At 36.2% G+C, this 162638-nt stretch carries 149 protein-coding genes, 1 tRNA gene and 2 pseudogenes; 72 read left to right on the forward strand and 80 right to left on the reverse strand.

Annotation, left to right across the window (positions count from 1 at the left end):
- The 5 genes and pseudogenes from F3J23_RS18535 to map all read left to right on the forward strand — a co-directional run.
- The coding region (locus tag F3J23_RS18535; RefSeq protein WP_167032515.1) for an RHS repeat-associated core domain-containing protein at positions 1–1016 on the forward strand (1016 nt) is incomplete at its 5' end.
- A 656-nt stretch (positions 1017–1672) separates the two neighbouring features.
- Complete coding sequence (locus F3J23_RS18540) at positions 1673–2227, forward strand: hypothetical protein (protein ID WP_167032517.1); 555 nt, start codon at positions 1673–1675, stop codon at positions 2225–2227.
- A gap of 43 nt (positions 2228–2270) precedes the next feature.
- Positions 2271–2480, forward strand: a pseudogene (locus F3J23_RS18545) (hypothetical protein); the annotation flags it as partial.
- A gap of 98 nt (positions 2481–2578) precedes the next feature.
- The gene (locus F3J23_RS18550; RefSeq protein ID WP_167032520.1) at positions 2579–2962 is read left to right on the forward strand and encodes a hypothetical protein; all 384 of its coding nucleotides are present in this window, start codon (positions 2579–2581) and stop codon (positions 2960–2962) included.
- Positions 2963–3779: 817 nt separating this feature from the next.
- On the forward strand, positions 3780–4544 hold the full coding sequence (gene map / locus F3J23_RS18555) for a type I methionyl aminopeptidase (protein WP_167032521.1): 765 nt from the start codon (positions 3780–3782) through the stop codon (positions 4542–4544).
- Between the two features lie 154 nt (positions 4545–4698).
- On the opposite strand, the gene F3J23_RS18560 is transcribed toward map, so the two are convergent.
- The gene (locus F3J23_RS18560) at positions 4699–5286 is read right to left on the reverse strand and encodes an FMN-dependent NADH-azoreductase (RefSeq protein ID WP_167032523.1); all 588 of its coding nucleotides are present in this window, start codon (positions 5284–5286) and stop codon (positions 4699–4701) included.
- A gap of 141 nt (positions 5287–5427) precedes the next feature.
- Between F3J23_RS18560 and F3J23_RS18565 the strand changes: the two genes are divergently transcribed.
- Both F3J23_RS18565 and F3J23_RS18570 read left to right on the forward strand, forming a co-directional pair.
- Positions 5428–6960 (forward strand): M20/M25/M40 family metallo-hydrolase, encoded by a 1533-nt coding sequence (locus F3J23_RS18565; protein WP_167032525.1) that lies wholly within the window; start codon positions 5428–5430, stop codon positions 6958–6960.
- Between the two features lie 418 nt (positions 6961–7378).
- On the forward strand, positions 7379–8071 hold the full coding sequence (locus F3J23_RS18570; RefSeq protein ID WP_167032527.1) for a hypothetical protein: 693 nt from the start codon (positions 7379–7381) through the stop codon (positions 8069–8071).
- 125 nt (positions 8072–8196) lie between these two features.
- On the opposite strand, the gene F3J23_RS18575 is transcribed toward F3J23_RS18570, so the two are convergent.
- Positions 8197–9000 carry a DUF2490 domain-containing protein gene (locus tag F3J23_RS18575; RefSeq protein ID WP_167032529.1) on the reverse strand — a complete coding sequence of 268 codons (804 nt, stop codon included), beginning with the start codon at positions 8998–9000 and terminating at the stop codon, positions 8197–8199.
- Positions 9001–9475: 475 nt separating this feature from the next.
- Here F3J23_RS18575 and F3J23_RS18580 point away from each other — a divergent pair, with 475 nt between their 5' ends.
- A complete protein-coding gene (locus F3J23_RS18580) occupies positions 9476–11944 on the forward strand; it encodes a TonB-dependent receptor domain-containing protein (protein ID WP_167032531.1) in 2469 nt (822 codons plus the stop codon).
- Between the two features lie 71 nt (positions 11945–12015).
- Here the strand turns inward: F3J23_RS18580 and F3J23_RS18585 are convergent, their stop codons facing one another.
- The 4 genes from F3J23_RS18585 to F3J23_RS18600 form a co-directional block, all read right to left on the reverse strand.
- The gene (locus tag F3J23_RS18585; RefSeq protein ID WP_167032533.1) at positions 12016–12750 is read right to left on the reverse strand and encodes a hypothetical protein; all 735 of its coding nucleotides are present in this window, start codon (positions 12748–12750) and stop codon (positions 12016–12018) included.
- Between the two features lie 200 nt (positions 12751–12950).
- Positions 12951–13361, reverse strand: a complete 411-nt coding sequence (locus F3J23_RS18590) for a hypothetical protein (RefSeq protein WP_167032535.1) — start codon at positions 13359–13361, stop codon at positions 12951–12953.
- Positions 13362–13642: 281 nt separating this feature from the next.
- A tRNA-Ser gene (locus tag F3J23_RS18595) sits at positions 13643–13729 on the reverse strand.
- A gap of 54 nt (positions 13730–13783) precedes the next feature.
- The gene (locus F3J23_RS18600; protein ID WP_167032537.1) at positions 13784–14800 is read right to left on the reverse strand and encodes an asparaginase; all 1017 of its coding nucleotides are present in this window, start codon (positions 14798–14800) and stop codon (positions 13784–13786) included.
- Positions 14801–14961: 161 nt separating this feature from the next.
- Here F3J23_RS18600 and F3J23_RS18605 point away from each other — a divergent pair, with 161 nt between their 5' ends.
- On the forward strand, positions 14962–15642 hold the full coding sequence (locus F3J23_RS18605; protein WP_167032539.1) for a TrmH family RNA methyltransferase: 681 nt from the start codon (positions 14962–14964) through the stop codon (positions 15640–15642).
- Between the two features lie 26 nt (positions 15643–15668).
- Entirely contained in the window at positions 15669–16190 is a 522-nt protein-coding gene (locus F3J23_RS18610) for a hypothetical protein (RefSeq protein WP_167032541.1), read from the forward strand.
- 46 nt (positions 16191–16236) lie between these two features.
- Here F3J23_RS18610 and F3J23_RS18615 read toward each other — a convergent pair whose 3' ends face one another.
- The 3 genes from F3J23_RS18615 to tsaD are packed head-to-tail and all read right to left on the reverse strand — an operon-like array spanning position 16237 to position 18340.
- Positions 16237–16935, reverse strand: coding sequence for an RsmE family RNA methyltransferase (locus F3J23_RS18615; RefSeq protein WP_167032543.1), 699 nt, complete (start codon positions 16933–16935; stop codon positions 16237–16239).
- Entirely contained in the window at positions 16932–17327 is a 396-nt protein-coding gene (locus F3J23_RS18620; RefSeq protein WP_167032545.1) for a hypothetical protein, read from the reverse strand. Before F3J23_RS18620 ends, F3J23_RS18615 begins: the two co-directional genes overlap by 4 nt.
- Positions 17324–18340, reverse strand: a complete 1017-nt coding sequence (gene tsaD / locus F3J23_RS18625) for a tRNA (adenosine(37)-N6)-threonylcarbamoyltransferase complex transferase subunit TsaD (RefSeq protein ID WP_167032547.1) — start codon at positions 18338–18340, stop codon at positions 17324–17326. The genes F3J23_RS18620 and tsaD overlap by 4 nt, the downstream gene beginning before the upstream one ends.
- 4 nt (positions 18341–18344) lie before the next feature.
- Here tsaD and F3J23_RS18630 point away from each other — a divergent pair, with 4 nt between their 5' ends.
- The 3 genes from F3J23_RS18630 to F3J23_RS18640 all read left to right on the forward strand — a co-directional run bounded on the left by F3J23_RS18630 (position 18345) and on the right by F3J23_RS18640 (position 24192).
- Positions 18345–23138 carry a translocation/assembly module TamB gene (locus F3J23_RS18630; RefSeq protein WP_167032549.1) on the forward strand — a complete coding sequence of 1598 codons (4794 nt, stop codon included), beginning with the start codon at positions 18345–18347 and terminating at the stop codon, positions 23136–23138.
- Between the two features lie 134 nt (positions 23139–23272).
- Positions 23273–23743 (forward strand): Lrp/AsnC family transcriptional regulator, encoded by a 471-nt coding sequence (locus F3J23_RS18635; protein ID WP_034696982.1) that lies wholly within the window; start codon positions 23273–23275, stop codon positions 23741–23743.
- Positions 23744–23814: 71 nt separating this feature from the next.
- Complete coding sequence (locus tag F3J23_RS18640) at positions 23815–24192, forward strand: hypothetical protein (protein ID WP_167032551.1); 378 nt, start codon at positions 23815–23817, stop codon at positions 24190–24192.
- A gap of 197 nt (positions 24193–24389) precedes the next feature.
- On the opposite strand, the gene gwsS is transcribed toward F3J23_RS18640, so the two are convergent.
- From gwsS to F3J23_RS18680, 8 genes are all read right to left on the reverse strand, one after another.
- The gene (gwsS, locus tag F3J23_RS18645) at positions 24390–25475 is read right to left on the reverse strand and encodes a grasp-with-spasm system SPASM domain peptide maturase (RefSeq protein WP_167032553.1); all 1086 of its coding nucleotides are present in this window, start codon (positions 25473–25475) and stop codon (positions 24390–24392) included.
- A 199-nt stretch (positions 25476–25674) separates the two neighbouring features.
- Complete coding sequence (gwsG, locus tag F3J23_RS18650) at positions 25675–26577, reverse strand: grasp-with-spasm system ATP-grasp peptide maturase (protein WP_167032555.1); 903 nt, start codon at positions 26575–26577, stop codon at positions 25675–25677.
- A 7-nt stretch (positions 26578–26584) separates the two neighbouring features.
- Positions 26585–27403, reverse strand: a complete 819-nt coding sequence (locus F3J23_RS18655; protein WP_317167740.1) for a GLPGLI family protein — start codon at positions 27401–27403, stop codon at positions 26585–26587.
- Positions 27404–27489: 86 nt separating this feature from the next.
- A complete protein-coding gene (locus tag F3J23_RS18660; protein WP_167032559.1) occupies positions 27490–27702 on the reverse strand; it encodes a TIGR04139 family peptide modification target in 213 nt (70 codons plus the stop codon).
- Between the two features lie 644 nt (positions 27703–28346).
- Positions 28347–29294 (reverse strand): transketolase family protein, encoded by a 948-nt coding sequence (locus F3J23_RS18665; protein WP_065396745.1) that lies wholly within the window; start codon positions 29292–29294, stop codon positions 28347–28349.
- A 31-nt stretch (positions 29295–29325) separates the two neighbouring features.
- Positions 29326–30180, reverse strand: coding sequence for a transketolase (locus F3J23_RS18670; RefSeq protein WP_317167747.1), 855 nt, complete (start codon positions 30178–30180; stop codon positions 29326–29328).
- 106 nt (positions 30181–30286) lie between these two features.
- Positions 30287–30805 carry a hypothetical protein gene (locus F3J23_RS18675; protein ID WP_167032563.1) on the reverse strand — a complete coding sequence of 173 codons (519 nt, stop codon included), beginning with the start codon at positions 30803–30805 and terminating at the stop codon, positions 30287–30289.
- Between the two features lie 30 nt (positions 30806–30835).
- Positions 30836–31534 carry an SGNH/GDSL hydrolase family protein gene (locus F3J23_RS18680; protein WP_167032565.1) on the reverse strand — a complete coding sequence of 233 codons (699 nt, stop codon included), beginning with the start codon at positions 31532–31534 and terminating at the stop codon, positions 30836–30838.
- A gap of 379 nt (positions 31535–31913) precedes the next feature.
- Here F3J23_RS18680 and F3J23_RS18685 point away from each other — a divergent pair, with 379 nt between their 5' ends.
- Positions 31914–34148 (forward strand): reprolysin-like metallopeptidase, encoded by a 2235-nt coding sequence (locus tag F3J23_RS18685; RefSeq protein WP_167032567.1) that lies wholly within the window; start codon positions 31914–31916, stop codon positions 34146–34148.
- 61 nt (positions 34149–34209) lie between these two features.
- On the opposite strand, the gene F3J23_RS18690 is transcribed toward F3J23_RS18685, so the two are convergent.
- The 14 genes from F3J23_RS18690 to F3J23_RS18755 form a co-directional block, all read right to left on the reverse strand.
- Positions 34210–35769, reverse strand: a complete 1560-nt coding sequence (locus F3J23_RS18690) for a sodium:solute symporter (RefSeq protein ID WP_167032569.1) — start codon at positions 35767–35769, stop codon at positions 34210–34212.
- 157 nt (positions 35770–35926) lie between these two features.
- Positions 35927–36214 carry a GNAT family N-acetyltransferase gene (locus F3J23_RS18695; protein WP_194295750.1) on the reverse strand — a complete coding sequence of 96 codons (288 nt, stop codon included), beginning with the start codon at positions 36212–36214 and terminating at the stop codon, positions 35927–35929.
- A 1-nt stretch (position 36215) separates the two neighbouring features.
- A complete protein-coding gene (locus tag F3J23_RS18700) occupies positions 36216–36611 on the reverse strand; it encodes an OsmC family protein (RefSeq protein WP_167032570.1) in 396 nt (131 codons plus the stop codon).
- Positions 36611–36829, reverse strand: a complete 219-nt coding sequence (locus tag F3J23_RS18705) for a (4Fe-4S)-binding protein (protein ID WP_167032572.1) — start codon at positions 36827–36829, stop codon at positions 36611–36613. Before F3J23_RS18705 ends, F3J23_RS18700 begins: the two co-directional genes overlap by 1 nt.
- 1 nt (position 36830) lies before the next feature.
- Positions 36831–37409, reverse strand: coding sequence for a TMEM175 family protein (locus tag F3J23_RS18710; protein ID WP_167032574.1), 579 nt, complete (start codon positions 37407–37409; stop codon positions 36831–36833).
- Positions 37402–37941: an NADPH-dependent FMN reductase gene (locus F3J23_RS18715; protein ID WP_167032576.1), complete on the reverse strand. Its 540-nt coding sequence runs from the start codon at positions 37939–37941 to the stop codon at positions 37402–37404. Before F3J23_RS18715 ends, F3J23_RS18710 begins: the two co-directional genes overlap by 8 nt.
- Positions 37942–37962: 21 nt before the next feature.
- Positions 37963–38862 carry a pirin family protein gene (locus F3J23_RS18720; RefSeq protein WP_167032578.1) on the reverse strand — a complete coding sequence of 300 codons (900 nt, stop codon included), beginning with the start codon at positions 38860–38862 and terminating at the stop codon, positions 37963–37965.
- A gap of 54 nt (positions 38863–38916) precedes the next feature.
- Positions 38917–39228 carry a GNAT family N-acetyltransferase gene (locus F3J23_RS18725; protein ID WP_167032580.1) on the reverse strand — a complete coding sequence of 104 codons (312 nt, stop codon included), beginning with the start codon at positions 39226–39228 and terminating at the stop codon, positions 38917–38919.
- A gap of 207 nt (positions 39229–39435) precedes the next feature.
- Positions 39436–40311 (reverse strand): pirin family protein, encoded by an 876-nt coding sequence (locus F3J23_RS18730; protein WP_167032582.1) that lies wholly within the window; start codon positions 40309–40311, stop codon positions 39436–39438.
- A gap of 188 nt (positions 40312–40499) precedes the next feature.
- Positions 40500–41933 carry an MFS transporter gene (locus F3J23_RS18735; protein ID WP_228455377.1) on the reverse strand — a complete coding sequence of 478 codons (1434 nt, stop codon included), beginning with the start codon at positions 41931–41933 and terminating at the stop codon, positions 40500–40502.
- Positions 41934–42044: 111 nt separating this feature from the next.
- Positions 42045–42887 carry a hypothetical protein gene (locus F3J23_RS18740; protein WP_228455378.1) on the reverse strand — a complete coding sequence of 281 codons (843 nt, stop codon included), beginning with the start codon at positions 42885–42887 and terminating at the stop codon, positions 42045–42047.
- A 244-nt stretch (positions 42888–43131) separates the two neighbouring features.
- Positions 43132–44799, reverse strand: a complete 1668-nt coding sequence (gene asnB, locus F3J23_RS18745) for an asparagine synthase B (RefSeq protein WP_167032584.1) — start codon at positions 44797–44799, stop codon at positions 43132–43134.
- Between the two features lie 320 nt (positions 44800–45119).
- Positions 45120–46787: a GLPGLI family protein gene (locus F3J23_RS18750; RefSeq protein WP_167032586.1), complete on the reverse strand. Its 1668-nt coding sequence runs from the start codon at positions 46785–46787 to the stop codon at positions 45120–45122.
- 335 nt (positions 46788–47122) lie between these two features.
- Positions 47123–48328 carry an RsmB/NOP family class I SAM-dependent RNA methyltransferase gene (locus F3J23_RS18755; protein ID WP_167032588.1) on the reverse strand — a complete coding sequence of 402 codons (1206 nt, stop codon included), beginning with the start codon at positions 48326–48328 and terminating at the stop codon, positions 47123–47125.
- A gap of 372 nt (positions 48329–48700) precedes the next feature.
- Here F3J23_RS18755 and F3J23_RS18760 point away from each other — a divergent pair, with 372 nt between their 5' ends.
- Entirely contained in the window at positions 48701–49045 is a 345-nt protein-coding gene (locus F3J23_RS18760; protein WP_027373877.1) for a zinc ribbon domain-containing protein YjdM, read from the forward strand.
- 310 nt (positions 49046–49355) lie between these two features.
- Here the strand turns inward: F3J23_RS18760 and F3J23_RS18765 are convergent, their stop codons facing one another.
- Positions 49356–50291: a sulfate/molybdate ABC transporter ATP-binding protein gene (locus F3J23_RS18765; protein ID WP_167032590.1), complete on the reverse strand. Its 936-nt coding sequence runs from the start codon at positions 50289–50291 to the stop codon at positions 49356–49358.
- Between the two features lie 75 nt (positions 50292–50366).
- Here F3J23_RS18765 and F3J23_RS18770 point away from each other — a divergent pair, with 75 nt between their 5' ends.
- The 4 genes and pseudogenes from F3J23_RS18770 to F3J23_RS18785 all read left to right on the forward strand — a co-directional run.
- Positions 50367–51026 carry a YceI family protein gene (locus tag F3J23_RS18770; protein ID WP_167032592.1) on the forward strand — a complete coding sequence of 220 codons (660 nt, stop codon included), beginning with the start codon at positions 50367–50369 and terminating at the stop codon, positions 51024–51026.
- Between the two features lie 127 nt (positions 51027–51153).
- Positions 51154–52164, forward strand: a complete 1011-nt coding sequence (gene pheS, locus F3J23_RS18775) for a phenylalanine--tRNA ligase subunit alpha (RefSeq protein WP_167032594.1) — start codon at positions 51154–51156, stop codon at positions 52162–52164.
- A 343-nt stretch (positions 52165–52507) separates the two neighbouring features.
- Positions 52508–53047, forward strand: a complete 540-nt coding sequence (locus F3J23_RS18780) for a hypothetical protein (RefSeq protein ID WP_167032596.1) — start codon at positions 52508–52510, stop codon at positions 53045–53047.
- A 23-nt stretch (positions 53048–53070) separates the two neighbouring features.
- Positions 53071–53169 (forward strand): annotated as a pseudogene (locus F3J23_RS18785) (hypothetical protein); the annotation flags it as partial.
- Between the two features lie 265 nt (positions 53170–53434).
- Here F3J23_RS18785 and F3J23_RS18790 read toward each other — a convergent pair.
- Positions 53435–54205 carry a DUF3108 domain-containing protein gene (locus F3J23_RS18790; RefSeq protein WP_167032598.1) on the reverse strand — a complete coding sequence of 257 codons (771 nt, stop codon included), beginning with the start codon at positions 54203–54205 and terminating at the stop codon, positions 53435–53437.
- Positions 54206–54355: 150 nt separating this feature from the next.
- Between F3J23_RS18790 and F3J23_RS18795 the strand changes: the two genes are divergently transcribed.
- From F3J23_RS18795 to F3J23_RS18810, 4 genes are all read left to right on the forward strand, one after another.
- Positions 54356–55411 carry an NAD(P)/FAD-dependent oxidoreductase gene (locus F3J23_RS18795; RefSeq protein ID WP_167032600.1) on the forward strand — a complete coding sequence of 352 codons (1056 nt, stop codon included), beginning with the start codon at positions 54356–54358 and terminating at the stop codon, positions 55409–55411.
- 12 nt (positions 55412–55423) lie between these two features.
- A complete protein-coding gene (locus F3J23_RS18800; protein WP_167032603.1) occupies positions 55424–55753 on the forward strand; it encodes a 2Fe-2S iron-sulfur cluster-binding protein in 330 nt (109 codons plus the stop codon).
- Positions 55754–55977: 224 nt separating this feature from the next.
- Positions 55978–57111, forward strand: a complete 1134-nt coding sequence (locus F3J23_RS18805) for an L-dopachrome tautomerase-related protein (RefSeq protein ID WP_167032604.1) — start codon at positions 55978–55980, stop codon at positions 57109–57111.
- Between the two features lie 194 nt (positions 57112–57305).
- The gene (locus F3J23_RS18810; protein WP_228455380.1) at positions 57306–57842 is read left to right on the forward strand and encodes a YybH family protein; all 537 of its coding nucleotides are present in this window, start codon (positions 57306–57308) and stop codon (positions 57840–57842) included.
- Between the two features lie 165 nt (positions 57843–58007).
- On the opposite strand, the gene F3J23_RS18815 is transcribed toward F3J23_RS18810, so the two are convergent.
- From F3J23_RS18815 to F3J23_RS18830, 4 genes are all read right to left on the reverse strand, one after another.
- Positions 58008–58319 carry a helix-turn-helix domain-containing protein gene (locus F3J23_RS18815; RefSeq protein ID WP_167032608.1) on the reverse strand — a complete coding sequence of 104 codons (312 nt, stop codon included), beginning with the start codon at positions 58317–58319 and terminating at the stop codon, positions 58008–58010.
- Complete coding sequence (locus F3J23_RS18820) at positions 58316–58762, reverse strand: helix-turn-helix domain-containing protein (RefSeq protein WP_167032610.1); 447 nt, start codon at positions 58760–58762, stop codon at positions 58316–58318. Before F3J23_RS18820 ends, F3J23_RS18815 begins: the two co-directional genes overlap by 4 nt.
- A gap of 175 nt (positions 58763–58937) precedes the next feature.
- Positions 58938–59753: a hypothetical protein gene (locus F3J23_RS18825; protein ID WP_167032612.1), complete on the reverse strand. Its 816-nt coding sequence runs from the start codon at positions 59751–59753 to the stop codon at positions 58938–58940.
- Positions 59754–60400: 647 nt separating this feature from the next.
- The gene (locus F3J23_RS18830) at positions 60401–61906 is read right to left on the reverse strand and encodes a helix-turn-helix transcriptional regulator (protein ID WP_167032614.1); all 1506 of its coding nucleotides are present in this window, start codon (positions 61904–61906) and stop codon (positions 60401–60403) included.
- A 376-nt stretch (positions 61907–62282) separates the two neighbouring features.
- Here F3J23_RS18830 and F3J23_RS18835 point away from each other — a divergent pair, with 376 nt between their 5' ends.
- From F3J23_RS18835 to F3J23_RS18850, 4 genes are all read left to right on the forward strand, one after another.
- Positions 62283–63041, forward strand: a complete 759-nt coding sequence (locus F3J23_RS18835; RefSeq protein WP_167032616.1) for a hypothetical protein — start codon at positions 62283–62285, stop codon at positions 63039–63041.
- 74 nt (positions 63042–63115) lie between these two features.
- Positions 63116–64273 (forward strand): acyloxyacyl hydrolase, encoded by a 1158-nt coding sequence (locus tag F3J23_RS18840; RefSeq protein WP_167032618.1) that lies wholly within the window; start codon positions 63116–63118, stop codon positions 64271–64273.
- Between the two features lie 38 nt (positions 64274–64311).
- Positions 64312–65271, forward strand: coding sequence for a transporter (locus F3J23_RS18845; RefSeq protein ID WP_167032620.1), 960 nt, complete (start codon positions 64312–64314; stop codon positions 65269–65271).
- 25 nt (positions 65272–65296) lie between these two features.
- Positions 65297–66946 carry a hypothetical protein gene (locus tag F3J23_RS18850; protein ID WP_167032622.1) on the forward strand — a complete coding sequence of 550 codons (1650 nt, stop codon included), beginning with the start codon at positions 65297–65299 and terminating at the stop codon, positions 66944–66946.
- Between the two features lie 144 nt (positions 66947–67090).
- On the opposite strand, the gene F3J23_RS18855 is transcribed toward F3J23_RS18850, so the two are convergent.
- The 4 genes from F3J23_RS18855 to F3J23_RS18870 all read right to left on the reverse strand — a co-directional run bounded on the left by F3J23_RS18855 (position 67091) and on the right by F3J23_RS18870 (position 70453).
- Positions 67091–67672 carry a TIGR00730 family Rossman fold protein gene (locus F3J23_RS18855; protein ID WP_167032624.1) on the reverse strand — a complete coding sequence of 194 codons (582 nt, stop codon included), beginning with the start codon at positions 67670–67672 and terminating at the stop codon, positions 67091–67093.
- A gap of 73 nt (positions 67673–67745) precedes the next feature.
- Positions 67746–69188 (reverse strand): aminoacyl-histidine dipeptidase, encoded by a 1443-nt coding sequence (locus F3J23_RS18860; protein ID WP_167032626.1) that lies wholly within the window; start codon positions 69186–69188, stop codon positions 67746–67748.
- Between the two features lie 142 nt (positions 69189–69330).
- A complete protein-coding gene (locus F3J23_RS18865) occupies positions 69331–69822 on the reverse strand; it encodes a hypothetical protein (RefSeq protein WP_167032627.1) in 492 nt (163 codons plus the stop codon).
- A 25-nt stretch (positions 69823–69847) separates the two neighbouring features.
- Positions 69848–70453: a hypothetical protein gene (locus tag F3J23_RS18870; RefSeq protein WP_167032629.1), complete on the reverse strand. Its 606-nt coding sequence runs from the start codon at positions 70451–70453 to the stop codon at positions 69848–69850.
- Positions 70454–70811: 358 nt separating this feature from the next.
- On the opposite strand from F3J23_RS18870, the gene recR reads away from it, so the two are divergent.
- Positions 70812–71423 (forward strand): recombination mediator RecR, encoded by a 612-nt coding sequence (recR, locus tag F3J23_RS18875; protein ID WP_167032631.1) that lies wholly within the window; start codon positions 70812–70814, stop codon positions 71421–71423.
- Positions 71419–72258, forward strand: coding sequence for a glycosyltransferase family 2 protein (locus F3J23_RS18880; RefSeq protein ID WP_167032796.1), 840 nt, complete (start codon positions 71419–71421; stop codon positions 72256–72258). Before recR ends, F3J23_RS18880 begins: the two co-directional genes overlap by 5 nt.
- 51 nt (positions 72259–72309) lie before the next feature.
- Here the strand turns inward: F3J23_RS18880 and secG are convergent, their stop codons facing one another.
- The 3 genes from secG to F3J23_RS18895 all read right to left on the reverse strand — a co-directional run bounded on the left by secG (position 72310) and on the right by F3J23_RS18895 (position 76254).
- Positions 72310–72657, reverse strand: a complete 348-nt coding sequence (secG, locus tag F3J23_RS18885) for a preprotein translocase subunit SecG (RefSeq protein ID WP_167032633.1) — start codon at positions 72655–72657, stop codon at positions 72310–72312.
- Positions 72658–72901: 244 nt separating this feature from the next.
- The gene (locus tag F3J23_RS18890; protein WP_167032635.1) at positions 72902–74932 is read right to left on the reverse strand and encodes a M16 family metallopeptidase; all 2031 of its coding nucleotides are present in this window, start codon (positions 74930–74932) and stop codon (positions 72902–72904) included.
- Positions 74933–74940: 8 nt separating this feature from the next.
- Positions 74941–76254, reverse strand: a complete 1314-nt coding sequence (locus F3J23_RS18895; protein WP_167032637.1) for a M16 family metallopeptidase — start codon at positions 76252–76254, stop codon at positions 74941–74943.
- Between the two features lie 318 nt (positions 76255–76572).
- Between F3J23_RS18895 and F3J23_RS18900 the strand changes: the two genes are divergently transcribed.
- From F3J23_RS18900 to F3J23_RS18915, 4 genes are all read left to right on the forward strand, one after another.
- Entirely contained in the window at positions 76573–78903 is a 2331-nt protein-coding gene (locus tag F3J23_RS18900) for an ATP-dependent helicase (RefSeq protein ID WP_167032639.1), read from the forward strand.
- A gap of 313 nt (positions 78904–79216) precedes the next feature.
- Positions 79217–79918: a hypothetical protein gene (locus F3J23_RS18905; RefSeq protein ID WP_167032641.1), complete on the forward strand. Its 702-nt coding sequence runs from the start codon at positions 79217–79219 to the stop codon at positions 79916–79918.
- 24 nt (positions 79919–79942) lie between these two features.
- Complete coding sequence (locus tag F3J23_RS18910; protein ID WP_167032643.1) at positions 79943–80641, forward strand: hypothetical protein; 699 nt, start codon at positions 79943–79945, stop codon at positions 80639–80641.
- A gap of 376 nt (positions 80642–81017) precedes the next feature.
- Positions 81018–83789, forward strand: coding sequence for a TonB-dependent receptor plug domain-containing protein (locus tag F3J23_RS18915; protein WP_194303876.1), 2772 nt, complete (start codon positions 81018–81020; stop codon positions 83787–83789).
- Positions 83790–83845: 56 nt separating this feature from the next.
- Here F3J23_RS18915 and F3J23_RS18920 read toward each other — a convergent pair whose 3' ends face one another.
- From F3J23_RS18920 to F3J23_RS21760, 5 genes are all read right to left on the reverse strand, one after another.
- Positions 83846–85687, reverse strand: coding sequence for a carbon starvation protein A (locus F3J23_RS18920; RefSeq protein ID WP_185156480.1), 1842 nt, complete (start codon positions 85685–85687; stop codon positions 83846–83848).
- A gap of 193 nt (positions 85688–85880) precedes the next feature.
- The gene (locus tag F3J23_RS18925; protein WP_167032645.1) at positions 85881–86915 is read right to left on the reverse strand and encodes an alpha/beta hydrolase; all 1035 of its coding nucleotides are present in this window, start codon (positions 86913–86915) and stop codon (positions 85881–85883) included.
- A 24-nt stretch (positions 86916–86939) separates the two neighbouring features.
- Positions 86940–87323 carry a DUF3037 domain-containing protein gene (locus tag F3J23_RS18930; protein WP_167032647.1) on the reverse strand — a complete coding sequence of 128 codons (384 nt, stop codon included), beginning with the start codon at positions 87321–87323 and terminating at the stop codon, positions 86940–86942.
- Positions 87310–88083, reverse strand: a complete 774-nt coding sequence (locus F3J23_RS18935) for a HipA family kinase (RefSeq protein WP_167032649.1) — start codon at positions 88081–88083, stop codon at positions 87310–87312. The genes F3J23_RS18930 and F3J23_RS18935 overlap by 14 nt, the downstream gene beginning before the upstream one ends.
- Positions 88084–88098: 15 nt before the next feature.
- On the reverse strand, positions 88099–89355 hold the full coding sequence (locus tag F3J23_RS21760) for a T9SS type A sorting domain-containing protein (protein ID WP_167032651.1): 1257 nt from the start codon (positions 89353–89355) through the stop codon (positions 88099–88101).
- A 59-nt stretch (positions 89356–89414) separates the two neighbouring features.
- On the opposite strand from F3J23_RS21760, the gene F3J23_RS18945 reads away from it, so the two are divergent.
- Complete coding sequence (locus tag F3J23_RS18945) at positions 89415–90257, forward strand: alpha/beta hydrolase family protein (protein WP_167032653.1); 843 nt, start codon at positions 89415–89417, stop codon at positions 90255–90257.
- 55 nt (positions 90258–90312) lie between these two features.
- The gene (locus F3J23_RS18950; protein WP_167032655.1) at positions 90313–90822 is read left to right on the forward strand and encodes a hypothetical protein; all 510 of its coding nucleotides are present in this window, start codon (positions 90313–90315) and stop codon (positions 90820–90822) included.
- A gap of 32 nt (positions 90823–90854) precedes the next feature.
- Here the strand turns inward: F3J23_RS18950 and F3J23_RS18955 are convergent, their stop codons facing one another.
- The 9 genes from F3J23_RS18955 to F3J23_RS18995 all read right to left on the reverse strand — a co-directional run bounded on the left by F3J23_RS18955 (position 90855) and on the right by F3J23_RS18995 (position 100674).
- Positions 90855–91679: a flavin reductase family protein gene (locus tag F3J23_RS18955; protein ID WP_167032657.1), complete on the reverse strand. Its 825-nt coding sequence runs from the start codon at positions 91677–91679 to the stop codon at positions 90855–90857.
- 157 nt (positions 91680–91836) lie between these two features.
- Entirely contained in the window at positions 91837–93084 is a 1248-nt protein-coding gene (fahA, locus tag F3J23_RS18960) for a fumarylacetoacetase (RefSeq protein ID WP_167032659.1), read from the reverse strand.
- A gap of 51 nt (positions 93085–93135) precedes the next feature.
- Positions 93136–93600 (reverse strand): hypothetical protein, encoded by a 465-nt coding sequence (locus tag F3J23_RS18965; protein ID WP_167032661.1) that lies wholly within the window; start codon positions 93598–93600, stop codon positions 93136–93138.
- A 72-nt stretch (positions 93601–93672) separates the two neighbouring features.
- The gene (gene hppD / locus F3J23_RS18970) at positions 93673–94803 is read right to left on the reverse strand and encodes a 4-hydroxyphenylpyruvate dioxygenase (RefSeq protein ID WP_167032663.1); all 1131 of its coding nucleotides are present in this window, start codon (positions 94801–94803) and stop codon (positions 93673–93675) included.
- Between the two features lie 231 nt (positions 94804–95034).
- Complete coding sequence (locus F3J23_RS18975) at positions 95035–95829, reverse strand: hypothetical protein (protein ID WP_167032665.1); 795 nt, start codon at positions 95827–95829, stop codon at positions 95035–95037.
- A 139-nt stretch (positions 95830–95968) separates the two neighbouring features.
- Entirely contained in the window at positions 95969–97243 is a 1275-nt protein-coding gene (locus F3J23_RS18980; RefSeq protein WP_167032667.1) for an acetyl-CoA hydrolase/transferase family protein, read from the reverse strand.
- 216 nt (positions 97244–97459) lie between these two features.
- Positions 97460–97645 carry a bacteriocin-like protein gene (locus F3J23_RS18985; RefSeq protein ID WP_167032677.1) on the reverse strand — a complete coding sequence of 62 codons (186 nt, stop codon included), beginning with the start codon at positions 97643–97645 and terminating at the stop codon, positions 97460–97462.
- Between the two features lie 180 nt (positions 97646–97825).
- Positions 97826–99337 (reverse strand): succinate CoA transferase, encoded by a 1512-nt coding sequence (locus F3J23_RS18990; protein WP_167032679.1) that lies wholly within the window; start codon positions 99335–99337, stop codon positions 97826–97828.
- Between the two features lie 185 nt (positions 99338–99522).
- Complete coding sequence (locus F3J23_RS18995) at positions 99523–100674, reverse strand: homogentisate 1,2-dioxygenase (protein ID WP_167032681.1); 1152 nt, start codon at positions 100672–100674, stop codon at positions 99523–99525.
- Between the two features lie 120 nt (positions 100675–100794).
- Between F3J23_RS18995 and F3J23_RS19000 the strand changes: the two genes are divergently transcribed.
- Positions 100795–102864, forward strand: a complete 2070-nt coding sequence (locus tag F3J23_RS19000; protein WP_185156481.1) for a TonB-dependent receptor plug domain-containing protein — start codon at positions 100795–100797, stop codon at positions 102862–102864.
- 50 nt (positions 102865–102914) lie between these two features.
- A complete protein-coding gene (locus tag F3J23_RS19005; RefSeq protein WP_228455381.1) occupies positions 102915–103322 on the forward strand; it encodes a thiol:disulfide interchange protein in 408 nt (135 codons plus the stop codon).
- 299 nt (positions 103323–103621) lie between these two features.
- Here F3J23_RS19005 and F3J23_RS19010 read toward each other — a convergent pair whose 3' ends face one another.
- The gene (locus tag F3J23_RS19010; protein ID WP_185156482.1) at positions 103622–104098 is read right to left on the reverse strand and encodes a cupin domain-containing protein; all 477 of its coding nucleotides are present in this window, start codon (positions 104096–104098) and stop codon (positions 103622–103624) included.
- Between the two features lie 4 nt (positions 104099–104102).
- Positions 104103–105092, reverse strand: a complete 990-nt coding sequence (locus F3J23_RS19015) for an NADP-dependent oxidoreductase (RefSeq protein ID WP_167032685.1) — start codon at positions 105090–105092, stop codon at positions 104103–104105.
- Positions 105093–105184: 92 nt separating this feature from the next.
- On the opposite strand from F3J23_RS19015, the gene F3J23_RS19020 reads away from it, so the two are divergent.
- On the forward strand, positions 105185–105562 hold the full coding sequence (locus tag F3J23_RS19020) for a winged helix-turn-helix transcriptional regulator (protein WP_167032687.1): 378 nt from the start codon (positions 105185–105187) through the stop codon (positions 105560–105562).
- 89 nt (positions 105563–105651) lie between these two features.
- Here F3J23_RS19020 and F3J23_RS19025 read toward each other — a convergent pair whose 3' ends face one another.
- Positions 105652–106017 (reverse strand): DUF1304 domain-containing protein, encoded by a 366-nt coding sequence (locus F3J23_RS19025; RefSeq protein ID WP_167032689.1) that lies wholly within the window; start codon positions 106015–106017, stop codon positions 105652–105654.
- A gap of 64 nt (positions 106018–106081) precedes the next feature.
- On the opposite strand from F3J23_RS19025, the gene F3J23_RS19030 reads away from it, so the two are divergent.
- The 3 genes from F3J23_RS19030 (at position 106082) to F3J23_RS19040 (ending at position 107597) form a co-directional block, all read left to right on the forward strand.
- Entirely contained in the window at positions 106082–106654 is a 573-nt protein-coding gene (locus F3J23_RS19030; RefSeq protein WP_167032691.1) for a Crp/Fnr family transcriptional regulator, read from the forward strand.
- A 63-nt stretch (positions 106655–106717) separates the two neighbouring features.
- On the forward strand, positions 106718–107146 hold the full coding sequence (locus F3J23_RS19035) for a DoxX family protein (protein WP_228455382.1): 429 nt from the start codon (positions 106718–106720) through the stop codon (positions 107144–107146).
- 7 nt (positions 107147–107153) lie between these two features.
- Entirely contained in the window at positions 107154–107597 is a 444-nt protein-coding gene (locus F3J23_RS19040; RefSeq protein ID WP_167032695.1) for a carboxymuconolactone decarboxylase family protein, read from the forward strand.
- A 176-nt stretch (positions 107598–107773) separates the two neighbouring features.
- Here F3J23_RS19040 and F3J23_RS19045 read toward each other — a convergent pair whose 3' ends face one another.
- Genes F3J23_RS19045 through F3J23_RS19055 form a run of 3 tightly spaced genes read right to left on the reverse strand, consistent with a single transcriptional unit; the run spans position 107774 to position 109698 of the window.
- Positions 107774–108760 (reverse strand): aldo/keto reductase, encoded by a 987-nt coding sequence (locus F3J23_RS19045; RefSeq protein WP_167032697.1) that lies wholly within the window; start codon positions 108758–108760, stop codon positions 107774–107776.
- A 36-nt stretch (positions 108761–108796) separates the two neighbouring features.
- A complete protein-coding gene (locus F3J23_RS19050) occupies positions 108797–109084 on the reverse strand; it encodes a putative quinol monooxygenase (protein ID WP_167032699.1) in 288 nt (95 codons plus the stop codon).
- Positions 109084–109698, reverse strand: coding sequence for an NAD(P)H-dependent oxidoreductase (locus F3J23_RS19055; protein WP_167032701.1), 615 nt, complete (start codon positions 109696–109698; stop codon positions 109084–109086). The genes F3J23_RS19050 and F3J23_RS19055 overlap by 1 nt, the downstream gene beginning before the upstream one ends.
- A 252-nt stretch (positions 109699–109950) precedes the next feature.
- Here F3J23_RS19055 and F3J23_RS19060 point away from each other — a divergent pair, with 252 nt between their 5' ends.
- The 3 genes from F3J23_RS19060 to F3J23_RS19070 all read left to right on the forward strand — a co-directional run bounded on the left by F3J23_RS19060 (position 109951) and on the right by F3J23_RS19070 (position 113124).
- Positions 109951–110706: a metallophosphoesterase family protein gene (locus F3J23_RS19060; protein WP_167032703.1), complete on the forward strand. Its 756-nt coding sequence runs from the start codon at positions 109951–109953 to the stop codon at positions 110704–110706.
- A gap of 301 nt (positions 110707–111007) precedes the next feature.
- The gene (locus tag F3J23_RS19065) at positions 111008–111943 is read left to right on the forward strand and encodes an alpha/beta fold hydrolase (RefSeq protein ID WP_167032705.1); all 936 of its coding nucleotides are present in this window, start codon (positions 111008–111010) and stop codon (positions 111941–111943) included.
- Positions 111944–112224: 281 nt separating this feature from the next.
- Positions 112225–113124 carry a LysR family transcriptional regulator gene (locus tag F3J23_RS19070; protein ID WP_167032707.1) on the forward strand — a complete coding sequence of 300 codons (900 nt, stop codon included), beginning with the start codon at positions 112225–112227 and terminating at the stop codon, positions 113122–113124.
- On the opposite strand, the gene F3J23_RS19075 is transcribed toward F3J23_RS19070, so the two are convergent.
- Complete coding sequence (locus tag F3J23_RS19075; RefSeq protein WP_167032709.1) at positions 113098–113565, reverse strand: GNAT family N-acetyltransferase; 468 nt, start codon at positions 113563–113565, stop codon at positions 113098–113100. The two genes, F3J23_RS19070 and F3J23_RS19075, sit on opposite strands and share 27 nt — an antisense overlap.
- Positions 113566–114000 carry a GNAT family N-acetyltransferase gene (locus F3J23_RS19080; protein WP_167032711.1) on the reverse strand — a complete coding sequence of 145 codons (435 nt, stop codon included), beginning with the start codon at positions 113998–114000 and terminating at the stop codon, positions 113566–113568.
- 197 nt (positions 114001–114197) lie between these two features.
- On the opposite strand from F3J23_RS19080, the gene F3J23_RS19085 reads away from it, so the two are divergent.
- Both F3J23_RS19085 and F3J23_RS19090 read left to right on the forward strand, forming a co-directional pair.
- The gene (locus F3J23_RS19085) at positions 114198–115073 is read left to right on the forward strand and encodes an aldo/keto reductase (protein ID WP_167032713.1); all 876 of its coding nucleotides are present in this window, start codon (positions 114198–114200) and stop codon (positions 115071–115073) included.
- A 171-nt stretch (positions 115074–115244) separates the two neighbouring features.
- Positions 115245–116306 (forward strand): NAD(P)H-dependent flavin oxidoreductase, encoded by a 1062-nt coding sequence (locus tag F3J23_RS19090; protein ID WP_167032715.1) that lies wholly within the window; start codon positions 115245–115247, stop codon positions 116304–116306.
- 317 nt (positions 116307–116623) lie between these two features.
- Here F3J23_RS19090 and F3J23_RS19095 read toward each other — a convergent pair whose 3' ends face one another.
- From F3J23_RS19095 to F3J23_RS19110, 4 genes are read right to left on the reverse strand one after another with little or no spacing between them, the layout of a single operon-like run.
- Positions 116624–117961: a UDP-N-acetylmuramate--L-alanine ligase gene (locus F3J23_RS19095; protein ID WP_167032717.1), complete on the reverse strand. Its 1338-nt coding sequence runs from the start codon at positions 117959–117961 to the stop codon at positions 116624–116626.
- Between the two features lie 2 nt (positions 117962–117963).
- Positions 117964–118404 (reverse strand): hypothetical protein, encoded by a 441-nt coding sequence (locus F3J23_RS19100; protein WP_167032719.1) that lies wholly within the window; start codon positions 118402–118404, stop codon positions 117964–117966.
- A gap of 16 nt (positions 118405–118420) precedes the next feature.
- Positions 118421–119227 carry a lysophospholipid acyltransferase family protein gene (locus tag F3J23_RS19105; RefSeq protein ID WP_167032721.1) on the reverse strand — a complete coding sequence of 269 codons (807 nt, stop codon included), beginning with the start codon at positions 119225–119227 and terminating at the stop codon, positions 118421–118423.
- Positions 119228–119254: 27 nt separating this feature from the next.
- The gene (locus F3J23_RS19110; protein WP_167032723.1) at positions 119255–119884 is read right to left on the reverse strand and encodes an NUDIX hydrolase; all 630 of its coding nucleotides are present in this window, start codon (positions 119882–119884) and stop codon (positions 119255–119257) included.
- A 401-nt stretch (positions 119885–120285) separates the two neighbouring features.
- On the opposite strand from F3J23_RS19110, the gene F3J23_RS19115 reads away from it, so the two are divergent.
- From F3J23_RS19115 to F3J23_RS19140, 6 genes are all read left to right on the forward strand, one after another.
- Entirely contained in the window at positions 120286–121104 is an 819-nt protein-coding gene (locus F3J23_RS19115; RefSeq protein WP_167032725.1) for a hypothetical protein, read from the forward strand.
- A gap of 173 nt (positions 121105–121277) precedes the next feature.
- Positions 121278–121676 carry a hypothetical protein gene (locus F3J23_RS19120; RefSeq protein ID WP_167032727.1) on the forward strand — a complete coding sequence of 133 codons (399 nt, stop codon included), beginning with the start codon at positions 121278–121280 and terminating at the stop codon, positions 121674–121676.
- A gap of 10 nt (positions 121677–121686) precedes the next feature.
- A complete protein-coding gene (gene csgH / locus F3J23_RS19125; protein ID WP_167032729.1) occupies positions 121687–122418 on the forward strand; it encodes a curli-like amyloid fiber formation chaperone CsgH in 732 nt (243 codons plus the stop codon).
- Positions 122419–122429: 11 nt separating this feature from the next.
- The gene (locus tag F3J23_RS19130; RefSeq protein WP_167032731.1) at positions 122430–122840 is read left to right on the forward strand and encodes a curli production assembly/transport component CsgF; all 411 of its coding nucleotides are present in this window, start codon (positions 122430–122432) and stop codon (positions 122838–122840) included.
- A gap of 27 nt (positions 122841–122867) precedes the next feature.
- Positions 122868–124232 carry a CsgG/HfaB family protein gene (locus F3J23_RS19135; protein WP_167032733.1) on the forward strand — a complete coding sequence of 455 codons (1365 nt, stop codon included), beginning with the start codon at positions 122868–122870 and terminating at the stop codon, positions 124230–124232.
- 11 nt (positions 124233–124243) lie between these two features.
- Positions 124244–125755 (forward strand): carboxypeptidase-like regulatory domain-containing protein, encoded by a 1512-nt coding sequence (locus F3J23_RS19140; RefSeq protein ID WP_167032735.1) that lies wholly within the window; start codon positions 124244–124246, stop codon positions 125753–125755.
- Positions 125756–126059: 304 nt separating this feature from the next.
- Here the strand turns inward: F3J23_RS19140 and F3J23_RS19145 are convergent, their stop codons facing one another.
- From F3J23_RS19145 to F3J23_RS19165, 5 genes are all read right to left on the reverse strand, one after another.
- Positions 126060–126710, reverse strand: coding sequence for a response regulator transcription factor (locus F3J23_RS19145; RefSeq protein WP_228455383.1), 651 nt, complete (start codon positions 126708–126710; stop codon positions 126060–126062).
- Between the two features lie 224 nt (positions 126711–126934).
- Entirely contained in the window at positions 126935–127402 is a 468-nt protein-coding gene (locus tag F3J23_RS19150; RefSeq protein ID WP_167032737.1) for an OsmC family protein, read from the reverse strand.
- Between the two features lie 123 nt (positions 127403–127525).
- Positions 127526–129085: a ribonuclease E/G gene (locus F3J23_RS19155; RefSeq protein ID WP_167032739.1), complete on the reverse strand. Its 1560-nt coding sequence runs from the start codon at positions 129083–129085 to the stop codon at positions 127526–127528.
- Positions 129086–129452: 367 nt separating this feature from the next.
- Positions 129453–129743 (reverse strand): HU family DNA-binding protein, encoded by a 291-nt coding sequence (locus tag F3J23_RS19160; RefSeq protein ID WP_002984212.1) that lies wholly within the window; start codon positions 129741–129743, stop codon positions 129453–129455.
- Positions 129744–130006: 263 nt separating this feature from the next.
- The gene (locus tag F3J23_RS19165) at positions 130007–130678 is read right to left on the reverse strand and encodes a response regulator transcription factor (protein WP_167032741.1); all 672 of its coding nucleotides are present in this window, start codon (positions 130676–130678) and stop codon (positions 130007–130009) included.
- A gap of 180 nt (positions 130679–130858) precedes the next feature.
- Between F3J23_RS19165 and tssO the strand changes: the two genes are divergently transcribed.
- The 16 genes from tssO to polA all read left to right on the forward strand — a co-directional run bounded on the left by tssO (position 130859) and on the right by polA (position 151030).
- Positions 130859–131395, forward strand: a complete 537-nt coding sequence (tssO, locus tag F3J23_RS19170) for a type VI secretion system TssO (RefSeq protein WP_167032743.1) — start codon at positions 130859–130861, stop codon at positions 131393–131395.
- Between the two features lie 11 nt (positions 131396–131406).
- Positions 131407–131931 (forward strand): type VI secretion system transmembrane protein TssO, encoded by a 525-nt coding sequence (locus F3J23_RS19175; protein WP_167032745.1) that lies wholly within the window; start codon positions 131407–131409, stop codon positions 131929–131931.
- 47 nt (positions 131932–131978) lie between these two features.
- A complete protein-coding gene (locus F3J23_RS19180; RefSeq protein ID WP_167032747.1) occupies positions 131979–132890 on the forward strand; it encodes a PKD domain-containing protein in 912 nt (303 codons plus the stop codon).
- A gap of 47 nt (positions 132891–132937) precedes the next feature.
- A complete protein-coding gene (gene tssR, locus F3J23_RS19185) occupies positions 132938–135343 on the forward strand; it encodes a type VI secretion system protein TssR domain-containing protein (protein ID WP_167032750.1) in 2406 nt (801 codons plus the stop codon).
- 339 nt (positions 135344–135682) lie between these two features.
- Positions 135683–136090 (forward strand): type VI secretion system tube protein TssD, encoded by a 408-nt coding sequence (gene tssD / locus F3J23_RS19190; protein WP_167032752.1) that lies wholly within the window; start codon positions 135683–135685, stop codon positions 136088–136090.
- 418 nt (positions 136091–136508) lie between these two features.
- Complete coding sequence (locus F3J23_RS19195) at positions 136509–139004, forward strand: ATP-dependent Clp protease ATP-binding subunit (protein ID WP_167032754.1); 2496 nt, start codon at positions 136509–136511, stop codon at positions 139002–139004.
- A gap of 65 nt (positions 139005–139069) precedes the next feature.
- The gene (locus tag F3J23_RS19200; protein ID WP_167032756.1) at positions 139070–139933 is read left to right on the forward strand and encodes a lytic transglycosylase domain-containing protein; all 864 of its coding nucleotides are present in this window, start codon (positions 139070–139072) and stop codon (positions 139931–139933) included.
- A 389-nt stretch (positions 139934–140322) separates the two neighbouring features.
- On the forward strand, positions 140323–140739 hold the full coding sequence (gene tssD / locus F3J23_RS19205; protein WP_167032758.1) for a type VI secretion system tube protein TssD: 417 nt from the start codon (positions 140323–140325) through the stop codon (positions 140737–140739).
- A 207-nt stretch (positions 140740–140946) separates the two neighbouring features.
- On the forward strand, positions 140947–143112 hold the full coding sequence (locus F3J23_RS19210) for a type VI secretion system Vgr family protein (protein ID WP_167032760.1): 2166 nt from the start codon (positions 140947–140949) through the stop codon (positions 143110–143112).
- An 8-nt stretch (positions 143113–143120) separates the two neighbouring features.
- On the forward strand, positions 143121–144191 hold the full coding sequence (locus F3J23_RS19215) for a hypothetical protein (RefSeq protein WP_167032762.1): 1071 nt from the start codon (positions 143121–143123) through the stop codon (positions 144189–144191).
- Complete coding sequence (locus tag F3J23_RS19220) at positions 144184–145554, forward strand: PAAR-like protein (RefSeq protein WP_167032764.1); 1371 nt, start codon at positions 144184–144186, stop codon at positions 145552–145554. The genes F3J23_RS19215 and F3J23_RS19220 overlap by 8 nt, the downstream gene beginning before the upstream one ends.
- The gene (locus F3J23_RS19225; protein WP_167032766.1) at positions 145554–146195 is read left to right on the forward strand and encodes a hypothetical protein; all 642 of its coding nucleotides are present in this window, start codon (positions 145554–145556) and stop codon (positions 146193–146195) included. Before F3J23_RS19220 ends, F3J23_RS19225 begins: the two co-directional genes overlap by 1 nt.
- 6 nt (positions 146196–146201) lie before the next feature.
- Positions 146202–146654, forward strand: a complete 453-nt coding sequence (locus tag F3J23_RS19230) for a tetratricopeptide repeat protein (protein WP_167032768.1) — start codon at positions 146202–146204, stop codon at positions 146652–146654.
- Positions 146655–146758: 104 nt separating this feature from the next.
- Positions 146759–147220, forward strand: coding sequence for a tetratricopeptide repeat protein (locus tag F3J23_RS19235; RefSeq protein ID WP_167032770.1), 462 nt, complete (start codon positions 146759–146761; stop codon positions 147218–147220).
- A gap of 320 nt (positions 147221–147540) precedes the next feature.
- The gene (gene tssD / locus F3J23_RS19240) at positions 147541–147954 is read left to right on the forward strand and encodes a type VI secretion system tube protein TssD (RefSeq protein ID WP_167032772.1); all 414 of its coding nucleotides are present in this window, start codon (positions 147541–147543) and stop codon (positions 147952–147954) included.
- Positions 147955–148195: 241 nt separating this feature from the next.
- Complete coding sequence (gene polA / locus F3J23_RS19245) at positions 148196–151030, forward strand: DNA polymerase I (protein ID WP_167032774.1); 2835 nt, start codon at positions 148196–148198, stop codon at positions 151028–151030.
- Between the two features lie 92 nt (positions 151031–151122).
- Here polA and F3J23_RS19250 read toward each other — a convergent pair whose 3' ends face one another.
- From F3J23_RS19250 to F3J23_RS19260, 3 genes are all read right to left on the reverse strand, one after another.
- Entirely contained in the window at positions 151123–151857 is a 735-nt protein-coding gene (locus F3J23_RS19250) for a protein phosphatase 2C domain-containing protein (RefSeq protein WP_167032776.1), read from the reverse strand.
- Positions 151858–151980: 123 nt separating this feature from the next.
- Positions 151981–152379, reverse strand: coding sequence for an immunity 22 family protein (locus tag F3J23_RS19255; protein ID WP_167032778.1), 399 nt, complete (start codon positions 152377–152379; stop codon positions 151981–151983).
- Positions 152380–152396: 17 nt separating this feature from the next.
- Positions 152397–152960 (reverse strand): hypothetical protein, encoded by a 564-nt coding sequence (locus F3J23_RS19260; RefSeq protein WP_167032780.1) that lies wholly within the window; start codon positions 152958–152960, stop codon positions 152397–152399.
- A gap of 213 nt (positions 152961–153173) precedes the next feature.
- Here F3J23_RS19260 and F3J23_RS19265 point away from each other — a divergent pair, with 213 nt between their 5' ends.
- The gene (locus F3J23_RS19265; RefSeq protein WP_167032782.1) at positions 153174–153821 is read left to right on the forward strand and encodes an MgtC/SapB family protein; all 648 of its coding nucleotides are present in this window, start codon (positions 153174–153176) and stop codon (positions 153819–153821) included.
- Positions 153822–153861: 40 nt separating this feature from the next.
- Here the strand turns inward: F3J23_RS19265 and F3J23_RS19270 are convergent, their stop codons facing one another.
- Positions 153862–154353: a copper resistance protein NlpE gene (locus tag F3J23_RS19270; protein ID WP_228455384.1), complete on the reverse strand. Its 492-nt coding sequence runs from the start codon at positions 154351–154353 to the stop codon at positions 153862–153864.
- A gap of 246 nt (positions 154354–154599) precedes the next feature.
- On the opposite strand from F3J23_RS19270, the gene F3J23_RS19275 reads away from it, so the two are divergent.
- The 3 genes from F3J23_RS19275 (at position 154600) to F3J23_RS19285 (ending at position 158884) form a co-directional block, all read left to right on the forward strand.
- Positions 154600–156738, forward strand: coding sequence for a S46 family peptidase (locus F3J23_RS19275; RefSeq protein WP_167032784.1), 2139 nt, complete (start codon positions 154600–154602; stop codon positions 156736–156738).
- Between the two features lie 71 nt (positions 156739–156809).
- Positions 156810–157811 carry a polysaccharide deacetylase family protein gene (locus F3J23_RS19280; protein ID WP_167032786.1) on the forward strand — a complete coding sequence of 334 codons (1002 nt, stop codon included), beginning with the start codon at positions 156810–156812 and terminating at the stop codon, positions 157809–157811.
- Positions 157808–158884, forward strand: a complete 1077-nt coding sequence (locus F3J23_RS19285; RefSeq protein WP_167032788.1) for a GNAT family N-acetyltransferase — start codon at positions 157808–157810, stop codon at positions 158882–158884. The genes F3J23_RS19280 and F3J23_RS19285 overlap by 4 nt, the downstream gene beginning before the upstream one ends.
- A 136-nt stretch (positions 158885–159020) precedes the next feature.
- On the opposite strand, the gene F3J23_RS19290 is transcribed toward F3J23_RS19285, so the two are convergent.
- Positions 159021–161888 carry a M16 family metallopeptidase gene (locus F3J23_RS19290; RefSeq protein WP_167032790.1) on the reverse strand — a complete coding sequence of 956 codons (2868 nt, stop codon included), beginning with the start codon at positions 161886–161888 and terminating at the stop codon, positions 159021–159023.
- Between the last annotated feature and the right edge of the window lie 750 nt (positions 161889–162638).

Here is a 162638-nt window from a genome sequence, read left to right on the forward strand (position 1 = left end):
TAGAGGAAAACAATTACTATCCATTCGGATTGAAACATGAGGGATATAATCCTTTGGCGGGAAATCCTTCTTATAAGTACAAATACAACGGCAAAGAACTCCAAGAGACGGGGATGTATGATTATGGAGCAAGATTCTATATGCCGGATATTGGAAGATGGGGTGTTTCTGATGGAAAGGGAGAACTGTATTTAAGTAAATCACCATATAATTATGCTAATAATACACCAATAAATGCAATAGATCCTGATGGAAATCTTGTTATATTTATTAATGGAATGCATACAGGTGAGGGTGGAAGTTCCAAGTATTGGACAAGTAGTATGATTACAGGACATTTGAGTGTTGCAGGAGGTCAATGGATGCCAATGTATAGAAGGTTTGATATGGAAGTTATGAATCATTTCAATGATTATAATGCAATTTATAGAGATGGAGGTTTAGGAGGAGCAAAAAACTTAGTTTCACAATTTTTATTCGGAAGTTTTAGTAATAGTAGTTTATCTTCTTCAAATAGAATTTCTTCAGGATATAATCAAGGATTAAGAGATGCTAAAGATATTATAGCTAACCTTGCTAAAGATTCTACTACAGGTGAAATAATTGAAACTATAAAGATCGTAACCCATAGCATGGGAGGAGCTTATGGAAAAGGCTATACTACTGCTCTATTAGATTATGCAAAAAAACATGGTTTAGAGAAACAAGTAAAAATCACGTTAGTAGCAGACTTTGATCCTTTTCAAGCAGGTGAATTGACAGCTAACCCAAAAGTGCATACACTTCAATTTACAAATAAAGATAAAAAAGGTAGAAAAGATAGTGATGGGTTAGGTGGTTTAGCAAATGAAGTTGAAAATGGATTGCCAATGGGTAATCATACTGAAAATACATCCGATGCAGCACATTCAATAATGTCTTTTTTTGGAAATATATCACAATTGCAACAAGGAACATATGAGTGGAATGGCGGTAACTGGATTTGTACATCTTGCAATGATAAAGTAACGCCTTAATTTATGAGAACATTAATACAAACAGTCCTTTCATACTTAATATTTTGGTTAGGTATAAAAGTTTATAACCTGCATGATGGTACAATAACTTTTGCCTCTTTTCTGGTTGCAATTGTCTTATTAATTGATTTTATTCTAATTTCATTAATGAGAATTTGGATTAAAAAAGAAACAATATGTATAATTTTATTTTTATTTATATATTTTTTATTATTTTATATAGCCACAGGAAGTTTTAGTTTTATATACATATTTGATGATGATACAGATATTAAACGATTAAATATTTGTTATACTTTTCCAGTATTTATATCTGGTATTTTATTGTATTTATATATTTATTTAAAAAAGAAAAGAATCCTAAAAGCTTAAATGAGATTTAATTTCAATGCGCAAGTTTTTTGATTTTTAAGCCACTATCCCATGAGGTGTGTAAGTTAAAAAATTAGGCTTGGATTTTCATAATCTGAGCCTTTTTTCAAAAATGAGGATAAATTGGTGTAAAACAATTCTCCAATTTTGGATTGGCAATGACCATTTTTTAGTGGTTTTTTTTGGGATATAAACAGTAAAACAGGAGTGCGCTCAGGATCTAAGATAAAAGATTGGACAAATGCTAAAAGTAGAGGACATAGCTATCCTTAAGAATTAAAAAAATGAGAATTAAATATATTAAAATAGACAATCCAGAAAAGGTAAACTATAAGATAAACTGGCAAATACCCTATGAACGTTTTCCATTAACAATAGGGCAAGAATATACAGTTTATGCAATAGAGTATACAGAGGAGGGACGGATAAATTTTTTTATTATAGACGAAGGAGGAAATACTTATCCTCATAATTATCCCTCTGAATTTTTCATTGTTTCAGATAATAGAATGTCCAAATACTGGGATGGTTTTACTGGTAAAGAGAATTATCCTATAGATCCTTTTTTTCCAAATCTAATTACCTTTAAAGAATGGAAATATAATAAATTCTTTGAAGAGGAAATGATGGATAACATAGGTCAAGCAAATACTATTTTTAAAAAATATAAAAGCTTGATTGATAATGAATTTTCTAACAATCAATTGCAAAATGCTGTTCCTATCGGAGATAATTGGGTAATGTGTTTTAATTGTGATAATTCTTGGGAAATAGCTAATGATAATGGTGTAATAGAATGCCCAAAATGCAAGACTAGACAAAATAATCCATATTATTAAAGCTCTCCTGCTGGTGCGAGCGTCTCGCTCGTTTCCAGATAAAAAAGTAAGAAAGGTTTTCGGTATAGAAACAACTGATTATCTTGATGGTTTCCAGTATACAGATTCTGTATTAAAATTCTTTCCTACAGCAGAAGGGTACTTTAATGTTGAGACTGGAAAGTATGTGTATAATTATACTGACCATCTTGGAAACACCAGATTAAGCTATGCTAAAAATGGAGCAGGAACAGAGATCATTGAGGAAAGTAATTAACCCAACCTTAAAGAACGTTTTTAAACAAGGTATAACACCACCATCTATATTAACGAGACCTAGATTTTAAATCGAACATCTTAAATTTAATAAATATGAAGAAAAGTATAAGTTTAATTTTATTACCCTTTTTATTTTCGTGCCAAAATATTAGTAATGAAGATATATATGGAAAATATTCACCCATATCATACAAGAATACATATGACACTTTAACGATTAACAAGGATGGGGTTTATAACAGAGTAATTTACAATATAAAAGGGAAGAAAGTGTTGAATTACAATTCGAAATACAAATTAGAAGGTAACACAATAAAGTTTAATGATTTTTATTTAAATTTTGATAAAGATTTAATTGCCTTTCCAGAAGATGTAAATGATACTGACATGACCTATACTACTTTTTTTGAGAAAAAGATAAGAATATTGTACTTTGCTTTGGCTACCATGATGGGGAGAATTGTTATAAAAAATTAAAATAAATAGAAGCTGTCTCAAAAAGACAGTCTTTTTTATGATCTAAAAAAACTGTTGTTGAACGAATCCTTTCTTGTGAGCCCTTTGGTAGACTTCCCTTAAAGGAATTTCCTCTATCCAATATAATCATCTAAATTTATCAGGAAAGATTAATAAATGTTTGGTGCTTTGGGATGAGAATTGGAAAAGAACTTACACTAATAAATTTTATTCAAACAGACATTCAATAGGGTCTCGGCTAGACAAAATGTATGACTTTGAGTTAATAAAAATAAAAAAACATAGCACTATCTCGCCAAGTGTGTAAGCTAAAAAATTAGGCTTGGATTTTCATAATCTGAGCCTTTTTTCAAAATAAGGATAGATCGGTGTAAAACCATTCTCCAATTTTGGATTGACATTGACTATTTTTAAATGGTTTCTTTTTTGGCGAAGGTCATATAGAATAATGGCTACTGTAATTACAATGACTTTTATTGGTCCTAAAGTATCACGAACTACTTTGTAAACTATCTTCAGCCACTTCATCAAGTGCCGGGAGCCATTCTAAAAATCGACTTTACCGTCTTCAGAAGTTCCTCCAGTCACCCATAACCCTCTATATCCACTTCAATAAGGGGTTATAGAGGGTTTCTTAACAGTCTCTAGCCTCTTATATGAGGAGGTAGAGGAGGTTGTTGAAGGGTGTGTTTGATCACATAGAAGTGTCTGTGTGTCGTATTTTTCATGAACCAATAGTTATAAGATTCTATTGATTGGTATAATCATTCTACAATTTCCTAACTTTGTAATTGTCAACAACAATTAAAACAACAATATGTCAATCACCAATGAAGATCAGATGACCGGAATGCAGCAAATAAGCGAAGCCGTTGCCTTTACTTTGAAAGAGATGATGAATTATGCAAAACCCGGTATGACTACAAAAGATCTTGACGAGTATGGAGCCAAGATACTGGAAAGTTTCGGAGCAAAATCGGCTCCTTATCTGACGTATGGATTTCCAGGCTGGACGTGCATCAGCGTAGATAACGAATTCTGTCACGGCATTCCTACAGATCAGCGTACCCTGAAAGAAGGTGACCTGATCAATATTGATGTTTCTGCAGAACTTAACGGATATTGGGCAGATAACGGCGGTTCTTTTGTGATTGGAAAAGATATTCACGGACATCAGAAGCTGGTGGAAGCCTCTAAAGATATTTTAAAGAAAGCTATTGACAATATAAAAGGAGGTGTCAAAATTGCAGACATAGGCTTTTTAATGGAAACCGAAGCCAGAAAAAGAGGTTTTAAAGTCATTAAAAATCTTTGCGGACATGGAGTAGGCCGAAGCTTACATGAGGAACCAGACGAACTGCTGAACTACAGAAACCGTTTTGATACCAGAAGATTTAAGAAAAATTCCGTAGTAGCCATTGAAACGTTTATTTCAACTTCCTCTAATCTTGCCGTAGAATTAAAAGATGGCTGGACAATGGTTGGAAATAAAGGCGGCTATATGGCTCAGCACGAACATACGATTCTGATAACGGACGGAAAGCCGATCATTCTAACTCACATGAATGAAATTCTGAATTAAGACAAAGGTTTTATCTCGCATACTGCATAGTTTGTTTATCTCACACGGATTAAGCAGATTAAGCGGATTTTAATTAATATCTGCGTAATCAGCTTAATCTGCGAGAATATTTTATTAGAAATTAAACTAATCAGCTACAGGTAAGTCTTCCACATCAAAAGTCCTTCAGGATGCTTTCATAATCTGCTTCAAATCCTTTTTCCATAGTCCCTTCAATACGATAAGTTTCAATATCTGTAATCCCGGTATAACTTCTGAAAACATCTTTGATATAATCGGAAATATAATCCGGAGTACCATCAATACTTCTTCCGCCCGAAGCAACGGCGAGATACACTTTTTTACCTTTAAATTGCCCTGCACGGGTCCAATGTTCATCAAAAACATAGGTGACTCCGGCCCGGATCAGCTGGTCCAGCCACATTTTCAGTGGAGTTGAAATCCCCAGATTGAACATAGGAGTACCCATGACAATAACATCAGCTTCACGCATTTCATCTACAATCATGTCAGCATAAGAAAGAAGTTGTTTACTTTGATCATCATAAGCTTCCGGATGTTTGTAAAACTCATGAATTGATATTTCATCAGCACATGGTGGCGCTTGTTTAACCAGATTCCGGACTATTACTTTATTGATATTTCCTCTTTGCAGCAACCTGTTTACAATCGCTGTACTGAGTCCCTGGCTGTAAGACTGATCACCTCTTGCGCTGGAAATAATGTGAAGAATATTTTTCATATTGTTTTCTTTTATGGAATGACGATTCAAATTTCCAGTTAGGGACATAAAATTTTTATAAAACGCCGGAATCTTAAAATTGTTAAACATGAAATACTTTGCTATATTTATAGAACCAAACCACTTTTCAAAATTACTGCTATGAAAAAGTTCCTTTTAATCCTCTTGGCAATCATTGTTATTCTTGCTGCCGTAGTACTTATTAAAACCTATACTTATCCTTTTAAGAAAAACGCAATCGGAGCGGGAGAAGGGTGGAAGCCGGTAAAAAATGATTCAGCAGTAATGCGCTTTTCAGGAGGAATAAAAATACCCACTGTTTCTACCGGAAGTTTGGGTGAATTCAATTATGCACCATTTGATCAGTTTAAAACTTATTTAAAAACATCATATCCATTGGTGTTTCAAAATACCGAAAATGTTGAAGTTAATCAATATGGATTGGTCTTCAGACTCAAAGGAAGTAATCCGTCTCTTGAGCCTATCTTATTTCTTTCCCATATGGATGTTGTACCTCCCGGAGATGCAGATATCAAAAACAATGAAGAAAATATATTCCGTCCGGATGATAAACCGCTGGAACCCGTTTCTAAAGTAGCGGAAGATTGGGACTTTGCACCGTTTTCAGGAGCTGTTGCCAACGGAAGAATCTACGGAAGAGGAGCCATAGATATGAAAGGAATGCTCTTTTCCTTAATGGAATCTATGAATTCCATGATTAAAAATAAACAGATTCCGCAACGTGATATTTACCTTGCTTTTGGATTTGATGAAGAAGTGGGCGGCCAGAAAGGAGCAATGCAGATTGCAGATTATTTTAAAAAGAAAGGATTGAAATTTGATGCTGTTTATGATGAAGGCGGATTGATTATGCGAAAAGGAAATGTAGCCGGAATAGACACAGATGTAGCCGTTGTAGGATGTGCAGAAAAAGGATTTCTTTCCGCAAAAATAAAAGTAAAAGGACTTGGCGGACATTCATCAATGCCTCCTATGGAAAGTGCCATTGGAAAAGCAGCCGTTATTATGCAGCGTTTGGAAGATAATCAGATGAAACCTGTCATAACACCATTAATCAAAGAGTTTTTTAATAATATTGGTGGTGAAATGCCTTTTATAACAAGGATGGCACTGGCAAACCAATGGCTTTTAAAACCTGTATTGATTTCCCAGCTTACCAAAAATAATACAACCAATGCATTGGTACGAACTACCACAGCATTAACCATGATGAAAGGAAGTGACGGAACCAATGTACTTTCTCCCGAAGTTGAATTTGTTGTCAATTTCAGACTGCTGCCCGGAAATACGGTAAAAGATGTGAGAGATCATATTGCCAAAGCAACCGAAGGTTTTGATGTGGAAGTAGAAGAAATTGATAATACCAGAGAAGCCTCTGCAATCTCACCTTCCAATACAAAAGCTTTCAAAATTATAGAAGCCGCAGTTAAGGAGATTCATCCAGGAGCTATTGTAACACCATATCTGACAATGGCAGGAACCGATGCTGGAAAGTATGAGATCGTAAGTAAAAACGTTTACAGATTTATGCCTATAAAAATCAATATTTCAGAACAGCAGAGTATTCACAGTACTAATGAGTACTTAAGCATCGAAAACTATCTGAAAATGATCCACTATTTTGAATATGTAATGAAGAACTATGATAAGTAATGGTGAATGATTCGGAATGACTATTAAACCACAAAAGGCGCAAAAACATTTTAAATACCTAAGTTATATACTTGATGTATAAGAAGTATACTAAAGTGGTTAAAAAAATAAATAACTTTTGTGACTTTGTGGTTAAGTTTAAACTGCTTCATCATCTATTATTTCGATGGGAAAGGCGCTTAACTCAACGAAGAAAATTATATTCTTTAGCTCAATGAAATGCCTTTGCGAACAAACAAACTATGTATATTAATTAACTTTGTGAGCATTAGCGTTAATAATCATTGAGGATCAACTTTGCGAAATAAAAATTGATAATTGGCCAACTTGTCATCCAAAATCTTTTTTACAAAAAATATATTACGTCAAGTTTTGTCGCATTACGAGTATAGCTTTGTCATATCAAAATTACAGAGCTATGGAATTGCCATTTTACTTAAACTTTAACGACTTTGAAAAGAATTATTATGAAAATCTTGAAAAATGGTTTGAAGAATATCATAATACAAGCGAAACTGATTATCTGAAAGCTCTTGCGGAACTTTACAGTCCATATGTTTACTATAATTTCGCAGAGGACAAAGTAAAGGCAGATGCTTCCATTGAAATTAAAGACTGTTTTTTTCCCTATCACGAAATCATTGGAATCTCATTTTATCCGCACTGTGAAAACGGAAGTTCTTCCAAAGGACTAAACCAGGTATTTGAATTTAAAAATATCTCGATGATGGAGTATGCCCAGCATATTCTGGATAAGATTAATAAATTCTGTTCAAAAAATATGGATGCTTTGAATAGCAATAAGAATATCCATGATTATATCAACCATTATGATATTATTACTTCAGTAGAAGGAGTAGGATATTGTATCAGTTATAACCGCCACCAGAAAGTAATTCCTTTTTTGAAAGCTTATCTGCCTTATTATGGTCAGACCGTAAATATGGCGGTATACAGAGATTTTATTTTCTCCATTGAACAGATCGCGGAGTTCATAGATGAGAAATTAAAAAGTGTAAGAGCTTTTAAACAAACTATTTATGTTCAGTCAAGAGCAGAAGCGAAGTTCAAAGTACAATTGAGCCGACAGTTTCTGACTTTATGCAATTAAGATTTTACACCAAACATTCATACTTAATTATATTGCGGAAAACTTATGTTTTCAAACAAAAATCCCAGTCAGAGATGACTGGGATTTTGTATATAGATAGGTTCTAATGTAAGCTTAGTTGTCAATTAGTTTCTTTTATAAGGAATATTCCATACCAGATCAGCTGCCAGATAATGAACACCTCCGTGATGAATACTGTTGCTGCCACGGATGAGATCATCCATGTAGCCAATATCAACCGTGAAAGGAGAGTGAGGAATGTTAAACATATAATAAGCGGTAATCCGCATTTCACGATAACCAAAACTTCCCCAGTCGGCTTCCGGCTCATTCATATGGCTGATTGAAAATAAGGTTTCAGCACTTAATGCCAGTTTTTGGTTGTTTTTTGGTGATAAATTATAGGTTAATTGACTTTTAATACGGGTTCGAAGCTGGAAATCTTCTTCCACTTTGTGAAAGTCGGCATCAAAGAATTTCCTGAATTCCTGACGGATGGTATTTTTGAGTTTCCATTTCTTTCCAAGATTAAATGTATAAGCATATCTTCCGTATACTCTGAATTCCTGCTCTGTACTTTCTTTGTGATAAGGAGCTTCACTTTCATATTGAGGCTGCCGGCGGTAGCTGATTGCATAGCTGTACTGCTGATGAGGTGCAAATGAATGATACACTTCATGGTTAAGCACGAAAATGGCTTGTTTTGAAAATAAATTATCCTGGTCAGGACTGCTTTTTCTCCCTATTGCAATATAGCTCATACTGTGTTTCTTTCCCAGAGAATCCAGCTGTCTTTTCACTCCGAAAGCAGACCAGAATGCCGTGTGAGCATCTCCCAATCCCGGTGGGCTGATCTGTGCTTTGACAACTGTGCCTGCACATCCGAATAAGAATAGCCCTGCAAAAATTTTCTTTATGCTCAATATCATGGATAACTGCTTTATTGTTAATGTAAAATACCTGCGGAACCACAAGACGGCTGGAAATATCGTTAATACGCAGAGAGAATACTTCTTCATATCAAATTTACCAGATTCATTCATAGGATGTTTATTCAAAATCTTTTAATACTGTTTAAAAACATGACAAAGTAAGTGCGTGATTTAGGATAGATTTGGGAATAAAAAATCATTAGAATTAAAGTAAGATTTGTCTTAGTAAACAATTGTGGATAACATGTTGAAAACTTATTGATAATATGTGGAAAACATGGACTTTTATAATTGATGATCTTATTATTATTTGATAATAAGGTATTTATGTGTGTAAACCATATAGATCAGCCTTAATTTCTATTAGGTTATTGGTATTTATTTAGAATAATTCAAATTAATATTGTGGGTGAAGTTATGATTGCTTTATTTTGCACTTTTATTTATAATTATTTTAAATAAGGCTGAAAAAATGATACAATCTACTAAAAATATGCTCCTCACAGGGTATATAAGGCATTCTAATGGGACTAAGCAGAATGATATTTCAACAAACAATACACAAAAATGGTTTAAACCATTACTGGCTTTCTTCTTTACTTTATTAAGTTTAGCAGCATATGCTCAGGATCAGCAAGGGGGAATCACCGGTAAAGTAAATATGGTGGACGGACAGCCCTTGCGGGCTATCTCTGTTTCACTACTGGAAACGGATCGCCAGACGCTAACCGATGATGAGGGAAACTATCGTTTCACGAATCTGAACGCAGGAAATTATACCATAAAATTACAGATTTTAGGTTCTAAAGAAATACGTTTACCCGTAGAAGTGAAGGCCGGTGAAACAGCAACATTGGATTATCAGCTGACAAAAGAGAATATTCAGGCCATTCAGGAGGTGGTAATCATGAAAAATACCAACAGATTTTCTAAGAAAGAAAGTGGATTTGTTGCAAGGCTGCCTTTAAAGAATCTGGAAAATCCACAGGTTTACAATACCGTTACCAAAGAATTATTTCAGGAACAGGTGGCTGTAGATCTGGGAAGCATCTCTAAAAACGTTCCGGGAGCTGGTGTTCCTATGATCGCCAATCAGGGAAGGGTGACCTTTCGTTCCAGAGGATTTGAAGTGGAGCCTAATGCACGAAACGGAGTGGCTGGGGCTGCATTTTCAGTGATTGATCCTGTAAACCTTGAACGTATAGAAGCGATTAAAGGACCATCGGCGACTTTATTCGGAAAAAATGTTTCCAGCAGCTATGGAGGAGTATATAATCGTGTAACGAAGAAACCCTATAATGATTTCGGTGGAGAAGTAGGATATGTTGGAGGAAGCTGGAATTACAACCGATTAACAGTAGATGTAAACACACCGGTAAACAAAGACCGAACGGCTCTTTTCCGTTTGAATGCTGCGGGAACCTTTGAGAAAAGCTTTCAGGATATAGGATTTACAAATTCTTTAGCCATTGCTCCGAGTTTTTCTTATCAGATCAACGATCGTATGTCGCTCCTTTTAGATGTGGAATTCAATCAGGCAAAAGGAACATCTGTTGTACGTTTTAATCCATACACAGGAAGCAACAAAATTCAGTCGATTGCAGATATGAAGTTTCCTTATTATAAAAATTTCCTGAGTGATGATTTGGCTTATCAAACACAGATGATGAACATTTTCGCTCAATTGAATTATAAAGTTTCAGAAAACTGGACTTCCCAGACTATTGTATCCCGTGCAAGATCTACTATTACCGGATATATTTCTGCAATCAACGGAAAAACAGATTCTACAGCAAGCGCGCAGGTGATGGTAGGAACCACTTCGTTTATTGCAACCAATATTCAGCAGAATTTTATCGGTGATTTCAGAATCGGACGTTTCAGAAACAGAATGGTAGTAGGATTGGATTATTACAACAATTCAAACCACTTTGACCGCTATCATACCAATACGAAAGTATTCAATTTCGTTCATCCTTCAGCAGATTTCAGAGTAAATAGCAATACCATTGATGCTCTAACGGCAACCTCTGCTTTCAGAAGAGAAAATAATAGTGATAATACCTATGCCGCATATGTTTCAGATGTATTTAATATCACAGACCAGCTTATGGTAATGGCGAGTCTCCGTGTTGACCGTTTCCAGTTTAAAGGAGTATATGATATAACCACTGGTCAAATAAAAGGAGGACTGAGCAACAGTGGAACGCAGGCCGGGCCTTACGGACAGACTGCGTTTTCTCCTAAAATGGGAATTGTCTATGAAATATTGAAGAATAAAGTCTCTCTTTTCGGAAATTATATGAATGGCTTTAACAATGTGAGCGGGGTAGATATCAATGGAAATGCATTCAGACCGGAATATGCCAATCAGCTTGAATTCGGGGTGAAAGCAGATGTTTTCAACCACAGAGTTGTAGGAACATTGAGTTATTATAACATCCGTGTGGATAATATTTTAAGAACCAATCCTGATGATATCAATTACTCAATTCAGGACGGAACACAACTAAGTAAAGGAATAGAGGCGGAAATAACAGCCAATCCGTTTGATGGATTGAATATTGTAGCCGGGTATGCATATAACGATAGTAAATTTACCAATGCTAATCCTACGGTTAATGGGTTAAGACCAGCATTGTCTGGTCCCGCTAATATGTTTAATTTCTGGATTAGTTACCGAATTTCCGAAGGGAAATTAAAAGGCCTGGGAATAGGTGGAGGTGGAAATATGGGATCGTCTTCCTACCAGACCAATACACAGACTGCAAAAGTGATTATTCCATCTTATAAAATGTTTGATCTGGGAATTTTCTATGATCAGCCGAAATACAGAGTAGGATTGAAATTCGATAATATTACAAATGAAAAAGCCTGGTCTGTACGTTTAACACCACAGGCTCCTTCACGTTTCCTGGGAAGCGTTTCTCTGAAGTTCTAAATAATAACTGATACTATATAAAAGCCCGGATTCTTGAATCCGGGCTTTGTATTTTTTAGAATGTAAAAAGATCAGTTGATCCATAGACAGTAATTATTACGGTATCGTATTTTTCCATAAGTGCTTCCAAGAAAAGTTCCCGGAGTATTGTCATACCAGTCTTGCCGGATTACATAAAGTCCCGGTAATGTCGGTTTAAATTGAACCTGATGGTTTTCATTCACCGGGATATTCTTTTCCCAATTTTCAGGATTGAATATTCTCAGCATGGTTCCTTTCTCCACAGGCTTCATATCCCGATACGGAAAAGCTGTATAAATGCCATTATTTTCCTTAAGAATAATGTCCATAAACTGAGCAGGTAATGTCGTTTCTGAACTCTTTCCAACATCATAAGCTCCACACATAAGATCTATGGGGCGAACATTTTCCTGTGGATTTTTTGAGCGGTTAAGTACAGGCTGCTGGTCATTTATACCCAAAATCCTGTAAGTACCATTCTTATCCGGAATAAAACTTCCTTCCCAATGATCTCCTTTTATTTGTAATTCAAGTTTAGATTTTGTTCCGTTGGCATTAAGGATAAAGAACTGAAAATTTCTGATCTCCTGAAACTCGGCTCCGGTTGTGCGATGTCTCGCGCTAAGATCATCAATGAAGCCATAGCAGACTTCCACTTTAACAGGATCTTTTAGCTTGCCTGATCCGTGAATTTCCATCCAGTAGGCACTGGCCTTTGCCAGTTGAGGAAATAGAAAAGCAGCTAAGAGTAGCAGGAATGGCAGAACTGTTCGTAGTTTGTACATTATATCACGTCAAATTTAGGAATGCTAATTTAGGAAAAAAGGAAGTGCCAGAATAGATAATCTGATAGGTTTTTCTAATCATAAGCAGTGATAAAACAGGTTGCTGTTCTTGTATTAAGGATCATTTTAAAACGAAATTGCCGCAGTATTCAATACTGCGACAATTTGGTTTATGGACTGTTTATTATTGATGTCTTAGTTTATCCTGCTTTACACATAGCATCCCAGGTAGTCCAAAAATGTGCATTGATAGCTCCAATAGGAGGATTTGTACTGTCTGCAACAATACCTACCATAGAAGCACAGTTAGAGTTGCAGCCTATTTCATTATTGCTTCCTTCCTGAGGAGGAATCTGGCGCCATGTACCGGTTGAGCCGCTTAATAATTCAACTTTGATATCAAAGATCCCAGAAAGATTAGGCGTTTGGATCTGCTTCGTAGGATCTTCGCTTGAAATGGTATCACTCCAGTTTCCCTGTGAGAAGGTTACTCTCCATGTAGAGATCATTTTAGAGGTTTCGTTTTGAGGTGAAAGATACACCCAGAACTGTGCTCCGTTTCCAAGTTGTACCTGGCCGGAAGAATTTGCGTTTACATTTGTTGATGACATATTAAATTGATTTTTAATGAATTAGTTTGTAGTTCAAAGTAACGAAGAACAAAAAAAATATTCTAGAGTATAAATAACCAATTATAATGTTGAGTAGAAATACTTACGATAAGAAAGTTGAAAAAAGACTGTTTTATCATCCAGCCATCTGCAAAATTTGTTTGATCTGTGTGAGATTTCGGATCAAGTATAAAATTTTCAGTTATTTATCTGATTGGAATTAATGAAATTTACAAAAAAAATAAGCCTGCACTTATTCAGTACAGGCTTTAGTATTCTTGCAGAAAGGAAGGGATTCGAACCCTCGATACAGTTACCCGTATACTACCTTTCCAGGGTAGCTCCTTCAACCACTCGGACACCTTTCTTTTTGAGATTGCAAAAATAGCGTATTTTCTTTAATATCCAAATAATTTTTGCAATTAATCTGTAATTTCTCCACAAAGACTTTTCGTGAAGTTATCAGCAAAGCTTCCGGAGTAACTAGGATTGTCTATCAAGTGCATTGCTTTGGTAATCGCAGTTTCTGCGGTCATGTCCCTTCCGCTGATGGCCCCGATTCTTGAAAAAATATTACTGTTTTCATACTTTCCGAATGAGATACCGCCTGAAATACACTGGCTTACCACCACTATTTCCGTACCGTTGTTTCTGATCTCCTGGAGTGTTTCCTGGGTTTTTTCACTGCTGAAAATTGTTCCGGAACCAAAAACCTGAAGAATTAAAACCTTCATTTTTGGGATCTCTTTGAAATGGCTCAGATGCATCCCCGGAAAAATTCTCCAGAATAAAATATCTTCAGAAATATGTTCATCCACATGAAATTCAACTTCGGGAGCACAACGGAACAGATTATCTTTTATAATATTTAAATGAACTCCGGATTGTCCCAGTATCGGATAGTTTGGACTTGCATAGGCATCAAAATACTCAGCAGAATATTTCAATGTTCTGTTTCCTCTTAATAATTTATATTCAAAATAAATGGCAACTTCCTGGATAACTGCTTCGTCGTTTTCATAAAGACTGGCGTAGTAAAGGCTGGTCAAAAGGTTTTCCTTGGCATCAGTTCTTAAATCACCGATCGGAAGCTGAGAGCCGGTCATGATCACAGGCTTTCTCAAACCTTTTAACATAAAACTTAACGCGGAAGCTGTATAAGACATGGTGTCTGTTCCATGCAGAATCAGAAAACCGTCATAATCATTGTAATTTTTAAGGATATAATTAGCGATGATCCTCCATTCTTCAGGTCCCATATCCGAAGAATCCAGCGGTTTTGCAAAAGGATGAACAAATACCTCACATTCCATGAGTTTCATTTCAGGCATCTTTTCGAATATATTTCCAAAATCAAAGGCACGGAGACTTCCGGTTTCATAATCTTTTTCCATTCCGATGGTTCCACCGGTATAGATGAGCAGGACTTTTCGCTTCATGTACTATTTTTAATTAAGAATTGGAGCCCGATTAGGGTTCATAGGCCAAAATTACGTTAATTTGCAAAGATTTGAAAATGAATGAAACGCTTAAGATAAAATTTTATAAAAATAAAGTTGTCATTGCAGGCGTTATATCTCGCGATTGAAAAAATAATTGAATGCAGACGAAAGATTTAGCACAGACTTTTGAATATTTAAAACAGTTTTTAACAGAAGAAAGACTGACCAAGATTGACCATTTTTCCCAGGAAAGTTCAGATTTTGTGCTTCCTGTTGTGGAAGATGTTTATCAGTTCCGAAATGCCGCAGCCATTGTACGTTCTGTAGAAGCCTGTGGTTTTCATAAAGTGGTCGCTTTGCAGGAAGAATACAGTTTTGAACCTAATCTTAGGGTTACAAAAGGGGCAGATACATGGGTTGAAGTGGAAAAACTTCCCCGAAACATGGAATCTTTTCAGAATATTAAAGACAGAGGATATAAAATTGTAGCAGTTTCATTGGAAAACAATGCCAAAATGTTACCGGAATACGAAATAACTGAACCTATCGCTTTAGTTTTCGGAACAGAAATGGAAGGCGTTTCTCAGGAAATATTAGACTTTGCAGATGAGACACTCGCAATTCCGATGTATGGCTTCACAAGAAGTTTTAATGTTTCTGTAGCAGCTTCAATTTGTATGTATGAGTTGAAACAGAAGCTTTTAAAATCTGATATTGACTATAAATTAAATGAAGAAAAGCTTTTAAGAATGAAAATTCTTTGGGCAGTCAACTCAATGAGAAGCGGACAGCAGATCTTCGAAAAATATTTAAGGGATAATAATTTGACGTTTAATTAGTTTATATTTTAAACTATTAACCTGGTATGAAATTATTATCATTTACTTTTCTATTTATTTCAATTTTATTCTTCGGCCAAACGCAGTCAGACACTTTATCTTATCGAAAATACAGATTTGAAACAAAGGTCTATCCTGCATTATTGGTTGGATATCATTTTTCTGGTGAAGCAAAAGATAATTCTGAAACCTGGAAATCCGGAAAGATGCATACTATTGAACTGGCTTATGCAAAAGTATTCAGCTATGGAGGTCCACACGGAGGTTCTAAGGTGTACTATGCAGGAAGTGATTTGAGCTTTAGTGATAAATATAAATTTTTTATCGCTCCTAAAATAGGTGTTAATGTAGGTGTTGGCTTTATATTGGGAGCAGAACTGCAGTTTCAGACCAATTTTGAACAGTTTGTACCCAGAATTATGCCGTATCTTGGAATTGGAGCATTCGGAGGAAAATTATATGCAGGATACAATTTCAGGTTGGCAAAAGCAGAAAGCCTTCCTGTCAATACCGGTCATATAGGAATTACGTGGCCATTATTAAAATAAAAAGAAAGAAAAAGAGAACAGTTAAAATGCTGCTCTCTTTTATATTTTATTGTTGTAAATTGTTATAATTCCATGCAGCTACAAAAATTCCTGCGGTTTCCGTTCTCAGTCTTTGATTACCCAGGGATACTGCTTTTACTCTATGCTCTGCAAGAAATGCAATTTCCTTTTCAGAAAAATCACCTTCAGGACCTATTAAAAATGTAAGCTGTTCCAGTTGAGGAATATTATTAAGATCAATTCTTTCTAAATTCTCATGGCAGTGGGCAACAAAAGTATGTTCCGGATTAATATTTTTCAGAAAATCAGTCAGCTTTATGGCATCATTGATTACCGGGAAATGAAATCTGAGACTTTGTTTTGAAGCAGCAATAGCCTGTTTCCGGATCTTATCAATATTGATATTTTTACGTTCCGTTTTCTCTGTTATAATAATACTGATTTCCGAAATACCCATTTCCACGGCTTTTTCCACAAAGAATTCTATCCTGTCAATATTTTTGGTAGGTGCAATGGCAATATGAAGGTTTGGTTTAAATCCCGGCAGATCCTTTTTAATCTCCGAAACTTCAATACCCGCTTTTTTTCCTTCTATAACCAGTTTTCCAGAAGCCACTGTTCCTTTTCCATCCGTTACATGAATATCTTCTCCATCTCTCATACGCAGCACTTTTACAATATGCTGCTGTTCCTCATCATTGATAAAGACCTGTTGATCTGCTATTTCTCCGTAAAATAATTTCATATATCCTGACTTATAAATGCAACACCCGTTTTAATGGTTGTATAGATATCCGTATCACATTCCCGGTAAGAGCACATGTATATTTCTTCAATCCAGGTATTGTTAATGAAAATCAGATTTAAGTATTCCTGTTTTCTCAGATTATTTTTGATCGATAAATAATCTCCCTCTTTTGGTGTGTAAGGAAAACTGAAAAGATGTTCAGAATTGATTAATTTTAAAACTTCATCTTTTATATCCTGAATATATCCTGTTTCAGAGCTTGATGGGAAATAATCTACAGAATTCACTAAATTGTCATTTTTTCCTGTTACTGTTTCCAGTATCCAGTAATATTTTGAGTTCTTTTTAGAATGTGTCCCCAGTACTTTTTCTTCTAAGAGTATTTTCATAAATCATATTTTGCAGTAGCCGTAGTCCTCAGGTCTGTAAATTCACCTCTTTCAAACTTCAGTTTCGCTACCATGGCGATCATGGCGGCATTATCTGTTGTATATTCAAATTTGGGGATATAGATACTCCAGCCGAGTTTTTCTTTGTTGTCTTCCATGGCTTTTCTCAGTGCAGAATTGGCAGATACACCACCTGCAATGGCCACTTTATTCACATGAAGATCTTTTGCTGCTTTTTCAAGCTTGTTCATCAGAATTTCAATGATAGATTTTTGTACAGAAGCACAAAGGTCATTCAGGTTTTCTTTGATGAAATCCGGATTTTTTCTAACCTCTTTCTGGATGAAGTAAAGTACGGAAGTTTTGATCCCACTGAAAGAATAATCATAGTTTTCCAGCTTTGGTTTGTTGAATTTGAAAGCATCAGGATTTCCTTCCTTGGCAAGTCTGTCGATGATAGGTCCGGCAGGATAATCAAGATCAAAGATCTTTCCTATTTTATCAAAAGCTTCCCCTGCGGCATCATCTATGGTTTTCCCGATAATTTCCATATCGAAATAATCTTTTACCAATACAATCATGGTATGGCCGCCGCTTACGGTAAGGCACAGAAAAGGAAAGGTAGGCGGCACAGGATTTGCATCTTCGATGAAATGGGCCAAAATGTGGGCTTGGAGGTGATTTACTTCAATCAAAGGAACATTAAGGCTCATAGCCAAAGACTTAGCAAATGATGTTCCTACCAGAAGAGATCCTAAAAGTCCGGGTCCACGTGTAAATCCTATAGCTGAGATAGCATTTTGTTGTATATTTGCTTTGGAAAAAGATTTTTCAACAACGGGGATAATATTTTGCTGATGGGCCCGTGAAGCCAATTCAGGAACAACACCTCCATATTCTTTATGGATGGCCTGATTCGCGGCAATGTTTGAAAGAATAGCATTTCCCTTGATGATAGCTGCTGAGGTGTCGTCGCAGGACGATTCAATACCTAAAATTATAGAGTCGCTCATAATAATGGCAAAGTTAGAGAATAATAACGAGAATGAGAATAAAAAATCGGTAACTGAAAACTTAGGTGATCAGGTACAGAAAACTGTCGAAAATGTAGAAGGAAAAGTTCGGGAGACAGTGAAAGAAGCGTCTGAGCTTGCTTCGGATGCGATACATCATCCTGTAGAAACGGCTGAAGAGTTCGGGAAACAGGCCATAAAAGATGTCACCAGTTATACCTGGTGGGCAAAGCTTCTTCTTATTCTTTTCTGGCTGGGGGTTTTTCTTGTGGGAGGAGTTCTTATAGCTGTTAATCTTCCGGTAACCAAACAATGGGCCGCAGATCAGGCATTAAAGCTGGTTAATAATGATTTTAAGTCTGAATTTTCTACAGAAAGCGTAGATGTAAATTATTTCGGGGATGTAACCATAAAAGGGTTGAAGGTTAAAGACTATAAAGGTTTTGAATTTATTAAATCCCGTGAATTCCGTGCAGATTCAGACTGGATCTCACTTGCGGTGAATGCCATTTCAGGAAACAGCAATTCTTTAAGCTTCAATTCACTTACACTTGTGAATGCCGATGTAAAGGTGATTACCTATAAAGGAGACAGCATCTCCAATTTTGTAAGATTTGTAGATCTTTTTGATAACGGGAAGAAGAGAGATCCGAAAAAACCTCCTTTTCAGTTAAATTCAAGAATACAGATCATTGATTCCAAAGTTTCCATTGTGAATGAGAATTCTCCCGGTGATAAAGGAAAATGGCTTACTGCAACAAAATTTAATTTAAAAGCACCTAACGTTAAAGTCAATGGCCCGAATATTTCGGCATTGATCAATAATATGTCATTTGTAACGACGAGATGGGGAAAATCTCATATCGTTGATACGTTTTCAACAGAATTATCTCTTACCAAGCAGTTTCTTTCTTTAAAAGATCTTACCTTAAATACAGATCATACTTTACTTCAGGGAGATATTAAATTCAATCTTCATGATGGTTCATGGGCTGATTTTGCGGATAAAGTACGCTGGGACATGAATATTGATCAGGGAAGCCAGATGAGCGGGTATGATATCAGCTACTTTGTAACGAACTGGGATAATATCAAACCATTCAACCTGGCGGGAACAATGACGGGACCTTTAAATAAATTCCATCTGGAAAATTTTCTGATCAGAAACCCTGATGTGAATATAGCGACCAAAACTATGAAAGTGGATAATCTGCTGAATGGACATTTTTCAATCGAAACAAAAAATCTTTCTACGGATTTCACCTATAAAGATCTGAAAGCAATGATGCCTTCTTTTATTTCGAATAAGATGAAGAATTTTGCAGATGATTTCGGAAAATTAAAATACAATGGAACGGCAAAAGTAAACCCGGATCAGATTTATGTGGAAAGCGGGAATTTAATGACCGGAATAGGACAGGCAAGCATTTCCAAACTGACCTTAACAGGCTACAGTACATCTATGCCGAAATATTCAGGCTATCTGGATGTAAAAGATCTTAATACTTCTGTAATTACGAAGAATAAAACGGTAGGCTTGATCTCCGGGAAATTTGATCTTAACGGGCAAAGTTTTGATGTGAATACGATGCGTCTGACAACCAAGTCTCAGATTGCAAGTGTTGAAATCATGGATAAAACAATCAATAATCTTTATCTTGATGGATTGTTGGATCATAAAAAATACAACGGACTGATCACAGTTAATGATGAACAGGCGAAAGCAACAATTAAAGGACTGATAGATTTCAGTACTTCCAAGGTGGCTATGGATGTGAATGCTGATGTGACTTATCTGAACATGAACTACTTCACCAGTAAACCAGGAAATCAGATTGTGAGCGGACAGGTGGAAGGTAAGATGTCTATGTCTTCCATTAATGATCTTACGCTGGATGTGAGTGCCAATAATCTTCATTTTGCTACTGCTACTCAGAAGTATGATATTCCTAATGCCAAACTGAAAACTTTTGTAGATGCGGGAGGCCGTGTTATTGATGTGGATGCTCCGGGAGCGGCTATAGGTAAGATTTCCGGAAGATACAGTCTTGCCGATCTTGCAGGAATGGTGGAAAATGGGGTTGGAAAGATCTTGGTGGGACCTCCGCCTAGAAAACTATATCGCGGGCAGAATTTTACACTGAAATTTGATGTTCAGCAGGGTGTGGTCAATTATTTTTTACCTGAGCTGAAGCTGCCGCATGGTGCTGTAGTAGAGGGGGAATATGATGGGGATTCCAATAATCTCATCCTGAATCTGGATGCTTCTGCCTTAAAATATGTCATGACGAAAGAAGAAGAGGTTACAGATGCTGATAAAGCTCTTGCTGCCTCCAATCCGGATTATAAGATCAATGACAGAAAGAATCTCAATAGAGACAGCGCAATGGTGGACAGTCTTAAGATCAGAATTAATACTGCTAATCTGAGCCAGCAGCTGTATGCGAGAATCAATAGGTTAGAATACAATAAAAATATTATCAAAGACTTTGAGCTTAAAGGAAGCAATGAGAACGGAAATATACTGCATCTGGCCACAGTATTTAAACACGGAAGTCCTGATGATGAAATTAATGAAAAGCTTAAAGAATATGCCATCAATGTGGATCAGTCTACAGATGATGCAGGTGATTATGTTTTCAGGTTTGAGCCTACAGAAGTAAAATTCAATGAAGTGACGTGGGCAGTAGATACAAGCCCGGAGCTTAACCATTCCATTACGTACAGGAAGAAAACCGGTGATTTTGATATCAGGAATTTGCGTGTTTATTCTGATAAAAGTGCATTGTTTATTAAAGAAGCTCAGTTTAAATCGGCAAAAGATTTTTATGTAGATGCTGACATCAATGATTTTGCTATAGAAAAGCTTCTGGAAATGCAGTCGGGAGGGAATACAATGGATATTAAAGGCCTTGCAAACGGAAGTGTCAAGATCAAAATGGATAAAAGCACACTGCAGCCTTTGGTAGATCTTACGGTAGATAATATTAAGATGAACGGTAATGATATGGGAGATATTTCTATTTCTGCTACCAACGGTTTCTCACTGAATGTGTATGATATAGATGTAAAAGTTCATTCTGCAGGAGTTCTTGGAAATAACAGTCTTAACCTGACAGGAACAGTGAATAATAATACGTCTACTCCGGTTATTGATCTTAATGCTGAGATGCGTGATTTTGATCTTGCATTTACACAACAGTTTGTACAGTCTATTTTTGGAAACCTCCGCGGAAAAGCAACTGGAGATCTTAAGATTAACGGTAAGCTTAATAATCTGGATTATAGCGGGGATATTGCTTTGAAAGATTTTGGATTAAAACTTTTGTTCACAGGTGTGGATTATTCATTTGATGATACCGTAATCCAGCTTACAAAAGGGCTTGCCATTCTTAACAATATTGAAGTGCATGACGGAAGAACCAATTCCAAAGGAAACGTCTCCGGGGCGATCCAGTTTGAAACCCTTTCTTCAATGGGAGTTTCTCTCGTAATGAGGGCTGATAATCTTCTGATGCTTAATACAACCCAAAAAGATTTCGATTTGTTCTGGGGAAGAGTTTACGGACAGGGAGATCTCTATGTGGACGGACCTGTTTCAGGGCTGAGTATCACAACACCTAATATGAAGGCACTGAATGGAAGTACATTTACTTTCAATTCAAGTTCCACTTCAAATGTTGAAGAATTTAAGATGCTGAGATTCCTGAAAGAAGGAAAAGACGGATTGATTACCCTGGAAGAAAAGAAAAAGACAGGTGCCAACATGAATATTGATTTCAATCTGGCAGTAGATAAAGGAACAACAGTGAATGTGCTTGTTGGAGATGATGTAGGAAATATTACGGTAAAAGGAGTTGCTGATCCTCTGAAATTCCAGATGAACAGACAGGGGAATATTGCCATGAGCGGAACTTATAAAGTGGATAACGGAACATTTATCTCTAAAGCGATTCTTAATAAAACATTCCAGATTGAAAAGAACAGCAGTATCAGATGGGATGGTGATGCAATGAAACCTACACTGGATATCACAGCGAATTATATCAGGATGGTTTCCAATGCCGGAGAATACCTCAGTATGGGAAAACTTCAACCTATCAGTATTTTACTTCAGGCTAATATTACTCAATCTCTTGTTGATCCAAAAATTGATCTTAATGTAACAGCTTTAGATGTATCCAGCCAGGTAAGGGAAACCCTTGCGGCAAAGATGAGCCAGGAAGGAGAGAAGGTTCTTCAGTTCGGTTCAATCCTGTTGCTGAGCACTTTCAACGTATCCAATACAGGAGGGGTAGATGTGAATGTAGGGAATGTAGCCGAATCTTCAGGTTATAATATTCTTTTGAAACAATTAGGATCTGTTCTGAATACGATGAGTAATGAATTCCAGATTGACCTGAACTATGTAAAAGGAGATCAGAACTCTAATGTTGGAGATAGAGCCAATGCAGGGGTAAGTGTAGTCGTTTCTCCACGACTGAATGTAAAAACAGGTTTAGGAATCCCATTATCCAAAACAGAAGGTACCCAGCAAAACAATTATCTTTCTACAGAAGGTTCGGTAGAATATGATTTGTCTAAGAAAAATGACGGTACTTTTTTGGTACGTGCTTATTCTAAGCCTACAAACATCGGAATGGTGAGTACAAACGGTTCTGCTAATCAAGCTTATGGTGTAGGGGCTGTGTGGAGTAAAAGCTTCAATTCTTTGTTTAAAAAGAAGAAAAAAGACAAAAAAACTGCGGAGCCGAAAAGTGAAATAAAAACAGATTCTATAAAATCAAATGGTAAATAATTAGAATATTTTAATGATTTTTATCATCTGTGTTAATTATTGTTAATATTTGATATATATTTTTTAGTTAAATTATTTTTCGTAAATTTGCAAAAAATACATAGATTTTTTAAAAAAATTGTAATTTAACTAATATGAACTATCAACTGGACGAAATAGACAAGAAAATTCTTGATTTCTTAGTAGAAAACACAAGAATGCCTTTTACTGAAATTGCAAAGCAGATGGATGTTTCTGCTGGAACAATTCACGTAAGAGTGAAAAAGATGGAAGATGCAGGTATTATTTTGGGATCATCTCTTAACATTGATTATGGTAAGCTTGATTATCATTTTACAGCTTTCATAGGTATCCTTTTGACAAAATCAAATCGTACTCAGGAAGTATTGAAAGAATTGTCAACTCTTCCAAATGTAATCGAGGCTAGTGTTATTTCCGGAAAATATAATATTTTCTGTAAAGTAAGAGCTAAGAATACGGATGATGCTAAAAGAATTATCTATCAAATTGACGACATTCAGGACGTAATGAGAACTGAAAGTATGATCTCTATGGAAGAATTCTTAAGTGACAAAAACAGACTGATCAACGCGATCTCTGTATAAGTCAAATTTTAAAAACGAATAATTATAAAAGAACTTATGAAATCTCTCATAAGTTCTTTATTTTTGCAGGTATGGAAGAATACAGCTATTTTGACGAAGATCCGAAGAAAGGATGGGGATTTGTGCTCGCATTTGCAGCTTTGATGCTGTTTACGATTATGGGGCTTGGAATTGATGTGGATGAATACCTTCAGCACGAATATCTGGAGATCCCGAGGTGGTATTTTTATGTTATCTTTTCGATAGATCTGTTGATGATGGTAGGGCTGGTGCTGATGTTCTTTTATAGAAAAGTAGGAATCTTTATGTTCCCAGTACTACTGGTGCTGCATTTCTTTATGCATAATTACTATCTGTCAACATTTTTATATACAGATGTTACCAATCTTTTCCTTTTTACAGGATTCGGGATGCTGGCCATAATTCCGAAATGGAAATTTTTTAAATAGGAGAATACAGCTGGTTGGTGTAAATTAAAATGAATCAGACCAAATGAATTGATCATTCTGAATTCTATACGTAAAACCTCATATTTGAATTCTTTATTCATGTGATCTATAAAATAACAAATAGCTTTTAAATTCAATTTAAAAGCTATTTTAATAACAAGAATAAGAATATAAAAGAGAACATTAATCATACAGAATCAGGTGATTTGAATCCCTGTAAGGTCATAAAGGTGGATAATTTCCGTTTTTAACGGATTGGCTGCCCAATCTTCCCATTTACAGATATAGGGGTTATAACCACACTTTAAAGGCTTTGAAGTATCTAAACTTTGTTTTTTTTTAAGAGCATCTTCAGTATAGGCTCTGCAATCTGTACATACATAACGGAATTCACAGTCTTTGCAGGTTTCAATAAGGTCTTTGGTTACGCTCCAGTATTTTTTGAAACCGGGTTGCTCTATAACTTCTTCAAGTGTGCTATTTTCCATATTTCCAAAGCTTTCTTTCATTAGTGGACAGTTTTTAATATTGCCAGCCTTGTCAATGCCTATTTTTTTATGCAGACATGAGTTATGATTGATTGCTTCCAGTACTTTTGGAAGGTTGGTATTAAAGTATTTCAAATCAACCTTTCCGCATGATGATATTTTCAGGTCTTCTTCAATATAGTGCAGTGTAAACCGATATTCATCTTTAGCTTTAAAATGAGGAGCCGGACAATTGTAGAAAATAATATTATATATTCTTGAGGTATGGTTATGAAGGAGCTTAATAGATGTTTGATCAATTTCACGTTTAAAAGGAGAAAATATTTCTATTCCGGATAATACTGAAGTTTCAAAAGTCTTATCAATGTTAATAATATCTTGTGCGCTGAGAGTTTTTGTACTGTAAATAGTCAAATGTTTTACCCCGAGGTTTTCTATTGATGGTTTTATTTTCTCTAACAGGCTGATATCATCCATTTCCATAAAGATATCTGCTATGAGGCTGGGCTCGTGATATTCATGTGAAAGTGGCGGAAAATTTTTGTTCCAGTCATTCTCTGTAATAAATCCATATTCTTTTTCAAGAAGAATATCCAGATATTCCTGAATGATATTTTTAGAATCTTCGTCATAATCATTCATCATATTTTCTATGGAGTATTTTTTCAAGTCCTCTGTTATTTCATAGAGTTCTAAAGGATACAGCTCTGATACGTTTCTCTGGAGATCAGAGATTAGAATTCTGCCAGCTCCTTTGGTGATGAGAATGTTTGAAAATAGATTGAAATATTTCATAATAACCGGGTCACTGATTTTACTGGTTTTTCTCTAATATAGAATTGAGTACCGTATTTCTCACATGCTATGAAATAAATTATCTCTTCATTCTTCTTATGTGGAGTTTTCTTTTTTATAGTTTCAAGATATTTGAATGTAAGTGGGAGCAAGTAGGTTTCGTTGAATTTATTTTTCATTATTTTTGATTTTAATAAAGCTATAAATAGTCTGCTATCTCCTTTTCCAGGAAATAATTACAATCTGCGGATATATTTCCAAACTGTCCAATTGGATTTACTTCTAAAAAATAATAATCATCTCCCTTTTTAATAAAATCAAGAGATCCGGAATTTAAATTTAATGAACGCATGAGTACGTTTATTTTCTCTTCAATATCTATTGGCAGATTATAGGGAACATTTCGATTAGGCTTATCAATATTATATTTTCTTACATCCACTTTAGTTTGTTCATCTTTTTGCGAAAATATCGCCATAGATTTAATTTTTCCATTCAGATAAAAGCTTCGGATTTCAAACTCTTTTTCAATTTTATCCTGGAAAAAAGAGATAAAAAAATCTTTTTTTTCTGCTTCATTTACTACGGTTGTATACATAATACCATCTTCATCATTATTTATAGACTCTAAGATTACATTTCCGGTAATAGATTTTACTATTGTTTGTTCCAACATAACCTCATCAGTATTTTCAGCAAGAAAATAATTCGGAACTTTAAGGCCGGCATTCTTTGCCATTTCTAATACGACAAGCTTATTCACATGCGCATTGTTTTGGGTATTAATATGCTTTTTAGACTCTAAAGTCTTTATCACATAGTCTTCAAGCCAGTGCTGAGCCTCATTCATATGTATATTGATAGAAGCATGATGGTATTGTAGCCGTTTAAAATTAATACCACCTCTTCGATACCATACACTTGTAATTTCATCAGGATAAAAACCAGTTCTGTGACTTTTCAGCCAAATTCTTTTTTTTATGACTTTGATTTCAAAAAATTCATCTTCATGGATGCGGATACATTTTTTCCCTGCTGTTGAAAGCCATCTTAGTACCTGAATAGTTGTTCTGTCAGAATTTTTTGAGATAATTAGTATCATTTTGAAATTACTTATATTCCACCTTATAATTCAGCTCAATGGGGTTGTTTTTTTCTCTTATTTTTTTTTGAATATTTTCTTTCATTTCTTTAAAATCTGTTTTTATAAGATTTCCGCTCTCATCATAGGATTTCACATCTGCTTTATTAATCATTGATAAAGGTTCAGTATAATAATTTTTTTGAAGCTTTTTGAAATCTTCCCAGGTAATTTTTTTTCGAAATTTATCTGCATTCAATTCCTTCCATTTAAAGTCTGTTACCTGGATCAAAGAAAAATCATAATTGAATTTTTCATCAAAGATGTTTACAATCATTCCTGGTAATCCATAAAAGACATATGGCCCTTCTTGTAAGGGGATTTCATTTGTAAACCAAGCAATCCATTTCCGTTCCCCATAATTCAGTTCTGCCTTTTGACAATTGTAATTTCCAATTTTTTTTCTTTCTTCTATGATTTTCCAATGAAATTCATCATTAATAGGAATGACATAAGTACTGTGAATTAAAGGGACGAAGACATATTTTAATATCTCTTTTCCAATATTTTTATAAATGTATAGCTGTTTATTGTTATATTCCATATCGAATCCGTTTCCCCAACCTTGCTTTGCTCTTAATGAATCAGATTGACGAAACTTATCTGACCGAAATATGGATTCTTTATTTTTAATATCTAAATAGAAAATAATTTTTTCAGTTTTTAAACTGTCTGAATTATACTTATAATTAAGTTCATATATAAAACTTGAGTTCTGTGCCTTTAAAAATCCAGAGACAATCCCTATTAAAAATAAGCAGCAGGAAAAGGTTGAAACTTTCATCATTTATAATTTTGATTGGAATTAAAATGTTATATATAATTATCGAAGATGATTTATTAAATAGGAGAGAATATTTCTCTCCTATTGTTTTAATCAAAACTACTACCTATACAAAGCCAGCCTCTTGTTTTATATGATCCATCATCATTATAATAATCTGTATCTGTACATCCGTCTGAATTAACAAGATTAGACTTAATTGAATATGAACTTCCGTTTCCGCCTACTATTGATCTTACATCATTTAATTTTTTGTTTTCCAAAGAAGAGAAATTTCTCTTCATACCTTTTAATTTTTTCATTTTGATAGTTTTTAATTTTAATAACTCACTTGTGTCATATAATCCCTGACATTGGGCTGAACAATTCCCAATTTTATCATGCACTGTACACTTACATTTTAAAAATGGTTTTCATCAACGTTGATGGTTTCAAAACTATCAATAATTAGGTCACTTTGCTGTGATAAAAATTGCGGATTATGTGTTATTTTTCTGTACAAACATGCATAAATAGGGGATTGGTGAATCTCTTGTAATTCGCTGGAATACAGTAATAAGAAAAAAGAAAAGAGAGAGGTTGATAATTCTGTGAAAAATATCAGGTAATAAGAGAATACTTAATAGTAATATATTCTATTGTACAAATCATCAGAAAGTGAAGATGCAATATAATATGGTAAGAAACTGCAGGATTAACAATTACTTTTCAGGCTCAAAAACTCTAACAGAAGAGAAGATGAACAGATCAAAGAAATACTATGTCCCGCTCTGATTGGGGTAGGAATTTCACTGTAGCAACAGGAATAATAAGAAATAATAAGCAGGGTAGAAGCAGCCATGGCAAGTATATATAAAACCAACTCCAGTATTGAATCTGTGATTCAATAAAAGACTGCGGGCTGTTTCGAAGAAACAGCCCGCAGCTATATGATTTACCTTATTGATTAGTTCGCTAAGATTCTTTTTACAGCTTCTTTCACTGCAGCAGCATCAATTTTATACTTCTTCATCAGTTCAGCAGGTGTTGCAGACTCTCCGAATGTATCGTTTACAGCTACAAATTCCTGTCTTGTAGGTCTTCTTCTTGCAAGCATTCCCGCAACAGATTCCCCTAAACCGCCAAGGTAGTTGTGCTCCTCAGCTGTTACAATTTTACCTGTTTTTTCAACAGATTTTAAAATGATTTCTTCATCAAGAGGTTTGATGGTGTGGATGTTAATCACCTCACAAGAAATACCTTCTTTCTCAAGCTCATCAGCAGCTACAAGAGATTCCCATACCAGGTGCCCGGTTGCAACAATGGTTACATCAGTTCCTTCCTGAAGCATGATTCCTTTTCCAATTTCGAAAGGCATATCTTCCGGAATGAATACAGGAACAGTAGGTCTACCGAATCTTAAATATACAGGACCTTCGTGCTCAGCAATAGCAATAGTGGCAGCTTTAGTCTGATTGTAATCACAAGGATTGATTACCGTCATTCCAGGAAGCATTTTCATCATACCGATATCTTCAAGAACCTGGTGCGTAGCCCCATCTTCTCCCAAAGTAAGCCCTGCGTGAGATGCACAGATCTTTACATTTTTCCCGGAGTAAGCAATAGACTGACGGATCTGGTCATAAACTCTTGAAGTAGAGAAGTTAGCGAAAGTTCCTGTAAAAGGAATTTTTCCAGTGATGCTAAGACCTGCAGCAAGTCCCATCATGTTAGCTTCTGCAATACCTACCTGGAAGAATCTTTCCGGTGCTTTCTCAATGAATTTTTCCATTTTCAAAGAACCGATAAGGTCTGCACAAAGTGCTACCACATTAGGATTTTTGTCAGCTAGTTCTGCTAATCCGGCTCCGAATCCTGAACGAGTATCCTTTTTTTCTGTATATGTATATTTCATTTTTTATTTTTATTAATCAGGGGTTAAGAAATTAGTAATCAGCTGGGGCTTCTAAATACAATTGTTTGAATGCTGTATCTAATTGCTCGTCATTAGGAGCTTTACCATGCCAAGCATGAGTACCCATCATGTAATCTACACCGTAACCCATTTCTGTATGAAGAATAATGGCTACCGGTTTTCCTTTTCCTGTTTCAGTTTTAGCTTTTTCAAGAATAGCAATAACCGCTTCAAGATCATTACCGTTCTTTTCTTCCAGAACAATCCATCCGAATGCTTCAAGTTTAGCATGAAGATTTCCTAAGCTTAATACATCATCCGTATCCCCGTCAATCTGACGGCCGTTGTAATCAATAGTAGAGATGATATTGTCTACTTTTTTAGCAGCAGCATACATCAATGCTTCCCAAACCTGACCTTCCTGAAGCTCACCGTCTCCGTGAAGAGAGTAAACAAGAGACTGTTCTCCATCCAGTTTTTTACCTTCTGCTACACCAAGAGCCACAGAAAGCCCTTGTCCAAGTGACCCTGAAGCGATTCTGATACCAGGAAGCCCTTCATGAGTAGTAGGGTGTCCCTGTAATCTCGAATCCAGTTTTCTGAAAGTTTTAAGCTCATCTACAGGGAAGAAGCCGAATCTTGCCAAAGTAGAGTAGAATACCGGAGAAATGTGCCCGTTCGATAGATAAAAATGATCCTCATTTTTGCCTTCCATAGTGAAAGGAAGTTTATAGTTCATTACTTTACCATAAAGTGCTGTAAAGTATTCCGTACAACCTAAACTTCCGCCCGGGTGTCCTGAATTTACAGCATGAACCATTCTTAAAATGTCTCTTCTGATCTGCGTAGTAAGAGATTTTAACTCTTCAATACTTTTACTCATTATATCTGATTTATTTGCACGCGAATTTACAATTTTTTAATGGCTTATGGAAATGCAAAAATCCGGATACAATATCCGGATTTTGAATTATTTAAATATTTTTCCGCTTTTAACAGCCTTCATTAAGGTAAACAGAAATTTCAGTAACAATATTATTAACAAATTTAAAAGATAATTGTGTTCCCGCCTGGCTGTCATCTAGGTTGAAATATCCGGAATCTTTAACAGGTTTATCATTTTTATCCCAATCCGGACGCACACTAAAACTTGGATAGTTTCTGTAGGCATTGATAAGATCGTCTTTTGTACTTCCCACTCCAAGCCCGCTTTTAGTTCTGAATTTTTTGCTGGTGGTATTCATGTATACCACAGATGGAACACTTGGATTCGCTTCATTAACATAATTATCAAAAAGATCGATTTGAATAGCTTCTCCGTTATATTTTACTATGTTTTTTTTCTCTCCGTCCGGATTCTTCAGTTTTATACCTGCAATTTTTTCAACCTCGGTCTTGGGCATAAAAATTTTGTAAGGCCCGATTCTTAAAGTGGATACTTCAAAATTTTCCTGAGCATTCATAAAACCAAATGCCAGAATAAATATAAAAAATGAAATAATTTTTTTCATAGCTATTAGAATATAGTGTATTGGATTTGTTTAAATTTTTATTTTTTTCCCTAATGTTTTGTTGATAGCATTTTTAATCAGAGGTTCCATAATAGCATACCCTTCAGGAAGAGGATGAATGCCGTCTTTTGAAAGTCCTTCACGCATGCCTCCTTTCGTATCACGCATAGCTGTATTATAATCTACAAAAATGAATTTATTATTATTAGCATATTGTTTTAATCTGTTATTAAGGGCTTCTACTTTTTGAGGAACCTCGGTTATTTCTTTACGCCATGGAAATGCAGCTGCCGGTAGTACGGATGCAATAATTACTTTAATTCCGTTGTTTTTGGCAATATCAGCCATTGACTTGATATTATTAAATGTAAAATCCGGATCATAAACTCCCGTATTTTGAGCAATATCATTGGTGCCGGCATTAATGACTACAAGCTCTGGCTTTAAAGATACTACGTCATTTTGAAAACGGAGCAGCATTTGTGATGTCGTCTGCCCGCTGATTCCTCTGCCTGTATAGTTATTTTCAGTAAAAAATTCCGGATGGCTCTTTACCCAGCCTTCTGTAATGGAATTGCCCATAAAGACAACATCCACTTTTTTCTTTGAATTTAAAATAGCGGTGTTTTCATCCTTGTATTTAGTGATATTAGCAAAATCAATAGCACTTTGTGCATTTATAAATTCACAAGTAAGTAAACTAAGGGCAATAAAAACTGATAATTTCATATAGAATGTTGTTTGTGATTTCTTTTAGTTCTACATTTCTGATAATAGAAATAATTTAAACAGAAGTAAATTTTTCAATGTTTTAGCCAAAAATATGATTCCATTTCAAAGATAATCATGATTTATGAAAATTGAGCAGGTAAAGAGTTTTAGTTTTTGTATTTATATTTTTCGTTTTATTGGTGTTTGTTTGGAAATTTATTTTTAATTTATTGGTTTTTAAAGATTGTTTATCATTTTTGCCTTTTTTATACATGATAATTACATAAATTTAGTTAATTTTATAGGCATTACGATTTAAAATGTTATTTTTTTAGAATTGAACAATTTTAATTGTCTGCATTTTAATGATATTATACAAAACCCAACACCATAAAATATGAAAATTAAACAATTATCTTACCTGGGGATATTTCTTGTATCTATTTCCTTAGGAAAAGCCCAGGATTTTTTTACAGTGGTCAGCGAAAGGACCATTAACGCACAGCCTAAAAACAGGACCGTACAGCCTGAGAAATTCCTGACCTACAAACTGGATGTAGCTTCCATGAAGAGCTATATCAACTCGGTTCCGGAACTTAAAGATGATGATCGTAAAGATAATGCTCCGATTATTGTTTTACCTATGCCAGACGGAACAAAAGCAAAATTCAAGATCTGGAAATCTTCAGTAATGGCTCCGAAATTAGCCGGACAGTTTCCTCAGATTGTTACTTTAACAGGACAGGGTATAGATGACCGCTATGCTACTATAAAACTTGATTTTACAGAATTGGGCTTTCATGCTCAGATAAAATCTGTGGTAGCAGGAGATACTTATATTGATCCTTACGCAAAAACCGATATTAATAATTATATCATTTACAGAAAAAGTGATTTGATTGATAAGAATCCAAGAGTTTGCGAAACGAAGGATGAAGATTTTCCATTAGAAAAAAAAAGCGCCCAAAAAACAGTAACCCCAAGCGTAGGAAATCAAATTAGAATTTTCCGCTTTGCGGTAGCCTGTACCGGAGAATATGCTGTTGCAGCAACAGGCTCAGCAACTCCTACTGTGGCCCAAACTCTTTCCGCAATTGTAACATCTGTAAACAGAGTAAACGGTGTATATGAGCAGGAAGTAGCGTCAAGATTGGTACTGGTGGATAATGAAATCAATGTTGTCTTTACCAATGCGGCTACAGATCCTTTTAATGGAAATAACAGCGCAGGTACGCTTATTAATGAAAGCCAGACTCAGATTGATCTCTTAATAGGAAATGCCAATTATGATATTGGGCATACCTTTAGTACAGGCGGCGGCGGATTGGCCGGATTAGGTGTAATCTGTAACGCTACAAATAAAGGAAGAGGAATCACCGGTTCTCCTAATCCTGTGGGAGATCCTTATGATATTGATTATGTTGCCCATGAAGTAGGACATCAGTTTGGAGGTCCGCATACTTTCAATGCAACTACAGGAAGCTGTGGAGGAGGAAACCGTAGTGCAGCCAATGCCGTAGAGCCGGGAAGTGGAATTACGATTATGGCTTATGCAGGGATCTGTGGAAGTGTCAATAATTTAGCACCTAACAGTATTCCTATTTTTCATACCAAATCATTTCAGTCTATTACAACGAAAGTTCAGTCAACAACATGCCAGGTAACACTTCCGGTATCCAATTTTGCTCCTACCGTTAATGCGGGAGCTGATTATACCATTCCTAAGAGTACCCCGTTCAGATTAGAAGGATCTGCTACGGATGTAGATAATAATCCGCTTACTTATTGCTGGGAACAAAATGATGTAGGCCCTGCAGGAGATTGGAATGCACCAACTGGAAATGCAGCCATATTCAGATCATTTGTACCTGTAACAGTTCCTTACAGATACTTCCCAAAAATTACAGATGTTATCAATAACACAGTATCTAAAGGAGAAATTTTGCCTTCTTATGCAAGAACAATGGAGTTCAGACTGACAGTAAGAGACAACAATGCAGGTTGCGCAGGAGTTGCTAATGACGATGCTGTGATTACGGTAGACGGAAATTCAGGACCTTTCAATGTAACTGCTCCTACTACAGCGGTAAGCTGGATGGGGAACACTACCCAAACCATTACATGGGATGTTGCCAACACAACTGCTTTCCCTGTAAATTGTGCCAATGTGAATATTTATCTTTCAACAGATGGTGGACTTACTTATCCTACCACTATTTTAGCTTCTACTCCAAATGATGGTTCTGAGACGATCACAATTCCTAATGTGAGTACAACACAAGCCAGAATTATGGTAGCAGCAGCTGATAATGTTTTCTACAACATTAACCCGGTTAATTTTACAATTACTCAAAACCTTTCTGTGAGTGAAACAGCTGGAAATAAAGATGTATTTTTAGTATATCCAAATCCGAGCAAAGGTATTGTGAATATCCAGTTTACCAAATCAAATGATGTATTTGATATTACAGTTTATGATGTAAGCGGAAGATTGGTATTTAGTAAAGCAAATAACAGAGCGGGTAACGATAATACAGCAAGCTTTAATCTGGAACAATTGGTTAAAGGAGATTATCTGATCAAGATCAAAACTAAGAATATGGATAAAACCGTAAAATGGATTAAAGAATAAATCAATCCGTATAACAAGTGAAACGGCTGTTTTCAATCTCTGAAAACAGCCGTTTTTATTTTTAAACTACTCTTAAATATTGTTTATCCTTCACCAGCCATAAACCAATGAACGTCAATAGTCCGTTGAGAACAATCAGTTCTACCCCGATTTTGTAATCGGTATAAGTAGTTACTGCCAAATTGATCAGATAAGTAAGGATAGGAGCCAAAATAGTTACAGCCAGAATTGAATACTTTCTTGATATCTTAAATTTGGTGAAAATTCCAAAAGCAAAAAGTCCAAGAAGAGGGCCGTATGTATATCCTGCAATTTCCATGATCAGATAAACAATGGATTTGTCATTCAACGCTTTGAAAACCATAATCAGAATAAAGAAAACCACAGTAAAAATTAAATGAACTTTCATACGAAGAGTTTTTTTCTCTTTTTCAGTTTTGGTTTTATCTTCATTTAAATTTAAAAGGTCTACGCAGTAAGAACTGGTTACCGCTGTTAAAGCCCCATCAGCAGAAGGGAATAAAGCTGAGATTAATCCGATAATAAAGATGACGGAAATAGCCATCGGGAAATATCCCTGAAGAGATAAAGCCGGGAAAAGGTCGTCTCCCATAATATTTTTAATATTTCCTGCTGTGTCTTTAAACCCGAATATATTGGTTATTGTTTCAGATTTAATCGTTCCGTATTCTGCACCATGCTGTAAAGCGAAAAGATAAAGTAATCCCCCAAGAAATAAGAACGCAAGATTCACCAAAAGAAGTGTTCCTGCAAAAGTCAGCATATTTTTTTTAGAGTTCTTAAGGTTATCCACAGAAATGTTTTTCTGCATCATCTCCTGATCCAGACCCGTCATAGCGATTGTTATAAAAATTCCTCCCAAAATCGTTTTAAGGAAAAATGTCTTGGAGTTAGGATCAAAATTGATAAAATGAGTATAGTTTTTCTGCTCCAGAATGGTATATGCTTCTCCAAAAGATAAATTCAGATTAGATAAAATATAAACAATACATGCCACTAAACTGATGATCATAAAAGAAGTCTGCAAAGTATCTGTAATGACAATCGTTTTTACTCCTCCTTCAAAAGTATAGAGAAGTACCATTAACAGGAGTACAAGAGATGTTACCCAAAACGGAACACCTAATCCTTCAAGTAAAAAGATCTGTAAAACATTCACTACAAGATATAACCTTGCCGTGGCACCAATAGCTCTTGAAATAATAAAGAATATAGAACCTATTTTATGGGCTTCCACATTGAATCGCTTGCCCAAATACGTATAAATGGAAGTCAGATTCATTTTATAATACAATGGCAGCAAAATGGCAGCAACAATAAAATAGCCTATGAAAAAGCCTATTACCATCATATAGTATTCAAAACCGCCGTAGATATATTCTGAACCGGTCATTTTCCCAACCGTTCCCGGAACTGAAATGAATGTTACACCACTTAAACTGGTTCCAATCATCCCGAATGCAACGAGCCACCATTTACTTTTTTTATTACCGATAAAGAATGACTGATTATCAGAATTCCGGCTGGTGAAATAAGAAATCACTAAAAGTCCGATAAAATAGATAAAAACAAATAGCAAAAGGATAGTTCCTGGATTCATGCTTACATTTTAAATTTCAGCAAATATATAAAAAAGATCGATCGCGAATCGTGAATGGTGAATAGTGTACAGAATAATAAACTAATTCTGTGCTTGAAAAATAAAAACCTTCCAGAAATATTTCTGAAAGGTTGTATTGTAAGGGTGAAAACAGGGATTAGTTCACCAGAACATCTTGAAGTTCCGGACTCTTTTGGAAGCTTGCTTTCGCGAAAGGGCAGAGGGGAATAATCTTTTTCCCGTTTTTCCTGGCAAAATCTACAGCTGCCAAAAGCATTTCCTTACCTACACCTTTTCCGTTGTAGGCTTCTTCCACCTCGGTGTGGTCTATAATAAATCTTTCTTCTCCCGCCCAGGTATACGTCATCATTCCTGCGCGCCTTCCATCTATGAAAGCTTCAAAACTTCCGTGTTTTTCGTCGTTGTTTTGTTTTACTTCGATCATGTTATGAGAATTTAGTTAGTATTTCTATGTCGTTGGTTAATATTTTGTGAACCGGGCATGCATCGGCAATGGTGTGCAGTCTTTTCCTCTGCTCATCATCCAGAATTCCTTCAAAGCTGATATCTCTTTTGAAAACCGCTCTTTTGGTTAACGGGAAATTTTCAAGTTCCACTTCCACATTGATGTTTTCCACATCCCATTCTTTTCTTTCGATATACATTCTTAAAGTAGCAGCCGTACAGCTTGCCAGTGAAGTAGCCAGAATTTCCAAAGGATTAAATCCTTTATTTTGGCCGCCTTTATCAACAGGCTCATCGGTGATGATCTGGTTCTCTCCAGCTGTTACTTCCGTATAATATTTTGTTTTTCCTAAACTTGCTTTTACCGTTACCGCCATTATTTTTCTGTATTGAATTTATAACTTAATGCTCCGGAAGGGCATTGATCTATCTGTTTTCTTAATTCTTCCGGACTTGCATTTTCTGCTTTTATCCAAGGTCTTTCCTTAGGATTATAGACTTTGGGAAGCAATTTTACACATACAGCCGAGTGGATACACTTATGAGGCTGCCAGATGACAGTAATGTCGCCGTTGGGATATTCGTGTGTTTCCATATTAATTGTCTTTTAATGATTTTTCGATTCTTCTGTCCGGAATCAGCCATATGAGAGCCACGATATAATAAAAACCTATGGCAATATAAGGATAAAAAAATGAAGTAGCGATTCCGAGAACGTAAAATATGATGGAGATATACTCTTTTGTTTTAGAATGAATAGCTTCTTTAAGCTTTGAGCTTTCACCTTCATACCGGATGATCAGGTTTTCCAGAATAGTGTAAGCAATAGCACACATGATAAGGCCTACACCATAGGCTGCCACTGGGTTTTCTGCAAATCTTGTGGTGCCGATCCATTCCGTTGCAATCGGCATCAGAGACAGCCAGAACAGCAAATGAAGATTGGCCCATAGAATTCCGCCATTCACTTTCCTTACAGTCTGAAATAAATGATGATGATTGTTCCAATAGATTCCCACATAAATAAAACTGAAGATATAAGCCAGAAACTTCGGCATAAGAGGTTTGAGACTTGCCCAGCTGCCTCCTTCCGGTACTTTCAATTCAAGTACCATAATGGTGATAATGATGGCTAAAACACCATCACTGAAGGCTTCTAATCTTCCCTTAGTCATTGATCTTTATTTCATTTTTAAAGTTTTCAATCTTTGCTTTCAATTCATTCAGCATATCAGGATTAATAACGCCGCTTTCCAGATCAAAATTTTCATAGAATTTCGGAAGTGAAAAAGTATCCTTGATATCTGCTGCAAACTGCGGGAAAAAGGTTTTTGCCGTATTCATCACATTACCGCCGCCATAGCCACCGGGAGAAGTACTCATGAGCAGCATAGGTTTATTTTGAAATACTTTTACATTAATCCTGGAGGCCCAGTCGAAAACATTTTTAAATGCAGCACTGTAAGACCGGTTATGTTCCGCAAGAGAGCATATAATAACATCACATGCTTCAATTACTTCTAAAAACTGATGTGCCTCATTCGGAAACCCCTTTTTTTCAAGATCTACAGAAAAAACAGGCATAGTGAAATCGTTAAGGTCTATTAGATTGATTTCCTCATTTTGAAAATCTTTTAGAACAAATTTTACCAGTTCCCTGTTGATAGAAGTGGAAGAGCTGCTTCCTGCAAATGCTAATATTTTCATGGCTGATATTCTGAATTGGAATTATTTTCTGTTTAAAATAGCTTTGGGAAGTGGAACATATTCAGTTTCATCACCCGGAACCAAAGGAAATGCGTCATGATTCTGATCATTCCAGTTTACTTTTGCCTGGTCAATCATTTCCTTATCAGAATTGACAAAGTTCCAGAATATAAAGCGCTCTTCATCAAAAGGTTCGCCCCCAAAAAGGTAAACTGTACCGTTTTCGCTCATATCAAATTCACAAAGTTTGGTGTCTTTAGCGATCATGAGCTGCTTTGAACCGTAAGAATTGCCTTCCGTAGTTACAGTTCCGTCCAGAACATACATGGCAGCTTCTCCATAAAGATCTTTTCCAATGCTTATTCTCTTGGCTTCTTTTGTTTTGATCTCAATGAAAAATAATTTACTGTGAACCGGAACCGGAGATTTTCTTCCGAATGCTTCACCGGCAATTAATTTATACTGAATTCCGTCTTCCTCCCAAACCGGAATATCATCCGCTTCAATATGATGAAAAGTAGGCTCAGATTGTTCAAGATGCTTAGGAAGGCCCACCCAGATCTGAAATCCGTGAAGTCTTTTATCACTGTGTCTTAAATATTCAGGAGTTCTCTCAGAATGAACAACACCTTTTCCGGCGGTCATCCAGTTCACGGCTCCCGGTTTTATTTCAATAGCACTTCCAATACTGTCTCTGTGGAAGATAGATCCTTCCAAAAGATACGTTAAAGTAGACAGACCGATATGCGGATGTGGTGGAACATCAAGATTCTGATAATCTTTTAATTCAGAAGGCCCCATGTGGTCAATGAAAACGAAAGGTCCTACTGCTCTTTTCTCACGGAAGGGAAGAAGTCTTCCTACCAGAAAGTTTCCTATATCTGCTGCTTTTTCTTCAATGATAAGTCCGATATTTGACATAATATTGCTATACTTTTTTAATTTTTTTAATAACTGAAATGATTATATGAAGATTTAAAGCTTATCATATCCTTCAAATCTTTCGTCAACAATACGTTTCCATTCCGGATGTTTTTTAATGAATGCAAAAACGTACGGACAGAACGGCAGAAGCTTCTTGCCGCTTTCTTCAATATAATTCAGTGTTTTTTCTACCACTGCAGCAGCGGCTCCCGTTCCTGCAAGTTCCTGGTCTGCTTCGGTGTGTACCAGAGCAATTTGATGCATCGTTTCACGGTAATCAATAAATGCATAATGTCCGTTAATTTCTATTTCAAATCTTTTTTCAGTTTTTATAAGAGGTATATTTTCAAATTCAGGTTTCATAATTTTTCTATTAAAAGTGGAAAGCTTCCGCAGGAAAGCATATTTTTATTTGTTATGATAACTAAACCTTACAGGTATCAAAAACCTGTAAGGCTTGTCATCTTTGTTATTTTATAAAATTTATTCCTTTTTTGTAGGTTACCCTACAGCATTATATAAAGTTAATAAAAAAAGGAGTAATATAAGATTAAGGGAAATTTAATTCTTTTAATCTTCCAGGTATCCGAATTTTCCGGTATTGAAGTCTTCGAAAGCCTGCATGATTTCTTCTCTGGAGTTCATTACAAAAGGTCCGTGAGGATAGATTGGTTCATTAATTGGCTCACCGCTGATGATAAGAACAATAGAATTTTCTTTTGCTTCAATTGTGAAAGTTTCTCCTTCGTTTTTAAACAAAGCAAAATGATCTGCATTCACTTTTTCTTCTCCATTAATGATGATGCTTCCTTCAATAACTAAAGCTGCAGTATTGAAATGAGCAGGAAAATTAAAATCTGCTTTTCCACCTGCTGTAAGTTTGGCATTCATCATATGAACCGGGGTAAAAGTGGTAGCCGGACCTTTATGCCCGTCATATTCTCCTGCAATAACCTCCACAAAACCATTATTACCTAAATCTACCCTTTCCATTTTAGAGTTTTCAATAGCCTGATATTTCGGATTGCTCATTTTATCTTTTGCCGGAAGGTTTACCCAAAGCTGAACCATCTGAAATATTCCTCCTTCTTTCGCCCATTCCGTTTCGTGATATTCTTTATGAAGAACGCCCTTTGCCGCGGTCATCCACTGTACGTCACCTTCTCCAATGATTCCGCCGCCGCCGGCACTGTCGTGATGTTCTACTTTTCCATTATAGGCTATGGTTACGGTTTCGAAACCTCTGTGCGGATGTACTCCCACTCCTCTTGGTCTGTCTGAACCATTGAAGTGAAATTTCGAATTGTAATCAAGCATAATGAACGGATCCATTCTTTTCATGTCTAATCCATGTACGCCTGGAATAAAATTATGCACCCTAAAACCATCACCTACAAAGTGTGCAGGTCTTGGAGATACTACGATTTCTACTTTTTTAGTTGCCATAATATTGTTGATTTTATAGAAACAAAAGTACCATAGTTATCTGCGAAATGCATTGATCTGTGATAAGTTCGTAAGGGAGTGAAAAGGAAGAAAGGAAAAATAGCAAAACTGCAAAATAGTGAAACCGCAAAATAGCGGAAATAGTAAATTTGCCTTTTTACCCTTTCGCTTTTTGCCTCTTCACCCTATTACTCCTCTTTCGATTTCATATTTTTTCCATCTGAAATATGCAGTCTTCTGAATACAAACCCTGATAGAATGGTAAGTATCCCTACCGTAAGAAATGTATACCTGAATGCATTGTGAATTTCCCCTTTGATGAGGTCTGTATTTTCAAATAATTTTAAAACAATTAATCCAAAAGCAATTCCAAAACCAATAGCCAGCTGTTGGTTGACTGATATCAGGGAGTTTCCACTGCTTGTCTGAAAATTCCGGAGATCAGCAATGGAAATAGTATTCATTGAGGTAAACTGAATGGAGTTGAAAAAACCTAACACGGCAATAATTGGAATAAACCAGTATAATGAAGTGTGGATATTGGGAATGGCCAATAAGCAAATAAGAGTTCCGATGATGAAAGTGTTTACCATTAAGGTCTGACGATAGCCATATTTATCTAAGATTTTAATTACTGAAGATTTTCCGAATATAGCCGTAAGTGCCATTGGCGCAATGATCCAGCCGGAAGTTACTGCAGACTGTTTGTATGCAATCTGAATCATCAGGGGAAGCAGCAAAGGAACAGAACTGATCCCTAATCTTGTAGCGAGGTTTCCTACAATTCCTACCCGGAAGGTTCTTACCTGAAACAGGTTCAGAGGGAAAATAGGATTTCCTCCTCTCTTTGCATGCTTGTAATAATAATAAAGGAATAGAAATCCCATAATAAATACAAGAAGTACCGGCGTGATATTCTGCATGTCACCAAACAGTTCCAGGGAAATGGAAAGAAGCAGGGAAGCAGCAGCAAAGATCAGGAATCCTTTTAAATCAAAATCCACATCATCAGATTTGTAATTGGGCATAAATCTTAATCCTAAAAGAATTCCTAAAAGGCCAATTGGAATATTGATCAGGAAGATCCAGTGCCATGAAAGATAATCAACCATATAACCTCCTACTAATGGCCCCAATACGGGACCAATAAGTGCCGGGATAATAGCGAAATTCATGGCTTTAAGCAGTTCATTTTTGTCAAAGGTTTTTATCAGAGCCAGCTTTCCAACAGGCGTCATCAAACTTCCTCCCACACCTTGTATTACTCTTGAAATAACCAAATGTGTAAGATTTTGAGACAAAGAGCAGAATAAAGAGCCCAAACTGAACAATACCAGAGAAAAGATAAATACTTTCTTAGTCCCGAACCTATCCGCCAGAAATCCGCTGGCGGGCATGAAAACGGCTAATGTCAGAACATAACTGATGATAGCGTTCTGCATATTAAGCGGAGATTCGTTGAGATCTTTGGCAATCGAAGGCAGGGAAGTATTGAGAATGGTTGAATCCAGCATCTGCATGAAAATAGCGGTGGCCAGAATCAGAGGAAGTATTTTCTTTATGGATGTCTGTCGTGTGCTTGTTTCTGTCATTTCGTATAGGCTGGAATATTCAGAAAACATCCAGGCTTATTTATATTTGAAAACGTGCTTACTTTAAGCGGTTTGATCCTTAGATCAGGAAATCCATATAAAATTAAAAAAGTCCTGCGAGATTTCACAGGACTTTTTGATTTATTTTCTAGGTTTTTCTACTCCTTTCCATTCATCACCGGCTTTTCTGTACTGGCTTAAAGTAAAGGTTTTGAAATCCTTGGTTTTATATTCAATATTATCGGTATTCTGCTCAAACGGCATGATATAATAATACTCGATGTCTGTTTTGTCAGATTTGTTTCCTTTTTTTACAGTAGGAACATATTTTGAGAATTTATAGCTTGGAAGATATTGTTTTAATCTTGTATAGAATGCTTTATCTTCTTTTTCACTAGGAATGATATCCACAATATTTAAATCATCTTTTTTCTTATCAATCCACAGATAATATGTTTTTTCTTCTCCTATATTTCTGTTGAAAGAGTTGAAGGCAAACAATTCTTTAGGAACCAGTTCCTTGATTTTTTCAGGATCAACTTTAGTATAATACTGTCCTTTGGAAGGATCAACGTAAGTTTCAAGGTTATACATCAAAACAGAATTGTTCTCAAATTTCTTGTTTTTGAAATATTGATTTAAAGATAATTCTGCCGTAGCTCTCAGTTCCTTACCTCTGGCATCCAGCTTTTTGGTAGGATTCTGAGGATTTACATATTTAACAAATTCATATAAAACAACAGGCTTGATGTCTTTTAAGTGAGGATAAGTTTTAAGCTGTTCCGCTTTTACCAGCCAATAGAATTGCTGATAATAGTCGTCTTTATCCTGGTCTTTCACACTTTTATAAGCTAAAGCAAGCTTTTTGGAGTTCAGATATTTGCCATATTTTCCTTGTCCAAAAGCAAAACTGATGGATAATAAGGCAAATAAAACAGTAAGGTTTCTTCTCATTTTTTTATAATTGATATTTTCGTTTTCCAAATATAATTATTTATTAGATATTATTTTGGATTGTCAGTTAAATTATGCTATATTATTATCGTTAATACAAGAAAAAATCCCGTATTGCTACAGGATTGATAAATTATAACTGAGAGAGTTAGGTATTTGAAGGGAAAAATGTCAATCGTCAGTTTTGCTTCACAACTGAATGATGAATTATTTGAAGTTGTAAAAATTCATAAGCGCAGCGGATTGACCATTCACTATTGACAAATCTCACTTCTTAATAAGACGTCTCATGTACTTTCACTGCTCTTCCGCTTGGATCGTTCATTTTCTTGAAGGCTTCATCCCATTCTAGAGCAATAGGAGTGGAGCAGGCTACAGACGGAACAGACGGAACGGTTGCGGCTGCGGTTTCACTTGGGAAATGCTCTTCGAAAATAGTTCTGTATCTGTATTCTTCCTTATTTTGAGGTGTGTTTAACGGGAATCTGAATCTTGCATTGGCCATCATTTCATCCGTAACTTCTTTTTCAGCCACTTCTTTTAAAGTATCGATCCAGGAATATCCAACACCATCGGAGAACTGTTCTTTTTGTCTCCATACAATAGAATCCGGAAGAATATCCTCAAAAGCTTTTCTTAAAACCCATTTTTCAATTTTTCCTTCAGCAGTATTGATCATTTTATCTTTGGGGTTAATAGTCATGGCGATATCCATGAATTCTTTATCAAGGAAAGGGACTCTTCCTTCGATTCCCCAGCTCATTAATGCTTTATTGGCTCTTAAACAGTCATAAAGGTGAATTTTTCCAAGTTTTCGTACCGTTTCATCATGAAATTCTTTAGCATCAGGAGCCTTATGGAAGTACAAATAGCCTCCAAACAATTCATCAGAACCTTCTCCCGAAAGAACCATTTTGATCCCCATAGATTTGATGACTCTTGCGAGAAGATACATTGGCGTGGATGCCCTAATGGTAGTTACATCATAGGTTTCAAGGTGGTAAATAACATCACGTACAGCATCCAGCCCCTCCTGAACAGTGAAATTAACTTCATGGTGTACAGATCCTATATGTTCCGCAGCTTTTTGTGCCGCAGCAAGGTCAGGCGAGCCTACAAGTCCTACGGCAAAACTGTGAAGTCGCGGGTACCAGGCTTCCTGTGTGTCTCCGCTTTCTATTCTTTGTCTTGCAAATTTTGCCGTGATTGCTGAAATAACAGAAGAATCCAGTCCACCTGAAAGAAGTACTCCATAAGGAACATCACTCATCAGTTGTCTGTGAACTGCATCCTCGAGACCTTTTCTCAATTTTGCAATATCCGTTTCATTTTCTTTTACGTGATCAAAACTGTCCCAGTCTCTTGCATACCATTGCTGAAGTTCAGCTCCGTCTTTACTGTAAACAAGGTGACCTGGTAAAAATGTTTCGATTTTTTTGCAAACGCCTTCAAGTGCTTTTAATTCAGAAGCTACATAATAGTTCCCATTTTTGTCCCAACCCTGGTATAAAGGGCAGATTCCCATATGATCACGGGCAATAAGATAGACATCATTTTCAGTATCATATAAAGCAAATGCAAAGATGCCGTTCAGTTTTTCAACAAAATCTTTTCCATATTTTTGATAGAGAGCCAAAATGACTTCACAGTCAGACTGAGTCTGAAACTCATAATCAGGAAATTCTTCTTTCAGTTCTCTATGGTTATAGATTTCACCGTTTACGGCTAATACTATTTTTCCGTTTTTTGTAAATAAGGGCTGTTTTCCTGATGTAGGATCAACAATGGCAAGTCTTTCGTGAGAGAAAACCACTTTTTCATCCTGAAAAACTCCGCTCCAATCCGGTCCTCTGTGACGGATTTTTTTTGACATTTCCAAAACCTGGGGTCTTAATACTTCGGTTTTCTGTTTGGCGTCAAATAAACATACTATTCCACACATATTTTTGATTATTTATGGAGCAAATGTAGAAGTGATGTTTATAAATAACAATGAAAAATGTTTAAATATGAATTTTTTTAATTAATTAGTGATTTTAAGTTAAAAATTTTAACTATTTGTGCTGATTTGCATGTTTTTGATTGATTTTTTTCGTTGAGCCAGAATTGATGAGTTCTCTATACGAAATAAAAATGACATATTTATTAATCTATGGTAATTTATTATATGAATTTTACCCCTTACTTTGTGGCTCGAAATAATTTTTTTTCATCATTTGTGTTTTTACCTTCTTGCAATTCTCATGCAAGAAGGTTTTGTTTTTATTGTACCCCCAGTAACGTTCCCGAAACATTCCATGAACTGAAACTTGTCCCTTCGGTCGGTCCTTGCGGAATTTTGATCTGTATAGTATGTTTGCCGGCTTTCAAATCACCAAGGGGAATAAAGTTAGGATTGGTAACTGTTCCCGGACACCAGTTTGATCTGCTGAGGTCTGAAGAGGAAAGCCCGTCCTGGAAATTTCCCGAAGCAGGATTGTAAAGTCGGTAGGAGCCACAATCTGTTCTCCAAGGGATAAAAGAAAATACAGGTTTACCATCTATAAATATAGAGTTGGCTTTAGGAACAAATTCATCTCCGTTTTCCCAACCTCCGTGTCCCGTAGTGGTATATCTTAGCTGAGCGTTTTTCAGGTCTTTTTGTAATGTAAAATCAACCATAAGCCCTTTATCCTGGTTAAACATTGTAGAGTAGTCCTGCCCGGCCATTTCCATAATATTTAAAGTATTAAATAAAGGGATAGCCGTATTATTTTTATAAACAGTCTGATCACTTTTATGAATCGTGATATCAAGGCTTACTTTATGTCCGCCTTTATCATAATTCCCGATAAACGTACCTATCCAAAGTTCTTTTCCAGATAATGCAGGTTTTAATTCTGTAATATCTTCACGGTAAGGACTGATGGTCTGCCAGGTTTTTCCTTTAAGCTGAATATGATTGAACTGCTGGATTCCGAATGCGGTAAAGAATCTCATCATTTCCATAGCCGGATTATAATTGTCTGTAGCCGTTACTCCATAATATTGTTTTCCATTTCCGTTTTCATAAACAGGAAGTGTCTTTGCTCCTTTTTCCAACCCGTCAAAGAAAGATTTTTCTTTATCCTGCGGGATAAAAAATACAGTTCCGGTTCTGTCATAAGCATCTCCGTTGGATTGTTGCTTCAATTCCACAAAGATATTTTCCCCTTCGGTGATAACAGGAAATTTTATTTTTTTAAGAATGATAGTTCCGTTAGCGTATCTTTTTATCTGATCATCAGATTTTGAAGCATCGGAAAAATTGATCGTTTCATTATCAAAAACATTCAGTGTGGTAAATCTGCTTTTCCAGAGAAGGTCTCTGTACCCTAACTGATCTGTTGTCTGTATATTTCCTTTCAGAATATTTTCAATTCCGGTATTTTTGATTTTTTTAATGGAACCGGCTGTGATTAAAGAATTTTTATTTCTTTCCACTTCCAGTACCAATCCGAGATCCTGTCCCAAAACAGAAGGTCCGCCTTTAAGTTTCAGATCATTGGTGTACCAGATTTCAATAGTATTTGAGTTGATTTTTGTAATTGCTTTTTTACAATTGTATCCAAGAATCTTTTTGGTTTCACTGGTGAATTCAAATGTTTGCTTTCCTACAGATTCGGGATCAGAAGTTGAAATAACGGAGGCCGGTTTTAAAAATGCATATGAAACCACAGTATTTGATGGTTTTTCTACTTTCGTAATTTCAAATGGGTAGCTGCTTTTTTGCTCTTTGATGGTTGCATTTACAATAAAGTTTTCCTTATCATTAACCCAAACAATGGTAGCAGGCTGATCAGATAAAATTTTTCCATTGTAAGAACTGGTGTATTGAATTTCATAAGTCTGTGCAGAAGACAGACAGAATAGGAACAGGGCCAGAAAATTGAGTACAATCTTTTTATACATAGATAGATGATTTGCTGCAAAGTTATTCTAACTTTTCTCAGTTACAAAACGGTTTTAATCTAGATAATTAGTAGACAATAATACACTAATTGTTACAAAAGATGTTACAATTTTTAGAAGTTGGAAGCCGGGAGCTAGGAGCTGGAAGCTTTTTTCGGTTGTGATTACTGATAATTAGCATAAAATCAAATATAAAAAAGGAATGGATATTTATTCTTTATCAATTTCCTTCCTTCCTTTCTAACTTCCAGCTTCCTTCCTCAAGCTCCCAACCTTTTTAAAATAAAAAACTACCCCGAAATGGAGTAGTTGATAAGTTGATATGGTAGGTCTGATTAAGAAACTCTCTCAATCAAAGCCATATAGAATCCGTCATACCCTTCGCTAGGCATTACTTTTTCATCTTTAATCATTTTGAATCCTGGATTATTCTTGATGAATTCTTCTACCTGCAGATTATTTTCAGAAGGAAGGATGGAACATGTTGCATATACCATTTTTCCTCCTTTTTTAAGCATTTTAGAATAGTCTTGAAGGATTTGTTGCTGTTCCTTTTTGATTCTGTCAATAAAATCCTGGTCAATTTTCCACTTGCTGTCCGGGTTTCTTTTTAAAACTCCAAGTCCTGAACATGGTGCATCAATCAACAATCTGTCTGCTTTTTCATGAAGACGCTTGATCACTTTATTATCAGAAATCATACGGGTTTCAATATTGTGAGCTCCTGCTCTTTTGGCGCGGCGTTTCAGTTCGGCAAGTTTCCAGTCGAAAATATCTAATGCTACAATTTGACCTTTGTTCTTCATTAATGCCGCCAGGTGAAGTGTTTTTCCTCCTGCACCGGCACACGCATCAACAACTCTCTGCCCTTCTTTTACATCAAGGAAATACCCGATTTTCTGTGAAGAAGCATCCTGAACCTCAAATAACCCCTCTTTAAAAGCTGTAGTAAGGAAGACATTCTTCTTTTCTTCCAACTGTACAGCATCAGGATAATTTTTAATAGGAAAAGACACAACCCCTTCGTCTGAAAGGTCAGAGATCAGTTCTTTAGTCGTTGTTCTTAAAGAATTAGCTCTTAAAACGGTAGGAGCCTGCTCATTTAAAGCGATCATTTCTCTTTCCCAGTTAGCGCCAAGCTCTTTTTCAAGGGTTTCAGCCAGCCATTCAGGAATGGAATGTTCTATTGCCTTCGTAGGAACAGTATTCTTTTTAAGCTTTGTAAGAATATCGGCGATTTTGATTCCGTCGAATTCTTCAAATTTTTTATAATTGGTTTTGCTCCAAAGTAGATATGCAATAATCAGTTTGTAAATATTGTTGGGTTTTACACCTTCACCCATGTAGTATTCAAGGCGTTTTTTCCAACGGATAATATTGTAGAAAATCTCAGAAACAACAGCTCTGTCCTGGCTTCCCCATTTTTTGTTAGCTTTCAAAAGTCTTTCAATAACTTTATCGGCATATTTGTTTTTCTCAAAAAATGTCTCCTGTAAGGCATCGTGAATTCCGATCGCCAAGTTTCTGTGAATAAGTTCCATAAATTTGCTTCGCTGTTTGAATCTGCAAAAATACGACTTTTAATTGAGAGTTTGGATTTTGGAGGGGAGAGTTTGAAAATGGAATGTGGACAGTGGAATGGTTTACCGTCCGTTTTTTTATTATAACGCCAGGTTCGCAAAGAATTCTTGATATGCTATTGTTTTAATTTCACAAAGGCGTTTCACTCAGCAAGGACATTTAGTATCTTAATCTTAGCTCAATGAAATGTCTTAGCGAACCGTAGCGCGTATTTTTTATATTCACAATAAAGTCAATACCGATTTTCCGAAATAAAAAATAGCTGCTGACTACTCTGGTGCTCCTCTTGACTTCAACCTCCAAAAAGCTCTACCTTTGTAAAAAAATAAAATATGAGTGATACAGTACTTTGTCCAAAATGCAGTTCTGAATTTACATATCCGAGCGATAATATGATGGTATGTTCCCAGTGTTTCTATGAATGGAACCCTGAGGAGGCAGCTTCTGAAGCTGCTAATGAAGGAAAGATATTGGACTCTAACGGAAATGAACTTCAGGATGGAGATTCTGTTGTTGTGGTAAAAGATCTTCCTGTAAAGGGAGCGCCAAAACCGGTAAAAGCAGGTACTAAAGTGAAGAATATCCGTTTAAGACCCGGAAGTGATCATAATATTGATTGTAAGATTGATGGCTTCGGAGCAATGGCATTAAAGTCAGAGTTTGTAAAGAAGGCATAAAAAAAGGAAAGAATTGGACAGTGTAATCTTTCAAAAAGACTTAATTGCAAGATTGCTAATGTCCGTCTAGTAAGGCAGAAAGAGAATTAACCAAAAATTTCCTTATGCTGTGGAAATACAAATGTAAGAAAAAGTTTTATAATAACTTCTTATGTTTGTATTTTTTTTATGATGTAAGTATAAGTGAATGTATGAGTTATGTATGGAACGATAAAGCGGTAAAACAGGGAAATGGCAGCATTGTTTATTCGTGTGATTATCTGTTTCACGATTTTGTCTTTTGCTTTTTAACTCCTTTACAGTTTAGCTCTTAAATAAACGAAATATTGATAACCCCTGATATTTTTTCATCAGTGTAGATTACAAGTTCTTTTTCTTTTGCTCTCAGTTTATTCCAGTAATAATTTCCTGCAAATCTGCTTTCAAGTATTTCAGCTTCAATACCGTTTTCTGTAATTTTCACTTCCTTGGGGTAGTAGGTGGATTTTGGAAGCTGAAAATCTGCTGTTTCTGCTTCATTAAAGATGTTTACTTCTCCAAACAATTTCGCTACGTAAGTATTGTAAGGATATCGGTAGGTTTCTTCCGGACTGTCATTCTGGATTAATCTTCCATCCTGAAGAATAACAATTTGATCCAGCCATGGCATGATATCCTGAAGCTCATGAGTAGAGATGATCAAAGAAACTCCATGTTGCTTCACATACCGGAAAAGTCTTTCTCTAAGTTCAATTTTTCTTGGAAAATCCAGGTTACTGAAAGGTTCATCAAGAATTAGAAGTTTCGGAAGTACAGATAATGCTCTGGCAATGGCTACTCTTTGCTGCTGGCCTCCGCTTAGATACTTAGGAAGTACATGGGCATACTCCTGAAGCCCTACTACTTCAAGAAGTTCCATTACTGTTTCTTTTTTTTGTGCTAAATTGATATTTGAAATAAATTTTCCCACGTTTTCAGCAACGGTAGCATAGGGCATAAGGTCAAAATTCTGTGCCACGAATTTCATTTCAGCTTCTCCGGGAACAAGATTTCCTTTCGGTCCCAAAAGCTTTGTTCCGCTAAAAATAATTTCTCCGCTCTCCCAATCAAGAAGGCCGTAAATCAGGCTCAGAAGTGTAGATTTTCCGCATCCGCTTTCTCCTGCAAGGGCAATAATTCTGTTTTCTTCAAACCTCAGATTAAGGTTCTGAAACAGGGGTTTTTCTTTGTTGTGAGAGAAAAATAAATTGTTTATTTCTAATAGCATATTACAAATGTAAGGTTTTTATGAAAACATAATTTTTTTTATTATATTAGCGGAAGTAATAAAAATAAATCAAAAATGAGAAAAAAACTGTTTTCGTTAGCTATTCCTGCTTTATTCTTTGCTGCTGTAATGGTTTCTTGTAAAAAAGACAAACCGCTTACCAGCGAAAGTAATGAGGTGACGACTACTAAAGAAGGTAGCCAGTTCACTTTGGATACGCTAAACAGTAAGGTTGAATGGAAGGGATATAAAGTATTTAAATCTGAAAATACAAGCCACTTTGGTACCATCAGATTTGAAAGCGGAGATGTGACGGTGAAAGACGGAAAACTGGAAAGCGGTAAATTTGTTGCTGATATGAATTCTTTAACTTCTGTGGATCTGAAAGACAGCCCGGAAGATTTAGGGAAGTTAAACGGCCACCTGAAGAGTGGAGATTTCTTTGAAGTTGAAAAATTTCCGACAGCTTCTTATGAAATTACCAAAGTAACTCCGGCCACAGAAGGAGATTATAATACTCTTTTGGATGGTAATTTAACCATTAAAGGAATTACAAAACCTGTTCAGTTTAAAGCTAATGTTTCTGTGAAAGATGGAGAAGTAAGTGTGGCTACTGAGCCAAAAGATATCAAGAGAGAAGAGTTTGGGGTAAAATTCCAGGCTCCTGCTGAAAACGGCGTGATTAAAGATGAGGTAACTCTTCAGATCAGCGTTAAAGCTTTAGAAAAGAAATAATTTTTTTATTTAAGTGAAATAAGTGATTGAAGTCTGCCTCCCGAAAAAGAGGCAGATTTTTTTATGACGGACTTATTATTCAACTTAAAAGTCGTATTTTTGCAAAACATTTTGAAAGGGTAAAATAATGATAGAAAAGATAGAAGAACTACTGATCGAAGTAAACGGCTTCAATGCTACCTCTAAGGAAGATATCGAAAACTTCCGAATCAAGTACAACGGTAAAAAAGGGGTTCTGAATGATTTTTTTGAAAAATTTAAAGAAGTTCCTAACGACCAAAAGAAAGAATTCGGACAAAAGATCAACACTCTGAAGCAGGCTGTGGCTGTAAAACTGGAGGATTTGAAAAATGCTTCCGCATCTTCTGTTGTGATAGAAAAAGAAGATCTTACAAGACCTGCTTTTCCTCTGGAATTGGGTTCAAGACATCCGATCAATCTGGTAAAAAACAGAATTATTGAAATCTTCAAATCAATTGGCTTTGCAGTAGCAGATGGTCCTGAGATTGAAGATGACTGGCATAACTTTACGGCGCTTAATCTTCCGGAATACCATCCGGCAAGAGATATGCAGGATACGTTCTTTATTGAGCAGAATCCGGATATCCTTTTAAGAACGCACACTTCTTCTGTACAGACACGTTATATGGAAGAAAACCAACCGCCTATCAGAATTTTATCTCCGGGAAGGGTTTTCAGAAATGAAGCAATCTCTTCACGTTCTCACTGTATCTTCCACCAGATTGAAGGATTATATATTGATGAGAATGTAAGCTTTGCTGACCTTAAACAAACGATTCAGTTCTTTACCACTGAGCTTTTCGGAAAATCTAAGATCAGAATGAGACCTTCTTTCTTCCCATTCACAGAGCCAAGTGCTGAAATTGATGTGTATTGGGGATTAAACTCTGAGACAGATTACAGAATAACAAAAGGAACTGGATGGCTTGAAATCATGGGATGTGGAATGGTAGACCCTGCCGTTCTTAAGAATGTGAATATCGATGCTGAAAAGTATTCAGGATATGCATTCGGAATGGGAATAGAAAGAATTACCATGCTTCTTTACCAAATGAGCGACATTAGAATGTTCTTTGAAAATGATATCAGAACACTGGAACAGTTCAAAACATTATAAAAAATCAAACCTCCGGAGCTCCGGAGGTTTTTTGTTTTTAATTACTGACCTAAGAAACAAAACGTAACTAAAAACTGATCTTATTGAAAAACTTATACACGTTTGTTTGTATACTTATTCTCAATGGAAATTGTGAAATAATGAGATGTTATAACTTCTAATATACCCTTATAATAGAGATTTATACATTAAAAATATATTACATTAGGCTTTAAAAAGTGTAAATATTTCCTATTATAAAAAGATAATTTATTTTATTTTACTTGTTTGTTTATAATTAGATTTTTTTGTTGTTAATATTTTTATAATCGCTTAATTTTACCTTATTAAAAACACACAAATAATGAAAAAAATATTTTTTCCGCTTCTGATTATGGGAGCTAGTTTGAATGCCCAAAAAATTGAAGTATCTGCCAGTTATGGAATGCCTTCTGTGTATGGAACTGCGTATGATTTAGCATCTTCTATTGTTGGTTCTGTCATCGATCAGGAAAGTCCTTCAAGTAATGGGGTTGCTGCCGTTGGAGTGATGATGTATACTAAGAATATGAAACTAAGATATGGTTTAGATATTGTTAATGAATTTTATGGCAAAACAGAATCTGTTTCAAAGCAAAATATAATGTCTGTTCTTCCAAAAATTGATTATTTCTGGTTTAATAAAGGGAAATTAGGATTGTATTCAGGAGGAAGTGTCGGGGTTAGTTTTATTAATACTACTTATACATCCAAAGATAAAAAAGAAAGTAAAGACACAGATACTGTATTGGGCTTTAATTTAGTACCTATTGGCTTAAGATACGGAGGTGATTTGAGTGTCTTTGTGGAAGCAAATGTAGGGATGAAAGGAATTGCCCAGGCAGGAGTTTCTTATCGTTTCTAACAAGAGATATGAGAGAAGTATCCGGAATTGAAAGGACTATCATGCTTCTTTACCAGATGAGCGATATCAGGATGTTCTTTGAAAATGATATCAGAACACTGAAACAGTTCAAAATATTATAAAAAATCAAACCTCCGGAGCTCCGGAGGTTTTTTGTTTTTAATTACTGACCTAAGAAACAAAACGTAACTAAAAACTGATCTTATTGAAAAATTTACACGTGTCTGTTTCTTATGCCTATACTTCTGCAAATTGAAGTATTGACATCCTGCAGCCCTTTGTCTGCCTCTATAATAAAGACAATTAGTATTCGTGATGTATTACATTGAAAATAAAAATGCCTGTAAAATTTTTTACAGGCGTTCTATATAAAAACGAATGATTGTTTTATTTTGTGAACTTTAATGGGTATTTGACATTTTTATAGTCATCAATACTTGCTTTCAGAGATCCTACAGCCAGTTCCGCCTTCAACAGCATAGGAACATGGTTGGCATCATTAGAAACCCACATGGTTACCCCTTCTTTCTCTTTGAATACCCTTCCACTTTTTACAGAGGGAATAATTTTCAGACAATTAATCGTCCCGAATTTCGTTTTCAAATTTTCTGTACCTACTACTTTTAATTGAAACGGAAACATTTCATCATCAATCCATACATTCATATTGATAATGGTTCCCGCCTTCAGCTCATCGGGGCTTTTACTCCTTAAATAATAAAAACAGGAAAGCATATCCTGAACACCTTTTACAGATTTCAGAACTTTAGAACCATTGGCCGGTGTTTTTTTATCCGTTAAAATCAGGGTATTGTTATCATGATTAAAAACCGTTTCAAGATGCTGTCGATAGCTTCCCTCGCGTACATTTCTTACATAGAAACTCGGTAAGCCGGTCTGTGTGTTGATGAAACTTTCATATAAATCTTCCACCTTGAAGAATGCTTTTACCGCTCCGGTAGTTTGTCCTGTACCTTTTACATACAGATGAGGAACGCCTTTATAGTTAGTTTCTTTTGTAGTAAGGTTAGCGGTTCCTGCATTGAGGAAGCCATAGTGGATTCTGAGAGTAATAGATTCGCCGTCTGCGATATTATCAATCTGGGCTGAGCCTAAAAAGAATATAAATACTGCAAATAGGGTTAAAATTTTCTTCATAACAAGACATTTACAAAAACATTGCCAAATTTAAAATCTTAAATGAGAGATATTTGACAAATCTCAGGTTTTTATTTAGAATCAATTAAATATGCTTCGCATTAAAATTAGTAAATTTGCAGTTACATGTATAATTAAATTATCTAAATTATGATAACCACTGATATATTGATCATAGGGGCAGGTCCTACAGGACTTTTTGCAGTTTTTGAGGCAGGTCTTTTAAAAATGAAGTGCCATATTATTGACGCACTTCCACAGCCGGGAGGGCAGTTGGCTGAACTTTATCCTAAAAAACCTATTTTCGATATTCCGGGGTATCCTTCAGTGAATGCTGGAGAATTGGTGGATAATTTGATGGAACAGATCAAACAGTTCCAGCCTGGGTTCACTTTAGGTGAAACTGCAGTTACTCTAAATAAAGTGGACGATGAATGGTTTGAAGTTATTACCAACAAAGGAACTGTTCACAGAGCAAAGGCGGTAGCAATTGCAGGTGGTTTGGGAACTTTTGAACCTAGAAAACCGACTATTGAAAACATTGCTGATTATGAAGAAAAAGGTCTTGAGTATTTCATCAAAGAACCTGAGCATTTCAGAAATAAAAAAGTAGTTATTGCAGGGGGAGGAGATTCAGCTCTTGACTGGAGTATTTTCCTTGCTAATGTAGCTAGTGAAGTAACTTTGATCCACAGAAGAAATGAATTCAGAGGAGCATTGGATTCTGTAGAAAAAGTTCAGGATCTTAAAAATGAAGGAAAGATCAAATTGGTTACTCCTGCTGAAGTTACAGCAATTAAAGGTGATGGAAAGGTAGAAGCTATTACCGTAGAAAAAGATGGTGAAGAGGCTTACGATATTGAAACGGATTACTTTATCCCATTATTCGGATTGACTCCAAAATTGGGTGATATCGGAAACTGGGGACTGAATATCGAGAAAAATGCTATTGTAGTAAACAATGCCCTTGATTATCAAACAAACATTGAAGGGATTTATGCCATCGGAGATATCAATACGTATCCTGGAAAACTTAAATTAATTCTTTGTGGTTTCCACGAGGCTACTTTAATGTGCCAGAGTGTATACAACAGATTGAATCCAGGTAAAAAATTCGTATTAAAATATACAACTGTAAGTGGAGTAGACGGATTTGACGGTAGCCGTAAAGAAGCAGAGAAGGCTGTTGTGAAAAAAATTGACTAATTTTGCAGAATTATGTCAGATATTAATATTAAAATCACCGACAGAGAAGGTGTAACCCACGATATTCTAGCGCCCACGGATATGTCCATGAACTTAATGGAGATTATCCGTTCCTATGAATTGGCAGAAGAAGGTACTATTGGTGTATGCGGAGGAATGGCGATGTGTGCTTCATGTCAGGTTTATGTAATTAATGATCCTGGTTTGGAACCAATGGGAGATGAAGAAGATGCCATGCTGGCTGAAGCTTTCCATGTGAAAGATAACAGCAGACTGGGATGTCAGCTGCATATTGCAGATGCAATGGAGGGGCTGGAAGTGGAAATTGCTCCTTATCCTTAGAAAATATTTTTTAATCTTAATAAAGACTCCTGAAGACTTGTTTTTCAGGAGTCTTTTATTTCTATCCAGCCGAAAAATTGTTTAAACAATGAGTTGTTTTTTCCTGGTGTTATGGAAAAAATCTACTTTAAGATGGCTGATATCTACCTTTTTTAACGATCGTATACTCTATATATTTGTCTCCATAAACAACGGAAATCAGTTTTAATTTTAAATTTTAAAAGATGAAAGCTTTTACTGTATTATCCATTTTTTCAATTTGTATATGGAGTTGTAATGATGAAAAATATATTCAACCCAACGAACAAACAACAGCGCAAATAGAATTGTTTGCAGAAGTATCACAACCTGTAGGCAATATAGCATATAAGAATTCCGGTGAGTTAGTTTTCAGTAACCATCCATTTTTTGATCCTTCAATAAGGGTAATGCAATATGATCATACAAACAAGCAAACCCTGCCATTTCCGAATCTGGATTGGAATACCCCGAAAACAAATAATGAAAATTTTTTAAGTACCGTTCTGGGAATCAGAAGCGATCATAAAGGGATAGTTTGGATGTTGGATATGGGTTTCAGAAATAATATTACTCCAAAATTTGTCGGATGGAATACCATATCTAATACATTAGAAAAAGTAGTGAAGATTCCTGCTCCTGCCAGCCTTCCAACATCTCAGCTTAATGATTTTACAATATTGAATGACGGAAATACATTTATTATAGCAGATGAAGATATTGGTCCCAATGGAGATGGTAGTAAAGGTGCATTGGTTATAGTGAATATTAACACAGGTAAAGCACGTCGTGTTTTGCAGGGACATTATAGCACAGTACCTGAAAAAAACAGACCTATTGTAGTGGATGGCAAGCAATTGAATATTCCAGGTACTAATAATCCTATTTCAGTGGGTGCAGATTGTATTACAACAGATAAAAATAATGAATGGCTGTATTATGCCCCGTTAAACGGATCCAAGTTATATAGAATCAAGATACAGGATCTGCTTAATGAATTACTTACCGCTGCAGAATTGGAAACTAAGGTTGAAACCTATTCATCAAAAGAAAACAATGGCAGCGCAAGTATTGATGAAGCAGGCAATATTTATCTGACTTATCTGGAAACAAAAAGTATAGCAATAATACCTTCGGATACAAGGAAACCTTATCGGTATACGTCACATCCGGATTTGATCTGGCCGGATGGAGCCAGTTATAATAAGGATGGTTATATGTATGTTCCTGCAACGCAATTACCTTTGGGGGGAGCTTTCAATAACGGACAGAATAAAACAGTTCCGCCATTTCGTATATTCAGATTCAAGCCTATTACGAAAGGGATCTTTGGAAAGTAGACTTAAGCTATTGTTTTTCATTTGTGGAAAACTTATTTCCTGTAAAGAATTTTTAGTCAATATGAATGAAAAACTTGAAAAAAAGAAAACAGCAGAAGAGTAACGAAATATCAAAATAACAGATAAACATATATTTCTCATATAATTAGACTTTTATAATAATAAATAACAATTAATTGATAAAAAACACAAAAATGAAACTTACCAGCTTTTTAATTTCTGCATATTTCCTGTTATTACTCTCATCTTGCAAAAAACAAGAAAATAGACCACGAAACAAAGAAAATAATGGAATAGCGGTATCCGCAAACATAAATGAAAAACAACAAGTTTTAAATATGGTTCGGAAATATACTCAAAGCGTTAATGAAGGAGATCTGCATCCGGAGATTATTGATGAACTTTGGGAACATAGTCCGGATGTTTCCAATATTAATATCCGTGGACATCAAAAAGGATTTGAAGAAATTAAAACAAAATTCTATGCCCCTATATTTGAAGTTTTAAAAGACCGGAATTTACAAATGGTAACAGATGAACGTGAGCCGGCAGTCTATATTTTTGATAATACAGCTGTAGTAGAATTTTACTGGAAGCTTAATGCTAAACTCAAAGATGGAGATAAGCCGGTAAATATGCTGGGTAGAGAAACCCATGTCTTCAGGAAAAAGAATGGAAACTGGAAACTGATACACCTGCACTATTCAGGAATGCCGATAAAAGGGTTTTAAAAAGTTACTTTTATTAGATTACCAGATAGTTTTAAGTTTATCATAGCCTTATATAGTAGTTTTTAATTGGAGAACCAGCAATATAAATGGTACTTATAAAAAGAATCAGCAGAAAAATCTGCTGATTCTAAACAACGTGAATAAAAAAACAGGATGAAAATTTTATCAGGCAAATAACTTCCTCCATTTGGCAATGGTATTTTTGCTCATTTTAAATTGTGTGGCAATCTGGATGTTATTTAAATTGTTTTTCTTTTGATAATCCAATATGTATAATATCATTTCTTTATCATAAGATTTATGTTTCTGATTAATTGCTGTACTGATTTTAGTATCTCCGGAAATAATAGAGTTCAGTCTGATGACCTCTCTGAGTGAAATGGTTTCATTTTTAAGAATATTCCGGCAGCAGTCTTCCTTTTCCGGGAACTTTAATTGTATCATATCCCGGTAAATCTTCACATAATTAGGCTTCATATCGTATTTTTAGTGGTGTGGTATTTATGAACCCATTTATACAGGGTGGTTTTAGGAATTCTGTATTCTTCTATGATCTGATTCTTTGTTTTTGTTCCGTTGTTTAACAGTTCAAGTACAAATTCAATAATTTCTTTTGTATATAAACTTTTCCTGAACTGAGGTAAAGAAGAACCGGTTTTCTCATTGCCAACCTGAGCCCTTGCTGTAGGCGGAGAATACATGATCAGATGTTGGGAATATATTCTGAACAAATCATATTCCAGCAATTTACTCCATTTGAGCAGCAAATCTGATTCAAGAGTTTTACACTCATACATCTGTTCAATCTTGTCGATTGAGCATTTAAAAAACGTACACAATCTTGTCATGTCTATTTCTCTGTCTTTTACACATGTAAGAATCATTTCTCCAATATGGATGTCTTTAAAATTGTATGTCATCAGGGAATCTTTTTGTTAAGAAAAACTTATAAGCAGCGCAGGAAAAGCACATGATATCCTGCGCATTACTGCTTATAAGAAACTAGGATGAAATTATGTAAACTAAAATGAACTATTTCTGGGTTTTATCTGCTTACAATATTCATTATAAGAGATTTTATATTAAACTATATCATTATCTTGGAATGAAAATAATAGAATAATTCACATTTGAATTGGAATTGGTTGTGTCTGTAAAATCTATCATCCAGGTCGGACTGGCACCGCCGCTGGAGCTCATTACATATGAAGCTGCATCTCCTCCTGCTTTTTGATTTTGAATAATAACCGGGATGAAATTGGTAAATGAAACCCCGGTGGCAAGTGGAGGGGCTGCAACAGTTGTAACACCTGACAATGGGGCTGGAGAAACTGATGTTCTATATCCTAATGTACCATCAACCTTGGCTACAACACTTCTTGTATAATCAGTAACATTACTTCCATTGGATAATTGTCTTATACGGGCATTTCCGTCCACATCTAGCTTTTCTGTGGGAGTGGTGGTAGTAAAATCTCCAATGGCAATATTGCCGTTTTGATAAATATTCTGATTGTTTGCAGTCGCTTTAACTGTGGAGTTTATTACCTGCCATGGTTCTAAACCAATCACTTCAGCCTTATTTGTGATTTTTTGCCAGAGATTGGCTGTGCTGTCAAAATAGTAATAGCCTGCTTGGGTAATGTTCACTCTCTGGGTATTTGCATTACCTCCAGTGATATCAGTAATAAAAATGATAGCCCCGTTTTGGTTAGCTCCATATAAGGCATCCCCTTTTGCTGTCAATTCTGCTCTGGTGAGCCTTGGAGCTATAAGACCATCTTTATCTGTTGCTCCTTTTTTGCCCACAATATCTAAGGTTGTTTGTGGTGTAGATGTATTCACTCCTACCTGTGCAAATAACAAGCTTGTTGCCATCAGAGAGAACGCCAAAGTAATATTCTTTTTCATGAAATAATTTTTTATTAAAATTTTTAATGTGTGTCTTTTTTCTATCTTTCAATAGGTTTTTCTCTATTCAGCTGAAAAAGGAAGACCTCCAAATTAACATATCAAAGCTCATGAAAAAACATATAGGTTTTGGAGGAATTCACTTTTTCAATCATTTTACTTTTTATTTCTATTTTATTTGAATATCAATAGTTTATAAAAGCACTATATTCTGAATATTGAAAAATTTCTGAGGCAAATATAGGGGCGTTAACTCGGGAAATACAATACGCAAATCTGCGCAAACGAAAGCAAAAAAGCTTTAAACAGGATGTTTTCGGGGAATATTGTAATTTCTTGCTCTTTCGTCTAAAAATAAAAAATATTTCTTCCAAAAAAAGAAAGGCAGATCATAAACACCAATGATCTGCCTGAGTATGTATGAAAAAAAATAAAGAAAACTCAATAATTAAAATGTTCCCTCAAACATTAATTATTCGCTTTTCATTGTACAAAAATACGGACCATCCAGGAGAAGAACATTACGCAAAAAGAGACAATAGTTTGTAAAAGCTGGCATATAGCCCAAAACTTTAATTAGATGAGTTTTTTTATAGCTTTTTAATCTTATAAATGGTTTTTCGTGCTTAAACACCTGATAAAAGTGATTAGCCGATATTGGAAATAATGATGTACAGATCATCCTGTCCTTTAAGCTCCATTTTTTTACGGATTCTGTAACGTCTGCTTTCCACAGATCTCAGGGTGGTATTGGTATAGGTTGCAATCTGTTTGATATCGAATTTCATTTTAATCAGGGAGCAGTAATTAATGTCTGATAAGTTGAGTTCCGGATATTTTTCTTTTAGAATAAACTGGAAAGAAGGGTAATTTTTTTCAAACTCTATATAAAATGTATTGATATCTTCTTTGGCAAGGTTCACCAGCTTTTTATTATCTTCCGCATCATTTTCAGTTGTATTTCCATCAGGATAATCTATAGGATCTGCATACTTTAGAGGAGTTGCCGGTTCTGAAGTGTTTTTTCCTTTTTTCTTTTTATTAAGATAATAGTAGGAACCTGCAGATAATGTGATAAACATTCCTGCCATAACCAGCATATAAGGAAATTCTTGTTTTTCAAAAGGCTGGTTGATTTCCTCGTTGATTTTGGTGATAATTGAGGCATTATGCCCCTGTATTCTTAACAGTCTTAATTTTTCGGACATATCTTTTGCTTTCCAGGAATAGGTCATCGCATTTTTAAAATCATCCAGTTCTCCATAAGAAGCAGAAATCATAGGATAAACGGTATAAAGATGAAAAATAGCCTGGGATTTCTCTGATTTATCAATGGCTTGCTGAAAGTACTCAATAGCTTTCAGATGATTTCTTTTTATATTTTCTATGGCACCTTTGGTAATCAGACAGTCTACATTGAAATAATAATTGGGGTTTTTTGCAAGCAGACTGTCAGTAATATGAAGGTACATATCTGCTTTTTCAAAATTTCGAGACAGGGCACAAGACCAGCTCAAAGACTGTAATGCATAAATTTGTGTGAATATTTTTAAAGGATTGTTATCTTTTATTTTCAGAGACTCCGTATAAGCCTGTGTTTTTAACATAATTACTTCTTTCATATTATTGCTTAATCCTTCGTTATTAAGGTAAGCGTCTGCCTGAGCAACCAGGATATAAATGGTATTGATATGTCTGTCGTCTTTATTTTTTACATTTTTGTTGAATTCAATACATTTATTGATTAATTTTTTTATCTCATTATTATTGTAATCAAGATGTGCCAGTACTTTTTGATAAATAAGGATGAATCTGCAAAGCATATTGTAGTCTCCCATTTCTTTGGCCATTGTAATTCCTTCACTCAGTTTTTTTAAAGTCACACCATATTTATTTTCCATAAAATAAATTCTGGACTGTTCAAATAGCGAGAAGAGAATACCTTGTTGGTCTTTTTTACTTTTGGAGATATAATATAATTCAGTACTGTAACGGAGAACGTCTTTATGGTTGTCAAATACATCGTTTTTATAGCTGTTGGAAATTAATGCTTTTAGACTGTCACAGGCTTTCTTTCTAACCTGCCCGAAAACAGCCAGAGAGATAAATGTGAAAACAAAGATTAACTTAATATTTAAGTTAAGTATCCTCATATTATTTTTAATTATTATTCTGCAAAAATATCTTTTTAAAGAAAAAAATTAGTACTCAAAACTACGCAAATCAGTTTTTTTATCTACAAAACAATATTTATTCCATATTTGATTAAAAATATAAACTTTATAAGCTAATTGAGTTTTTACTAGTGTTTTTTGAAAATAATATAGATTATTTAATCAATCTAAATCAAGGAAGATGTTCTCCATTAAGAGTTTTTAGTTTGATAGTATTTTTTTTATAAAAATTTAATTTTTAACAAAAATATTACACAATTAAAGTGCCTTGTATTAAGATTATTTGCGTGATTTTGTGTAAAGCTTCACTGGATTATAACCTATAAGTTTGCAGAGAAATACCAACCGCAGGCTTATGAGAAAAATTTTTTCACTTTTCGGATGCATCATATTATCTATTAATATCAACGCTCAGAATACTCCTACGGAAGTAGATAAACTCAGAACTGAATCCGGAGTAGATCCTACCAGAATCAATTCCAGGGCAGGATATTCATTAATGTATTACACAGCTCAGGATAATAACAGATCCATAGTAACCAACAGATTGAATTTAACCTTAGGAGTAAACCGATGGAGCTTTTCTGTAAAGCCGGATATTACGAGTGTAAACGATGGTATTTCAGGATTTCAGACAGGGCTTGGAGACGTTAAATTCAATATCCTTAATGCATTCTATGTTTCAGATCAATATGCTCTTGCAGGATCTGTAGAATTTGGACTGCCTTTTGCAAAAGCCGGCTATGGCTCACCTTACTTTTCAGTTACCCCATCCTTTGTTTTTTCTTATACCATTAATCCGGGGTTTATTTTGGCAGTTCAGCCGCAATATAGTTTTGCTCTTGAAAAAAGTACTCATTTACCAGATCTCAATATGCTCACCGTAAGGGCATTTCTTGCAAAATTTACCAAAACCGGCTATTTCTTTGTTTTCGAACCAAGACCGTCGTATGATTTTGAAAATAAAAGCTTTGATCTTATTATTTCTCCGATTGTGGGAAAATCACTTGGAGGAGGATTTAATCTCATCGGCCTGATGGAAGTTCCCGTGAAAAAAGAAACGATAGACCAACGGGGTATCCTGTTTCAGGTGGGATTTAATAAGAATTTTTAAAATTAAAATATAATAGTATCAATCTCAATGTACCGCTAATGAATAGATTTAAATCTTCTTTTTGCAAACTCTATATGATTTCCCTTTTCATCAGTACATTGACATTTTCTCAAACGGAAGATTCTCTCTCTGCACCAATACAGAAAAGGCAGGAAGATAAGAAAAAAGGATTCCGATATATTGACATTGTAGGGCATACCGGAGTTCATGCCTATACGGGAAAGGGGCTTTCTGACAAGCTTAATCATGGGTATGGAGCGGTAGAAGCCCGTTTCGGATGGTATCCCAAAGATAAGGATAACTGGAGTGGTTTTTATGGAAATCCATCATACGGAGTCGGAGTTTATTCAGGATTTATTGGAGATCCGCAGACATTGGGAAAACCAAATGCCGTATTTGGGTTTATAAGTTTCCCGCTCAGTAAAAAAGCTAAAAGGAACTTTTTATTTTTAAGCCCCAGCCTGGGAATTACTTATGACCTTGAACCTTTTGATCCCAACAATAATGCTGATAATGATGCTATCGGAAGCAGGATGGCTGTTTATTTTGGATTGAGCTTATTCGCTACCTATGTTATCAACCGGGAAATTGATCTTGTTTATGGAGTAGATGTTTCACATTTCAGTAACGGAAGAACAAGTGCTCCCAATCATGGGTTGAATATGATCGGTATTAATCTGGGACTGAGATATAACTACAATGCAGACAGGAAATTCAACCGGGGTAACCTTTACACCTCAGACTCTTTATCCGCAAGATTTTCCCGGAATATAAAAATACCTAATAAAAAGATAAGGTCTGGTGAACTTGGAGTTTATGGTGCTTTAGGATTTGTTCAGAACGATGAAGACAAAGGAAGTTCTCTTCGCTATACAACAGCTTCATTCATTACAGAGTATCGGTATCTTTTCAATAATATGCATGCTGTTTCAGGTGGAATTGACTGGTTTTTGGATCACAGTATAAGAGACAACAGTTCTTCCAGAAATATGTTTGGATTTCATTTCGGTTATGATTTTATGTTCTGGAAACTTAGTGTGAGGCTGCAGGCCGGAAGTTATATCGGCAATAACAATGGGAAAGGTCCTTTTTTCCTTAGACCTGCCATACGATATGATATTTCTCCGCTTTTCTTTACACAAATAGGGCTGAAAACTGTTGATGGAGCAGCTGCCGATTGGGTAGAATTCGGGATAGGAATGAATGTTTTAAAGCGGAAAATACCAAAATAAGATTCATAACCTGTCTTTTAAATAATAAAATATCATATATGAGTTTACAGCGTATCATTACTATAGTTTCTGCATGTTTTTGCTTTCTAAGCTCTGATCTTTACAGCCAGGGGCATTACAACGGAGGAAGTTATAATGCTAATGATTTTTTTATTCCTCCAGCTTCAGGGTGGGTCTTTTCTTTATATTATTCCTATGCGGATATGAATTATCATAACCACTCCGGAAAGCGCGCAGAAAATATCATGATCAGTGAAAATCCTCCGCTTTCTTTAAAAGCAGAACAAAATGTGACTACGGAATCTATTATTCCCATGTTAATTTATTTCGGGAAAAATAAGATTATTAATGCAAGATGGGGAGTTCTGGCGCTTCCTTCCATCAATAATCCCACTTCAGGTATTGCTCTTGATTTTTATTCTGGACAAACAAAGTTGATCAATCGAACGGTTAATTTCCGATCATATGGTTTTGGTGATTTTTATCTGCAGCCGATATGGCTTACCTGGGAAAATAAAAGATTATCTACGACAGTCTCTTATGGATTCTGGGCTCCTACAGGAAAATATAAGGCCAATGATCCTGAAAATTTAGGACTGGGATACTGGTCTCACAATATTCGTGGGGCTTCCCGCTATAAAGCCAGTTCAAAAATAAATGTGATGGGAGCGTTGACCTATGAGTTTAATAGCGGACAAAAAGGAACGGATTTCAAAGAAGCATCCCACCTGACCTTAGATACAGGAGTTTCCTATAATTTTCCCGCGGGACATGAGATCGGAATATTAGGTTTTGGAAATATACAGCTTGAAGATGACAAAGGAACAAAAGCCTCTTTGGAGAAAGATACCACATATGGTTTAGGTATTTACGGATCGTATTGGATCATTCCCGGGAAGCTTGGAACATTAGCAAGAGTAACAAATAATTTTTTTACCCAAAACAGGTTCGGAGGAATTTCATTCCAGATTGGAGTTAATTATTTGTTTTTTAAATAATCATTAACGATTTAATTTTTTTAATATGAAAAAAACAATTCTTATGGCAGCAGCATGCTTGTTTTTTCTTTGGTCATGCAAAGAAAATGGGAAGCAGGCTAAAGATCTTTCAGATGCGGATCAAACGCAGACGGCAGGTCCCAAAAAAAATCCATATCTGTCCAACGATATTTATGGTGTAACGCACATTAACCCCGCACAGACAGATTGTGTTCCTTATAAAATAAATGATGGTGAATATGACGTTGATTTGATGAAAATGGAACCTGTTTGGGGAGGACCGGTTAATATTTTTACATTTTTCTCAACTCAGAAAGACTTTATGTGGTCTGTATCTACCGATAGAATTGCTTTGGTAGATAAATCGGGTGATCAGTGGAAAAAGATCACAGATATTGATCTTCCGGGAGCCAGAAGATTAAGCGTTGATCAGCTGAAATCGATCTCAGATGTAGCTTATCCTTCTGTTAGTTTTGCAGCAGATCATTTAAAAAAAGTGATTGGCGCTGAGCCGGGCTCTATTATGCCGGCTGGAGTTTATTCTTTGGTAAGTTCCGAGAACTATGTGTATACGAATGCGGGGAATATAGTATCTGCAGTCGGAATGATTGACGAGAAAGATCCGTCTAAAGGACTTGAGGTGAAATATAAGTTTGATGTATCCAATCTTATTCCTGCTTCGGAGGCAATTCCGGGAGTAAAAAAAATCAGTTTGGTAGGAATGAATATGACTTATGACGGGCACATTATCATTGGTGCAGTGAACGGTATCGCTGTAATAGACAGAGAATTTAAAACTGCAGGGGTTTTCTACCCATTCGGAGAAAATGAATTATGCAGCAATTCAATGTCTGTAGACGATGGTAACGGAATCTATATTGCCACGGGAAGTAAAACACCTAACGGAGATGGTATAATGAGAAAACTTGTCTGGACAGGGAAAAGAATTTCCGACAAAGAAGAAGACGGAGCCTGGAAGGCTGCATATCCCGGAGGAGAATGGCCGCCTGCAATTAAGGCAGGTACAGGTACAGGATCAACTCCTACTTTAATGGGGTTTGATGATAAAGAAGATCAGCTGGTATTGATAACTGATGGTCAAAACAGAATGAACCTGATTGCATTCTGGAGAAATAAGATTCCGGATTCATTCCAACAGAAAGAAGGAACGAAATCCAGACGTATTGCAGGATCTATTCCTATTACTGCCGGACTTCCTAAAGACCAGCCTTGGATACAGTCTGAACAAAGCGTTGTAGCCAATAAATGGGGAGCGTTTGTAGTGAATAATCTGATCAATGAAGGAAACCCTGATAAAATTATTGATGCGATGACCGTTGGCCCGGTTCATCCCGGCCCTAAAGGAATGGAAAGACTGGAATGGAACCCTGAAAAACATGAGTTTACTTCTGTGTGGACAAGAAATGATGTGGTATCTACCAGTATGGTTCCGGTAGTAACAAGCGGCTCGAATATCGTACTGATCAATGGATATACCAAAGAAAAGGGGTGGCAGGTTACCGGTCTTGACTGGAATACAGGAAAGGACAGGCTTCATGTGAACTTTGGATTTACCAACAGAGGAAACGGAGCTTATGCCAATTTGCAGCTGTTGGAAGGAGATCTGTTATTCAATTCCGTAATCGGACCGTATAGAATTCCTTTAAGAAAATAAATAAAGAGGCTGTCTCAAAAGTCAATTCATTTGGCTTTTGTCATTCTGATGAAGGAAGAATCTTATTGAGAACCAAATATATGAGATTCTTTACTGCATTTTATTTTGTTCAGAATGATACTTATGAGACAGCCTCTTTTATAATTAAACTTCATCTCTGGATATCCACTTTCCAACTGTAGGAGCCTGGTAATTCTTCATCTTTTCAAGAAGCTCATCAATAGTACTGCTGATCAGAAGCATATCTCTGTTAATCTGTTTCAAAAATCCTTTGCTTACCATGTTTTGAACCAGGTTTACCAGATCATTGTAAAAACCGTCGATATTCAAAATACCAATAGGTTTTTTATGAAGCCCGAGCTGTGCCCAGGTGATCATTTCAAAGAATTCTTCCAAAGTTCCATACCCTCCGGGAAGAACAATGACTCCATCACAGAGCTCACTCATTTTTGTTTTTCTTTCGTGCATGGTTTCTACAAGAATTAATTCGGTCAGATTTTTATGAGCAATTTCTTTGGACTGTAGAAAATGGGGGAGTACTCCAATTACCTTTCCGCCTTCATTTAATGCTCCGTCTGCTACAGTACCCATTAATCCAACATCTGCTCCGCCATAGATTAATTGTATATCCTGCTGGGCTAATGTTGTACCAAGCAAAAATGCCTGTTCTTTATAAATATCATCAGTTCCGAAACTTGAGCCGCAGAATACAGTTATACTTTTCATTGTTGTTGTTTAATTAAATTAAAATATCCAAAATCATAAGACTTTGGATATTCAATATAGTAATTTTAATGTTCTATTTCTGAGGAATATTGGCTAAAATATCTTTCAGGAAGCTCCAGAATTTCTGGGCAGAAGGAATGTTAGCTCTTTCATCAGGAGAGTGTGCTCCTCTGATTGTTGGTCCAAAGCTCACCATTTCCATTTCAGGATAGTTGGCGCCAATGATACCGCACTCAAGACCAGCGTGGCATGCCACTACATGAGGTTTCTCATTGAATTTTTCAGTATAGATCTTCTCCATCAGCTGTACGATTTCTGAACCCGGTTTTGGTTTCCATCCCGGATAAGAACCACTGAATTCAACATTCATTCCTGCTAACTCAGCTACAGATTTTAATTGCTCCGCTACCGAATACTTAGAAGATTCCACAGATGATCTGGTAAGGTTCAAGATTTTAAGTTCACCCCCTTTCAGCTCCACTCTTGCAACATTGTTGGATGCTTCTACAAGGTCTGCTACATCCGGACTCATTCTGTAAACGCCGTTGTGAAGTGCCTTTAAAGCTAGAATTATTTTTTTAGAATCTATTTCAGAAATTGATTTGTCAGATGAAGTGGAATTCTCAATATTGATCTGGATTCCAGGTTCTACAGACGCAAATTCTTCTAAGATATCTTTTTTTAGAGCAGTAGCTTCTTCGATGAATTCCTGAGCATTTCTCACAGAAGCAATAGCAACCGCTTCTCTTGGAATAGCATTTCTTAAACCACCACCGTCAATAGAGATCAATTCAATATTTTGTTTTTCCAGACCGCTGTAAAGAAGTCTTCCCAAAATGATGTTTGAATTTCCGAAACCTTTGTGAATATCCATTCCGGAGTGTCCTCCCTGAAGACCTTTTACTTCAATTCTTACGATCTGTCCTTTCGGGGCTTCCGTCGCATAGCTTTGAGTGATGGTTACATCTACACCACCGGCGCAGCCGATGTCAATCTCATCATCTTCTTCAGTATCAAGGTTCAATAAAATATCACCGGTTAATTGTCCTGGTTTTAAACCTAAAGCACCTGTCATTCCCGTTTCTTCGTCAATTGTGAAAAGAGCCTCCAGAGCAGGGTGTGGAATATCCGAACTTTCAAGGATAGACATAATGGTAGCTACTCCTAAACCGTTATCGGCACCTAAAGTAGTTCCTTTTGCCTTTACCCAGTCACCATCGATCTCCATTTTGATTCCTTCTGTTTCAAAATCAAAATTAACATCATTGTTTTTCTGGCAAACCATATCCAGGTGCGACTGAAGCACAATAGATTTACGGTTTTCCATTCCTGACGTAGCCGGTTTTTTAATGATAACGTTTCCTACTTCATCTACAGAAGTTTCCAAACCAAGGTTTTCACCGAATCCCTTGATAAAAGCAATAACTTTTTCCTCTTTTTTTGATGGTCTTGGAACTGCATTTAATTTGGAGAAATTCTTCCAGATTATTTGCGGTTCTATATTAGATAATTCCATTGAAATTTATTTTTCTCAAATTTACAAAATAAAAAATGCTTAAGGGGTATAAAGACAAAGAAAGCTGAGAAGCATGATAAGCAAATGGCGTCTTTACTTTCTTTTCCTTCTCAGCTTTCCCGGCTTTGTAGAGTTTTGTCTGCTAACAGCCGCATTCACCATAAATAGGCGTGGTGAAAACACTTCCATCAGGTTTTTCAATGGTGAGTGTCCCTTCAAATAATAAAGCTTCTTCGCCTTTTATTTTCTTACCTTTTACAGAGATTTTATAATCTTCATTTTCAATTTCTTTGGTGAGTTCTTCATCTACTTCCATATCACTTGAAGAGATCAGATTCATGGCCAGTCTTTTACCATCCAGCATCATATAGGCCGTTTTCCCGGCATCATCAGCATAAATGTATTTCTCGGTTTCGAAATCAGCCTTGCTTTTGGCAAAATAACAAGAACATTCTTTAATTTCTTTAGGAAACGGAATAGTACCTACTAAAATCTTACCCGAAGCAGTATGTGCAGCTGCAGAATCTTTAGCAATATTTGAAGAATCGGTAGAATGGGCATTCTGAACGGTGTCTTTCTCCTTTTTACAGGCAACTAACATGAATGCCGAAAAGAAAATGATTAAATATTTCATTTGTTTTGTGGTTTTATCTTTTTTCTTAGCCTCTTGCTCTTTCCAGAAGAGTCATCATCAATAAAGAAAGGATTACCAAACTTTCTTCCTCATCATCAATATCGATCAGTCTGTCCAGCTGGAATCTTCTTCCGAAGAATGAAGGCATTTTTTTCAATTTAAAATAAGCTTTTCCGTCAATACCCGTTACGGTATAAGACGGGTTAAGGAAGTATCCTGTAAACATTCCGATGATAGGAAGTTCCCCCACGAAGCCATCCCAGAATCTTACCCATGCGCTGTCTTCCTGAATTTTAAACTTAGGCTGATCGTGGGCATCAAGGATGTCATAGCTAGCTTTCCAGATAGAACGCATTCCTTTTCTCGCCAGTCTTCCATAGTTTTTATTGTCAATAAGATCATTCAGAGAATATGAAGCATTGAAATCAATCCATTGATTTGCTCTGATTCTGAAAAGTTCTTTAGACTTACTTTCATCGTTGAATACAATTACATCTTCCTTCAACTTGAACATTTTCTGACGAACATAAGCTACATAATTCCCATTTCTGTCAGTAATATTGAAGTCACTTGCTAAAGTAGTGATTTTGAATTTGAAATCCAGCGGATAATTCAGATTTTTAAGTACCATGTTTAGTTTATTTTTTTCATATTTAAGGCGCAAATATAAATGTTTTTTTAGAGTTTTCAGGTATGGAAACACAGTACAGAAAATAAAATATCAATAAGAGACAATGTAAGAAAAGAAGTTAAAATCATAGAATCAGGCTTTTGAATTTTAAACTTTAAAAACCTGAACAGAACATACCTTGCTGGCTGAAACTGCTCAGTTTTGTTTAGAAAAATGCAGAAGGGTTTCAGCGAAGTGAACACTATAAATTATATTACATCAAAAAGATAGAAATAGAGAATGGATTATTCATAATAAACCTGTTCTTATTTCAATTTTCTATAAAAGTTTCCTCAATTTTAATCCTTATTTTTGTAGTATGGATTACCCTAGTAAAGTATTGGCAAAAGCGGTGGATGAAATTTCAGGTCTGCCTGGAATAGGAAGGAAAACAGCTTTAAGACTTGCACTGCATTTGTTGAAGCAGCCCAATTCCAGAGCGGTGAGTCTTGGAAATTCCCTGATTAACCTTGTCAACGAAATAAAATATTGCAAAGAATGTCATAATTTTTCAGATTTTGACATCTGTGAAATATGCAGCAATGAAAAAAGAAATGGCGAACTGATCTGTATCGTTGAAGATGTACGGGATGTTATTGCTATTGAGAATACCGGCAAATATACCGGGAGGTATCTTATCCTTGGTGGAAAAATATCACCAATGGAAGGTGTGGGGCCGGGTCAGCTGAATATTCCGAGTATTGAAAAGAAACTGAATGAAGGGAAAGTAAAAGAATTTATTTTTGCATTGAGTGCTACAATGGAAGGCGATACAACGGCTTATTATATTTATAAAAAGTTTAAAAATTTTAATGTGAACTTTTCAAGTATTGCAAGGGGGATTTCAGTGGGAGATGAGCTGGAATATGCCGATGAAATTTCTTTAGGAAGATCTATTATCAACAGATTACCATACAACGAAAAGGATTAATATGAAGCTGTCTGTTATTATTGTTAATTATAATGTTACCCAATTACTGAAAAGCTGTCTATTATCACTTCAGAAATACATCAAAGAGGTGGAATATGAAGTGATTATCATTGATAATGCTTCTACAGATAGCTCGTGGAGAGATCTTATTCCCGAATTTCCAGAGATGCGTTTTATTGCTTCTGAAGTTAATGGAGGATTTTCAAGAGCTAACAACCAGGCGATACAGAGCGCAAAAGGAGAATATATCCTGCTTTTAAACCCAGATACGGAACTGGAAGGGTTTTACATGAAAGATATTCTTGATTTTGCAGATTCAAAAAGGGATTTCGGATGCCTGGGAGTAAGAATGCATGATGCAGAAGGTGCTTTTCTGCCAGAAAGCAAACGTTCGGTTCCAGATATGTTCAATTCATTTGAAAAACTTTTTACCAATTTTAAAAAGAACAATTCAAAGTCTTATTACAGGAACGATATAAAAGAAGATGAGATTTCCGAAGTGGAAGTGATCACAGGCGCATTTTTATTAGCCAGAAAAGAAATTTATGAAAAAATAGGCGGTTTGGATGAAGCTTATTTTATGTACGGCGAAGATATTGATCTCTGCTATACCTTTTTAATAAACGGATATAAAAACTTTTATTACGGAAAGGTATCGATTCTTCATCACAAAGGAGAAAGTACAATCCGTGATGAGGTTTATCTTCAACGATTTTACGGAGCCATGCAGATCTTTATTGATAAGTATTATAAAGACTCAAAACCTTTGCAGTACTCATTTTTAAAAGCAGGTTTGAAGCTTCGCCATCAGATTGAAAAGATCAGACTCAAATAAAAAAGCAACTCAATTTGAGTTGCTTTTGTTTTATATAAGATGATATTCTTCTTATTTTGCCGGAGCCTGTGCCGGAGTTGTAGTTGTTGAAGAAGCAGGAGCAGACTGTTTTGCAGGAGCCTCTTTCTTTACTGGTTGCTGTTGTGCAGGACCCGATTGTCCCGGTTTACCTGTAATAACAACGCTTAAAAGGATAAGAACGATGATAGTTCCGCCCAGAGTCCATGTTGCTTTTTCCATGAAATCATTGGTTCTCTGTACTCCAAACTGTGCAGATGATGCACCTCCGAACGTACTGGAAAGGCCTCCACCTTTTGGATTTTGAGCCATAACAATAATTACCAATAAAACACTGGCAACCATAATAAGAACCATCAATAGTGTAAATATAGTATCCATTAATTCTGATATCTTTTTGAATGGGCAAATTTAATCTTTTTTTATCGAATAGCAAAAAAAGATGTTGGTAAATATGAAAGAACTGCAAAAGTTTAGAGATCAGACAATGATTTGAGGCTTAAATAAGGGTAAAAATGAACTTTTTCAGACATGCCGTATGTTTTTCGAGTAACTAAAGGATAAACAAATAAAAAAGCTGTCCCGGAAACGAGACAGCTTATCATTATATAAAAAGGATTTCTTTTTATTTAAAGTCAGAATCTTTAGCTTGATTAAGCTGATAAGACTGTATAGACATGTTGATGTCCATTCCGCCCATATTCTGGATAATGGTAAATGGAAGCTTTACTCCCGAAACATCTTTGTAATCTGCAAAGCTTGTAGGGATAGAACCTCCTTCGCCAGCTTTTACCTCACCTGTTTTTAAACCGGTCTTTACACTGTAATAATAAGTGCTTTTCGGACCTTTTACCACATAAGAATCTTCGTTGTTATACTTTTCAATTCCGGAAAGTTTCAATTCTGTAGATTTTGCAAAAGTAAGTTCCGGGAATAATTCCGGCTCTGCCATTTCCGCTTTTTGCTTATCATTCAAAGGAATTTTCTGGCCTTGTGCTTCTACATAACCGTCTTTTCCATCGAATACAATTTTCTGAACTGTATTTCCCATCATCTTCATCTCCATTCTCATTTTTCCACCTTTTGCCTGAAGTAGTTTCATGCTCATATCCATTCCCTGAACTTTGGTAGTGGCATCAGCCATGATAGATGTTACTTTCTGAACGGCAGCTAATCCTCCGATAGCATTGATATATTTATCCGCTACAGAGCCAAGACTTACGCTGGCATCAACTTTTTGTGCAGCAGGCTTAGCTACAGGGTTGGCTTCTTTATCAAAATATTTTACAGGATATCCTAATTTATCTAATCCTTCAGCAATATCCGATGCTTTACCGGCAATAAAAATTCTGCTTTGGTTAGGAAGAATGGTTGCTTTTACAGCATTGGAAACATCGGCAGCCGTTACTTTATCGATAGATTTAAGATAATTGGTATAGAAATCTGCCGGAAGATCCTGAACCTTTTGGTTTAATGCAAATCTTGCAATGGTTTCAGGTTTCTCCAAAGACATGATGAAAGATCCTTTCAGTTTTGCTTTGGCATTTTCCAGTTCTTCAGGCTTTACAGTTGTAATTGCATTAAGTTCATTCATCATTTCCTTAACCGCTTTATCCGTAACTTCATTTCTCACACTTGTTTCAGCAGAGAAATCCGGCGAATATTTGCTTGCATTCATGCTGGAATAAGCCCCGTAAGTAAAGCCGTTCTTTTCTCTAAGGTTCATGAAAAGTCTGGCTTCACCGCCACCACCTAAAATATAGTTGGCCATAGTAGCAGGGAAGTAGTTAGGATCCTTCATTTTAAGATTGTTCAGGTTGCTTACCGACAATACAGACTGCACTGCAGAAGGTACATCAACCACATTAATCTCGGTTTTTGCTACATTGGAAGCCGGTTCTAATGCTGCAAATTTTGTATTGGATTTTTTCCAGCTTCCGAAAGCTTTTTCCACCAATGGCTTGATCTGGTCAAATTTCACATCACCTACAATCACTAAATACGCATTGTCCGGAGCATAATATTTGTTGTAAATATTCTGAACATCCGCCAGCTGAATTTTGTTGATCGTTTCTACGGTTTCAAACTCTCCTCTTGATGTATTTTTCCCATACATTAAAGCATTGGATACTCTTGAAGCAATGGATGATGCATTTTTCTCATCCGCTTTCAATCCTTCAATAGTTCTTTCCTTTGAATTCTGAATTTCTTCAGCCGAAAATTTAGGATTAACAATAGCGTCAGCCATTAAGTTCAATACCTCAGGGAAGTATTTTGAAAGTGAATTGGATGCAGCTCCATTAGAACTGAAATTTAAGCTGGCTCCAAGGAAGTCTATTTTCTTATTAAAATCGTCTTTGCTTAAATTCGTTGTTCCGTTTTCCAGCTGTTCTGCCATGATCTGGCTTACCCCGGCAATATTTCCTTCATAGTAAGGAGGTCTGTCCATAGAAAGGGTAGTGTTTACTCTTGGAAGTTTATTGTTTTCAACTACCATTACCGTAAGACCGTTGCTTAGCTGGAAAGTTTTTGGTTTAGCAATATTGATGGCAGGAGTAGGTCCTGGTTTTGGCATTGCATTAAGATCGATTTTTTGTGCAGAAAGCATTCCTGCAAATAAAAATGCCGCTGCTATATATGTAAATTGCTTTTTCATTGGTAAAATTATTTTTTCTCAGGAACGTAGTTGATAATGATTCTTTGGTTAGAGTTCAGATACTTTTTAGCCGCATTCTGAATATCCTGTCTTGTAATAGATCTGTAGATATCAATTTCCTTGTTGATAAGGTTGGTATCTCCCATCAGTACGTGGTTGGTTGCCAAAGAAGCGGCAATTCCCTGAATGCTTGAATTCTGATTAACGAACTGATTCTCGAATTGATTTTGAAGTTTCTGATAATCTTCCTCAGAAATTAAAGTAGTCTGAAGCTTTTTGATTTCCGCATCAATATCAGTCTGTAAAGTCTGTTTTGTAGTCTGTCCCATCGGAATTGCGAAGAAAGCAAAAATACTGTAATCTTCAAGACCCTGGTTGAAAGCAGCTACCTGAAGTGCTTTTTTCTCCTGATCTACTAATTTTTTATAAAGAACAGACGATTTACCACTACTTAAGTAAGAAGAAAGCATATCTAAAACATACGCATCTTTTTCTTTGTTAGCAGGTGTTCTGTAAGCAAAAACATAAGCAGGAAGCTGGATATTCGGGTCCGTTGCTGTAACTTCTTTTTCCTGAGTGATTGGAGCATCTTTCGGGAAGTCTTTTGGATAAAGAGTCCCTTTTGGAATTCCTCCGTAATATTCCTGAATCCATTTTTTAGTCTGTTCAGTTTTAATATCTCCCGCAACTACCAGGGTAGCATTGTTCGGAACGTAGAATTTTTTATAGAAGGCCTGGAATTCTTCAAGCTTTGCCGAATTAAGGTCTTCCATTGAACCTATGGTAGGCCAGTTGTACGGGTGATTGGTGAAAAGGTTTTTCTGAATAGTAGGGAAAAGGTTACCATAAGGCTGGTTATCCATTCTCAGTCTTTTCTCTTCTTTTACTACTTCTCTTTGGGTGTCTACTCCAATTTGGTTGATCACCGCATGGCGCATTCTTTCAGCTTCCATCCAAAGTCCAAGCTGTTCGTTGTTAGATGGGAAAGTTTCGTAATAATACGTTCTGTCATTGGTGGTGTTGGCATTGTTCTGCCCACCGTTTGAAGAAACGATTTTAAACCAGTCTCCTCTTTTGATATTAGGAGTTCCCTCAAATAAAAGGTGCTCAAAGAAATGTGCAAAACCTGTTCTTCCTTTTACTTCATCTTTAGCTCCAACATGATACATCACCCCCGTAGTAACTACCGGTGCCGAATTATCCTGATGAAGAATTACATGAAGACCATTGGGAAGGTCATACTCTTCGAATTTGATTTGCTGTGCATTCAGCATTAGCCCGAAGAAAGCTACGGCAGCAGCAGAAAGAAGTCGCTTTTTCATAGAATTTAGAAATTGTTTATCAATTAGTAGAAAAAGTGAATTAAATGTTACAAAGATTATGGAAATATGTATTCATAATAAAATTATTAAAGAGTTAAAATGTAAAAATGAGAATATTGAATTCGCTTTATGTATCAATTTTTATGTTTTTTATTTAGTAGATATCTATTCCTTATTTACTTTACGAAGCAAAAATTGACAACTAATGTAATTGGTTCAGGATTCAAACACGAGTATCCTAAATTTCGAACTTCTGTATGAAAGTTTGAATTCTCCTCCGAATACATTAATTTTGTGTTCCAAAAATTTTTTTGCTGTATGGATTATCTGAAAGGACTTAATGAATCACAATATGAAGCCGTTACCTCTTTACAAGGGCCTTTAATGGTACTTGCCGGTGCCGGTTCCGGGAAAACGCGTGTGCTTACCATGCGTATTGCTCATTTAATACACAATGGAATAGACCCTTTCAATATTCTGGCACTTACCTTTACCAATAAAGCGGCCCGCGAAATGAAAGACCGTATCGCAAAAGTGGTGGGAGACAGCAATGCAAGAAGTCTTTGGATGGGAACCTTTCACTCGGTTTTTGCAAGAATTTTAAGAATTGAGGCCCATTATCTGGGATATCCTTCCAATTTCACTATTTATGACCAGCAGGATGCCCTGAATGTGATTAAAAAAGTACTGAAGGATATGAATATTGATGCTGATCTTTATAAACCGAAAAAAGTTCAGGCAAGAATTTCAACCTACAAAAATAACCTCATTACCGTAAAAGCTTATTTCAATAATCCAGAGTTGATGGAAGCTGATGAAAAGGCGAATATGAAATTCATTGGGCAGATCTATCAAAAATATGTGGATCAGTGCTTCAGAAACGGATCTATGGATTTTGATGACCTGCTGCTTAAAACGAATGAACTGTTAACTCGTTTCCCCGAAGTATTGGCTAAATATCAGGACAGATTCAGATATATCATGGTAGATGAGTACCAGGATACCAACCATTCTCAGTATCTTATCGTAAAAGCTTTGGCTTCGAAATTTGAGAATATTTGCGTGGTGGGAGATGATGCACAATCTATTTATTCATTCCGTGGAGCTAATATCTATAATATCCTAAACTTTAAAAAAGACTACCCTGATGCCAAGACAGTATCGCTGGAGCAGAATTATCGTTCCACACAAAATATTGTAAATGCAGCAAACGTTGTTATTGCTAAAAATTTACAGCAATTCAAGAAAAATGTTTTCAGTGATAATGAAGAAGGGGATAAAATCAAAATATACCGTTCACTATCCGATGCCGATGAAGCAAATTTTGTTGCCGGAAATATCTGGGAACTTCGTAACCGGGATCAGAGAAAATACAGTGATTTTGCTATTTTATACAGAACGAACTCTCAGACAAGAGCATTTGAAGATGCTTTGAGACGTAAAAATATTCCGTACAAAGTGTATGGCGGGCTTTCTTTCTACCAAAGAAAAGAAGTAAAGGACCTGATAGGTTATCTGCGACTTCTGATTAACGAAAACGATTCTGAAGCCCTGATGAGGATTATCAATTATCCTGCCAGAGGAATTGGGGAAACAACACAGAATAAGCTGATCGTTTTTGCCGATGCTCAAAATATTTCTGTGTCAAAAGTTTTAGATAATCTTCCGATGTACGCACCTCAGTTAGGGCTAAATAACGGAGTTTTAAATAAGCTGAATGATTTCTGGTCTATGATTAAGGCATTCCAGGTTTTATTAAAGACAGAAACGGCTTACAGTGTTGCTATGGAAGTAGCAAAACGAAGCGGTCTGATTAAGTTTTTAAAAGATGATCAGACTCCGGAAGGAATTTCCAGAGTGGAAAATGTTCAGGAATTAATGAACTCCATGCAGGGTTTCATTGAAGAGCAGATGCAGCTGGAAGACGGAGATCCGAGCCTTTCCAATTTCCTTGAGAATATTGCACTTTCCGCAGATACTCAGGATAAAGATCTGGGAGATGATATGGTTTCTTTGATGACCATTCACCTTTCTAAAGGATTGGAATTCCCGGTAGTGCATCTTGTGGGGCTTGAAGAAAATTTGTTCCCCAGTTTCATGAGCTCAGCTACCAGAGAAGATCTGGAAGAAGAAAGAAGATTGTTTTATGTGGCCTTGACAAGAGCAGAGAAACAGGCATTCTTCTCATATGCTATTTCTCGTTTTCAATGGGGAAAAATTACCGATGCCGAACCTTCGAGATTCCTAAGTGAGATTGATGATGAATACATTGAATTCCTCAATCCGGCAATGGAAAAAAGGTTTATCAATAACTCAGGAGTTAAGTCTAATATTTTTGATGAACATCCTTCTGAAGTAAGATCTTTCAAAAAGGTTGAGAAAAAGTCAATTGATAGAGGAGAAAGTTCAAAACCTGCTCAGGAAGTAAGAAAGCTGAAGCCGGTAAGTACTGCTAAGATTATCAACCCAAGCGGAGCTTCTTCTCAGGATATTGAAGTAGGAGATAAAGTACGGCATGACCGTTTCGGAATAGGAGAAGTCACTTTCCTGGATGGAACCGATCCTCAGAATATTAAAGCAAAAGTTATCTTTATGCATGAAGGAGAGAAAAATCTGATCCTGAAATACGCAAAACTTACAAAAATATAACCATCATTTTTCACTTGTAAAACTGATATTGAAAATTTAAAACGGATTCCTATGGGATCCGTTTTTTTTGATAAATACATTTATTTCTGTACAGGAATATTGTATTCTATATTTTATAAATCAAATAATTTGGAGCATAATCTTTTCAAAGAGCTAAGTATAAAAGAATTAAGCTTTTTTAATCTTGTTTGCGCTTTTTTGAGTGGTAAAAATAGTTTGTGGGCCACTTAAATTTGCATCCGCTAAATAAAAACAGAAATGCCTGTTTGAACCAACGGAGAATTTGGTATTAAGAAAACAAAACACTTTTATGATGAAAAAAAGAATTATTGCCTTGCTTGCTCTCTTTATTTTTAATGAAGTATTTACTCAGGTGGGCATCAACACAGCTTCACCCACACAAACTCTTGATGTAAACGGAACCACAAGACTTCGTGGAGTTCCCGGACTCGTCAATCCGCCAGCCAGTTCCCCTACCGGGACTAATCCTGTTGTGGTAGATAATAACAACTTCCCTAATGTTCTTGTTAATCGAACTGATGGAACTGTTGGGAGCAGAAGCTTTCTCCAGCTTAAAAGTGACGTTCGGGCTTGGACAATCAGTAGTGTTGGCAGTGCTGCTAATTCAAATATAAACCTTTCGGCTGTTGAAGCAAAAGATCTGGCAGACATGTATGTGGTAGGGAGTGGCTCTCATATCACTCTGCCTACCTGCAGTTCCGGAGCTATCAATGGAAAGATATTTACAGCTTTTCTATCCGGTGCAATATCTGCCAATCCGGTTGTTATTACAGCTACCCCTGCCGGAAATATTTTTAATGCGGCTGATCCTGCCGGATCATATACACCGCCAGCTGGGATTGTCTACAATAATTCCGGTGGTAATAATGGTACCGGGAATACCATAAGTATCAGCCTCGCTTCCAATGTGAATACTTTACGTTTTACAATCATCAGACTGGTTTGTATTGGAGCACCTAATAATAAATGGTTCTTTGATCACAATGTTGAATAACGATTTTACTTAAAAACACCTGTAATGAAAAAAAAGTATATTGCCTTACTTACCCTCTTTACCTTCAATTATTTATTCACACAGATAGGCATCAATACAGCTTCACCTACCCAGGTTATTGATGTAAATGGAACGGTAAGACTTCGTGGAATTCCCGGATTAGTCAATCCGCCAACGAGTTTTCCTACCGGAACCGATCCCCTTGCTTTAGATAATAATAATTTTTCAAATGTTCTTGTCAGCCGAACTGATGGAGTAGTAGGAAGCAGAAGCTATCTTCAGCTCCAAAACGATATTCGGGCATGGACAATTAGTCAGGCTGCCGGAGTTATAAATTCGAATGTAAATCTTTCCGCAGTTGCTGCCAAGGATTTGGCAGATTTGTATGTTGTTGATTACGGTTCAACAATTACTCTGCCCACTTGTGGAACGGGAGGAATAGATGGAAAGATATTTACTATATATAAATGGGGAGGAACATCCAGCAGTCCCGTTATTATCAGAACTAATACCGCCGGGAATATTTTTAATGCGGCTGATCCGTCGTTAGGCTTTACACCCCCTGCCGGAATTGTCTATAATAATTCCGGAGGGATTAATGGAAGCGGTACCACAACAAATATAAGCGTAGCCATGAATTTTAATCCTTTACGTTTTACCATCTTGAGAATGGTATGTATACCCGATGTCAATAAATGGTTTTTTGATCATAATGTCAGGTAATGTTTAAACTGGCCAGGTTTAATTCCAGAATAATAAAAATATAAATGATGCGGATTCAATTTTTGGATCCGTTTTTATTTTGAACTCTTTTTTAAAATAGAATTCACAAAATTTTCATGCTGAAGATTCTAAGATTTTTATTTAATATGTCTTTGCAGGCAGAAATGATGCATAATCAACGGCTTTGATATGATTATTCTTTAGGATCATATTTTTATCGAATTTCTTTTAATTTATCATAACTTTAATAGGGGAATAGAAAGAAGCAATATTTATTTTTTATAAAAACAAAGTCTATTAATTTTGTAGACTAATGAAAATATTTTACATTTGCACCTTGTAAAAACATAAATGTCTCAATCAAATACTAAACTATATGAGAAATAAGAAAACTATTTTTTCGGCCTCTGTTTTATTTTTCCTTGGAACTTACACTTATGGGCAGGAAAAAGACAGTATAAAAACAAATAAAGATACGATAAAGACCAATAACGTAGAAGAAGTAGTGGTACTAGGATCAAGAGCAGGTGCCAGATCTAAAGTGGACAGCCCGGTTCCGGTAGATGTCTTCAACGTAAAAGAATCTTCAATCATCCTTCCACAAACCAATATAGGACAGATTCTAAATGCTGTTGCCCCGTCTTTTACTTCCACAGTTCAAACAAACTCAGACGGAACAGACCATCTGGATCCTGCTCAGCTGAGAGGGTTAGGCCCGGATCAGGTCCTGGTATTGGTTAATGGAAAAAGAAGACATACCTCAGCATTGGTTAACGTAAACGGAACTCCTGGAAGAGGTACGGTCGGAACCGATTTGAACGCAATTCCGTCATTTGCCCTGAACAGAATAGAAGTATTGAGGGACGGTGCTTCCGCACAATATGGATCTGATGCAATTGCCGGGGTAATTAACCTCGAACTTAAAAAGGATACCGGAAAGCTGGCAGGACAGATCAGCTATGGTGGAAATTTAACACCGGCCGCCAATGATCATACCGGAGGTTTCGACGGACAAAATATTCAGCTAGACCTGAATTATGGAAATAAAATAGGGAAAAAGGGAGGTTTCTTTAATATTACATGGACTTCTCAGTTCAGAAATCCAACCTACAGAGCAGGAACGGAAAATGCTCCTATTTATAATGCCTACAATGCCATTGAACAACGTGCTTTAAATAACGGAGTGAATCTTTCTTCTCTTTTCAGCGATATTAAGGATATTCCAAATTCACAGCAGTTTGTTAATTATATTCATCAATATGCACAGCAGGTAAGCTATTTCTCTCAGGATTTACAAAATGCTATTCAGGGGGCCAATACCATTTCAGGTCTACAAGATGTTCTGAAATCCGGAAATTTTACCAGAGATCAGCTTAATTACTTTACTGATCAGGAGTTGGCTTACAGAGGGCAGACTAGAAAGGATTTTAATATGCAGGTGGGACAGTCGAAACTTAATAATCATCAGCTTTTTGTGAATGCTGAGGTACCGATTAGTGATGATTGGAAAGTCTATACTTTCGGAGGATATAGCTTGAGACACGGAGTTTCAGGTGGCTTTTACAGAAGACCAAGCGAAAGCAGAACGTTTACAGGTTTGTATCCTAATGGGTATCTGCCGCAAATCGGAACCGATATCCAGGATATTTCATTGGCGGGAGGAATCAAAGGAAAATGGGATGGCTGGAATATTGACTTCAGTAATACCTTCGGACAGAATTCATTTACCTATAATATCAGAAATACAGGGAATACCTCTATGCGTTTTGCTTCCCCGAATGAATTTAATGCCGGCGGGCTGAGATTTTCTCAAAACACCATCAATTTAGATTTTTCTAAAAAGTATGATGTTTGGGAAGGAATCAATGTGGCATTCGGAGGAGAACATCGGTATGAGAATTTTAAAATAACAGCAGGGGAGGAAGCTTCTTACCAAACCTATGACCAATATGGAAACATATGGAACGGTAATCCGGATCAAAGGGCTACTGACTTCTTCGGACTGCCACTTCCAGGAGGCTCACAGGTATTCAACGGATTCAGACCTGAAAATGCTGTAAATAAAAACAGACAATCTCTGGCAGCTTATGCTGATGTTGAATTGAATTTCACCAATTGGCTGCTGGTAGATGCTGCAGCGAGATATGAGAATTATTCCGATTTCGGATCTACTTTCAATTATAAATTAGCTTCAAGAATTAAAGTGGCTCCCAATTTTAATGTAAGATTTGCAGGATCTACGGGGTTCAGGGCTCCGTCAATTCACCAGATCTATTACAATGTAACCTCTACTTTGTTTACCAATAATCAGCTTCTGGAAGTAGGAACATTCAGCAATGATTCCCAATTGGCAGAACAGCTGAATATGCCGAAACTGAAGCAGGAAACGTCCAAATCTGCAAGTGTAGGCTTTACATACAGAATCCCGTCTGCAGGGTTAACATTTACTGCCGACGGATATTTTACCAAAATTAATAACAGGATCATCCTTACAGACCAGTTCTTAAGAAAAGATGTCCCTTCACAAGCACAGGAGGAGTATGATAAACTGGGAGTGAATGCTGCACAGTTTTTTACCAATGCAATTGATACAGAAACAAAAGGATTGGATGTAGTTATTTCTCATAATACCAGATTTTCAGGCTTTAAACTGGATAATAATTTTGCGGTTAACCTGAACCAGACCAAACAAGTGGGAAGTATACATTCTTCAGGATTATTACAGTCTCCGAATCTTGAAAAGATCTATTTCTCCGAAAAATCAAGAATATACCTGGAGGAAGCTGTACCAAGAGTGAAAGCAAGTCTTTCTCATACCCTGTCATGGAAGAATGCAAGCTTTTATCTGAGAAATACGTATTTCGGAAAAGTGACGGGAGCAGATAATATTGATGTGAATGGTGATGGTATTGTTGAGCCAAATGAGCATCAGCAGATCGGAGATAAGATCATTACGGATCTTTCTGCAGCTTATCAGTTTACCCAAAACGTGGGTTTAACACTAGGCGTTAATAACCTGTTTGATATTTATCCTACGAGAAACCTTCCTGCCTCTACCAATAATGATCAGTTCATTTATTCCCGTTCCACATCACAGTTCGGGCAGAACGGAAGATATGTTTTTGCAAGACTTAACTTCAATTTTTAAAAAATACTCAATAAAAAAGTCCGGAACAGCCGGACTTTTTTATTATTGAATTTCATTTATCTTTCCACGAGCTCCTTTACAGATTCTCCGTAATAATCAATTTCTGTTTTCCGGATCTGAAGAAGCTGATACCATTTTATAAAAGCTCCTGCAAATACAATAAGCATCAGAACCATAGCCGTTACAGCCAATGCAGCCAATAAATACTGGCCCTTAGGAATGTAAATGGTGGTTACCTGGACATATCCTGCCCAGAAAGTAATTCCAGCCATGAAAACTCCGGGAATAGCTGAGCATAATGCATATTTTCCTCTGTTCATTCTGATAAGCATTGTGGTGCATACAATAAGTCCGCAGGCTGCCAGCAATTGGTTGCTAATCCCGAATAGCGGCCAGATGCTGCTCACATTTCCAGTAAATACAAGATATCCCCAGGCAAAAGTAAAGATCATACTGCTGATAATAATTCCGGGAACCCAGTTTTTATCATTGAATTTAGGAATCACGGATCCCAGCATTTCCTGTAAGAAGAAACGTCCCACTCTTGTACCTGCATCAATAGCAGTAAGAATGAATACAGCTTCAAACATGATAGCAAAGTTATACCAGTAAGCAGTAAGTTGATCCATATAAGGAATTTTATTGAAGATATGGGCCATTCCTACGGCAAGAGATACAGCTCCTCCCGTTCTTCCATACAGGTCTATTCCTATTTTTTGTGAGTAATAATCAATATCTACTCCATGTAGAGAAGGATGGGCTGCAAGAAAGGCATCGTAGGTATCTTTAGGAGTATTGATCGCAAAATAATCGCCTGGCATTAAGGTACATGCTGCGATGAGTGCCATTAATGCAACAAAACCTTCCACAAGCATAGCTCCATATCCAACGAAAAGAATTTCTCTTTCTTTATTAAGCATTTTTGGGGTTGTTCCCGTAGCAATTACCGCATGAAAGCCTGAAATAGCCCCACAGGCAATCACAATGAAAATAAAAGGAAGCACAGGTCCGCCTATTACAGGACCTCCTCCATTAACAAATGCTGTGATAGCGGGCATCTGTACAGTAGGATGGATCACTATTACTCCAATAGCAAGCATGATAATAGTTCCTATTTTTAAATAAGTAGAAAGATAATCTCTTGGTACCAAAAGCAGCCAGACGGGCAATACCGAAGCCAGAAAGCCATACAAAGGAATTGCTATAGAAATTGTTTTAATATCCCATGAAAATAGATTATTCATTGTGGGATTTTGCATTAATCCGTGTCCTCCGATGATCCCTGCAATCAGAAGTACACCGCCAAGAATACTGGCAAAAAGAACACTATTCTTTCTATAACGCATAATCAATCCCATAATAATAGCAATAGGCATGGTAATGACTACAGTGAAGAGTGACCAGGAAGCTTCATGCATAGCATTGATACAAGCCAGAGATAACCCAGCCAGAGTAAGAATCAGGATGAACAGGATAGCAAAGCCGGCTACAGTTCCGGTGGCTTTACCAATCTCTTTGGAGGCAATGGTAGCAAGACTCTGACCTTTATGCCTTACGGAAGCAAACAAAACCACCATATCATGTACACCTCCTCCCAGTACACAGCCTATCAGAATCCACAGTGCACCGGGAAGATATCCGAATTGTGCAGCAAGAACCGGCCCCACTAAAGGTCCGGCTGCAGCAATAGCAGCAAAATGATGTCCGAAAAGTACATTCTTATTGGTCGCTACATAATCTTTACCATCTGCAAATTCTATAGCCGGAGTGGTATTCTGATCATTCAATCTGAGAACTTTGTTGGCAATAAAAATACCGTAAAAACGATAGGCTATCGCAAAAATAAGAACAGATGCAAAGATAAGAGTAAGCGCATTGATATTATTCAGATAATCCATATTGTGTTTATTTTTTAATGAATAATTAATTTATTTGACTTTTAAATGTGAATAATTTAACATTTAGCCAAGGTAATTATTTTTCAGTTAAAAAATATTCATATGTATATCAATCTAGCAAATTTGTTGATTTAATTTAGTCTATTGTTTTGATTATTAGATATTAATGTTTTTTTATGAAAGCGTATGTATATTATTTTTTCTGAGATACAATAAAATCTACCATTTCATCGGTTATTTTATCCAGATATGCCTTATCTGTAGTACCAAAACCATGTACGCCATTGTCAACAATTACTAATGAAGTCTGAACTTTTGCTCTTTTTAATTTTCTGTAAAGCTTTTTCGACTGGTTTAGAGGAACTACCTTATCTTTGTTTCCCTGCATAATTAAAGTGGGAACACCATCCGATACAAAATAAACCGGAGAGATTGTTTTGAGATAGTCTATTGCCATGTCCTGGTCTTTTCTGATGTTATATCCTGAAAGTCCTTTTACCAGTTCCTGCTGTAGAGTAACAATCTTTTTTGACATTAATCTTATTATAGAAACCGGAATCGTTCCCAATCTGGTATGAAAAAGCTGATTAAGGTCTGCTGGCCCATAATGATCAATAACGTAATTTACTTTTGCTGAATAAGAGGAAAGCTCAGGGCTGCCGATATAGGTATTATCCGGAGTATAAGCAGCAAGCAGAGAAAGATGTGCCCCTGCCGATGCTCCAAAAAGTCCAATATTGCCAGAGTCAAAATGATATTTTTCTGCATTTTTCCTCACCCATCTTATAGCATCTTTAGTATCTTCCACGGGAAGAGGAAAGTGAGTGTTCTCATTCAGTAATGTATAATTAATGCTGATAACTGCATATTGTTTTGCAATAAGTTTTACAATCGTAGTTTCCAGATAATCATCTGCATGAACTGTTTTATCTCCTTCTACCCATCCTCCTCCGTGAACGTAGATTAATACGGGAAGTTGATCAGAGGTTGTATTTTTGGGCATATAGAGATCCAAAGCTATGGGATTTCCTTTTTTATCGGTCTTGTAAACTATATTTTCCGAAACAGAGGCTATTTCAGGAAGAAGGGAACTTTTTACGGGAGGAGTTTTTACCGGAACCTGAGAGAAATTTTGTGAAAAAAATAAGCTGGAAAAACTTAAAAATAAAATAAAAAACAGGTTTGTTAAAAACCTGTAATTTGATATGTCGTTAATATGTGTTTTCATAATAAATTTTTTTTAGAGAATGTGTTATTTTACTAACTCCTCAAAAAGTTTACCAAAAGTGATATTCAGGTCCTTTGATTTTCCGGGATGTGGTCTTGAAGTTTGTACAACAGCACTTCTTACGGCTGTGAGCCAGCGGAAACGTTCAGGAATATCAAGCTGTGCAATCGGTCCGCCATCTTTTTCTCCATTCGCAATTTTTTGAAAACTTTCCAGATTCTGAATAATATCATCATAATCCAGCTTGCTGTGCATCAGTTTAAATTTATCCGGACATAAATAGAATTCAACCCTGATGAATTTTTCTTTTTTAGAAAACATCACCAGCCCGATATTGAAAAATTCTTCTCTTTCAACTTTGGGCACCAAGCGTATTACCGCATATTCATAAATTTTATCCTCTTGCATTTTTAGCTTCGTTTACAAAGATTTGAGAGTTTTCGAATCTGGTTTTCATAAACTGAAAATAGATCTCGCGGATTTCTTCAGGCGTTTCGTCTGCATCATTCCAATGCAGCCAGTCTTCTGGAATCTGATTGACAATTTCTCTGAAAAGTGTATCATTCAGTACTTCATGAGCAAATTGATCAGCTTCATCCAGCATTTTTGCTTTTGGAAGAAGAACATGGTCTTTTACATATTTGAAAGGGGTTTTGGCAGCCGCATCAAAATTTTGCCATGAATGGTGAAAATAGAACGAAGCACCATTATCAATAATCCACAATTCTTTATGCCACATCAGCATATTCGTGTTCTTAAAAGTACGATCGATATTAGTGATAAATGCATCCAGCCAAACCACTTTTGAAGCCAGAAGCGGGTCAATACTTACCCCCGGATCATAGGTGATAGAACCGGAAAGATAATGTAGTCCCAGATTCAGGCCTTCAGAAAATTTCAGGAGATCCTGTATTTCCTCATCGGCTTCCGTTCTTCCGAAATCGGCATCAAGATTAACAAAAACCAGTTCGGGAATTTTCAGTCCCAGAGCTTCTGTAATCTTTCCTCCTAAAAATTCGGAAATAAGCATTTTTACTCCGTGGCCTGCCCCACGGAATTTTAAGACATATTTGAAATCATCATCAGCCTCTGCCAGAGCAGGAAGAGAACCTCCTTCTCTCAATGGCAGAATGTAACGCATCACGGTTACAGTTCTTAAATTCTGCATGAAGCAAAAATAAGGTTATTTTTTAATAATCTTTTTAATGAACTCCTTTTCTCCGGTTTTATAGTGCAGAAAATAAATACCGCTTGTTAGATGGTGTAAAGCAATTGAATAACCGGCATCTGTTATGTCTGAATGAAAACCGATCTTTCTTCCGGCTGTATCCGTAAGTGAAAGGATTTCTATTTCATTTTTAGCATTAATATGGATCATGTTCTGTGCAGGGTTAGGGTAAATAAGAACAGGATCTTCTAACGGTGTTTCTGCAGTGTTTAATGTAGTAACAACTATTAATTTTGTTTTACTTGTATTGGTTTCGCAGGCATCAGTGGTGAGTTTTACACTATAACTGCCTGAGGCAGAATATGTATGGGTAGGATTTTCCAACGTGGAAGTGGTTCCATCACCGAAATCCCATAAATATGTGCTTGCATTCTGTGTTTTATTAGTGAATTGAACGGTTCCCGTTCCGGTCATCTGATAAATGAATCTGCTGTGAACATCATTGGCTGTTACATACCATTTATTAAGCTGGTCGAATACTTCCGTTTTAACAATATTTTTGATAAACTGAGCTTGCGTCTGAGGTAAATTACCATTAAATGGAACCTGTGTAGGGTCTTTTTTAAACAAAATGGTGTAAAAGGTATAAGCGGCAGCCATAGAGCCAATATAACTAGGGTGTGACTCATCCTGATCGTACAGTTCAAGGGAAGGATCCTGTTCTCTGATAATTCTCCATACTTTACCTACGGGAGAAACAAGGCCTTCGTTGGTATTGGCCATTTCCATATATCGGGTGTAAAGAAGGTCATCCATTCCCTGATAGGTACAAACTGCCGGCCAGCCGGGACAAACTGAAGCATCACCATTTTTACGCCCCCAGGTCATATAAAAGACTACATTTCCACAAGCGTTTGAGTTTTTGATCAGATTGGAAAGCTGAAGAGCATAAGGATATACCTGAGCTTGAACCTGAGAATCAGGAAAAGAAGGGAGCTGGCTTTGTTCCTGTAATACAACATAGTCCCAGTTTCCCTGATTGATAATAGCAGTTGTATTTGGATTATTGGCATGATCCTGAAGTGTTGATCCTCCGGGGGTCTGGCTATGGAAATCCAGAATATCTCCGGTTGAAGCAGCTGTATTTTTGATGAGAGCTGGAAGGTCATTGGCGTAGGTATAGCTGTTCCCGATAAAAAATACCCTTTTGGTGATTTGGCCTAATGAAAAAGAAAAAGAAAGTAAAAGTAAAAATAGTAGAGTTTTTTTCATAAATTTCAATTTGAATTAATCCATAAATATAAAAAATATTAAACAAAGCCTATTTATTTATGAATTTGATTATTAAAAAGAATATACTTTTAGAAAATAAAGAAACAAAAGGTTTTCTTGCTGATGCTTTTTATGTTGAAGGTGAACAAAAGTTACCGTTGGTTATATTTGTTCATGGCTACAAAGGTTACAAAGACTGGGGAGCCTGGGAACTGATGGCTCATAAGTTGGCTAAAGCCGGCTTTTTCTTCGTTAAGTTTAATTTTTCACATAACGGAACTACAATAGAAGATCCTGAAAATTTTGCTGATCTGGAAGCTTTTGGGAATAATAACTACTCTAAAGAGCTCTCTGACCTTGGAGTGGTAATTGATCATTTTTCTAAAGATCCGCATATTGATGATCAAAAGATCGTGCTGATTGGACACAGCAGAGGAGGAGGAATTTCTATTATTAAAACTTTTGAAGATGAAAGAATCAATGGATTGATTACTCTGGCAAGTGTAGATACCTTAGACCGCTTTCCTAAAGAAGAAGCTTTTGAGAACTGGAAAAGAAGTGGAGTGTATTATGCCCTGAACGGGCGTACAAAACAGGAAATGCCCCACTACTATCAGTTTTATGAAGATTATGAAAAGGATATTCATCGTTTTGATGTGGAGCGTGCAGCCGAAATGGCAAAGGCTTATATGCTGATTATTCATGGAACAGATGATGAGGCTGTAGAATCCAAGCAGGCTGAGCATCTTCACATTCTTAATCCCAATTCTGAGCTCTTCCTGATTGAAAATGCCAATCATACTTTCGGAGCTAAAGAACCCTGGGCAGGAGATCAACTGCCTGAAGATCTGTATTGTGTGACTGAAAAATGTATTGATTTTATAAAAGGAAAATTGCAATAGAATGGTATAATTTTCGTTACATTAGCTTAATCACTATATAAATATAAGTATAATTATGAAAAAAATGATTGCAGGCGCATTAGCGCTATCATTAATGGCAACAGTGGTTTCCTGTAAGAAAGAAACCAAAACAGAATCTTCAACAAGTACAGATACTTTGGCTACCGTAATGCCGAAAGATTCTGCTGCAATGCCTAAAACAGACTCGGCATCCGCATCTTCTACGGCAGTTACAGAGAATATCATTACTAAAAATGTAGGGAAATATCCACATGATATCAAGCTGTTTGAAGACAAAAGTATCACGGAAAGGTTAAAGAAATTAGTAGGAACCCAATACGATGAAATGGTAAAAAATTTCGATGTGGAAAGCCCTATTACTTCTGAAAACGGGATTTATAAACTGACAGGATGTAAGCAGCATGACTGTCCGGGATATTCCACGGATATCTATTTTGATTCTAAAGATAATAATCTGAATGTCTTAATAGATCAAAATGGAAAGCTGACAGATTTCAGCGAAAAGAAGAAAATAACAGTCACAAAGTCGCTAAAAGCAAAATAAAAAAGAAGCCTGAAATTTTTCAGGCTTCCTTTTTATTTAATGGTCAAAATAGTCCAGGCTTCTTCAACTTTGCTTTCCAGAAGTAATTTCTGGGCATCAAGATGAATATTTTCATCGGCATGGAAATCTCCGGCAGGTAACACTTCGGTATTAGCCAGCATGCCAAGGTCATTTCCTGTAAATATTTTGCTGTATTTAATAGCATCTGGGAGCAGATCAAAACCTATTCCTTTTGTTACCAGAGGTTTCGGAACTTCAAAAAGACTATTTTCATTGCTTCTGGAATACCAGTTACTGCCTAAACGGGCTACCATATCCAGTTTTTTCTGATCAAGGTTTCCTGTTTCATTCAGATATTCTTCTCTGATATGGATTTTCTGAACTTCACAGATTACCAAGTTTCCTGCGCCACCCTGATCTCCTAATGGTTTTACCTCTAAAACTTTGCATTCAAAGTTTACGGGGCATTCCTCAATCAGTTTGGGTTGTACAAGATCTGCATCTTTCATGGTAAGACCAGATTTAATAAACTCGTTAACTCCTGTTCCGTATTCTGTAGATGCCAGGGAAATCTGTTGTACAATAGGAAAATTTACTGTTCCAATAACAACTTCCGGAACTTCCAGAATATTTTCCAGGGTATGTTTAGTTGTATTATCACGTACACGTCTTGATGGGGAAAATATCAGAATTGGAGGAACCGTGCTGAACATATTGAAGAAGCTGAATGGGGATAAATTATTATTTCCGTCTTTATCCACCGTAGAAGCTAAAGCAATAGGGCGTGGCGAAACAGCTGTCTGCATAATCGTCTGCAGCTGTACGGAGGTTATTTCGGAGGGGATTACTGTTTTCATTTTTTTGTTTTTAACACTTAAGTTATTTTAGTTGTCGATGATAATAGCTTAATTAAGTTCACTTTAGCCTTTGAAAATCTCCGATTTTCAAAGGCTAAAGTGAACTTAATTTTATCATGATTATATAACTCAAAAAACTAAAGTGCTTAAATAGTAATTAAAGTGTTGGAATAATTTTACCCGAAACGTCACCAAAACCTACTCTTACACCATCTTTTTCAGCCCAGGCCTTCATGGTTACAGTATCATTATCTTCAATGAATTTTCTTTCTTCTCCATTGCTTAATGATAATGGATTTTGTCCTCTCCAAGTCAGTTCAAGCATGGATCCGAATGATTTTGGATCACTTCCTGAAATTGTACCGCTGGCATACAGATCGCCCACTTCAACGTTACATCCGTTTACCGTGTGGTGTGCCAGTTGCTGTGTCATATTCCAGTACATGTGTTTGTAATTGCTTTCGCAGATCAGGTTTTGTTCTCCATTTTCCGGTTGGATATAAACTTCAAGGTTGATATCGTAGTTTTTGTCGCCTTCAAATTTTAAATAATCTAAAACTTCAGGATCCTGAGTTGGAGAAGCGGTTCTGAATGGCTCCAGAGCTTCAAGTGTAACTACCCATGGAGAGATAGATGAACCGAAGTTTTTGGCAAGAAATGGTCCTAGCGGAACATATTCCCATGCCTGGATATCTCTTGCAGACCAGTCATTGAATACCACCATTCCGAAGATGGCATCTTCTGCTTCTTTGGTAGAAATACTTTCTCCCATCTCTGTATTTTTGTTGATGATGAAAGCCATTTCCAATTCAAAATCCAATTGCTTACATGGTCCGAAAACAGGTTTGTCTGCATCAGCAGGTTTCATCTGACCTTTTGGGCGGTTGATTTCCGTTCCTGAAACTACGATAGAAGAAGCTCTTCCGTGGTAACCTACCGGTAGGTGCTTCCAGTTGGGTAATAATGCATTTGCAGGGTCACGGAACATTTTTCCTACATTGGTAGCATGTTCGATGCTGCTGTAAAAATCTGTGTAGTTCGGGATATGAACAGGCATCATCATTTTTACCTTATCAAGGTCATAGAAAGCTTCTTCGATAGTTTTCTGATCTTTTGATAATGCGGAGCCTTCCTGCAATAATGTTTGGATTTTAGTACGAACAGCATTGGTTACAGGTTTTCCCAATTCAATAAACTCATTGATGGTGTATGCTTCAAAAACATTGTCGTCTAATCCTTCAATATCTTCAAAATAGCCAAGATCGTACAGTGTTGCAAGATCCACTACCTGATCTCCGATTCTTGTACAGCATCCGATGTATTCTTTATTAAAAACTGCGACTCCGAAAGGAATATTGTGTATAGAAAAATCCGAATTTGAGGAATAGTCTACAAATGATTTCATAAGTTTAGATTTAAGTTAGATTACAATATTATCCGGAAGATTTCCAGATATTTATTTTGCCTTTTTGGTTGAGTAAGATGCTTCATCAATCCATCTGTCTTTGGTATTGACATCGATGAGGTACAGAATATTATCCTGCTGCGTCAACAGTAATGTTTTCGTAACAGGCATCGGGATCTTTTTATTTTCAAGCATATCTGCTCTTAAAGAAATAATATTTTTCTTTCTGACAACGTCTCCGGTGAAAACATTGGAACTGCTTTCTCCTGTGGCTTTATCATCAAATACTTCTACATAAGTGGCATTATTTCCTTTGATAATAATAAAATCACGTTCTGTATGATCGGCTTCATCTTTAATGAAAACAAATTTTTTGTTGTCAATATTTACATTTTCAAGATGCTGATTGATGCCTTTTCTTTGCTCAAGTCGGTTAAGGATTTCATTCAGTGATCCATATTGAGCTTTGAGCCCTAAAGTTCCAAGGAAAAAAATCCCGATTAAAAATTTTCTCATATACTGTGTTTTATAAAAAAGTTTTGCCAGAATACTGTATCCTGACAAAACTTAATATTTCTTAACGTAAAATTAAAGATTACCTCTTCTTTCCTGTTCTCTTTCTAATGCTTCGAACAAAGCTTTGAAGTTTCCGGCACCAAAACTCTGTGCACCGTGTCTTTCAATGATTTCGAAGAATAGAGTAGGGCGGTCTTCTACAGGCTTGGTAAAGATCTGAAGTAAGTACCCTTCTTCATCATGATCAATAAGTATACCTAACTCCTGAAGTTTTTTAAGATCTTCATCAATATGGCCTACTCTTTCAGGAACCATGTCATAATAAGCTTCAGGTGGAGCAGAAAGAAACTCTACACCACGTTTTTTTAATTCGGTTACTGTGTGGATGATATCTTTTGTAGCCACAGCAATGTGTTGCACACCTTCACCTTCGTAGAAATCAAGATATTCTTCTACCTGAGATTTCTTTTTGCCTTCTGCAGGTTCATTGATAGGGAATTTTGCATATCCGTTTCCGTTGGACATTACTTTAGACATCAATGCAGAATATTCTGTGTTGATCTGTTTGTCATCAAAAGAAAGGATGTTTACGAATCCCATTACTTTCTCGTACCATTCCACAGTTGGGATCATTCTGTTCCAGTCTACATTTCCTACACAGTGGTCTACATACAATAAACCTGCTTCTTCAGGTTTGTAATCGCTTTCCCACTTTTCATACCCAGGCATGAAAGCACCATTGTAATTTTTTCTTTCAATAAACATGTGAACGGTTTCTCCATAAGTATAGATTCCGGACATTCTTACCTCACCATGCTCATCAGTTAAAGTTACAGGCTCTAAATAGGGTTTTCCACCTCTTTTAGTAGTCTCTTCGAAAGCTGCATAAGCGTCATCTACCCAAAGTGCCAAAATTTTTACCCCGTCACCATGTTTTTTTACGTGTTCGCTGATAGGAGAATCAGACTTAAGCCCGGTAGTTAATACCAATCTGATTTTTCCCTGTTGAAGCACATAAGATGCGCGGTCTCTCACTCCTGTTTCAGGACCGGCATAAGCCACAGACTGAAAACCGAAAGCGGTTTTGTAATAATGGGCAGCCTGTTTTGCATTTCCTACATAAAACTCAATATAATCTGTACCGTTAATCGGTAAGAAATTCTCTGCTTGAGCAATTTTCTCGGCAAATGTAAGTGTTGACATATTTTCTCTTTTACTTTTATTTTATTGGTATGCAAATTACAAAAAACTTGGACATGGCGAAAATATTCCATAATAATCCTTGAATATATTTAACATAAAGTTAAAGAAGAGTTCACTTAAGTATATTTAAGTTTCTTACGTTTAATATGGGCTACCTACATTTGTAATACAAAAGACAAGTGAAAAAAATATTTCGAAACATGAAAGCCGTAGAGATTCTCTACGGCTTTCTTATGAATGGGTTTCTATTTTTCTGTTGAGTCTCCCCGCATCGGGGTTATAATTGTCCCAGATTTTCCAGGTATTATCTATTTTTTTGATAAAATAAATCTGAGTGCTTAACTGATTGACAAAATGTTCTTCACCTGTTTCGCCTACTTTAAACAGGAGATTCCAGAATTCCTGGGATTCCAGTATCTTTTTGTCCGGTTCATCAGTAACGACGTTGATGTCAAAAACTTCGTAATTCGAACGGTTATTTTTAGTTACCAGCTGAAAGTCTTTGTCACACAATTCTTTACTGAACTGTGAAACTCTTTCCAGAAATGGAGAATCTTCGAATACCAGTTCTTTAAAAATCCCGGTATTATGATTGGGAAACTGTTTACAGAATTCAAATGCTATGGAACAGTAATCATAAACCATCTGGGTGAGAAAAGACAGGTCGTTCGTTTGCTGGTTGTCTTCTTTTTTGTGTCTTACAGAAAGGATATAATCATTAAGATCTTTATAGCCTAGAAAAATACAGATCTTATCCAGTGTTTTTAAGAACCTGAGATCACTGTGGGTTTTATCCTGATAGTCGTTTTCAAAAAAACGTTGTAAAGTAACATGAGAAATGGTGTTTCCAATCTCGAATTTTTTCCCTCCTTTCAATTCATCAGCTTCAGAGAGTTCTTCTTTTATTATTTCGGAAAGAATAATATAATGGCTTCTCTTCCATTCATTCACATTCCCCAAAACAGAATTCCTTACTTTCGAATGCTTTACAACTTCTTCTCGTATAGAATTATATATAGTCTTCAATTTCCTTGTTTTAGAAAGAGTTTTATCAAAAATACTGCCAAAATGTTAAAGTTTTTTTATGATTCTATTTATCAGGCTTCAAAATTTGTTTTCGTATTTTGCATAAAAACAGCAGCGGGAGACTTTTGTGGTTTGATTATCAGTGTTTAAATCTTTCAAAAGCCGCCCTTTCCAGCATCTCTCTGTCATCAGGATGAGCAATACTGATCAGCTCCTGTGCTCTCTGGCGTAGATTTTTACCATACAGATAAGCTGTTCCGTATTCAGTAACTACATAATGGATATGGCCTCTTGTTGTTACTACACCGGCCCCTTGTTTAAGGAAAGGAACAATTCGTGAAATGCCTTTTTTTGTTCTTGCCGTAATAGCAATGATGGGTTTTCCGTCTTCGCTTAAAGCTGCGCCACGCATGAAATCCATCTGTCCTCCGATCCCACTGTACTGCATAGTTCCGATGGAGTCTGCGCAAACCTGTCCGGTAAGATCTATTTCAATAGCTGAATTGATGGCTACCATTTTTTTGTTTCGCATGATATTGATCGGAAAGTTAACTTCACTTACGTCTCTGAATGCAAATACAGTATTGTCATCCACATAATCATAAAGTTTTCTGGTTCCGAAACAGAAACTGGTAATGGTTTTATTATCGTTGTAGCCTTTGTATTTGTTGTTGATCACGTCATCCTGAATCAGATCAATAACCCCGTCGCTTAGCATTTCAGTATGGATTCCCAGATCTTTGTGATTGGTTAAACATTTTAAAACCGCATCAGGAATAGTTCCGATCCCCATCTGAAGAGTAGATCTGTCTTCGATAAGTTCAGCTACATTTTTCCCTACAAGCATTTCTTCCGGACCTACCTTTGAACCATAATCTACGGTAGGAAGTTCTTCCTCATGCCAAACCAGTTTATGAATTCTGCTGATGTGAATCATACCATCTCCATGAGTTCTCGGCATTCTCGGATTGACAATGGCAACAATGATTTTTGCGGTATCTACAGCTGCTCTTGCAATATCTACAGAAGTTCCTAAAGTACAAAAACAATGTTTGTCCGGTGGAGAAACGGTAATCAGAGCCACATCAAGAGGAAGGATGTTTTTTCTGAATAAAATAGGAATTTCACTTAGAAATACGGGAACAAAATCTCCTCTGTCAGAATTTACAGCATCACGAACAGGAGTAGAAACAAATAAAGAATTGATAAAAAAGCTGTCTTTGTATTCCGGCTTTGCAATTTCTACTTTTCCCTGCTGGGTAATAGAAACCATTTCTACATTTTCCAACCGGTGTGATTGTCTTGCCAGCTCATCAATCAGGTAGTTGGGCGTACAAGCACTGCCATGGAAAAATACACGGTTCCCACTTTTTATCGTATATATTGCTTCTTCAGCACTGATGTAATTATTCATATATTCTGTTTTTTGATAGGATGTTAATCGTATTTCTTACCTCATAAAATACCTCTCTTCTTTCAAAGATAGTCTTTATACTGATACCTATTTCAAATAATTTGGATATCATGAAAAGACTTTTGTCATGTGGAATAGATTGGGATAAGTCAAAAAAAATAAAGGACTAAATGCCATGGCATTCAGTCCTTTTTATGATTATACGTGTATCATGCGTTACAGACCATAGAGTCTTTTACATACACATACCGTATGAGCAGAATTTTCAGGATAAGTACAAAAATCTTCAGGAAGTGCTTCTACAAATTGATTCATAAGTTGAACACAAACAACTCGAGTTGGATTATTCCCTCCTTTTACATTTTTTAATTCGTTTCTCTTTAATTTTTTAAGATTTTTCATGAATAATTTTTGGTATTAGTTTTTCCTACTCATATAGCTTTTCGGATTACGCTTTTAAAATCTTTTAAATTTAAAAATTAATTCCGATATATATGATTTATTCGAAAAAAACCGCCATTAAACCTTGAAAAAGTCAATGACGGTCAATTATTTTAAAACTTTACTTAAACCATACCCAGGTTAATTGGAAATTTCAACTGCTGTTTTCTGCTTCATACTTCCGGTTTCTGAGAATCTCAAATGCCAGCTGAATGCTTCTTCCAGTAAATGCGGCGTGTGTCCGCCCCTTTCACAGGCTCTGTCAAAATAAGATTGTAATTCTTCTTTATAATCCGGATGAACACAGTTTTCAATGATTTTCTGAGCTCTTTCTCTTGGAGCTAAACCTCTTAGATCGGCTAATCCAATATCTGTTACCAGAATATCTACATCATGTTCTGTATGATCCGTATGTGAAACCATTGGAAGAACATGAGAAATATTGTTTCCTTTTGATGCGGCCTGTGTTACAAAAATACTTAGGTAAGCATTTCTTGCAAAGTCTCCGGAACCCCCGATTCCGTTCATGATTTTAGTACCTCCGATATGAGTAGAGTTTACATTTCCATAAATGTCAAACTCAATGGCGGTGTTGATGGCAATCACACCCAATCTTCTGATCAGTCCCGGTGTATTGGAGATATTCTGAGGCCTTAAAACAAATTTTTCTTTATATTTAGACAGGTTGCCCAGAACTCTTTCATAGCATTCCTGAGAAACAGTGATGGATGATGCTGATGCAAAACTTAATTTACCGGAATCTATTAAATCGAAAGTACTGTCCTGAAGCACTTCTGAAAACATTGTAAGGTCATAAAAATTACTATCCTTAAAGCCTGTAAGAACAGCATTGGCCACTTTACCAATGCCTGCCTGAAGAGGAAGGAGCCTGTCTGTAAGTCTTCCTAAACGAACTTCATTTTCAAAGAAATCAAGGAGATGTCTGGCAATTGCAGTTGTTTTTTCATCTGGCTCTGCAATATCCGCGGGGCTGTCTTTAAGATTCGTAAAAACAATGGCTTCAATTTTATTGGGATCAACAGGAATACTTTTTCTGCCGATCTTATTCCATGGAGCAACAATTGGAATCACATTTCTGTATGGATAATCTTCTGCCTGATAGATATCGTGAATTCCATACACTTCCTCAGGAACTTCCGTATTAATCTCAATAATGACCTTTTTAGCTAAAGCCGCGAATGTGACTGAATTCCCTACCGAAGTAGTAGGTACAATGCTTCCGTCCCTTTCAATATAAGCCGCTTCTATAACTGCTACGTCAATACTCTGAAGATTTTTAGTGTGAAGAAGTTCTGCACTTTCGCTTAAATGCTGGTCAATGAAAAGTATTTCACCTTTATTGATCTTATTTCTTAAAATAGGATCCACCTGAAACGGCATCCTTTTCTTTAAAACGTCAGCTTCTGCTAATTTTCCGTCGGTTCCATGCCCTAGTGAAGCGCCGGTCATGAGTGTGACCTTCAGGTTTTCGGTTTTTCCTCTTTCTGCGAGTGCCGGCAAAATAGCTTTGCTGTCTCCCGCTTTTGTAAAGCCGCTTGATCCTATGATCATTCCGTCTTTAATCATTTTTACAGCATTTTCTGCTGTGGTTACTTTTTGGTGTAGACTTTCTAATCTGATTCTTTCTAACATGTAATATTGATTTTGTTTTAAACCACCATTACTTAGGATGCGTTATGAAAAATAATGATGGTTAAATATGTTAACCATACCTCACAAATTTACGAAAAAAGACGCTTTAAATAAAGGATTTAAAGCGTCTTTTGTATGTATTCAGTAATACTTTTCTGAAATTAAAAGAAAGTATTTTTATTGTTTTATTCTAACCATGAAGTTTTGTAAGACGGATCTTCCACTTTTAAAGCTTCTTCCGTAATCTTTAACGGACGGAAAGGATCTACCATTACGGCATATTCTTCAGTGAATTTTTTACCAATACTTCTTTCCATAGCACCTGGATGAGGACCATGTACAATTCCTCCCGGGTGAAGAGTGAAGTCCATCAGATCGATATGATTACGGCTCATAAAATCACCTTCCGTATAGAATAATACCTCATCAGAATCAATATTGGAGTGATTGTAAGGAGCCGGAATGGCCTGTGGATGGTAATCATACATTCTTGCACAGAATGAGCAGACAACAAAATTATGTCCCTCAAAATTCTGGTGAACCGGTGGCGGCTGGTGAATTCTTCCGGTAATTGGTTCAAAGTTTTTGATATTGAATTTATAAGGATAGAAATACCCGTCCCAGCCGACTACATCAAACGGATGTGTTGCATAAATGAAGTCTGTGATCTGGTTTTCTTTTTTTACTTTAATTAAAAACTCTCCCTTTTCGTCTTTGGGTTCTTTGAAAGCAGGAGCAATGATATCTCTTTCACAGAACGGAGAATGTTCCAAAAGCTGGCCGAATTCATTTCTGTATCTCTTCGGAGTATAAATAGGAGAGTGGCTCTCCAACACAAAAAATACAGTATCGTTAGATTTCAATTCTACCTGATAAATGGTTCCTCTTGGGATGATAAGGTAATCACCGGTCACAAATTCAAGATCTCCTACAAATGTTTTTAAAATTCCGGTTCCCTGGTGAACGTATAAAAGTTCATCACATTCCGCATTTTTGTAGAAATAATCCATCGATTTTCTAGGTTTAGCCAATCCCATTTTCAGATCATTGTTCATCAAAAGGATCTTTCGGCTGTCCATAAAATCGTCTTCAGGAGTAACATTCATTCCTTTAAACATTCTTGGAGCCACATTTTTCTCCACGGCTATTTTAGGAGTTACATCTTTCGGTTCGCCGATAGATTTGATCTGTGTAGGGCGGTGAATATGATATAACAGGGAAGAAATGCCATGAAAACCTTCTGTGCCGAAAAGCTGTTCATAGTAAAATTTATCTTCCGGAGACTTAAAGATAGTATGTCTTTTTGGTGGGATGTTTCCCGATAGATGATATCTCATTTTACTTTCATTGTAGTTTCTCAAATTTAATCATTTTTCATGAATTCGCTGAATCAATATTTTTCTGAAAGTTTTGTATTTAAAAAATAATTGTTAGATTTGTCTAACAATTTTAATTTCATGAAGCGAATATTATTTTCTATTACTTTTTTATCATCGTATTGTTTTGCGCAGGAGACAGACAGTTTGAGCTTACAGTCAAATAAAAATCTAGATTCTGCCAGAGTTACCAAAAGAGAAATCAAGACGAGTAATATAGAGGATGTAGTGGTTACCGGAACCATAAAACCGATGAGCAGGTCGAAAAGCCCTGTGGCTGTTGAGATTTACAGTCAGAAATTTTTTCAGAAAAACCCGACTCCAAGTATCTTCGAAGCCATAGCAATGGTGAACGGAGTAAAACCCCAGCTGAATTGTTCTGTATGCAACACGGGAGATATTCATATCAATGGATTGGAAGGACCTTACACGATGATCTTAATTGATGGAATGCCGATTGTAAGTTCACTCTCCACCGTATATGGACTAAGCGGAATTCCGAACAGCCTGGTAGATAGGATAGAAGTGGTAAAAGGACCTGCCTCTTCCATTTATGGGTCGGAAGCTATGGGAGGAGTGATCAATATTATCACCAAAAATGCACTGACAGCCCCAAAACTGAGTGTAGATTTAATGACTACTACATGGAGTGAGAATAATCTTGACCTTTCAACAAAGTTTAATGTAGGAAAGAATGCAGCTTCATTATTAAGCTTGAACTATTTCAGTTTTCAGGAAAGAATAGACCAGAATAAAGATAATTTTACGGATGCTACTTTACAAAGCAGGATTTCTGTTTTTAACAAATGGAACTTTCAGAGAAAAGAAAACAGACAGGCTAGCTTTGCCATGAGATATCTGTATGAAGACCGTTTCGGAGGAGAAATGCAATGGAACAAATCTTTCCGTGGCAGTGATGAGGTATACGGAGAAAGTATCTATACCAATAGAGCGGAAATTTTCGGACTGTATGAATGGCCGATGAAAGAACATATCGTGACACAGTTTTCCTACAACTATCATGATCAGAATTCGTTTTACGGAGCCAATCCTTTTAATGCTATACAAAAGGTAGCTTTTGTTCAGACGTATTGGGACAGAAGTTTCGGAAAACATGATATCACAGCCGGGCTTACTTTCAAAAGAACTTTTTACGATGACAATACTCCCGGAACTCTGGCCTCAGACGGTATAACCAATGCTCCTATGAAATCTCCGATCTGGGGAGCTTTTGTTCAGGATCAATGGGAAATCAATGATAAAAATACCTTGTTGATTGGATACCGATATGATTACGATAAAGTGCATCACTCCGTACATTCACCAAGATTTGCATGGAAGTTTTCACCCAATCCTTATCATACCTTACGTTTCAATTTCGGAACAGGGTTTAGAGTGGTTAATCTGTTTACAGAGGATCATGCTGCGTTGACAGGTTCCCGGGAAGTTGTTGTAAAATCTGATCTGAAGCCCGAAAGATCAGTGAACGGAAATTTAAATTACATCTGGAAAATCCCTGTTGGAAACCGTTTGCTGAATTTTGATGCTTCTGCATTTTATACTTATTTCAGCAATAAGATTGTTGGTGATTTTGATTCTGATCCGAATAAAATTATCTACGACAATCTGCATGGATACGGAATTTCAAGAGGTGCTTCCCTGAACGTGGATTTTGCTTTTCAGTTTCCGTTGAGTGTTAATCTTGGGGTAACTTATCTTGATGTATATCAGAAATATGATAATGAAAATCAAAAAACGCAGCAACTTCACGCACCGAAATGGAGCGGAACTTATAATCTGACCTATAAATTCCCGAATAATCTGACGGTTGATTTTACCGGACAGTTTTACGGACCAATGAGACTCCCTGTATTACCTAATGATTACCGTCCGGAATACTCGCCATTTTATTCTCTGGCCAATATTCAGATTTCAAAGAGTTTCAAATCCGGGTTTGAAGTGTATTGCGGAATTAAAAATTTATTCAATTTTACTCCTAAAGATCCTTTGATGAGACCGTTTGATCCGTTTGATAAATATGTTGATGATCCGGTTAATAATCCTAATCATTATACTTTCGATACGGCATATGGCTATGCTCCTATGCAGCGGATCAGAGGGTTTCTTGGAGTGAAATATACTTTGAAATGAGAACTTTTGCTTTATTTTTAATGTTTGTGCCTTGTCTTTATCTGTGTCAGATGAAGACAGGCACTTTTTCTGAATGGGAAGCTTTACGAAAAGAAGCTCCCAAGCCTATGGTGATCCATCTTTATACTGATTGGTGTACGGTCTGTAAAATTGAATCTTTCCGTTTGAATAAAGACAAAGAACTGGTCAGCATGATGAATGAACATTTCTATTTTATCAATTTTGAAGCTGAGAAGACAAAAGAGAAAATCCTGTTTCAAGGTCAGGAATTTGTATATCTGCAGAATGGAAATTCCGGAATTCACGAGCTGGCTCTGGCATTATCCAGGAATAAGAACCAGCCTGTTTATCCGTTATGGATATTTCTGGATAAAAATCAGAAATTAATATTTTATCAGGAAGGGCAGATGATTCCTGAAAAGATGAAGCAGAAACTGATGGAGATTTCTGGTTGGTAAAGTATTTGTTTGGCAAACGCGGAGGCGCAAAAAAAATATCATGCTGTTTTAAAGCGCAAGAAAATCAAAGATTTTTTCAGCAAAAAATAAATTATATAGTATTAGGAATATAAAATTTTCTCGAAGATAAAATCCTTGTGTCTTATAAAAAGGTTAAAAAGAAATATTTTTGCGCCTTCGCGTTATCCAACTTTAAAAAAGTCCTATAGATTATACAAGTTTTTAAGTGGGTTGAGTCTTGAAAACTTGTGAGAATATTCTGATTTTTAAATATTTAAATCATTCAATTTTTCAATCTTTTAATTCTTTCCTTCTGCATCTATCAGCACGGCCAGCTGAATACAAGGTTCATCAGAACGGTTGCTCCAGGCATGATTGGTTCCTCGCTGAATGACAATATCTCCAGGCTTGAGAAGTGTTTCTTCCTCTTCCATAATCAGATAAAGTTCTCCGGAAAGGATGACGATATAATCCAATGTTGGAGTTTGATGCATCATCGGATGAGGTTGTCCGGCTTTGAAATCTATGCCGAGGTCTTTATCCGGCGGGATAATAACATATCTGAAATAAGTTCCGTTTGAGGGCGTTTGCGGAAATCCGGTATTGGGAATTATCGTTTCGAAATTCAGACTTGCCGGCATCTGCTGGGTATTCCAAATATCTGAGATAATAAGACCGGGGAGATGTTCAACAGTATTTTTAACCAGACCATCTTCAACGATAGCTGATTTTCCGTCTTTGATGCCTGTTACAATACGTCTGGGTATTTTATTCATTTTTTTAATGTTTCATGATGAGTTTATGACCTTGTGTCTGATTATTTTTTAAGATAGAATGCGCTTTTAAAACAGTTTCCAACGAAAGATTTCCTATCGTTTTATATTGAGGAGGGGTAATGGTACCCGCTTCAATCATTTTTTTGATTTCTATCAGGCTGTTTTGGTAATATTCATATTTTTTAATCATGCTGTATGCGTAATTGGAAATATTCATCATCATACTTCCTTTATTAAAAAGAAGTTCATGAGCTTCTTTTGTTACCAAAGCGGTTACATCTACATAAGTTCCGTTGATTTTTAAAACTTCAGCAGTGATTTCAGCCATTTTATTTCCCACGAGGTCAATTCCAATTTCAAAAGGCTTGTTATTATTAGCTTTTAAAAGATTGTGAACAAGGCTTTCGTCTTGATAGCTGATGATTTGATGTTTTTCTAAACCCATATTCAAAAGGTTATGTCTGCTGGTTTCACTGCCGGCAGTTGCTACGATTCTGCGAATATTATTAGCCCATAAAAGTTTAATCAAAAATGAACCGACACCTCCTGTTGCTCCTGTGACAAGAACTGTGTTTTCCGGGTGTAATTTTAAGCGCTTAAAAATCTGTAAAGAAGTAATGCCAACTGATGGAATGGAAGCTGCCTGTTCAAAAGAAATATTTTCGGGTTTAAGCGAAACAATAGCCTCAGGGACAGTAATATATTCAGTATAAGTGCCATTGCTGCCCATAGAGCCGCTGCCGCAATAGACTTCATCTCCAATATTAAATTGTGTAACTTCGGAACCTTTATCTACAATGATTCCTGATAATTCCCTTCCTAATATCGGTGAACAGATCAGTTTTCGTTCCAGTTCATTTTCCAGCATCTGATAATCAATGGGATTAAAACCACTGGCTTTAATGTGAATGAGAACTTCGCTGTTTTTGGGTTGTGGCTGGTCCGCAATTCCATCTTCAAGCTGGAAGTTATTATTTAAAATGACTGCTTTCATATTGTTTGTTTTGCTGAACAAATGTAAATACAGAATAGTTTATATTTGCTACCAGTTAACAAATGGTAACCAGTTACCTTAATGAAACTATCATGGCAAAGATTAAAGAAAACGGAACCGAAAGAGAAGCAACCTGTACAGAGGAATTATTCGCAATGCGTGATAGTCTGGATGTATTGGGAGGGAAATGGAAACTGATGATCCTGCGTTATCTTACCAATAGAACAGATCAGCAGATTCATTTTAAAAAACTGGAACGTGGAATTGGAGGTATTTCTGCAAAAATGCTGAGCAAAGAATTAAAAGAGCTGGAAACCAATCTTCTCATCACAAGAACAATTCAGGATACGAAGCCGATTACAGTGGTTTATGCCGTAACTGAATACGGGAAATCGGTATTTCCCGTGACTGAAACACTTGTGAACTGGGGATTGCTTCACCGGGAAAAGATCAAGGAATCCATGGGATGATTATTTTAATTTTACCAATGAGAAGATTAAAAAATTGTGGGTTTAAAGCTTTGTATGATTGGTTAAATCTGCATGAACCTTTTAAAAATCTATTTTAGTAAAACAGCAATGATTGCCAGAATAGCAGGAAGCGCCTGTACAAAGAATATCTTTTTCGTTGCTGAGATGGCTCCATAAATTCCGGCCACTGCTACACATCCTAAAAAGAATAAAGCTATATTGGTTTGCCATTGCGGATCTTTAATCAAAAATGACCAGATCAGTCCTGCCGCCAGGAAGCCATTATAAAGCCCCTGATTGGCAGCTAATCCTTTGGTAGGCTTAAACATTTCTGCAGGCAGAGCTGCTTTAAAGACCTCCTTACCTTTGGTTTCCCAGGCAAACATTTCCATCCAAAGGATATAAAGATGTTCTAGTGCAACAATTGCAATCAGAATTTTAGCAACGACTTCCATGATTTGATATTTTGTCATTGTAAAACTAAAAAAATAAAGTTAAGTTTGAGTATTAATTTGCAGGATGGATACTTTCAAAGCACATTTAAATAAATTTATTACGGTAACAGATGAGGAATTTGCTTCCATTATCACTTTTTTCCAGGTAAAGGATGTAAAGAAGAAACAGAATCTGATGGTTGACGGAGAGATTTGTAGAAACCTTTATTTTGTAGTGAAAGGTTGTCTTAGAAAGTTTTTTGTGAATGAGAAAGGAGTAGAATCTACCACCCAGTTCGCCATTGAAAACTGGTGGATCACTGATACATTTGCTTATGAAAGACAGCTGCAGTCAGATTTTAATATACAGGCTGTAGAACATTCAACCATTTTGGTAATTGATTTTAAAACCCAGGAGCTGCTTTTTGAAAAACATCCGAAAATGGAGCGTTATTTCAGAATTGTTTACCAGCGTGCATATGCCGCTTCAGAGAGAAAGATCCGTTACTTATATGAATATTCAAGAGAAGAGTTGTATGTACATTTCAGTACGCTGTATCCTTGGTTCATTCAACGGATTCCTCAATATCTTGTAGCCTCTTTTCTGGGATTTACTCCGGAATATTTAAGCGAAATTAAAGCAAAATTACGTTCTTAAACCAGTTTAAGTTTTTTATGGATTGAAAACCGGAAATTTGTCATGTATTTAAAAGCCAGTACAATGACAGATCAACAACCTCAGTTTCCTCAGTTATTTTTAAGACTTGCTATTTCAGTGACTATGCTTTCTGCTGTTGCAGACCGGTTTGGTTTCTGGGGTGAAAATGCGGCATGGGGAAATATGGCCAACTTTTCGGCCTATACAAGAAAACTAACCTTTTTCCTCCCAGAGGTGCTGAGTACATGCTCTGCATATGCTGCAACTTTTTTCGAAATTCTTTTTCCGTTGATGCTGATTCTGGGATTTAAAACCAGAATTGCCGCCTATGGAAGCAGTCTTTTATTGCTGATTTTTGCCATTTCAATGGCCATTGCGCTGGGACCTAAAGCCCCTTTAGATTATTCTGTTTGGGTAGGCAGCGCAGGAGCACTTTTATTGGCTGTTCAAAAACAATATTCTTTTAGTATAGATCAATCAACCCAAAAATAATATAATAATGAGCGCAAGATTAAATATTGCAACAACAGATTCAGCGGCTTACAAAGCGATGTTAGGATTGGAAGGCTACCTTCAGACGATTTCTTTAAATCACATTCAGAAAGAATTAATTAAAATCAGAGCTTCACAAATCAATAAATGTGCATTTTGCCTTGATATGCATGCAAAAGACGCCTTAAAATATGGTGAAACTCCCCAAAGGATTTTTATTCTGGAGGGATGGAGAGAAGCAAAAGAGTTCTTTACTGAAGAAGAACAGGTACTTTTGGCGATGACAGAAGAGATTACGTTGATCAGTGATAAAGGTTTAACGGATGAAACCTTTGAGAAAGCAAAACAGTTCTTTGATGATGCACAAATTGCACAAATCATCATGGCTATTGTAACCATTAATGCTTGGAACAGGATTGCGATAAGTACGCATCTCCCGATTGAAAAATAATTTAGAGAGGGAGAAGGGAAAGGGAAGAGGGGAGCTGGAAGCGAGAAGTGCTATTAGGCTATAAATAACTGACAGCCATTTTATTTGAATTAATTACTATTATGTAAACGAATATAGCTTCAGCTGTTATCCGAACCATAATAACTTCCATCTTCCTTCTTCACTTTCCCAGTTTCTTACCCTATTTCGTCTAATGCAGAGTTGATCAAATTCAGTTCCGTTTCAGATAAATCAATAGACATCGCTTTTGCATTTTCAATTGCCTGCTGAGCATTTCTTGCTCCGGCTAAAACCACTGTGATGGCAGGTTGAAGTGCCGTCCATCGAAGTACCAGCTGAGACAGGCTGCTTCCTTTTTCCTGAGCTATCGGTTCTATTTTTTCAAGGAAATTTTTTACCTTATTGAAATCAAATTGTGAAAAATAACCATTTCTGTGATCACTGTCCTTCAGTTTATTTTCTTTGAAATATTTACCGGTTAAGAGACCTCTTTCCATAGGGCTGTAAACGATAATTCCTGAATTGTTTTCCAGAGAATAAGGGACAAGATCTTTTTCAATAGTACGGTTCAGCATACTGTAAGAAACCTGATTGCTGGCTAATGGCAACGTTTTATGAGCTTCTTCCATTTGTGTTACGCTGTAATTACTTACTCCTGCAGCACGTATTTTTCCCTGTTGTATCAGTAATTCCATGGCTTCCATGGTTTCGCTGATAGGTGTAGTGGCATCTGGCCAGTGAAGCTGCAAAAGGTCGATATAATCTGTTCCCAGCCTTTGTAAGCTTTCTTCCACTTCTTTGATGATATTTTCTTTTGAGGCGAATTTATATACCGGAATTGTTTTACCTTCATCATTCGCATCAAAGAAGAATTCTCCTTTTCCATGGTTGCTGCCGTCCCATACCAACCCGAATTTCGTCAGTAATTGAATTTTCGAGCGGTCTTTTCCCTTAATAGCTTCCCCGATCATTTCCTCACTCAGACCGAAACCATAGAACGGTGCCGTATCGATAGAGGTTACCCCATGATCCAATGAGGCATGAATAGAATTGATGGAGTCTTGTTTTTCATTTCCACCCCACATATTTCCACCGATGGCGAAAGCTCCGTGTGTGATTACGGACAGCTCGAGATCGGTGTTCCCTAATTTTCTATATTCCATTTTTATTTATCTTAATATTGCTGTTAATTTTCGTTTTTAAATAATAGAAGTAGTATATATCTGAGGAATTTCCTGAAGTTTTTCTTCAATCAAAGCTCCGAATGCCTTAATGTAGGGCTGTTGATTGTGTAGAGTGAGCCCTGCTTCATTTTTCCATATCTCATAAAACACGAATTGGTTTTTATCTTCAATTCCCTGATGAAGATTGTAAAGTTCACAGGCTTCTTCTTTTCTGGTTTCTTTTACCATATTCTGAAGAACTTTCAGTACTTCTGCCTGATGTTCTTCTTTTGCTTTAATAATTGCTGTAAGGTGGATTTTCATTATACTAATTCCGGTTTTAATTCTTTTTCAAATACATTTCTCACGTGTTCTCTGTAGCGTTTCATATCCCGTTCCACATTTGCATTCTTTTCCACATCATGAAAGTGAAAACTTTCCATTTTTTCAAGAGAAACGAAAGCATTCATTCTATGGAACCCAAATAATGCTCCATCATCTACACTAGTTTCATTGAAGAATTCTCCGGGCAGGGTGAAGGCTGTTGACGGAGCATTCCAGCTTGTGGTGAGCATATACTTTCTTCCGCCGAGCATTCCTCCCGTACCATAATTGATCTCCGGATTCTCAGCGCTTCTTCCATCACTCATATAAATTCCTTTTGCATGACCGGCTGTAAAAACTTCATCAATATATTTTTTCAGGCCGTTCGGAAGCTGAAACCACCAGATCGGGGTATGATAAATGATATAGTCGGCCCATACAAATTTCTGAACTTCTTCATTTTTATCATAATGCTCACTGACATTGGTTATTTTTATTTCTACATTTTCAAACTCCTTAAGAACCTGTAATGTATTTTCTGCAATTGTCTGATTATATTTTCCTCCGGAATGTCCAAAGTTTTGTCCACCGTTGATGATTAATACTTTTTTCATTTTTTTTATGATTGTTTAAATTTTACTCTGCAAAGTTAGGACGGAGTTTTGTATAATAAAAATAATATAAATTATAGTAAAGTATCATTAAAATTATAGTTTATATGATTTTACATTTTGAATTTAGAGCTATTCAAATCAGTAACTAATTCTTCAAAATTGACTATTTTCCTCTTTATGGTAAAATGTCATCTTATATCTGAACCGAAATTCCCTTCCGTCATGTACATTTGTTTAACAAATTGAAGGACAATGATACAGATTGCAGTTTTTAGTGATGTACACGGAAATCTTCCTGCACTGGAAGTCGTGCTGAATGATATTGAACAAAGAGGAATTCATCAGAAATTCTGTCTGGGAGATCTGGTTGATTTTGCACCTTGGGGAAATGAGGTGATAGAAAAAATCAGAAGTATGAATATTCCTTGTTTAATGGGGAATCATGATGAAAGAATTGCTTTTGATATTCCTGTAACTCCTTTAAGCAAACATTCTGAAGAAGAAACAAAAGCCAGATATATTGCTATTGATCATTCCAAAAGGCATATCTCTTTAGAAAACAAAAAGTTTTTATCCGAATTGCCTTTTCATTTAAAATTAAACTATAAAATAAAGAATAAGTATTGGAATATTCAGTTGGTTCACTCCAGTCTTGAAAGCAATGATACCTATTTATATGAATCCGAAAATAATGAAGTTTTCACAGGCATGCTCAAAAAATCAGGAGCTGATGTCGTAGTGATGGGACATACGCATTTATCATTTAAAAAACAGTTTGAAAATAAGAAATGGGCAATTAATTGCGGATCTGTTGGCCGTTCGAAAGAGGAAAACAGGCTGGCTTCTTATCTTATTCTGACTTTTGATGAAGAAAAGATCACACCTGAAATTATACAATTGAGCTATCCGCTTGAAGAAACAATCCGTGGCATAGAGGAAAGTGAGATTCCTGATTATTATTCCCGTTTTTTGAAAAATGAAATAATAAACAATGAAGTACTCTCATAATTACTATTATAATTTGAAACTTTTATGATTGAATAAACTGTGTTTTTTGTTTTTCATAGACAATTAATTTAAGATTTTCTTTTTCTTCTTCATTTTTAAAATATACAAATTATATATTTTTTATTTGTATGATTTTGATTATGAATTGTTTGTGTTTATTCGAACTTTCGTATGTAAGTATTCGAACTCATTTTATTATTGAAATCAGTTCGAATACTTTTATTGAGACTTTTTTGAAGATTCTCTGAAGGATATTTGCAGCAGATTATTAAAATCAAAGTCAAATTAAAATTTAGAAATCATGAAAAAAGCAATTCTTTTTATTTTTTTACTATTATCAGTATTGGGTGTGGCACAATTACAAAAAGTGAAAATTGATACCCTTTTAACTCCTGAAATTGGCGGGATAAAACAAGCAATAGATATTAAAACAAGTGACTCCGGTAAGCCTGTACTTTTATTTTTATCAGGTGGTCCTGGAAGTTCAATGAGAAAAAATGCAGATTCTTTTACGAATATGTTAAAGGATCAATTTACCATTGTTCAATGGGATCAGAGAGATGCCGGAAAAACCCTTGAACTAAATCCTTCTCCCGTTCAGCCTTCAGTAGAGCTTATGGGAAAAGACACTTATCAGGTTATCAATTTCCTAAGGAAAGAATTAAAACAGGAAAAAATATATCTATTGGGAAGTTCTTGGGGAAATGCCTTAGGCTTTTACATTGTTAGAAATCATCCTGAACTTTTACATGCTTATTTTGCGGTAAATCCAGTTGTTAGCCAGTTGACGAGTGAGAAGGAGTTGCTTGCTGTTTTAAAAGATCATTTTAAAGAAAACCCTGTTGCCAGTAAAGAATTAGCAAGTGTACATATTCCTTTCACAGTTGACGAAGACTTATTTTATTTAAGAAAATGGCTCTTTTATAAAGACGGGAAGCAGTATGTTACAGGTGACGATTTCAAGAAAGGTTTTCTTCAGTGGTCAAAAACATGGTCGCCTGCATGGAATGAAGTGATGAATATAGATCTGCCAAAGACCCTAAAGAAAGTGGAGTGTCCTATTTATTTTTTTGTGGGTAAAAACGACATTCAAACTTCTACCAGAATTACAACTGAATACTTTCAAAAGGTAAAAGCCCCGAAGAAAGATCTGTTTTTATTTGAAAATTCAGGCCATCAGATTCATAAAGATGAGCCGCAAAAGTTTCAGGAGACAATCATTCAAATTGTGAAATAATGTGAGTTCAGTTCATCCAAATCAAGAGCGAGAGTCTGGAAACAGGAAGGTAATGCATTGCAGTTGAGTAGATATTTTTGATTAAATAATTTAAAAACCCAATACAATCAGATTGTGATTGACATATAAAGATCATTTAACTTCCTGTTTCCAGATTCAAGCTTCCTGATGTTACCAAAATCATTTAAAATTAAAATAATAAATAAATGATATATTCAAAAAATATGTATTACTATTATAATTGTTTTGTAATTTTGTATCATAATATTAATGAATAACATATGGTCAATTTAGAATGGTACAGAACTTTCAAAGCGATCTATAAAACAGGAACCTTAACCGGAGCGGCCGATGCTTTATTTATATCGCAGCCCGGAGTAAGCTTACATCTGAGTTCACTGGAAGCTTATGTAGGGTATAAACTTTTTGACAGAACAGGAAGGAAAATGATTCCTACGGAAAGAGGAAAAGTATTATTCAATGCAGTTTCCGAGCCGCTTTCCAGATTGGAAGATGCAGAAAAAAACTTTCAGAAATCTACAGAGAAGCATACCCCTACCATCAGTGTGGGAATGTGCTTTGAAACTTTTCAGACGACATTAGAACAATATGTTTCTACCTTACCCTTCAACCTGATCATCAGTTTCGGAGAGTATCCGGAAATGCTGGATCAGCTTGATAAAGGAATTCTTGATCTCATCATTACCCCAAAAAAAGGATCTTCACCTAATATTGAACATGAAGCATTTTCTTCTGAACAGATTATTCTTGTAGGCGGAAAAGATGTAGATTCCGACAGCTTCGGAAAAGTGTTAAGAAAAAAAGATCCTGAACGGATCGAAGAATGGCTGAAGAATGAAAAATGGTACGGAACCACCGGAGATATGGAACATCTTTTTCAATATTGGATACTGAACTTCGGGCATAAACCGGATTTTCGCCCTAATTATATTGTTCCCAATTTAAATTCCATTATCCGTTGTCTGAAAGGAGGAACGGGATTGGCGGTCGTACCGGATTTTCTATGCAAAAATGCCATTGAGAACGGAGAAATAAAGCTTATCTGGGAAGGAAAAAAGAAGCTTGAAAATACACTTTATTTCGGTTGCAGAAAGAAAACAAACTACCAGACCGAAATAGATCATATCAAAACCTTATTCCGTAAGGTGATGAGTAAGTAAAATCATATCCCGCATCTGCAGTCCGTTTTCAAAAATTGGAGATGGATAATTTTTCAGGAAAAAATCTTTACGGATCCCTTTTTTAATGAATCCGTTTTTCTCATAAAACTGAATCTGCTGGAATCCTGTATCCGATGTTCCAACGGTGAGGGTTTTATAATGGTTATCTCTGGCAATTTCTTTCGCTTTATCGATGAGAATACTTCCGATTCCTTTGCTTCTGTAAGGTTCAGCAACAGCAATGTTTTTAATCTCAAGCTCCGTATCTGTATTTTTGTATAAGGCCATAACAGCAATATTTTCAGCTCCGTTCCATAGAAGGTAAATATCGGAACTGAAAATATACTGATTAATAGCGTCTACGGTCTCATCTGCCAGCAAAAGCAGGTCATATGGAATTGCCGTTCCTGAATCTGTTTTATTAAAAGTAAATTGTTCCATTTACAGGCTCATATGAATAAGCGGATAATCCTTTCCCGATCCGTCTTTTTCTGATCTTCCTATAACTTTGAATCCCATTTTTTCATAAAACCCGATGGCCTGAGGATTCTGTTCATTTACATCTACTTTTGTAAGACCTGTTTCCTCTTTCATAAACTGATATAACTTTTTCCCGTAGCCTTTCCCACGCATATCATTATGAATGAAAAGCATTTCCAGATTTCCTTCAGCCACTGAAGCGAAGCCCTGGGCTTCTCCATTTTCTGTAATTAAATAGACTTCCAGATTGGGAAGATAATCCCTGGGAATTACTTCTTTAAAATGATGAAAGTCTTCTTCCGAAAGAAAGTCGTGGGTCGCTTTTACAGCAGATTCCCAGATCTCCATGATTCTTGCATAATCCTCTGCTGCGGCAAGCCTGATTTGATGTGACATGATTTTAAATTTGAACAAAAATAATGATTATAAGCCAGATTCCGGAAGTTTGAAACAATAGTTATGGTGTAAACCATCTGTGGGAGAAACTTATGATATTCAATCTCTAAAAAACAGTAAAATTGGTAGGCCATAATCCCGATTTTTTGTCGCAAATTTGTTTAATCACTTTATATTAAAAATTTAAAATAGAGATTATGCAAAAGAAAACCTATACAGGACAGCCTGTGGTAACTTTAAATAATGGAGTTGAGATTCCCGCACTAGGATTTGGTGTATGGCAGATGGATAACCTGAAAGAATGTGAAGATGCTGTGATTAAAGCAATTCAGACAGGATACAGAATGATCGACACAGCTGCTATCTATCAGAATGAAACTGCGGTTGGTGCTGCCGTTAAGAATAGTGGAGTAGGCAGGGATGAATTGTTTATCACTTCAAAAGTATGGGTTCAGGATCATGGGTATGAAAAAGCAAAAAGCGCTTTTCAGAGAACCTTAGACAGACTGCAGATGGATTATCTGGATATGTATCTTATCCACTGGCCTTACGGAGATTTTATCGGAACATGGAAGGCACTGGAAGAACTATATCATGCAGGAAAGATTAAAGCAATAGGGGTATGTAACTTTACTGTTGAGAAATTAGAAGAACTGAAAGCTAATTCAACCGTTTTACCTGTTATCAACCAGATTGAATTACATCCTGTATTTCAGCAGAAAGAATTGCAGGTTTATGACAGAGAGAATAATATTGTAACACAGCCGTGGAGCCCGCTTGGGAACGGAAATGCGAATCTTCTAACGAATGCCGATCTGAAAGCTATCGCTGAAAAATATGGAAAAACCGTTGCTCAGGTAATTCTGAGATGGCATTTACAGGAAGGGTTTGTAGTGATTCCGAAATCTGTAACTCCATCGAGAATTGAAGAGAACTTTAATGTCTTTGATTTCGAACTGACAGAAGCTGAAATGGATATTGTTCGCTCTTTGGATACTGGGAAAAGACTATTCTTCGATCCGAAAGATCCGGAATGGGAGCAGAAAATGCTGAAATCAGTAGCAGATATTTAATAAATAAAAGATTAAAATATTTCCTGCAGATCCCACAAATTTCAAAGAGTAAAATCTAAGTTATCTGTGAGCTCTGCGGGAATTTTATTTTTTATTCAGGAGTGAGTAATATCATATCCATTGAAAATGGGTTGTTTCTATTTTTCGTACCTTTTTATTTAAAATAATTTTATGTTCTGGCCGGATACAATCAGTAAAAAATTAAGCATCAAATATCCTGTTATTCAGGCTCCGATGTTTGGCGTAAGCACACCGAAAATGACTGCAGCTGCAGCAAAAGCAGATTGTCTGGGATCATTGGCATTGGCAGATCTTTCTGCAGATCAGTCTGTGGAACTGATCAGAGAGACAAAGAAACTTACAGACAGGCCTTTTGCAACAAATATTTTTGTACACCACATTCCTGAAGTAACAGACACTTTAAGAGAGGAATTTGGTAAAGCAAAACAGTTTTTAGAGCAATTGGCGGCATCTCATCATATTGAAGTCAGGTTTCCGGATCTTGAAGATATTAAAGTAAACAGTTATCATGAACAGGTAGATGCAATAATTGAAGAAAACTGTAAAATGGTAAGCTTTACTTTCGGAAATCTGGATGATCAGAGTATTCAGAAATTAAAAGAAAGTGGAGCAACCTTGATTGGTACCTGTAATTCGGTAAAAGAAGCTTTGGCTCTGGAAAAATCAGGAATTGATATCATTTGTGTTCAGGGAATTGAGGCAGGAGGTCACAGAGGCACTTTTGAGACGGAATCTATTCCGCAGATCGGAGGAATGTCTCTATTATCACAGGTCTTCGATCAAGTAAGTGTTCCGTTGATCTATGCTGGCGGAATGTATAATGCGAGAACTTTATGCGCTGCAAAGGATTTAGGAGCTCAGGGGTTTCAGGTTGGAAGTCTTTTATTGGCTTCTCAGGAAAGTGCTTTGCAGCCTTTTGAAAAAGAAAGATTGAAAAAGGTAAAAGAAGAAGAAATTGTTCTGACGAAGAGTTTTTCCGGGCGATATGCCCGTGGAATTAATAATATTTATATTCAGGCTGTTGAAAATTCAGGATATATCTTACCATATCCCTATCAGAACAAACTTACAGGAGCTTTACGTAAGGCCGCAAAATCTCTTCAAAATTCAGAATTCGTTAATATTTGGGCGGGACAGTCTATTCAACATTACAGTGAGCAGTCAACAGAAGAAATTTTAAGACAGTTTATAGCGGATGCAGAAATTATTTAAATCAAAGCTGTTTGAACTTAACCACAAAGTCACAAACGTTTTTTATTTTTCAACACTTTAGCCCACTTTAGAAAGCTTAGAGAAATATCACACATTTAAGTTCACATATGATGAAAATCTTTGATTTTCAACAAGACTTTAGTGTACTTTTTTACACACAAAGCATTTAACTTAAATAGCTTAAGTGTTTAAAATGCTTTTGTGTCTTTTGTGGTCAAGTAAAAAAATTAAACATACTTATCTTTATAAAACAAGTGATATAAAAAAGCATTCCTTTAATTTTAAAAGAATGCTTTTTTATGAGTTGTATAAAGTTTCTATTTTGTAAGGTCCAGGCCACCAAAGTTTCCGGAACTCATCATCAAATAAACTCCATTCGTTTTATCCAGAGTATTCCAGTAGGCATGCAGATCTTCTGCATTGGTGAAAACTTTTAAATGGTTATTCTTGAATTTCTCTTTAATAAATTCAGGAGAAATAGGTTCCATTCTTTTGATCTTTAAAGCATCTTCGGAATAAAAGACTACTGCTTCATCAAGACCGTCCATTGCGTGGTCATATTGTTCCAGAAAAGCAGGATTTAAACTGGAATAAGTATGAAGTTCCAGGAACCCGTATTTCTTATCATTTTTAAATTGCTCTTTAAAAGCTTTTACCGCAGCTTTTACCTTGCTTGGTGCATGGGCGAAATCTTTATAAAGCGTTCCTTTATCTTCTCTTTCTACTTTTTCAAGACGTTTGGAGGCTCCTTTGAAGCTCATGATTGCTTCGTAGAAGTCTTCATCCATAATACCCAGCTGCTGGCAGATATGTCTTGCTCCTTCAAGGTTCAATAAATTATGGGCACCAAAAACAGAAAGCGGAACATCACCCATTTCTGTTTTTAAATATACTTTACCATTACTGATTTCGTATTCAGGAGTCTTGTATGGGATTTTTCTAAAATAATTCTCAGCATTGTCCACAACTTTTACCACTTCCGGATCTTCTTCATTATATACCAGAACTCCTCCAGCTGTAATACTTGCTACAAACTTTCTGAACTGGTCAATATAATCATCAAAGGTTTTGAAAACATTGATATGATCCCATGCAATACCGCTCATTAAAGCGATATTCGGCTGATATAATAAAAATTTCGAACGAAGATCAATAGGCGAGGAAAGGTATTCATCACCTTCCAAAACCATAAAGTCATTATCCTGAGTAAGTTTCACCATACAGTCAAAGCCTTCAAGCTGTGCTCCCACCATGAAATCTACATCTTTTTGATGGAAATTCAATACGTGAAGAATCATTGAGGTAATAGTTGTTTTACCATGAGAACCTGCAATAACCACTCTGGTTTTATTTTTTGACTGCTCGTACAGGAATTCAGGATAAGAATATATTTTCAGTCCCAGTTCTTTGGCTCTTGCCAGCTCAGGATTGTCCTGGTGGGCATGCATTCCAAGAATGACCGCATCAATGTCCGGAGTGATTTTTTCCGGGAACCAGCCCATTTCCTGAGGTAGGATTCCTTTCTTTTCCAATCTGGATTTTGAAGGTTCAAAAATAGCGTCATCAGAACCAGTCACCTGATATCCTTTATCTTTTAATGCTATGGCAAGATTATGCATGGCACTTCCGCCTATGGCAATGAAATGGGTTTTCAATTCTATTTACTTTTTTTTACATTAGTATTAATGATCTGCTGGAAAGCCTCGAGAATATTGTTCCAGTTGGTCTGATAATTCGGGATGATCAGACTGGCATCTGATTTACTGCCTTCATTAGGACCTTTCTTGATGTTGATGGAAGTTGAAATATTATCGTACAATTTTTTACGATCTTCCTGTATTCTTCTGAAGTTATTCTGAGAAAGAACCTGTTCCAGTTTCTTTAGATCTTCATTGGAAATTTTAAAATCCTGTTTGTATTTTTTTCCTTGTCCTTCAAAAGAATAATGTGCATTATTTCCTTTTATAAGCAGGTTTTCATATACGGGAGCAAAGCCTCCGCTTTTCGAATAGCTGATATCAAAATCCGAATATACCTTTTGGCTGTTGCATGAAACTAATACTATGATTGCGAATAAGATTCCAAGTATTTTGTTCATAATCTTTAATTTTACTTTAATTATTTGAGTCCTTTTGTTCTAATTTTTTAGCTTTAAGTTCTTCATCATAACTGTGTAATAGGTTGAAAGCTTCTGTCTGCTCAATGGCAGTCATAATTTTCAATAAGATTTCCGGTGCTTTTTCATTATCATAATCGATATCCAGAGGAGCTTTGAATTCCATGGTAGGTTTTACACCGGTAACCTTTACACGGAGTCCTTTTTTATCAAAGGCTCTTCTGAAGCCATTTATTTTGATAGGTATTACAATAGGACGCTGATTCTTTACGAGTTTGGCAGTTCCTCTTCGTCCCTGTGCAAAAGCTGAAGTAGTACCTTGAGGGAAAGTTGCTACCCAGCCATTGTCTAATGCCTTCATAATATTATCTACCTCGCTCATGTCTACCATTCTGTTGACATTTTTACCTTCTGCTCTCCAGGTTCTCTTTACAGTTACAGCTCCTGCAATTTTAAAAATTTTAGGAAGAATGCCTTTGTTCATGGTTTCTTCAGCTGCTACATAGTAAAAATCGATCTTGGGGTTCAAAAGGTAGATCGGGTTTTTTATAGTGTTCAAATATCCGTTATTTACTGCACAGAATGCATGGTACATTGCTGCTACATCTGCAAAGTAAGTCTGGTGGTTAGATACAAACAGTACGTTGGAGTCCGGCAGATCCACAAGGTGCTCTGTACCGGTTATCTTTAACTTATTAAAGCCGTTGAACCTTCTGTATGATACAACTCCTAAAATAAAAATAATAAACCTTTTCAAAAAATAAGGTGTACCGAATGCATCGGTGAAAATATTTTTCTTCGCCATTTTTCAATTAAACACGGTAGTGCAAAGTTACATTTTTTTCAGCAACTGACTGAATTCACTTAATATCATTGCTGTAGCACCCCAGATAATGTATCCGTTGAAATTGATAACAGGAACTTCATGCCCTCCCGCGCTGGGAAGAGCCATGATTTCAGGAGTATCAGACAGACTCAGGAATGAAGTAATAGGAAATTCAATGGTTTCTACTGCTTCTGTCTGTTGGAGGATAAAGGCCGGATTCTTTTTAGTATAGGAAATATAAGGATATACATAAAAATTGCTGGGAGGAATATAAATGGGAGACATTTCTCTGATAATCCTTACATAATGTTTATCTATCCCGATCTCTTCTGAAGTTTCCCGAACAGCAGTTTCTGCAAAATCCCTGTCCATTTCTTCGCGTTTACCGCCGGGGAGTGAGATTTGCCCGCTATGTCTGTCGTGCTCGTTGATCGTTCTCTGGATCAATGGAAAATACCACTCGTTGTTTTTCAGGTATAAAACGATATTGACAGCCGCAAATTTAGGGTTCTTTGCCAGTACTTCATCATAAGTGAAAACGGGGCGGTAGGGAGGGGAGAACACCCCATGAGCATGCTCACCGGGAAGCGATACGCTTTTTATCTTTCTCAATAAATCTTTTCCAAAACTTTCCATACTTCAAATTTAACAATATATCTTGAAGTAATAAGGGCCTTAACATATATTAACCTACTAGGAGATTGATTAAAAAAATGAAATGATTGGAAGAGGATGGAAATGCTGATTTTTTAATAATAAATTTTGCCATGAAACAGGATGGATACATCCCTGAAAAAGTAATCAACCTTTTGGCTTAGTAAAATTCCTTTGCAGTATTCTTAGTTTTCAACTCCCGGTTTTCTACGATAAATTTTCCGTATTTTTCCCTAACTGAAACCCATGACCGCCTAAAACGGTAAACAGTGACATTCAGAACTGTAAACCGTGACTTTTGAAATTTACTCTTTGCCCGTGGTTTTTCATTTTGATATACAGTATACCTTTGTCTGACTATTAACCAATTAATTTTTACTAAGATGAAAAATTTACTTACAGGTGTACTTACACTATTCGCCATGAGTTTCGGCTTCGCTCAGTTTAATATTGATGTGACTACCCAAACAGGAAACTTGAATGCTGCTACTGTAGACCAGACAGGTCTATTGAATATTAACTCTCTTACACAGACTGGGAATCGTAATACCGCTGATATTGATCAGGTAGGTATTTTAAACGTCAATACTGCAAAAAGTACAGGAAACAGAAACTCTGTAGATGTAGATCAGGTGGGTATAGGAAACTCAAATGAGGTAACCCAGGTGGGAAATAGAAACTCTGCTTCAACATGGCAGCTCGGATTGTTTAATTCTACAGAACAAACTCAGATTGGAAGAAGAAATGATGCTTCTTCAGTACAGGTCGGTATTGGTAATGCTGTCGTTCAGTATCAGGATGGAAGAAGAAATGAGGCTTCAGCTATTCAGGCAGGAAGTAATAATACAGCGTATCAGGTTCAGCTAGGAAGAAGAAATGAAGCAAGCGGCGTTCAGGTAGGTTCAGGTAATTTACTAGTTCAGTATCAGGATGGTAATGATAACACTGCAACTAATGCCCAGGCTGGTAATAACAACGTAGCAGCTTCTGTTCAGATGGGAAATGATAATACTTCCGTAGGAATACAGGCTGGTAACAGCAACCAGCTTTATCAGGTCCAGTTAGGAAACTCCAATACGGCCATTGACCTTCAGATGGGTAACGGTAACTTTACCTGGGTAACTCAGACTGGTGATTCTCATATTCACCTTGGAACTCAGATGGGTAATGCTAACTCTATGATTGTGAATCAGTCCAATTAAGAAGCCCTGAAACATACTGTAAATCTTAGAAATTGTAAGGGAGAAACTACAGGTTTCTCCTTTTTTAGCTTCCAGCCGGAATATACCCGGAAACCATGATTTTATATCAGTACCTGCTGGATGTGTTTTCTCCGGTTTACGATTAGTGTACCTTTAATAAAAAAAATAATGCCATGTTTACCTTGAGATGGAGTGTCTTTGCTCTTTTTGCATTATTGCCTTTACAAGCACAGGAAATTGACTGGGATAAGATCAACAGCAATACAGTCTTTAATCTTATACTTAGACAGAATCTCGATCAGAGATCTTCTTATTCCAATATCATTCAGATGGGTAATTATAACAATGCTGAACTTTCTCTTAATGCCAGAACTAATATCGTTGTAAAACAGCTGGGAGACTTTAATACGCTTTATTTTGTCAACTCATTTACAGATAAAGAAACAAAAGCTGCCGTTACTGCACAAGGAAACAACAATATTATTGATGTTACGGGAAGCAACAGTATTTCAAATGGAATGCAGATCAATGTAAAAGGAGATAATAGAACGGTTTTCATGAGAAATTATTAAAACACATGTGATGAAGCTTTTATATTCCCTCAGCCTGAACACTTTTTTTATCTTCCTGTCTGTATGGTTGTATGGGCAGGATGATAAAAAAGTAAATGCGAAGATCGAAAGCAGCATTCTTGAGAATCAGATCAGATTGAAAGCTATCGTAATGAATAATACGGCTGTTTACAAAGAACTGAATTATCTTCTCGTTTCCATTAAAAAGGGCAGTGGAGGAAATCTCTCCAACAATCAGCAAAGCGGTAAATTTTCCGTCAATCCTAATGAAGTAAAAGTACTGTCAGAAATCAGTGTAAACTTGGAATCAAAAGATGCCCTGAAAGCATTTCTTTATATCAGAGATGAAGAAACTCAAAAGTTAGTAGCAAAAGACAGTCTTGAACTCAACAGTGATCTTTTTAAAAAGAAAACAGCTAAGATCGAGGAGGATGCCGCTTATGAACTCAGAGGACTTACAATTGATGAAACCAAAACCAAGGTCGGGAAAGACTTTTATGATATGTTTTATATGCAGTATAGTCAGCTTCCTGATAAAAGCAGTAGTGCTGTTACTATTACTGAACTCCCTCTTCGCGGAACAAGCGGTCAGATCAATATTCAGATTGATGATAAAATTATTTACAGTTTTATGACCAATCCGGGGGAAGATTATCTCAATGAACAGCTGGCTTTCAGTTTAAAATACATCAAAGAATTTAATGCAAAGAAAAACCTCATTAAAAATGAATTTATCTATTAAAAATGTCCGCCATGAAAACGTTTACCATTATTTTGAGCTTTATTGCTGGTATTTTCTACGGAAAATCTCAGCAGCTCGTCTATAAGCCTGTAAACCCGGCTTTCGGAGGAGATACTTTCAATTATCAATGGCTTTTAAGTTCAGCCAATGCACAAAATCAGTTTGATCAAAAAAACGATTACAGTAATTTACTGGATAAGGTAAATTCCCTCGACAGTTTCACCCAAAGCCTCAACAGGCAGGTGCTCAGCCAGCTTTCCCAAAAGCTTTTTGAACAGCAGTTCGGAGATGGAAATATAAAACCCGGAAACTATCTCTTCGGATCACTTTATTTACAGATTACCAATACCAATCAGGGACTTTTAATCAATATTTTGGATACCAGCAATGGCGATCAGTCCGAGATCGTAATTCCGAAATAGGAAAATAATCAAAAAAATAGACTTACCATGAGAACCTATACTTACACCAGAATCTTTTTCTGTAGTTTCCTGCTATGTGTTTTGCAGGCTTGTAGTTCGATCTTTGGCTTACCCTCGGATCCCGAAAAGCCAACGATGGGGGAGGTTACCTCCTCTACCGCAGAATTGAAAAATCTCCCTCTGCCCAAAGAGAAGATTGTAATAGGCGTTTATAAGTTCAGAGATCAGACAGGCCAGTATAAACCCTCCGAAAATGGCAATAACTGGAGTACGGCTGTACCGCAAGGAACTACCACTATTCTTATCAAAGCATTGGAAGACAGTCATTGGTTTATCCCGATTGAAAGGGAAAACATTGCGAACCTTCTCAATGAAAGACAAATCATCCGATCCACAAGACAAGAATATATAAAAGATTCGGATAAAAACAATCAGTCCCTGCCGCCACTTCTGTATGCCGGAATTCTTCTGGAAGGCGGCGTCATCTCTTACGACAGCAATATTCTGACCGGCGGACTTGGAGCAAGATATTTCGGAATCGGAGCATCTACACAATATCGTCAGGATAGGATTACCATTTACCTTCGTGCTGTTTCTACTCTTAACGGGGAAATTCTTAAAACAGTATATACTTCCAAAACAATTCTTTCCACCAGTGTAAACGGAAGCTTTTTCAGGTATATTGATACCGAAAGACTTCTGGAAGCAGAGGTAGGATTAACCCAGAACGAACCCGTGCAGCTTGCCGTAACCGAAGCCATTGAAAAAGCCGTAAAATCGCTTATTGTAGAAGGGATCAGAGATAAAATATGGGGGAAAGCAGTGGACGACACCAATGGTTATCAGGCTTTGATCAATGAATACAACAGAGAACAGGAACAAAATAACGGAAGAGTGATAGGCGGAAGATTTCCTGAAAACTACAGGCAGAAAATGTCCGTGTTTGCTAATGTTGAAGCACAAAAGGTGAGAGATGATTATGTGAATGCAAAAATGAATGTAGGAGGAAAAGTGGGTGTTAAGTATTTTCTTAATCCCTATTTTAATGTTGAGGTTAACGGCAGTTATTTTACCCTTGAAAATGAAAATATTGTGAAAAGGAGTTATTTCGGTCCTGAAGTTAACCTGGAATATATTCTTTTCCCTAAATATAAATTCAGCCCCTACATTTACGGTGGAGCAGGAGCAATGTATTCGAAATATAAGCCTCAATATAAAGGTCAGTTCGGGGGCGGTTTTGAATATATGGCTGGTCACAACGTTTCACTGAGAGCTTCAGCTCAATATGATCTCGGTTTCAAAGATAACTGGGAAGGCCTTGTTAACGGAAAAAGGAAAGATCAGGCCTTACGTTTCGCTTTAGGAATCAATTTTTACCTTGGAAACAAATAAAAACACGAATTATGAAAACTTTAATAAAAATACTCAGCATATTCATCTTTGCTTTTTGTCTGTTTTCATGTAATGAAGATCTTGTAGAACAGGCTCAGACAGGAATATTAAAAGGAAAAGTAGTAAAAAGAGGAAGCAATGTGCCTATCCCTAATGTAAAAATTTTTACAACTCCCACCACACAAACCGTTTTTAGCGGTACAGACGGTTCTTTTGAGATCGATGCCATGCCCGTTGGGAATTATTCTGTAAAGGCAGAGCTTTCAGGATATATTACCAATTTTCAGGCGGTTAATATACAGAATCAGAATCAGATGGTAACCGTTGTCTTTGAAATGAATGACGATACATCATTGAATTCTCCTCCCACTACACCGCAACTCCTAAGTCCGATAGATAATGCGGTAAACCAGCCCCTAAGTGTTGAATTAACCTGGAGCGCAACAGATCCGGATACAACGGATGTTTTAAAGTACAGTTTGACAATTAAAAATAATCTTGACACTAACGTGATTCAGGTTAATGATTTGACAGCTAATCATTATACGCTTTCAAATCTGAAGTTTGGTGTAAGTTACTTCTGGCAGGTGTCTGTTTCGGACGGCATTCACCAGCCAGTTTTAAGCTCTATCAGCAAATTTACAACCAATACGGTTCCGGCTAACCGATATCATTATGTGCAGAAACAGAACGGGAATTTTGTGATCTTATCCAGCAATGCCCAGGGAACCAGCTTCCAGTTTACAGACTCATCCTACAACAGCTGGCGGCCAAGAATGAATAATAATGCCGGTCTCATTGCATTTCTGCGTACAGAAGGGGGAAGCACTCATATCTATACAGCCAATCCGGACGGTTCCAATCCTTTTAAAGTAACCACAGTTCCCGTAGCTGGCTTTAATAATTATGAAATGGATTTTGCCTGGAGTACCAACGGTAAAGAACTTATTTATTCCAATTTTAATAAACTGTACAGGATTAATAAAGACGGAAGCGGTTTGACACTGGTTTATACAACTCCGGACGGAAGCATGATCTCAGAATGTGATTGGAGTTATGACGGAAGCAGGATCGCTTTAAAAACCAATGATTACAGCGGATACAATACGAAAATTTATATCATAGATACCGTAGGAAATGTTCTAAAAACTGTATTGTCCGGATCTGCAGGTGCAAGTGGCGGTGTTAATTTTTCAGTAGACGGTCAGCTTCTTCTGTTTACCCGTGATGTTTCAGGATATCAGGATGGAAGCGGAAATTACCGTCAGCTGGATTCCCATATTTTTATTTATAATCTGGTTACTGATACAGTTACCGACATTTCAACAGTAAGCGAAAAGGCTATGGGAACAAATGATCTTGATCCGAGGTTCTCTCCTAATAATGCTCAGGTGATCTTTATGAATACTTCCAATGATAATATTTCTCAAAAAAATATCATGGTAATAGACTTGAATAGCAGTCTCACAGATCTTACAAGGTCTGCACTATTCAGCAACGGAGAAATGCCGGATTATGAATAGAGAAGCCTGGAGTTAAAGTTTTGGATTAAGGATTTGGAGAAGAGATATAATTTGGGAACATGAATCCATAATGTGATGGGTGCCAAATATAGAATTATTGATTTGAATAGTTATAGTTAAAGGTTTAAAGTTTAGTAATGTGATTATTATTTAGTTTCTTACTTCAAATCCTGATTCCTGAACATTAATTCTTATAATAGAGTTGCCCGCCTGGTTTCGCCCCATCTATAAAAAATCAGGCACAAAAAAATTCCAGACTGCAAGGTTTGGAATTTTTTGTGTTCTTCAGGTTGTGGGATTTTTTTCAGTCGATAATATGATTTTCTATGGCATATTTTACAATTCCAACGGAATTTTTTGCGTTGAGTTTCAAAAGAATTCTTTTTCTGTGGGTTTCTACCGTATTGATGCTGATAAAAAGTTTTTCGGAGATATCTTTGCTGCTGTATCCGTCACAGATAAGTTTAAGAATTTCCATTTCGCGGCGGGTAAGCGGATCTTTAATATGGAGATTTTGTTTTCCTTGTTCGTGGCTGATGAAACTGATCATTCTTTCTTTCGCATGATCACAGATATAGATCTCATTAAGTAGCAATGCATTAATGGATTTAAGGAATTCATCATATTTGCAGTTTTTGTCCAGATAACTTTTAATGCCTTTGTTGAAAAGCTTCCGGATATCGGTCACATCATAGCAGTTTCCGATGACAATAATCTTGGTATTCTCGTGTTGAGAAATAATGTTTTCTACCAATTTGTACAGTTCTGTGAGCATGAGCATGTTAGAGCTCATCACAAGAATCTCGGGAGGTTCATCTTTTAAATGTTTGGAAAGGGTTTCTAGAGAATTACAGATGTCAATTGTGCTGAAAATTTTGCTTTGTGTAAGCAGTTTTGATAACCCTTCAGTATATAACATGGGTTCATCAAAAATAGTCAATCTTGGCTTCATCATGGTTGGTTTTGTTTATATAAAAATATAAAAAAAACTTTACATTTTGAATTAAATTGTTATAAATTTTCATTTTTTAATATTTATTTAATCAATATAATGTTGTTTTTATTGATTATTCTTTAAATAATTCTCTTTTTGTGGAGTTTTGAATGGAAAAATTAGACTTATTGTTGTTTAAATGTAGTATTAATGGCTGTTATCGGATTGTTTTTTGTTGTAGTAAATTATTTAACTAACATAATGGGGATATGCTTAACCGGAAAATTAACCGAATTGGCAATGAAACAAAATTCATGCGCTTTATGATGAAGTTGCTCTGCTTTCTCAATCATTGATTCTTCGGCAACCGTTACCTGAGGATGTAAAGTTACTTCGGTGAAATGACCGCTGCCATTCGTTGTTTCTGCCATTATACCTGTGGCTTCATCTGTGTATTCTGTAACAATAATGCCGGCTTCAGAACAAAAATGAAGATACCATAGCATATGACAGGAAGAAATTGACGATAAAAACATTTCCTCAGGGTTATATTTGGTTTTGTCCCCGCGGAAAGCCGGATCAGAAGAGCCTTCAATCTTTACTTTGTTTTCTGCTGAAATAATGTGGCTTCTTTCATATTCTCTGTAACCGCTTGTTCCCGTTCCTTCATTTCCTGTCCATTGAACAGTGATTTTGTAATGGTGGTTTTTCATGTTATAAAATGAATCAATTGGGTTTAGCCCAAACCTGCAATCAGGAATCAGCTTTTTAATGATTATGTTTTGACTAAAATAATAAAAAAAACCTCCAGCTCAGCTGAAGGTTTGAATTTTGTCTTAATTAGAAAATTCTATCAATTCTTCTTTTTTGGAATTGTAGATTTTGTATTCTAAATATTTAAAAGAATCCCTTGGAACAATGGTTACCCATTTTTTGTATTTCATAAACCATTTCATCTGGATACTTTTAATACCTTTTGTTAAATAGGCTTCTACAAACGGGTGTACATGCAGATAAATTTTTCCTTTTTCTTTCTGCAGGATATTTCTTAAGGTTTCACCCATTCTTTCCACGATGACAATCGGAGCTACAATCTCTCCGTCTTTGTTCGGGTTTTCTTCTTTGGTATCGATCTGTTTTTCCGGACGGTTTCTTTGTCTGGTGATCTGAATCAGACCGAATTTACTTGGAGGAAGAATTTTGTGACGGGCTTTGTCACGCTTCATTTCCTCTCTAAGATGTTCATAAAGATCTCTTCTGTGATCAGAATTCGGCATATCTATGAAATCGATTACGATGATACCTCCCATGTCGCGGAGGCGAAGTTGTCTTGCGATCTCAGTAGCGGCCATTTTGTTCACTTTCAGTGCATGCTCTTTATTGACAGCGGTCCCGGTTGTAATATTGTTTCCGGAGTTGACATCAACAACGTGAAGTGCCTCTGTGTGTTCAATAACAAGATAAGCGCCTTTGGAACTCGGAATGTTTACGTGTTTTCCGAAGCTCTGTTTAAGCTGTTTTTCAACATTGTAATATTCCAGAAGTGGAATATGAGAATCATAAAACTGGACAATATTTTTCTTTTCAGGAGCAATAACTTCTATGTAGTTTTTCATTTCGTTCACCATCTGTTCATCGTCACAAATGATATTTACGAAGTCCTGATTAAAATTGTCTCTCAAAATAGCTGAAGCTTTGTCTTCTTCGCTTAAAACTTTGGACGGGACTTTATTTCTCTGGATATTTTTAAAAGTGCTTTCCCATTTCTGAACCAATTGATTCATGTCATTATGGAGATCAGCTACTTTCTTACCTTCCGCTACCGTTCTGATAATAACTCCGAATCCTTCCGGTTTGATACTATCAATAAGGGTTCTGAGTCTTTCTTTTTCCTCCGAGCTTCTGATCTTTTTGGAAATTGAAACTTTATTGTCGAAAGGAATTAGAACCAGGAAACGTCCTGTAAGTGAAATCTGGGTAGAAATCCTGGGACCTTTTGTAGAGATAGGTTCCTTGGTAATCTGCAATAAAACAACATCGTCTTTTGCAATTACTTTATCTACCGTTCCGTTTTTGTCTATTTCGGGTTGTATCTCGAAATTCTTTAAGCTTGAAGTGCTTTGTTTCTTAGAAATAGTATCTCTTAAAAACTTTCTGTATGTAAGATACTGAGGCCCCAGATCCTGGTAATGCAGAAAGGCATCTTTATCATATCCGATATTAACGAATGCCGCATTCAGATTAGGTGCCAGTTTTTTTACTTTTCCTATAAACAGATCTCCAACTATAAAATCGCTTTTGTCTTCTTGCTCATGAAGTTCACATAGTCTTCCGTCTTCCAGCAGGGCAATCTTTGTAAGATCATCTTCATGCGAAACTATTAGTTCTTTCTTCATTTTGTTATAAGATAAAATTGTTAAGATTATAGGAGTTGGATGTTGTTCTCGATTAATTCATCTATTAAATATAATAATTTTGAATGAAAACCATTATATGTTTGTTAAAATAATATTTGAAACCATCCGTTTTCCGCGGAATCTTATAGTTGCAAACAAAAATATAGTTAGTGAACTTTAGAAATTTAAATCCACCAACTATATTATTATATTGTAAATCTCGAGAAGAGGAGATTATTTTTTCTTATGTCTGTTTGCTCTTCTTCTTTTCTTTCTTTTGTGAGTTGCAACCTTGTGTCTTTTTCTTTTCTTTCCGCTTGGCATAATTTTAATTTTTTAGTAACTAGTTAATATTCAGTTAATGTTCTTATTTTACTGCAACTTTAGTTTTTACTTTCTCAACAAAAGATTTTGAAGGTTTGAAAGCAGGAATGTTATGAGCAGGAATCTCAATTGCAGTGTTTTTAGAAATATTTCTTCCTGTTTTAGCAGCTCTTGTTTTAATGATAAAAGATCCAAAACCTCTTAGATAAACGTTATCCCCATTATACATAGAAGTTCTGATCTCCTGCATAAAAGCTTCTACAACTTTCTGTGTTTCATTCTTTTCTGTTCCCAATTTATTTGAGATGGTGTTTACCAATTCTGCCTTTGTCATTTCCTTATTTTAATTTTAAATTTTAGGTGTGCAAATTTAGTTAAAAAAATTGAATACTAGCAAATTAGTGGCAAAATATTTTTATTCAAAGAGTTGGAGTTTTAATGTATACACTATATTAAGCTTGGCTTAAAATAATTTAACAATTTAATAATGTAGCGGTATAGCTGTGCAGAATCGCGAAAAAAAAATCTTAGAAAAATAGGGGTGAGGGTAGATGTAACCTGATATTTCTCATCCCGAAAATTTATTTAAAGACCAGATTAAAGGCTGGAATTATAATATCCGTTTTCCACGCAAAAGCGGATCAGGTGAAGTTTTGTCTTCAATCCCAGTTTTTCAGTAAGGCGGTTGATATACGTATCAATTGTTCTTGTACTGAGGTTTAATTTTTCCGCGATTTCCTTATTACTGAAGCCTTCATAGCAGAACCTCATCAGTTGTATCTCCGCCGGTGAAAGTTCTTCCTGCCCCTTTTTCTGCCTGTCCATATACTCCTGTACGGCAAGAGGCTGCTGTTCCCATTCTTTAGAGTAAGCGTGATAATCAAAATCTTCAGAGGCAATACTTCCCTTGATGATATCCTTTATAATAGTACTTTTTTTCTGGCAGTAATAGATATTAGGTATCTTCGAAAGAATTTCGGCCATATCTTCCTGATAGGTTCCAGAATACGTAATAATAGGAGTTTCGGTGTTGTTTTTCCTGATGTATTTAATAGCTTCAATACCGCTTAATACCGGCATAAACAGCTCAATAATGAACACGTCTTCCTGTCTTCTGTAGATTCTGTTCACAAGCTCGTGCCCGTTGTTACAGTCGTTCAGAAGCATATAAAATGGATTTTCCATCAGTGTTTTGATCATTATTTTCTTAAAATAAAAATCACTGTCAGCAATAGAAAAACGTACGGTATTAGATAATATTTTACTCATTTTTAATATCGATTTGGCGCATGATATTTAAAATTCAGAGGCCTAATTTATGAAAAACTTATTAAAGAGAAAACTAATATTGTCTTATTCAGGGTTTTCACGAATTTGGCCTGGGGAAATTACGTATTGTGCATGATTTTTTTTTTTTATATTTTCACAGGCCAAACAAATCGCAAATTTATGTCTTCTAACAGGGAAAAAAAATTAAACAAATCTGACGTCAGAACAGGCATTTGGAAGTTTATTCTTTCTTTTGTTGTTTTATCGGTGGTGTCCTTTGCGTGTCTGTTTCTCTTCTTCAAGAGTTATGATATACAGCGTGAAGGAATCAGCAGAGATGCTGAAGCCTATAAAGAATTGATGCTCAGAAGCGACGTACTGAAAAATCACGTTGAAGAAATCTACGACAAAATGAGCCAGCTTAGTATCAATAAGGTGGAGAATGAAGTATTCCTCAGAACCAGTATTATGGATAACGTGAGGGATGCTAAAAATATTATGGGCAAAGACAGCATTCAGAACTTTAAGCATTATGCCGTACTGATGAAACAGATTATACCCATGATGAATCTGAAAGCCAAGATTATTGAAGTAGAATATCAGAAGAAGACCGCAAGAAGGGATCTGGATGAATGTATGGGTAAAGTAGACCGGGCCAACAGTGAGCTTAGAAAAGACCCTACAAGAAATTTCACAGGAAGTAAAAGAAGAAGATAAAAAGAATAGATATGCAAGGACAAATCACATTATCTAAAAAGGAAAGGCATTATCAGTTTTTTTATTTAATACTGATGCTGATAACTGCCATGTTATTTTTGGGAGTTATCTTTTTAAAAGGTTTTGTATCCCCGTTTTCTGATGAAGATGTAAGAGGAATTCAGAATCTTGAACAGAAAGCCGAATTTGAACAACATCAGAAAATCGTTTTGCCGATCATGGACAGTACCTATACCATGATTACTAAACTTACCAACGAAGCTCCACAGCCTTTTGTGGAAAATAATATACAGGTGGGAATTAATGATCTCAACAGTTATTTTAATGGGAACGACGTTATTGATATCAGAAAAGATGCTTATCCCCAGATTGCAAGATTTTACAAAATGTATTTTGAGGATAAGAAAGTGATTTCTACCACCACAGAAGATATCAAAATATTTGAAAAACAGATCGAAGACTGCAGAATCGGATTTAAAGATAAGCAGAATAAGCTTTATGAGCGTGAAAAAGATCTGAAAGCAAGAATGCAGTAGCGAAAAATACTTAGGAACTATCATAAAACACATCACAATTACTAACTATGAATTATTTTCAAAAGAACAAGAAAAACATTATTATCGGTGTTATTGCAACTTTGCTCATAGCAGCACTTGTTGCTTTGTGGCTGCAGAAAAAAGTGATCCACTCAGCCGATGATATTGTTGGGGTGGTTTATCCGTCTTCACTGGCGGTAGGAGATACGCTTTTGTTTGAAGATAAAACCCAATTTGCAAAAACCAAAAGATGGAATTTCGGAGACGGGACAACTTCAGATAAAAACAGCGGTATTCACTTCTATAATAAACCAGGGTACTATCAGGTAAGTTTAATCGTTGACAATAAGTACACGAAATCCTTCCCTGTAATGGTAAATGCTAGAAGCATTCAGAAACCGAGAGACACAGCAAAAATTAAATCTACCATTGAAGCGCCTACTCAGGCTATGCAGAATGAAAATGTACAATTCCGCGCTGTTTCCGAAGCCAAGCAGTTTGCCTGGAAATTCGGAGAAACAGGAAATACAGATTCTAAAGATAAGCTGGCTATTTACTCTTACAAGAAACCGGGAGATTATCTGGTTACTTTATATACAGAAGAAAGCCAGGAGCCTATCTATCACCGTATTAAAATCATTCCTGCTTACAATTCCCTTGCAGAAGAAGAGGTTTCTGTAGAAGATTCCTATGCAAAGGTGGATAACGATTTCAAATATCACCTGCAGCAGATTGCAAACGGAAACAGTTTCAATATGCACTATAATTATTTATTGAAAACCTATCTGTGTAACAATGAAAATACAGTAGTGAAGGTAAATGACAGCAAAGTAAATAACTTTTATATGTACTGTGCAGGACTTCAGTTTGACAAAAACACAGTGATCCAGACTGTAAAAGTAAACCTGGATGATTCACAAAACTGTGTAACTAAAGTAGATATCAATCAAAGCAAATAATATCGTCCGGTTTTACGGATGCGCCAATCATAAAAAGATTAAATAGGATGAAAAATAAATTTCCTCTAGCAGCATATTATATAGGGTTATCAGTATTATTGACGAGTTGCCAGGTAAAGCTTCCGTCTAAGAAAACCCCGGAGCCGTCCCAGTACGGACAGGTGGATACATCCCCTGTTGTGAACGGTTATCCTAAAAAGTCGGTTCCATGGATCGTTATTTCAGACAGATCAAGAAATACGGCTTATTTAGATAAAAATGATGAAAAATCATATAAAGAAGTTAAATTTCTGGAACCTCTTATGGTCTTGAAACACAGAGACGGAATGGTAAAAGTAGCGGAATACGTTCCTGATGCCTTAATGAAAAAAGTTTCGTCAAAATCCATTAAAACCTATGGCTGGATTCCAGAATCTGACCTGCTTCTATGGAGCAATTCCTTAAAAAGCGAAAAAACAGGATACCCTGTAAGAGTAGCTGTTGTACCAAGCAACAGCGAAGTGATTAGAAACGCTGAAAGATATTACAAGAATGACTCTATTATGGTGTTTAATTCACCGAGTCTTATTGAAACAGCTAATGTAAAGATTCCTAACGGGCAGATCGTATACGTTTATAAGCAGGCTGAAAACAACAAAAGATTTTTGGTAGGTAAAAAACCATCAATCGATATAGACAGCATCAGCCAGGGGCTTTACGGATGGGTAAGCTCCAATGTAATTTCTACTTGGGGTGAACGTTCAGCTATAAAACTTAAAAATACAACAGGAATCAATGATACGGCTCTAGGTATACATGAAGGATATCCCGGAGGATCAGCATCAGATGCCGAAAATAAAACAGCAATTCTTCTTACCGAAGTAAATAAAAGAACACCGCTGGAAAATATCTTCCCTGTAAACCTGCCGTTGGAAGAAACACCTGCTCCGGATTCTAAAACTAAATATTTCACCAATATCTTAGATTACAGCAAAAACTATGTTTCCAATGTTCTAGGTGAGCCTATTTATTTTGACCGTTACAGAGAAATTACGGAAAGAGATAAAAATATCAATATTGTTTTTGCGCTGGATGTAAGTGCTCCGAATGCACCTTATGCTCCGATCGTAAAATCATTATTGCAGGATTTGCAGCTGAGATTCGAAAAGCCGTCTTACTTCAGCGGCGTTAAATATGGAGTTGTTCTGTATAAAAACAATCCTTGCGGAAATAATATATCAGTATCCAATTTAAGCACGGATTATAGTAAGATCACTACATTTATTGATCAGAAGACCAATGAAATGAACTGCGCCAGCAACAGCGGCTACCAGCCGGTAGGAGAAGCGCTTTCTGCAGCCGGTAATCTTCTTTCAAATGTTCCGGATGAAACCAATATTGTTGTTACTGTAGGAACTTCTGCCAACCAGAGTGGTAATATGTACAGTGTGATCAGCTCACTTACCCAGGCTCAGGCAAGGCTGATTATGTTCCAGACGAGTGCAAGATCTTCCGATACTTATAATGACTTTGTATTGATGGCTGAGAATATTGTGACCAATACAGCAAAAAATATTGCAGAACTGAAAAAACAGAAGATCATCAATCAGTATGATGTTCTTACCAAGAATAATTTCAGTCTGGTAGAAGGTGATGAAGGATTTTTCTCACTAGCGTACCCTAAACAGAGTATGTCTCAGGGGTTCGTGATTTTTCCTAAGAAAGGCGATATTACTACACCGGGGTTCCTGAAAAAATCTGTTGACAGTCTTATTGCACAAGTTACTTTAGATAACCAGACTGTAGATAAATCCCTTAATGAATACTTCCATTCATCAGTAGGAGCAGGAAGAACAGATGTGGATGTAAAATATAAATATCTGTATCCTGGACTTACCAACCCGGTTTCTGCAGGAATTGCAGCACAGCTGATCAACTATGGAAGCCCGTTCCTGGTAAAAGGTTATATTCCAAAAGACTTAAAAGATTTTACACCAGGAATTGAAAAAGGAATCCTTATTTCAGAGTCGGAATATGATAACTTAAAAGCATTCTATAACGAGGTTTACAGAAACACTGAGCCTGATCGTCCTGGGTTTAACCAGTCAAAAGCGATAAAGGAATATGTGAAGCTGTTGAAGAAATACAATCCGACTATAAAATTCCTGGATAAAGGCGCTCTTTATGAATTACCGATGTCTTATGCTATCGGAATGAGTACAGGATTTGATCTTTCAGAAGAAGAACTGATGGCTAAGTACAAACTTAAAGGCTGGAGAAAATCAAAGATTGTTCCTAGTGAAACGGTAAGAAATTACTTCCATCACTATAAAGATTTATCAGACAGAATGCTGGCCAACAGAAATAATCCTGCTGTAAAAATTCAGCAGAACGGACAAACTTTCTATTGGCTGAATGAATACTTTACCCCAACAAGAATTCCGACAGAACAACCGGAATACACCAAACATTAATGAACAGTTAATCTTTATACAAAAAAGCAGAAGTTTCTATTTCTGCTTTTTTTATTCGCTATTTTTAAATATTTAATATAAATTTTTACACTATTATTTCTCTTTTAAGTGTAAAAAAAATATTTATCTTAAACATGGGAAATAATTTAAAACCTTTTATTAGTGGTAGTTATCATATATCTGTTAAATCTAATGTCGTAGAATTACGATAAGAAATCGTAGAACTACTACAATTTTTCAGATTTATATTGAAAAGTTTTTTTTAGAAAAAAAGAGACTCTATATTTGCTACACAATCACCGAATCACAAAATATTATTAACGATTAAATTTACTAATCATGGCAGAAAGAAATTCAAGAGGAATCTTAAAATTCAATAATGGAGAAGGGCAGAAGCTGTTAAAAATGAACTACAGCGTTTCAAGATCTACGGACGTTTCAGGACGTGTAGCATCAGATCCATCTAATGCTCTTATCAAAGTTACAGTGGAGGCTACTGAGAAATCTGACATCCTTGAAAGCTTGTTAAATGGCAAATATAAACCAACTGTAGGAGAAATTACTTTTAACAAATCTCACGAAGAAGGCACTCTCATCACTTTAAACTGGCAGAACGGATACGTGATCCAACACCAGGTTGATTTTGATGCAATAGACAGCAACAGCATGCTGATCAGTTTCGTAATAAGTGCAGAAACAATTGGCTATGGTACTTCTGAGTATGCAGGACTTTGGCCTTCAAGCTAAAATTAATACACATTATCAACATTCATAAGAAAAGACTGTCCTTATTTAAAGACGGTCTTTTTTTCCTTGAAATAGAATGATTTCATAATAATGATCAATGACAGTTTTTTAAGATCAGGAAATAATATCCGATTCAACAAGAGATAGGTGATGATCAAGATAAATACTCATTATACAGTCTCAATTTGAGATTTGGACAAGTATGAAAAATTTAAAAAAAGTAAGTTAGTACTTCTCTAATTGAAGAATTGGTTATCTTTATCTCGTTTAGAATAAAATATTTAATTTTAACAAAATAAAAAGAGCTTTTGATTTCCGGTAATCCGGAATGGAAAAAGACAAAGTCTGAACAGAGGACATCAAATAATCTGTAAGACATTAAATAGAACGCAAATATATTAATATAAGAAAATTATCAATGGGAGTACTAGTAACCAACGAAACAGTAAAGCAGTTATTTCACATTGCTCAGTCCATAGCGAAGGAAAATTATAATGGAACTTACGGAGGTCCACATATTCTGCAGGCTTTAATGCACAAAGATATCGGGCTTAATGAATTTCTGAAAAGCATAGATAAAGATCCCGGTTATTTCTACGAATGGGCAGATGTCCGTATTGAAGAATATCCCAAAACAAACCATCTCCCGGATGAAGTAAGTCAGGATGATGCTGTGGATGCTCTTATAGAAGAAGCCGATGATATTCGTTTAAAATTAGGGTTGGATGAGATTACCCCGATCTGTATTCTTACGGCGATTGTAAAGCCACAGGTTGTATTCTCACTTCAGCAGCTGAAATCATTGCCATTAAGAGAACATGAGATCTTCAATTTATATAGAAAAGATACACCGTTCACAGTTTCAGAAGATGGAGATTTTTCTTCACTGTTTACAAATGGTTCAGACTATACAGACGCTTCCTTTCCTTCCATTAAAAGTTATTGTGTAGACAGAACTGCACAGGCAAGAAAAGGAGATCTTGAAAATATTATCGGAAGAGATAAAGAACTCAGAATGCTGGTGGAAATTCTTTGCCGAAGAAGCAAACCGAATGTAATTATCATCGGTGAGCCTGGTGTAGGTAAAACTGCTTTGGTAGAAGGTTTTGCTATTGAAATTACAAAAGGAAATGTTCCGGATATGCTTAAAAACGGAACCCTTTTAGAACTGGATACCGGAGCATTACTGGCCGGAACCTCTTATAAAGGTGAAATTGAAGACCGCTTGAAAAAAGTGATCAACGAGTGCAAAAAAATTGAAAAAGCCATTCTTTTTATTGATGAAATTCATACCCTTTTAGATCCAAAAGGAAGCATCGGAAACGTTGCCAACCTTTTAAAACCGGAACTGGCAAGAGGTGAAATTACAGTTATTGGAGCCACTACCCAGGAAGAGTACAGGAAAATCATAGAGCCGGAACAGGCTTTCAATCGCCGCTTTGAAGTTTTAACAGTTAATGAGCCGGATGAGAAGACTTGTGTAAAAATGATAGATGTACTTCTTGAAGGCTACAAAAAACACCACGGTATCGAAGTAGAAAAAACAGCCCTTCCGGAGTGTGTCCGTCTGGCAAAAAGATATGCAAAAGGGAAAAAATTACCGGATGCCGCTATTGATCTATTAGACAGAACAATGGCCGCTATCAAAATGCTTGATGAACTTTCAGAAAAAGAGCTCCAGAGCTGGAAAGAAAGCTATGATACCATTTTAAAAGAAGAATATGCTGACAGTAAAGATAAAGCAGATGAACTGATCTGGACTTACAATTTGTTGAGAGATAAGATCAGTCCCATTCTTTGGGGCTCACTGAGCGAGCAGCCTGCCATTGATAATTCTATGCCGGTAGATCAGATTCAGAAGATCATTGAAGATACATATGCAGAGCTTTTACAGCATGCTGCTAAGAAAAGAGAAAAAGTAGACAGGTTGGAACTGGCTGCAGTAATGGCTGCCAAAACCAATATTCCGATTGGAAAGATTCAAGCCCAGGAAAAAGAAAAACTCCTGAATATGGAATCTCTTCTATTGAACAGAGTGGTAGGTCAGGATCATGCATTGAAGATCCTTTCTGATGCTATCGTAGAAAACCGAAGCGGTTTGAATAAACCAGGGCAGCCAATTGGTTCATTCTTCCTTTTGGGACCTACGGGAACCGGAAAAACCGAACTTGCAAAATCAATGGCAGAATTGCTGTTCAACGATGAGAAAGCAATGGTACGATTTGACATGTCGGAATTTAAAGAAGAACACTCTGCAGCATTGTTATACGGAGCCCCTCCGGGATATGTGGGATACGAAGAAGGAGGTATGCTTGTCAATAAGATCAGACAACAGCCTTATACCGTTGTTTTATTTGATGAAATTGAAAAAGCCCACCATTCCGTTTTTGATGTGTTCCTTCAGATTATGGACGAAGGTAAAGTTCACGATAAATTAGGAAAAGAAGGAGATTTCAGTAATGCATTAATCTTATTTACTTCCAACATCGGAAGTGAAGAAATTGTAAAACAGTTTGAAGAAGGAAAAGTTCCGGAATCATCTTCCTTGATGCAGATTATGTCAAATTCAGGAAGATTCAGACCAGAGTTCCTGGCAAGAATTACGGAGATCATTCCTTTTGCACCCATCACAGAGTCTATTGCAGAAAGAATCTTTAATATTCAGCTGAAATCACTCCATACTTCACTTACAAGATTAGGAATTGCCTTAAAGATCAGTGATGATGCCGTGAGAAATCTGGCATTAGGAGGATTCAGCAGTAAATACGGGGCAAGACAGATTTCAGGGGTTATCCGTGCACAGCTGGCGAGACCGATATCTAAAATGATTGTAAGAGAAGAAGTGAAATCCGGACAGACCATTCATGTAGATTGGAATAAAGAAGAAGAGAAGTTAAGCTGGAAAGTAGATTAATAAAGACGTAAAGAGCAGAAAGGTAAACATTGCTTTGCCTTTTTGCCTTATAAATAACATTAACAATGAAAACTATTGTCAGAAATATTTTTACAGGTTTAATGCTTTTAGGAGCAGGTATTTTTGTGAACGGACAGTTTCTTGCCGCTTCCGATACTTCGGAAAGCAGTGTGAAAAGATATCAGGGAATCATTAATACCAACAAAGATCTTGTAGAATTTATTGAACAATTACTTATTCAGAAAGGTCTTCCCAAGCATTTGAGAAACCTCGCGCTGATAGAGTCTCATTTTGACAGAAATATCACTTCAGGAGCCGGAGCAGTGGGTATCTGGCAGTTGATGACTGCACATGCCAATCAGTACGGGCTTACAGAACAAAATCGTACAGATGTTTACAAGAGTACAAAAACAGCTGTTATCTCATTAGGAAACCTTTATAAAAAGTATAACAACTGGGTAACCGTAGTAGCTGCCTATAATTGTGGTGAAGGGAATATAGCCAGAGCGATGGAAGCCGCCGGTTCAACCCAATACCATGAGTTTTATAAGTATCTGCCGGGAGAAACTATTAACCACGTAAAGAAATATTTGAATGCATGCTATGCTACAGGAGAGCTTCAGAGTGTTTTGAATAACTATAACTCCTCAAGAATTAATAAAGTTTTCTTTGAAGGAGACAGAAAAGAGACAAGTGCGGCTCTTTCAGAAACGGATATTAATGCAGGATTTAATCTGAAAGTGGTAGCAGACGAACTTAAAGTAGACGTTAATACGATCTTAGCATGGAACCCGGGAATTGTGGAGGAGCTTCAGAGAAAAGGAGAAAGCCCATTCTATCTGCCGGTTGATCTGATGCCTGATTTTTTACTGAAAAAAAATAAAATACTTGTACGCTCTATAAAAGAAGGAGGAAATAACCAGCAGTAATCGTATTTCACCTTCCTTTTTTAACGAATAAATCATAACAATCAGTTTTTTAAGCTGATTGTTTTTTGTATCCTGAATATTCATTATTGATTCGGTTAAAATTGACACGTTAAAGTGTCTTAATTTGTATTAAAAAGCCTTAATATTTCTCGTTAATGTGTAAAATTTTCATTTTATCTGTTTTTTATATTGAACCTGAAACCCTTTTCTGATGGTGTTTTAATGAGATTTATTAACTCTATTGTCGTAGAATTACGACAAGAAATCGTAGAACTACTACAATTTTTCAAATTTATATTGAAAAGTTTTTTTTAGAAAAAAAGAGCCTCTATATTTGTTACACAATCACCGAATCACAAAATATTATTAACGATCAAAATTTACTAATCATGGCAGAAAGAAATTCAAGAGGAATCTTAAAATTCAACAATGGTGAAGGACAGAAGCTGTTAAAGTTAAATTACAGCGTTTCAAGATCTACAGACGTGTCAGGACGTGTAGCATCAGATCCTTCCAATGCTCTTATCAAGATTACAGTAGAAGCTACTGAAAAATCTGACATCCTTGAAAGCTTGTTAAACGGTAAATACAAGCCTACAGTAGGAGAAATCACATTCAATAAATCTCACGAAGAAGGAACATTGATCACTTTAAACTGGAATAACGGATACGTAATCCAGCATGAAGTAGACTTTGATGCAGTAGACAGCAACAGTATGCTGATCAGTTTTATCGTAAGCGCGGAAACAATCGATTACGGTACTTCTCAGTACGCTGGACTGTGGCCATCTTCTTCAAGCAATTAAGCCTATTCATCATCTTAGTAAAAATAAAATTGGTACAGAACAGTGCACTCATTAGAGTATGCTGTTCTGTTTTTTCCATTTAACAATAAATATTTCAGGAACCCGGTTTTACGGGCCATGTACAAAGGTAATATTCCTATATTTTTTGATTCTGGATTGGCTGCTTAATCCGCAGTTTATTTCAGTTTAACTTAAACACAAGAAGCTATGTTTCAGGATGACAAAACAATTAAAGCAGATAACCCAAAAGCTAATATAAAGACAGAACCACTGAAAAAGACAGTGGAAAATGAGACTGTTAAAAATGCAGAAGGGAAATTAAATAAAGTGGGTGAAAAAGTAAAGAAAACAGTAAAAACAGGCCAGCAAGACCTTAATACTGTGCAGGGAACAGATATGTTTATGAATCAAACGCTGGTTCCCAATAATCCATCTATTGTAGAGAATAAAGTGTGGGCAAAACAGCCTACCTCAAAAATACATAATGCCGAAGCCATTCCCAAAAGCTTTATTGCAGGAATTAATCGTGTAGTGAAGCTGGATGTGGTAATTGAAGGGCAGATTATCAAGCATTTTAAACATTTTAAACTGATTCAGAGTGCAGCCAGGCACCATGAATTCAGCCTTATGCTGGCTCATGATTCTTTGGGCAATGCTGAGAATCATAATCTGGAAGAAGCTCAGAACTTTCTGGGGAAAAGAATTACAGTGGTCTTCAAATATAAAGATGTTGAAAAAGGAGCCGAACGTAATTTTGTAGGCGTAGTGACGGAAGTTGGTTTCAGCCAGGAAAAAGGAAGCCTGGGAAATATAGTGCTTAAAGGCTATAGTCCCACCATCCTTTTGGATGCTGCACCTCATATCCAGAGCTTTGGGGGTGCCCAGCCAGTCAGTTTGAACAGTATTGCTGATCACGTGATTAAAGAAGGACTGGGACAAAGTAAGTTTGATTTTAGAATTGATGCCCAGCACGGCAATGTTTCTTACAGCTCACAATACGAAGAAACCCATTATAACTATCTTGCCAGAATTGCTGAAGCTTATGGAGAGCAGTTCTATTATGATGGCGAAGTATTGCACTTCGGAAAACTCCCTCCACAGGAAAAACCGGTAAAACTTACCTATGGAAGCAGTGTAAGCGATATTGCTATCAAAATGAAAGCTCAACACGTAAGCCCTAGTTTTTATGGGTATAACAGCAGTAAAAACGAAAAGCTGAAAGGCGGAAGCTCAAAGATCAGCCATACATCAGATATTGCAAAACGTGCCTATGAAATTTCAGAGAAAACTTTTACGACACCATCCCTGAGAGTAGCACCCATCAAGGCCATTTCATTTATGGATATTGATGCTTCCCAAAAAGGAACAGCAGGAAGTAAGGCCTCTGAAGTTTTTATCACTTCCGGAATAACTACTGTGCCTTTCCTGTACCCGGGATGCACTGCTGATATTGAAATGAGAAAAACCGGAAGTAATGATACATCTTATTTTACCAAACTGATGATCATTGAGGCGACACATGAAGTAGATGCCAGAGGACATTATGAAGGTCAATTTGAAGCCATTGCTGCAGATACCGGATTCATACCCCGTCCGGAATTTGATACTCCAAGAGCAGAAGCACAGTTTGCAAAAGTTATTTCCAACACGGATCCTCTGAATCAGGGGAGAGTTCAGGTACAATTTGACTGGCAGAGCGGCCCGGATACTACAGAATTTATCCGTGTTATGTCTCCCGATGCGGGAAGCAGTGAAAAAGTCAATAAAAATCGTGGTTTTATGTCTGTTCCCGAAGTAGGTGATCAGGTGATCATTAACTTTGTACATCAGCATCCGGACCGCCCTTTTGTGATGGGAGGAATGTTTCACGGGAATATCGGTGCAGGAGGTGGAGTCGGAAACAATGTAATGAGCTTTAGCGGAAGAAGCGGCGCAGAACTAAAGTATGACAACGGAGCCGGTTCCATGAACCTTAAAGATCAGGGCGGAGCCAATATGTTTTTTGACGGAGCCGGAAATGTAATGCATAATGCCAATAATAACAGTACCAAAACTGTTGGTAATGATAAAACAGACAAAGTTGGTAATAATAAAAAGCTTGAAGTAGGATGTGATCATATTGCAGATGTGGGAAACACTCATAAAGTAGCTGTAGGAGGTGAAAACAGTGTTTTTACTATGAATAAGGCAGGAATAATTGATTTATCCGGGGTCAAAAATATAACAATTAAAGTTGGAAACAGCAAAATTGAGATTAGCCAAACCAAGATTTCAATTACAAGTAGTGAAGTGGAAATTAAAGGAAGTGGAACCTCAAGAGCCCACTTTAAAGGAAATACCACAATTGAAGGAGGTCAAATTATAGAAAATTAAATTGAATATTGGAACTGCATAAATATTATATAAAAAGAACAGACACTTTTTCCTCAATTGCTCAGGAGCTTGGATTAATAATTTCTGAACTGAAAGAATTCCATAATAATAACTCCAGACCGCATGAATGGATAAAGGGAGATAATACTTTGCCTACATGGCTGGAATATATTATCATCCCGGATTCTGTAGATATTCTTAAAAAAAATAAAGAAGATTTATTCTCTACAGAGAAAGTTATACTTATACAGAAGGAAATTGAAAAAAGCCAGTATACCATTCTGCAAACAATAGATCTACAGGTTGCAGGAAGCAGTATGATAGATTCTGAGACAGAAATAATCTGGGATTTTAATAAAACAAAAAAAGAGAATTATTTTTACGGAGATATTATTCAGAAATCGCATCAGGTAAAATATATTAAATCTATTTACCGGCAGTTTGCAGAGTATATGCAGAAATTTAATAAACCATTGGAGCATCTGAATATTGAACTTTTTCCTGAAGGTAATATTAAATCTCTGATTAATCAGGATGAGATAAAGCAAGCCTGGAATGTCTTAAAAGAAAATTTAAAGCCTGAACTTGGAAATACTTTCGAAGAAAAAAATATGATTGAAGGTGGAGATAATGATTTTAGTAATACCCTGCCTTTGATAAAAAATAATGTTCTCTATACTCTGTTTTTTAATGATCTATTTTATGAGTATTCTGAACTTAATACTTTTATTGAACTTGACAAACATGAATATATCTCACAAATATTTGCCAATGAAAAAGTGATTCTTTCTAAGAAACGGAAGGTGGAGAGAGAAGGGAATATTGTTAAAATAAAGTTTTACTCCGAGTCTGATTCAGATAAAAACGGACATTTAAGAGAGATTTACAATACAAAATTGAAAGACTTTTTGCAAGAGCCTTATAGCTATTCATTAACATGGTCTTTGGAATATCATTTTGATGTTCTACAAAGTAAAATGTTATTGTGCCATTCTAAAATCAAAGAACAGGCATCTGCTAAGTATAGTCACTTAACTGAACACAAAATAGAACTTACAAAAATCAACAAAAATGGCTAAATTATATGTACCGGATGGAGCATGGTTAGTATGCTCTAATGGGATGAAAAAACAACAGATAAAAGTAACTAGCCAGGGAAAGGTGACGATTGCGGGAGGCTATCTGAAAGCAACGGTAGATGACAGACCGGGTGGAAACTTCATGTGTGGTAAGATGATTGTGGCAGGAGCAATTATTGGAGCAGTAGTAGGTCTCGCTCTCGTTGCAGGATCTGTATTGTCAGGAGGTGCATTGGCTGTTGCAGCCGTTGCCGCTGCTGGAGCTGCCGCCGGAGCCGGAGTATCATTAATCCCGTCAATTTGTGGAATGTTACTTCATAGCTGGACTCCTTTCGATACCAATGTATTAACTGTAGGAAAAAATCCGCTTTTAGAAAATTCACAAATACCATGTCGCTTAGGAGGAAATGTGATGATACTTTATTCTGAAAAAGCAGCCGATGAATTTACTGACCTTACACTAGGAAAAACGCTTATAAATACGGTAGGAGTAATAGCTCTTTCCTATATTTTATATCCTGCATTGGCGGCAATAGGAACAACGGCAGTTACCGCCCAAACTACTTTTGCTACTTTCGGAGCTGCTGCCGGCTGGAATTATCTGGGAGGAGCTGTATTGGCAACAGGAACTGCTTATGGTATTGGATGGGGAATAGATCAGGCTAAAGGAGGGTTATATTCTGTTGTTCCAACCGGTGACGGAAATACAGTTAAAACATATGTGGATGGGTTTGAATCCGATCCTGAAGAAATAGTAAAAAATTATAAAATAGCCAATTCTAATGGGGATAAAGCCCTTTATGAACATACAAATGATGTAGGAGGAGCTGCTGGAGTCGGAAAGGAGACAGTCGGAAACAGAACATCAACATATTATGAACAGACAAGTTCACAATCTATACGACTGGATGATATTGAGGAAAGAGGAGCTGTACAGACTTCTTCAGCAAACAGAATAAACGGAGCTATTCCAGGAAGAAACCCTAATGTGGGCGACCCCTATAGAGTTGTAACAGGATCAGACTATGGAGGCAGATATCAGGTAATTGAAGAAAATCAGTTTACTTCCAATTCTCAATATTCAAGAAATGATTTATCTTTAAAAGGCTCTAGTGGTATGGCTTACAATTCAGGGATAAATGCATTAAAAGATAACTTTGGAAAACCAACATTTGATCCTGCCAAAGGTGGGGCTAAAGGAGGTGTACAGGGAGGTGGCTTTTATATGGGACTACTACAAGATGCATATAAAGGAGTTACTAATTTTATCTTAAAAGGTCAGGCAGAAGATTTAATGAAAGCATTACAAGGTGAGGAAGCAGCAGCAAGAGCAAAAATAACAGTATTATCAGGAAAAGATTGATGAAAAGATTGAATTTAGATTTTTTATTAAGCTTTTTTATATATTGTTGGGTATTATATACTCTTTACACTGTGATAATATCCTTTTACGATTTATCTCATATAAAACATATAACCTGGAAACAGGCCGAAAATCAAAGTACTGTATATTCAAGCAGAAGAAGTACGACGGTTACTTATAATTTTGTTAAGGATAATATAAGAATCAGTCGTAAATATCCTGGAATTTTTGAAGGTATAAATACTTGGATGTGGGGAATTAATAAAGATGATGATAAGGTAGATATTGCATTTTATATCAGAGAGAAAGATAATGAAAGAATTGAAAAACATGAAATTAAACATAGGAGAGATATCTTTGGAGGTGAATTGAACGAATTAGAATCAATTCCTTTCTTTGGACTTCGAAAAATCGATGTTAAAATAAATAGATTCTTTTTATTATCAGATATTTGGAAATATAATTACCGTTGGTGGGTGTTTCTAATATTTTTACTGACTCCTCATTTATTAATTTTATTGGCTAAAAAGACAGGATTATTTCAAGTTGATGAAACTGAGAATAAATTAAAACATACAGGAATTAATGACTATATTTTTTGGACATTATCAATTATAAACATTATCAATTTCCTTATATAATATAGAATGAAAAAAATCTTACAAATAGCTATCGGAATAGTAGCATTAGGTCTTATCATAGTAATTGCTAAAAACGCACTTTTTACAGATGGAGATACTCAGTTTTATAATGATGGTTGGGCAGCCCATGAAAAAGGACAATATGAGTTGGCAACATTTTATTTTAAAAGAGTAAACAAAACGGAATATCCGGATATTCCAATGGCATTAGGATCTTCATATTTAGAATTGAAAGATTATGGCAATGCAATAACTAACTTTCAAGAAGCATATAAAAATAGAAAATTGTACAGCAATGAAGATTTTAGTAAGATACTAAATTCTTTAGGATATTGCTATCTTCAGACAGGAGACCTGAATAATGCAAGATATTTTCTTCAAGAGGCCGAAAAATCAGGAAATCCAAATAGTAAACGAAATCTACAGATTGTAGATTCATTGGAGCAGAAAAAAAAATAAATTTTTATCATTATAAGCATTTCATTTTTTACAAGTTAAAAAAATAGAAAAAAGTGAAATAAGATGTAATTAAGAATAAATAGAATTAAAATCCGCTGAGGTAAATGATAAAAAAGATAATACAAATAATAATAGGAGTAATTGCACTGGGCTTTTTAATCGTAATTATTAAAGACAACTTTTTTACTGATGCCAATACAAAATCATATAATGATGGCTGGGACGCTTATGACAAACAACAGTATGAGATGGCTATCTTCAACTTCAATCATGTTGATCCAGTTAAAAAGCCTGATGTTTTAGTTGGGCTAGGCTCTTCATATCTAAAAATAGGAGATTATAAAAATGCAATTCAAAATTTACAGAAAGCTTATGATATTGGTTATGGAAAAGGGACTCAGGATTATGAAAAGGTTTTAATCTCTTTAGGAATGAGCTATTCGTACTCCGGAGATATTCAAAAAGGGAAACAATATTTAGAAAAAGCCAGACAGCTGGGAGCTTCCAATTTGGATATTAATTTTAAAATATTAGATTCATTAGAACAAAATCAAAAAATAAAATAAGAGACCTGAAAAGGTCTTTTTTTATATCGATATTAGCATTGTATACTGTTTTATAAACAGTCGTCAATATAATTATATATCTCTTTTTAGTGTCATAAAATTTATTTTGTTTCTTTATTTTGGTTGAGTTTAATGTATTTAAATATAGTATTTTAAGTTGATTTTTAACTCTATTGTCGTAGAATTACGACATGAAATCGTAGAATTACTACACTTTTTCAGATTTCAGTTCAAAAGCTTTTTTTTCAAATATGGGTAGGGTATCTTTGTTATATAATTATTGAATAACAATTTATTACTAACGATTAAAATTTACAATCATGGCAGAAAGAAATTCAAGAGGAATCTTAAAATTCAACGGAGGAGAAGGTCAGAAACTGTTAAAAATGAATTACAGTGTATCAAGATCTACAGACGTATCAGGACGTGTAGCATCAGATCCTTCTAACGCATTAATCAAGGTGACAGTAGAAGCTACTGAAAAATCCGACATCCTTGAAAGCTTGTTAAACGGTAAATACAAGCCAACAAAAGGAGAAATCACATTCAACAAATCTCACGAAGAAGGAACATTGATCACTCTAAACTGGGAAAATGGATATGTGATCCAGCACGAAGTAGACTTTGACGCAGTAGACAGCAATAGTATGCTGATCAGCTTCGTAATAAGTGCTGAAACAATTGATTACGGTACTTCTCAGTACGCTGGATTATGGCCTTCAACAGGTGTATAATAAGAACTTAAAAGTAAAGAGAACAGTACGCCATTGGTGTGCTGTTCTTTTTTGATATAATATCAATATTGAATTTTGCTTCGCAAGTGAATAGTAAATATTTTCAAAGTAAAAAATTGACAGCAAAGCTAATTGACTATTCACCATTGCCAATTACTCCATCCATTTTTCCTTTTCAACTTTCCCATCTCAGCTTTCATCTTATTCTCCTATTTTCATATATTTGTTCATTATAGATAATATGGACGCAACACACGATAAAAGGCTGTTTCTCATCGATGCTTATGCGATGATTTTCAGAGGATATTACGCATTGATCAGGAATCCAAGACTCACCAGTAAAGGACTGGATACTTCTGCCATCTTTGGTTTTACGAACTCTTTGATCGAATTGATCAGAAGAGAAAGACCTACTCACCTGGCGGTTGTTTTTGATGTTGGGCAGGCCAGTGTAAGAACTGATGACTTTTCAGATTACAAAGCTAACAGAAGCGAAACTCCTGAAGCCATTAAAATTGCTGTTCCATACATCCACAGAATCCTGGAAGCAATGCATATTCCGATTCTGGGAGTAGAAGGATATGAAGCAGATGATGTCATCGGAACCATTGCCTGTAAAGCAGAAAAAGAAGGATACACCACTTTCATGGTAACACCGGATAAAGACTTTGCACAGCTGGTGACAGATAAAATAAAAATTTATAAACCAGGTTTAAAAGGAGGAGATATAGAAATTCTGGGTGTAGATGAAGTAAAGGCAAAATATGAGATCGAAGATCCTAAACAGGTGATTGATTTCCTTGCCATGATGGGAGATGCTGTGGATAATATTCCCGGACTGGAAGGTGTAGGTGAGAAAACTGCGATGAAATTCCTTAAAGAATTTGGAAGCATCGAAAATCTATTAGCGAACACTGATAAATTAAAAGGAAAACTAAAAGAAAAGGTAGAAGCTTCGGCAGAACGTGGTATCATGTCAAAAAAGCTGGCTACTATTATTTGTGATGCGCCGGTAGAATTTCATCAGGAACAATACGATCTTGAGACTCCTGATTTTGAAAAAGTAAAAGAAGTCTTTGATGAAATAGAATTCAGAAGGCTGTATGAGAATCTTTACAGAGCTTTTGCTTCCACACCTGCAGAAACAGTTGTAGTAAGTGAAGTAGAAGTAAAACAGAGTCCGACAGCTGCAGAAGTGAAAGGACAGGTGATGCAGCTTGACCTTTTTGCTAACTTTGAAGAACTGGATCAGGCTACCTCTACAAAATCTACAATTGAACATAATGATCATCTTTATCAGTTCATAGACAATCCGAAAGCTCAGAAAAAACTCGTTGATAATCTTTTGAAACAAAAAGAGGTTTGTTTTGATACCGAAACTACCTCGCTAAATGAGCTGGAAGCAGAATTGGTAGGCATGAGCTTTTCCTATAAGAAAGGTCTTGCTTATTATATTCCTTTATCGGAAGACAGGGCTGAAGTATTACAGACACTGGAAATTTTCAGACCGTTTTTTGAAAAAGAAGATCTGTTGAAAATCGCCCATAATCTTAAATTCGATTATAAGATTTTAAAACAATACGACATCACCGTTAAAGGAGCGATGTTCGATACGATGATCGCCCATTACCTGCTGAATCCGGACGGAAGACACGGAATGGACTACCTTTCAGAAGTATACCTGAACTATAAACCGGTATCTATTGAAACCATCATAGGAAAGAAAGGTAAAAAACAAGGAATTTTCAGAGACGCGGATCTGAGAACACAGACAGATTATGCTGCAGAAGATGCAGATGTAACATTCCAGCTATATGAACTCTTTGCTCCGCAATTAAAAAAAGAGAATCTGGAAGAACTTTTCTTTACCATAGAAATGCCTCTGATGGAAGTGTTGGCAAAAATGGAACTTGCAGGAATTTCTCTGGACGAAAAATGGCTGGCACAGGAAAGTGTTGACCTTGAAAACGACCTGAGACAACTGGAAGCAAAGATCTTTGAACTTTCAGGAGAAGAATTCAATATGAATTCACCAAAACAGCTGGGAGAAATTTTGTTTGAAAAAATGCAGCTGGACCCTAAAGCTAAAAAAACAAAGACAGGGCAATATGCAACCTCAGAAGACGTGCTTCAGAAGCTCGCTTCAAAACATGAGATCATTAAACATATTCTGGAATACAGAACCTATCAGAAACTGAAATCAACCTATGTGGATGCTTTGCCTTCACAGATTGATAAAGAAGATAACAGAGTACATACCAATTTCTCACAAACAACGGCAGCTACAGGACGTTTGGCTAGCGTAAACCCCAATCTGCAGAACATTCCGATCAGAACGCTGAGAGGACAGCAGATTCGTGGAGCTTTTGTTTCCGGAGAAGGGAAAAAGATCATCTCAGCCGATTATTCGCAAATTGAACTTCGTCTAATTGCCGAGATCTCTGGAGAAGAAAATATGATCAAAGCATTCCAGGATGGCGAAGATATTCACGCTTCTACAGCAGCCAAACTGTTTAAAATTCCACTGGAAGAAGTTTCGAAGACACAAAGAAGTCAGGCAAAGACCGTAAACTTCGGAATCATCTACGGACAAGGAGCTTTTGCTTTAGCAGAACAAACCGGACTTTCCCGTACAGAGGCTAAACAAATGATTGAAGCTTATTTCGAAACCTATCCGAAGCTGAAAGAGTACATGGCTGAGCAAGTGAATAAAGCACGTCAGCTGGGATATGTGGAAACCATTTTAGGAAGAAAACGTCATTTAAAAGATATCAATTCCAATAACTTCGTGGTAAGAGGCCACGCAGAAAGAAACGCCGTGAATGCGCCGGTTCAGGGAAGTGCCGCAGATGTGGTGAAAATAGCGATGATTAAAATAGACCGTGAGCTTGAAGAGCAGCAGCTAAAAACCAAAATGCTTCTTCAGGTTCATGACGAATTGGTATTCGAAGCCCCTGCAGACGAAATTGAAGCTGCCTCAAAACTTATCAAAACGGAAATGGAAACTGCTTTAAAAACTCAGGTTCCGTTATTAGTAGAGATTGGAGTAGGAGATAACTGGCTGGAAGCGCATTAATTGTATTGAAACTATAAAGTAATAGAAAAGGCGAGCATCATAAAAGCTCGCCTTTTCTATTATAAATTGAATTGATAAAATTCAACAAGATATTATTTTATTATTCTGATCATTGCTAAATCATCTGAAGCTTTTACTCCGTATTGATGTTCCAGTTGTTTAATTTTTCTGTTGAGCATTTCTTCAGTCTCTTTATTTTGCTGATTAATCATTAAGAATTCTGCACAATTGATGATTTCGTCAGAAGCAAATGTCTTTTTTACTTTTAAAAAGCTCAGAATACCGTCCGTAGCAATTGAAATATCATTCAGACAATCAAAAAAGACTTTTTGCTGAGTGGCATACCAATCATCAAAATTTTTATGAAGATGATAAGCAATGTAGTCAGGTTTATTGTCTCTATCAAATTCAGTAAGATTTCCATTAATACAAATGACTCCGTCACCTATTGTAAGGATAATGCCTTTATCTATCTTGCTGTCATAAATCAAAATGATTAAAGTAGTGAGTAGTTCTTTTTCATCAAGCATTAGATGATTTTTAACAAATAAAAGTTCGTCAAATAGATCCTTTATTATCGTTTTGAGTTCTTCATCCAGATTACGCTGAAGATCTTTTTCATATAAAGCTTTATAACCTTTTTCAATAATAATTTTGCGTAAAATTTTTCCAACAAGTGTTGATGCGAAATGACTATCCATAGCAGTCGAGCAGCCATCCATTACTGCACAAACCATTTTATCAGAGTTAATTTTTTTTATAAGAAGATCGTCTTCGCAATGATGGGTGTGATAATCTCCAATTTGTAAAGTAGAATATATATTCATTTAATTGCTAAATTAAATATTCTAACTTACTTTTTAAAGATTACTTATGTTTTTAAATTATAACAGGTGGCTCCATAAAGAATGGAGCCACCTGTTATTGTATCATTATTGATAGAAGTGAGCTTAAATATCATATTCTATTTCACCTACATAATGCAGTGAGAATTCATCATTTTCTACAGAAACCGGATTAGGAATTACAAATCGGCTTGTAAAAATAATTGCATTAACCGGAGTATCAAGGCTCAATTCATTAAGTTTTCTCTCCAGAACAGGAAGCCATTCGTCAGCATAAGAATATTCCGAGAACTTCTCATAAATGCCCAGTGTTGCCTCTTCAAAACCATATTCCATAAAATCATCATCAAACCATTTGATGTTTTGTGACTCTGCGAATTTTGAAACATACTGATCTTCCGTTTCCTCTTCTATATAATAATTTTCATCCTCTTCTACGAAAGCATAAAAGTCCTCTTCATTCTTAAAATATCCTAACCAGAAGTGTGAAATTTCTTTTTCCATAATTTTATATATAAGTATTATTTTTTGATATTGTGCAGCAAATGGGATTTTTCACCACTGATAAGCATAGCAGTCATCATGGCGAAGCCCGCACGGTCTCCTATATTAACATTGATCTTTTCTGAAAACTGTTGAATAAGCTCTCCATTATTAAGATCATACAAACGAAATAGTGAGTTTCCGAATGTTACTCCCATAATTTGTTGAATATTAAATATAACCGGAAGCAGCAATAAATCTGCATTACCGAATTTTTCTTTAATATAGCTTATTTCCTCAGTACTTATTATGGTGTTAAGATTAGGAAAAGTTTTTACTTCCTTAGACCTGTAATCCTTTTCAGCAACCTTTTTTAAAATATCCATAACTTTTGTATCCAGATTGGCGCGTGCAGAAGCCACATCCATAAACTTTAATTGAAGTGTATCTTTTAAAACCTTTTTTGTAATGGAGTCACTATCTTCAAAATCATTGATAATAGGTACAACAGCAACATTAGATCCATCACCTTTAAAAGAATAATTCTGATTAAATACTTTTTGAGCTTTGAAAAAAGTCATTCCGGATAATACTGTAAGCATTATCAACACAAGGTTTTTCATAAAAATGTTTCTTAATATAATTTTTTTGTTGATCATCTTTTATAATCCTTTTATCCCGGAGATCCGTTTAAAAATGTAATATTACGAAAGTTTTCAGTCAAATAAAATCTGTTTTCCTTACAACAAACTTAAGTGACAGGGCTACAGATAAATTTTTTATTGTAATTTTATTCTTAGGTTAAATTTAAAAAAATGGAATTTCTTCAGGACCATTATGCTGTTAAAAACGAATTACTGTTAATATTAATTTCCGTTATTCTGGGCCTGTTTATTGGTGCCGAACGTGAATACAGGAATAAATCCGCGGGTCTTCGTACCTTTATTCTGGTTTGTTTCGGAGCCTGTCTGTTCACCATTCTTTCCATTAAAATAGGAGTAGCTAATCCAGATCGCCTTGCAGCTAATATTATTACAGGGATCGGTTTCTTAGGAGCAGGAGTGATTTTTAAAGGAGATAATAAAATTGAAGGAATTACTACAGCTACAACCATCTGGGCAACAGCATCAATAGGAATGGCCGTAGGATCAGGATATGTTTATATTGCTATGTTGGGAACCGCTTTGGTATTAATTATTTTGAGTGCTTTAACTTATTTACAGAATTTTATTGATAATTTTAACAAAGTAAGAGAATACAGAATAGCGGTCACCAGTTCAGGGGATATTAAATATTGTGAGAATATCTTTAAAGAAAACCGCTTAGCTTATCTCATGATCAGACAGCAGTATTCACAAGATGGCTTTACGGTTATCTGGAGAATTACAGGGAAAAACAGCCATCATGAAAGATTAACCATGCGTTTGGTAGATGATCCTAAGATTAAAGCTTATCAGTTTTAATTTTGTAAGACAAAAAAATAAAGGCCGAAGCCCTTATTTCCTATTTTTTCTTGAATATGTAAAGATCTTTATTAGGTCCGGTAATTTCTTTTCCATCCATATCCAGTTGGAAAAGTGTGTTTTCACCTACCTTGTATTTATAGCTGGCAGATTTTCCTTTTAAAGTAATTATACTTCCTGTAGTATCCCAGACAAAGGTTCCTTTATCTTCATTCTTTGAATTTCTTTCAAGGTATTCTTCTTTAATACTGAATGTTTTATCATTGTTCAATGTTAATGAAGTTTTGATTCCAGGGCAATCCGCACACGGAACCACAGCTTCATAAGTTCCTGCCCAGTCTAAAGCATTTTCAGAAGTATCACCTGCAGCTGTAGGAGTAGCTTTGGTTATACTATCGGCAGAAACGGGCTGAACAGCAGTTGTAGCAGAATCCGTTAAAGTATTTGTGTTTTCGCTGGTTTCTTTCTTAGAACATGAAGCGAGAAATAAAGCCGCTCCGATTCCTGCAATAATCATTTTGCTTTTCATCATAACAATAGATTTAAAGATATTTTTTAATAATAAAGTTATTTCCAATAAACAAAAACTAAGCCAGAGAAAAGGATACAATAATGAGTAGTCAATTCGTTTCGCCTTCCAATTTTTCATGATTTATTTGTGAAGTAAAGTTCACGATTGTCCTGAAATATTTATCAAAAATAGCCTTGAGTAACTTTTCCATCCGTTTTATGAAGACCATTCCTATTTTTCTTCGTAAATTCGGGCAAAATTTTGATTATGACAAAAAAGATACTTTTATCTGTATTTCTTTTGCCGGCTGCAATGGCATTTGCACAACAATATGGAGGAATGTGGATTCCTACAGAGCTGAATGAAAAGGAAATGAAGGATTTGGGAATGAAGATCTCTGCAAAAGATATTTTCAACCCTCAGAAACCAAGCATAAAGGATGCAGTGGTACAGTTTAACGGCGGATGTACAGCAGAAATCATTTCGCCAAAAGGATTACTACTAACCAATCACCATTGTGGTTATGGTCAGATCCAGGCACATTCTACCGTTCAGAATGATCTTCTTTCGAACGGGTTCTGGGCAAAAAATACACAAGGAGAACTTCCGAATCCGGGAGTGAAAGTAGATTTTATTGTAGATATAAAAGAAGTTACAGATCAGATCTTAGAAGGTACGGATAACCTTACGGAACCTGAACTGACTAAAAAGATCAACAACAATATTGAGGTTTATAAAAACTCTCAGAAAATAGAATCATACCAGTCTATTATGGTAAAGCCAATGTATTATGGAAACAAATACTATGCTTACACCATTGAAACCTATAAAGATATCCGTCTTGTAGGCGCTCCGCCCCAAAGTATAGGGAAATTTGGAAGTGATACGGATAACTGGGTTTGGCCTAGACATACCGGAGATTTTTCAATGTTCAGAATCTATGCAGATAAAAACAATAAGCCTGCGGAATATTCAAAAGATAACATTCCTTACGTTCCAAAACACTATTTACCGGTTTCCATCAAAGATAAGAATGAAAACGATTTCACTTTTGTATTCGGATTTCCGGGAAGAACTACAGAATATCTTCCTGCAGTAGCAGTGGAGAAAATTATGAAGGATATTGATCCTGCAAGAATCGCAGTACGTGATGTTGCTTTAAAAACATTGGACGAAAAAATGCGTGCTGATAATGAAACACGTATTAAATATGCTTCAAAATATGCTTCAGTAGCCAATTATTGGAAAAAATGGATCGGAGAGGTTGAAGGATTGAAAAAATCCAATGCCGTTGAAAAGAAAGTAATGTATGAAGGTTCTTTGGTCGCTAAAAATCCGGAGATTAAGACAACTCTGGATCAACTGAATAAACTTTATAACGATCAGGCACCTTATGCGCTTAACAACGCATATTATACAGAAGTGATAAGAAATGCTGAGACATTGAAACTGGCAGGAGATTATTATGACTTCGTAGCTTCAGTAGAAGCAGGAAGAATGGATGAAAAGGAACTGGCAAAGTTTAAAACAAAAGTATCTTCATTCTACAAAGATTACAGCGCAGAGCTGGATGCTAAAGTAACGGCAAAACTACTGGCGTTATATGTTAGTAAAACAGCACCTCAGTTTTTACCGGCTGGATTCAGCAAATTTAAAGATGAGGCAGCAAATATCCCTGTAGTGGAAGATATGTCTAAAAACTCTATCATCACAGGAAGAACAGCAGTAAACAATGCTGCACTGACTACCGATATTGATAAAGCATTTTCTAATCAGGATAAACTCATCAAAACTTTAAAGAAAGATCCGATTTATCAGCTGTATGTAGCAATGAAAGAAACGTATATGAAGACTGCAGATCCTCAATACACTTCACTTCAGGCAAAAATTGATGCTTTACAGAAGAAATTCATGGCACAGCAGATGCAGACGGATAAAGACAGAAAATTCTTCCCGGATGCCAACTCAACACTTCGTGTAACCTATGGTAAAGTAAAAGGTTCCACACCAAGAGATGCTGTTTCTTACGGTTACCAGACCCACCTTGCTGGAGTAATGGAAAAATATGTACCTGGAGATTATGAATTTGATGTTCCAAAGAAACTGATTGACCTTTACAACAAAAAGGATTTCGGAATCTATAAAGATAAAACAGGAGATGTTCCTGTAGGATTCACTGCTACCAACCACACTACGGGAGGAAACTCAGGAAGCCCTGCACTTGATGCGAACGGAAACCTGGTTGGACTGAATTTCGACAGACAGTGGGAAGGAACAATGAGTGATATCAATTACGATCCACGTTTCAGCAGAAACATCATGGTAGATACAAAATATATCCTTTTTATCATTGAAAAGTTCGCAGACTCCAAGTGGCTTGTGGATGAAATGAAGATTATAAAATAATTTTAAAAGTTATACCTTTAAGAATCTATTTGAATTAAATTTTGAATAGATTCTTTTTTATTTTGAGCAAGATGAAAGATAAGATCATCAATACATTGGCCGCATTTGAAACAGACAATATCGGGAGAGCTTTTCCGCTGGAATACTGTCTGCCTCTTTATCACAGTGTTTCCGATAAAGATCTTCCACACATTAAGCACGTAATCTGTTATAAAAATTCCAGACAATTTGAAGAAGATCTCGATAACCTGTCCAAACATTTTCAGTTTATAAACTGGCAGGAATTCAGAGACTTTACTACCGGAAGTTTCAAATCTAAAAAGAAGGTCGCTTTACTTACTTTTGATGACGGTTTCAAAGAATTTTATGATGTTGCCGTCCCGATTTTGGAACGGAAAGGAATTTATGCCTGTAACTTTGTCAATCCGGCTTTCATAGACAATCAGGATATGATGTTCAGATGTAAGGCCAGCCTTCTTGCTGATGCTGTTGAAAAGATGAGAGATATTAATCCTGAAGTTTACCGCATATTGTCTGTTGAAAACAATGCAGGAAAAGATATTTTGAAAGAGCATATATTAAAGATCAACTATCAAAGAAAGTGGATTCTGGATGAGCTGGCAGTCTATCTCGACGTTGATTTTAAAGCCTATTCAAGAGAAAATAGTCCCTATTTAAGTACAGAAGAACTCAAAAAGCTTACATATAAAGGCTTCGGTATTGCTTCTCACAGCTGGGATCACCCGAAATATGGAGATTTGTCTTTAGCAGAGCAGATGGAAACTACCGATAAAACCTTTGCTTATTTAAAAGAAAACGGGTTTCTGTATGAAACTTTTGCATTTCCGTTCACAGACTTTCAGGTAAAGAAAGAGTTCTTTGATGAGTTATTTAAAAATGAAGAAATCTATTGCAGCTTTGGATGTGCAGGAGTAAAACTGGACAGTGTGAAAAGAAATTTTCAGAGAATTCCAATGGAGATGGGAGAGAGTGCACAAAAAATTATGAAAAAGGAAATTGCTTATTTCAGACTTAAAAAGCTGTTGAATAAAAATACCATTATCAGAGAATGATACAGCTGAAAACATTCAATAGAAAAGAACTGGAAGATTTCATATCGTCCGGAGATTTCGAGCAGTATGATTTTCTTCCCATTACAAAGCATCGTGCGTTATCACATATCAGAAATCCTAAAGCGGGTGATGAAGATACTCTTCTCATTCTTGCTTTTCATGAAGAGAGACTGGCAGGATATGTAGGATGCTTCCCGGATTGTTTTGATATTGACGGAAAAAAGATCCGTTATGCGTGGCTAAGCACATTGTATATAAACCCTGAATTCCGGAAAGAAAGACCTGCAAAAAAGCTGTTGAAGAAGGTTTTCGAAGAATATGAAGGTAAAATTGCCATAACGGAATTCACCAAAGAAGCAGAAGCACTGTATAATATCATGGGTGTTTTTGAATATGTTTTTCCAAAAGAAGGAAAACGGTACTATTTCAGAACAGACGCAGCAAAAATGATTCCTGAAAAAAAGCCTGGAACAAAAAAAATAGAACCTTTGTTTCACATCTTGGATGCCGCTGCTAATCTGTTGATTTCAACAAAGAATTTAGGAATACAGAAACCTGATTTTCGATATGAAACGCTAAGCAGTATTGATCAGGAAAGTGCTGATTTTATAAGTGAATTTCAAAGTCAGCGAAATGCGGAAGAGATCAATATTTTTATAAAAAATCCCTGGGTTTTGGAAGGGAAAAAAGATGGAAGGTATCTTTTCTCAAGTTTCGCCGGGGTTTTTAAGTATTTCTGGGTGAAGATATATGATAAGGATAATAGACTTAGCACATGTCTGATGCTTCAGCTTCGTGACGGATATCTTAAAATTCCTTACCTTTTTTCAGTTTCAGATTTAGATGAGGTTGTTGGCTTTTTAAACTATTTTATCGTTGAAAATAAAGTGAAAGGCTTTACCTGCTACCAGACCGAGCTGAATGATGCCATTCAAAAGTCAAAATCATTTTCAAAGATTTATCAGCGTGATTTCAGAAGAGAATACCTTTTCCACAAGCAGCTGCTACAAGAACTTCCGGAGAATTTTGATCCTCATTATCAGGATGGAGACGGAGATTGTATGATGACATAAAAGATTTCTGTAAATTTTGCAGTCTGCAATTACAATTCAACAGATTTTAAAATAAAAGAGGCTGTCTCAAAGACCAAATAATATGACGTTTGCCATTCGAATTTGCTGAAGAATCTTTGAGACAGCCCTTGTTTTTTTAATGTCCGAAAATATCTTTCAGACTTACTTCTTTGAAGGCTCCCATTTTATGAACAGCTTCCATATTCAGGTTTTCTTTTTTACCGATAATAGCTGTATTAAATTCTACCGATTGAATCTCTGTCTGATAGAATTGCCTGATATCTTCAAATTTCAGATGCTGGATCTGTCCGTAGATATCTTTCCTGAAATCATGGTAAATATTCAGCTTCTTTAATCTTAAAGTATTGAAGAATATATTATTTCTTGTAACTCTGGTTGATGCAATCTGCTTCAGTGCTGCATTTTTTGCATTTTCAAACTGAATAGGAACTTCAGGAAGCTCATTCATCAGTTCGTTCAGTGTGTCCACAGCAATCATAAGTTTATCAGGCTGCGTTCCTATATAAGTGGTAATATAGTCAGGATGATTCAGCTCAGAATTAGCTGCGTAAGAAACATAAGCCGAATAAGCAAGACTTTTACTTTCACGCATCTCCTGGAAGACAATTGAAGATAACCCTCTTCCGAAATACTCATTGAACACATTGATTTTTCCGAAATGAAGCGGATTTACCATATTTCCCTTTCCAATCTTGCTCATTTCCATCTGAACCATGTCGTAATTGATGAAATATACGTTTCCTCCGGTCGCAGGTTCAGGATATTGTTTCGGTTCAGGGATCTGAAGGCTTTCCATTTCCATATAATTTCCAATATATCCTTTGAAATTTTCAAAATCCTTACCATAGAAAAATACCTGATACGGATAGTTGAAAAGCTTTTTCATTCTGTCTGTAAACACTTCAGATTTGGAGTTTTCAAGCTCCTCTTTGGAAATAACATCCGTAAAACGCGACTTACTGCCTAGTTTTGTATAATTGGTTAGGGCAGTCATGATACGGTTTTTATCCTTCTTCACGGCCTGGCGATTTTCAAGCACAGTTTCCACAAACTGACTGTAAACATTCTGATTCGGTTTTACATCGCGCATCCAATGTTGAAGTAAGGCAATTCCCTTTTCTATATTCTCTTCCAACCCGCTCAGAGAGATGATAAGCTGATCATTGGTTGTCTTAAAATCATTACTGATCCCGATTTTGAAAAATTCCTTTTTTAGATCTTCAGGAGAAAATCTGTCTGTACCCAGATATTGTAACAGTTGGGTTGAAATTCCCAGCTCCCTGTCATGATCACTTCCAAAAGGAAAAATAAAATGTAACTGGGCAATATCGTTGTATTTATTTTTAACGAAACTTAATTTTTTTCCCTTGAGCTCATCCGTTGTAATTTCTTTCTGATAATCGATGAACTCTGGTTGAATGTCTTCCGTAATGTCAGATAGAATTCCTTTTAAAAATTCAGACTGTGTGTCGCGGTTTATTTTAACCGGTGTAATACCTGGATTTTCCACTCTGATCAGGCGGTCGTTTACCCCTTTTTCTTTATCTACAATCACATAATTATCTTTGAAAAAGGCATTGGCAAAAGTTACTACATCATCTTTCGTAAAAGAAGCGTATTCATCCATTTCGTTCATTTCCTGTTCCCAGGTTCTTCCTTTAATATAAGAATCATAGAGATTAGTGGCTAATCCTTCTGCCGTTTCAAGACCTTTCATCCTTTGAAGTTTGAAATCATTGATAATTGCAGGAAGCATCCAGTCGGGGAACTCTCCTTTTTTGATCAGTTCAATCTCCTCCAATACCATATCCTTTGCTTCTTCCAGTGTCTGTGTTTCCTTTGGAACAGCCACAATAGAAAAATAGCCGTATTGTCTTAACCCTACAGAAAAAGCCTGTGCCCAAAGCATTTTTTGAGTCTGGTTGATGTGTAGATCCAGTAGTCCGGCCTCGCCTCTGTTGCTGAGGATATTGGCTACAACATCAGCCAGCATAGCTTCACGTGTGCCATAGCTGTCAGTTCTCCATGCCAGTTGCGTTCGTGGGGTAGTGGGGCTTTTTACCGTTCTTTTGATAACTTTTGTAATAGGTTGCTCAATAATTGGTGTCTTTTTCGGTAACTCTTTATAAGGTAAAGTCCCGAAATACCGATCAATTAATTGAATCGTTTCTTCGAAATCAAGATCTCCAACCAGCACCATAGCATAATTATTAGGAACATAATATTCATCAAAATACTTATGAATGGCCTTCATAGAAGGGTTTTTCAAATGTTCCGGTCTTCCTAATGTGGTTTGCTGCCCGTTAGGATGAGTGGGGAAAAGAGCGTCCATCAATTCGTAGCTCACAAGCCTTGTATCATTGTCTTGTGCTCTGTTGAACTCTTCATATACAGATTCCAGTTCAGTATGAAAAAGACGGAGTACAATTTCGGAGAATCTTTCCTTTTCTATTGTAAGCCATTTTTCAAGCTCATTGTTAGGGATATTGTTTTTATAAACCGTTTCATCAAACCAGGTATGGGCGTTGGTTCCGCTTGCACCCAGAGAGGAAATGGCTTTGTCGTATTCATTAGCAATAGCATATTGACTGGCTTGCTGTGAGACTTCATCAATCTTTTTATAGATTTCTTTCTTCTTTTCAGAATCCTGTTCCGCTTTATGTTCCTCATATAGCGCAGAGATCTGGTCCAGCAGTTCCTTTTCCTTCTCCCAGTTTTGAGTTCCAATTTTAGAAGTTCCTTTAAACATCATGTGTTCAAGGTAGTGAGCCAATCCTGTATTATCAGCCGGGTCATTATTGCTTCCCGTTTTTACCGGAATAAAAGTCTGAATCCTTGGTGCATCGAAATTTTGAGCCAGGAAAACCTTTAAGCCGTTTTTCAAAGTATAGATTCTGACTTTATTTTTATCGTGGGTTACCGTAATATATTCGTAGTTGTTCTGATCAGTGTGTACCGTTTCTTTATATTTTCTCTCTGTCATATATAAAACTCATTTCATTCCTTAGAATCCGGAATGCAGTACAAATGTAAGCAATCAAAAAAAATGTTGGCCGGTTTTTATCACTATTACATCTATTATTATAGTTGAAAAGGTTAATCAGAAGGGGCAAACCCTCATCAATTCAGGAAAGAGACAAATAATAAATGTCGTCATGTTACAATACTATAATATGTTTAACCTCTTACAAATTCTTTTTTCACTTTTCCTTTTCCTGTTTACTTTATTCAGGAGCTATTTCCTGCTATCCATTTCTACTCCTCGCGCCGTTGTTCCCGCACCAAGACCAAGAGCTATTCCTTGCGTACTGCGGGGTAACCATTTCTATCAGGGCTAGGGTATAGGAGGTTAATAAGCCGTAAGCCATACATGATTAACGACCATTCTTCTTATTCTCTTCCCACCCCATCCACGCTCCAGCCCATTCTCGCCCTTCCTCCAAACAAATGTTTAAAATTTTTGTTTCTGCGTTTCAGTGGATTAGGCTTAAAATGTGATGTAATATGAAATTTAAGTTAACAAAACTTGTTTTGCGTGTTAATAAGTTGTTATCTTTGCCCCACTGAAAACGAGAGATTATCAGTAAGCGCAGAAGAGGCTTTTAGATAAGCAAAAACATGAGTCTACTTTAAGAAACAGGCGAAAAAAAACTTTAACTTTTTATCAAATAAAAGTTGTGAGATAAAAAAGAGTTTGTATCTTTGCAGTCCCAAATAATGGGAGCGCAGGAGT

The sequence above is a fragment of the Chryseobacterium sp. Tr-659 genome, from assembly GCF_011752975.1.
GTDB lineage: Bacteria > Bacteroidota > Bacteroidia > Flavobacteriales > Weeksellaceae > Chryseobacterium.

Excerpts from the sequence above, each read along its gene's own strand:
- F3J23_RS18660 (WP_167032559.1), bottom strand. The coding sequence starts at position 27,702 with ATGAAAAAATTAAAAGGTATGAAGAGAAATTTCTCTTCTTTGGAAAAC.
- F3J23_RS19055 (WP_167032701.1), bottom strand. The coding sequence starts at position 109,698 with ATGAAAAAAGTATTAATCATCAACGGTGGACAAAACTTTGGACATTCC.
- F3J23_RS18560 (WP_167032523.1), bottom strand. The coding sequence starts at position 5,286 with ATGAAAAATATTCTTCACATTATTTCCAGCGCAAGAGGTGATCAGTCT.
- F3J23_RS18915 (WP_194303876.1), top strand. The coding sequence starts at position 81,018 with ATGAGAAATAAGAAAACTATTTTTTCGGCCTCTGTTTTATTTTTCCTT.
- F3J23_RS18930 (WP_167032647.1), bottom strand. The coding sequence starts at position 87,323 with ATGCAAGAGGATAAAATTTATGAATATGCGGTAATACGCTTGGTGCCC.
- map (WP_167032521.1), top strand. The coding sequence starts at position 3,780 with ATGTCAATCACCAATGAAGATCAGATGACCGGAATGCAGCAAATAAGC.
- F3J23_RS18665 (WP_065396745.1), bottom strand. The coding sequence starts at position 29,294 with ATGAAATATACATATACAGAAAAAAAGGATACTCGTTCAGGATTCGGA.
- F3J23_RS19275 (WP_167032784.1), top strand. The coding sequence starts at position 154,600 with ATGACAAAAAAGATACTTTTATCTGTATTTCTTTTGCCGGCTGCAATG.
- F3J23_RS19040 (WP_167032695.1), top strand. The coding sequence starts at position 107,154 with ATGAGCGCAAGATTAAATATTGCAACAACAGATTCAGCGGCTTACAAA.
- F3J23_RS19000 (WP_185156481.1), top strand. The coding sequence starts at position 100,795 with ATGAAGCGAATATTATTTTCTATTACTTTTTTATCATCGTATTGTTTT.
- F3J23_RS18990 (WP_167032679.1), bottom strand. The coding sequence starts at position 99,337 with ATGTTAGAAAGAATCAGATTAGAAAGTCTACACCAAAAAGTAACCACA.
- F3J23_RS19080 (WP_167032711.1), bottom strand. The coding sequence starts at position 114,000 with ATGTCACATCAAATCAGGCTTGCCGCAGCAGAGGATTATGCAAGAATC.
- F3J23_RS18985 (WP_167032677.1), bottom strand. The coding sequence starts at position 97,645 with ATGAAAAATCTTAAAAAATTAAAGAGAAACGAATTAAAAAATGTAAAA.
- F3J23_RS18925 (WP_167032645.1), bottom strand. The coding sequence starts at position 86,915 with ATGAAAACACATATTAACGACATATCAAATTACAGGTTTTTAACAAAC.
- F3J23_RS18835 (WP_167032616.1), top strand. The coding sequence starts at position 62,283 with ATGAGAAAAATTTTTTCACTTTTCGGATGCATCATATTATCTATTAAT.
- F3J23_RS19045 (WP_167032697.1), bottom strand. The coding sequence starts at position 108,760 with ATGGAATATAGAAAATTAGGGAACACCGATCTCGAGCTGTCCGTAATC.
- F3J23_RS21760 (WP_167032651.1), bottom strand. The coding sequence starts at position 89,355 with ATGAAAAAAACTCTACTATTTTTACTTTTACTTTCTTTTTCTTTTTCA.
- hppD (WP_167032663.1), bottom strand. The coding sequence starts at position 94,803 with ATGTCAACACTTACATTTGCCGAGAAAATTGCTCAAGCAGAGAATTTC.
- F3J23_RS19030 (WP_167032691.1), top strand. The coding sequence starts at position 106,082 with ATGGATACTTTCAAAGCACATTTAAATAAATTTATTACGGTAACAGAT.
- tssR (WP_167032750.1), top strand. The coding sequence starts at position 132,938 with ATGAAAAATAAATTTCCTCTAGCAGCATATTATATAGGGTTATCAGTA.
- F3J23_RS19025 (WP_167032689.1), bottom strand. The coding sequence starts at position 106,017 with ATGGAAGTCGTTGCTAAAATTCTGATTGCAATTGTTGCACTAGAACAT.
- F3J23_RS19265 (WP_167032782.1), top strand. The coding sequence starts at position 153,174 with ATGGAATTTCTTCAGGACCATTATGCTGTTAAAAACGAATTACTGTTA.
- F3J23_RS19135 (WP_167032733.1), top strand. The coding sequence starts at position 122,868 with ATGAGAACCTATACTTACACCAGAATCTTTTTCTGTAGTTTCCTGCTA.
- F3J23_RS18695 (WP_194295750.1), bottom strand. The coding sequence starts at position 36,214 with ATGATCGAAGTAAAACAAAACAACGACGAAAAACACGGAAGTTTTGAA.
- F3J23_RS18700 (WP_167032570.1), bottom strand. The coding sequence starts at position 36,611 with ATGGCGGTAACGGTAAAAGCAAGTTTAGGAAAAACAAAATATTATACG.
- F3J23_RS19195 (WP_167032754.1), top strand. The coding sequence starts at position 136,509 with ATGGGAGTACTAGTAACCAACGAAACAGTAAAGCAGTTATTTCACATT.
- F3J23_RS18830 (WP_167032614.1), bottom strand. The coding sequence starts at position 61,906 with ATGAGGATACTTAACTTAAATATTAAGTTAATCTTTGTTTTCACATTT.
- F3J23_RS18565 (WP_167032525.1), top strand. The coding sequence starts at position 5,428 with ATGAAAAAGTTCCTTTTAATCCTCTTGGCAATCATTGTTATTCTTGCT.
- F3J23_RS18805 (WP_167032604.1), top strand. The coding sequence starts at position 55,978 with ATGAAAGCTTTTACTGTATTATCCATTTTTTCAATTTGTATATGGAGT.
- F3J23_RS19035 (WP_228455382.1), top strand. The coding sequence starts at position 106,718 with ATGACAGATCAACAACCTCAGTTTCCTCAGTTATTTTTAAGACTTGCT.
- pheS (WP_167032594.1), top strand. The coding sequence starts at position 51,154 with ATGATAGAAAAGATAGAAGAACTACTGATCGAAGTAAACGGCTTCAAT.
- F3J23_RS19070 (WP_167032707.1), top strand. The coding sequence starts at position 112,225 with ATGGTCAATTTAGAATGGTACAGAACTTTCAAAGCGATCTATAAAACA.
- asnB (WP_167032584.1), bottom strand. The coding sequence starts at position 44,799 with ATGTGTGGAATAGTATGTTTATTTGACGCCAAACAGAAAACCGAAGTA.
- F3J23_RS18870 (WP_167032629.1), bottom strand. The coding sequence starts at position 70,453 with ATGGTACTTAAAAATCTGAATTATCCGCTGGATTTCAAATTCAAAATC.
- F3J23_RS18865 (WP_167032627.1), bottom strand. The coding sequence starts at position 69,822 with ATGAAATATTTAATCATTTTCTTTTCGGCATTCATGTTAGTTGCCTGT.
- F3J23_RS18705 (WP_167032572.1), bottom strand. The coding sequence starts at position 36,829 with ATGGAAACACACGAATATCCCAACGGCGACATTACTGTCATCTGGCAG.
- F3J23_RS18965 (WP_167032661.1), bottom strand. The coding sequence starts at position 93,600 with ATGAGAAAATTTTTAATCGGGATTTTTTTCCTTGGAACTTTAGGGCTC.
- F3J23_RS18910 (WP_167032643.1), top strand. The coding sequence starts at position 79,943 with ATGAAAAAAAAGTATATTGCCTTACTTACCCTCTTTACCTTCAATTAT.
- F3J23_RS18780 (WP_167032596.1), top strand. The coding sequence starts at position 52,508 with ATGAAAAAAATATTTTTTCCGCTTCTGATTATGGGAGCTAGTTTGAAT.
- F3J23_RS18895 (WP_167032637.1), bottom strand. The coding sequence starts at position 76,254 with ATGAAAAAGCGACTTCTTTCTGCTGCTGCCGTAGCTTTCTTCGGGCTA.
- F3J23_RS18605 (WP_167032539.1), top strand. The coding sequence starts at position 14,962 with ATGCAGACGAAAGATTTAGCACAGACTTTTGAATATTTAAAACAGTTT.
- F3J23_RS19255 (WP_167032778.1), bottom strand. The coding sequence starts at position 152,379 with ATGGAAAAAGAAATTTCACACTTCTGGTTAGGATATTTTAAGAATGAA.
- fahA (WP_167032659.1), bottom strand. The coding sequence starts at position 93,084 with ATGAAATCATTTGTAGACTATTCCTCAAATTCGGATTTTTCTATACAC.
- F3J23_RS18610 (WP_167032541.1), top strand. The coding sequence starts at position 15,669 with ATGAAATTATTATCATTTACTTTTCTATTTATTTCAATTTTATTCTTC.
- F3J23_RS18795 (WP_167032600.1), top strand. The coding sequence starts at position 54,356 with ATGATAACCACTGATATATTGATCATAGGGGCAGGTCCTACAGGACTT.
- F3J23_RS19140 (WP_167032735.1), top strand. The coding sequence starts at position 124,244 with ATGAAAACTTTAATAAAAATACTCAGCATATTCATCTTTGCTTTTTGT.
- F3J23_RS18720 (WP_167032578.1), bottom strand. The coding sequence starts at position 38,862 with ATGTCAAATATCGGACTTATCATTGAAGAAAAAGCAGCAGATATAGGA.
- F3J23_RS19290 (WP_167032790.1), bottom strand. The coding sequence starts at position 161,888 with ATGACAGAGAGAAAATATAAAGAAACGGTACACACTGATCAGAACAAC.
- gwsS (WP_167032553.1), bottom strand. The coding sequence starts at position 25,475 with ATGAAATATTTCAATCTATTTTCAAACATTCTCATCACCAAAGGAGCT.
- F3J23_RS18600 (WP_167032537.1), bottom strand. The coding sequence starts at position 14,800 with ATGAAGCGAAAAGTCCTGCTCATCTATACCGGTGGAACCATCGGAATG.
- tssD (WP_167032758.1), top strand. The coding sequence starts at position 140,323 with ATGGCAGAAAGAAATTCAAGAGGAATCTTAAAATTCAACAATGGTGAA.
- F3J23_RS19150 (WP_167032737.1), bottom strand. The coding sequence starts at position 127,402 with ATGAAAAACCACCATTACAAAATCACTGTTCAATGGACAGGAAATGAA.
- F3J23_RS18905 (WP_167032641.1), top strand. The coding sequence starts at position 79,217 with ATGAAAAAAAGAATTATTGCCTTGCTTGCTCTCTTTATTTTTAATGAA.
- F3J23_RS18765 (WP_167032590.1), bottom strand. The coding sequence starts at position 50,291 with ATGCTATTAGAAATAAACAATTTATTTTTCTCTCACAACAAAGAAAAA.
- F3J23_RS18955 (WP_167032657.1), bottom strand. The coding sequence starts at position 91,679 with ATGAAAACAGTAATCCCCTCCGAAATAACCTCCGTACAGCTGCAGACG.
- F3J23_RS18715 (WP_167032576.1), bottom strand. The coding sequence starts at position 37,941 with ATGAAAATATTAGCATTTGCAGGAAGCAGCTCTTCCACTTCTATCAAC.
- F3J23_RS18935 (WP_167032649.1), bottom strand. The coding sequence starts at position 88,083 with ATGCAGAATTTAAGAACTGTAACCGTGATGCGTTACATTCTGCCATTG.
- F3J23_RS18655 (WP_317167740.1), bottom strand. The coding sequence starts at position 27,403 with ATGATGAAAGTTTCAACCTTTTCCTGCTGCTTATTTTTAATAGGGATT.
- tssO (WP_167032743.1), top strand. The coding sequence starts at position 130,859 with ATGTCTTCTAACAGGGAAAAAAAATTAAACAAATCTGACGTCAGAACA.
- F3J23_RS19075 (WP_167032709.1), bottom strand. The coding sequence starts at position 113,565 with ATGGAACAATTTACTTTTAATAAAACAGATTCAGGAACGGCAATTCCA.
- gwsG (WP_167032555.1), bottom strand. The coding sequence starts at position 26,577 with ATGATACTAATTATCTCAAAAAATTCTGACAGAACAACTATTCAGGTA.
- F3J23_RS19230 (WP_167032768.1), top strand. The coding sequence starts at position 146,202 with ATGAAAAAAATCTTACAAATAGCTATCGGAATAGTAGCATTAGGTCTT.
- F3J23_RS19200 (WP_167032756.1), top strand. The coding sequence starts at position 139,070 with ATGAAAACTATTGTCAGAAATATTTTTACAGGTTTAATGCTTTTAGGA.
- F3J23_RS18860 (WP_167032626.1), bottom strand. The coding sequence starts at position 69,188 with ATGGAATTATCTAATATAGAACCGCAAATAATCTGGAAGAATTTCTCC.
- F3J23_RS19050 (WP_167032699.1), bottom strand. The coding sequence starts at position 109,084 with ATGAAAATCCACCTTACAGCAATTATTAAAGCAAAAGAAGAACATCAG.
- F3J23_RS19005 (WP_228455381.1), top strand. The coding sequence starts at position 102,915 with ATGAAGACAGGCACTTTTTCTGAATGGGAAGCTTTACGAAAAGAAGCT.
- F3J23_RS19285 (WP_167032788.1), top strand. The coding sequence starts at position 157,808 with ATGATACAGCTGAAAACATTCAATAGAAAAGAACTGGAAGATTTCATA.
- F3J23_RS19015 (WP_167032685.1), bottom strand. The coding sequence starts at position 105,092 with ATGAAAGCAGTCATTTTAAATAATAACTTCCAGCTTGAAGATGGAATT.
- F3J23_RS18810 (WP_228455380.1), top strand. The coding sequence starts at position 57,306 with ATGAAACTTACCAGCTTTTTAATTTCTGCATATTTCCTGTTATTACTC.
- F3J23_RS18620 (WP_167032545.1), bottom strand. The coding sequence starts at position 17,327 with ATGAAAATACTCTTAGAAGAAAAAGTACTGGGGACACATTCTAAAAAG.
- F3J23_RS18800 (WP_167032603.1), top strand. The coding sequence starts at position 55,424 with ATGTCAGATATTAATATTAAAATCACCGACAGAGAAGGTGTAACCCAC.
- F3J23_RS18995 (WP_167032681.1), bottom strand. The coding sequence starts at position 100,674 with ATGAGATATCATCTATCGGGAAACATCCCACCAAAAAGACATACTATC.
- F3J23_RS18980 (WP_167032667.1), bottom strand. The coding sequence starts at position 97,243 with ATGAATAATTACATCAGTGCTGAAGAAGCAATATATACGATAAAAAGT.
- F3J23_RS18590 (WP_167032535.1), bottom strand. The coding sequence starts at position 13,361 with ATGTCATCAACAAATGTAAACGCAAATTCTTCCGGCCAGGTACAACTT.
- F3J23_RS18790 (WP_167032598.1), bottom strand. The coding sequence starts at position 54,205 with ATGAAGAAAATTTTAACCCTATTTGCAGTATTTATATTCTTTTTAGGC.
- csgH (WP_167032729.1), top strand. The coding sequence starts at position 121,687 with ATGAAGCTTTTATATTCCCTCAGCCTGAACACTTTTTTTATCTTCCTG.
- F3J23_RS19060 (WP_167032703.1), top strand. The coding sequence starts at position 109,951 with ATGATACAGATTGCAGTTTTTAGTGATGTACACGGAAATCTTCCTGCA.
- F3J23_RS18685 (WP_167032567.1), top strand. The coding sequence starts at position 31,914 with ATGAAAATTAAACAATTATCTTACCTGGGGATATTTCTTGTATCTATT.
- F3J23_RS19280 (WP_167032786.1), top strand. The coding sequence starts at position 156,810 with ATGAAAGATAAGATCATCAATACATTGGCCGCATTTGAAACAGACAAT.
- F3J23_RS18680 (WP_167032565.1), bottom strand. The coding sequence starts at position 31,534 with ATGAAATTATCAGTTTTTATTGCCCTTAGTTTACTTACTTGTGAATTT.
- F3J23_RS18890 (WP_167032635.1), bottom strand. The coding sequence starts at position 74,932 with ATGAAAAAGCAATTTACATATATAGCAGCGGCATTTTTATTTGCAGGA.
- tsaD (WP_167032547.1), bottom strand. The coding sequence starts at position 18,340 with ATGAGCGACTCTATAATTTTAGGTATTGAATCGTCCTGCGACGACACC.
- F3J23_RS18850 (WP_167032622.1), top strand. The coding sequence starts at position 65,297 with ATGAAAAAAACAATTCTTATGGCAGCAGCATGCTTGTTTTTTCTTTGG.
- F3J23_RS18635 (WP_034696982.1), top strand. The coding sequence starts at position 23,273 with ATGAACTATCAACTGGACGAAATAGACAAGAAAATTCTTGATTTCTTA.
- F3J23_RS19180 (WP_167032747.1), top strand. The coding sequence starts at position 131,979 with ATGAATTATTTTCAAAAGAACAAGAAAAACATTATTATCGGTGTTATT.
- F3J23_RS18710 (WP_167032574.1), bottom strand. The coding sequence starts at position 37,409 with ATGACTAAGGGAAGATTAGAAGCCTTCAGTGATGGTGTTTTAGCCATC.
- F3J23_RS18580 (WP_167032531.1), top strand. The coding sequence starts at position 9,476 with ATGATACAATCTACTAAAAATATGCTCCTCACAGGGTATATAAGGCAT.
- F3J23_RS19110 (WP_167032723.1), bottom strand. The coding sequence starts at position 119,884 with ATGGAAAGTTTTGGAAAAGATTTATTGAGAAAGATAAAAAGCGTATCG.
- F3J23_RS19175 (WP_167032745.1), top strand. The coding sequence starts at position 131,407 with ATGCAAGGACAAATCACATTATCTAAAAAGGAAAGGCATTATCAGTTT.
- F3J23_RS19145 (WP_228455383.1), bottom strand. The coding sequence starts at position 126,710 with ATGATGAAGCCAAGATTGACTATTTTTGATGAACCCATGTTATATACT.
- F3J23_RS18750 (WP_167032586.1), bottom strand. The coding sequence starts at position 46,787 with ATGTATAAAAAGATTGTACTCAATTTTCTGGCCCTGTTCCTATTCTGT.
- F3J23_RS18725 (WP_167032580.1), bottom strand. The coding sequence starts at position 39,228 with ATGAAACCTGAATTTGAAAATATACCTCTTATAAAAACTGAAAAAAGA.
- F3J23_RS18550 (WP_167032520.1), top strand. The coding sequence starts at position 2,579 with ATGAAGAAAAGTATAAGTTTAATTTTATTACCCTTTTTATTTTCGTGC.
- F3J23_RS19165 (WP_167032741.1), bottom strand. The coding sequence starts at position 130,678 with ATGAGTAAAATATTATCTAATACCGTACGTTTTTCTATTGCTGACAGT.
- F3J23_RS18825 (WP_167032612.1), bottom strand. The coding sequence starts at position 59,753 with ATGAAAAAGAATATTACTTTGGCGTTCTCTCTGATGGCAACAAGCTTG.
- F3J23_RS19235 (WP_167032770.1), top strand. The coding sequence starts at position 146,759 with ATGATAAAAAAGATAATACAAATAATAATAGGAGTAATTGCACTGGGC.
- F3J23_RS18735 (WP_228455377.1), bottom strand. The coding sequence starts at position 41,933 with ATGTTTTCTGAATATTCCAGCCTATACGAAATGACAGAAACAAGCACA.
- F3J23_RS19130 (WP_167032731.1), top strand. The coding sequence starts at position 122,430 with ATGAAAACGTTTACCATTATTTTGAGCTTTATTGCTGGTATTTTCTAC.
- F3J23_RS18760 (WP_027373877.1), top strand. The coding sequence starts at position 48,701 with ATGAGTGATACAGTACTTTGTCCAAAATGCAGTTCTGAATTTACATAT.
- F3J23_RS18770 (WP_167032592.1), top strand. The coding sequence starts at position 50,367 with ATGAGAAAAAAACTGTTTTCGTTAGCTATTCCTGCTTTATTCTTTGCT.
- F3J23_RS18690 (WP_167032569.1), bottom strand. The coding sequence starts at position 35,769 with ATGAATCCAGGAACTATCCTTTTGCTATTTGTTTTTATCTATTTTATC.
- recR (WP_167032631.1), top strand. The coding sequence starts at position 70,812 with ATGGATTACCCTAGTAAAGTATTGGCAAAAGCGGTGGATGAAATTTCA.
- F3J23_RS18675 (WP_167032563.1), bottom strand. The coding sequence starts at position 30,805 with ATGAAAAAAATTATTTCATTTTTTATATTTATTCTGGCATTTGGTTTT.
- F3J23_RS18570 (WP_167032527.1), top strand. The coding sequence starts at position 7,379 with ATGGAATTGCCATTTTACTTAAACTTTAACGACTTTGAAAAGAATTAT.
- F3J23_RS19010 (WP_185156482.1), bottom strand. The coding sequence starts at position 104,098 with ATGAATAAAATACCCAGACGTATTGTAACAGGCATCAAAGACGGAAAA.
- F3J23_RS19155 (WP_167032739.1), bottom strand. The coding sequence starts at position 129,085 with ATGAAGAAAGAACTAATAGTTTCGCATGAAGATGATCTTACAAAGATT.
- F3J23_RS19090 (WP_167032715.1), top strand. The coding sequence starts at position 115,245 with ATGTTCTGGCCGGATACAATCAGTAAAAAATTAAGCATCAAATATCCT.
- F3J23_RS19120 (WP_167032727.1), top strand. The coding sequence starts at position 121,278 with ATGTTTACCTTGAGATGGAGTGTCTTTGCTCTTTTTGCATTATTGCCT.
- F3J23_RS18945 (WP_167032653.1), top strand. The coding sequence starts at position 89,415 with ATGAATTTGATTATTAAAAAGAATATACTTTTAGAAAATAAAGAAACA.
- F3J23_RS19085 (WP_167032713.1), top strand. The coding sequence starts at position 114,198 with ATGCAAAAGAAAACCTATACAGGACAGCCTGTGGTAACTTTAAATAAT.
- F3J23_RS18855 (WP_167032624.1), bottom strand. The coding sequence starts at position 67,672 with ATGAAAAGTATAACTGTATTCTGCGGCTCAAGTTTCGGAACTGATGAT.
- F3J23_RS18815 (WP_167032608.1), bottom strand. The coding sequence starts at position 58,319 with ATGAAGCCTAATTATGTGAAGATTTACCGGGATATGATACAATTAAAG.
- F3J23_RS19160 (WP_002984212.1), bottom strand. The coding sequence starts at position 129,743 with ATGACAAAGGCAGAATTGGTAAACACCATCTCAAATAAATTGGGAACA.
- F3J23_RS18900 (WP_167032639.1), top strand. The coding sequence starts at position 76,573 with ATGGATTATCTGAAAGGACTTAATGAATCACAATATGAAGCCGTTACC.
- F3J23_RS19105 (WP_167032721.1), bottom strand. The coding sequence starts at position 119,227 with ATGGCGAAGAAAAATATTTTCACCGATGCATTCGGTACACCTTATTTT.
- F3J23_RS18820 (WP_167032610.1), bottom strand. The coding sequence starts at position 58,762 with ATGACATACAATTTTAAAGACATCCATATTGGAGAAATGATTCTTACA.
- F3J23_RS18840 (WP_167032618.1), top strand. The coding sequence starts at position 63,116 with ATGATTTCCCTTTTCATCAGTACATTGACATTTTCTCAAACGGAAGAT.
- F3J23_RS18630 (WP_167032549.1), top strand. The coding sequence starts at position 18,345 with ATGGCAAAGTTAGAGAATAATAACGAGAATGAGAATAAAAAATCGGTA.
- F3J23_RS18920 (WP_185156480.1), bottom strand. The coding sequence starts at position 85,687 with ATGGATTATCTGAATAATATCAATGCGCTTACTCTTATCTTTGCATCT.
- F3J23_RS18640 (WP_167032551.1), top strand. The coding sequence starts at position 23,815 with ATGGAAGAATACAGCTATTTTGACGAAGATCCGAAGAAAGGATGGGGA.
- F3J23_RS18845 (WP_167032620.1), top strand. The coding sequence starts at position 64,312 with ATGAGTTTACAGCGTATCATTACTATAGTTTCTGCATGTTTTTGCTTT.
- F3J23_RS19225 (WP_167032766.1), top strand. The coding sequence starts at position 145,554 with ATGAAAAGATTGAATTTAGATTTTTTATTAAGCTTTTTTATATATTGT.
- F3J23_RS18575 (WP_167032529.1), bottom strand. The coding sequence starts at position 9,000 with ATGATATTGAGCATAAAGAAAATTTTTGCAGGGCTATTCTTATTCGGA.
- tssD (WP_167032752.1), top strand. The coding sequence starts at position 135,683 with ATGGCAGAAAGAAATTCAAGAGGAATCTTAAAATTCAATAATGGAGAA.
- F3J23_RS19260 (WP_167032780.1), bottom strand. The coding sequence starts at position 152,960 with ATGCTTACAGTATTATCCGGAATGACTTTTTTCAAAGCTCAAAAAGTA.
- tssD (WP_167032772.1), top strand. The coding sequence starts at position 147,541 with ATGGCAGAAAGAAATTCAAGAGGAATCTTAAAATTCAACGGAGGAGAA.
- F3J23_RS19250 (WP_167032776.1), bottom strand. The coding sequence starts at position 151,857 with ATGAATATATATTCTACTTTACAAATTGGAGATTATCACACCCATCAT.
- F3J23_RS18950 (WP_167032655.1), top strand. The coding sequence starts at position 90,313 with ATGAAAAAAATGATTGCAGGCGCATTAGCGCTATCATTAATGGCAACA.
- F3J23_RS19220 (WP_167032764.1), top strand. The coding sequence starts at position 144,184 with ATGGCTAAATTATATGTACCGGATGGAGCATGGTTAGTATGCTCTAAT.
- F3J23_RS18755 (WP_167032588.1), bottom strand. The coding sequence starts at position 48,328 with ATGGAACTTATTCACAGAAACTTGGCGATCGGAATTCACGATGCCTTA.
- polA (WP_167032774.1), top strand. The coding sequence starts at position 148,196 with ATGGACGCAACACACGATAAAAGGCTGTTTCTCATCGATGCTTATGCG.
- F3J23_RS19115 (WP_167032725.1), top strand. The coding sequence starts at position 120,286 with ATGAAAAATTTACTTACAGGTGTACTTACACTATTCGCCATGAGTTTC.
- F3J23_RS19100 (WP_167032719.1), bottom strand. The coding sequence starts at position 118,404 with ATGAACAAAATACTTGGAATCTTATTCGCAATCATAGTATTAGTTTCA.
- F3J23_RS18615 (WP_167032543.1), bottom strand. The coding sequence starts at position 16,935 with ATGAAATTATTTTACGGAGAAATAGCAGATCAACAGGTCTTTATCAAT.
- F3J23_RS18585 (WP_167032533.1), bottom strand. The coding sequence starts at position 12,750 with ATGTACAAACTACGAACAGTTCTGCCATTCCTGCTACTCTTAGCTGCT.
- F3J23_RS19270 (WP_228455384.1), bottom strand. The coding sequence starts at position 154,353 with ATGATGAAAAGCAAAATGATTATTGCAGGAATCGGAGCGGCTTTATTT.
- F3J23_RS19020 (WP_167032687.1), top strand. The coding sequence starts at position 105,185 with ATGGCAAAGATTAAAGAAAACGGAACCGAAAGAGAAGCAACCTGTACA.
- F3J23_RS19210 (WP_167032760.1), top strand. The coding sequence starts at position 140,947 with ATGTTTCAGGATGACAAAACAATTAAAGCAGATAACCCAAAAGCTAAT.
- F3J23_RS18540 (WP_167032517.1), top strand. The coding sequence starts at position 1,673 with ATGAGAATTAAATATATTAAAATAGACAATCCAGAAAAGGTAAACTAT.
- secG (WP_167032633.1), bottom strand. The coding sequence starts at position 72,657 with ATGGATACTATATTTACACTATTGATGGTTCTTATTATGGTTGCCAGT.
- F3J23_RS18730 (WP_167032582.1), bottom strand. The coding sequence starts at position 40,311 with ATGGCAACTAAAAAAGTAGAAATCGTAGTATCTCCAAGACCTGCACAC.
- F3J23_RS19065 (WP_167032705.1), top strand. The coding sequence starts at position 111,008 with ATGAAAAAAGCAATTCTTTTTATTTTTTTACTATTATCAGTATTGGGT.